Origin of the sequence: Aggregatibacter kilianii (assembly GCF_003130255.1) — a bacterium.
GTDB lineage: Bacteria > Pseudomonadota > Gammaproteobacteria > Enterobacterales > Pasteurellaceae > Aggregatibacter > Aggregatibacter kilianii.
Genome location: NZ_NRCN01000001.1, coordinates 1,553,587 through 1,784,272, shown reverse-complemented (window position 1 = coordinate 1,784,272; position 230,686 = coordinate 1,553,587). Strand labels below are relative to the sequence as shown.

The 230,686-nt window shown below is 43.1% G+C and carries 193 protein-coding genes, 3 tRNA genes, 1 CRISPR repeat array and 1 riboswitch (2 of these 198 running past the window's edge); of the genes, 68 read left to right on the top strand and 128 right to left on the bottom strand.

Going from position 1 to position 230,686, the window contains the following annotated elements:
* From DK428_RS08340 to DK428_RS08330, 3 genes are all read left to right on the top strand, one after another.
* Positions 1–1,222, top strand: the 3' portion of a protein-coding gene (locus tag DK428_RS08340) for an ABC transporter permease (protein WP_162616574.1). It extends 836 nt beyond the left edge of the window; only the last 1,222 of its 2,058 coding nucleotides appear in the window; its start codon lies beyond the left edge, outside the window; the stop codon is at positions 1,220–1,222.
* A gap of 16 nt (positions 1,223–1,238) precedes the next feature.
* On the top strand, positions 1,239–2,285 hold the full coding sequence (gene fbpC, locus DK428_RS08335) for a ferric ABC transporter ATP-binding protein (RefSeq protein ID WP_109063610.1): 1,047 nt from the start codon (positions 1,239–1,241) through the stop codon (positions 2,283–2,285).
* A 219-nt stretch (positions 2,286–2,504) separates the two neighbouring features.
* Positions 2,505–4,712: a hypothetical protein gene (locus DK428_RS08330; RefSeq protein ID WP_109063609.1), complete on the top strand. Its 2,208-nt coding sequence runs from the start codon at positions 2,505–2,507 to the stop codon at positions 4,710–4,712.
* A gap of 245 nt (positions 4,713–4,957) precedes the next feature.
* Here the strand turns inward: DK428_RS08330 and suhB are convergent, their stop codons facing one another.
* Entirely contained in the window at positions 4,958–5,758 is an 801-nt protein-coding gene (suhB, locus tag DK428_RS08325; protein WP_109063608.1) for an inositol-1-monophosphatase, read from the bottom strand.
* Between the two features lie 151 nt (positions 5,759–5,909).
* Between suhB and trmJ the strand changes: the two genes are divergently transcribed.
* The 9 genes from trmJ to iscX all read left to right on the top strand — a co-directional run bounded on the left by trmJ (position 5,910) and on the right by iscX (position 12,386).
* Positions 5,910–6,644: a tRNA (cytosine(32)/uridine(32)-2'-O)-methyltransferase TrmJ gene (trmJ, locus tag DK428_RS08320; RefSeq protein WP_109063607.1), complete on the top strand. Its 735-nt coding sequence runs from the start codon at positions 5,910–5,912 to the stop codon at positions 6,642–6,644.
* Positions 6,645–6,704: 60 nt separating this feature from the next.
* The gene (gene iscR / locus DK428_RS08315; RefSeq protein WP_109063606.1) at positions 6,705–7,175 is read left to right on the top strand and encodes a Fe-S cluster assembly transcriptional regulator IscR; all 471 of its coding nucleotides are present in this window, start codon (positions 6,705–6,707) and stop codon (positions 7,173–7,175) included.
* A gap of 65 nt (positions 7,176–7,240) precedes the next feature.
* On the top strand, positions 7,241–8,455 hold the full coding sequence (locus DK428_RS08310; RefSeq protein ID WP_065295262.1) for an IscS subfamily cysteine desulfurase: 1,215 nt from the start codon (positions 7,241–7,243) through the stop codon (positions 8,453–8,455).
* A gap of 60 nt (positions 8,456–8,515) precedes the next feature.
* Positions 8,516–8,899, top strand: coding sequence for a Fe-S cluster assembly scaffold IscU (iscU, locus tag DK428_RS08305; RefSeq protein WP_050693963.1), 384 nt, complete (start codon positions 8,516–8,518; stop codon positions 8,897–8,899).
* Positions 8,900–9,100: 201 nt separating this feature from the next.
* The gene (gene iscA / locus DK428_RS08300; protein ID WP_083014999.1) at positions 9,101–9,424 is read left to right on the top strand and encodes an iron-sulfur cluster assembly protein IscA; all 324 of its coding nucleotides are present in this window, start codon (positions 9,101–9,103) and stop codon (positions 9,422–9,424) included.
* Positions 9,425–9,435: 11 nt separating this feature from the next.
* On the top strand, positions 9,436–9,957 hold the full coding sequence (gene hscB / locus DK428_RS08295) for a Fe-S protein assembly co-chaperone HscB (RefSeq protein ID WP_109063605.1): 522 nt from the start codon (positions 9,436–9,438) through the stop codon (positions 9,955–9,957).
* Positions 9,958–9,980: 23 nt separating this feature from the next.
* Positions 9,981–11,840, top strand: coding sequence for a Fe-S protein assembly chaperone HscA (gene hscA / locus DK428_RS08290; RefSeq protein ID WP_109063604.1), 1,860 nt, complete (start codon positions 9,981–9,983; stop codon positions 11,838–11,840).
* A gap of 10 nt (positions 11,841–11,850) precedes the next feature.
* Positions 11,851–12,192 (top strand): ISC system 2Fe-2S type ferredoxin, encoded by a 342-nt coding sequence (gene fdx, locus DK428_RS08285; RefSeq protein WP_005700966.1) that lies wholly within the window; start codon positions 11,851–11,853, stop codon positions 12,190–12,192.
* A complete protein-coding gene (iscX, locus tag DK428_RS08280) occupies positions 12,192–12,386 on the top strand; it encodes a Fe-S cluster assembly protein IscX (protein WP_109063603.1) in 195 nt (64 codons plus the stop codon). The genes fdx and iscX overlap by 1 nt, the downstream gene beginning before the upstream one ends.
* 133 nt (positions 12,387–12,519) lie before the next feature.
* On the opposite strand, the gene metG is transcribed toward iscX, so the two are convergent.
* Positions 12,520–14,580: a methionine--tRNA ligase gene (gene metG / locus DK428_RS08275; RefSeq protein ID WP_109063602.1), complete on the bottom strand. Its 2,061-nt coding sequence runs from the start codon at positions 14,578–14,580 to the stop codon at positions 12,520–12,522.
* 171 nt (positions 14,581–14,751) lie between these two features.
* Here metG and apbC point away from each other — a divergent pair, with 171 nt between their 5' ends.
* The 3 genes from apbC (at position 14,752) to zevB (ending at position 17,966) form a co-directional block, all read left to right on the top strand.
* Positions 14,752–15,864, top strand: a complete 1,113-nt coding sequence (gene apbC, locus DK428_RS08270; RefSeq protein WP_109063601.1) for an iron-sulfur cluster carrier protein ApbC — start codon at positions 14,752–14,754, stop codon at positions 15,862–15,864.
* Positions 15,865–16,319: 455 nt separating this feature from the next.
* Positions 16,320–16,928 (top strand): zinc transporter binding subunit ZevA, encoded by a 609-nt coding sequence (gene zevA / locus DK428_RS08265; RefSeq protein ID WP_109063686.1) that lies wholly within the window; start codon positions 16,320–16,322, stop codon positions 16,926–16,928.
* A gap of 15 nt (positions 16,929–16,943) precedes the next feature.
* Complete coding sequence (zevB, locus tag DK428_RS08260) at positions 16,944–17,966, top strand: zinc transporter permease subunit ZevB (protein WP_109063600.1); 1,023 nt, start codon at positions 16,944–16,946, stop codon at positions 17,964–17,966.
* Between the two features lie 122 nt (positions 17,967–18,088).
* On the opposite strand, the gene DK428_RS08255 is transcribed toward zevB, so the two are convergent.
* Positions 18,089–18,164, bottom strand: a tRNA-Asn gene (locus DK428_RS08255).
* A 403-nt stretch (positions 18,165–18,567) separates the two neighbouring features.
* On the opposite strand from DK428_RS08255, the gene uvrB reads away from it, so the two are divergent.
* Positions 18,568–20,610, top strand: a complete 2,043-nt coding sequence (uvrB, locus tag DK428_RS08250) for an excinuclease ABC subunit UvrB (protein ID WP_109063685.1) — start codon at positions 18,568–18,570, stop codon at positions 20,608–20,610.
* 77 nt (positions 20,611–20,687) lie between these two features.
* On the opposite strand, the gene DK428_RS08240 is transcribed toward uvrB, so the two are convergent.
* The gene (locus DK428_RS08240) at positions 20,688–22,070 is read right to left on the bottom strand and encodes a Do family serine endopeptidase (RefSeq protein WP_109063599.1); all 1,383 of its coding nucleotides are present in this window, start codon (positions 22,068–22,070) and stop codon (positions 20,688–20,690) included.
* 262 nt (positions 22,071–22,332) lie between these two features.
* Here DK428_RS08240 and ettA point away from each other — a divergent pair, with 262 nt between their 5' ends.
* On the top strand, positions 22,333–24,003 hold the full coding sequence (ettA, locus tag DK428_RS08235) for an energy-dependent translational throttle protein EttA (RefSeq protein ID WP_109063598.1): 1,671 nt from the start codon (positions 22,333–22,335) through the stop codon (positions 24,001–24,003).
* Between the two features lie 108 nt (positions 24,004–24,111).
* Here ettA and DK428_RS11820 read toward each other — a convergent pair whose 3' ends face one another.
* The gene (locus DK428_RS11820; protein ID WP_239493759.1) at positions 24,112–25,854 is read right to left on the bottom strand and encodes a YadA-like family protein; all 1,743 of its coding nucleotides are present in this window, start codon (positions 25,852–25,854) and stop codon (positions 24,112–24,114) included.
* 358 nt (positions 25,855–26,212) lie between these two features.
* Complete coding sequence (gene ytfE / locus DK428_RS08225) at positions 26,213–26,890, bottom strand: iron-sulfur cluster repair protein YtfE (protein WP_109063597.1); 678 nt, start codon at positions 26,888–26,890, stop codon at positions 26,213–26,215.
* 194 nt (positions 26,891–27,084) lie between these two features.
* Here ytfE and DK428_RS08220 point away from each other — a divergent pair, with 194 nt between their 5' ends.
* The 3 genes from DK428_RS08220 to parC all read left to right on the top strand — a co-directional run bounded on the left by DK428_RS08220 (position 27,085) and on the right by parC (position 32,684).
* Positions 27,085–28,248 (top strand): cytochrome-c peroxidase, encoded by a 1,164-nt coding sequence (locus DK428_RS08220; protein ID WP_109063683.1) that lies wholly within the window; start codon positions 27,085–27,087, stop codon positions 28,246–28,248.
* A gap of 124 nt (positions 28,249–28,372) precedes the next feature.
* Positions 28,373–30,271, top strand: coding sequence for a DNA topoisomerase IV subunit B (gene parE / locus DK428_RS08215; protein ID WP_109063596.1), 1,899 nt, complete (start codon positions 28,373–28,375; stop codon positions 30,269–30,271).
* Between the two features lie 160 nt (positions 30,272–30,431).
* A complete protein-coding gene (gene parC, locus DK428_RS08210; RefSeq protein WP_239493758.1) occupies positions 30,432–32,684 on the top strand; it encodes a DNA topoisomerase IV subunit A in 2,253 nt (750 codons plus the stop codon).
* A 310-nt stretch (positions 32,685–32,994) separates the two neighbouring features.
* Here the strand turns inward: parC and DK428_RS08200 are convergent, their stop codons facing one another.
* Positions 32,995–33,717 (bottom strand): tetratricopeptide repeat protein, encoded by a 723-nt coding sequence (locus DK428_RS08200; RefSeq protein ID WP_109063594.1) that lies wholly within the window; start codon positions 33,715–33,717, stop codon positions 32,995–32,997.
* Positions 33,714–34,430: a YwiC-like family protein gene (locus DK428_RS08195; RefSeq protein WP_109063593.1), complete on the bottom strand. Its 717-nt coding sequence runs from the start codon at positions 34,428–34,430 to the stop codon at positions 33,714–33,716. Before DK428_RS08195 ends, DK428_RS08200 begins: the two co-directional genes overlap by 4 nt.
* Positions 34,431–34,540: 110 nt before the next feature.
* Here DK428_RS08195 and DK428_RS08190 point away from each other — a divergent pair, with 110 nt between their 5' ends.
* A complete protein-coding gene (locus DK428_RS08190; protein WP_109063592.1) occupies positions 34,541–34,894 on the top strand; it encodes a RidA family protein in 354 nt (117 codons plus the stop codon).
* Here DK428_RS08190 and DK428_RS08185 read toward each other — a convergent pair.
* From DK428_RS08185 to seqA, 10 genes are read right to left on the bottom strand one after another with little or no spacing between them, the layout of a single operon-like run.
* Positions 34,891–35,751, bottom strand: coding sequence for an endonuclease/exonuclease/phosphatase family protein (locus DK428_RS08185; RefSeq protein ID WP_109063591.1), 861 nt, complete (start codon positions 35,749–35,751; stop codon positions 34,891–34,893). The two genes, DK428_RS08190 and DK428_RS08185, sit on opposite strands and share 4 nt — an antisense overlap.
* A 12-nt stretch (positions 35,752–35,763) precedes the next feature.
* Positions 35,764–37,806 carry a DNA polymerase III subunit gamma/tau gene (gene dnaX / locus DK428_RS08180; protein WP_109063590.1) on the bottom strand — a complete coding sequence of 681 codons (2,043 nt, stop codon included), beginning with the start codon at positions 37,804–37,806 and terminating at the stop codon, positions 35,764–35,766.
* Between the two features lie 37 nt (positions 37,807–37,843).
* A complete protein-coding gene (apt, locus tag DK428_RS08175) occupies positions 37,844–38,455 on the bottom strand; it encodes an adenine phosphoribosyltransferase (RefSeq protein WP_012771295.1) in 612 nt (203 codons plus the stop codon).
* Positions 38,456–38,476: 21 nt separating this feature from the next.
* Positions 38,477–39,433 carry a lauroyl-Kdo(2)-lipid IV(A) myristoyltransferase gene (gene lpxM / locus DK428_RS08170; protein ID WP_050693427.1) on the bottom strand — a complete coding sequence of 319 codons (957 nt, stop codon included), beginning with the start codon at positions 39,431–39,433 and terminating at the stop codon, positions 38,477–38,479.
* Between the two features lie 36 nt (positions 39,434–39,469).
* Positions 39,470–40,237 carry a TSUP family transporter gene (locus DK428_RS08165; RefSeq protein ID WP_109063589.1) on the bottom strand — a complete coding sequence of 256 codons (768 nt, stop codon included), beginning with the start codon at positions 40,235–40,237 and terminating at the stop codon, positions 39,470–39,472.
* 3 nt (positions 40,238–40,240) lie between these two features.
* Positions 40,241–41,113, bottom strand: coding sequence for a penicillin-insensitive murein endopeptidase (mepA, locus tag DK428_RS08160; RefSeq protein WP_109063588.1), 873 nt, complete (start codon positions 41,111–41,113; stop codon positions 40,241–40,243).
* 18 nt (positions 41,114–41,131) lie between these two features.
* Complete coding sequence (gene aroC, locus DK428_RS08155; protein ID WP_109063587.1) at positions 41,132–42,205, bottom strand: chorismate synthase; 1,074 nt, start codon at positions 42,203–42,205, stop codon at positions 41,132–41,134.
* 22 nt (positions 42,206–42,227) lie between these two features.
* Positions 42,228–45,554 carry a mechanosensitive channel MscK gene (gene mscK, locus DK428_RS08150; RefSeq protein ID WP_109063586.1) on the bottom strand — a complete coding sequence of 1,109 codons (3,327 nt, stop codon included), beginning with the start codon at positions 45,552–45,554 and terminating at the stop codon, positions 42,228–42,230.
* 2 nt (positions 45,555–45,556) lie between these two features.
* Positions 45,557–46,984, bottom strand: a complete 1,428-nt coding sequence (menE, locus tag DK428_RS08145) for an o-succinylbenzoate--CoA ligase (RefSeq protein WP_109063585.1) — start codon at positions 46,982–46,984, stop codon at positions 45,557–45,559.
* A gap of 2 nt (positions 46,985–46,986) precedes the next feature.
* Positions 46,987–47,604 carry a replication initiation negative regulator SeqA gene (gene seqA / locus DK428_RS08140; RefSeq protein WP_005702649.1) on the bottom strand — a complete coding sequence of 206 codons (618 nt, stop codon included), beginning with the start codon at positions 47,602–47,604 and terminating at the stop codon, positions 46,987–46,989.
* 86 nt (positions 47,605–47,690) lie between these two features.
* Here seqA and DK428_RS08135 point away from each other — a divergent pair, with 86 nt between their 5' ends.
* The 4 genes from DK428_RS08135 (at position 47,691) to fur (ending at position 49,887) form a co-directional block, all read left to right on the top strand.
* Complete coding sequence (locus DK428_RS08135; RefSeq protein WP_109063584.1) at positions 47,691–48,491, top strand: alpha/beta fold hydrolase; 801 nt, start codon at positions 47,691–47,693, stop codon at positions 48,489–48,491.
* Between the two features lie 121 nt (positions 48,492–48,612).
* Positions 48,613–48,891, top strand: coding sequence for a LexA regulated protein (gene ybfE, locus DK428_RS08130; RefSeq protein ID WP_005702647.1), 279 nt, complete (start codon positions 48,613–48,615; stop codon positions 48,889–48,891).
* Positions 48,892–48,902: 11 nt separating this feature from the next.
* Positions 48,903–49,427, top strand: a complete 525-nt coding sequence (fldA, locus tag DK428_RS08125; protein WP_005702646.1) for a flavodoxin FldA — start codon at positions 48,903–48,905, stop codon at positions 49,425–49,427.
* A gap of 19 nt (positions 49,428–49,446) precedes the next feature.
* Positions 49,447–49,887 carry a ferric iron uptake transcriptional regulator gene (fur, locus tag DK428_RS08120; protein ID WP_005702645.1) on the top strand — a complete coding sequence of 147 codons (441 nt, stop codon included), beginning with the start codon at positions 49,447–49,449 and terminating at the stop codon, positions 49,885–49,887.
* A 64-nt stretch (positions 49,888–49,951) separates the two neighbouring features.
* On the opposite strand, the gene ubiG is transcribed toward fur, so the two are convergent.
* Positions 49,952–50,710: a bifunctional 2-polyprenyl-6-hydroxyphenol methylase/3-demethylubiquinol 3-O-methyltransferase UbiG gene (gene ubiG / locus DK428_RS08115; protein ID WP_109063583.1), complete on the bottom strand. Its 759-nt coding sequence runs from the start codon at positions 50,708–50,710 to the stop codon at positions 49,952–49,954.
* Positions 50,711–50,894: 184 nt separating this feature from the next.
* On the opposite strand from ubiG, the gene gyrA reads away from it, so the two are divergent.
* Positions 50,895–53,552: a DNA topoisomerase (ATP-hydrolyzing) subunit A gene (gene gyrA, locus DK428_RS08110; protein ID WP_109063582.1), complete on the top strand. Its 2,658-nt coding sequence runs from the start codon at positions 50,895–50,897 to the stop codon at positions 53,550–53,552.
* Positions 53,553–53,619: 67 nt separating this feature from the next.
* Entirely contained in the window at positions 53,620–53,970 is a 351-nt protein-coding gene (locus DK428_RS08105; protein ID WP_109063581.1) for a SirB2 family protein, read from the top strand.
* Between the two features lie 37 nt (positions 53,971–54,007).
* Here DK428_RS08105 and yciH read toward each other — a convergent pair whose 3' ends face one another.
* The 11 genes from yciH to DK428_RS08050 form a co-directional block, all read right to left on the bottom strand.
* Complete coding sequence (yciH, locus tag DK428_RS08100) at positions 54,008–54,325, bottom strand: stress response translation initiation inhibitor YciH (RefSeq protein WP_083016800.1); 318 nt, start codon at positions 54,323–54,325, stop codon at positions 54,008–54,010.
* A 6-nt stretch (positions 54,326–54,331) separates the two neighbouring features.
* Positions 54,332–55,024, bottom strand: coding sequence for an orotidine-5'-phosphate decarboxylase (gene pyrF, locus DK428_RS08095; protein WP_050693416.1), 693 nt, complete (start codon positions 55,022–55,024; stop codon positions 54,332–54,334).
* Positions 55,025–55,057: 33 nt separating this feature from the next.
* Positions 55,058–56,248 (bottom strand): lipopolysaccharide assembly protein LapB, encoded by a 1,191-nt coding sequence (lapB, locus tag DK428_RS08090; protein ID WP_109063580.1) that lies wholly within the window; start codon positions 56,246–56,248, stop codon positions 55,058–55,060.
* Positions 56,248–56,544, bottom strand: coding sequence for a LapA family protein (locus DK428_RS08085; RefSeq protein ID WP_109063579.1), 297 nt, complete (start codon positions 56,542–56,544; stop codon positions 56,248–56,250). Before DK428_RS08085 ends, lapB begins: the two co-directional genes overlap by 1 nt.
* A 98-nt stretch (positions 56,545–56,642) precedes the next feature.
* The gene (locus DK428_RS08080) at positions 56,643–56,927 is read right to left on the bottom strand and encodes an integration host factor subunit beta (protein ID WP_109063578.1); all 285 of its coding nucleotides are present in this window, start codon (positions 56,925–56,927) and stop codon (positions 56,643–56,645) included.
* 62 nt (positions 56,928–56,989) lie between these two features.
* Positions 56,990–58,636 (bottom strand): 30S ribosomal protein S1, encoded by a 1,647-nt coding sequence (gene rpsA / locus DK428_RS08075; protein ID WP_109063577.1) that lies wholly within the window; start codon positions 58,634–58,636, stop codon positions 56,990–56,992.
* A gap of 98 nt (positions 58,637–58,734) precedes the next feature.
* The gene (gene cmk, locus DK428_RS08070) at positions 58,735–59,412 is read right to left on the bottom strand and encodes a (d)CMP kinase (protein ID WP_109063576.1); all 678 of its coding nucleotides are present in this window, start codon (positions 59,410–59,412) and stop codon (positions 58,735–58,737) included.
* On the bottom strand, positions 59,405–60,253 hold the full coding sequence (locus tag DK428_RS08065; RefSeq protein WP_109063682.1) for a VirK/YbjX family protein: 849 nt from the start codon (positions 60,251–60,253) through the stop codon (positions 59,405–59,407). Before DK428_RS08065 ends, cmk begins: the two co-directional genes overlap by 8 nt.
* 156 nt (positions 60,254–60,409) lie before the next feature.
* Entirely contained in the window at positions 60,410–60,739 is a 330-nt protein-coding gene (locus DK428_RS08060; protein WP_109059360.1) for a branched-chain amino acid transporter permease, read from the bottom strand.
* Entirely contained in the window at positions 60,736–61,467 is a 732-nt protein-coding gene (locus DK428_RS08055) for an AzlC family ABC transporter permease (RefSeq protein ID WP_050332750.1), read from the bottom strand. Before DK428_RS08055 ends, DK428_RS08060 begins: the two co-directional genes overlap by 4 nt.
* Positions 61,468–61,471: 4 nt before the next feature.
* Positions 61,472–62,404, bottom strand: coding sequence for a LysR family transcriptional regulator (locus tag DK428_RS08050; protein ID WP_109063575.1), 933 nt, complete (start codon positions 62,402–62,404; stop codon positions 61,472–61,474).
* Here DK428_RS08050 and DK428_RS08045 point away from each other — a divergent pair.
* Positions 62,403–62,582, top strand: coding sequence for a transcriptional regulator (locus tag DK428_RS08045; RefSeq protein WP_109063574.1), 180 nt, complete (start codon positions 62,403–62,405; stop codon positions 62,580–62,582). The genes DK428_RS08050 and DK428_RS08045 overlap by 2 nt on opposite strands.
* 86 nt (positions 62,583–62,668) lie before the next feature.
* Positions 62,669–64,942: a 5-methyltetrahydropteroyltriglutamate--homocysteine S-methyltransferase gene (metE, locus tag DK428_RS08040; protein WP_109083093.1), complete on the top strand. Its 2,274-nt coding sequence runs from the start codon at positions 62,669–62,671 to the stop codon at positions 64,940–64,942.
* Positions 64,943–65,081: 139 nt separating this feature from the next.
* On the opposite strand, the gene DK428_RS08035 is transcribed toward metE, so the two are convergent.
* Positions 65,082–65,795 (bottom strand): UTRA domain-containing protein, encoded by a 714-nt coding sequence (locus DK428_RS08035; RefSeq protein WP_005702625.1) that lies wholly within the window; start codon positions 65,793–65,795, stop codon positions 65,082–65,084.
* Positions 65,796–65,994: 199 nt separating this feature from the next.
* On the opposite strand from DK428_RS08035, the gene malQ reads away from it, so the two are divergent.
* Genes malQ through DK428_RS08020 form a run of 3 tightly spaced genes read left to right on the top strand, consistent with a single transcriptional unit; the run spans position 65,995 to position 72,244 of the window.
* Entirely contained in the window at positions 65,995–69,768 is a 3,774-nt protein-coding gene (gene malQ / locus DK428_RS08030) for a 4-alpha-glucanotransferase (protein WP_109063572.1), read from the top strand.
* Between the two features lie 9 nt (positions 69,769–69,777).
* The gene (locus DK428_RS08025) at positions 69,778–70,569 is read left to right on the top strand and encodes an endonuclease/exonuclease/phosphatase family protein (RefSeq protein WP_012771286.1); all 792 of its coding nucleotides are present in this window, start codon (positions 69,778–69,780) and stop codon (positions 70,567–70,569) included.
* A gap of 10 nt (positions 70,570–70,579) precedes the next feature.
* Positions 70,580–72,244, top strand: a complete 1,665-nt coding sequence (locus DK428_RS08020; protein ID WP_109063571.1) for a PTS transporter subunit IIBC — start codon at positions 70,580–70,582, stop codon at positions 72,242–72,244.
* Between the two features lie 240 nt (positions 72,245–72,484).
* A CRISPR array of direct repeats spans positions 72,485–75,379; the repeat unit is 32 nt; unit sequence GTTTCAACACACAGCCGCGCGGAGGCGGCTGC.
* Positions 75,380–75,570: 191 nt separating this feature from the next.
* Here DK428_RS08020 and cas2 read toward each other — a convergent pair.
* From cas2 to DK428_RS11815, 10 genes are all read right to left on the bottom strand, one after another.
* Entirely contained in the window at positions 75,571–75,864 is a 294-nt protein-coding gene (gene cas2, locus DK428_RS08015) for a CRISPR-associated endonuclease Cas2 (protein ID WP_109063569.1), read from the bottom strand.
* A gap of 3 nt (positions 75,865–75,867) precedes the next feature.
* Complete coding sequence (gene cas1c / locus DK428_RS08010; RefSeq protein ID WP_109089985.1) at positions 75,868–76,881, bottom strand: type I-C CRISPR-associated endonuclease Cas1c; 1,014 nt, start codon at positions 76,879–76,881, stop codon at positions 75,868–75,870.
* A gap of 103 nt (positions 76,882–76,984) precedes the next feature.
* On the bottom strand, positions 76,985–77,692 hold the full coding sequence (locus DK428_RS08005) for a hypothetical protein (RefSeq protein ID WP_109063567.1): 708 nt from the start codon (positions 77,690–77,692) through the stop codon (positions 76,985–76,987).
* A gap of 142 nt (positions 77,693–77,834) precedes the next feature.
* Positions 77,835–78,098, bottom strand: a complete 264-nt coding sequence (locus tag DK428_RS08000; RefSeq protein ID WP_109063566.1) for a hypothetical protein — start codon at positions 78,096–78,098, stop codon at positions 77,835–77,837.
* A 164-nt stretch (positions 78,099–78,262) separates the two neighbouring features.
* Positions 78,263–78,913 carry a CRISPR-associated protein Cas4 gene (gene cas4, locus DK428_RS07995; protein ID WP_109063565.1) on the bottom strand — a complete coding sequence of 217 codons (651 nt, stop codon included), beginning with the start codon at positions 78,911–78,913 and terminating at the stop codon, positions 78,263–78,265.
* A 2-nt stretch (positions 78,914–78,915) separates the two neighbouring features.
* Positions 78,916–79,797 (bottom strand): type I-C CRISPR-associated protein Cas7/Csd2, encoded by an 882-nt coding sequence (gene cas7c / locus DK428_RS07990; RefSeq protein WP_109063564.1) that lies wholly within the window; start codon positions 79,795–79,797, stop codon positions 78,916–78,918.
* Between the two features lie 12 nt (positions 79,798–79,809).
* On the bottom strand, positions 79,810–81,567 hold the full coding sequence (gene cas8c / locus DK428_RS07985; protein ID WP_109063563.1) for a type I-C CRISPR-associated protein Cas8c/Csd1: 1,758 nt from the start codon (positions 81,565–81,567) through the stop codon (positions 79,810–79,812).
* The gene (cas5c, locus tag DK428_RS07980) at positions 81,564–82,247 is read right to left on the bottom strand and encodes a type I-C CRISPR-associated protein Cas5c (protein WP_109063562.1); all 684 of its coding nucleotides are present in this window, start codon (positions 82,245–82,247) and stop codon (positions 81,564–81,566) included. The genes cas8c and cas5c overlap by 4 nt, the downstream gene beginning before the upstream one ends.
* A 24-nt stretch (positions 82,248–82,271) precedes the next feature.
* Positions 82,272–84,773, bottom strand: coding sequence for a CRISPR-associated helicase Cas3' (gene cas3 / locus DK428_RS07975; RefSeq protein WP_109063561.1), 2,502 nt, complete (start codon positions 84,771–84,773; stop codon positions 82,272–82,274).
* Complete coding sequence (locus tag DK428_RS11815; protein ID WP_239493757.1) at positions 84,766–84,972, bottom strand: CRISPR-associated protein Cas3; 207 nt, start codon at positions 84,970–84,972, stop codon at positions 84,766–84,768. Before DK428_RS11815 ends, cas3 begins: the two co-directional genes overlap by 8 nt.
* Positions 84,973–85,169: 197 nt before the next feature.
* Here DK428_RS11815 and glnE point away from each other — a divergent pair, with 197 nt between their 5' ends.
* Together glnE and DK428_RS07960 are read left to right on the top strand one after the other, a co-directional pair.
* Positions 85,170–88,103, top strand: a complete 2,934-nt coding sequence (gene glnE, locus DK428_RS07965; RefSeq protein WP_109063560.1) for a bifunctional [glutamate--ammonia ligase]-adenylyl-L-tyrosine phosphorylase/[glutamate--ammonia-ligase] adenylyltransferase — start codon at positions 85,170–85,172, stop codon at positions 88,101–88,103.
* Positions 88,104–88,432: 329 nt separating this feature from the next.
* Complete coding sequence (locus DK428_RS07960; protein ID WP_109063559.1) at positions 88,433–89,380, top strand: bile acid:sodium symporter family protein; 948 nt, start codon at positions 88,433–88,435, stop codon at positions 89,378–89,380.
* 84 nt (positions 89,381–89,464) lie between these two features.
* Here the strand turns inward: DK428_RS07960 and serS are convergent, their stop codons facing one another.
* Positions 89,465–90,772: a serine--tRNA ligase gene (gene serS / locus DK428_RS07955; protein WP_109063558.1), complete on the bottom strand. Its 1,308-nt coding sequence runs from the start codon at positions 90,770–90,772 to the stop codon at positions 89,465–89,467.
* A gap of 295 nt (positions 90,773–91,067) precedes the next feature.
* Between serS and DK428_RS07950 the strand changes: the two genes are divergently transcribed.
* Positions 91,068–92,735, top strand: coding sequence for an anaerobic C4-dicarboxylate transporter (locus tag DK428_RS07950; protein WP_109063557.1), 1,668 nt, complete (start codon positions 91,068–91,070; stop codon positions 92,733–92,735).
* A 404-nt stretch (positions 92,736–93,139) separates the two neighbouring features.
* Here the strand turns inward: DK428_RS07950 and DK428_RS07945 are convergent, their stop codons facing one another.
* The 6 genes from DK428_RS07945 to DK428_RS07920 all read right to left on the bottom strand — a co-directional run bounded on the left by DK428_RS07945 (position 93,140) and on the right by DK428_RS07920 (position 101,088).
* Positions 93,140–94,480, bottom strand: a complete 1,341-nt coding sequence (locus tag DK428_RS07945; RefSeq protein WP_109063556.1) for a replication-associated recombination protein A — start codon at positions 94,478–94,480, stop codon at positions 93,140–93,142.
* A gap of 12 nt (positions 94,481–94,492) precedes the next feature.
* A complete protein-coding gene (lolA, locus tag DK428_RS07940) occupies positions 94,493–95,110 on the bottom strand; it encodes an outer membrane lipoprotein periplasmic chaperone LolA (protein WP_109063555.1) in 618 nt (205 codons plus the stop codon).
* A 110-nt stretch (positions 95,111–95,220) separates the two neighbouring features.
* Positions 95,221–97,977 carry a DNA translocase FtsK gene (locus DK428_RS07935; protein ID WP_109063554.1) on the bottom strand — a complete coding sequence of 919 codons (2,757 nt, stop codon included), beginning with the start codon at positions 97,975–97,977 and terminating at the stop codon, positions 95,221–95,223.
* A 17-nt stretch (positions 97,978–97,994) separates the two neighbouring features.
* Positions 97,995–98,474, bottom strand: a complete 480-nt coding sequence (lrp, locus tag DK428_RS07930) for a leucine-responsive transcriptional regulator Lrp (protein WP_065295544.1) — start codon at positions 98,472–98,474, stop codon at positions 97,995–97,997.
* Between the two features lie 159 nt (positions 98,475–98,633).
* Positions 98,634–100,007, bottom strand: a complete 1,374-nt coding sequence (gene radA / locus DK428_RS07925; RefSeq protein ID WP_109063553.1) for a DNA repair protein RadA — start codon at positions 100,005–100,007, stop codon at positions 98,634–98,636.
* A gap of 10 nt (positions 100,008–100,017) precedes the next feature.
* Complete coding sequence (locus tag DK428_RS07920) at positions 100,018–101,088, bottom strand: CYTH domain-containing protein (protein ID WP_109063552.1); 1,071 nt, start codon at positions 101,086–101,088, stop codon at positions 100,018–100,020.
* Positions 101,089–101,250: 162 nt separating this feature from the next.
* Between DK428_RS07920 and DK428_RS07915 the strand changes: the two genes are divergently transcribed.
* The 7 genes from DK428_RS07915 to DK428_RS07885 all read left to right on the top strand — a co-directional run bounded on the left by DK428_RS07915 (position 101,251) and on the right by DK428_RS07885 (position 107,803).
* Entirely contained in the window at positions 101,251–101,931 is a 681-nt protein-coding gene (locus tag DK428_RS07915) for a TIGR00153 family protein (protein ID WP_109063551.1), read from the top strand.
* A gap of 24 nt (positions 101,932–101,955) precedes the next feature.
* Complete coding sequence (locus tag DK428_RS07910) at positions 101,956–103,221, top strand: inorganic phosphate transporter (RefSeq protein ID WP_109063550.1); 1,266 nt, start codon at positions 101,956–101,958, stop codon at positions 103,219–103,221.
* Between the two features lie 68 nt (positions 103,222–103,289).
* Complete coding sequence (locus tag DK428_RS07905; RefSeq protein ID WP_109063549.1) at positions 103,290–103,901, top strand: TIGR04211 family SH3 domain-containing protein; 612 nt, start codon at positions 103,290–103,292, stop codon at positions 103,899–103,901.
* Entirely contained in the window at positions 103,901–105,172 is a 1,272-nt protein-coding gene (locus DK428_RS07900; protein ID WP_109063548.1) for a multifunctional CCA addition/repair protein, read from the top strand. Before DK428_RS07905 ends, DK428_RS07900 begins: the two co-directional genes overlap by 1 nt.
* A gap of 84 nt (positions 105,173–105,256) precedes the next feature.
* Positions 105,257–105,883: a lipoprotein insertase outer membrane protein LolB gene (gene lolB, locus DK428_RS07895; protein WP_109063547.1), complete on the top strand. Its 627-nt coding sequence runs from the start codon at positions 105,257–105,259 to the stop codon at positions 105,881–105,883.
* Positions 105,884–105,886: 3 nt separating this feature from the next.
* Positions 105,887–106,813 carry a 4-(cytidine 5'-diphospho)-2-C-methyl-D-erythritol kinase gene (ispE, locus tag DK428_RS07890; protein ID WP_109063546.1) on the top strand — a complete coding sequence of 309 codons (927 nt, stop codon included), beginning with the start codon at positions 105,887–105,889 and terminating at the stop codon, positions 106,811–106,813.
* A 39-nt stretch (positions 106,814–106,852) separates the two neighbouring features.
* On the top strand, positions 106,853–107,803 hold the full coding sequence (locus DK428_RS07885) for a ribose-phosphate pyrophosphokinase (RefSeq protein ID WP_109063545.1): 951 nt from the start codon (positions 106,853–106,855) through the stop codon (positions 107,801–107,803).
* An 83-nt stretch (positions 107,804–107,886) separates the two neighbouring features.
* On the opposite strand, the gene DK428_RS07880 is transcribed toward DK428_RS07885, so the two are convergent.
* Positions 107,887–108,375, bottom strand: a complete 489-nt coding sequence (locus DK428_RS07880) for a YbaK/prolyl-tRNA synthetase associated domain-containing protein (RefSeq protein ID WP_109063681.1) — start codon at positions 108,373–108,375, stop codon at positions 107,887–107,889.
* A 157-nt stretch (positions 108,376–108,532) separates the two neighbouring features.
* On the opposite strand from DK428_RS07880, the gene DK428_RS11640 reads away from it, so the two are divergent.
* Positions 108,533–108,679: a hypothetical protein gene (locus DK428_RS11640; RefSeq protein WP_165819765.1), complete on the top strand. Its 147-nt coding sequence runs from the start codon at positions 108,533–108,535 to the stop codon at positions 108,677–108,679.
* Positions 108,680–108,895: 216 nt separating this feature from the next.
* Here DK428_RS11640 and mepM read toward each other — a convergent pair whose 3' ends face one another.
* Complete coding sequence (mepM, locus tag DK428_RS07875; protein WP_109063544.1) at positions 108,896–110,428, bottom strand: murein DD-endopeptidase MepM; 1,533 nt, start codon at positions 110,426–110,428, stop codon at positions 108,896–108,898.
* A 191-nt stretch (positions 110,429–110,619) separates the two neighbouring features.
* Between mepM and znuC the strand changes: the two genes are divergently transcribed.
* Both znuC and znuB read left to right on the top strand, forming a co-directional pair.
* Positions 110,620–111,399, top strand: coding sequence for a zinc ABC transporter ATP-binding protein ZnuC (gene znuC / locus DK428_RS07870; protein ID WP_109063543.1), 780 nt, complete (start codon positions 110,620–110,622; stop codon positions 111,397–111,399).
* A 4-nt stretch (positions 111,400–111,403) separates the two neighbouring features.
* Complete coding sequence (gene znuB / locus DK428_RS07865; RefSeq protein WP_109063542.1) at positions 111,404–112,189, top strand: zinc ABC transporter permease subunit ZnuB; 786 nt, start codon at positions 111,404–111,406, stop codon at positions 112,187–112,189.
* A gap of 82 nt (positions 112,190–112,271) precedes the next feature.
* Here the strand turns inward: znuB and metF are convergent, their stop codons facing one another.
* The 3 genes from metF to lptF form a co-directional block, all read right to left on the bottom strand.
* Entirely contained in the window at positions 112,272–113,156 is an 885-nt protein-coding gene (gene metF, locus DK428_RS07860) for a methylenetetrahydrofolate reductase (RefSeq protein ID WP_109063541.1), read from the bottom strand.
* A gap of 176 nt (positions 113,157–113,332) precedes the next feature.
* Positions 113,333–114,400, bottom strand: coding sequence for an LPS export ABC transporter permease LptG (lptG, locus tag DK428_RS07855; protein WP_109063540.1), 1,068 nt, complete (start codon positions 114,398–114,400; stop codon positions 113,333–113,335).
* A 5-nt stretch (positions 114,401–114,405) separates the two neighbouring features.
* Positions 114,406–115,512 carry an LPS export ABC transporter permease LptF gene (gene lptF, locus DK428_RS07850; RefSeq protein WP_165819764.1) on the bottom strand — a complete coding sequence of 369 codons (1,107 nt, stop codon included), beginning with the start codon at positions 115,510–115,512 and terminating at the stop codon, positions 114,406–114,408.
* 153 nt (positions 115,513–115,665) lie between these two features.
* On the opposite strand from lptF, the gene DK428_RS07845 reads away from it, so the two are divergent.
* Positions 115,666–117,156 carry a leucyl aminopeptidase gene (locus DK428_RS07845; protein WP_109063538.1) on the top strand — a complete coding sequence of 497 codons (1,491 nt, stop codon included), beginning with the start codon at positions 115,666–115,668 and terminating at the stop codon, positions 117,154–117,156.
* A gap of 165 nt (positions 117,157–117,321) precedes the next feature.
* Positions 117,322–118,650: an L-cystine transporter gene (locus tag DK428_RS07840; protein ID WP_109063537.1), complete on the top strand. Its 1,329-nt coding sequence runs from the start codon at positions 117,322–117,324 to the stop codon at positions 118,648–118,650.
* 95 nt (positions 118,651–118,745) lie between these two features.
* Here the strand turns inward: DK428_RS07840 and pbpC are convergent, their stop codons facing one another.
* The 11 genes from pbpC to rng all read right to left on the bottom strand — a co-directional run bounded on the left by pbpC (position 118,746) and on the right by rng (position 136,178).
* Positions 118,746–121,106, bottom strand: a complete 2,361-nt coding sequence (pbpC, locus tag DK428_RS07835; protein ID WP_109063536.1) for a penicillin-binding protein 1C — start codon at positions 121,104–121,106, stop codon at positions 118,746–118,748.
* A 111-nt stretch (positions 121,107–121,217) separates the two neighbouring features.
* The gene (locus DK428_RS07830; RefSeq protein ID WP_109063535.1) at positions 121,218–126,992 is read right to left on the bottom strand and encodes an alpha-2-macroglobulin family protein; all 5,775 of its coding nucleotides are present in this window, start codon (positions 126,990–126,992) and stop codon (positions 121,218–121,220) included.
* A gap of 42 nt (positions 126,993–127,034) precedes the next feature.
* The gene (tldD, locus tag DK428_RS07825; protein WP_109063534.1) at positions 127,035–128,483 is read right to left on the bottom strand and encodes a metalloprotease TldD; all 1,449 of its coding nucleotides are present in this window, start codon (positions 128,481–128,483) and stop codon (positions 127,035–127,037) included.
* A gap of 363 nt (positions 128,484–128,846) precedes the next feature.
* Positions 128,847–129,692, bottom strand: coding sequence for a ModD protein (gene modD, locus DK428_RS07820; protein ID WP_109063533.1), 846 nt, complete (start codon positions 129,690–129,692; stop codon positions 128,847–128,849).
* Positions 129,693–129,701: 9 nt separating this feature from the next.
* Positions 129,702–130,301 carry an ABC transporter ATP-binding protein gene (locus DK428_RS07815; protein WP_109063532.1) on the bottom strand — a complete coding sequence of 200 codons (600 nt, stop codon included), beginning with the start codon at positions 130,299–130,301 and terminating at the stop codon, positions 129,702–129,704.
* Between the two features lies 1 nt (position 130,302).
* Positions 130,303–131,100 (bottom strand): ABC transporter permease, encoded by a 798-nt coding sequence (locus tag DK428_RS07810; protein WP_109063531.1) that lies wholly within the window; start codon positions 131,098–131,100, stop codon positions 130,303–130,305.
* Positions 131,075–131,812: a molybdate ABC transporter substrate-binding protein gene (modA, locus tag DK428_RS07805; protein WP_109063530.1), complete on the bottom strand. Its 738-nt coding sequence runs from the start codon at positions 131,810–131,812 to the stop codon at positions 131,075–131,077. The genes DK428_RS07810 and modA overlap by 26 nt, the downstream gene beginning before the upstream one ends.
* Positions 131,813–132,027: 215 nt before the next feature.
* Positions 132,028–132,999 carry a restriction endonuclease gene (locus tag DK428_RS07800; protein ID WP_239493756.1) on the bottom strand — a complete coding sequence of 324 codons (972 nt, stop codon included), beginning with the start codon at positions 132,997–132,999 and terminating at the stop codon, positions 132,028–132,030.
* A gap of 56 nt (positions 133,000–133,055) precedes the next feature.
* Entirely contained in the window at positions 133,056–133,754 is a 699-nt protein-coding gene (locus DK428_RS07795) for an SIR2 family NAD-dependent protein deacylase (RefSeq protein ID WP_109063528.1), read from the bottom strand.
* A 14-nt stretch (positions 133,755–133,768) separates the two neighbouring features.
* Positions 133,769–134,416, bottom strand: coding sequence for a glutaredoxin 2 (grxB, locus tag DK428_RS07790; RefSeq protein WP_109063527.1), 648 nt, complete (start codon positions 134,414–134,416; stop codon positions 133,769–133,771).
* Between the two features lie 286 nt (positions 134,417–134,702).
* Positions 134,703–136,178: a ribonuclease G gene (gene rng / locus DK428_RS07785; RefSeq protein ID WP_109063526.1), complete on the bottom strand. Its 1,476-nt coding sequence runs from the start codon at positions 136,176–136,178 to the stop codon at positions 134,703–134,705.
* A gap of 145 nt (positions 136,179–136,323) precedes the next feature.
* On the opposite strand from rng, the gene putP reads away from it, so the two are divergent.
* The 4 genes from putP to DK428_RS07765 all read left to right on the top strand — a co-directional run bounded on the left by putP (position 136,324) and on the right by DK428_RS07765 (position 140,947).
* Entirely contained in the window at positions 136,324–137,844 is a 1,521-nt protein-coding gene (gene putP / locus DK428_RS07780) for a sodium/proline symporter PutP (protein ID WP_109063525.1), read from the top strand.
* Between the two features lie 14 nt (positions 137,845–137,858).
* The gene (gene cmoB, locus DK428_RS07775; protein WP_109063524.1) at positions 137,859–138,824 is read left to right on the top strand and encodes a tRNA 5-methoxyuridine(34)/uridine 5-oxyacetic acid(34) synthase CmoB; all 966 of its coding nucleotides are present in this window, start codon (positions 137,859–137,861) and stop codon (positions 138,822–138,824) included.
* Between the two features lie 85 nt (positions 138,825–138,909).
* A complete protein-coding gene (purA, locus tag DK428_RS07770) occupies positions 138,910–140,208 on the top strand; it encodes an adenylosuccinate synthase (protein WP_109063523.1) in 1,299 nt (432 codons plus the stop codon).
* 67 nt (positions 140,209–140,275) lie between these two features.
* Positions 140,276–140,947, top strand: coding sequence for a DUF484 domain-containing protein (locus DK428_RS07765; RefSeq protein ID WP_109063522.1), 672 nt, complete (start codon positions 140,276–140,278; stop codon positions 140,945–140,947).
* A gap of 316 nt (positions 140,948–141,263) precedes the next feature.
* On the opposite strand, the gene DK428_RS07755 is transcribed toward DK428_RS07765, so the two are convergent.
* The 18 genes from DK428_RS07755 to pepB all read right to left on the bottom strand — a co-directional run bounded on the left by DK428_RS07755 (position 141,264) and on the right by pepB (position 162,630).
* The gene (locus DK428_RS07755; RefSeq protein WP_239496832.1) at positions 141,264–143,381 is read right to left on the bottom strand and encodes a polysaccharide biosynthesis tyrosine autokinase; all 2,118 of its coding nucleotides are present in this window, start codon (positions 143,379–143,381) and stop codon (positions 141,264–141,266) included.
* Between the two features lie 115 nt (positions 143,382–143,496).
* Entirely contained in the window at positions 143,497–144,660 is a 1,164-nt protein-coding gene (locus tag DK428_RS07750) for a polysaccharide export protein (RefSeq protein ID WP_109063520.1), read from the bottom strand.
* Between the two features lie 20 nt (positions 144,661–144,680).
* Positions 144,681–146,552, bottom strand: coding sequence for a nucleoside-diphosphate sugar epimerase/dehydratase (locus tag DK428_RS07745; protein WP_204352432.1), 1,872 nt, complete (start codon positions 146,550–146,552; stop codon positions 144,681–144,683).
* Positions 146,553–146,630: 78 nt separating this feature from the next.
* Positions 146,631–147,815, bottom strand: coding sequence for a DegT/DnrJ/EryC1/StrS family aminotransferase (locus DK428_RS07740; RefSeq protein ID WP_109089984.1), 1,185 nt, complete (start codon positions 147,813–147,815; stop codon positions 146,631–146,633).
* 25 nt (positions 147,816–147,840) lie between these two features.
* Entirely contained in the window at positions 147,841–148,479 is a 639-nt protein-coding gene (locus tag DK428_RS07735) for an HAD family hydrolase (protein ID WP_109063518.1), read from the bottom strand.
* Positions 148,469–149,434 carry an ATP-grasp domain-containing protein gene (locus DK428_RS07730; protein WP_109063517.1) on the bottom strand — a complete coding sequence of 322 codons (966 nt, stop codon included), beginning with the start codon at positions 149,432–149,434 and terminating at the stop codon, positions 148,469–148,471. The genes DK428_RS07735 and DK428_RS07730 overlap by 11 nt, the downstream gene beginning before the upstream one ends.
* Positions 149,431–150,030, bottom strand: coding sequence for a sugar transferase (locus DK428_RS07725; RefSeq protein WP_109063516.1), 600 nt, complete (start codon positions 150,028–150,030; stop codon positions 149,431–149,433). The genes DK428_RS07730 and DK428_RS07725 overlap by 4 nt, the downstream gene beginning before the upstream one ends.
* A gap of 5 nt (positions 150,031–150,035) precedes the next feature.
* Positions 150,036–151,298: an O-antigen ligase family protein gene (locus DK428_RS07720; protein ID WP_109063515.1), complete on the bottom strand. Its 1,263-nt coding sequence runs from the start codon at positions 151,296–151,298 to the stop codon at positions 150,036–150,038.
* Positions 151,299–152,477 (bottom strand): glycosyltransferase, encoded by a 1,179-nt coding sequence (locus DK428_RS07715; RefSeq protein WP_109063514.1) that lies wholly within the window; start codon positions 152,475–152,477, stop codon positions 151,299–151,301.
* Entirely contained in the window at positions 152,467–153,777 is a 1,311-nt protein-coding gene (locus tag DK428_RS07710; RefSeq protein ID WP_109063513.1) for a flippase, read from the bottom strand. Before DK428_RS07710 ends, DK428_RS07715 begins: the two co-directional genes overlap by 11 nt.
* A 4-nt stretch (positions 153,778–153,781) precedes the next feature.
* Positions 153,782–154,936, bottom strand: coding sequence for a glycosyltransferase (locus DK428_RS07705; RefSeq protein WP_109063512.1), 1,155 nt, complete (start codon positions 154,934–154,936; stop codon positions 153,782–153,784).
* Positions 154,936–156,039, bottom strand: coding sequence for a glycosyltransferase (locus DK428_RS07700; RefSeq protein WP_109063511.1), 1,104 nt, complete (start codon positions 156,037–156,039; stop codon positions 154,936–154,938). Before DK428_RS07700 ends, DK428_RS07705 begins: the two co-directional genes overlap by 1 nt.
* A gap of 10 nt (positions 156,040–156,049) precedes the next feature.
* Positions 156,050–157,126 (bottom strand): DegT/DnrJ/EryC1/StrS family aminotransferase, encoded by a 1,077-nt coding sequence (locus DK428_RS07695; protein WP_109063510.1) that lies wholly within the window; start codon positions 157,124–157,126, stop codon positions 156,050–156,052.
* 12 nt (positions 157,127–157,138) lie between these two features.
* Complete coding sequence (locus DK428_RS07690; RefSeq protein ID WP_109059959.1) at positions 157,139–157,714, bottom strand: acyltransferase; 576 nt, start codon at positions 157,712–157,714, stop codon at positions 157,139–157,141.
* A gap of 113 nt (positions 157,715–157,827) precedes the next feature.
* On the bottom strand, positions 157,828–158,775 hold the full coding sequence (locus DK428_RS07685; protein ID WP_109063509.1) for a Gfo/Idh/MocA family protein: 948 nt from the start codon (positions 158,773–158,775) through the stop codon (positions 157,828–157,830).
* Between the two features lie 18 nt (positions 158,776–158,793).
* The gene (gene tviB, locus DK428_RS07680; RefSeq protein WP_109063508.1) at positions 158,794–160,089 is read right to left on the bottom strand and encodes a Vi polysaccharide biosynthesis UDP-N-acetylglucosamine C-6 dehydrogenase TviB; all 1,296 of its coding nucleotides are present in this window, start codon (positions 160,087–160,089) and stop codon (positions 158,794–158,796) included.
* Between the two features lie 808 nt (positions 160,090–160,897).
* Positions 160,898–161,317, bottom strand: a complete 420-nt coding sequence (gene ndk, locus DK428_RS07670) for a nucleoside-diphosphate kinase (protein ID WP_109063507.1) — start codon at positions 161,315–161,317, stop codon at positions 160,898–160,900.
* 11 nt (positions 161,318–161,328) lie between these two features.
* Entirely contained in the window at positions 161,329–162,630 is a 1,302-nt protein-coding gene (pepB, locus tag DK428_RS07665) for an aminopeptidase PepB (protein ID WP_482746757.1), read from the bottom strand.
* A gap of 300 nt (positions 162,631–162,930) precedes the next feature.
* Here pepB and infA point away from each other — a divergent pair, with 300 nt between their 5' ends.
* Positions 162,931–163,149, top strand: coding sequence for a translation initiation factor IF-1 (gene infA / locus DK428_RS07660; RefSeq protein ID WP_109063505.1), 219 nt, complete (start codon positions 162,931–162,933; stop codon positions 163,147–163,149).
* Positions 163,150–163,204: 55 nt separating this feature from the next.
* Here the strand turns inward: infA and lnt are convergent, their stop codons facing one another.
* Together lnt and corC are read right to left on the bottom strand one after the other, a co-directional pair.
* Positions 163,205–164,755, bottom strand: coding sequence for an apolipoprotein N-acyltransferase (lnt, locus tag DK428_RS07655; protein WP_109063504.1), 1,551 nt, complete (start codon positions 164,753–164,755; stop codon positions 163,205–163,207).
* A 185-nt stretch (positions 164,756–164,940) separates the two neighbouring features.
* A complete protein-coding gene (gene corC, locus DK428_RS07650) occupies positions 164,941–165,837 on the bottom strand; it encodes a CNNM family magnesium/cobalt transport protein CorC (RefSeq protein WP_109063503.1) in 897 nt (298 codons plus the stop codon).
* A gap of 231 nt (positions 165,838–166,068) precedes the next feature.
* On the opposite strand from corC, the gene citC reads away from it, so the two are divergent.
* The 7 genes from citC (at position 166,069) to DK428_RS07615 (ending at position 173,450) form a co-directional block, all read left to right on the top strand.
* On the top strand, positions 166,069–167,094 hold the full coding sequence (gene citC, locus DK428_RS07645; RefSeq protein ID WP_109063502.1) for a [citrate (pro-3S)-lyase] ligase: 1,026 nt from the start codon (positions 166,069–166,071) through the stop codon (positions 167,092–167,094).
* Between the two features lie 154 nt (positions 167,095–167,248).
* Positions 167,249–167,536: a citrate lyase acyl carrier protein gene (citD, locus tag DK428_RS07640; RefSeq protein ID WP_005701386.1), complete on the top strand. Its 288-nt coding sequence runs from the start codon at positions 167,249–167,251 to the stop codon at positions 167,534–167,536.
* Entirely contained in the window at positions 167,533–168,408 is an 876-nt protein-coding gene (gene citE, locus DK428_RS07635; protein ID WP_162616573.1) for a citrate (pro-3S)-lyase subunit beta, read from the top strand. Before citD ends, citE begins: the two co-directional genes overlap by 4 nt.
* Positions 168,409–168,420: 12 nt before the next feature.
* Complete coding sequence (gene citF, locus DK428_RS07630; protein WP_109063501.1) at positions 168,421–169,923, top strand: citrate lyase subunit alpha; 1,503 nt, start codon at positions 168,421–168,423, stop codon at positions 169,921–169,923.
* 137 nt (positions 169,924–170,060) lie between these two features.
* Positions 170,061–170,591, top strand: a complete 531-nt coding sequence (locus tag DK428_RS07625) for a hypothetical protein (RefSeq protein WP_109092130.1) — start codon at positions 170,061–170,063, stop codon at positions 170,589–170,591.
* 17 nt (positions 170,592–170,608) lie between these two features.
* Complete coding sequence (gene citG, locus DK428_RS07620; protein WP_109063499.1) at positions 170,609–172,006, top strand: triphosphoribosyl-dephospho-CoA synthase CitG; 1,398 nt, start codon at positions 170,609–170,611, stop codon at positions 172,004–172,006.
* A 1-nt stretch (position 172,007) separates the two neighbouring features.
* On the top strand, positions 172,008–173,450 hold the full coding sequence (locus DK428_RS07615; RefSeq protein ID WP_109089983.1) for an anion permease: 1,443 nt from the start codon (positions 172,008–172,010) through the stop codon (positions 173,448–173,450).
* A gap of 141 nt (positions 173,451–173,591) precedes the next feature.
* On the opposite strand, the gene rnhA is transcribed toward DK428_RS07615, so the two are convergent.
* Positions 173,592–174,056 (bottom strand): ribonuclease HI, encoded by a 465-nt coding sequence (gene rnhA / locus DK428_RS07610; protein WP_050693313.1) that lies wholly within the window; start codon positions 174,054–174,056, stop codon positions 173,592–173,594.
* Between the two features lie 67 nt (positions 174,057–174,123).
* Here rnhA and dnaQ point away from each other — a divergent pair, with 67 nt between their 5' ends.
* The 3 genes from dnaQ (at position 174,124) to DK428_RS07595 (ending at position 175,158) form a co-directional block, all read left to right on the top strand.
* Positions 174,124–174,888, top strand: coding sequence for a DNA polymerase III subunit epsilon (dnaQ, locus tag DK428_RS07605; protein WP_109063497.1), 765 nt, complete (start codon positions 174,124–174,126; stop codon positions 174,886–174,888).
* Positions 174,889–174,982: 94 nt separating this feature from the next.
* A tRNA-Asp gene (locus DK428_RS07600) sits at positions 174,983–175,059 on the top strand.
* A 22-nt stretch (positions 175,060–175,081) separates the two neighbouring features.
* Positions 175,082–175,158, top strand: a tRNA-Asp gene (locus DK428_RS07595).
* Between the two features lie 218 nt (positions 175,159–175,376).
* On the opposite strand, the gene DK428_RS07590 is transcribed toward DK428_RS07595, so the two are convergent.
* Positions 175,377–175,715 (bottom strand): cupin domain-containing protein, encoded by a 339-nt coding sequence (locus DK428_RS07590; RefSeq protein WP_005701394.1) that lies wholly within the window; start codon positions 175,713–175,715, stop codon positions 175,377–175,379.
* 248 nt (positions 175,716–175,963) lie between these two features.
* On the opposite strand from DK428_RS07590, the gene trhP reads away from it, so the two are divergent.
* On the top strand, positions 175,964–177,352 hold the full coding sequence (gene trhP / locus DK428_RS07585) for a prephenate-dependent tRNA uridine(34) hydroxylase TrhP (protein ID WP_109063496.1): 1,389 nt from the start codon (positions 175,964–175,966) through the stop codon (positions 177,350–177,352).
* Between the two features lie 130 nt (positions 177,353–177,482).
* Here the strand turns inward: trhP and rlmKL are convergent, their stop codons facing one another.
* A complete protein-coding gene (gene rlmKL / locus DK428_RS07580) occupies positions 177,483–179,639 on the bottom strand; it encodes a bifunctional 23S rRNA (guanine(2069)-N(7))-methyltransferase RlmK/23S rRNA (guanine(2445)-N(2))-methyltransferase RlmL (RefSeq protein WP_109063495.1) in 2,157 nt (718 codons plus the stop codon).
* Between the two features lie 360 nt (positions 179,640–179,999).
* Between rlmKL and DK428_RS07570 the strand changes: the two genes are divergently transcribed.
* On the top strand, positions 180,000–180,344 hold the full coding sequence (locus DK428_RS07570) for a hypothetical protein (RefSeq protein ID WP_109089982.1): 345 nt from the start codon (positions 180,000–180,002) through the stop codon (positions 180,342–180,344).
* The gene (locus DK428_RS07565) at positions 180,322–180,993 is read left to right on the top strand and encodes a transferrin-binding protein-like solute binding protein (protein ID WP_109089981.1); all 672 of its coding nucleotides are present in this window, start codon (positions 180,322–180,324) and stop codon (positions 180,991–180,993) included. The genes DK428_RS07570 and DK428_RS07565 overlap by 23 nt, the downstream gene beginning before the upstream one ends.
* Before the next feature lie 88 nt (positions 180,994–181,081).
* On the opposite strand, the gene queC is transcribed toward DK428_RS07565, so the two are convergent.
* From queC to nudF, 3 genes are all read right to left on the bottom strand, one after another.
* A complete protein-coding gene (gene queC, locus DK428_RS07560) occupies positions 181,082–181,744 on the bottom strand; it encodes a 7-cyano-7-deazaguanine synthase QueC (protein WP_109063492.1) in 663 nt (220 codons plus the stop codon).
* Between the two features lie 3 nt (positions 181,745–181,747).
* A riboswitch (PreQ1 riboswitch) is annotated at positions 181,748–181,792 on the bottom strand.
* A gap of 85 nt (positions 181,793–181,877) precedes the next feature.
* On the bottom strand, positions 181,878–182,702 hold the full coding sequence (gene cpdA / locus DK428_RS07555; protein WP_109063491.1) for a 3',5'-cyclic-AMP phosphodiesterase: 825 nt from the start codon (positions 182,700–182,702) through the stop codon (positions 181,878–181,880).
* A gap of 55 nt (positions 182,703–182,757) precedes the next feature.
* Entirely contained in the window at positions 182,758–183,381 is a 624-nt protein-coding gene (gene nudF / locus DK428_RS07550; protein WP_109063490.1) for an ADP-ribose diphosphatase, read from the bottom strand.
* A 320-nt stretch (positions 183,382–183,701) separates the two neighbouring features.
* Between nudF and DK428_RS07545 the strand changes: the two genes are divergently transcribed.
* Positions 183,702–186,803 carry a DUF2339 domain-containing protein gene (locus DK428_RS07545; RefSeq protein ID WP_109063489.1) on the top strand — a complete coding sequence of 1,034 codons (3,102 nt, stop codon included), beginning with the start codon at positions 183,702–183,704 and terminating at the stop codon, positions 186,801–186,803.
* A gap of 74 nt (positions 186,804–186,877) precedes the next feature.
* Here DK428_RS07545 and DK428_RS07540 read toward each other — a convergent pair whose 3' ends face one another.
* From DK428_RS07540 to htpG, 6 genes are all read right to left on the bottom strand, one after another.
* The gene (locus tag DK428_RS07540) at positions 186,878–187,558 is read right to left on the bottom strand and encodes a M15 family metallopeptidase (RefSeq protein WP_109063488.1); all 681 of its coding nucleotides are present in this window, start codon (positions 187,556–187,558) and stop codon (positions 186,878–186,880) included.
* A gap of 1 nt (position 187,559) precedes the next feature.
* A complete protein-coding gene (gene dapE / locus DK428_RS07535; RefSeq protein WP_109063487.1) occupies positions 187,560–188,693 on the bottom strand; it encodes a succinyl-diaminopimelate desuccinylase in 1,134 nt (377 codons plus the stop codon).
* A 124-nt stretch (positions 188,694–188,817) separates the two neighbouring features.
* A complete protein-coding gene (locus DK428_RS07530) occupies positions 188,818–190,773 on the bottom strand; it encodes a TonB-dependent copper receptor (RefSeq protein WP_109063486.1) in 1,956 nt (651 codons plus the stop codon).
* Between the two features lie 176 nt (positions 190,774–190,949).
* The gene (locus tag DK428_RS07525; protein WP_109063485.1) at positions 190,950–191,357 is read right to left on the bottom strand and encodes a hypothetical protein; all 408 of its coding nucleotides are present in this window, start codon (positions 191,355–191,357) and stop codon (positions 190,950–190,952) included.
* An 81-nt stretch (positions 191,358–191,438) separates the two neighbouring features.
* On the bottom strand, positions 191,439–191,783 hold the full coding sequence (locus DK428_RS07520; RefSeq protein ID WP_109063484.1) for an ArsC family reductase: 345 nt from the start codon (positions 191,781–191,783) through the stop codon (positions 191,439–191,441).
* Positions 191,784–191,866: 83 nt separating this feature from the next.
* Entirely contained in the window at positions 191,867–193,750 is a 1,884-nt protein-coding gene (gene htpG, locus DK428_RS07515) for a molecular chaperone HtpG (RefSeq protein ID WP_162616572.1), read from the bottom strand.
* A 234-nt stretch (positions 193,751–193,984) separates the two neighbouring features.
* Between htpG and DK428_RS07510 the strand changes: the two genes are divergently transcribed.
* Complete coding sequence (locus tag DK428_RS07510) at positions 193,985–194,620, top strand: tellurite resistance TerB family protein (RefSeq protein WP_109063482.1); 636 nt, start codon at positions 193,985–193,987, stop codon at positions 194,618–194,620.
* 64 nt (positions 194,621–194,684) lie between these two features.
* Here DK428_RS07510 and DK428_RS07505 read toward each other — a convergent pair whose 3' ends face one another.
* The 20 genes from DK428_RS07505 to DK428_RS07405 all read right to left on the bottom strand — a co-directional run bounded on the left by DK428_RS07505 (position 194,685) and on the right by DK428_RS07405 (position 218,232).
* Positions 194,685–195,848 (bottom strand): chorismate mutase, encoded by a 1,164-nt coding sequence (locus DK428_RS07505; RefSeq protein WP_005704235.1) that lies wholly within the window; start codon positions 195,846–195,848, stop codon positions 194,685–194,687.
* A 10-nt stretch (positions 195,849–195,858) separates the two neighbouring features.
* On the bottom strand, positions 195,859–197,499 hold the full coding sequence (gene ushA / locus DK428_RS07500; RefSeq protein WP_109063480.1) for a bifunctional UDP-sugar hydrolase/5'-nucleotidase UshA: 1,641 nt from the start codon (positions 197,497–197,499) through the stop codon (positions 195,859–195,861).
* A 91-nt stretch (positions 197,500–197,590) separates the two neighbouring features.
* Complete coding sequence (locus DK428_RS07495; RefSeq protein WP_109063479.1) at positions 197,591–198,043, bottom strand: hypothetical protein; 453 nt, start codon at positions 198,041–198,043, stop codon at positions 197,591–197,593.
* 170 nt (positions 198,044–198,213) lie between these two features.
* Positions 198,214–199,131, bottom strand: a complete 918-nt coding sequence (lpxC, locus tag DK428_RS07490) for a UDP-3-O-acyl-N-acetylglucosamine deacetylase (protein WP_109063478.1) — start codon at positions 199,129–199,131, stop codon at positions 198,214–198,216.
* Positions 199,132–199,174: 43 nt separating this feature from the next.
* Positions 199,175–200,452, bottom strand: a complete 1,278-nt coding sequence (gene ftsZ / locus DK428_RS07485; RefSeq protein WP_109063477.1) for a cell division protein FtsZ — start codon at positions 200,450–200,452, stop codon at positions 199,175–199,177.
* Positions 200,453–200,535: 83 nt separating this feature from the next.
* Entirely contained in the window at positions 200,536–201,816 is a 1,281-nt protein-coding gene (gene ftsA, locus DK428_RS07480; RefSeq protein WP_109063476.1) for a cell division protein FtsA, read from the bottom strand.
* Positions 201,817–201,838: 22 nt separating this feature from the next.
* Positions 201,839–202,606: a cell division protein FtsQ/DivIB gene (locus DK428_RS07475; protein WP_109063475.1), complete on the bottom strand. Its 768-nt coding sequence runs from the start codon at positions 202,604–202,606 to the stop codon at positions 201,839–201,841.
* A complete protein-coding gene (locus tag DK428_RS07470; protein WP_109063474.1) occupies positions 202,603–203,532 on the bottom strand; it encodes a D-alanine--D-alanine ligase in 930 nt (309 codons plus the stop codon). The genes DK428_RS07475 and DK428_RS07470 overlap by 4 nt, the downstream gene beginning before the upstream one ends.
* A gap of 16 nt (positions 203,533–203,548) precedes the next feature.
* A complete protein-coding gene (gene murC / locus DK428_RS07465) occupies positions 203,549–204,979 on the bottom strand; it encodes a UDP-N-acetylmuramate--L-alanine ligase (protein WP_109063473.1) in 1,431 nt (476 codons plus the stop codon).
* Between the two features lie 61 nt (positions 204,980–205,040).
* Positions 205,041–206,105: an undecaprenyldiphospho-muramoylpentapeptide beta-N-acetylglucosaminyltransferase gene (gene murG / locus DK428_RS07460; RefSeq protein WP_109063472.1), complete on the bottom strand. Its 1,065-nt coding sequence runs from the start codon at positions 206,103–206,105 to the stop codon at positions 205,041–205,043.
* A gap of 39 nt (positions 206,106–206,144) precedes the next feature.
* Positions 206,145–207,335: a putative lipid II flippase FtsW gene (ftsW, locus tag DK428_RS07455; protein WP_065294557.1), complete on the bottom strand. Its 1,191-nt coding sequence runs from the start codon at positions 207,333–207,335 to the stop codon at positions 206,145–206,147.
* A gap of 18 nt (positions 207,336–207,353) precedes the next feature.
* On the bottom strand, positions 207,354–208,670 hold the full coding sequence (murD, locus tag DK428_RS07450; protein ID WP_109063471.1) for a UDP-N-acetylmuramoyl-L-alanine--D-glutamate ligase: 1,317 nt from the start codon (positions 208,668–208,670) through the stop codon (positions 207,354–207,356).
* A 39-nt stretch (positions 208,671–208,709) separates the two neighbouring features.
* On the bottom strand, positions 208,710–209,795 hold the full coding sequence (gene mraY, locus DK428_RS07445) for a phospho-N-acetylmuramoyl-pentapeptide-transferase (RefSeq protein WP_109063470.1): 1,086 nt from the start codon (positions 209,793–209,795) through the stop codon (positions 208,710–208,712).
* Positions 209,789–211,168, bottom strand: a complete 1,380-nt coding sequence (gene murF, locus DK428_RS07440) for a UDP-N-acetylmuramoyl-tripeptide--D-alanyl-D-alanine ligase (RefSeq protein ID WP_109063469.1) — start codon at positions 211,166–211,168, stop codon at positions 209,789–209,791. The genes mraY and murF overlap by 7 nt, the downstream gene beginning before the upstream one ends.
* 7 nt (positions 211,169–211,175) lie before the next feature.
* Positions 211,176–212,642: a UDP-N-acetylmuramoyl-L-alanyl-D-glutamate--2,6-diaminopimelate ligase gene (gene murE / locus DK428_RS07435; protein ID WP_109063468.1), complete on the bottom strand. Its 1,467-nt coding sequence runs from the start codon at positions 212,640–212,642 to the stop codon at positions 211,176–211,178.
* A gap of 17 nt (positions 212,643–212,659) precedes the next feature.
* Positions 212,660–214,483, bottom strand: a complete 1,824-nt coding sequence (ftsI, locus tag DK428_RS07430; protein WP_109063467.1) for a peptidoglycan glycosyltransferase FtsI — start codon at positions 214,481–214,483, stop codon at positions 212,660–212,662.
* Positions 214,484–214,500: 17 nt separating this feature from the next.
* A complete protein-coding gene (gene ftsL, locus DK428_RS07425; RefSeq protein ID WP_109063466.1) occupies positions 214,501–214,818 on the bottom strand; it encodes a cell division protein FtsL in 318 nt (105 codons plus the stop codon).
* The gene (gene rsmH, locus DK428_RS07420; RefSeq protein WP_109063465.1) at positions 214,818–215,786 is read right to left on the bottom strand and encodes a 16S rRNA (cytosine(1402)-N(4))-methyltransferase RsmH; all 969 of its coding nucleotides are present in this window, start codon (positions 215,784–215,786) and stop codon (positions 214,818–214,820) included. The genes ftsL and rsmH overlap by 1 nt, the downstream gene beginning before the upstream one ends.
* Before the next feature lie 109 nt (positions 215,787–215,895).
* Positions 215,896–216,354, bottom strand: a complete 459-nt coding sequence (gene mraZ / locus DK428_RS07415) for a division/cell wall cluster transcriptional repressor MraZ (RefSeq protein ID WP_109063464.1) — start codon at positions 216,352–216,354, stop codon at positions 215,896–215,898.
* 279 nt (positions 216,355–216,633) lie between these two features.
* Positions 216,634–218,232: a carbon starvation CstA family protein gene (locus tag DK428_RS07405; protein WP_109063462.1), complete on the bottom strand. Its 1,599-nt coding sequence runs from the start codon at positions 218,230–218,232 to the stop codon at positions 216,634–216,636.
* Positions 218,233–218,509: 277 nt separating this feature from the next.
* Here DK428_RS07405 and DK428_RS07400 point away from each other — a divergent pair, with 277 nt between their 5' ends.
* A complete protein-coding gene (locus DK428_RS07400) occupies positions 218,510–218,746 on the top strand; it encodes a zinc ribbon domain-containing protein (RefSeq protein WP_109063678.1) in 237 nt (78 codons plus the stop codon).
* 42 nt (positions 218,747–218,788) lie between these two features.
* Here DK428_RS07400 and DK428_RS07395 read toward each other — a convergent pair whose 3' ends face one another.
* From DK428_RS07395 to DK428_RS07345, 12 genes are all read right to left on the bottom strand, one after another.
* Positions 218,789–219,508, bottom strand: a complete 720-nt coding sequence (locus tag DK428_RS07395) for a transporter substrate-binding domain-containing protein (protein ID WP_109063461.1) — start codon at positions 219,506–219,508, stop codon at positions 218,789–218,791.
* A gap of 177 nt (positions 219,509–219,685) precedes the next feature.
* Positions 219,686–220,369, bottom strand: coding sequence for an arginine ABC transporter permease ArtM (gene artM / locus DK428_RS07390; protein WP_005701435.1), 684 nt, complete (start codon positions 220,367–220,369; stop codon positions 219,686–219,688).
* The gene (gene artQ, locus DK428_RS07385) at positions 220,369–221,034 is read right to left on the bottom strand and encodes an arginine ABC transporter permease ArtQ (RefSeq protein WP_109063460.1); all 666 of its coding nucleotides are present in this window, start codon (positions 221,032–221,034) and stop codon (positions 220,369–220,371) included. Before artQ ends, artM begins: the two co-directional genes overlap by 1 nt.
* A gap of 4 nt (positions 221,035–221,038) precedes the next feature.
* Positions 221,039–221,758, bottom strand: a complete 720-nt coding sequence (locus tag DK428_RS07380) for a lysine/arginine/ornithine ABC transporter substrate-binding protein (protein WP_012771225.1) — start codon at positions 221,756–221,758, stop codon at positions 221,039–221,041.
* A gap of 19 nt (positions 221,759–221,777) precedes the next feature.
* A complete protein-coding gene (artP, locus tag DK428_RS07375; protein WP_109063459.1) occupies positions 221,778–222,512 on the bottom strand; it encodes an arginine ABC transporter ATP-binding protein ArtP in 735 nt (244 codons plus the stop codon).
* 144 nt (positions 222,513–222,656) lie between these two features.
* Positions 222,657–223,538, bottom strand: a complete 882-nt coding sequence (locus tag DK428_RS07370) for a hypothetical protein (protein WP_109063458.1) — start codon at positions 223,536–223,538, stop codon at positions 222,657–222,659.
* A gap of 72 nt (positions 223,539–223,610) precedes the next feature.
* Positions 223,611–224,195, bottom strand: a complete 585-nt coding sequence (lpcA, locus tag DK428_RS07365) for a D-sedoheptulose 7-phosphate isomerase (RefSeq protein ID WP_109063457.1) — start codon at positions 224,193–224,195, stop codon at positions 223,611–223,613.
* A gap of 206 nt (positions 224,196–224,401) precedes the next feature.
* On the bottom strand, positions 224,402–227,848 hold the full coding sequence (mfd, locus tag DK428_RS07360; protein ID WP_109063456.1) for a transcription-repair coupling factor: 3,447 nt from the start codon (positions 227,846–227,848) through the stop codon (positions 224,402–224,404).
* Positions 227,849–227,972: 124 nt separating this feature from the next.
* Complete coding sequence (locus DK428_RS11590) at positions 227,973–228,149, bottom strand: DUF5363 domain-containing protein (protein WP_006719095.1); 177 nt, start codon at positions 228,147–228,149, stop codon at positions 227,973–227,975.
* Positions 228,150–228,200: 51 nt separating this feature from the next.
* Positions 228,201–230,138, bottom strand: coding sequence for a tRNA(Met) cytidine acetyltransferase TmcA (locus DK428_RS07355; RefSeq protein ID WP_109063455.1), 1,938 nt, complete (start codon positions 230,136–230,138; stop codon positions 228,201–228,203).
* A complete protein-coding gene (gene ybeY / locus DK428_RS07350) occupies positions 230,135–230,599 on the bottom strand; it encodes an rRNA maturation RNase YbeY (RefSeq protein WP_109063454.1) in 465 nt (154 codons plus the stop codon). Before ybeY ends, DK428_RS07355 begins: the two co-directional genes overlap by 4 nt.
* A 71-nt stretch (positions 230,600–230,670) precedes the next feature.
* Positions 230,671–230,686 carry the final stretch of a PhoH family protein gene (locus tag DK428_RS07345; protein WP_420837003.1) on the bottom strand. 1,061 nt of this gene lie beyond the right edge of the window, so only the last 16 of its 1,077 coding nucleotides appear in the window; its start codon lies off the right edge, out of view; its stop codon occupies positions 230,671–230,673.

The following is a 230,686-nucleotide window of genomic DNA, read 5'->3' as shown; positions in this document are numbered from 1 at the left end:
GGCGTTCGCACCGATTTCCTTCATGATTTTAGACGGTGCATTAAAATCCGTGCATCCGTCCATTGAAGAAGCGTCTTATACGTTGCGTGCTAACCGTTACCAAACCTTCTATAACATTATCTTCCCGTTACTACGTCCGGCCTTGGCGAACTCGTTCCTCATCGTGTTCATCCAATCGCTCGCAGACTTTAGTAACCCGTTGGTATTAGGGGGGAGCTTCGACGTTATTGCAACGCAAATTTACTTCTACATTGCCGGTTCACAATTAGATTACGCATCCGCCAGTACCCTTGGCTCAATGTTGTTAATCTTCTCCTTGGCGATTTTTATCATTCAATATTTATGGATTGGTAACCGCTCTTATGTGACCGTATCCGGTAAATCTTATCGCGGCGATGTACAAGAACTCCCTGCCGGCTTGAAATACACGATTATTTTCATGCTCGGCTCTTGGGTTATCTTCAACCTTGCTTTATACGGCAGTATTTTCTACGGAAGCTTCACCGTCAACTGGGGTGTGGACTATACCTTAACCTTGAAAAACTACGCTATGTTGTTTGGCCAAGGATTAAGTGACGGCGCGTGGCCTTCCTTAATTAATACCTTAATTTACGCCGGTATCGCGGCACCACTTACCGCCATTTTTGGTTTATTAATTGCCTATATCGTGGTGCGTAAAGACTTCCAAGGGAAAAAATCCCTCGAATTCTTAACCATGCTTTGTTTTGCCGTACCGGGCACCGTAGCGGGGGTCTCTTACATTCTTGCCTTTAACAATGCGCCAATGTACATCACCGGTACTAGCATTATCGTAGTGATCTCCATGGTGATGCGTGACTTGCCAATTGGTATGCGTGCTGCGATTGCAGGCTTGGGACAATTAGATAAATCCCTAGACGAAGCCTCCCTTTCTCTGAAAGGTAGCTCATGGAAAACCCTGTGGTATATCGTGTTGCCATTATTAAAACCGGCCTTGCTCTCTGCGCTTGTCACCAGTTTCGTGCGTGCCATGACGACAGTGAGTGCAATCATCTTCTTGGTGACTGCGGATACCCGCGTGGCAACCGCATACATCCTAAACCGTGTCGAAGACGGTGAGTATGGGATTGCCATTGCATACGGCTCCATCTTAATCGTGGTGATGATGGCGATTATTTTATTCTTCGACTGGATTGTCGGCGACACCCGCATTTCCCGTTCCAAAGCGAAAAAAATGAATTAAGTTGTAGGTAAAAAATATGAATAATGATTTCTTAGTATTAAAAAATGTCACGAAAGCCTTTGGCAAATCTGTGGTAATTGATGATTTGGATTTAACCATTAAACGCGGCACCATGGTGACGTTGCTTGGGCCATCCGGTTGCGGTAAAACGACTATTTTGCGTTTGGTTGCAGGTCTTGAGAATCCGACCTCCGGACAAATTTTTATTGACGGTGAAGACGTGACGAAATCGTCCATTCAAAACCGTGATATTTGTATCGTGTTCCAATCTTATGCGCTATTCCCGCACATGAGCATCGGCGATAACGTGGGCTACGGTTTACGGATGCAAAACGTGAGCAAGGAAGAACGTAAACAACGCGTCAAAGAAGCCTTGGAATTGGTGGATTTGGCGGGATTTGAAGATCGTTATGTGGACCAAATCTCCGGCGGTCAACAACAACGTGTGGCATTGGCGCGTGCGCTTATCCTCAAACCGAAAGTATTACTGTTCGATGAGCCGTTGAGTAACCTGGATGCCAACTTACGTCGCGCTATGCGGGAAAAAATCCGTGAGTTGCAACAAAGCCTCGGCATCACTTCGCTGTATGTTACCCACGACCAAACGGAAGCCTTTGCGGTATCTGATGAAGTTATCGTGATGAACAAAGGCAAAATTATGCAAAAGGCGCCGGCGAAAGATCTGTATCAACACCCGAATTCACTGTTCCTTGCCAACTTTATGGGCGAATCCAGCATTCTCCCGGCTACCTTACAGGGGAATACGGTCAATATCGGCGGTTATAAATTGCAATTAACAAACGCCGCCCAGTTCAATTTAGCGGATGGTGATTGCTTGGCGGGGATTCGCCCTGAAGCAGTTTATTTTCAAGAAAATGGCACTGAAGCACAACGTTGTACAATAAAAAATGCAGTTTATATGGGCAACCACTGGGAAGTTGTAGCGCAATGGCACGGCAAGGATTTGTTGGTCAACAGCCGCCCGGAACATTTTAACCCGGCATTGCAGGAAGCCTATGTACAACTTTCAGAGCAAGGTGTTTTCTTGCTGAAAAATGAATAAAATTAAAAAATAATGGAAATTTTAACCGCACTTTGTATTCAAAAGATTAAAGTGCGGTTATTATTTGCTGTATTTTTTAACGTTGAATCACAAAAACTGCAGAGACAGATGTCTTTTGGTTCTTCCGCACACAATGGAAAAATAAAGCGGTTTGTCTCTATAGGTAAAATTGTACGACGAATATACGAGATCTCCCCTTAATCAAAACTTGAGGACAACATGAGTAAAAAAAGAAAAATCACCTTAACACTCGCCGCTATTATCGTTGCCATTGGCGGAGGCGCACAGTTTTATACCAACCAGCAAGTGGATCACGTTTTACAAAAATTCCCTTATTCTCTGGATAACCAACTCAGCCTCAAAGTTACTGAAACCTCCAAAAACTTTTTCAGTCGTGATTTAATTTTTAGTCTTGAAAACCACGATGGTAAACACACCGATGTGATTTCAACCAAACTCACTCCTCTGCCCTTTTTTATTAAGGCGGAATCCAAACTTTCCGATCAATTGGTACGCCAATTAAATAAAGATCTCAATATCACCATTGATAAAAATACCATCAACAGCAAATTCTCCCCGGTGGGTGATTATTTGCAATCGGATGTTTTAACCGAATTTCGTGATTTCACTAATAAATCACAAAATCTTTCTCTAACACTGGATTTCAATCCGAAAAATAAAGACGTCAATATCAAAACCAATTTAAGTGGCTTCAATTACGATAAAAACAGTAAATTAGAACAAATTAACGGACAGCTCACACTCATTCAGGTTGATACCAATCAATATGATATATACAACATTGAGCTAAACGCTAAAAGCGCCGAATTGGGTTTAATGAACGGTGAAAATAGTAAATTTCAACTTAAAAATGCAAAATATCAGCTTGATGTGAAGAAAAATGCAGAAGTGCAGCAACGCGATTTAATGACCAAATTCAACAGCGATGTTCTTCGCGTTGCCAATAAAGAACGCACCACGGAAGAAAGCCAAACCATCATTAATGGTTTATCGCTCAATATTAAACAACAAGATGTGCCAAGTGCGGTCAATTTTGCTGATGAATTTAAAAAGCTCACCGGTGAAAACCAAAATATAAAAAATGCTGTCAATTTTTTAGTGGCGGTGTTGACCCAAAATCAAGCATTTACCGGTTCCCTTTCCGTGAAATCCGTTGAAGCGCCGAAAAATCAAAAGCCTTATTTCAATTTGAATGATACGACACTTAGCCTAGAATTAGATAATCGTGCGCTTTCCCAAGCAGCTATAAACCTGCAACTGAGTGTTGGCGGTGTGAAACAGACGCCGGAAGAAAAAAGCAAACAATGGGAGGCAAAAGGGGCAAAAGTATCTTATCAATTAAGTGGCATTAATTTAGAAAATGAATTAGCCATTATCCCGTTTTATTTAGACGCTTTTGCCGCCAAAAATCCACCGAAAGAGGACAATAAGGAATTCTTAAAACTCAAAGACAAATGGGCAAAAGAGTCCGGCGGAAACGGCAGTTCTGAAATCACGTTGCAGTCTTTCAATTATGGCGATATTACCCTAGAAGCCTTGGCTATCAAAGGTGAAGGGAAGGCAGAAGATGGACAATATACCGGCAATTCAACTTTTGCTTTCAAAAAACTGAGCTTGCCTGAAGCCCAGATGCAACTTGAAGACTTCAAAATTGAAGCCCCGCTTGTTGTAAAAGATTATGCAAAATTGGCGGAGTCCCAGTTCTGTTCAGGCATGTACGGTATTTTATGTAGCACCCATCTCACAGAGGAAACATTTCATAAGATCTTAGAAAATCAGTGGAAAGATCTCAATTTAACCACAGATAACACAAGCCTGACCTTTAATTTAAATACTTATCCCGCAACCAAGGGTTACCCATTTAAGCTAAATGTAAACGGCGCCATTACGCCACAAAAAGACAGCCTCACTCAGCTAGATGTTTTCACTAAAAACACAAAAGGCACGATCAATGTTGCCTTTAACAAGACATTGATTGATGACACCAATGAGGAAAGTCTAAAAATCAAAAATGAATCGCCATTTTGGCAATATTTCCGCATCAATGTTAAACCGGAAGGTAAGCTCAACCTCATTTTTGCGGAAGACAATGATAACTACACCATCAAATTGGAAAAAAATGATCAAGGCACCTTCATTAACGGCAAAACCGAAGAGCAAATCAGTCAAGAGTATCTACAACAAATCGAACAAGAATCGGCCGATGATGTTCCAGAAGAACAAGTCAGCGATGCGGTAGAAGCTGTATTACCAGAAGTCAATGGCGAACAACCGGAAATGAAACAAGAAACAGTACCGGAAAACAAATCCGATAAGGTAAAGAAAGAAGCAGACCCCGAAACTAAATCTGATGAGATAAAGAAAGAAACAGTACCGGAAATTAAGCCTGATGAGGCAAAAAAATAAACAAAACAGTCAATTAGTTACGGTGTGCAAGCCAATCATCTTTTGGGTACAACACTAACTTAGTGTTTTTCTGTTCTTCCATTTGGACTTGGCGCAGGGAATATCCTCGCTACTACATTGATCATAGATATGTTTTGTGCTGAGTTGGGAAAAACTTACTAATGTAAGTTTGCCACGTTCATGTTAAAAAACAAAAAGAAAAACGACCGCACTTTTGCCAATCAAAGTGCGGTCGTTTTTTACGATTATTTTAAATCATCAACTAAACAAGGTTGAATTTTGTTTAATATTTCTTTTAACACGCGCGGGGCACCGGCAACAATATGCCCGGCTTTTAAGTAACTATGACCGGCGTTGTAGTCGGTAACGATTCCACCTGCCTCGCGGACAATTAAATCACCGGCAGCCACATCCCATGCTTTAATGCCATATTCAAAATAGCCATCCACTCGGCCTGCCGCTACGTAGCAAAGATCTAACGCGGCGGAACCTGCGCGACGGAAATCGGCCACATCTTGAATGAGGCTTTCCATCATACGAAATTGCATTGGCATGTATTTGGTTTGTTTGAATGGGAAACCGGTAGCAAGCACAGCGCCGGTTAAATCACGTTTGTTTTTAACGCGTAAACGAATTTCATTTAATTTTGCGCCTTCACCACGTACGGCAGTGAATAATTCGTTACGGATAGGATCATAAACCACACCCACTTCGGTGCGGCCTTTGACGCGAATTGCAATAGAAACGGAGAAATGAGGCAAACCTTTTACAAAGTTTGTGGTGCCATCCAGCGGATCAATCACCCATTGAACATCGTTATCACTACCTTCTAACGCACCGCTTTCTTCGGTGATGATAGTGTGATCGGGATAGGATTTTTTGATCACTTCGATAATCGCCGCTTCGGACGCTTTATCGACGTTAGTCACATAATCGTTTTTACCTTTTTCCATCGTGATGATGTCGTCACGACGTTCATAATTTTTTGCAATAACATTGCCTGCTTTTCGTGCTGCACGAATAGCGATATTTAACATTGGGTTCATAGATTCCACCGGATTTTAAAGAACAAATTAGAGTCAAAATTATAAAAGATTTAGAAGGAAATAGCTATCAGAAAAATTTTTAGAATTGTTGACTAAAAACAAAGGGTATTATGTTAGAATACGCACCGTTTTAAATTACATAATAAAAATAATGTTAAAAAATATTCGAATTGTTTTAATTGAGACCTCGCACAGCGGCAATATCGGTTCTGCAGCGCGGGCCATGAAAACAATGGGATTAACGGATTTAGTGTTAGTAGCGCCCAAACAAGGCGTAGATGATCAGGCTATCGCCCTCGCCGCCGGTGCGGAAGATGTGGTGAAAAGTGCGGTCGTTGTAGAAAACTTTTTGCAGGCAGTGGCCGATTGCTCTTTGGTTATCGGCACTAGCGCAAGATTACGTCATTTGCAGAATTCGCTCATTGAACCGCGTGAATGCGGCACAAAAACAGTCACGCATGCAATGAATGGAAAAGTGGCTATCGTATTTGGGCGTGAGCGTGTTGGTTTAACCAATGAAGAATTGCTCAAATGCCACTATCACGTCACTATTCCTGCTAATCCCGATTATGCTTCACTAAATTTAGCCATGGCGGTACAACTCATCAGCTATGAAATACGCATGGCCTATTTAGCCGCTACAGCGGAAGTAACATCGACACCCGCCAATGTCGATATTTACCCGTCAATGCAGGAGCTCGAATACTTTTACCATCACACGGAGCAACTTTATCAATCCCTTGGTTTTATTCAAAATCAAGGTGTTATGCAAAAACTCCGTCGTTTATATGGCCGCGCCGAGTTGGAAAAAACGGAACTGAATATCCTGCTTGGAATGTTAAGCGCGGTAGAAAAAAACAAAAATCTTCACAATGATAATAGTTGACTAAACAAGTCAACAATGTAAAGATTTTAACGTTATTAACTAAATAGGAACACAAGAAAAATGAAATTAACCTCCAAAGGTCGTTATGCAGTAACTGCAATTTTAGACATTGCAATTTATGCCAATGATGGTCCTGTAAGTTTATCTGATATTTCCGAACGACAACATATTTCCCTTTCTTATTTGGAACAATTGTTCGCTAAACTGCGTCGCAACAACCTTGTCAAAAGCGTACGCGGTCCCGGCGGCGGTTATAAATTGGGCTACGCGCCGAATGAAATTTCGATCGGTATGGTCATCGCCGCTGTTAATGAAAATATTGAAACGACCAAATGTTTAGGCAAAGGCAATTGCCATAACGGAACCGAATGCTTAACCCATACTTTATGGGAAAAATTAAGTCTACGCATTGCCGATTTTTTAAATGAAATCACGTTGGCCGAATTGGTTTCGCAACATAAAGACAGACATGAAAAACATCCTCATAAACACCATAAAGATTTTGATAATCTTGTTGTAGTTAACAACTAATCGGCTAACATCCGCATTTAACAGGAAAAAGTGCGGTTAAAAATAGTAATATTTAGGAGTGAATAATGAAATTACCCATTTATTTAGATTATGCGGCAACTTGCCCGGTGGACGAGCGCGTAGCCAAAAAAATGATGGAATACCTGACCATCGATGGCGTTTTTGGCAACCCGGCTTCACGTTCCCACAAATTTGGTTGGCAAGCGGAAGAGGCGGTAGATATTGCGCGTAATCAAATTGCCGATCTCATTGGTGCCGATTCCCGTGAAATTGTTTTCACCTCAGGCGCAACAGAATCGGATAACCTTGCTATCAAAGGCGCAGCGCATTTTTATCAAACCAAGGGTAAACATATTATTACCTGTAAAACCGAACATAAAGCCGTACTTGACACTTGCCGCCAATTAGAACGTGAAGGCTTTGAAGTAACCTATTTAGAGCCGGAATCTGACGGCTTAATCGATTTAGAAAAATTCAAAGCCGCATTACGCCCGGACACCATTGTTGCCTCTATCATGCACGTTAATAACGAAATCGGTGTGATTCAAGACATCAAATCCCTTGGTGAACTTTGCCGTGCCAACAAAACGATTTTCCATGTGGACGCCACCCAAAGCGTGGGCAAAGTGGAGATCAATCTTGCCGAATTACCGGTCGATTTAATGTCCATGTCCAGCCACAAATTATACGGGCCGAAAGGTATCGGAGCCTTATATGTACGCCGTAAACCACGCATTCGTTTAGAAGCGATTATTCACGGTGGCGGCCATGAGCGCGGTATGCGTTCCGGTACATTACCGGTGCACCAAATCGTTGGTATGGGTGAAGCCTATCGCATTGCGAAAGAAGAAATGGCAACGGAAATTCCACGCATTAAAGCCCTTCGTGATCGTTTATACAATGGCTTAAAAGATATTGAAGAAACCTATGTTAACGGCTCTATGGAACACCGTGTTGCCAACAACCTCAACATCAGTTTCAACTATGTAGAAGGTGAATCCTTAATGATGGCATTGCGCGATATCGCGGTTTCTTCAGGCTCCGCTTGTACTTCTGCGAGCCTCGAACCATCTTATGTTCTGCGTGCTCTCGGACGTAATGACGAATTGGCACACAGCTCTATTCGCTTCACGTTAGGCCGCTTCACCACCGAAGAAGAAATCGACTACACTATCAGCCTAATGAAAGGTGCGGTGGAAAAATTACGCGCATTATCCCCGCTTTGGGATATGTTTAAAGAAGGTATCGACTTAAATACCATTGAGTGGTCGGCTCACTAATTTCACGGGCGAACCCGTTTCGTTCAGTTAGCAATATTATTTTAGAATAGGAACAGAAAAATGGCATATAGCGACAAAGTTATCGATCATTATGAAAACCCACGCAACGTGGGCTCTATGGACAAAAAAGACAGTTCGGTCGGCACCGGCATGGTGGGCGCACCGGCGTGCGGTGACGTGATGCAATTACAAATCCGTGTGAACGATGAAGGCATTATTGAAGATGCAAAATTCAAAACCTACGGCTGCGGTTCCGCAATCGCTTCCAGCTCTTTAATCACCGAATGGGTGAAAGGCAAATCCTTAGAAGAAGCGGGCGCGATCAAAAATAGCCAAATCGCCGAAGAACTTGAATTACCGCCGGTAAAAGTGCATTGCTCGATTTTGGCAGAAGACGCCATTAAAGCCGCTATCGCCGATTACAAAGCGAAAAAAGGTTCTTAATGTCATAAAAGTGCGGTCGTTTTTCTAAGCGTTTTTAAACGCCAAGAAAACTAACCGCACTTTGCCTTTTTTTAACTAGAGTAAAAACGATCACTATCAATAAGTTAAGCATTTTTATTTTTGATATCCCGAGTGTTACTTCTTTCTACTTATAACACTGCGAAATACCTAAGTAGCTATTTGATTTTGGAGAAATAAAACATGTCAGTCACATTAACTGAAAGCGCAGCAGAGCGCGTAAAAACATTTTTAGAAAAACGCGGGAAGGGTATCGGTTTACGTTTAGGCATTAAAACCTCAGGCTGTTCCGGCTTGTCTTACATGCTGGAATTCGTGGATACACTAAACGAAGACGATCAAGTTTTTGAACAACACGGCGTGAAAGTGATCGTGGACACCAAAAGCCTGGTGTATTTAGACGGCACCCAATTAGATTTTGTCAAAGAAGGCCTAAATGAAGGCTTCAAATTCACCAACCCGAACGTCAAAGACGAATGCGGTTGCGGTGAAAGCTTTAACGTGTAATTGAGACGATGATGAACAATCCCTTTGCACTATTTAATTTGCCCGTAGCCTTTCAGGTGGATAGCGCGTTATTAAACGAGCATTATCTGGCGTTGCAAAAATCCCTTCATCCGGATAATTTTTCAGCGGCTTCTGCGCAAGAACAACGCCTTGCCATGCAAAAATCAGCGGAAATTAATGATGCTCTTCGCATTTTAAAAGATCCGATTGCACGCGCCGACAGCATCATTACCCTCAATACCGGCGAACGAGAAAACCCAGAAGAAAAAAGCAACAAAGACATTGGTTTTCTGATGCAGCAAATGGAATGGCGTGAAACCTTAGAAAATATCGAAAACCGTAAAGACACGGATGAATTAACAGCATTTACCAAAGAAATTGACCAAATCCGTCATGCCATTTTAAGCGAATTATCCACCGCACTTGCTGAGCAACAATGGAACGTCGCGCGGGCAATGACAGACAAATTACGTTTTATCAAAAAACTCCAAACAGAAATTGAGCGAGTTGAAGAAACTCTTTTAGATTTTTAATGTAAACCATATCGAGAGACAACATGGCGTTACTTCAAATTGCAGAGCCGGGACAAAGTGCCGCGCCCCATCAACAAAAACTTGCCGTGGGCATCGATCTCGGCACTACAAACTCCCTAATTGCTACCGTACGCAACGGCCACAGCGATATTTTATTAGACGAACAAAATCGTCCGCTATTGCCTTCTGTTGTGCATTTTGGCAAAGATGAAAAAGTGATTGTCGGCTACGAAGCCGCCGAACTTGCCACGCAAGATCCACAAAATACGGTGATTTCCGTCAAACGTTTAATCGGTCGTAGTCTTGCGGATATTCAACAACGTTATCCAAATTTGCCTTATCAATTTGTCGCCAGTGAAAACGGTTTGCCTTTGTTAACAACACGCCAAGGTGTACGTAGCCCGATTGAAATTTCCGCAGAAATACTGAAAAAATTGACCGCACTTGGCGAGCAACGCTTAGGCGGTAACCTTGTAGGTGCAGTGATTACCGTGCCTGCCTATTTTGATGATGCTCAACGCCAAAGCACCAAAGACGCAGCGAAATTAGCGGGACTTAATGTGCTACGTTTATTAAACGAACCAACGGCGGCAGCCATTGCGTACGGCTTGGATAGCGGACAAGAAGGCGTGATTGCTGTGTATGATTTAGGCGGTGGTACCTTTGACATTTCCATTTTGCGCCTCTCCCGCGGCGTGTTTGAAGTGTTGGCGACCGGAGGCGACACTGCGCTAGGCGGTGATGATTTCGATTTGGTCTTAGCCGATTGGATTATCGAACAATCTGCAGTAAAACCGGAAAATGACAGCCAATATCGTGAACTCATTGAGTTAGCCAATCACATTAAAGTGGAATTAACTAACGTAACGGAAACTAAAATTCAGTATCGCAATTGGCTTGGCAACATCAGCCGAGAGCAATTTAACGAACTGATTCAACCGTTAGTTAAACGTTCTTTACTTGCTTGTCGCCGCGCGTTAAAAGATGCCGGCGTAGAAGCGGAAGACGTGAATGAAGTGGTGATGGTGGGCGGTTCTACCCGTGTACCTTATGTGCGCGAGCAAGTGGGCGAATTTTTCCAAAAACAACCGTTGACTTCTATCGATCCCGATAAAGTGGTCGCCCTTGGCGCAGCCATTCAAGCTGATATTCTCGCCGGCAACAAACCGGATTCCGAACTATTGTTATTGGACGTCATTCCGCTTTCCCTTGGCATTGAGACCATGGGTGGTTTGGTGGAAAAAATCATTCCGCGCAACACCACCATTCCTGTGGCGCGTGCGCAAGAATTTACTACCTTCAAAGACGGACAAACCGCAATGTCGGTGCATATCGTACAAGGTGAACGGGAATTGGTTAACGATTGCCGTTCTCTCGCCCGCTTCACCCTACGCGGCATTCCGCCGATGGCGGCCGGAGCAGCGCATATTCGCGTCACCTACCAAGTAGATGCCGACGGGTTACTCAGCGTCACCGCCATGGAAAAAACCACCGGCGTACAATCCTCGATTCAGGTAAAGCCGTCTTACGGTTTAACGGATGATGAAATTGCCAACATGCTGAAAGCCTCCATGGAAAATGCCAAAGAGGATATTCAAGCGCGTTTATTGGCGGAACAACGCGTAGAAGCGGAACGTGTACTGGAAAGTGTACGCTCGGCTCTGGCACAAGATTATGATTTATTAGATGACGACGAATTAAGTGCGGTCAAAAACGCAATTATTTCGTTGGAACAATTAAAACAGCAAGATGATTCCCTTGCCATCAAACAAGGCATCAAAGCGCTGGATTTAGCAACGCAGGAATTTGCTGCCCGTCGTATGGATAAATCCATTCGTACCGCGTTAGCAGGTCACTCCGTTGACGATATTGTAGGAAAGTAAGGATATTAAAATGCCAAAAGTGATTTTTTTACCTAATGAAGAATTTTGCCCGGAAGGCATGGTCGTTGATGCCGCTGCCGGCGACAATTTGCTTGAAGTGGCCCACAACGCCGGCGTAGAAATTCACCACGCTTGCGATGGCTCTTGCGCTTGCACCACATGCCATGTGGTGGTGCGTGAAGGAGGCGATTCTTTAAATGAACCAAGCGATCAAGAAGAAGATATGTTAGATAAAGCCTGGGGCTTAGAAATGGACAGCCGACTGTCTTGCCAATGTATTGTCGGTGATGAAGACTTGGTCGTCGAAATCCCGAAATACAATATTAACCACGCAAATGAGGCGGCCCACTAATGAAATGGACGGACGCCCAACTCATTGCCGAAGCCTTATATGACAACAATCCGGAGCTGGATCCGAAAACCGTGCGTTTTACCGATTTGCACCGCTGGATTTGTGAATTAGACGATTTTGACGATGATCCGCAAAAATCAAACGAAGGGATTTTAGAAGCTATTTTGCTGAAATGGTTGGAAGAATACGAGTAGAAATTCTCTCAGAAAAACAACCGCACTTTAATCGCAAACTTTAACTGTAGGGGACAGGCTTTATGCCTGTCCTATTCGTATCATCAGATCGTCGGACAGACATAAAGTCTGTCCCTACAATGTGGAATGATGCTTACTTCACCTGCATTCCCGCTTTCACGCCTGCATCAGCAGACAACAGGAATAAATCAGCGCCGCCGGTGCCTGCACTTAAAATCATGCCTTCGGACACACCAAATTTCATTTTGCGTGGTGCAAGGTTTGCCACCATAATCACAAAGCGTCCTTCCAGCTCTTCCGGCTTATCGTAAGCCGCCTTGATACCTGAAAAAACTTGGCGTTTGTGATCGCCCAAATCCAGTTCAAAGCGCAATAATTTATTGGATTCCGGCACGGCTTCGCATTTCAATACTTTCGCTACACGTAGATCAAGCTTCGCGAAATCATCAATCGTGATGGTCTCTGCAATCGGCTCAATAGCTCCCGTAGATTCATTGGCATTTTGAACCGCACTTTTCATGGCAGGCGCGGCATTCACTTGCGCATTTTCCGCTTTAGATGCCTCAATCATTGCTTCAATTTGTTTACCATCCAAGCGAGAGAACAAGGCTTTAAACGGTGCAATTTGATGATTTAACAATGGCTGCGCTAAATTTGCCCAGGTTAATTCCGCCAGCAAGAAGGCCTCTGCACGTTCTGCCAGTTTTGGTAACACCGGTTTCAAATAGCCCATCAGCACGCGGAATAATTGAATCCCCATAGAACACACCGCTTGCAACTCCGCATCTTTGCCCTCTTCTTTCGCAATCACCCAAGGGGCTTTATCGTCAATATATTTGTTGGCTTTATCGGTTAATGCCATGATTTCACGAATGGCTTTGCCGAATTCGCGATTTTCGTAATACGTAGCGATTTGCTCAGATTGTGCAATAAATTCACTAAATAAAGCCTGATCATCTAATGCTGCCGCCAACTTGCCGTCAAAACGTTTTTGGATAAAACCGGCGTTACGGGAAGCCAAATTCACCAGTTTATTCACCAAATCCGTATTCACGCGCTGAACGAAATCTTCTAAGTTCAAATCCAAATCATCAATGCGATTACTTAATTTCGCCGCGTAGTAATAACGCAAGCATTCCGGATCCAAGTGTTTCAAATAGGTTGCCGCTTGAATGAATGTACCGCGGGATTTTGACATTTTCTCACCGTTCACCGTCACATAGCCGTGCACAAAAATATTGCTCGGTTTACGGAAACCGGCACCTTCTAACATGGCAGGCCAGAACAGGCTGTGGAAATACATGATGTCTTTGCCGATGAAGTGATAAAGCTCAGCATCGCTGTCTTTGCACCAGAAACTGTCGAAATCAATACTGCTTTCACGTTTGCACAGATTTTTGAAAGACGCCATATAACCGATAGGCGCATCCAACCAAACGTAGAAATATTTGCCTTCCGTATTCGGAATTTGGAAACCAAAATATGGCGCATCGCGGGAAATATCCCATTGTTGAAGACCCGCTTCAAACCATTCCTGCATTTTATTCACCACTTCCGGCTGCAAAGATCCGGAACCTAACCAGTTTTTCAACATGGCTTCAAAACTTGGCAAATCAAAGAAGAAGTGCTCGGAATCTTTCATGACCGGCGTCGCACCGGACACCACGGAGCGTGGATTGATGAGTTCCGTCGGACTATAAGTAGCCGCGCACACTTCGCAGTTGTCACCATATTGATCCGGCGATTTACATTTCGGGCAGGTACCTTTCACAAAACGATCAGGCAAGAACATCCCTTTTTCCGGATCATAGAGTTGGAAAATGGTGCGGCTTTTAATAAAACCGTTTTCTTTTAAGCGGTTATAAATGAACTCTGAAAACTCGCGATTTTCTTCACTGTGTGTGGAATGGTAGTTATCAAAGCTGATGTTGAAACCGGCAAAATCCGCCATATGTTTGTGACGTACATCATTAATAAGTTGTTCCGGCGTAATGCCCATTTGGTCGGCTTTTAACATGATCGGCGTACCATGTGCGTCATCGGCACACACAAAGTGAATGTCATTGCCTCGCATCCGTTGAAAACGCACCCAAATATCCGCCTGAATATGCTCCAACATGTGACCTAAATGAATTGGGCCATTGGCATACGGCAAGGCACAAGTAACTAAAATTTTACGCTTGGAATTCGACATAATATTGACCTTTAAAATACTTAAAAAACGGAAAAAAATTAGCGCTTATGTTACCTTATTGAGGGTATTTTTTCTAGTTTAATCATGATTTAGGCATTTTTAACTTAACAGATAAAGGCGGTCATGATTAAATATAACCAACGAATTTACTACACTAAAAAAGGAAGCATTATGGCGACGTTATTTTCTGAAAATTTAACGGAACAACAGAAGGAACATATTGTTCGGTTATTCAAAAACTTTCAACACCCTACTCTGCAAAAAGATCTCATTTCTCTCAACACATTGAAAAAAACCGAAAAGGGCGGTGATACTTTGCGTGTAGAATTATCCATGCCTTTCGCCTGGAACACCGCTTTTGCCGAATTAAAAAATGCCTTAACCGAACCGTTAAAAGCAGCGGCAGAAGTAGAAAATGTCAAATGGCTGTTAAACTACCAAATCGCCACTCTCAAACGCGCTAACAATCACCCTGCGGTGAAAGGCGTAAAAAATATTATTGCAGTGAGCTCCGGTAAAGGCGGCGTGGGCAAATCCACCGTTTCTGTTAACCTTGCCATCGCGTTACAACAACAAGGTGCACGCGTGGGAATTTTAGATGCGGATATTTACGGCCCCTCCATTCCACACATGCTCGGTGCACCGCATCAACGCCCAACATCACCTGATAATCAACACATCACGCCAATTGAAGCGCACGGCTTGTATGCCAACTCCATCGGTTTCCTAATGGACGAAGACAACGCCACCATTTGGCGCGGTCCGATGGCAAGTAGCGCATTAAGCCAACTATTACAAGAAACCCTATGGCCTGACTTGGATTATCTTGTGATCGATATGCCTCCGGGCACCGGTGACATTCAACTTACCCTGTCCCAACAAATTCCGGTGACAGGCGCAGTAGTTGTCACAACCCCACAAGACATTGCCCTATTGGATGCGGTAAAAGGGATTTCCATGTTTGAGCGTGTTTCCGTGCCGGTATTAGGTATTGTGGAAAACATGTCCATACACATTTGTAGCAACTGCGGTCACCAAGAAGCGATTTTCGGTACTGGTGGTGCAGAACGCATTGCGGATAAATACAACATCAAAGTATTGGGACAACAACCGTTACACATCCGCCTTCGTCAAGATTTGGATCGCGGCGAACCAACCGTAGTTGCCGCGCCGGACAGCGAAATTGCACAAGGTTTCTTAAAATTAGCTGAGAAAGTCGCGACCGAACTTTACTGGCAAGGCTCTGTGATTCCGAGCGAAATTATGTTCCGCGAAGTGAAGTAACGACATTGCATTGAAATTCCATTAAAAAAGTGCGGCTAGTTTTTAACGCGTTTAAAAAACGTCGAAAAAACCAACCGCACTTTTTATATTTAGTTTATTCTTTGTACGAAATTAAATATAAATTCATTCGAAAAAACTATACAGAATTTCAAATTTTAGTCATAAAAAAACCTCTCCGCGAGGAGAGGTAGGAAAGTAGTTTAGCTATTTATGATTATTTTATTTAGGAACTTTATGAATATCAAGCAATCACTTGATATGGTTAGATAATATAGGTGTTTTTCCTCTCTGCAAAATACTAAATTATGTTTTCTTGATATAAATCACAAAAAATTAGTTATTTTTATATTTTTGTCGATTTTTTGTGCTTACTGTGAGTGGTTTTAATTTGTGTTAAAATGTAGCGATAAAAATTTTCGGAAGGTGACTGTGTGAAAAAATATTTTTTATTTTTAATGTTCTGTTTGTTGGCGCCAAATGTATTCGCCCACCCACATGCGTTTATTGACATGAAAACTAAAATCCTGGTGAAAAACCAACAGTTAGTCGGCTTTTCTGCTCAATGGATACTGGATGAACCGAGTTCTGCTGCAATGTTATATGATATAAACCAAGCTCATGGCAATAAACAAGCATTACAAAAATTAATTGATGAAATTATCGGCAACATAGTGAATGAACATTATTTTAGTTATCTATTTGATAAGAATGAAAATAAAGTTAAATACAGCGCTAAACCTCAAAATTACGGTATGAAAACCAGCGGTTCGCAAGTGTTGTATTATTTTGATTTTATGCTGTCAAAACCGCAATCATTGGTGGATAACGAATTCACGTTGAGCACCTACGATCCCACTTACTACGTTGCGATGTACTACGATCAGCCCGTTAATCAGGCAGTCGATTTTTCCCAACTACCGGCAAATTGCCGTGGCGAAGTATTGGAAGCGCAAGTAGATGATAAAATAAAAGCATACGCTTCATCATTAGATCAATCGCAACGTAATGAAGATAACACCCTCGGCGCGTTATTTGCTCAAAAAGTGCGGTTGATTTGCAAATAGTTTTTAAGAGTTCTAATGAAATCCCGTTTATTTTATACCGTTTTATTTGGCCTTTTAATTGTTGCCATCATTTATTTATTCCCTTGGTTATTCACACGGATCGCTGTGTGGCAAAGGGAATTTAACCAACTTATTTCCGGCTATTTACACGAGATAAAACAACAACCTGCCTATGCGGGAAGTTTGTTAATTTTAGTCAGTTTCCTTTATGGGGTGTTTCACGCCCTCGGTCCGGGACATGGAAAATTTATTATTGCCGGCTATTTAGCCACCCATCAAACCCAACTTAGCCGCAGTATGCAAATCACGTTTTTCTCATCTTTAATGCAAGGCGTTGTAGCGATTTCGGCCATCTCAATTATTGTGTTGGTTTTGCAACTGTCTTCCGGCTACTTTAATTTAAGCCAACTGTGGCTTGAACGCACGGCGTTCTGCTTGATCATTTTGCTCGGTCTAAATTGGTGTTGGAAAAACGGTAAGATTTTATATAAACAACGCCGCCAACAGAAAAAACGCCCTCAAATTCAACGTATTCAAGGAATTTCGTCCGGAGGAATCCGCGTAGGCTCATTAATCACAGAAAAAAGTGCGGTGCATATTTCAAACGCTTTTCCTGACCATAACGAACATTGTAGTTGTGGGCATCAGCATATGCCTGACCCGACCAAACTAAAACAAAATCATACTTTGAAAGACAGCCTATTGATTATTTTAAGCATTGGTATGCGACCTTGCTCAGGTGCCATTTTTGTGTTGTTTTTAGCCTATATGTTAGATCTCTACCGTTGGGGAATTTTTGCCACCTTAGCCATGGCTTTCGGCACCGGTATCACCCTATCCGCCTTTGCCTTATTAGTGCGTTATGCCCGTGCGACAGCACTAAAAATGGGGCAATGGTATCGTGTCCCGTTGGCTAATTTAGATATTGAAGCCACAATGAAATGTATCGCAGGTGTAATATTGATTTTCTTTGCGCTAAGTTTGCTTTATGGCTCTACATTGCCGGTGAGCGGTGGTGCGGTATTATTTGCCAGATAAAAAGAAATGAAAGGTTTCAGCAGAAAAAATAAAAGCCCATAAGGAGGATATGGGCTCAAATTCCTTTGGTATGCTTAGCTTTTATAAAAGGAGACAAATAAAAACTATCCAAAAGAAAAAATTGGCTCCTCCTGCTGGACTCGAACCAGCGACATATGGATTAACAGTCCACCGTTCTACCGACTGAACTAAGGAGGAAGAATTTGGTATCAATAAAGATAGGCGCGTATATTACTTATCCGACCACTCCTTGTCAACACCTCAAATTAAAAATTTTTTAACATTTCCAACTGTAATTTTCTATCCACAAAGTCTGTGGATAAGTTTGTGAATTATTATTTTACAAATGAGCCAATCCCTGCTCAAATAAGGCTTCGCAGAAATTCTTAGTGGAATTGATTGCAAAATAACATTTACTTATTTTTCAACTAGTTAATAAAAATCTAGAGAATTTTTTAAAATTTTTTTATAAATTTGTGAAGCCACACACTTGACAACCCTAACTCTGTGTAAAACTTAATTTTTTATCACTCAATTTGGAGTGGTAAATATGCTAGAATGCACGGCATTAAAAAAACATCCTAAGAATCGACCGCACTTTATGTCTGAAAAAATCAATACGAAACCTTTTATCCTCCATTCTGATTTCCAACCCTCCGGAGATCAGCCGCAAGCTATCGAAAAATTGGCCGAAAATTTAACGGATGGCTTGGCGCACCAAACTTTGTTGGGCGTAACCGGCTCCGGAAAAACCTTTACCATTGCCAATGTAATCGCTCAATTAAACCGTCCCGCTATGTTGCTTGCGCCGAATAAGACGCTCGCGGCTCAGCTTTACGCGGAAATGAAAGCTTTTTTTCCTGAAAATGCGGTGGAATATTTCGTCTCTTACTATGATTATTATCAGCCGGAAGCCTATGTGCCGAGCAGTGATACCTTCATTGAAAAAGATGCGTCCATTAACGATCAAATCGAGCAAATGCGTTTGTCGGCTACCAAATCTTTTTTGGAACGTCGGGATACCATTGTGGTCGCCTCAGTTTCCGCCATTTATGGTTTAGGCGACCCAGATTCTTATTTGCAAATGATGTTGCATTTGCAACAAGGGGCGATAATCAATCAACGTCAGATTTTGGCGAAGTTGGCAGAATTGCAATATACGCGTAACGATCAGGCATTTCAGCGCGGTACGTTTCGTGTGCGCGGGGAAATTATCGATATTTTCCCGGCAGAATCCGATGAGCGCGCAGTACGCATTGAATTATTTGATGATGAAATTGAGCGTTTAAGCTTATTCGATCCGCTCACCGGAAGCAGTTTTGGTGCTATCCCACGTTTCACCGTGTATCCGAAAACACACTACGTCACACCGCGCGAGCGCATTTTAGATGCCATTGAAAAAATCAAAGTGGAGTTGGCGCAACGACGGGAATATTTCATTAAAGAAAATAAATTGTTAGAAGAACAACGAATCAGCCAACGTACTCAATTTGATATTGAAATGATGAACGAGTTGGGCTATTGCTCGGGGATTGAAAACTACTCACGTTATTTGTCGGGCAGAAATGAAGGCGAACCGCCACCGACTTTGTTTGACTATATGCCGTCCGACGCCATTTTAATTATTGATGAATCCCACGTCACCGTGCCGCAAATTGGCGGGATGTATCGTGGCGACCGTTCCCGCAAAGAAACGTTGGTGGAATATGGTTTCCGTTTGCCTTCGGCGTTGGATAACCGACCGTTACGTTTTGAAGAATTTGAACGCTTGGCTCCGCAAACCATCTATGTTTCGGCTACCCCGGGGCCTTATGAATTGGAAAAATCCGGCGCTGAAATTATCGATCAGGTTGTGCGTCCAACAGGCTTACTCGATCCGCAAATTGAAATTCGCCCGGTGTCTATTCAAGTGGATGATTTGCTTTCTGAAGCGCGTCAAAGAGCGGATAAAAATGAGCGCGTTTTAGTGACGACGCTGACCAAAAAAATGGCGGAGGATTTAACGGATTATTTAGATGAACACGGGATTCGAGTGCGTTATTTGCACTCCGATATTGATACGGTGGAGCGTGTGGAAATTATCCGTGATTTGCGCCTAGGCGAATTTGATGTATTGGTCGGGATTAACTTATTACGAGAAGGCTTGGATATTCCCGAAGTATCACTCGTGGCGATTTTAGATGCGGATAAAGAAGGCTTCTTGCGTTCTGAACGTTCTTTAATTCAAACCATCGGACGTGCCGCGCGAAACTTGAATGGTAAAGCGATTTTGTATGCGGACAGCATCACCAAGTCTATGGAAAAAGCCATTACGGAAACCAATCGCCGCCGTGAAAAACAAACGAAATACAATGAAGATCACGGCATTGTGCCACAGGCGTTAAATAAAAAAGTGGGCGAATTGTTAGACATCGGTCAGGGCGCCAATCAAAAAGCGAAAGCCAATAAACAACGCGGAAAAATGGTGGCAGAACCGACCGCACTTTATGCCGTGCCTACATCACCGAAAGAATATCAACAACAAATTAAGAAATTGGAACAGCAAATGTATAAATTTGCGCAAGATTTGGAATTTGAAAAAGCTGCCTCCGTGCGTGATCAATTACAGCAATTACGAGAAAGTTTTATGTTATCTGGCGAGTAAAAGTGCGGTCGTTTTTCTCGGTGTTTTCATAAAAAAAGGCGAAATAAATTCGCCTTTTTTGTTTTTTTACGATGACCTTACTGCACCAACAAATAGAAGTTGCTGTCGCCACGAATAATATTTAAAGCAACAGCGGATGGTTTGCTATCCAAGGCTTTGCGTAATTGACCTAAATTCTCAATTTTTTGGCGGTTAACACCAATGATCACATCACCGGATTTCAAACCACGTTGTTCCGCTAAGGAGTTTGGTTTGATTTTACTGATGGACACCCCTTTTACGCCTTTTTCATCGTAATTGTTCAATTCTGCACCATCCAATGCCGGTAACAAATTATTGGCGCTGGTTTGGGTTTGTTCATCGGATTGTAATGTTACTTTGGTGCTATTAGATTTACCATCACGTAAATACGTTAATTCAATTTCTTTGCCCGCACCGGAAGTCGCGATTTTCGCACGCATTTCAGCAAAGCTGGAAACCGCTTGACCGTTCATGGCAATAATGACATCACCGGCTTTTAAGCCTGCTTTATCGGCGGCGGAACCCGGCATAACTTCGCTCACAAAGGCACCTTTTTTCGCTTCAATGTCAAAGGCTTGAGCCAGATCAGCATTGAGTTCGCCACCTTTAATACCTAGTATACCGCGACGCACTTCACCAAATTCAAGAATTTGTTGGACTAAATTGTTCGCCATGTTACTTGGGATAGCAAATGCAATTCCCGCATTGCCGCCACTTGGAGAAATAATGGCAGTATTGATACCGATTAATTCGCCTTTCAAGTTAATCAACGGACCACCGGAATTTCCACGGTTGACCGCGGCATCAGTTTGAATGTAGTTTTCATACATACCGTTATCAGCCCCCATAGAGCGGCCTAACGCGGACACAATACCGGAAGTTACAGTTTGACCTAAACCGAACGGGTTGCCAATGGCCACGGTAAAATCACCCACACGTAATTTATCGGAGTCGGCAATCTTAAGTGCGGTCAAATTTTTCGGTTTTTCGATTTGAATTAACGCCACGTCGGACATCTCATCGGCACCGATTACTTTCGCTTTAAATTCACGGCCATCTTGAAGCTGCACGCTGATGTTATCTGCATCTTTAATCACATGATTATTGGTTAAAACATAACCTTTTTCTGCGTTGATAATCGCCCCGGAACCAATGCCTTTAAAATTACGCGGTGCGCGATCACGATCAAACATATCCGGGCCGAAGAAGAACTTGAATTCCTCCGGAATGCCATCATCCATTTCGGCTGAACGGCCTTTTTGTTTGCCTTCTACTGAAATGGAAACAACAGAGGGTAAAACTTTTTCTAACATTGGTGCCAGGCTTGGAACTTGTTGACCTTCTATTACTGTAGGAATTTCAGCTTGACTGATCATTGGTGTAGTTAAGACACTCAATCCTAAAGCAATACCGGTTAACACAAAATTACGTTTTTTCATTAGTTTTTTTCTCCAATAAAAACAATCTTAAAACAACGAAACCACTAGAGATTTCGATAACTGGTATGACAAAAAAAACAGTTGAATGTTCAGTAATTTTTACAGACCAAAAATTTCCTTGGAAAAATTGGCACGAAAGACCAACATCAAGTAGAATGAGCCCTCACATTATTTATTTCCTAAGGGTTATTCGACGACGCAAAAAACGCAACGAAAAATGACCGCACTTTTTCTTAACTTTTTCCTTAACCAGAGAAGAATTATGTCAACACAATTCGTTTACACGATGCACCGAGTAGGCAAGGTTGTCCCGCCGAAACGTCATATTTTAAAAGATATTTCCCTGAGTTTTTTTCCGGGAGCCAAAATCGGCGTGCTCGGCTTAAACGGCGCCGGTAAATCCACCCTACTCCGCATCATGGCGGGTATCGATAAAGACATCGAAGGGGAAGCTCGTCCACAACCCGGCATAAAAATCGGCTATCTTCCACAAGAACCGAAACTCGAACCGCAGCAAACCGTGCGTGAAGCTATTGAAGAAGCTGTGGGCGAAGTAAAACAAGCCTTAAACCGTTTAGATGAAGTATACGCACTTTATGCCGATCCTGACGCCGATTTCGATAAGCTTGCCGCCGAACAGGCACAATTGGAAGCCATTATTCAAGCACACGATGGACATAATTTAGACAACCAATTAGAACGCGCCGCCGATGCGTTACGTTTACCGGACTGGGATGCCAAAATCGAACATTTATCTGGGGGAGAACGCCGTCGTGTGGCACTTTGCCGTTTATTGCTCGAAAAACCGGATATGTTATTGTTAGACGAACCGACCAACCACTTGGATGCAGAATCCGTGGCGTGGTTAGAGCGCTTCTTGCATGACTACGAAGGCACCGTGGTGGCAATTACCCACGACCGTTACTTCTTGGATAACGTTGCCGGTTGGATTTTAGAACTTGACCGTGGAGAAGGCATTCCTTGGGAAGGCAACTACTCTTCTTGGTTGGAACAAAAAGAAAAACGCTTGGCGCAAGAACAGGCGCAAGAATCTGCCCGCCAAAAATCCATTGAGAAAGAATTGGAATGGGTGCGCCAAAATCCAAAAGGTCGCCAAGCAAAAAGCAAGGCGCGTATGGCTCGCTTTGATGAGCTTAATTCCGGGGAATATCAAAAACGTAACGAAACTAACGAACTCTTTATTCCACCGGGTCCACGCTTAGGTGATAAAGTCATTGAAGTGCAGAATTTAAATAAATCCTATGGCGACCGCACTTTAATCGATGATTTGTCTTTCAGCATTCCGAAAGGTGCCATCGTTGGGATTATCGGACCTAACGGTGCGGGTAAATCCACGCTATTCCGTATGCTTTCCGGCAAAGAACAACCGGATTCCGGCTCCATCACCTTAGGAGAAACCGTGGTACTGGCTTCCGTAGATCAATTCCGCGATGCCATGGATGACAGTAAAACGGTGTGGGAAGAAGTCTCTCATGGGCAGGACATCTTGCGCATTGGCAACTTTGAAATTCCAAGCCGTGCCTATGTTGGTCGTTTTAACTTCAAAGGCGTAGATCAGCAAAAACGCGTGGGCGAACTTTCCGGCGGTGAACGCGGTCGCTTGCATCTAGCAAAATTGTTACAAGCCGGCGGCAACGTATTGTTACTGGACGAACCGACTAACGACCTTGATGTGGAAACCTTACGTGCATTGGAAAATGCTATCTTGGAATTCCCGGGCTGCGCTATGGTTATCTCCCATGACCGCTGGTTTTTAGACCGTATCGCTACCCATATTTTAGACTACGGCGACGAAGGCAAAGTAACCTTCTACGAAGGCAACTTCTCCGATTATGAAGAATGGAAGAAGAAAACCTTCGGCTCGGAAGCGCTTCAACCACACCGCATTAAATATAAACGCATTGCGAAATAACGTTATTGCTAAAACAAAAAAAAACCACTTTCAATCATTGAAAGTGGTTTTATTTTTATCCGGTGTACAATCAAAATATCCGATTTTTTGACCGCACTTTAAATGGAATTACCATTCAAAGTTCACACCCGCATTATAGGTTGCACCGCCACCATTTGTGCTAAATGCCACACCGGCTTTAGCCGCAACGTTTTCATTGAAACGGTAACCTGTACCTACAGCTAATGCTGTTTTGGATTTATAACCGCCTACAGCAGCACTCATGTTGACTTTGCCAACATTATACGGTTGGAACAATCCGTTTAATGCCGCTTGAGCCGCTAAACCATTTTTCACTTCTTTATCTAAATCGCTTACACGATTATCAAGTTGATCAATACGGGCACTGTTTTGGTCAATTTTAGCTTTTAGAGCAGTAACACTTTGTTGCTGTGCAGATTTTAACTGAGCAATACCTGCTGTATTCGCTTTAATCGCCGCTTCATTTTTCGCTACAGCTTCTTTGTTATCTTTAATCGCAGCCTCATTTTTCGTTACAGCTACTTTATTGGCTGCAATTTTAGTTTTATTATCATCAACCGCTTTTTGTGTACTTTCATGAGCTTTAACAAGGCTGTTGTGATAATTTTCCACAGTGGCTTGATCTGCTTTATTTGCTAACTCTGCTTTGTCAGCTTTATCAGCTAATTTATCATCAACATATTTTTTACCGGCTTTAGCATCAATGCTTGCTTTTTGAACACGGATATCTTGAGTATTTTTCTCAACATCTTTATTGACGTTTTCAATTGCACGCTGATTATTTTTAACATCTTCAGAAACAGCTTCAAAACCCTCTACCATTGTCTTTGCAACAGTTTTGATATTTTCTCTATTGCTATCGATATCATCAGACATATCATTGACATAATCAGTCACCCGATTAATTTCTGATGTTACATGATCAGCTAATTCATTGTGTACTTGTTTAATATTCTCAACATCTTTATTTACCGCTTCAATGCTAGTAGCATTATCTGCAACTTGGTTGGATACAGCTTCTAAAGCTTCACCTGTTGCTTGGAAACGCTCATTTACGTCAGAAATATTCGCTTTCTTTTTAAGGGCATTCGTGTTTGCTTCAATGCTAGTAGCATTATCTGCAACTTGATTGGATACTGCTTCTAAAGCTTCACCGGTTGCTTGGAAACGATCATTTACGTCAGAAATATTCGCTTTCTTTTTAAGGGCATTCGTGTTTGCTTCAATTTTAGATGCATCTGCAAAAGAAGAAGTCGCTTTTAATTTAGCAATTTCTTCTGCATTTTCATCAATTTTTGCAGCGTTATCATCAATGCCTTCTAATAAATAGTCAGTAACTCTTTCAATTTCAGCATTAATAGAATCTACAGCTTCGTTATGAGTTTGTTTAATTTTCACGATTTCGTCGATAGCATCATCCATATCTTTACCGAGATTATTTGCATAATCTACTAGGCCATCAACACGGCCATTTAACTTATCAACATTTTCATTTGTCTTCGTTAAATCATTTTTAATGCCATCAGCTTTTTTATCTAACTCGATAACTTCATTGGTTAAACCGTCATGAGCTGTAGCGATCTCTTCAATCACTTTTGCAGTATTTGTAAAATATTTTACATTTTTCGCTTGATTTTCAGCGATTGCTTTCTCATTGTCCGCTTTAACTTGATTAAGTTGAACCTCGGTTTCTTTTTTCAAATCATCCTTTAATTGTTGGCCAGCCTTTGCAAAAGCTTCACTAAATGGATCTGTTGCAAATGCGCTACCGGATACAACACCAGTAATAAACAAAGCAACTGCAGTACGTTTTAATAATTGGTATTTCATTGATTAATCCTTATGTATAAAGAAAAGAATAATATTTTGGGATTAGCCCAATATAGAGAAGAGCCAAGTCCTTTTATAAAAAGAGGGACACTATGATTTTAGCCTCCCTGCTTTTAGGCACCTTTATATCATAAATAAATTATTAAAAAAGTGTAAAAATCAAAAAGTTCAATTAAAAATAATAATAAAAATTCATAAGATAAGAACAAATAATAGACAAATATGGATTAATAAGTTAAAAAAAAATAAAAAAACAACACCAAAACCATCACCCAATAAGCAACATAACTTTAAGTAATAAAAAGCCATTAAACATCATATTTAATGGCTTTAACAAATATAAATTGTTGTACAAATTTTATCTACTACCTTCCTCAATCACACGTGGAAAGAGAATATTATTTTCCGTGTGAATATGCATCATTAAATCATCCATAAATTCTTGGATTCCGCTATATAGTGCGCGCCAAGTGTTACAAGCATCTGCCGGCGGCGTTAAATTATTGGTTAATGATTTTAATACTTCCAAGTGATCCCCATGCTCTGCATGTTCATGTTCCATCACTTGAATCGGCATTCTTGCCATCGCATAGTTACCCATTTTGATCATCGGGAACAAAATTTGTTCTTCTTTCATCATATGACTACTTAAATCGGCATAAATATTTTGAATTTCAGCGGCAACGCCAATTGGACAATCATCACGATCGCCGTGAACGGATTCTACGCGCTCTGCCAAGACAAAAAGTTCGGAAAGCTGTTGTTTATGACGTTCATGATAACGGTGAATAATGTGATTAATCATATCGGCATAAGGTGCAGTCAACCAACGCTGCTCATCATCCTGCTTTTTACTATTTTGTAATTCTGTTAAACGCGCTTCAATTTCCGCTAAATTCAAATTTTTCTCTGCCGCTGCAGCACCTAATGTATCAGCACCACCACAACAAAAATCCAAATCATATTCACGTAAAAGTGCGGTTGATCCTGGGACTGAAATCGCAATTTCACTTAATTTTTTATCGGCAAAAGACATAATAATTTTCCCCCATAAATGTTGATAACAAAAACCAAGTAAAATAGTAAACTATTCTATAAAAAGATAAAGTGCTTTTTTTAAAAAAGAGATTTTGTATGATGCAAGTCAAAGGTTATACCTTAAAATAGGAAGACTGAAAGAGGAGAAAAAACGGTATGCTAGACAGCATCATTTTATTATTAGGACTGACTATGAACCGTTTATTTATTATACTATTTGCCGCATGGATTCCTTTCTCTGCCTTTGCGTTAGAAAAAGAAGCCCGTGAAATGCCGAAAGGCGGGATTGATAAAGCGTTATTGGGGCAAATTTTATTTTTTGATAACAACCTTTCTCTTCATGGTAATCAAAACTGTTCCAGTTGCCACAGCCCAGATACCGCCTTTGTCGATTTGCGGGAAAACAGCGCAGACAAAATGGTGTCCCAAGGCGATGATCCAAAACTGTTTGGCACGCGCAATGCCCCGACCATGCTTTATGCAAGCTATGCACCGGAGTTTCATTACGACGAAAAAATTCAAGATTATGTAGGCGGTCAATTTTGGGATGGTCGCGCTAAAGATCTGGCGGAACAAGCCGGCGGACCGCCAATCAATCCGGTGGAAATGGGGATGCCGGACAAACTTTCCGTTGCCAAACGGATCATCAATACGCCAATGTATTTCACGCTCTTTACCCAACACTACGGAAAAGACACATGGCAAAGTGTAGATAGCGTTTATTCGGCCATGGAAGACGCCCTTGCCGTATTCCAAAAAGAAAAACGTTTATTACATCCTTTTGATTCCAAATACGATAAATCTCTACAAGGCAAATATGCGATGACCGCCCAAGAAAAACGCGGTAAACAATTATTTTTTGATAACACCAAAACCAACTGTAGCAACTGCCACCAAGCGCAAGATGCCGAACATAAGGAAGAAACCTTCACCAATTATCGCTATTACAACATGGGCGTGCCTAAAAATCGGCGTTTAATCACGCATAATCAGCTCAGCGAGGATTTTATCGATAACGGTTTGTTGGATAACCCAATGGTCAACGGTGATCAACGCCAAAAGGGCAAATTCAAAGTGCCAACCCTACGCAACATTGCCGTCACCGCACCTTATATGCACAACGGCGTGTTTAAACATTTACGCACCGTGTTGGAATATTTCGATCATTTCAACAACCCTGCGCGTAAACTGAATCCTGAAACCCAGCAACCTTGGGAAGCTCCGGAATACGCTGCAACGATGAATCTTGAAGAACTCAAAGCACCACCGTTAAGTGATGAACAACTGGATGACCTTGAAGCCTTTCTGAAAACCTTAACGGACGAACGCTACGAAACGCTACTCAAACAACAGTAAAAACGCTCGCCAAAATGACCGCTCTTTTCTCTTCTCTCAGCATGAAAAGTGCGGTTAAAAATCCCGTTGTTTTTTGCTATAATCCCGCGCAATTTTGCTTCCAAAATTTTATTAATGAATGACTATGACAACGAATTATTCCGCCAACGAAATTACCGTTTTAAAAGACCTTGAACCTGTACAGCTCCGCCCGGGCATGTACACCGACACCACCCGCCCAAATCACCTCGCACAAGAAGTTATCGACAACAGCGTGGACGAAGCCCTTGCCGGTTTTGCTACGAAAATCGAAGTCATTTTGCATAAAGATCAATCCATTGAAGTGATCGACAACGGGCGCGGTATGCCGGTAGATATTCACCCGGTGGAAAAAGTATCCGGCGTAGAAGTCATCATGAGCAAACTGCACGCCGGCGGTAAATTCTCTAATAAAAATTACACGTTTTCCGGTGGTTTACACGGGGTAGGAATTTCTGTGGTGAACGCCTTATCCGAACGGGTTGATGTAAGCATTAAACGTAACGGTGAAGTGTATCAAATCGCCTTTGAAAATGGCAAAAAAGTGGAAGACCTCACCGTTATCGGTACCTGCGGTCGTCGCACGACCGGTACCACCGTGCATTTCAAACCGAATCCGAAATATTTCGACAGCGAAAAATTCTCCGTCAGCCGTTTGCGTCATTTACTCCGCGCTAAAGCCGTGTTGTGCTCAGGACTAGAAATTAAATTTATCGATAAAGTGAATGACACCGAAGACACTTGGCTTTATCAAGACGGCTTGAACGACTATTTAATGGAAGCGGTAAACGGTTTAGTCACCTTACCGGAACAACCGTTCATCGGTGAATTTAAGGGCGAAAAAGAAGCGGTATCTTGGGCGTTATTATGGTTGCCGGAAGGTGGCGAACTCATCGGCGAAAGCTATGTAAACCTGATTCCGACCGCACTTGGCGGCACACACGTCAACGGTTTGCGTCAAGGGTTATTGGATGCCATGCGTGAGTTTTGCGAATTCCGCAATTTATTGCCGCGTGGTGTGAAACTCACCGCTGACGACTTATGGGATCGTTGTGCTTATGTACTTTCCCTTAAAATGCAAGATCCACAATTCGCCGGACAAACCAAAGAACGCCTTTCCTCCCGTCAAAGTGCGGTGTTTATTGGCGGCGTTGTGAAAGATGCTTTCAGTTTGTGGCTAAACCAAAATATTCAACAAGCTGAATTATTGGCGGATATGGCAATCAGTTCCGCCCAACGCCGTTTGCGTGCAGCGAAAAAAGTGGTGCGTAAAAAACTGGTGAGTGGCCCTGCGCTACCGGGCAAACTCGCCGACTGCAGCTCACAAGATCTCAATTTAACCGAATTATTCCTCGTAGAAGGGGATTCTGCCGGCGGTTCTGCCAAGCAAGCACGGGAACGTGAATACCAAGCGATTTTGCCGTTGCGCGGTAAAATCTTGAACACGTGGGAAGTCTCCCCAGAGCAAGTGTTAGCCTCACAAGAAGTGCATGATATTGCCGTGGCACTGGGCATTGACCCCGACAACGATGATTTATCCCAATTACGCTACGGCAAGGTCTGTATTCTCGCCGATGCGGATTCGGATGGTTTACATATTGCCACCCTACTTTGCGCCCTCTTCCTACGCCACTTCCCGAAACTGGTGGAAAAAGGCCATGTGTATGTGGCGATGCCACCGCTCTATCGAATCGACTTAGGTAAAGAGGTGTTCTATGCCCTAGATGAAAGCGAAAAAGAGGCTATTTTGGATCGTCTGAAAGGGAAAAAAGGCAAGCCGAACGTACAGCGTTTTAAAGGATTGGGTGAAATGAACCCAATGCAATTACGCGAGACCACGATGGATCCGAACACCCGTCGTTTAGTGCAACTCACCTTTGAAGCACAAGGCGAAGAAAGCCAAGAAACAATAGAAACCATGGATATGCTACTGGCCAAAAAACGCGCTGAAGACCGTAAAAACTGGTTGCAAGCGAAAGGGGATCAAGTGGATTTAGCTGTGTAAGAAGAAAAGTGCGGTGACATTTTCAAACGCTTAAAAACATTTCAAAAATCAACCGCACTTTAAATCTCCCCTACCCCCTCTTTACAAAAGAGGGGAAATTTGGCGAAAACCAATAAATTAAACGAATATTATCGACATAAATAAAACGCAAAAATAAATCATGACTGACTCCATCAACTACGAAGGCATCGAACAAATGCCACTACGCCACTTCACCGAAAGGGCGTATCTCAACTACTCCATGTACGTCATCATGGATCGCGCCTTGCCGTTTATCGGTGATGGTTTAAAGCCTGTACAGCGACGCATTATTTATGCCATGTCCGAGCTTGGGCTGAATGCAGCGGCAAAATATAAAAAATCTGCCCGTACTGTGGGGGATGTGTTGGGTAAATTCCACCCGCACGGTGATAGCGCTTGCTATGAAGCCATGGTGTTGATGGCACAGCCCTTCTCTTACCGTTACCCATTGGTTGACGGGCAAGGCAACTGGGGCGCGGTGGACGATCCGAAATCTTTCGCGGCAATGCGTTATACAGAATCCCGTTTATCTAAAATTTCAGAAGTGCTATTGGCAGAACTCGGTCAAGGCACCGTGGATTATCAACCGAACTTTGACGGTACCTTAGAAGAACCGCAATATTTGCCGGCACGTTTGCCTCATATTTTACTCAACGGTACGACAGGGATCGCGGTGGGGATGGCAACGGATATTCCTCCGCACAACATTAATGAAATTGCTGACGCTGCAGTGATGTTGCTGGATAATCCAAAAACGACCTTGGATGATTTGTTGACTGTGGTGCAAGGCCCGGATTTCCCGACAGAGGCAGAAATCATTTCGCCGAAAGAAGAAATTCGCAAAATATATCAACAAGGTCGCGGCTCTATCAAAATGCGCGCAGCATGGAAGAAAGAAGACGGGGAAATCATTATCAGCGCCCTCCCTCACCAAGCCTCACCATCCAAAGTGATTGCGCAAATCGCCGAGCAAATGACCGCGAAAAAACTGCCGATGGTAGAAGATATTCGTGATGAAGCAGATCATGAAAATCCGGTGCGCATTGTGATCGTGCCGCGTTCGAATCGCGTAGATACTGATGCCATGATGGCGCATTTATTTGCCACCACCGATTTGGAAAAAAGCTATCGTGTCAACATGAACATGATTGGTTTGGATTACAAACCGGCAGTGAAAAATTTGTTGGAAATCCTCACCGAGTGGCTGACTTTCCGTCGCACCACCGTGACCCGACGCTTGCAATATCGTTTAGACAAAGTGCTTGCCCGCCTGCATATCTTGCAAGGTTTGATGATTGCCTTTTTGAATATTGATGAAGTCATCGAAATCATCCGTCACGAAGATGAGCCGAAAGCCGAATTAATGGCACGTTTCAACTTAAGCGATGCACAAGCGGAAGCCATTTTGAACTTGCGTTTGCGTCATTTAGCGAAACTGGAAGAACATCAATTGCAAGCGGAACAAGCGGAATTAGAAAAAGAGCGGTCATCTTTGGAAGAGATTTTAGGCTCCGAACGCCGTTTAAATACGTTGTTGAAAAAAGAAATTCAACAAGATGCCAAAACGTACGCTAGCCCTCGTCGTTCGCCGTTAGTTGAACGAGCGGAAGCCAAAGCCATTGCAGAAAACGAAATGCTGCCGACAGAACCGGTGACGGTGATTTTATCGGAAATGGGTTGGGTGCGTTGCGCGAAAGGGCATGACATTGATCCGCAAGGCTTAAGCTACAAAGCCGGCGACAAATATTTGGCGCATGCCTACGGCAAAAGCAATCAACCGGCGGTGTTTATCGACAGCACGGGGCGCAGTTACGCACTGGATCCGCTAAGTCTGCCGTCTGCCCGTTCCCAAGGCGAGCCGCTCACCGGAAAACTTACCCTGCCGGCAGGTGCAACCGTTGATCAGCTGCTGATTGAAAATGAAGATCAACCGTTACTCATGGCATCCGACGCAGGCTATGGCTTTATTTGTAAATTCGCCGATTTAGTCGCCCGTAACAAAGCCGGTAAAGCGCTCATTTCCTTACCGGAAAATGCCAAAGTGTTACCGCCATTAACATTGAAAAATCCGACCGCACTTTTGGTGGCACTTACCTCCGCCGGCAGAATGCTGATTTTCCCGGTGCAAGATTTACCGGAATTGTCCAAAGGCAAAGGTAACAAAATTGTTACCATTCCATCCGCCAACGCCAAAGCACGTTCCGAATTATTGGTGCGGTTATTGTTGATTGAAGAAAATTCCAGCCTGGTCTTCCATTCCGGGAAACGTAAAGTGACCTTGAAACCGGAAGATTTACAGAAATTCCGTGCCGAACGGGGGCGCAAAGGGACACAGTTACCGCGAGGCTTGCATAGCAATGTGGAAATTGAAGTGGTGACACCGCAGGAATAAAATTCAATACACACGGGGCGCTCATGGCGCCCTTTTCTATCTCAAAGTGCGGTCGATTTTTGCGATGTTTTCACACAGAGAGCGAATGCTACGTCATAAGATTTGTTCCGATATATACAGTCGTGATTCATAAAAGCAAAACAAGATTATTTCGATGAAGACTTATGTGTAGCGGATATTTATTCGCCATTTTAGGTTGGTGTAACCCATTGTTGCATTCGATATTGCATAACGGGCACAAAAGGTATAAGGATTAGATTCACCTAACGCGTAAACAAAAAATCCATCTGCTCAGATGGATTTCTTATGGTTATTGGTAATGATTTAACATCTCCAGTCTTTCCCGTGCCATGCCGGAAAAATGGCCCTTTTGAGCGGTAAGATCGCGGTAAATAGACATTGCCATTGGACGGTTACGTTTGGTACCGACACCATGTTCATACATCAGGCCTAGGCGAAAAATAGCTTCTTCATTACCTAATTTGGCACTTTTTTCTAACCAGTGAAAGGATTTATTAAAATTTTTAATTTTGTTTTCATTAAAATATAGCATACCTAAAACGAGCATAGCATGAGAATCGTTGAATTCTGCCGCTTGTTCTAATAACTCCATGCCATGTTTGAGGCTTTTTTGTATGCCATAGCCTCCGACATACATAATCCCTAAATTGGTTAGCGCGTTGACACTGCCTTTTTCTGCCGCCTCACTGAACCACCAGTAGGCTTTTTCATAATTTCGTTCAACGCCATCACCACCAAAATAAAAACGACCTACATCCAATTGGGCACTTCGATCATCTTTTAATGCTAAAATCCGCATAATATTAAAGACAGAGCGTGCGTCGTCATGCGCAAAAAATTGTCTTGCTAAATTTCTTAATTCATCATTATTCAGTTTATTTTGCACGAATTTACTCATGGTCTGTGCAGTTTGCCCTACCGACCAGGCCACATCATCGATTGCCTGTGCGGAGAAACTGAATAGTCCCAATAATATTGCAAAATTTCTTAACTGTTTTTTCATCATCTTCATAAAGTAGCATATAGCAAATTGGCGAAAAACAAGAGGGAAATGCCCATTTCGGTGAACCCAACTTGTTTTACCGATAATTTCTTATGCGGTAACCAAATTGCACGAATTAACGGCGGAACAAAAGCGAATGCCATTAAATATTGTTGTAGCAAGAGAAAGCCAAGAATACAAACCACATGAAACCCAATAGAGAGTTTCAAATATAGCGGATTCTTACGTTCACGCATAACCGATTTTACGTATAATGTGGTTCCGATAAAAAATAGACTTGGATATAAGGCGACCAACCAAATATTGTGGTCAAAGGCTCGGTCAGGGAAATAATAGGAACCCATACCGGCAATCGCAAAAATAATGATCCCGACTAAATCGTTCAAAAATGCGCGTTCATCTTTTTGCTTCACATAATAAATACTGACTAAAACCAACGGCAACATAGCGGCAACAAATAATGCAATATGCCAGTTGTAAATCAACACCGGAATGGCAAAAATGACACAAGCAAAGAAATATATCCATGACCATTTGATATACAGTTCTAAATTTCTGCCTTTAAATAAATTTAAGAACGGATAGGTCATTAAATACAACGAAAACCATGCCAATAAGAAGAAAACATGTTGCCAAATAGGGCGTCCGAGTAACATTCCGTATAGAAACGGCATTAAGGCCATTACAATGGCGCCATGTTGATTAGAAATTAGTAGTTTCATAAATAGGACTTATTATCAGTTTAAAGGTTCAAGAATTTTAGTGCTTTTTCCATCAAATTGGTATAATCCCCAGCGATTATTTTTGTGCTGAAACAATTAAGGAGAAAAAGATGCAACCTATTCAACGTATCGACAGCGGTGCCCGTTTATCGGAAATGGTAATTTATAACGGTGTCGCTTATTTAGCGGGTCAAGTGCCGGAAACAACGCTAACAGAAAATGCTTACGCACAAACGAAAGAAGTTCTCTCATTAATTGATAAATTACTCGCTAAAGCCAATACGAATAAAGGTCGTATTTTAAATGCTCAAATTTTCCTTGTCGATATGTTGGATTATGCTGAAATGAACCGGGCTTGGGATGAATGGGTTGATACAAATAATGCCCCTGCGCGCGCCACTGTTGAGGCAAAATTAGCGGACGCACGCTGGAAAGTTGAAATTGTGGTGACGGCAGCGATCTAATGAAGCACATCCACCTCCACCAACAATGGGGCATGATCGGAAGCCTCAGTTGGGCGGGTGGTTGCGGAAGTGACAGACAAACCGCGTAAAAAGACATGATCCAACGGATAATCTAAAAAGCGCAGGCGATGATCCTCAGAGAAATTCACTTCCTGTAAATCATATTGCTTTGCCAGTTCGCGAATTAACGCTAAGCGATAACCGTTCCAAGAATTAAAATCTCCTGCCAACACAATCGGCCCATGATGTCGGTTCACCAATGACATCAGTCTGCTAAGTTGTTGACGATAAGCATCGAGATTAATTTCAAAATTAATCAAATGCACGTTAACCACGAGCAAGGCTTGTCCATTAGTCAATGGAAATATCATAGCCTCCCCCACTTTGGGAATACGAATCCAAGGCTCAACTTCTGCACCGGCACAGTAAAAGTGCGGTGAAAATTTTGAAAGAATCTGCACGCCGGATTGCTGTGCTAAATAAGCAAAGGCCGTAGCATAAAGTGCGGTAGGAAATTGTGATGAAAATTTCTCGGCTAAGTTTTGCGTATTGGTAGCTTCCTGTAACAACAGAAAATCTTTGCCCTGTGCGAAATTTTCCAATTCTTCTTGCCAACCGTGATCCAACCCTTTATGCACGTTCCAAATCAACAAACGGAGCTTATCTTGTTGAATCGGATTAATATTTTCCTCCGTTTTAAAACAAGTCAAGCCGCTATCCGTGTTCATAGGGTGATAAGTGAAATTTTCAGTCTGTTGGAATTGGATATGAATGGGAGAAAAAATCTCCACACTATAAAAAAGGTAAGAAGGAATAGTAGCTAAAGCAGAAAAAATCACAAATAAAATCTTACGCATTGGAAATCTACCTTACACCGGGCGAATACTTTTCACGTCAATAACGCAATTAAATGCCTGCTCCAATAATTTTAGTTTCTGATCTTGCAGCACCTCTTTTTCCGCCTGTTCACGTAACACGATGTAAGTTTTACGGCGATAATCCGTTGGCGTTAAGTAAGCGGCATCATCGCTGATGTCAACATTAAGTTGCAACGTTTTTTCCAGCACAAAAGAAACCGCTTGTTGCAAGGCATTACGATGTTTTTCTTGGTTCAAATGGGAATGGCTAGAACGCACACCAAGTTTTAATTCATCATCTGATTCCTGCCAAATAAAGGTATTCAAAGCAAATTCTTTAGTGAGATTCTCTACACCGCTTTGCTCAATTAAGCGCGCCCAACGATCTTGTTCTTGAGTTAAATTGACGATTTTTTGTTGTAATTCAGGTGTGATGTCTTGCAAAATGGCGGCCTTGATTTCGGAAGGTTTCGGGCCTTCTTGTACATTGGCAAGCTCAGGATTACTCCACTCCCAACGGTAGTCCTCACCAAGCAGCTCTACGTCAGTTTCATCGGTATCGGATTCGGTTGAATTTTCTACCGCACTTTTCACTTCCCTATTTTCTTTGTCGGCTAAAAGTGCGGTCGTTTTTGGCAACGAATTTTCGCTTAAGTGCTCAGACTTTTTTTTTTCTGATGCACTACGGCTTGGCATAGCCCCTAATTGATTCAGGCCTTCTAATGCATTAAGCACCGGCGAATTCACCAACACTTCGGCGGGTTGCTCCGAAGATTGAGCCTGTGTAGTTTGAAGATTGGCTTGATGGGGAACATCTTGATGAATCGGCTGTTTTTTTGCCTGATAGTGTGCCTTGATCGCTTGAGACACTACCGGCATTTCAATGGCATGAACCGATTGTGCAGTGGATGGCATCGAAGATTTAGCAGCATTTTCTACCGCACTTTGCGCCGATTCCGTAGCAATGACATAATTCACTAATTTTGGATGAAATGCCAAGGCACGCAATAGCACCATTTCTGCCCCCATGCGTGGCGTTGGCGCCAAGGCGAGTTCTTTTCGGCCGGTAACCAATACTTGATAAAAGAATTGCACATCTTCCGGCGCAATATGCTTGGCTAAAAAACCAATTTGATTGGATTCATCAATATTCGGTTGTGGCAATAATTGTTGCATGGCGATTTTGTGTAAATTTTCCGCCACTTCCCGTAATAATTCATCCCAATCCCCGGCTTTATCGGCAACAGCATTCACCACCTGCATGAGTTTTTCGCCATTACCTTGTTGTAAGGCATAAACAATGTCGATAGCTTGGCTTTCATCCAATAAGCCAAGCATCTCCTTTACCACGCTCAGCGTTACATTGCCGTTACTCATGGCAATGGCTTGATCCGTTAAACTTAAACTGTCTCGAATACTACCTTGGGCTGCATTGGCTAACTTATCCAAAGCCAGATCTTCGAATGGAATGTTTTCCTGTTGCAAAATATCGGCCAAATGCGCAGAGATTTGTTGTGGCTCCAAAGCCTTCAAATGGAACTGCATACAACGGGACAAAATTGTCACCGGCAGCTTATGCGGATCTGTCGTGGCAAGCAGGAATTTCACATATTCCGGCGGTTCTTCCAAAGTTTTTAACAATGCATTGAAGGAATGGCGGGAAAGCATATGCACTTCGTCGATAAGATACACTTTATAGCGTCCAACCACCGGTTTGTATTGCACGTTATCCAGTAATTCGCGGGTATCTTCCACTTTCGTGCGGGACGCTGCGTCAATCTCGATTAAGTCAATAAAATTGCCTTCTTCTATGGCCTTGCAGTGCTCGCACTCACCACAAGGTTCGGCCGTCACGCCGTTGACGCAATTCAGTCCTTTAGCAAATAACCGAGCGATGGAGGTTTTGCCCACACCACGGGTGCCGGAGAAAAGATAAGCATGGTGCAAGCGATTTTCACGCAAGCCGTTTGCAAGTGCCGCCAAGACGTGCTGCTGTCCAACAACCTCGTTAAAGGTTTTTGGTCGCCACTTTCTTGCTAATACTTGATAACTCATGCTTTATCCTTGCTTGAATCATGGTAAAGAGGGCGAATTACTCGCCTTCAAAATTCACTAAAGTATAAGGTTCAACACCCAGTCCGAGTAAACGTTGTTCGCCGCCTAAATCCGGTAAATTAATCACGAATGCGGCATATTTTACCTCTCCGCCAAGGCGTTGTACCAATTTAATGGTTGCTTCGACAGTACCGCCGGTTGCCAACAAATCGTCAATAACCAAGACGTTATCGTTAGCTTGAATAGAATCCGTATGGATTTCCAAGGTATCTTGACCATATTCCAATTCATAGGATTGTGCAATGGTTTCACGTGGCAATTTACCCGGTTTGCGTACTAACACAAAAGGCACGTTTAGCGCTAAAGCCACGGGTGCCCCAAAAATAAAGCCACGAGATTCGGTGCCGATAACTTTGGTAATTCCTTTCGCTTTAACATGCTGCACGATGAGTTCAATTGCGGCATGAAATGCACTTGGATTTTCGACCAAGCTGGTGATATCACGGAAAATAATTCCCGGTTTCGGATAATTAGGAATCGATTTAATTGAAGATGCAATTAATGCAAGTTTGTTTTCCATTTTTTTACCTAAAAGTGCGGTCATTTTTGAACGCGGATTGAAATTATAAAACGGGCGGCATATTACCATAAAAAGGCGATTTGCCGAACATTAATGATAAAGATCTTCACCATTTTTTCTGGTACGCAACAGCTGCAAGATCCACACATATTGGGCCGGAGTGGCAGTGACAAAACTTTCGATTTCTTCGTTCATGGCACGCGCCGACTGTTGCGGATCATCACTTAACGTCATCGGCGGATGAATTTCCATTTGGTACTTGCCCGCCTCGGCGTTATAACGCGGAAACATGGGAATTACTACCGCTTTCGCCAATTTCGCCATTTTATTGATGCCCGGCAGGGTTGCTTTGTACGTAGCGAAGAAATCCACATACACGCTCTGCTCTTCACCAAAATCTTCATCCGGTAAATAATAGCCCATCTGCCCCTGACGAATATGCGCTAAAAACGGTTTGATGCCATTTTGGCGGGCATGCATTTTGCCCCCGAAGCGTTCACGCGCCAATGTCCAAAGCCAATCCACCAACGGGTTGCGGTGAGGGTTATACATAGATGTCATTGGAATGCCATGCGTGTGTAAAATAATGCCGGAGGCATCAATTGCCCAACCATGCGGCACCAACAAAATTACGTTTTTCCCCTGCTCTTTTGCCTGCTTGATGTGTTCAATGCCAATAAATTCACTCCGCTTTTGCAAATGTTTTTTAGAACGTACGGCAATTTCACCAATGCCTAACATCACTTGCGCCAACACGGCAAACATTTCATCAATCACCTGCTCGCGTTGTTGCTCCGTCCATTGAGGAAAGCAATATTGCAAATTAATTTGCGCCCGTTTGCGTTGTTTTTTCGCTTTATGTCCGATAAACACGCCCAGTTTGGCAGCCAATTTATCACGCAGGCGAAAAGGCACGAAAGCCAATAACAACAGTGCCAATATACCGAGCCAAACACCCCAGTATTTGGGTTTTAAATACGACCATGAAAAATGCGGCTCATAGCCGACACGTGCGGTTAAACGAATGTTCTGTTGAGAATCTGTCATAAAAAACTTTGCGGAAATTCACCGCACTTTATACCGTTAAAAATTAAACCAGCCTTGATCAAAGGCCATTTTTATCGTCATGATAAAAGACATGACCACCACCATTGGGCGAATTAAGCTTTTGCCTTTGGTCATGACCATTTTAGCGCCGAAATTTGCACCGATAAATTGTCCTGCCATCATCACCAAACCAACCGTCCATAAAATCTGTCCGCCGATTAAAAAGAAAATTAACGAAGCCAGATTAGACGTAAAGTTCATCACTTTAGCATGTGCGGTGGCTTTGGCTAAATTAAAACCAAGTAAAGTAACACAAGCCAAACTCATAATCGATCCGGTGCCCGGACCAAAAAAACCATCATAAAATCCCATTAACGAGCCGATACAAAACGCGAAAATCGGATATGATAGGCGCTGTTTACGATCTTCATCGCCTAGTTTAGGCGTAAGTAAAAAATATAAGCCGATGGCCAAAATGAGAAATGGCAGAATTTTCTTAATTAAGGAGGCGTCGATTAATTGGATCAAAATTGTGCCGGCCACAGAACCAAGAAAGATCATCAGCAAAATCAACCAAACTTCCGAAAATTTAACCGCTCTTTTGCGTAAAAAATATAAACTGGCTGAAAATGAACCGCCACAGGCTTGGAGTTTATTCGTACCGAGAGCGGCAGCGGGAGGAATGCCTGTCATTAATAAGGCGGGAATCGTTATTAACCCGCCACCACCGGCAATCGCATCGATAAAACCGGCAATGAACGCTACCGCAAATAAAATGGCTAAAATATCAACCCCAAACTCCATATATTACTCCAGCCATTCACTTCGATTTGGAGAGCTTAACACCTGTTGACATAAAAACGGTTCCGGTGGGGTGACTTTCGGTTTACTTGGTGTCGCACCGGGTTTGGCGGGTTCAAACCAAGAATAAAGCTCCTCACCACAACCATCGCCGGCCGGCACAGGTGCTTGATTTTCACAATACTGTGCTCCTTGCGGGCAAGCGATCCGCACATGGAAATGGGAATCGTGTCCGAACCAAGGACGAATTTTATGCAACCAATGACGGTCGGCACCGGCAGTTTCACAAAGTTTTAACTTAATTGCCGGATTCACGAAAATACGGGTAACTTTTGGATCTTCCGCCGCGAGTTTAATTAATTTTGCATGATTTGCATTCCAAATGCTCTCATCCACCCGCTGTGCTTTACGATTTACCACCAATAAACCCTTACCATCAGAGTTTAGCGCATCCGTATCAGACATCGCCCCCATGCGTAACCAAATATCCGCATCCAATCCCATCTGATGGCTGGCGTGCCCTGTTAAAAAACGTCCGCCACCGGGCATGGCAATATCTCCCACCAACATTGTTGGCAAGCCCGCCGCTTTAGCCCGCTCACCTAAACGTTGTAAATAACTAATCATATCGGGATGACCGTAATAACGGTTTTTATTCATGCGAATGACTTGATAGCCCACTCCCTTGTAAGGCAAAGGTTGTGCACCGATCAAACAGCCATTGGTATAACTTCCGATGGGTTGAGGTCTTCCGTCTTCTGCCGGAATAGGTCGCTTAATTTGTTGCCAATCTTGCGGTGCGGCAATCACTTGGGCGGTATAAAAAACGCCGCTAAAAATAACCGCACTTTTGAGGAATCCAAGTAACGTTTTTTTCATTTTATCGTCTCACTATGCTTATTTACACTGTGCCTTAAAACGTAATAAATGATCCAATAACACAATCGCCATCATGGCCTCGGCAATCGGCACGGCGCGAATACCAACACAAGGATCATGGCGACCTTTGGTGACGACCTCCACCGGTTCGCCATCCAGATTAATAGAGCGCCCCGGAATGGTAATACTGGAAGTGGGTTTTAAGGCAATCGTGGCGACTATCGGTTGACCAGAGCTAATACCACCTAAAATACCGCCTGCGTGGTTAGAAAGAAAGCCTTCAGGCGTCATTTCATCACGATGTTGACTGCCTTTCTGTTCTATCACCGCAAAGCCATCACCAATTTCAACGCCTTTTACAGCATTAATGCTCATTAAAGCATGAGCAAGATCGGCATCTAAGCGATCAAACACCGGCTCGCCCAGCCCTGCAGGTACATTTTCCGCTACCACAGTGATTTTGGCGCCAATGGAATCACCCTGTTTTTTCAGTTCACGGATTAATTCATCAAATTTTTCCACCGCACTTTGATCCGGGCAAAAGAACGGATTGCTATTCACAGCCTCCCAGTCAATGTTTTCAATGGCTTGCGGTGCCATTTTTACCTCACCGATTTGGCTTAAAAAACCACGTACTTCGATACCGAATTGTTCACGTAAATATTTTTTGGCAATGGCTCCGGCGGCGACACGCATGGCTGTCTCACGAGCAGAAGAACGACCGCCTCCCCGATAATCACGAATACCGTATTTTTGTTGATAGGTAAAATCTGCGTGCCCCGGACGGAAACGATCTTTAATGTCGCCATAATCTTGTGAGCGTTGATCCGCATTTTTGATGATCATGCCGATACTGGTGCCGGTCGTTTTACCTTCAAATACGCCGGACAAAATTTGCACTTCATCATCTTCACGGCGGGGCGTGGTGTAGCGCGAGGTCCCCGGTTTGCGACGGTCCAAATCCGGTTGAATATCCGCTTCCGATAATGCCATATTCGGCGGCACGCCATCAACGATACAGCCCAATGCAATGCCGTGGGATTCACCGAAAGTCGTCACGCGAAACAGTTGCCCGATAGTATTTCCTGCCATAATTTTCTCTCTTTACTGCAAATTACGATTTCACATCCACCAACGGCATCATCACACCGGTATCTTTATTCTTAATAAAGACATCAAGTTGGTTGAAAGCAATATCAATATTGTGTTCCGCAAATAATTCATTAATCCGTCGGTTTAATGCATCGATAGTGCTGATACGTTCGGAAAGTTGCCCTACATAAACGCGTAATTCATGTTCCAATGTACTCGCGCCAAAATTTAGGAACAAGGCTCTCGGTTCCGGATCTTTCAATACTGAAGGTTGTTCGTTTGCGGCTTGTAACAATAAGCGTTTCACCAGTTCCAAATCGGAGCCGTACGCCACGCCAATAGAAATAACCAAGCGGGTTACGGTATTAGAAAGTGCCCAGTTAATGACCTGCCCCGTTACAAAGGATTTATTTGGTACAATGACTTCCTTACGATCGGGGTCAATAAGAGTAATCGCACGAATGCGAATTTTTGCTACCGTACCAGTGACATCATTGATGGTAACGGTATCTCCCACGCGAATCGGGCGTTCAAATAATAAGATGATACCTGACACGAAGTTCGCAAAGATTTCCTGCATACCGAAACCCAGACCAACAGACAGTGCAGCGAACAACCATTGCAATTTCGACCACGACATCCCCAGTGTGGCGAATGCCCAGGCACTACCGATAGCCACCAAAATATAGGTTAATAACGTGTTGATGGTATAAGGCGTGCCCTGTGACAATTTTACGCGGGAGAACACAAGCACTTCCAAAATCCCCGGAATGTTACGTACCAAGATATAGGTAATCGCTACAATCACCAAGGCAACAATTAAATTGAATAACGAAATGCTTTCCGTCACCACACTGGTTCCGTTGTTTGTTGTTTGTTGCCACAACGTGATGTCTCGTAAATAACTTACTACAGTGACTAAATCCGACCAAACATAATAGAAAATAGCAAATAAGGCTGTCCACACAAACAAATCGGCAAATCTCATCAATTGGCTACGCACTTCATTTAACGCTAGCCCCTCTTCTTGTTCGGTAACCACCACAACATCATTGGACGCTGTTCCGTCACTGGATTCAGTAGCCTTTTGTTGGCGTTTTTCCTGTAATCGACGGTAGGCCAAGCGACGTGAGGCAACAGTAATGGCGCGATACACCGTATGGCGGACGAGTGACCAAACGACCCACGCAATATACGTATTAATCATATGAGAAATCAGGTTCAACGCGGTGTAGTAATAGCCCAAGGCTATTAGCACAATTAATCCCACCGGCACTAAGCGAAGTAAAATCCGAACGATTTTTAGAATCAGTTTATCCCGATTATCTTGTGCACTATCGCCAAAAGTTTTTACCGCTTTATTAAAACGCGGTGCAATAATCGCAATACAAAAACCAAGGGCGACAATCGTATTAATTTCACCTAGCACATCATTGGCCAATCCGCTGTCCATCACATTACTGAAAATTGACGTGTTAAGTAATAAAACCACCGCAACAATAATTCGCTTGGTAATGGATTGCAATTTCTCCGCGCCTTCTTGCGTAAAGCCAAAATGACGCACTAAAATGCCGTTCGGGCGCAACACCGCCAACACAAAACTAAAGAACCACCAATATCTCGCCATACTTAGTGACCATTGCCAAAATTCATTCGGATTTCTAAAGAAGAAAAATCCAATAATTTGACAAATAGCTAGGAACCACAAGGTTGCGGATAAAGACAGAATAGCCGTATAGAATAAAGCAATAGGCGTATGCCATTGGCTGTCGGAACGTAGCGTATTAATTTGGCTGTTGATTAATCCCAAGCGATGTTTAATTGCCGGTTTAAATTTAAAAATAATGCCGCCGATAACCACTAAAATAAAAACATAAGTCAACAAATACGGCAAATTATCAAAGTCATTTGGAAAGCCTAATTTTTTGACAATACCGTCAAACTGGGTACTTAAAGACATCGGCAAGTTTTTGATCCAATCCATATTAATCGGATTGTTACTTTTTACCCAGAAACTCTGTTGATCCAATTTAGATTGAATCTGATCACTAATTTGCGTAATTTGCTGTTGTGTCAGCTCTAATGAAATAGCTAAATTCAACTGATTATTCAAAGACTTAATCAAATCTGACAAAATCTTACGACGCTCAATTAACAAATTGGTAAAGTGTGCCTTTTCCTCCGCGCTGAACGTCTGATTTTCATCCTGCTGGATTTTTTCAATATAACTCTCTAAGTCATAGAGCTCATTACGTTTTTGCGTAATATCAAAAATCTGCACGCGCAAATCGGCAATTTGCTTGGAGAGCCCTTGAATGTTTAAATTTGTCGGTAATTTTTGCTTTTGTTGCTGAATAATCCGCGATAGCACCAACGTGCCTTGTAAAGAACTGATTTGATCATCAATCGTACGTTGGGTTTGCGTCAGATTATCCAACACATTACGCATCCTTAGTTCATCTTGCGTGAGTGTGTTGATTTTTTCCGTCTGCTCCAACAAATACTTGCTAAGCTGCGCGTTACGCTCCAATTCTTTCTGAATAAACTGATTTTTGACCGCACTTTGGCTTTGTTGCTGAACTTGATCAACCTGATTTTGCGTTTGTTCTAAGTTTTTTTGGTTGATCACTTCCTGAATCACTGCCAATTGTTGTTGTTGCACTTGTGCGCGAACGCTTAATAAATCATAACGGCTCTGATACAGCACCGTGAGCTGATCGCTATTTTTCAACAAAATTTGGTTATAGGTATTTTTCAAATCGATCAGCTGTAATTCCAACTGATACTGCTGTTTCAAAACGCTTGGGGTGCCACTATTGCTAAGTTTTTGATTAAGCTCTTGAGTACGCTTCAGGTTTGCAGTTAATGCGGCTTGCGCCCGTTCGGAAACCGAGCTTTGACCCGCCAATTGACTATTAGCAACACTTAATGCCGCCTGTGTTTCCTGTTGTTGATTGGTTAATTTTTCAAGCTGAGCCTGTAAATCAGACAAGCTACGAGACTGATAATCCTCTGCTTTGGCAGTGTTAAGTTGCTTCTTGAGATTTTGTAACTCACTGTTATTTTTTTGAATTTCGGCATCAGCGCCATTAATCGTGTTTTGCAATGCCTCATTGCTTTTTTGTTGAGCTTGAATTTGTTGCAACAAATCTAATGAGGTTTGCAAACTGTCAATCAACGCTTTTTTCTCATCGCTATCAGCCATTTTATTTGCCGCGGCAAGATCTGCTTTAAGGCTTTTTTCCGTCGGCAATGCGTTGTTATTTTGATCGGCAAATGCACTTTGCGACACAGCCACATTCAACACAAATGCGGCGCAAAGTGCGGTTAAAAAATACGATATTTTCATAGTTATCCTAATTGCTTTGCCAGCCAATCTGCCAGCACTTTCCGTGAAATCTTAATTGCACCGCGGACCAAATCCGACGGCAGTGGATAATAGGCAACGGGCTGTTTAAAACGTTCCAACCGCCCGTGTAAAAATTCTTGCAGATTTTTGACCGCACTTTGATTGAATACCTCTTTAAATTCAACCACCGCAACCGGCCGTTGCCCAAATTCTTTGTCACTAATGGGCAACACAAACACTTGACGAACCAGGTCTGATTGTAAAATCTTTGCTTCAATTTCCTCCGGCTGAATATTTTCGCCGCCGGAAATGAACATATTATCAATTCGTCCTAAAATCACAAGTTCATCATCAACCCAAGCCCCTTTATCTTTGGTAGCAAACCAACCTTGTTCATTTAGCAAAGACACCACTCGTCCCTGTTGCCAATAACCTAATGCCAACCCGGCACCGCGTAGCCAAATTTCATCATTCACTAACTGATATTCCCGCCCGTTTAAAGGCCGTCCAACGCCATTTTTTCCATCATACACCTTAGCAAAAACGGTGGAAGCCATTTCCGTCATACCATAGCCGGCATAACTTTTGACCCCGACGGATTTTAGCGCTTGCGTAAGCGTAAGAGGAATTTGTGCACCACCAAGCAACACCGCTTGAGTATGAAAGGTGCTTCGATTTTCGCTGAGATAATGCAACCAGCGTTGCACCTGTGTCGGCACCAACGAGACGTGAGAAACCTGATTGATCGAGGCATAAAAATCCTCAGCGGGCAACACCAATGTGGCTCCGCTCACCAACCAACGCCATACAATACCTTGTCCCGACACATGATATAAAGGCAAAGACAACAACCACGAGTGCTCTGCTGTGAAATCCATCAAAGCGCACACCCCTTTGGCATTATCCAAGTGTGCCCGAACCGAATGCACAACCGCTTTTGGCAAGCCGGTAGAGCCGGAGGTTAACGTCATAGTTGCAGGTTGTGTATCATCAAATTTAAAATCGTGGCAATGGTCAATTTCCAGGGCTTGCGTCATTGCCTGGGTTAAGGTGAAAAAACGTTTGAAAAATTGACCGCACTTGAGTGGCTCAAACGCTGTTTCAGACGGCTCGGATATCAAGAAAAACTCAATGTCATTTACACAGCACAGCTCAAGGATTTTTTCCGTTGGAAAGATCGGGTTTAGGGGAAGCACCCGAGCACCAAGCTGAATCGCCGCTAAATAAAACAGAACCAGTTCAAGACTATTTTTCCCGCATAATGCAATGCCGCTTTGTTTAGTCACGCCTTGTTGCGCAAGATAAGAGGAAAGAGTTTGTAGCGTTGTCGCAAGCCGACGCCATGTAAAAGTTTCGCCCTGCAAAACTTGCAAGGCGATTCGTTCGGAAAACAATGGTGAATTGGAAAAACAACGCCAAGGCGGGATCATTACTAATTCGCCGTAAAATATGACCGCACTTGTTCGATTAATTCTTCCGGCAAATGCATAGACTGCATCGCACCTTCCAACATTAACATTTTGCGACCGCTATTTGTGTTGGTTATCACCCAATATGGCGTGTCAGGAATTTGTTTCGGTTTGGTATGATTCCCCGCCATTAGCAGAGTACCTTCATCACGGGCGAAATAAACACGGGTTCGCCCTTGTAGAGATTCAGTAGCAAGCGCAAAACCTTCCGGATTGGTGCGGTATAAAATTGTCAAAATATTTAAAAAACGAACAACCGCTTTGTTTTCCTGTTTGAATTCTTCAGAATTTAACAAAGATTCCAATTTCGTAATGGTTTTTTGCATGACTTCGTCAGATTGTTTTCTGATCACCGGTTTGTTGATTTCTTCTTCAAAAACGATTGGTTGCTCGGTCACCTTCGTTTGTTCATTGGAAGAAGATGGTGTAAGACCGGATTGATTTTCCGATAAGTTAACATAAGCATTGCGCGGAGAAAGATTTAATAAACGGCGCAAAATATCCGATGCACTTTCGCCAATAGATTGCGTATTGCCGGCAATGTATTGATAAAGCTCTTCATCGACTTCAATAATTTTCATTTTATCTCTCCACTTGCTTGATCTATTTAATCTTTTGGCACATTATAGCGGGCTATTAACAAATTCTCTAGACAAAAATTCACGCCATGCAAAAATTACTCAACTTCCAATTTCATGAATCAAAACAAGCAATTAACAAGCCTGCATTGGTTTTTATTCATGGTTTATTCGGCGATATGAATAATTTAGGCGTAATAGCCCGTGCATTTAGTGATGATTACGCCATTTTACGCGTGGATTTACGCAATCACGGACAAAGTTTCCATAGCGATGAAATGAATTATGATGCAATGGCAGAAGATGTGTTTGCAGTGATTCAATCTTTATCCATTAAAAAAGTGGTGCTTATCGGACATTCTATGGGAGGTAAAACAGCAATGGCTCTGGCGGCATTACACCCGGAAATAGTGGAAAGTTTGGTCGTCATTGATATTGCGCCGGTCATTTATGACAACCATGGCCATGATTCGGTATTTGACGGATTATTTGCAGTCAAAGCCGCCCAACCGCACACCCGTCAAGAGGCTAAACCGATTTTGGCACAACACATTGAAGATGCAAGCGTGCAACAGTTTATGCTGAAATCGTTTGATAGCGAATCCCCCGAGCGCTTCCGTTTTAATCTGACCGCACTTAAACAAAATTATGCCAACCTTATGGGGTGGCACACCCTCCATATTCCACAACCTTGCTTGTTTATCAAAGGCGGTAACTCCTCTTATATCTTGCCACAATATAAGTCACAAATTATCGAACAATGCCCACAGGCAAACGCCTTTACCATTAATGGTAGCGGTCACTGGGTACATGCGGAAAAACCGCAGTTTGTCATTCGTGCAATAGCAAATTTTTTAGATAAAATTGATAGTCAATACGAATCTAAATAAAATTTCATTTGCCTTTGAATTATGGTATAGTTTCCTACCAATTTGGTTGTAGCTTATCATTATCACTTCCTAAATAATTCTTTTTATTAAAGGAAGTAAATTTACACGCCAGTGGTTAAAAATGGCAAAACAAGATTCTGATTGCATTACTTTAGATTTATTTAGCGATATTCGCAAAGTTGGACGTCCGAAAACTAATCCACTGAGCCGAGAACAACAGATTCGTATCAATAAACGCAATCAATTAAAGCGCGATAAATCTAGTGGGTTAAAACGTGTTGAGTTAAAGTTGCATGAAGATCTGGTTCAACAATTAGAAGATTTAGCATCAACTCTGAATGTTAGTCGTTCCGAATTAATCGTCACGATTTTGCAAGATTATTTTAAAATTGAAAAATAGGTAAAAAAGAAATGGCTGTTGTTGGCTTATTTTATGGTAGTGATACCGGCAATACAGAAAACATTGCTAAAATGATTCAAAAGCAATTAGGTAGTGATTTAGTTGATATTCGCGACATCGCAAAAAGCAGTAAGGAAGATATTGAAGCATATGATTTCTTGCTTTTCGGTATTCCTACTTGGTATTACGGCGAAGCGCAATGTGACTGGGACGATTTCTTCCCAACGTTAGAACAGATTGATTTTACAGATAAATTAGTTGCCATTTTCGGTTGTGGAGACCAGGAAGATTACGCAGATTATTTCTGCGATGCGATGGGAACTGTGCGCAACATTGTTGAACCGCATGGAGCAATTATTGTAGGAAACTGGCCAACCGAAGGGTACACCTTCGAGTCTTCTCAAGCATTAATTGATGACAATACATTCGTCGGTTTATGTATTGATGAAGATCGCCAACCGGAATTAACGTCTGAACGTGTGAATAAATGGGTTAAACAGGTCTACGATGAGATGTGTTTAGCTGAATTAGCTTAATAGCAAAAAAGGAGCTGTTATGTCTGAAGAAAACATTAAACTATTAAAAAAAGTGGGATTGAAAATCACAGAACCGCGTTTAACCATTTTAGCCTTAATGCAAAAACATCACGATCAGCACTTTTCTGCCGAAGATGTCTATAAAATGCTTTTGGAAAATGGTGAAGATATCGGTTTAGCCACTGTGTACCGCGTATTAAATCAGTTTGATGAAGCGAAAATCTTAATTCGTCATAATTTTGAAGGTAACAAATCGGTTTTTGAATTAGCCCCAACACAACACCATGATCACATTATTTGTACCGATTGTGGCAAAGTGTTTGAATTTAATGATGAATTAATTGAAAATCGCCAAAAAGAAATCAGTAAACAACACGGCATTGAGCTTTCCAGCCATAGCCTGTACCTTTACGGCAAATGCAGCGACATTAATCACTGTAGCGAAAACAATAAAAAATAATCTAAAAAGGTGGTTTCAGAACCACCTTTTCGTTTTTAAAAACACGTCAAAATCAGACCGCGCTTTACTTTATTAAATCAAACGTCGTTAAGCGAAAAGCTGCCATATAATTGGCACTCACATCGTTATTTAACCAAAAATTTCCGCTTAGCGGATTATAGTGATACCCCACCATTTCAATGCATTCTAATCCTGCCTTATCCGTCCAAGCCAATAATTCGGCCGGCTGAATAAACTTATCATAATCATGAGTGCCTTTCGGCAACATTTTCAGCACATACTCAGCGCCCAACACGACCAACGCCCAAGCTTTTAATGTTCGATTAATGGTAGAAAAAAATAAGACGCCATTGGGTTTTAATAGCCTAGCGCAATTTTCAATAATTGATGCGGGATCCGGCACATGCTCTAACATTTCCATACAGGTAATCACATCAAAGCCAAATTCTGCCGACTCATTTTCTTCTAAAAGTGCGGTCTGTTTTTGCAAAATATTTTCACATAACTGTTCAATGGTGATTTGTTGATAGTCAATCTTCAGCCCCTGTTCTTCGGCATGCGTTTTAGCCACAGCCAAAGGCGCTGAAGACATATCAATACCGGTAACGAAAGCGCCTTGTTTTGCCATTGATTCTGCAAGAATACCGCCTCCGCACCCGACATCCAAAACACGCTTGCCGGTCAACCCGTCGGCTTGTTGCAAAATGTAGTTTAAACGTAGCGGGTTTAGCTGATGGATAGGCTTGAAATCACCGTTTGGATCCCACCAACTTATTGCCATTTTTTCAAATTTATCAATTTCTTGCTGATCAACATTCATGATTATGCTCCACTTTTTACATAATGTGCCTAGTGTAGCAAAAACACTAAAAATATCCTAAAAAATGACCGCACTTTTATGTAATCCGATGCAAGATTTTCGCAATTTTTCTTAGGGAGAAAAGCCCTTTCGTGCTATAATCACGCCAATTTTTTCACCATTAAATTTAATGATTAGGAAGTTCTAAATGACTGATTTAGTCCAAGATATTACGCCGGTGAGTATTGAAGAAGAATTAAAATCTTCATACCTTGATTACGCCATGTCTGTTATTGTGGGGCGTGCGTTACCTGATGTGCGTGACGGTTTAAAGCCGGTACACCGTCGCGTATTATTCGCTATGCATGAAGGCGGCAATGCCTACAACAAACCTTATCGTAAATCTGCCCGTATTGTGGGTGATGTTATCGGTAAATACCATCCGCATGGCGACAGCGCAGTATATGACACTTTGGTGCGTATGGCGCAACCTTTCTCACTTCGTTATATGTTGGTAGACGGTCAAGGTAACTTCGGTTCGGTGGATGGTGATGCGCCGGCGGCAATGCGTTATACGGAAGCCCGTATGACCAAAATCGCCCATGAATTATTGGCAGATTTAGACAAAGAAACCGTGAATTTCGTGCCGAACTACGATGGTTCCGAACAAATTCCTGAGGTGTTACCGACTAAAGTCCCTGCCTTACTGGTTAACGGCTCTTCCGGTATTGCAGTGGGGATGGCAACCAATATTCCGCCACATAATTTAGGTGAAGTATTAGACGGATGCTTGGCTTATATTGAAAATAACGATATCACTATTGATGAATTAATGAGTCACATTCCCGGTCCGGATTTCCCAACAGCAGCCCTAATTAACGGCCGTAAAGGCATTGAAGAAGCCTATAAAACTGGTCGCGGTAAAATTTATGTGCGTGCAAAAGCCGAAATCGAAACCGATGAAAAAGGCCGTGAAACCATTATTGTTAACGAAATTCCTTACCAAGTTAACAAAGCCAAATTAATAGAAAAAATCGCCGAGTTCGTCAAAGAGAAAAAAATCGAAGGCATCAGCGGTCTGCGTGATGAATCAGACAAAGACGGTATGCGTATCGTTATCGAAATCAAACGTGATGCCGTAGGTGAAGTGGTCTTAAATAACCTTTATGCGCTCACCCAAATGCAAGTGACTTTCGGCATCAACATTGTGGCCTTAGATCATGGCCAACCTAAATTATTAAATTTAAAACAATTAATCGAAGCCTTTGTTTTACACCGTCGTGAAGTGGTGACACGCCGTACTATTTTTGAATTGCGCAAAGCGCGTGAACGTACGCATATTTTGGAAGGCTTGGCCATTGCCTTGGCAAACGTCGATCCGATTATTGAGCTTATCCGCCAAGCACCAAACCCGGAAACAGCCAAACGCGAATTAATTGCCCGTCCATGGCAACTTGGCCATGTTGCCGATATGTTGGCCGCGGCAGGTGTGGATGCGGCTCGTCCGGAAGATTTGGATGAACAATACGGCATTCGTGATGGTTTGTATTATTTAACCGAAGTTCAAGCTCAAGCCATTTTAGATCTTCGTCTACAAAAATTAACCAACTTAGGCCACGACGAGATTCTTGATGAATACAAAAAATTGTTGGAAGCCATTGGCGAATTGCTTCGCATTTTGCGTAGCCCGGAACGCTTAATGGAAGTTATTCGAGAAGAATTGGAACAAATCCGCGAACAATTTAATGACCCACGCAGAACGGAAATTACGGCCGCTTCCGGTGATATTAATTTGGAAGATTTAATCGCACAGGAAGACGTAGTTGTTACTCTTTCCCACGAAGGTTATGTGAAATATCAACCGATTACCGATTACGAAGCACAACGTCGCGGTGGCAAAGGTAAATCGGCAACGAAGATGAAAGAAGAAGATTTCATCGAAAAACTATTAGTTGCGAACACTCACGACACGATTCTCTGTTTCTCCAGTCGTGGACGCTTATATTGGCTGAAAGTGTATCAACTTCCACAAGCCAGCCGTGGTTCACGCGGTCGTCCAATCGTCAATATTTTACCGTTAGGGGAAAATGAACGAATTACGGCGATCTTACCGGTAACCGCATATGAAGAAGATAAATTCGTCATCATGGCAACCGCCGGCGGTGTGGTGAAAAAAATCGCCTTAACCGAATTCAGCCGTCCGCGTTCCAGCGGGATCATCGCCTTGAATCTGCGTGATGAAGATGAGTTGATCGGTGTGGATATTACCGATGGTAGCAACGAAATCATGTTATTCTCCTCTCAAGGCCGTGTAGTTCGTTTCAGTGAAACCGCCGTACGCGCAATGGGGCGTTTAGCTACCGGTGTTCGCGGGATAAAATTGGCTCTCACCAATGATCTAAGTGACGACGAAAGTGCGGTAGAAATTGAAGATGTTTCTGATGACAATGCGGAAGAAACATTAGATTTGAATATCGACAAAGTTGTCTCTTTGGTGGTGCCGAAAAATAATGGAGAAATCCTCACGGCAACGCAAAATGGTTATGGGAAACGAACCAAATTGGAAGAATATCCAACCAAATCACGTAACACTAAAGGTGTGATTTCCATTAAGGTGAGTGAGCGTAATGGCAAAGTCGTTGCCGCGACACAAGTGATCGATACTGACCAAATCATGTTGATTACCGATGCAGGAACCCTTGTTCGTACACGCGTCAGCGAAGTCAGCATTGTGGGACGTAACACACAAGGGGTTCGCCTCATCCGCACTAGCGAAGATGAACATGTTGTCAGCCTAGAGCGCATCTGTGATGTAGATGATGACGAAAGCGAACAGGAAAGTGCGGTTGAAAATACCGAAGAATAACGATATTAAGTTATTTCTATTTCAAGGCAGTAGTGTTTTACTACTGCCTTTAATGTTGGAGTGAAAAATGGGAATTTATCTAACTTATACGCATATCCTTTGCGCATTCTTAAGTTTAGGATTATTGCTTGTTCGTGGAAGTATGCAATTAAGCCAAAAAGACTGGCGTAGCATAAAACTCTTGAAAATCTTACCGCACTTAGTGGATACACTCTTAATCTTAAGCGGTGTGATTATGTTGGTCATGTTCAACTACGGTTTACCAATTTGGATTATCATCAAAATCCTTTTATTAGTAGGTTATATTATGTTCTCAGCAAAATATTTTAGTAAGAAAAATCCGTCATCTAAGCCATTATTTTTCTTTCTTGCCCTGATTTCACTTATTGCAACAATTTTACTGGGATATTTTCACTAGAAATAAAAAAGTGGGTTTAGTACCCACTTTTTTTATTTTAACCACCGGCTAATTTCACTTTATAGCCTTTTTGTTCCAGTAGCTGTTTCAGTAAATCACGTTTCTCACCCTGAATTTCAATAGTATGATTTTTTACCGCCCCTCCGCAACCACAACGTTTTTTTAACTCTGCCGCAAGTAATTTTAATTCGGTTTCGGCAAGCCCCAAGCCTGTGATGATACTAACGCCATTGCCTTTTCGTCCGCTTTTTTGCACCTGAATACGTACAATGCCATCGCCTTGCGGTACTTGCTCTTGAGGTTTCTCGGACTTAATGCGTCCCACCTCTGTCGAATAAACTAAATGACTTGTCATGATGATTTAAGCAATAGACGCATTAATAGAATTTAAAACCTCAACCGGGTTTTCGGCTTGTGTAATCGGGCGACCAATCACAAGATAGTCTGCTCCGGAACGAATAGCAGCCGCCGGCGTCATGACACGACGTTGGTCACCAAAATCCGTCCCAATCGGGCGAATACCCGGTGTGACTAATTTAAAATCGGGTCCACAGTTATTACGTAAAATTTCTACTTCTTGCGGAGAACATACCACGCCATCTAACCCCGCACGTTGAGTTAAATTCGCCAAGCGAATAACATGCTCCATCGGGGACGAATTAATGCCAATTTGCAATAAGTCCAAATCTTCCATACTGGTTAACACAGTCACTCCAATAAGCAATGGCGCCTCTTTGCCATAAGGTTCAAGAATTTTTTTAGCTTCTTCCATCATGCGTAAACCGCCACTCGCGTGTAAGTCTACCATCCATACCCCTAAATCGGCAGCAGAACGTACTGCTCTTGCTACCGTGTTTGGGATGTCATGGAATTTTAAATCAAGGAAAACATCAAAATGACGACTATGTAGCTGTTTCACAAAGCTCGTGCCAAGGGTAGTAAACATTTCTTTTCCCACTTTTAAACGACAGGTTTGCGGATCAAGCTGATCAACCAATGCCAAGGCATCGGTTTCTTTTTCATAATCTAATGCAATAATGACTTTATTCGTCATAGTTTTCTCCTTATAAATAAAGCTGGCTAGCACCTAATTATGTTCAATTGAGCTAACCGGTTTGATCGTTTCCCATTGGCGACAAGAAGGGCAACACCAAATTAATTTGTGAGTTTGATAACCGCAATTCCTACAACGATAACCAAAAGTTTGCTTAATCCGCTCACCCACCATTTTATGTAACAGAATCAAACTGTCTTTTCCTCTGCCTTTCTCTGCGTCATTAATTTGATATTGAATAAAACGATGAAAAATTAGTGTCGCCGGGTTCTGCTGTAGTTGTTGATAAAGCTGAAGCTGTGCGGCAGCACGACCATCCTTTTCTTCAATTAAATCCGCTAACATTAAAGCTACCGCACTGTTATTATTTTCGCGGCTTGCCTTAATTAAAAATAATTCAAAATTATCCAATTGGTTTAGTTGTTGATAGCAGAATTTTAAACTGTGTAATACTTCGCCGATATAAGTGGCATTTTGCGTTAAAATATTTTCTAAAATATCTACCGCACTTTTGTACTCTTTCTGTTTAATATATAAATCCGCTAACATCATTGACGCCCGAACGCAATTCGGTGAAACCTTGAGGGCTTGTAACAAAATTTGTTTTGGATCTTCTTTGCTTTCATCAGGCAGATTTTGCACATATTCACAATAATAGTGAGCCAATTCAATTCGATTACTATTCGGTGAAATTTTCGCTAATTTTTCAGCGACATTAATGGCCTTTTTCCATTCTTTCGTTTTTTGATAAATTACCGCAAGCTGTTGTAACGCTCCCTCAGCAAATTCCGGTTCATCCACCATTAAAATATAAAGATGTTCGGCCCGGTCAAAAAAACCAACGGCCATAAAATCTCGGGCTAACTGTTGCTTAGCCAGTAATTTCTGTTCGAATGTATAATTAGGACTGTTATCCAAAGCTTGATGAATACGCAATGCGCGATCCACTTCGCCTCGAGAACGAAATAAATTACCTAAAGTTAACTCTGCTTCAAACTGTGAATTACTGTCAATTTCATTTTCATTTTCTTGCTTTTGCAACATATCCAAAAATAAATCGACGGCTTTCTCGGTTTGATTAGCTAAAAGGAAATTAACTCCGGTAACATAATCTCGGGAGAGTTTATTACTGACATCTTCCTGATCTTTTTTTGCACTACGATGCCCCATATACCAACCATACGCGGCAGCAATCGGCAAAAGAAGGAAGAGTAATTCAAGCATTATTGAGAAACCTTATCTCTGCTAGTCGTTAACTCGTTAATTTGTTGGGTTTGGCGTTTGATTTGACGATTTAATGCGATATTTTTAAGTTTTAATTTGAGGTAGAAAAAACCGGTGATAAACCAACCGAGGATGAGACCCAAACCGAATAAAATAGCAACTAAGGTAGAAAGTTGGAATTGGCTTTGTGCAAAGATGTAATTGAAGGTAATTACCTGATCGTTGTTCGCCCCCACGGTAACAGCAACTAAAATGATAGCCAAGACGATGATTAATCCAAAAATATATTTAATCATTTGGTTTCTCCTTGAAATAAAGTTGTTGCCCATTATGCCAAAAATGAGCACAAAAAACGACACTTAAAAGTGCCGTTATGAAAAGTTAGTTAAATAAATTATGCGTAAACGTCAACACGTTCTCTTAGCTCTTTGCCTGCCTTAAAGTACGGCACGCATTTTGCCTCTAATTTAACTTGTTCACCGGTTTTAGGATTACGCCCTATGCGAGGTTGACGACAATGTAAAGAAAAACTACCAAATCCGCGTACTTCAATACGTTCGCCACTTTCTAATACATATGACATTTGTTCTAAAATTGCTTTTACCGCTTCTTCAACATATTTAACGGGAATGTTGCTATTTTTTTGCACTAAAAGTTCGATAAGCTCTGACTTTGTCATACTATTCTCCTAACTCTTTATGAACCGGCATATTGCTATGCCGGTTTTATTAATAAAGTGAATTATTCACCTTTAGCTGCTTTGAAAGCTTCGGCCATTGCATTTGGAATAGCAACTTCTTCTTGCTTATTCACGTTTGCCACAGCAGCTGCTTCTTCAGCTTGATCTTTCGCACGAACAGATAAGTGAACGATACGTGCTTTACGATCCACACCGGTGTATTTCGCTTCAACAACATCGCCTGCAGCAACTTCGTTAGTTAAATCGGCTGCGCGGATATAACCTTCAACACCGCCATCTAATTCAACTTTAGCGCCTTTTGCATCAGCTTCAACAACTTTAGCGTTTAATACCGCGCCTTTTTTGTTGATTGCTACGAAGTTATTAAACGGATCTTCTTCAAGTTGTTTAATACCTAAAGAAATACGTTCTTTCACTGCATCAACTTGTAACACAACGGCAGCAACTTCGTCACCTTTCTTGTAGTTACGAACAGCTTCTTCGCCTTGAACGTTCCAAGAAATGTCAGATAAGTGGACTAAACCGTCAATGCCACCTTCTAAACCGATAAAGATTCCGAAGTCGGTGATAGATTTGATCTTACCAACAACTTTATCACCTTTGTTGTGAGTTTCAGCAAATTGAGTCCATGGATTTGGTTTGCATTGTTTTAAACCTAAAGAAATGCGACGACGTTCTTCATCGATTTCCAATACCATAACTTCAACTACATCACCAAGGCTTACAACTTTAGATGGGTGGATATTTTTGTTAGTCCAATCCATTTCAGAAACGTGAACTAAACCTTCAACACCGTCTAAAATTTCAACGAAACAACCATAGTCGGTTAAGTTAGTCACTTTACCGGTTAATTTGCTGTTTACAGGGTGGTTTTCAGCGATTGCAGCCCAAGGATCTTGGCCTAATTGTTTTAAGCCTAAAGATACACGGGTACGATCTTTGTCAAACTTCAATACTTTAACAGTGATTTCATCACCAACGTTCACGATTTCGCTTGGGTGTTTAACACGTTTCCAAGCCATGTCGGTAATGTGTAATAAACCGTCAACACCGCCTAAATCAACGAATGCACCGTAGTCGGTTAAGTTCTTAACGGTACCTTTAACTTCTGCACCTTCAGACAAGTTCGCTAATACTTCTTCACGATCTTGGCTGCTTTCAGATTCAATTACTGCACGGCGGGAAACAACAACGTTATTGCGTTTTTGATCAAGTTTGATTACTTTGAATTCTAATTCTTTGCCTAATAAGTGATCAGCATCACGAACCGGACGGGTATCAACTAATGAACCCGGTAAGAATGCGCGAACACCGCTTAACTCAACTGTGAAGCCGCCTTTCACTTTACCGTTCACTAAACCAAGCACAGTCGCTTGTTCATCGTAGGCTTTCTCTAATACAATCCAAGCTTCGTTGCGTTTAGCATCCGCGCGAGAAGCAACAGTTTCACCAAAACCGTCATCCACCGCTTTAAGCACTACGTCAACAACGTCACCAACTTGAACTTCTAATTCACCTTGTGCATTAAAAAATTCTTCGGCAGGAATTGCAGATTCGGATTTAGAACCGGTATCTACAAGAACGAAGCCTTTTTGGATAGCAACGATGGTACCTTTAACGACTGCGCCTTGACGGGTTTCAAGGCCTTTCAATGACTCTTCAAAGAGTTGAGCAAAAGATTCTGTCATAATTAATCTTCAATTTTAAATAAATAACGTCCACTTCTAATCCATAAAAAGTGGGGCTGATGATAGTGTTCATTCATCCGTGAATAAACCGTAAAATTTTAAACCTTAATATCAAGACGCTGTTGAATATAAGTCAGCGCCTGCTCAATAACTTCATCAATAGTTAACGATGTACTATCAAGCAAAAACGCATCTTCAGCAGGTTTTAAAGGAGCAACGGCACGATTTCTATCGCGCAAATCACGCTCTTTTATCTCGGCTAAAATCTGTGCAAAGTTACCACTAATCCCTTTATTTTGCAACTGGTTATACCGTCTTTTTGCACGCTCTTCCGCGCTGGCGTCTAAAAATAGTTTTACTTGCGCGTCAGGAAACACCACCGTTCCCATGTCTCGGCCATCGGCGATTAAACCATCATTTTTCGCAAAATCCTGCTGAAGTTGCAACAATGCGGCACGAACTTGCGGGAAAACCGCTACTTTGGATGCAGCATCCGCAACCTCTTGTGTACGAATCAAACGGCTTACATCCATACCGCCTAATAACACATTCACTTCACCGTCTTGTGGTACAAATTGAATATCTAAATGACGGGCAAGCTCCGCCAATTCCGTTTCATTGGTTAAATCTGCATTGCGTTTTAACGCTGCCAATGCGGTCACGCGATAAATCGCCCCTGAATCCAACAATGCAAAGCCTAGTTTTTCTGCCAAGGCATAACATAACGTACCTTTACCGGCGCCGCTTGGTCCGTCCACCGTAATAATTTTATTCATGGGTATTCTCTGTAAAAAGGGATTGAATATCGGCTGTCATCTTGTCAAACATCTCATAGCGTTTACGGTACATAGACCGCTTTTTACTCTGAATATCCTCCAACGGACGACGCTCAAGTGCAGTCGGAATTTGCCAATAATTTTCAGTCAACTTCCCCTCATTTTCCTGCCAAAATTCATCATAATTAAACAATAACTTTGCTGAATCATTCCAACGGTATTTCGCCTGATTTTTATGCGGAATGCCTTCTAAACGACAATTCAACCGTGTGGCTAATAATTTAAAGGCATTGACCAACATAAACATCGGTCGCACACCGTGTAATAATTTTGTTGCCACTCGAACCAGTTCCTGCGCCTCTTCGCCCTTTGGCCCCTGAATGGACGCCACCAATAGTCGATTGTCTGACAAAAATGTAAAACTGGCGGAATAAATCGTACGCTGATCACTGTCGGTTAATCCAACCGCAAAAAATCCTTCATAAGGATCAATATCATTTAAACGTAATTGCAATGCCAACGTTTCCGTCAACTGTGATAACAATATCGGCTGTTGAGCAATCAACGTTTCACATAAGGTTTTGCCAAACTTCGCTTCTGCCACTGCAAAATTCGTTTGAATAGCCTGTAAACGTTGTGTTGAATTAAAACGCTTATCGCAATACTGACTTAACAACGTATTCACCCGATAAGGATGATGTCTAAAAACGGCTTGCCACTGCGGGTTATCGTTCATAAACGCTACAAACGCATGGCATTGTTTGGTAAAAATCAGGCGCCTAGCTTGATAACGCAACCATTCACGCAATAATTTTAATTTTCGTTTTTCATAAGGAAACATTGCACGAAAGGTCAGAAATTGAAATGCTGTCACACACACCTCAAAAATGTTAGTTCAATAATTCAGCGCCGAATTATAGCAAAAAGGCTTTTTCTTTAAAATGTGCCAAAAGCCGAAAACACCGTTCAAAGTGCGGTCATATTTCAGCGTGTTTTTTTACACAAACACCTGTTGAACTAAGAACATATATAACATAGTGCCGGCAGCGATGGACAAGAACATATTGCGCTTCCATAAATGTAATGCAACGACGATCACACCGGAAAGAAATTCGGGAACGCCATGAAAGCCGCTAAACACATCCACGTTTTTGTAACAATACACCACTAACATACCAAACATCGCCGCAGGTAAGACTTTACCTAAATAACGGATATATTCCGGAATCGGGCGGTTAGCAGGGAAAATCCAAAACGGCAACCAACGGGTAAATTGCACACCTAATACGGCAATGCCAATGGTGATGATTTGTTCGGTTAATGTCATTCTTCTATCCTCTCCAATCTTGAGGACAATTTCGGACGACGGAAAGTCAACACTGTCCAAATGCCGATTAACGTTGGCAATAAGAAATATTCACGTCCGAAAACGATGAGGGAAATCGCGGCAATCGCCAAACCCAACAAAGAGCTTTCATGAGATTTTTCCTGAGCCCAGTTTTCGGCAAAAATCACTAAAAATAACGCCGTCATAGCAAATTCAATGCCCTTCAAATCAAAGGGAATAATATTACCGAACAGGTTGCCGAGGCCTGCGCCGATCATCCAGTACATATGCAAATAAAACGAGACAAAAAACATATACCAGCCACGATCAATATGCGACGGAACCTTTGCCATGTAATTCAAAGAAAAAGATTCATCCACCAGGGTGGCAATGAGATACGGGCGTTTTTTGCCTAATGACTTTCCATATTTTTCCAACATAGAAATACTGTAAAAAAGCTGCCGTCCACTCACCATCAAGGTAATCAACAACGCATTTAACGGCGCAAATGCCAAACTTAATGCGCCGGCAATGATAAATTCCACCGAGCCGCCATAAATTAACAACGCCATCAGCACGGGGTACCAAAAACTAAAACCAAGCGCTTTCATGTAAATGCCGTAAGCCACGCCAAGGAACAAAAAGCCGGCGAGCATCGGCGCACTATAGGGCAAGGCGGCTTTCGCCGCCGCCCAAATGGGGTGGGAATTTGTCTTTACGTCAGACATACAACTAGATCTCTTCTAATATGGATAATTCGGGCAAGGTAGAAAAACTTTGAGCTTTCACGGTTTCATAGAAATCATCCACGAAAGCAATTTGCGAATCCAACTCTCGCGTTGCGGCATAAAGATTACTGTGTAACCCCTGTTCGGTGATTTTACGCGCCACGATGTAGCCACGATCCAAATAAGGCTTCGCCGCCCAAAACGGCAATGCTGCCACGCCACGCTTACTGGCCACCAACTGAATAATGGCAATGGTGAGCTCACTGGTTCGGCGGGTCGGATTAACGCCTTTCGGGTGTAATACCTTACGCAACAAATCCAACATATCATCCGGTACAGGATAAGTAATCAAAGTTTGATCAATAAAATCTTCCGCCTGCCAAACATCTTTCACCGCCAGCGGATGATCTTTCGCACACAATCCCACCATTTCATAGGAAAACAACGGCTTATACACAATACCCTGAGTCTCTTCCACTTCTTGCACCACCGCCCAATCGGCACGATGGCTTAACAGCAACCCAACGGCATCGGTGTGGAAACCGGACACAATATCTAACTCCACCAACGGCCAATGCTGACGGAATAAATCCATGGCGGGCATGAGCCAATCGAAGCAAGTGTGGCATTCCACCGCAATGCGCAACTCCCCTGCTTCCCCTTGTTTCACCCGCGCCAAATCACGCTCCGCCTCAATCACTTTAGGCAAAATATCATTGGCAAGCTGAATCAAGCGCTCCCCTGCGGCAGTAAAATGCAAGGGTTGGGTTTTACGTTCAAATAACGGCAAGCCGTATTGATCTTCTAATAATTTAATTTGGTGAGACAAGGCTGACTGGGTGAGATAAACCCGCTTTGCAGCCAAAGAAACACTGCCCGTTTCTTTTAAAGCGAGTAAGGTTTTGAGATGTCGAAGTTCGAGAAAGATTGGTTTCATGAGAAAGATTCATATTAATAAGAAAAATAATGAAGCCGTATCATACACCAAAACCGACTGCGCTTTAATGTTCTACGAAATAAAAGTGCGGTCGAAAATCAAAATGTTTTTACGTTCTGTGCTATTACGTCAAAATCAAAATATTAAAATTATTCATACAAATTTGGAAAATTATTAATTTGCATAATAATCCTAATTCCTTCATTCTACACACGTACAGATGTTTAGCCGTCTAAATCATTTAACACAAAACAAGGAATTATGATGACAACATTTCATTTAGCAGGCTTCCCGCGTGTAGGTGCCAAGCGTGAACTCAAATTTGCCCAAGAACGTTACTGGCGCGGTGAAATCGCCGAAGCCGATTTATTAGACATAGCAAAAAAATTGCGTGAAATTAACTGGCAACATCAAGCCAATGCGAATGCGGATTTCGTGGCCGTTGCGGACTTCACCTTCTACGATCACATTTTAGATTTGCAAGTGGCAACAGGCGCCATTCCTGCGCGCTTTGGTTTCGACAGCCAAAACTTAACCTTGGATCAATATTTCCAGTTGGCGCGTGGCAACAAAACACAATTCGCCATTGAAATGACCAAATGGTTCGACACCAACTATCACTATCTTGTACCTGAATTCCACAAGGACACCCAATTTAAAGCCAACCCGGCGCACTATGTGCAACAAATCCGTGAAACCAAGGCCCTTGGGCACAATGTAAAACCAACTATTGTTGGCCCATTAACCTTCCTTTGGTTAGGGAAAGAAAAAGGTGCCGCATTTAATCGTTTCGATTTGTTAAACAAACTCGTGCCGATTTATGTGGACATCTTAAACGCGTTAACCGCTGAAGGCGTGGAATACATTCAAATTGATGAACCTGCCTTAACCCTTGATTTACCGGCAGAATGGGTTGCCGCTTATAAAGCGGTTTACGCCACTTTTGCGGCACAAGTAAACGCCAAACTCTTACTTGCCACTTATTTCGGTTCCGTGGCAGAACATGCCGATTTATTAAAAGCCTTACCGGTAGCCGGTCTTCACATTGATTTGGTACGTGCACCGGAACAACTTTCCGCCTTTGCCGATTACGACAAAATCCTTTCCGTAGGCGTGATTGATGGACGTAATATCTGGCGTGCGAACTTAAACCAAGTGTTAGATGTGGTTGAACCATTAAAAGCGAAATTAGGTGAGCGTTTATGGATTGCGCCAAGCTGTTCCCTACTCCATACGCCTTATGATTTGGCAGTGGAAACCCAGCTGCAAGCCAACAAGCCGGAGCTTTATCAATGGTTGGCGTTCACCTTACAAAAAATTCAAGAATTACGCGTCATTAAAACCGCACTTGAGCAAGGGCGTGCAGCAGTGCAAGCAGAATTAGCGGCATCGCAAGCGGCAGCTGACGCGCGTAAAAACTCTCGTGAAATCCACCGCACTTGTGTGGCGGAACGTTTGGCAAACCTGCCGAAAAATGCCGATCAACGTAAATCGCCATTTGCGGAACGGATTAAGTTACAAAATGCGTGGTTAAATCTACCGTTGCTGCCAACCACCAATATTGGTTCCTTCCCGCAAACCACGGAAATTCGTCATGCCCGTGCTGCCTTCAAAAAAGGCGATCTCAGTTTGGCAGATTACGAAGCGGCAATGAAAAAAGAAATTGAATTCGTGGTGCGTGAGCAAGAAAAATTGGATTTAGACGTGTTAGTACACGGCGAAGCGGAGCGTAACGACATGGTGGAATACTTCGGCGAATTGCTCGATGGGTTTGCGTTTACCAAATTCGGTTGGGTACAAAGTTACGGTTCCCGCTGCGTCAAACCACCGGTTATTTACGGCGACGTGACCCGTCCGGAACCAATGACCGTGCGTTGGTCGCAATATGCCCAAAGCCTCACCAACAAAGTGATGAAAGGCATGTTAACCGGCCCGGTAACCATTTTACAATGGTCTTTCGTGCGTAACGACATTCCACGTTCCACGGTGTGTAAACAAATTGCGGTGGCACTTTCTGATGAAGTATTGGACTTAGAAAAAGCGGGGATCAAAGTCATCCAAATTGACGAACCGGCCATCCGCGAAGGTTTACCGCTTAAACGTGCCGATTGGGATGCGTATTTACAATGGGCAGGCGAAGCTTTCCGTTTAAGTTCAATGGGTTGTAAAGATGACACGCAAATTCACACACACATGTGTTATTCCGAATTTAACGACATTCTACCGGCTATTGCCGCCCTGGATGCCGATGTGATCACCATCGAAACCTCCCGTTCCGACATGGAATTACTTACCGCATTCGGTGATTTCAAATACCCGAACGACATCGGCCCGGGCGTGTACGACATCCACAGCCCACGTGTGCCGACCGCAGAAGAAATTGAACATCTTCTTCGCAAAGCGTTGCAAGTAGTACCAAAAGAACGCTTATGGGTAAACCCGGACTGCGGCCTAAAAACCCGCGGCTGGCCGGAAACCATCGCCGCATTAAAAGTGATGGTGGATGTCACGAAGAAATTACGTGCGGAATTAGCTTAATTCACAGATAGTCGTTCACAGGTAAAAGAAAAGCTGAATCTCAAAGAGAGGTTCAGCTTTTTTGTTTTACGGAAAAGAAAAGTGCGGTCGTTTTTAGACGTGTTTTATTCAACAAAACACAGAAATGCTCTCTCTTTTTTTAAACATGTCGCTTCGCAGTGGAAGCAAAGGTAATTTTATCAGGACGATAACTAATGCTACCGTACTGAAATAGACGTCCGTCGGCTAAATAAGTGGTACTGGTAACGTTCACAACCATATTATACTCACCGAGGTCCATGGTGCTTTTTTCTTCTTCATTGGCATAACGAAACACAATTTCACGCTGTGAATAACTAATTTTTAGGCCTAGTTCACTTTCTAAATAGTGATAAATGGAGTGTTCCGCAATCTCACGATTAATAAAAGGAACAATACGACGATCAAAGTAAGAGACTTCGTATTCCACCGCTTCCCCATCAATTTCACGAACACGACCTATACGGTAAAAATCAATCTGATCATTTACGTTAAAGATCCGCATTAATTCTTCTTCCCCTTGTACAATATACAAACTGGTTAAGGTTGTTTTCACTTGATGGGTTAAAGGACGATTCAGCTCACCAACGGTTTTGATTTCAGAAAGCTGTTGAGGCGTTGATAAATTATGTTCAAGAACAATAGAAGTTCGCCCCTGTTGTTTCTGAATGTAACCGTCCATTTCAAGCAGAGAAAGAGCTTTGCGAATAGTATCTTTAGAAAAACCATATTCTTGCATAAGCTCACTTTCACTGGGTAATTCTTGCTTAGGAGGTAAAATTCCATCGGTTATTTTTCTTTTTATATCATTATAAACCGCTTTGTATTTACTCACTTTTCCACTCCATTTTTGACTTTTATTCCCTCAATTCAAATATTCAATAGAATAACACAAACCTTTCTCCTTATACGTATAGTTTTTGTGATCAAAATCACACTTTTACGTTAATGTTTAAACTTTTACGTAAAAGCTATTGCGTAAAATAAAATTTAGATTAAAATCTCTCCAACTTTTACTTCTGAAGGGAAAAATTATGCTTACTCGGTCAAGCGGTGTTTTAATGCACATCACCTCATTACCCAATGCATTTGGAATTGGTAGCTTTGGGCAATCCGCTTATGATTTTGTGGATTTTTTAGTTGAAACAAAACAAAGCTATTGGCAAATCCTTCCATTAACCACCACCAGCTACGGTGATTCCCCTTATCAATCCTTCTCTGCTATTGCAGGTAACACACATTTAATTGATTTTGCTTTACTCACCCAAATGGGTTTATTGCAAGAAACGGATTATGCTTCGGTTAATTTTGGCGATGATCCGACAAAAGTGGATTACGAACGCATTTTTTATGCGCGTCGCCCGATCTTAGAAATCGCCGTCAAACATTTCCTTGCCGATAAAAAACGCCAAGCAGACTTCAAAAACTTTGAAAAAAACAACCGCACTTGGTTGGAAGACTATGCGGAATTTATGGCAATCAAAGAGCATTTCGGCAATAAGGCCCTACAAGAATGGGAAGATAAACTGGTTGTTGCCCGCAAGCCAAAGACACTTGCAAAATATCGTACGATGCTGAAAGAGCAAATTCAGTATTTCAAAGTAACGCAATATTTCTTTTTCCAACAATGGTTGGCATTGAAAAATTACGCTAATCAAAGAGGGATTAAAATTATTGGCGATATGCCGATTTATGTGGCCGCGGACAGTGTTGAAGTATGGACAATGCCGGAACTCTTTCAATTAGATAAAGAATGTAAGCCGCTCTTTGTTGCCGGTGTTCCCGCCGATCAATTCAGCGCCACCGGACAACTTTGGGGCAATCCGCTTTATGACTGGCCTGAACATAAAAAACAAGGCTATGCCTGGTGGATTCATCGCATTGAAGAAAGCTTTAAAATTTACGACGTACTTCGTATCGATCATTTCAAAGGTTTCTCCGATTATTGGCAAGTGGATGGTAAAGCAGATATTGCCAAATATGGTAGCTGGCAACCCGGCCCGGGATATGATTTGTTCAAAGCAGTAAAAGCACAGCTAGGCGATTTGCCGATTATCGCTGAAGATCTCGGCAATATTGATGAAAAAGCGAAGAAATTACTGGTTGATTGCGGTTATCCCGGCATGAAAATTTTGCAATTCGGTTTTGAAGATGTGAGTGGTGAAAGCCTGGATAGCCCACATTATTGCATTCCGCATTGCATTGCCTATACCGGCACACACGATAATGATGTGATTAATGGCTGGTATGCGGATTTATCCACAAAACAACAACAATATATCAACGCTTATACCCATCGCGCTGCCGATGAATCTATCTGTCAGGCAATGATTCGCCAATTATTTGCTACCGTAAGTAATACGGTTATTGCCACCATGCAAGATATTTTAGATTTGCCGGCCAACTCAAGAATGAATCTTCCTTCTACTATAGGTGGAAACTGGGAATGGAGAATGCAAGAAAGCGATTTAACAAAAGCCAAAAAAGATTTTTTAAGCCAAATAACCACGTTATATGGACGTGCAAATAAGAAAAAAATAATGATTAAATTTAGTGAATTTGTACAACAAACAACAAACAAAAAACTTAAAAAGCTAAGTGATCACGCAATTTACGTACAGTTATTAAACTATGTTAAAACCCTTGCTGCGAATAAAGAAAAAAATACGGCTAAACGTAAGGTTTACTACATTTCTGCGGAGTTTTTGATTGGCAAATTGCTGTCTAACAATTTAATCAATCTTGGCGTATATCAAGAAATCAAAGATGAATTGGCGCAGGCAGGTAAATCACTAAGCCATATTGAAGATATTGAACCGGAACCGTCTTTAGGGAACGGCGGATTAGGTCGTTTAGCGTCCTGTTTTATTGATTCCATGTCCACACTCGGGCTAAATGCGGAAGGCGTAGGCTTAAATTATCATTGCGGTTTGTTTAAACAAGTCTTTAAAAACAATGAGCAACATGCCGAACCAAATAACTGGATTGAAAAAGAGTCTTGGTTAATTCCTACAGATATCCGTTATGAGGTGCCATTTAAAGATTTCACCTTAACCTCTAAATTAGATCGCATTGATATTCTAGGTTACAAAAAAGACACCAAAAACCATCTCAACTTATTTGATATTGAATCCATTAATCATAAATTGATTAAAAAAGGCATTACCTTTGATAAAACAAAAATCAAAGAAAATCTGACCTTATTCCTTTACCCGGATGACTCCGATAAAAACGGTGAATTATTACGTATTTATCAGCAATATTTTATGGTCTCCAATGCGGCGCAGTTATTAATTGATGAAGCCATTGAACGAGGCAGTAATTTACATGATTTAGCCGATTATGCCTATGTACAAATTAATGACACTCACCCATCCATGGTGATTCCGGAATTGATTCGCTTATTAACGGAAAAACATCGTATTAAATTTGCAGAAGCGGTAGAAATCGTGCGCAATATGGTAGGCTACACGAACCATACGATTCTTGCCGAAGCCTTAGAAAAATGGCCTTTAGCTTATTTAGAAGAAGTGGTTCCACATTTAGTTAAGATCATCAAAAAACTGAATAAATTAGTACATAAGGAATATCCGAATCCTGATGTACAAATTATTGATAAGCAAAAACGCGTCTATATGGCGCATATGGATATTCATTTTTCAAACTCCGTGAACGGTGTGGCGGCATTACACACGGAGATTTTGAAAAATTCCGAACTCAAAGCGTTTTATGAAATTTATCCCGAGAAGTTTAATAATAAAACTAACGGAATCACCTTCCGTCGTTGGTTAGAGTTTTCCAACCAAGAGCTAGCCGCTTATATTAAACAACTTATCGGCGATGGTTACTTACATGATGCAACGCAACTGGAAAAACTGCTTGCCTTTAAAGATGATAAAAAAGTGCATCAAAAATTAGCTGAAATTAAATTCCGGAATAAATTGGCACTGAAAACCTATCTCAAAGAAAATAAAGGCATTGAGTTGGACGAGAATTCCATTATCGATACGCAAATTAAGCGTTTCCACGAATATAAACGCCAACAAATGAATGCGCTTTATGTGATTCATAAATACCTTGAAATCAAAGCGGGCAAACTGCCGAAACGTAAAATTACCGTGATTTTTGGTGGGAAAGCCGCACCGGCTTATGTGATTGCACAAGATATTATTCATTTAATTCTTTGCTTGTCTGAGTTAATCAATAACGATCCGGATGTGAATCACTATTTAAACGTGCATTTGGTGGAAAACTATAATGTCAGCGTGGCGGAAAAATTGATTCCGGCGACAGATATTTCAGAGCAAATTTCCCTTGCCTCAAAAGAAGCTTCCGGAACAGGCAATATGAAATTTATGCTGAATGGCGCATTAACTTTGGGCACAATGGACGGCGCGAACGTGGAAATTGCCGAATTAGCCGGCGCGAAAAACATTTACACCTTCGGTAAAGATTCGGAAAGCATTATTAAACTGTATGAAACTGCTGGTTATGTTTCAAAAGATTACTATAAAAAGGATAAACACATTAAAAGAGCGGTCGATTTTATCCTTGATTCTACGCTGGTGAAACTAGGCAATAAAAAGCGTTTAAAACGTCTGCATGATGAATTGCTCAATAAAGACTGGTTTATGACCTTAATTGACTTTGATGCTTATGTCACGGCGAAAGAACAGATTCTGGCGGATTATGAAGATCAAGATAGCTGGAACGAAAAAGTGATTCATAACATCGCCAAAGCCGGTTTCTTCTCATCGGATCGCACCATTGCACAATATAACACCGATATTTGGCATTGTGAGGATTAAGGGGAACATATGAAACTACTCACCCTCAACGTACACGCTTGGTTAGAAGATAACCAAGCGGAAAAAATCGACATTATTGCCGACACCATTGTTGAAAAGGGCTACGACATCGTTGCCCTACAAGAGGTGAACCAATTAATGTCAGCGCCCGCGATTTCACAAGCATTAAAGCAGGATAACTATGGCGTTGTGTTGCTGAATAAAATCAATCAACGGGCGACGCAAAAATATTCGCTGTTTTGGAGCAATTCGCATATTGGCTACGATAAATATGACGAAGGCATCGCCTTTTTAACCCGCTTGCCGGTTTATGAAGTGGATGCTTTTTATTGCAGCCAACATCAGCGCCTCGATTCTATCCTCTCGCGCAAAATTCTTGGCTTAACCGTGGAATATCAAGGCCAACTTGTAGATTGTTATTCCTGCCATATCAACTTGCCGAATTGCGCGGGTGAAAATCAACTGGACAACATTCGCAATATCGTGGAGCGTAGCCAAAGCCGAAACCTTAAAATTTTGATGGGTGATTTCAACACGGATGCAATCAGCGATCCAAACGCTTATCAGAAAATTAAATCTCTCGGTTTACTTGATACTTTTGAGATGGCGGAACAGAAAGATAGCGGGATTACTGTTGAAAAAGCGATTGATGGCTGGAAAGGCCACAGCGAAGAAAAACGATTAGACTATATTTTTTTAAATCAAGCAAAAAGGGTTTTATCGAGTCAGGTGGTTTTTAATGGCAAAAATAAACCGGTAGTTTCCGACCATTTCGGTTTGGAAGTCGAGCTTACATTGTAGGAGAACATACATGAAAAAATTGCTCAGTTTTGAATTTTGGCAAAAATTCGGCAAATGCTTAATGGTGGTAATTGCCGTGATGCCTGCCGCAGGTTTGATGGTAAGTATCGGTAACTCGTTACCGTTAATTAGCGATGCCGAATGGCTGGCGCGCGTGGGTAATATCATTGCGCAAATCGGTTGGGGCATTATCGGCAATCTGCATTTGTTATTTGCTTTAGCCATTGGTGGCAGTTGGGCAAATGAGCGTGCGGGCGGTGCGTTTGCCGCAGGTCTTGCCTTTATTTTAATCAACTTAATTACCGGTCACTTCTTCGGCGTAAAAATTGAAATGTTGACCGATCCGAATGCCCACGTCAGCACCATCTTGGCAGGCGACATTCCGGTGGCAAACTACTTTGTGAATATCCTCGGACAACCTGCATTAAATATGGGTGTATTCGTAGGGATCATCGCCGGTTTTGTAGGAGCAACCACCTTTAATAGCTACTACAATTTCCGCAAACTGCCTGAAGTGCTTACCTTCTTTAACGGTAAACGCTTTGTACCATTCGTGGTGATCTATCGTTCCGTTTTAGTGGCGTTAATCTTAGCGGTGTTCTGGCCGGTAGTGCAAACCGGAATTAACCATTTCGGTGAATGGATTGCCAACTCACAAGACTCCGCGCCTATCCTTGCGCCTTTTGTTTACGGCACATTAGAACGTCTTTTACTGCCTTTCGGTTTACACCATATGCTCACCATTCCGATGAACTACACCTCATTGGGCGGTACCTATGAATTCTTAACCGGTATGCAACAAGGCAAACAAGTATTCGGACAAGACCCGTTATGGCTCGCTTGGATCAGTGATTTAATCAACCTGAAAGACGCGGGCAATATGACGCAATATAACGAGCTCCTCTCAACAGTGACACCGGCGCGCTTTAAAGTGGGTCAAATGATCGGTTCAAGCGGTATTCTAATGGGAATTACGCTCGCCATGTACGTGAACGTTGATACGGATAAGAAAACCATCTACAAAGGGATTTTCCTTTCTTCTGCCCTTGCCGTGTTCTTAACCGGCGTAACAGAACCGATCGAATATATGTTTATGTTCGTTGCACTACCGCTTTACCTTGTTTATGCGGCTATCCAAGGTTGCGCATTTGCCATGGCGGATATTGTGAACTTACGCGTTCACTCATTCGGTAACATTGAGTTTTTAACCCGTACACCAATGGCGATTAAAGCGGGCATCGGCATGGATCTCATCAACTTCATTTGGGTATCCGGTGTGTTTGCGGTCGCTGCCTTCTTAATTGCGAATTTCATGATTAAGAAACTCAACCTAGCCACCGCCGGTCGCAACGGCAACTACGATGCAAAAGGCTCTGACGAAGCCCCAACTGAGGAGAAAAAAGTCGCTAATGCCAGTGCGCAAGTGGTACAAATCATCAATCTTCTTGGCGGACGAAACAATATTGCCGAGGTAGATGCTTGTATGACCCGTTTACGTATCACTGTGCATAATCCTGAATTAGTGGGCGATGCAGCGGCTTGGAAACAAGCAGGCGCAATGGGTTTTATCGTCAAAGGCACTGGCATTCAAGCCATTTATGGGCCAAAAGCTGATGTACTGAAATCGGATATTCAAGACCTGCTCTCTTCAGGCGTTGAAATTCCGAAAATGTAACAATATTTCAGCGTAGATAAATAAAAAGAGCGGTTAAAATGATCTAACCCAAAAAGAAAAGCTGAATCTCGAAAGAGGTTCAGCTTTTTATTTTTATGAAAGAAAAGTGCGGTGGATTTTCCAGACGTTTTTGCAGAAAAGCTTGAAACTTATACATCACTTATTTTTCGTAAAGACAAAATATATACTCACCCAAAGGTGGCTGCGATCTTACTTGATCTTATTGATATATAAGCGTTAGTTTCAACTCACAGCCGCGCGGAGGCGGCTGCGCGGTATGCTCACCACCTTTGTGATCTACTTTGAGTTTCAACACACAGCCGCTCGAAGGCGGCTGCATAAAGGCTGGCACGGCGGGGTGGTGTGGTACCCTGTTTCAACACACAGCCGCGCGGAGACGGCTGGTTTATAAAATTTAAACACCTTAACTTAAATACTGGTTTCAACACACAGCCACCCGAAGGCGGCTGCGCGATTTCATGTGCCTTGCCACGGTCACCTTTGGCGTTTCAACACACAGCCACCCGAAGGCGGCTGCCGCTCGAAGAAGTTCGGGGCGTTCTGTTACACCCGTTTCAACACACAGCCGCGCGGAGGCGGCTGCTTTGTCTGCACTGCCAAGATTGAGCACGGCGCGTTTCAACACACAGCCGCGCGGAGGCGGCTGCCCCTTGTTCTCAGATGCACAACGTCTTATTGATGAGTTTCAACACACAGCCGCGCGGAGGCGGCTGCGTTGACCGCACCGGGTTCAGACCGCGAGACGAACGTTTCAACACACAGCCGCGCGGAGGCGGCTGCCCGCTATTGCGAAAGTTCGGCATAATTTCAATACTTGTTTCAACACACAGCCGCGCGGAGGCGGCTGCTTGGAGCTACTTAATGCAATTCAATCAAAGGGGGCCAGTTTCAACACACAGCCGCGCGGAGGCGGCTGCTTCTTGATTCATTATGTTTCTCCTATTTTTGTTTAGTTTCAACACACAGCCGCGCGGAGGCGGCTGCTTGGAGCTACTTAATGCAATTCAATCAAAGGGGGCCAGTTTCAACACACAGCCGCGCGGAGGCGGCTGCTTAAATGTCATTGTTGTGCCTCCGTTATTTTATATGTTTCAACACACAGCCGCGCGGAGGCGGCTGCTCATGACAAGTGATTCTAAATTTGACACTTACGCCGTTTCAACACACAGCCGCGCGGAGGCGGCTGCGGAACGTGGGCTAAGCGTGATTTCTTCCCTGCTGTTTCAACACACAGCCGCGCGGAGGCGGCTGCTTCGATGATTTTGCTCATGTCAAGCCTCCTTATTGTTTCAACACACAGCCGCGCGGAGGCGGCTGCCTGATTTTCAGCGGTATGTTAGCTTGGATTATATGGTTTCAACACACAGCCGCGCGGAGGCGGCTGCCGAGTGGCAAGTTGAGAACACTCAGCACTAAATGGTTTCAACACACAGCCGCGCGGAGGCGGCTGCCAAAAACAGGCCGCACTTTTATCCGCGCAACGAGCGGTTTCAACACACAGCCGCGCGGAGGCGGCTGCATCAAAACTATCATTATCAGACAGCTTAATTGCAGTTTCAACACACAGCCGCGCGGAGGCGGCTGCAGCACAAATATTCTGCCGCACAATTCGCCGATTCTGTTTCAACACACAGCCGCGCGGAGGCGGCTGCTGTGTAAGTCCATACCGGATCGCTTGGGCGATCTTGTTTCAACACACAGCCGCGCGGAGGCGGCTGCTTCAGCTTCGCTCAAGTCTTTAAATTTCATCGAGTTTCAACACACAGCCGCGCGGAGGCGGCTGCCAAAATCCTAATATAGTAAAAGATGGGGATAGTGTTTCAACACACAGCCGCGCGGAGGCGGCTGCGATTTTACCGCGCTACGAATTGTAACATAATCCGTTTCAACACACAGCCGCGCGGAGGCGGCTGCAACGACAAGTGACGGCATAGTTACTCAAAATATCGTTTCAACACACAGCCGCGCGGAGGCGGCTGCCAATAACAGGCTATATCATTGATAAATTAGGTAAAGTTTCAACACACAGCCGCGCGGAGGCGGCTGCGCAATGGTTCTTCATCTTCCGGTGATGGTAAAGGGTTTCAACACACAGCCGCGCGGAGGCGGCTGCAAAATGAATTTTCATATTGACTGGCTTACGATAGGTTTCAACACACAGCCGCGCGGAGGCGGCTGCTTGAAGTGTCAAAACCTCCATTATCAGCAGGTGGAGTTTCAACACACAGCCGCGCGGAGGCGGCTGCCTAGGATTCCCATCAACCCTAACCACAGAACCAGTTTCAACACACAGCCGCGCGGAGGCGGCTGCGCATTTTATTTTTATTATTTTATTTGGTATCCGGTTTCAACACACAGCCGCGCGGAGGCGGCTGCCTTGAAATTATTGAAGGCTTCAACAACTTTGCGATGTTTCAACACACAGCCGCGCGGAGGCGGCTGCCAATATGCTGCTATTGGGAAATTAGAATTTGTAAAGTTTCAACACACAGCCGCGCGGAGGCGGCTGCGGTCATAAATTTTGAATAAATAGATCCTGGCTTTGCTGTTTCAACACACAGCCGCGCGGAGGCGGCTGCCCTTTTTAGATTGAGGTTTTAATGGCTACAATAGACGTTTCAACACACAGCCGCGCGGAGGCGGCTGCTCAATAATCAGCGCTGAGCCATCACCTTCGGCGTAGTTTCAACACACAGCCGCGCGGAGGCGGCTGCACTTGTTCGCGGTCATCTCTCGTGTGCCTTCGACGTTTCAACACACAGCCGCGCGGAGGCGGCTGCGCGGGGTCGATTATCTATTTTACCGACCCGATGCAGTTTCAACACACAGCCGCGCGGAGGCGGCTGCACTTGTGGAAAGCCATTAAAGCGATGCGCAAGGTGGTTTCAACACACAGCCGCGCGGAGGCGGCTGCCCACGCCAAAGTGTATAGTCTAACGACAGATAAAGGTTTCAACACACAGCCGCGCGGAGGCGGCTGCACAAGGTGACCACCGGTTGGTTGTTGGAACGCCTGTTTCAACACACAGCCGCGCGGAGGCGGCTGCACTGGGACGTCGTTCGACCAGTGCAGAGTATACAAGTTTCAACACACAGCCGCGCGGAGGCGGCTGCTCCCTAGCTAAAAAAGCAAGAAAAATCAGCAGATTAAACACTGTATTTCGCTAACTGATTTTATGATAAGGAGTTTAGTAAGCATAACGGCCATACCGCCGTTATACAAATAAATTAACTTATCCAAATTGTTAAAGAAAATAAAGATCGCTATCCCATCAGGGTTTTAATGAGAGCAACAGGTTAGCGAACTAAATGACAAGCACGTCTTTAAATACATCCACTGCCCCTTTTGCCCCATGATGCTCCACTTTATTGCGCCACTTACTGCCTAAATGGTAAAAACGCAGGCTGTCACATGTAGGGTCGTAGGTCTCCAACAGTTTGTTTTTCAACATGACCCATTGGTCAGGCGTGACATCACATTCAAATACCGAATATTGCGCGCGTACGCCGTAATCTAAGCAATGTTTTGCGATATGACGCAATCGCGCTTGCCCGTTTGGATCGTCAAAAGAAATATCATAAGTAATCAGCATTAACATGGTTTATCTCATCAAAAACGGCGGATATTCCGCCAAATCCCCGCGCAAATGGCGCGCCAACAGCATTGCCTGAATATACGGCAGCAACCCGATTTCCACTTCTTCGCCTAAAAACGGATGAACGATTTTCTCCTGCTTTTTCGCCTGCAAGGCTTGGAACAATAGCTTACGCGCATCGGCTTTTAAGCTCACCGCGCCGCTTGCCTCGGTAACAAAATCCTGCGGTTTGATTTGCCCGCGGTTAATCAGCGACAACACCAACCTGTCCGCCCACCACGCGCGGAATTCTTCCAAAATATCCTGCGCCAAACTGTCGCGCCCCGGCCGGTCGGCGTGCAAAAAGCCCACCTGCGGATCCAGTCCCACGCCTTGCAGCGCGCCGCTGATGTCCTTGCCCAAAATGCTGTACACAAACGACAACAGCGCATTTACCCCGTCTCTGGGCGGACGGCGGTTGCGCCCGTCAAAAGTAAAGCCGCTTTTTTCGTTCAAAAGCTGCCCGAACACGCCGAAATAACGCGCCGCTGCATCGCCTTCAATACCGCGCACCACGTCCAGCTCCGCCGTGCCCTTCAACTGCCGCAGCGAAATATTCAAAGAATCGACCGCACTTTGAATCGCCGCATTCTCGCCATAATTGCCAATCTGCCGCTGAAGCACCCGCTTACTCGCCTGAATCTTCGCCGCAATGATATTGCGCGCAATCGGCACGGGATTTTGCTCTGACACCCGATACTGCGCCCGACGCAACAGCACATTGCCGCTCTGCCGCCCCTGAAGCCGTCCCAAGAAACGTCCGTTTTCTGTAAAAAACGCCAAATTCACATTATTTTCACCGCAAAACCCCAATAAAAACGGCGACACCAGCACATTCCCAAAGCAGAAAATATGCCCTATGGAATGCACCGGCAACTGCGCCACCTTCTTACGCTCCTGCTCCACTACCAGCGTCTCCCGCTCCTTATGCAGATAGCTGCCTTGGGTGGTGATGTAAAGCGTGTTTTGTAGCTTACGCATGGGGGAAACTCCTTGGGTTTGACCGCTCTTTTTTGGGGCAATGGTTAGACTACCTGAAAAATGATAGGTTAGATTAGGCGGAACGCCATAACCCGACCTATACTTATCCATTAAAGTAAGGAATAGAATTCCAATTATTAGCAACATTTTGAATAAAATGTGCCGTTAAATTAGGGAACTGTATTAATGGGGGATTAGGTTCTCCATGCTCTGCCATAAAATCTTGAAAACATAAAGCTAAGCTGGCTACGTGCTGATTACCTACATTAATATTAAAGTGGTTTGAAATAATAGTATTTATACGACGTATATCTGAATTATCAGGCACCTGCGTAGGATTGCTAACTAAATTAAACAATACACTTTCTAATGCTCCGCTAACATTATCCAAATTCCACATAAGACAAATCATACCTATTGCATCATAGAGTTCTTTAGCTATTGGATTCCAATTTGCTACTTGCTGCGCACCTCTGCCAGCGCCAGCACGACCTGCATTATTTGCATTTCCAACTTGACCCAAACCTGCCAACGGATCAAATAAAGGCAATCGATTTACTGCTGGATTTTGCCTTTGTATCAAATTAATAAAGTCATTAGCAACAGTTATTCCACAAACAAAAGTACCAACATCGGCTTGATCTGCATAATTTTGATAACTAAAAACATAGTATTCTCTGTCTAAAGTTGGTCCTGCACAACTTTCCTTGGTTTGTCCATTCAACAATCTGACATGAGCCAAGGGTATAATTTCAAAATCATGAACAAGTTGCTCACGAGTTTTTTCACCACGACAGTCACTAATAGGCATTTTCTATTCTCCAATTTCGATAAAAATTAATGGCTACTATAGAGATTTATCTCAAGGCTCCAATCACCTTAGAAAAACTTCAGCATAAGCACAACTTAAATAATACAGGTTAGGCTCTCGCCTAACTCAATAAAAACTCAAATCACTTTTCAAGATATTCGATGACATCGTGTCCTAATTGTTTTTGAGGAGAATAACCTAATGAAATTAGCTCTTGCTTCAATTTCTGGATTTCTTGTCCCATCTTATGTATTTGTAATTCATAAGATACTTCCTTAATCCACTGTCCCATTTGTTGCGGACTAATTTTCATAAGTTGTGCAATAGCTTGTTTGGTATATCCAAATTCAACATGTAATACATAAGCCATTTTTTTCTCTTTTGCTCGATGCATATGATTCAACATATTTGCTCCTAAATCAGGTTAAATTGAAAGTTTATTTCTAGCCAACGGTTAATTTGGCTGGAAAGGATTCTACTAATCAACAGTACTTATGTAAAGTATTATTTGAAAGTATTATTTGAAAGTATTTTTATACTATATTGATGTGCGTAGACTTTTGAAACCTACTACGCTCCAAACAACCCCTCCACATACCCCACACTCCTATCCCGTTTCCCCAACAACTCCGGCTGGCAAATCTCCGCCAGCGAGCAGGCTTTGCAGCGTTTGCCGTAGTTGGGCGGCGGGGTTTGGCCGCTGTTTAGGAGTTCGCGCACAGCGGCGATGGTGGCGAGTGTTTGGGCGCGCAGGTCGTCTGAAAACACGATGGGAACGCGGTGGCGGGTTTGCATATACCACAGCGCACCTTCGCTGACGGTTTGTCCCGTCATTTCTTCTAGGCACAAGCCTTGGGCGCAAAGCTGGATTTCGTCCATTGGGTCAGGTTTGGGCTTGCCGCGTTTGTATTCCACGGGTTTCAGACGACCTGTTTTCGTGTCCACTTCCACCAAATCCAACACGCCGCTGATGCCCAGTTTCTCCGCCGACACATGCACCGTCCGCTCAAAGCGCACACCCTTTCGCGTTTCCGGCTCACCCGAATCCACCCGCTCATGTAACGCTTTACCCTGCGCGGTCAAATAGTTCTCCGCCCACGCCTGCTCATTATGAATCAACGCGCATTGGCGCGGGCAGAAGGCGTAGTGTTGCAAGGCGGAAAGGGGAATCAGGCGCACGTCCTGATTTTCCCCTTGGGTTTCGGTTAAAAGTGCGGTCATTTTTAGCCTAATTTACGCAATAGCTTGGTTTCGCCAAGATTTTGATCGTCCACGCTGACAAGGTAGTCGTCAAAATTCCTTGCCACTTCCACTCCATCTTTTTTAGCAACCTGAATGCGTTTGAAGAGGCTATCAGCAGGTACGTCGCCCAAGCTGCCGCTGTGCTCAAACACATAAAGCCCGCGTGCATTCATTTGTCCGCGTGCGGCGGAATGGTCGTGGTCGAACATATTGACGAGCGCCTGCCAAAACAGCTCTAAATCGTTTTCGGAAAAGCCTGTTTGTTTGGCGAAATGGGCAGAAATGAAGCCGTGGCAGCGGTATAGCCCGTAGGGGACGGTGAATTTGCGACCCATTCTCCCACGTTCTTTCTTTGCTTTTTCTTCTTCACTATCTTCAGGATTTTGGGGGTTAACCTCTTTGGCTGGCGCACAACGAGTAATCGTATGTTCAAGTGTTACTATGGGATCAATGGAGCGGGAAAAAGTCAATTGCACAGGACCTCTAACTTGTCCCGCATTCTCACCTGTCGTTAAAACCGCACCAAAAGTACGAATATCGTAATAGCGTTTGCACATATATTGACGCGCACTTTCGGTTTTTTCTCTCCCATTTGGTTTGTCTTTTACTTCATCTTGCTGATGGGCTTCAGCAATTAAATCATTAAGAATGATTTTTTCACGAATAAAGATATCGTGATGTTCGTCATTTTGAGTCATTTGGATAAAATTGCGGACTTTGCGTTTCAGGCAGACATCAGTTACCAAACCTTCGCCGGTTTGCGGGTCGATACGCGGCAGGTTGCCTGCATCAGGATCGCCGTTAGGGTTGCCGTCTTGCACATCAAATAAAAAGACAAAATCGTAGCGTTTTTCAATAGTCATAGCATTTGCTCCTTATGCGGTTTTCTCTTCGTTAAACAGGTTTTTCAATGCGTCTTTGGTAAACAGGAATTGGGTTTCGTGGTAATAACCGATGGCAAATAGGCCTTGCTGTTCCAAATTCAAATGGTTGGGAAATCTCTGACAATGTTCCAAAATCTGGCGGATTTCCCATTGCAGTTGTACGGCACGTCCTTCAAATTCCAGCTTGTTCAAATGGTGCGGCAGCAGGCGCATCAATGTGCCGAATACGGCAATCGGCGTGCTGCTTGCCGAACCGAAATAGCGGTCGGCAATGGTGGCGTTCAAGCCGGGATTGGCTTCGGCCTGTGTTTTTTCCAGTACGGCAAACAGCCGCCCCAGCACATAGCCGATGTCTTGACGGTTTCTATCTAAGCTCATAGTTAGCTCCTTCATGTTTTTCAGACGACCCGCGCGGATTGCGCGATTGATATAGGCTTTAAGCAGACTTGCTCTGCCATAGGTAATTTTCTGTTCCGCCTTGTTGCGCCGCAAAGCAGCCTGCAACAGGCTGACGGGTAAAACGCGGTTGTTGAGTGCGGCATCTGTTACTTGGGCAATCAGGTCAGATGGCAGGTTTTCCATTTTGCCGTCCAACACCAAATTGCCCAGCAGGCGCGGTAACGGTATATATTCAGGGTATGGTGAGTTTTCGCCACGCACCATCTGCAAATCGTCATACCACGCTGCAATACTTTCGGATAAGGCGGCAACAGTGGTTTCATACCAAAAGCGGACGACAATGCGCGCGGAATTGGGTGATAAACCTAAAAGGTAGAATTTTTCTTTGCCGTCGGGTTCTGTGTATTTCCCGTTGTACAAGCTTTTATAAAGTGATTTGACCGCATCAATATGGGCATCGGGATTGTCTTTGCCGCCGCCGTTAATCAGCGAAGCAAGATGCTCTTCCAACGGGGTTGGTTTCGCACTCCAACAGATGGCTGTTACATCGCCGATACGGAAGCGATTTTCACCGGCAAGCAGAGTGTTTAAGGCGGTGGTGTATTCGAACATGGCTTGTTCGCCCACAGGAAAGATAAAGCCCTGCTCTTTGCCGTATGATTCAAAAGCCGACAGATTTACCGATGTAAACGGGGCGGGCTTAGCGTTCACACCTTTCACGGCGTTATGCAGCCGCGCAATCGGCGCAGGTTTGCCCGTTACTAGACAAATGCCTCTGGGGACGTTATCGGATTGTGCCTGATTAGCTTGACTCACATATGCCTGAACCGCCTTTGATTGACAAACCAAATCTACTGCCTCGTCCACCAAGCGGAAGCTGAGATTACAGCCTTTGACTTTGGCACATTCCGTCCAATTTGCAGCCTGCATGACTTTGCTTTTTTCTGCCGAAGAAGCCAGAAAAGCGGCAACGGCGGCAACGCCTGCATCATCAGGCAACACCTGTTTCAATTCGTTTACTTTGGCAGTAAAGCTGGCATGCTGTTTATCCGCCTGCTCTTGCCCTTTTTCTCCAGCATAGGCAAGTACATAACCGTGGTGATCCCACAATAAATTGCTTACTTCGTAGGATTTTGAACCACTCCTGCCCAAACCTTTCGGTACTAAAAAAATGCGGGCAACTTTTTTCTTATTTTTCAACTCACGAGTATCTTCAAGCTGAATAAATTTGCCCTGTTTGTCTATAACAATAATGAACGGGATTTCTTTGTTTTCAAACCCTTCCGGGGCAACCCCGCCATCGTTTTTGGCTTTGCGTTGGTAGTATTGGGTGAGCGCATGTAAAATCATCGTTTCACCTCCTCGCTGTCGGCTGGGGGCACGGTAATCACACCGTTTACTGCTTTGCATTGATAAAACATCGGCTCGGCGTTATTGGAATCGCGCGGGTCGGATTTGCTGAAATCCATGTCGTACAACATAAAGCCGAAATCTTGGGTAATGTCTTCGCGTGGCAAGCCATCTTCAGCCTTTTCAAGCAGCCTGAAATGGCAGGGAAACTCGCGGCAGCCCAAATAAGGTTGGTGGAAATATTGCCCTTTTTTTGCCCGCCGTTTGAACATTTCGGCAAATTTGACGTAGTTATCATCCTCGCCCGCTTCACTTGTCATGACAAAATCAGCGTGAATGCGGTAGGCGACGTCTTTCAGTAGCATGGATGCGCGCTGCTGGCGATACTTTGGTTTAAAACTATCTGATTTTGCATCATATTTTAAATCATCTATGTATAAACACTCAGCATCTCGTGTTGCTTTACTACCTAATTCATTACGGCGGACATTCATCCACTGAATCGGTTTCAGGATTTCTATCTTTAAGACCTTCCAGCGAATGGCCGGCTTCCACAATATTGCCATTAAGATGTTTCTGGCGGCAGACGGCGTGATAACAGGGTAGCTTACCCTCTCCACCTTAAGCTCAGGCCTGGTGAAGCATGCCAAATCACCGCTGATTTCTAGGATAAAACTCATATCATCTCCTTAATTGCTTTCATTTCATAAAACCGAATTTTCAGGTCGCCAAGCCGTATCATCAAAATCTGCACCAAGTACAGCTTTGTAATGGCCCTTATCTAACACCAACAATCCCGCTCTGGAAAAAACGGCATTCGCAGATAGCTTGTTGAGTTCTCGTTCGTACACAGTAACCGTGTAGCGTTGTAGCTTGCGGTAAACCCATTTGTGTTTGAGCGGATCGCTTTCTAAAAATTTGAACCAACTTTCAAATGGCTCGGGCAGCGGTGGCTGATCGGTCTGCCCGAAGGAATTGTCGGTTGGCTGCGGAAAACGTTGTTTGTCCAAAATATCCTGCCATTCTGAAACTTCCACGCTGTCCAAATGTCGTCTGAAAAAATCGTCTAACTCGTTTGCTTTGACGATTTGCGGACGGCTGTCTGCTTCCGAATAAGCTAACGGGATAAACGGCACAACGAGTGTCACGCCTTGGTTATCAATCAGGCGGAAACGTTCCGCAGCGGTGCGGAATTTAATTGCCAGCGGGTTTTCATTTGATGATTCTGCCGTCAAGAGTCTTGTAATGTCGTGTTTGTCCACATCGCCTTTGCCGTTGAACCGGCGGAAATATTCGGCAAATGCCAACGGGGAAAGCGGGTCGTCAAGCAGCCCTGCTTTCAGCATCTCTGCGGTAATGTCCTGCCCCTGTTTTAGGCTGCCGCTGGGCGCGCCTTCTTCGGCGCGGAATACGACTACTTCACCCAACTGTGGCAGTTTGCCTTCGCGGTTGCACCGCCCCGCCGCTTGGGCAATGCTGTCCAGCCCTGCCATCGCCCGATACACGCAAGGAAAATCCAAATCCACGCCGGCTTCAATCAACTGCGTGCTGACCAGCCATAAAGGCTTGTGCAGGCTGCCTGCGCGATACAGTGCCAAATATCGGCGAACCAACGCAATGACTTCGCTGCGGTGTGTGGCGCACATATTGGCAGACAAATGTAGCTTGATTCCGTTAGAAGGCAGGGCGGCAAAGAGTTTTTGGGCGTGTTTTCGCGTATTGACTACCGCCAAAACACACGGACGCGCGGCGATTTCATCGGCAATTTCCTGCCAGTTTTGCGTTTCGCCGTGTGGCAGCGGCATTTTGATGCGGACGCGGCGCAGTTTTTCCGATAAGGCAATTTTGTCTGCCACAATTTCGCGCACATCCAGCAGGCCTTCCAAAATAGTGCGGCCGAATGCGTCGATATTTTTGCCAAGTTCAGGCTGAGTTGCTGTGCACAGCACAAAGGTAACACCGTAATCGCGCGCCAACACCCGCATCATGTCGGTAATCGACTTTTGGAAATCGCGCGGAAGCTGCTGGGCTTCATCCAAAATCACCACGCTATCGGCAATATTGTGAATCTTGCGGCAACGGCTGGTTTTCGCTGCAAACAGGCTTTCAAACAGTTGCACATTGGTGGTAACAATCAGAGGTGCGTCCCAATTTTCCGTAGCAAGACGAGTTTTCGCTGTTTCCTTATCTTCTTTCACTTCCAAATTGCTGTGGTGCTCCAAAACCACATCATCGCCTAATGCTTTGCGGAAAACATTGGCGTTCTGCTCGATAATACTGGTGAAAGGAATGGCGTAGATAATACGTTTTTTGCCGAATTTGAGCGCGTGCTTCAAAGCGAATCCCAAGCTCGCCAAAGTTTTACCGCCACCGGTCGGCACGGTTAAAGAAAACAAAGTGCGGTCGGTTTCTGCGACAGAAAAACATTGCTGTAAAATGGCATGGCGTTCTTGATTTAAGAATGAATCTTTATCTGATTTCTCATGAAGTTGCGACATATATTGCTCATATCGTCGGTGCAACTCATCCAAACCGGGAAATTTGGGGCGCAATCCGGCAGCCTGCGCAGTATCCGCATCGGCATAGCCGTTCATAAAGGCTTCGGTATCCAAAAAATCGGCATCCACCAAACAGGAAAAGAGAAAACGCAACCAAATATGCAATTCTTCCAGCTTTGCCCCCTCTTCCCAAAACGCAAAAAAATCCCGCATCAAGTCATCATCGGATAACGGGAAAAAATCTTTGGGCAAACCGCTCTCCGCCAAGCCCGACAAAGACGCCGCCAATTCATTATCTGCCTGTTGCAGACGATGCTTTAAGCTCCCATTGTCATACCAATCCGCTAATCCCGCATGGTGTCCTGCAATCAGATATGCCAGCAAATGCCCGAAAAATGGATTTAGACGTTCTACCGCATATTTGGCACCGGCAGTGGAATGCGGAATTTTGCGCAACTTGGTAGATTCGACATCTTCCAAATGGGCATTTTCTTTTTCAAAGCCGGATGCATTACGGATATATTTCTGAAAAGCTTCCTGAAATTTCCCCAAATCGTGCAAAAGCCCCGCATATTCAGCAAACAACGACCCATAACGCCCTGCAAAACGCTTGGCGAGTTGGGCGACTTTTTGTAGATGTTTTTGCAGGGGATGGGAATGCCAATTTTTTGATGAGTCTTGGCGGGCGTGGGCAATCATGTCAGACATTTGTAACCCCAAAATAAAAATAAGGAAGTAGAAATATTTTGCCGGAATTGCGTATAAGGTCGAACTGTTGAGTAACCAAACCTAAATTCAGTTTTGCGGCAAGCTGCCCGGAAATAGAAGAGGTTTCCAGTAGATGATCAATAAGTAATTGCTGTAATCCATCAGATTGACGCACATGCGCAATCGAATTTTTACTCATCGCAGTTCCTTTTAGGTTAAAATAATAGGAAAAATTCTCATCAAAATAATTTGTGATTTCATAAAAAGAATATCAAAAATATTACATATCATCTAACGCCGATTTTTCATTCTGAGACCCCAATCACACTTTTTCTCCCCTGAAATTTGCCCCATTTCATGCTAAAGTTTACGCACTATTTTTCATAAGGATTCACCATGTCTTTTGTTGCTCAATTTACCGATAAACTCCGTTCTCTCGCAGAGGTTTTAATTCACTCTTTTCCGGAAAAATTCGATTCCACCTTGTTTGAACAAATCGAACAACAAAGAGAAGATCCTGCAACGAATATTGGGCAAATGGCTGTGGCGGTGGCGATGTCGGATTTTGTGGCGGAGGCGTGGCAGAAACAGCCAGCGTTTTTAGCAAAATGTTGGGAAAAACTACCGCACTTTGAGAACTGTGACCAGTACACCGAACGGTTGGATGAGGTATTACAGCATGTGCAAACGGAAGAACAGCTTTATCGGGAATTACGTCTGTTTCGCGCCCGTGAAATGGTGAAGCTGAGTGTTTGCCAAAGTCTCAATTTCGCCACGGTGGAACAGGTTTTTATTCGCTTGTCGCAACTGGCGGAAAGTCTGATTATTGGTGCGCGCGATTGGCTTTATGCACGGGCTTGTGAAGAAATGGGTACGCCAATGGATGCGCAGGGCAACGCACAGCAGTTATACATTCTCGGCATGGGAAAATTGGGTGGCTTTGAGCTGAATTTTTCTTCCGACATTGATTTGATTTTTACTTATCCAAGCCAAGGGGAAACCGTGGGGGCACACCGCAGCGTGGATAATGCGAAGTTTTTCACCCGTTTGGGACAACGCTTGATTAACGCGTTGGATCAATACACCGCCGATGGTTTTGTGTACCGCACGGATATGCGTTTACGCCCCTTTGGGGATAGCGGCGCGCTGGCGCTCAGTTTTAACGCCATGGAGCAGTATTATCAGGATCAAGGACGCGATTGGGAACGTTACGCCATGATTAAAGGTCGCATTTTAGGTGCGCAAGCAATGGATCCCAATGTTGCCGTTTTACAGAATTTATTGCGCCCGTTTGTGTATCGTCGCTACATCGATTTCAGCGTGATTCAGGCGTTGCGTGAGATGAAACAAAAAATCGAACGGGAAGTGCGCCGCCGCAACCTCACCGATAACATCAAATTGGGCGCGGGCGGCATTCGTGAAATTGAGTTTATCGTACAGGTTTTTCAGTTAATTCGCGGTGGTCGGGAAATTGCCTTACAGCATCACGAATTGCTGAATTTATTGCCGGAACTGAGCAGGCTGAATTTAATTTCCAGCGAACAGGAATCCGATTTGCGCCACGCCTATTTATTTCTACGTCGCGCGGAAAATGTACTGCAAGCCATCAAAGATCAACAAACCCAACAACTGCCCGATAACGAATTGGATCGTCAACGTTTAATCTTCGCCTGCGCGGAATTTACCCAATGGGGTGCGCAACAAGAAAGTGTTTCCGTCACCTACCCGATTCACGATTGGGCGAATTTTCTCGCCGTGTTACACGAACATCAGCGCAAAGTGCGGTCGGTTTTTCAGTCATTAATTGGCGATGAGCAAGAGGAAAACATATCGGAAAATGCGTGGGAAGATTTCCTCGAAGCGGATTTTGACGAACAAGAATTGCTCGGCATTTTGCAACAAAACGGTGTACCGGAGGAGGAACAAGATGCGGTGTTGGATCGTCTGTTGCAATTTCGCAACGAATTGCCTCGTTATGCCATTGGTGTGCGCGGGCGGGCAGTGCTCAATCGCTTAATGCCAAACCTGTTGCAACAAGTTTTACACACGCCCAACAGCCCTATTTTACTGCCACGGATTTTGACGATTATTGAAAAAATTCTCACGCGTACCACTTACCTCGAACTGTTGGCAGAGAATCCGCAAGCCTTGACGCAGCTTATCGAACTTTGCGCCCAATCAAAATTTATTGCAGAACAAGTGGCGCGCCACCCGATTTTGCTCGATGAATTGCTCGATCAAAAATCCCTGCGAAATCCACCGCACTTTACCGAGTACGCCTCCGAATTACAGCAATATTTATTGCGCCTGCCGCAAGATGACGAAGAACAATTTATCGACGGCTTGCGCCAGTTTAAGCACGCAGCCCTGCTCCGCATTGCCGCTGCCGATATTCTCGGCGTGTTGCCGGTAATGAAAGTGAGCGATCATCTCACCTATTTGGCTGAGGCGATTATCGGCGCGGTGGTCAATTTGGCATGGCAACAAATCGCCGTGCGTTTTGGTGTGCCCGAACATTTGGCGGAAGGAGAGAAAAACTTCCTCGTGGTGGGTTACGGCAAATTGGGCGGCATTGAATTAGGCTATAAATCTGACTTAGATCTCGTCTTCTTATACGATCCCGCCGGCAACAGTCAAACCGTTGGCGGCAAAAAAGTCATCGACAGCAACCAATTTTATTTACGTTTAGCCCAAAAAATCGTCAGTATTTTCAGCATGAATACCAGCGCCGGGATTTTATATGACGTGGACATGCGCCTGCGCCCATCCGGTGATGCAGGATTGCTTGGTTGCTCTTTCTCCGCCTTTGAGAACTATCAACTAAACGAAGCCTGGACCTGGGAAAAACAAGCCTTGGTGCGTAGCCGTGCAGTGTTCGGCGAACAGAAACTACGGGACGAATTTGAAACCATTCGTCACAAAGTACTTTCTGCCCCACGTGACTTAGTTCAACTGAAACACGATGTCGGCGAAATGCGGGAAAAAATGTATGAACATTTGGCAAAACATGATGACGCCCAATTCAACATTAAAACCGACCAAGGCGGCATTACGGACATTGAATTTATCGCACAATATTTGGTTTTGGCGCATTCGCCACAACAGCCCGCACTCACCCGTTGGTCAGACAATGTGCGGATTTTCGAGATCATGGCAGAATATGGCGTGATTTCTGACGCCGACAGCGAACGATTAAAACAATGTTATGTGGATCTGCGCAACCGTATTCACCATTTGAATTTACTCGGTTTACCCTCTGTGGTGGACGGGGCGGAATTTTGTGCAGAACGGGCGTTTGTGCGAGAGATTTGGGGGCGTTTGTTTCGTTAAAGTGCCGATATTATGTAGCAAATGCACAAAACGCTTGCTGAGCCTGTCGAAGCATTAGTTTTGTGTATCAGAGAATCTGAAATGACTTACACTTCGACAAGCTCAGTGACCGTCATTTCAGCTTTGTGCAACTGCTACATAATGTCGTAAAGTGCGGTCATTTTTGACAGCGTTTTTTTTCATCACTAAAAAACGTGAATTTATTTACGAAAATAAAATAAATTCACGTTTTCGCCTCTTTGAGGCAGAAAATATTTTTTCATTACGCCTATTTTCTGCTATGTTGACTATCTTTTTTCACTACCCGTATTTCAATTTAAGGACATTTTATGCAAGCATTGCTTAAATTTACCCAATTTGTCAGCAAAACTTTTGCGCTTTGGGTGCTACTTTTCGCCCTCCTCGCGTTTCTCTCGCCGGCAACCTTTTTATGGCTTCGTCAATATATTCCTTACTTGCTCGGCATCGTGATGTTCGGCATGGGGATTACGCTCACTTTTAACGATTTCAGTGAAGTCGCGAAACATCCAAAAGCCGTCATTGTCGGCGTAGTCGGACAATTTGTGATCATGCCATCCATCGCTTTTGTCCTAGCAAAAGCATTGAATCTGCCGGACGATTTGGCCGCCGGTGTGATTCTCGTCGGCGCCTGCCCGGGTGGTACATCGTCTAACGTGATGACTTATTTAGCCCGTGGTAACACCGCACTTTCCGTGGCTTGCACCACCATTTCCACCTTGTTGGCGCCGTTATTAACGCCGGTGATTTTCTATGTGTTGGCCAGCCAATGGATCGAAATTAACGCTACGGCGATGTTCGTTTCCGTATTAGAAATGGTGCTTTTCCCAATTTTCTTAGGCTTGGTGATTCGCGCCTTGTTCAAAAAACAAATGTCGCAAATCAGCCAAACCATGCCTTTGGTTTCCGTCATCGCGATTGTCTTAATTCTTGCTGCAGTGGTCGCCGGAAGCAAAGACAAAATCATCGACTCCGGTTTATTGATTTTCGGTGTGGTTGTGTTGCACAACTGTTTGGGTTACCTCATCGGCTTTATGGCTGCCAAATTACTCAAATTAAATAACTACGACAGCAAAGCCATCGCCATTGAAGTAGGCATGCAAAACTCCGGTTTAGGCGCGGCACTTGCCACTGCGCATTTGAACCCAATCGCTGCCGTACCAAGCGCCGTGTTCAGTTTCTGGCACAACGTTTCCGGCCCGATTTTGGCGAACTACTTCTCTACTTTGAAAAATGGTAACGAAGAAGACAACAAGTAGTGAAAACAGCTAAAAAAACGACCGCACTTTGAACTCTCAAAGTGCGGTCATTTTTTTTAACATTTTTTAAAACGGATAGATGGTTTATTTTCCAATCACTTCCAAGCCGCCCATATAAGGACGTAAGACTTCCGGCACAGTAATAGAACCATCGGCATTTTGATAGTTTTCCAACACTGCAACCAAAGTACGGCCGACAGCCAAGCCGGAACCGTTTAAGGTGTGCACCAAGCGGGTTTTCTTGTCGCCTTTTGAACGGCAACGGGCTTGCATACGGCGCGCTTGGAAATCCCACATATTAGAGCAGGAAGAAATTTCACGGTAGGTATTTTGCGCCGGTACCCACACTTCCAAGTCATAGGTTTTGCAAGAGCCAAAGCCCATGTCGCCGGTGCAAAGCAACACTTTACGATATGGCAAGCCAAGTAATTGCAACACTTTTTCTGCGTGGCCGGTAAGTTCTTCCAAGGCTTCCATGGATTTTTCCGGTTCTACGATTTGTACCAATTCTACTTTGTCAAATTGGTGCATACGAATTAAGCCGCGGGTATCACGTCCGTAAGAGCCTGCTTCGGAACGGAAACACGGCGTATGTGCGGTCATTTTTAACGGCAGATTTTCCGCTTCTAGAATCTCACCACGTACTAAATTGGTTACCGGCACTTCTGCGGTCGGAATTAAGCCGTAAGTACGTTGTACTTCATTTGGGTCCTGACCTTCCAACGGTTTGGTGTGGAATAAATCTTCACCGAATTTTGGAAGCTGTCCAGTACCATAAAGGGTATCGTGGTTCACTAAATAAGGCACATAGGCTTCGGTGTAACCATGTTGTTCGGTGTGTAAATCCAGCATAAATTGCGAAATTGCACGGTGTAATCGAGCAATCTGTCCTTTCATGACGACAAAGCGGGAACCGGTTAATTTCACCGCAGCGGCGAAGTCCAATCCTTGCAATTTCTCGCCAAGGCTAACGTGATCGAATATATCAAAATCAAATTTACGTGGCTCGCCCCAACGGGAAACTTCTAAATTGTCGCTATCGTCTTTGCCCAACGGGACTTCATCGGCAGGAATATTAGGAATGTTTAACGCAATATCATTTAAAGCATTTTGCACTTTTTCAAGTTCTACCTTGCCCAGCTCTAATTCTTCTCCCATGTGATCCACTTCTGCCAACAATGGTGCGATGTCTTCGCCACGCGCTTTCGCAGCACCAATGGCCTTGGAGCGGGCATTGCGTTCGGCCTGTAAGGTTTCGGTTTTCACCTGCAAGGCTTTGCGTAGTTCTTCTAATTGGGTAATAGCTACAACATCAAGCGTGAAACCTCGTTTAATTTTTAATTTTTCCGCGACTTCTGCCAGATTATTACGAAGTAAATTCGGATCGATCATAATGGTTACCTTTATTCTGTGACTAAAAATACATTTATTCTATATCGTATTAACCAAATAGACTAGTGAAAACATGGACTAAAGTGCGGTCGTTTTTGGCGGTGTTTTTCTCTCGGCGAAAAATGTTTATAAACGTCGATTAAGTATTTTAGTTTCCACCGTCATTGAATTCTTAATGCAAGGAATTTTGATTTAACGCAATGAACTGCATAATTCTACTACTTAAGAAGTAGTTTTAATGTTAGACTAGCGCCGATTTTCTAAGCACAAAATGAAGTTATTTTCTGGAGTATCTATGGAATTTCTAATTAACTTAAGTGAAGGCTCGCAATTCGCTATTCAGCTTGCGATCGTCTTAATTTGTTTATTCTACGGGGCCAAAAAAGGCGGTATTGCATTAGGTCTTTTAGGTGGAATCGGCTTAATCGTATTGGTTTTCGGTTTCGGTATCGAACCGGGCAAACCTGCCATTGATGTTATGCTCACCATCCTTGCCGTAGTAGTCACGTCCGCTACATTACAAGCCAGCGGCGGTTTAGATGTAATGTTGCAAATTGCGGAAAAATTACTACGCAAAAACCCGAAATATGTCAGTATTCTCGCACCGTTCGTCACTTGTACCCTCACCATTCTTTGCGGTACCGGCCATGTGGTTTATACCATGTTGCCGATTATTTATGATATCGCTATTAAAAATGACATCCGTCCGGAACGCCCAATGGCGGCCAGTTCCATCGCTTCACAAATGGGTATCATCGCCTCCCCTGTGTCCGTGGCTGTGGTGACATTAACTGCGTTCTTAGTCAATGCACAAAATCACTTAGCCGGTTTCGACGGTTATTTAGACTTATTAAAAATCACCGTGCCATCCACCCTTTGCGGCGTATTAGCCATCGGTATTTTCAGTTGGTTCCGCGGTAAAGATTTGGATAAGGACAAAGAATTCCAAGAAAAATTAAAAGATCCTGAGTTCAAAAAATATGTGTATGGCGACAGCACTTCTTTACTTGACAAAAAATTGCCGCAATCTAGCTGGAATGCCATGTGGATTTTCTTCGGTGCCATTTTAGTGGTTGCTGCATTGGGTTACTTCAAAGAATTACGTCCGTCCTTTGAAAAATCCACACCTGCGCAAGTGGTTGAAGTGGTTTCCGATAACAAAGCGGTACAAAGCTTCAATGTGAAAGACGGCAAAATCCTCGCACTTGCTAAAGACGGTAAAGTGGCTCTTGATGTAAAAGACAGCAAAGCAAAAGCCAAAACCGCTTATGACAATATTGAAATTTATGACGCTAAAGGCGCGTTAACTCAAACTTTAGCCGCACAAGATAACAACGTCGTCATCACCGTCGGTGATAAATCCGACACCATTGCCAACGCTACTATCGTATTAAAAGACAGTGTGAAGAAAAAAGCCCCATTAGGCATGGTTCATGTTATCCAAATCTTCATGTTATTAGCCGGTGCGCTCATCATCATCTTCACCAAAACCGATGCCGGTAAAATCAGTAAAAACGAGATTTTCCGTTCCGGTATGATTGCGTTAGTTGCGGTATTCGGTATCTCTTGGATGGCGGAAACCATGTTCACCGTTCACACCCCGATGATGAAAGCGGCATTAGGTGACATTGTAAAAGCCCACCCTTGGACTTACGCGGTGATGTTGTTATTAATCTCCAAATTCGTAAACTCTCAAGCTGCCGCTTTGGTTGCCTTCGTACCATTAGCATTAAATATCGGTGTTGATCCGGCAATCATCCTCGCCTTCGCTTCTGCTTGTTATGGTTACTACATTTTACCGACTTACCCAAGCGACTTGGCGGCGATTCAATTCGACCGCTCCGGCACCACCCACATCGGTAAATTCGTGATCAACCACAGTTTCATCCTTCCTGGATTAATCGGGGTGATTACGTCCTGTATCTTTGGGTATATCTTCACAGGGATGTTTGGGTATTTGTAGTTTGAAGATTTAATTGAATCTTATTGAATGGAAAGGCTATTTCGTTGGGAGTAGCCTTTTTGTTATTGTCACTTTTCTTTGCTTGTGCAAAGAAAAGTAACCAAAAGAAAGCACACCCCGGATAAATTGCTTATCCTCTCTTAGGATTAATTTTCTTTACGAAAAATTTCGAACTCGCTTCGCTCAAACACGCGAAATTTTCCTAAAAATTAACCCACGTTCGGGCAATTTATAGGGGGAATCTATTTAATTAGTACATTATTCTCTAAAGTGCGGTCTAATTTTCGGGTGTTTTCAGGTCAAAAACTAATTCTAAAACTCACCACACTTTTATCAGGCGTTAGTGGGTTTTCATCCGAGCTGTTGACTTGTAATTGTCTTGCACAAGCAAGAAAGTAGGGATGCTATTTATATCGTTTCGTCTGACTTTCCTGATCTAGCCCTTTTAACCAGTCCAACTTTTCCTTAATCTTAATCTCCATGCCTCTTGTAGTAGGGAAATAAAATTGAGTGTCTTTGAGTTGTGGCGGGAAGTAGTTTTCGCCGACGGCGTAGGCGTTGGGTTCGTCGTGGGCGTAGCGGTATTCGGCACCGAAGCCGAGGTCTTTCATGAGATTGGTTGGGGCGTTGCGGAGGTGTTCCGGCACATCAAAATCAGCAGATTCAGTCGCCAGTTTTTTCGCAGCTTTGAAGGCGAGGTAAACAGCGTTGCTTTTTGGCGCAACGGCTAAATAGACAATAGCTTGCGCAATCGCGCGTTCGCCTTCGGCGGCACCGACACGGGTAAAACAATCCCATGCGGCAAGGGCAACCTGCATTGCGCGTGGGTCAGCATTGCCCACATCTTCCGAGGCAATCGCTAATAAACGGCGTGCTACATAAAGCGGGTCACCGCCAGCAGTGATAATCCGAGCATACCAATAGAGCGCCGCATCTGGTGCGGATCCGCGAATAGATTTATGCAGCGCGGAAATGAAATCGTAGAAACGATCGCCTTGTTTATCAAAACGCGCCTGCCGTTCGCCCAACACTTCCATAAGTAAAGTGCGGTCTAAAATTTTGCCGTTTTTTGATTCGGTGGCCATGTCCACCATCATTTCCAAGCAGTTCAACGCAAGGCGTGCATCGCCGTTGACGTATTCTGCCAAAAGCGACAACAAATTCTCCTGCAAATCTAACCGCACTTTGCCCAAGCCGTTTTCCTGATCGTCGATCGCCTGTTGCAAAACGCGTTCAATTTCCTGCGTAGAAAGTGGTTTGAGAATATAAACCCGTGCGCGGGAAAGTAGCGCGTTATTTAATTCAAAGGAAGGATTTTCTGTGGTGGCGCCAATAAAAATAATGGTACCGTCTTCGATATGTGGCAGAAACGCATCTTGCTGGCTTTTGTTGAAACGGTGAACTTCATCCACAAACAAAATGGTGCGCAGACCCGCCAATTTGTTTTGTTTGGCTTTTTCAATGGCTTCACGAATTTCTTTAATGCCACTGGTGACCGCAGAAATTCGCTCCACTTCAGCGTTAATGCGTTGAGCGATAATCTCTGCCAAAGTGGTTTTTCCGGTGCCGGGCGGCCCCCAGAAAATCATGGAATGGACGTATCCCGCCTCAATGGCTTTGCGTAACGGTTTGCCTTCACCCAATAAATGCGACTGACCGCAATATTGCACCAATGTAGTTGGACGCATTCTTGCGGCGAGTGGGCGGAAATCATTTTCGTTAAAATCAAAGCTGAAGTTGGACATCGTTAATTCCGATTATTTTTTGCGTTGATCGTCCAATTCCACGCCTTTTGGCACGCTAAATTTAAACAATGCACTATCTAAATTTTGATTGGAAATATTACGCAACACATATTGATTGGATTGCCCGTCTTTCTCAATGGTACTAAACCCTTTTAATACGCCGCTTTCATCAATACGAATATCAAATTGCTTGATATTACTGTTTTTCGCTTTTGGTTTTAATACAAAAGTATCGCTTTTTTGCTCAACGGAATATTGTGCCCAATGGCTTTTATCGTTGCTAGTCAACAACACGAACGGCGTATTATTCACCGCGTCTTTTACCCAATTGGCCGTAACTTGTTCCACAAACGGATCATAAAACCAAAGGGTTTGTCCATCGGCAATAATTTGTGTTTCTTGCGGGGATTTGGTGTCCATGCGGAACAAATTCGGACGCTTAATTTGTAATTTGCCGTTGCCTTGTTGTACGTTTTTACCATTCGCCGACATCACGGTTTGTGCAAAGTCCGCACTCAACACATCCACTTTGTTTAAGCGATTTTGTAGCTCAACATCGGCATTTGCCCAAGCAAGAGATGCCATACCCAGAAGGGAAAGTGCGGTGAGTTTTTGGAGCATTTTATTCATATGATTAAATTCCTTGTTTAAACCGATTGCCTTTTCTCTCTCCGTTTACAGACGGCTGAAAAGGCAAGAAAAATAAAGTAACAATTTGACATCAAAAGAATCGATTAATTCTAATAATCCGCTCCACGCGCCAACACTTCACGCTTGCCGTTTTGTGCGGCGGAAACAATGCCTTGTTCTTCCAACTGTTCCATAATGTTAGCGGCACGGTTGAAACCCACGCGGAAACGGCGTTGAATGGCGGAAATAGAAGTCGTGCCGGTGCTGACGACAAATTCTACGACTTCATCAAATAAGTCATCAATTTCACCGGAACGATCACCTGTGCGCTCTGCACTATTTTCTTCTTCGTCACCATCAAGAATACCGTCAATATAATTCGGTTTGCCACGCGCTTTCCAATCATCCACAACACGCCCTACTTCGTTATCGGTCATAAAGGCACCGTGAATACGCATCAATTCGGTGGAACCTTGTGGTGAATACAGCATATCCCCTTTGCCTAACAGCGACTCCGCACCACCGGCATCAAGAATCGTACGCGAATCGATTTTAGTGGCGACGGTAAACGCAATGCGGGTTGGTACGTTGGCTTTGATTAAACCGGTAATCACATCCACAGAAGGCCGTTGGGTTGCCAGAATTAAGTGAATCCCGACCGCACGGGCTTTTTGCGCCAAGCGGGCGATAAGTTCTTCCACCTGTTTACCGGCGACCATCATTAAATCCGCAAATTCATCGACAATCACAACGATATAACTGAGTTTCTCCAACGGTGGCGGTAAATTATCCATAGAGTCGCCGGGACGCCATAACGGATTCGGAATCGGCATATTTAAGGCGTCATATTCATCAATTTTTTCATTAAATCCTTCGATATTGCGCACCCGAATTGCCGACAATAATTTATAACGGCGCTCCATTTCATCCACACACCAACGCAACGCATTAGCGGCTTTTTTCATGTCGGTCACCACTTCCGTCAACAAGTGTGGAATGTCGTTATAAATAGAAAGCTCTACGACTTTCGGGTCAATCATAATGAACTTCACTTCTTCCGGTTTCACCCGATAAAGCAAGCTCAGAATCATCGTGTTCACGCCAACGGACTTACCGGAACCGGTCGTTCCCGCCACCAATAAATGCGGCATTTTAGCCAGATCCACGACCACCGGCTTGCCGCTGATATCTTTACCCAATGCCATGGAAAGTAAGGCCTTAGAATGACGGAATTCGTCGCTGTCCAACACATCCCGCAACGGCACCATTTGACGATGATCGTTCGGTGTTTCAATACCAATATAAGGTTTGCCCGGAATCACTTCCGCCACACGAATAGAACGAAACATCAATGCACGCGCTAAATCCGTATCTAAGCTGGTAACGCGTGAAGCCTTCACACCGGGATCCAACTCTAATTCATAACGGGTCACCACAGGCCCTACCAAGACATCTTTCACTTTGGCCTTCACATTAAAATTGCGTAATTGTTGTTCAATTCGCTGTGAAGTTTCCACAATTTCTTCTTGCGTAATATCTTGCGCGCGGGTTGGATGATGTTCCAATAAATCCAGGCTTGGCAACGGCGTAGTCGGCTTTTCTACTTTATTTTTATGTTGCTGAAACACAGGATGCACCAAAGAATCGCCATAAGGTTTGTAATTATGCGGTTTCGGCTCGGGTTCTTGCGGCTGCTCCTGCACAATTTGTTGATAAACCTCTTGTGCGCCCATAGCCTTGGCTCGCTCTTCCATTTCCTGCAAACGTTGTTGTTCTTGGGCGGCAAACTGACGGGCTAAATCGCTTTCCGCCGTGCTTTCAATATCAGCATCCGCTTGAGTTGGATTTGCCAAAGAAACACTTGGAATCGCCTCATCGGTAGCAAAATTTGAAGCGTGAAAATCTTGTGAAAAATCCACCGCACTTTGACTGTTGTTATTGTCATCGGCCTGTTGCCACACCGGTGTAAAATCATCTTGATTCGGCAGGTTAACTTCACTGTTGTAGGTGGAAATACTCACATTCGGCAACGGTTCTTGTTGTTCAAAATCATAGGCGACAAACTCATCCGATTTATCATCTGCCGCAAAAGTTTGAACCTTATCCGCATTACTTGCTTGTGCCGTCGTTGACAAACCGCTGATATTAATCTGACTTGTCGGTGCGACAATATCGTCAATTGGGGCATTAGACAGATTTTCTGCCAACGGCGTAGCCAAAATATCCTCTTCTCTAATGACGATTTCTTCCACTGCTTCCGATGCTTCATCCTCTTCCGTTTTTTCCGGTTCAGGTGGGTTTTGCATCGTCAACCATTGATAAAAACGCATTAACACACGAATAAATGACGTGCCGGAGCAAAAAATAAACCCTATCACAGAAAAGACAATGGCAAGACACAACACCCCGAATTTGCCTAAGCTCGGATATAAATTCAACGTCAAACTGCCGCCTAACACGCCACCGGCAAGATAACTTGCGGTGTTGTTCAACGATAACGTACAAATCACCGTCAAGCCGCACAACAACAAAATAAAACCGAAAGAACGCAGACTCACTTTTGTCCAAGTGAGCTCATTTACGCGTTTAGAACGAATTAAATAGACGGGAATAAAAAATAAAATAAAAGGAATCAGATTACCGATGTAACCGAAAAAAACAAAAAATAAATCCACAAACCACGCGCCCAATGCACCCGCTTTATTGATGGTTTCAGGCGCAAAACTGGAGGTTGCCCAAGAACTATCCAACGGCGTATAACCTGACCATGCAATAATCAAATACAGGCCCAAAAGTGCGGTCAATCCCAGCAGTAAATTTAACAGGTAAGATTTTGGCGAAAAATGTTCGGTAATATGTTTAATCATGCGTTACGACTTGTATGCTATTTCAACTGTAAAAAATTAGTTTGTTTCACTTCTTCCATCACTACATAAGTGCGGGTGTCATTCACGCCCGGCAAGCGTAATAAGGTCGTGCCGAGCAATTTACGGTAGGCCGCCATATCCGCGACTCGGGTTTTCAGCAAATAATCAAAATCACCGGAAACCAAATGGCATTCTTGGATTTCATCTAATTGCTGCACCGCCACATTGAATTCTTCAAACACATCCGGCTTACCACGCACCAAAGTAATTTCCACAATTACCAACAACGGCGAATCTAATAATTCCGGGTTCAACAAGGCACGATAGCCCATGATCACTCCTTGTTTCTCCAAGCGTTTCACCCGCTCCAAACAAGGCGTCGGCGACAACCCCACTTTCTTGGACAAATCAATGTTGGAAATTTTTCCGTTACGTTGCAATTCGTTGAGAATTTTTATGTCGATGGCATCGAGAGCTTTGGATAGTTTTTTTTCCATGGGATTTTGAGTTGAGTTTAAAAATTGAGGGAAGATTTTAGCGTAAATTAGGGGAAATTTCAGTAATAAAGTAAGGTGTCGGTATTTTGGCGTTATTTTTACGTTTATCTTTAAATTAAAGATTAGATTTCGCCCGATGGATATCGGGCAAAACCCATTTTAAAAATTATCCAACACGCCAATCGCATCCCAAAGCTTCTTCACCGTAAACACCTGCATATTTTCTACCGGATGTTTTGGCTTATTCCCAAAGGGCACAATAGCGCGTTTAAAACCGTGTTTAGCAGCTTCGCTGATACGTTCTTGTCCGCTTGGTACCGGGCGAATTTCGCCCGCCAGCCCTACTTCACCAAAAACCACTAAATCTTGCGGCAACGGGTGATTGCGGAAGCTGGAAATGAGGGCTAAGAGCAAGGCTAAGTCGGCGCCGGTTTCCGTGACTTTGACTCCACCGACGACATTGACGAAAACATCCTGATCCCCCATTTGTACACCACCGTGGCGATGTAGCACGGCAAGCAATAAGGCAAGGCGATTTTGTTCTAGTCCCACAGCAACACGGCGCGGATTAGCCAACATGGAATGATCCACCAAGGCTTGAATTTCCACCAACAACGGTCGAGTACCTTCCCACAGCACCATTACCGAACTGCCTGAGGTTTGTTCATCACCACGACTTAAAAAAATCGCTGATGGATTTTTTACCTCTCTCAGCCCTTGCTCCGTCATGGCAAACACGCCTAATTCATTCACGGCGCCGAAACGATTTTTGTGACTACGCAACGTACGATAGCGCGAATCGGTTTCGCCTTCCAATAATAAAGAACAGTCGATAACGTGCTCCAACACTTTCGGCCCTGCCAAGGTACCGTCTTTCGTCACATGACCCACCATCACGATCGCGACCTGACGGGTTTTCGCATAACGGGTTAAAAAAGAAGCGCATTCGCGCACTTGCGCCACGCTACCGGGCGAGGATTGAATATCGGCTAAGTGCATGACTTGAATAGAGTCGATAACAATAATCTGTGGCTTTAACTGATCCGCCAAATGACAAATTTGTTCCACGGAGGTTTCCGACAGCATGTGGAGTTTTTCCGGCGGTAGCCCGAGGCGTTTAGCGCGCATCGCCACTTGTTGCAAAGACTCCTCACCGGTCACATAAAGTGCGGTCATTTTTTGTGACAAATCACACATCACCTGTAACAGTAACGTACTCTTCCCTGCGCCAGGATGGCCGCCAATCAAAATCGCACTCCCCGGCACGACACCTCCGCCCAATACGCGATCCAATTCCTTAAAACCGCTACTAAAACGCGGCGTTTCTTGCAAGCTAATTTGATCTAAGGTTTGGATTTTGGCGCGGGTTTCACCGGCATAACCGGTAAAACGATCCGCTTTATTATTTGGCGCAGAAACCAACCGCACTTCGGTAATGGTGTTCCACGCTTTACAGGCGGAACACTGCCCTTGCCAACGAGAAAATTCCGCGCCGCAGTCGTTGCACACATACGCCGTTTTTGCTTTTACCATGATAGCCGCCTTATTCGCCAAGCGTTAACGTCATCAGATGAAGCATACGCTGTGCATACTGTGGCGTTTGGATAAGATCGAACAATTTATTCATTGCTAACGCGTTGTCTTTCGTTTCGCTATGCAAGCGAATAACCTCACGAATTTGCGCAAATAATTGCGCGTTGGCCTCAGTCAATTCCGTCAACACATTTTCCAAAGCGTAGTGATGATTTGCTGCGACCTGCTCGTTGAGCGCCGTTTCTAAGAGATTTTTGTTGTCGTCATAATAATGTGCCAAATTAAAAAAGGCACCGACACGCTCAACGGTTTTAATAAAATCGGTAGCAAAAAAATCCACACCCAACGCCAACGTTTCTTCGATTAAATCTTGTTCGTAACGCAAAAGTGCGGTCAGTTTTTCCGATGTTTTTTTGGCGTATTTTTCCGTATGCAAAAAGCCGCGCCAACGTTCAATCCAATCTGAGGCTTTCGGATCTGTGCCCTGCGCCAGTTGATACCCCCGTTTGGCTTTGCTCATGGAATAAAAATGCACTTTGCCTTGATAACGCTGTAGAAAATCCGCCACAAAGGCAAAAAATGGCGCCAATCCGCCTTCTTTAATTTCAAATTCAATTTCGCTAATGACCTGCTGTTTTTCACCCACAATAACATTGCCCAAATCAACCGCCACTTCAATTTGGCTTGTCGGCGTGGCCTGAATTAACCACATTTGACGCTCAAAATCCGTGCTAAAAATCGCGTTTAGCGGATCCGTTGTCTCTAACGATAATTCATATTGTTCGGTTAACACGGCCAAATTCGGCTCGGCATTCGGCAACGTCACATTGTATTCGGGACGAACGTGCAAACCGCCCGCCACCTTGCCGTCGGTTTTTAGTGTTAACGTATAATCATTGTCTTTTTGCCGAACGCGCAGCCCCATATTGTGGCGGGTAAAATACCCATCGGCCGTATCATAATAAGTGTTAACCAGAAAGTTTTTTTGATGCTCAATCACATTAAATTGCGCGAAAATGGTCGTTAATTGTTCAATTTGAATATTTTCTGCCGCCAGTTTTAATTCAATTTCATCATGCATAATAAATCCTTTAAATTCATAAGGTTTTCTGTTTTATTGCCGTTTTCGCCGCTCATTATCCGATAAACGCCGTTTTTTTTCGATCAAAATCGTGAATTTTTCATTCATATCATGTAATATGCGCGCTGAGTTATTAACCTTGATTAAAGGAGTCACTTTATTATGGTAATGAATAATATCCTTGGATTATTCGCCCACTCCCCTTTAAAACCTCTCCAAAAACATTCCAACAAAGTTACCGAATGTTGTGAACTGTTAATTCCTTTCTTTGAAGCAACTTTCGTGGACGACTGGAACAAAGCGGAACAAATTCGTTTAGATATTTCCGCTCACGAACGCCAAGCGGATAGTTTAAAACGGGAAATCCGTTTGAAATTACCACGCGGCTTATTTATGCCGATTGAACGTACGGATTTATTGGAATTAGTGACTCAACAAGATAAATTGGCCAATTATGCCAAAGACATTGCCGGACGTATGGTGGGTCGCCACTTTGGTATTCCGCAAGAAATGCAAGCGGAGTTTATGAGCTATTTAAAACGCAGTTTGGATGCGACCGGACAGGCTCATAAAGTGATTGAAGAAATGGATCAATTATTAGAAACCGGTTTCAAAGGTCGCGAATTGAATTTCGTAAATCAAATGATTAACTCACTTGATGCCATTGAAGACGATACCGATCAAATACAAATTAAATTAAGAAAAATGCTGCTTGATATTGAAGATCGCTACAACCCGATCGATGTTATGTTTTTATACAAAATTATCGAATGGGTTGGCGTATTGGCCGATCAAGCACAACGCGTTGGCTCGCGCATTGAACTCATGCTGGCGCGTTCATAATTTTCATTAATTTAGGTATTTTTCATGGAATTACTCTCTCAATACGGCTCGTTATTGATTATTATTACGGCCGTTTTCGGCTTTTTCATGGCCTTTGGTGTGGGAGCCAACGATGTTTCGAATGCAATGGGAACATCTGTTGGCTCAGGTACTATCACGCCAAAACAAGCGATTATTATTGCAATGATTTTCGAAGCTGCCGGGGCCTATTTAGCCGGCGGCGAGGTTACCGAAACAATTAAAAGCGGTATTATTGACACCACCCAATTCATCGACCGACCTGAAGTGTTGGTTTTCGGCATGATGGCCGCCCTATTTGCCTCCGGCGCATGGTTATTAATCGCCTCCAAAATGGGCTGGCCGGTTTCCACCACGCACTCAATCATCGGTGCTATCGTAGGTTTTTCTTGTGTAACGGCCGGTTTCCACTCCGTAGATTGGAGCAATATCAAAAATATTGTAGGAAGTTGGTTTATTACACCGGTCATTGCCGGTTTCTTAGCTTACGGGATTTTTATCAGCACTCAAAAACTGATTTTTGACACAGACAGCCCGTTTAAAAATGCACAAAAATACGGCCCATATTACATGGGAGTAACCATCTTCATTTTGTGTATCGTCACCTTAACCAAGGGATTAAAACACGTCGGATTAAATTTAACCGGTACGGAAAATGTCCTGATTTCGTTGGCTATCAGTGTTGTCGGTATCATTTATTGCTACTTCTATTTCCGTAGTCGTAAATTTAAATTTAAAATGTTGGAAGGCGGTACCTTTGGTGGGGTGGAAAAAGTCTTCAGTATTTTAATGCTTATGACCGCCTGCGCTATGGCATTTGCCCACGGTTCAAACGATGTGGCGAACGCCATCGGTCCACTTTCTGCCGTGGTAGCCATTATTGAAAGCGGTGGCCAAATTATAAATGATGCACCATTGGCATGGTGGATTCTACCGTTAGGTGCCAGTGGTATTATGGTTGGACTGGTTGTCATGGGATACAAAGTGATGGCGACTATCGGTACAGGGATTACGGATCTGACCCCAAGTCGTGGTTTTGCCGCACAATTTGCCACCGCAATGACCGTGGTCGTGGCATCGGGTACCGGCTTACCGATTTCCACCACACAAACGTTGGTAGGCGCTGTATTGGGTATCGGCTTTGCACGCGGTATTGCGGCGATTAACTTGATGGTGATTCGTAACATCTTTGTTTCTTGGGTTGTTACCCTACCGGCAGGCGCATTATTCTCTATTATTATTTACTATCTATTACAAGCTGTTTTCCATTAATCAAGACGTAAAAGTGCGGTCATTTTTCACCGCACTTTTGTTTCTTATCCGCTTGGGATTTCCTATATATGAAAAAAACGATTAATTATCTCCTCGCACTCGGTTTTCTCGGTCTGGGCATCAATCTAGCCCATGCAGAAACCAAATATGTTACAGAAAACTTATCAACTTATTTACGCAAAGGCGCCGGTGATCAATATAAAATTGCTGGGGCAATTCAGTCAGGCGAAGCAGTAACCGTACTTGATCAAAAAGACCGATACACTTTAATTCGAGATGCGAAAAACCGTGAAGCTTGGATTCTTACCAGCGAGCTCAGCAATGAAGCCAGTAGCAAATTAGAAAATCCAAAACTCAAAAGTCAAATTCAAGAATTAAGCCTGAAACTAAATCGTTTAGACGGTGATTGGCAGCAACGCACGGTGGAAATGCAACGTCGTACCAAACAGGCGGAAGAACAAAGTAGCGAATTATTAGAACAAAATTCTCAACTGAAACGTGAATTGGAAATCACTAAAAATAAAAATCGTGATTTAGAGGCTATGCTTGATGCCGGCAAACGCGAAATTGCCATTCAATGGTTTATTTACGGCGGTTCCGTATTAGGTGTCGGCTTATTAATCGGTTTAATCCTACCGTTAATCATGCCGAAACGCCGTCGTCGTGATGGTTGGGCATAATGGCCGACGCTCCATTTCAAATTTATTTGGTTGGCGGAGCTGTGCGTGATCAGCTTCTCAACCTGCCCGTAAAAGACCGCGATTGGGTAATTGTGGGGGCAACGCCACAAACTTTGCTCAATCTCGGTTATCAACAAGTAGGAAAAGACTTTCCCGTTTTTCTCCATCCGCAAAGCAAAGAAGAATATGCTTTAGCACGTACCGAACGCAAATCAGGCCAAGGTTATACGGGGTTTATTTGTGACTTTTCCGCCGATATTACCCTTGAGCAAGATTTAATGCGTCGCGATCTCACCATTAACGCCATGGCACAGGATTTACAAGGCAATTTATACGATCCTTACCACGGAGCAGATGATTTACAACAACGCATTTTGCGCCATGTTTCCCCCGCATTTGCAGAGGATCCCTTGCGAGTGTTGCGCGTCGCCCGCTTTGCCGCACGCTATTATCATTTGGGGTTTACTATTGCGCCGGAAACTTTGCAGTTAATGCAAACACTCACGGTACAAGGCGAATTGCAACATCTCACCGCCGAGCGGGTTTGGGCGGAAACGGAAAAAGCGCTAAACGAAAAAAATCCTGAGATCTATTTTGAAACCTTACGTCAGGTCGGCGCACTTGCCGTATTATTTCCTGAATTAGAGGCATTATATGGCGTGCCAAATCCCGCCAAATATCACCCTGAAATTGACAGTTTCGTGCATACTATGCTGGTCTTGCAACAAGCAACCTTGCTTTCGGAACAGGTGGATTGCCATAAAAGTGCGGTGCGTTTTGCCGCCATTTGTCATGACTTAGGCAAAGCAAAAACGCCAAAATCCAATTGGCCACACCATCACGGCCATGAAAAATTAGGCATGACACCCACCCGCAATCTGTGCAAGCGCCTCAAAGTGCCGTCCTATTATCAACAACTGGCAGAGCTAACTTGCGAATATCACACGCATATTCACAAAATCTTTGAACTGCGCCCGGAAACCGTAGTGAAACTGTTTAATACGTTCGACGTGTGGCGTAACCCATTACGTTTTATGGAATTTTTATTGGTGTGTTTTGCCGACACCCGTGGCAGAAAAGGCTTTGAACATACCCAGTATCCACAGCAAGAATTTGCCTTGGCTTTATATCAGGCAGCCTTAAAAGTCGATATTCAATCCATTATTGCGGCAGGTTTTGAAAATAAAGCCATTCGTGATCAGCTTAATCGCGGTCGTATTTTTGCGGTGAAACAAAAACGCACGGAAATCTTACCGCACTTTAAACCCTAGCCGCAGGCTATTTAGGAAGAATTATTTACTCCACCCACAGGGACGCGTAAAATACTCCCACTTTTTCAGGATGAATCATTGCTTATGAAAAATTTAATCTCTTACTTTTGGCTTTTGTTCGCGGGCTTATTATTAAGCGGCTGTGTAGTCACTGATCAACAACGCCCGACCGATGTAAAATATATCGAAAAAACCGATCCGACTTGGCAGCAACACTTACAACAAATCAAGCAAATTAAAGGTTATCAAGCCTTAGGGCAGCTTGGTTATATCAGCACCAAAGAACGTTTTTCCACCCGTTTTGATTGGCAATACAATAACCCGCAAAATTATACGTTGAAATTGTATTCCACTATCAGCAGTGAAACCCTGCAAATTCAAATGCATGCCAAAGGCATGACCATTTCCGACAACAAAGGCCGTCAGCGTTCTGCGGAGGATGCTCAAATGTTGTTGCGCGAAATTATCGGCATGGACTTCCCGTTGGAGCAATTTGCTTTTTGGTTAAAAGGCCAACCGAAAGATAACGATGATTATCAAGTGGGCGAAAATCACCTGTTAGCCTCTTTCAGCCATGTCTTCGACGGCAAAACTTGGACGGCGGATTATTTGTCTTATCAAACTAACCGTCAACCGCCGATGCCGGAAAGTATCTTACTGAAGACTGACGGACAAACACTGAAAATCCGTGTAGATGAATGGAAATTCTAAGGCATGAAAACATACCAATTTTCTACCGCACTTTTATCTACCAGCTCATCGGAAGGCGCTCATAGTTTGCGCTTTCCTTGCCCCGCCAAATTAAATCTTTTCTTATACATCAACGGCAAACGCCCCGATGGCTACCACGAGTTACAAACGCTGTTTCAGTTTTTGGATTTCGGTGATTGGCTACATATCAAGGTGCGTGATGATGGCAAAATCAATTTAATTTCGTCCATTGCCGATTTAAAAGTAGAAGATAACTTAATTTATCGCGCGGCAACCTTGCTCCAACAACATACCAATACTCCTCTTGGTGCCGACCTCGAATTAGATAAAATTCTGCCTATCGGCGGTGGCGTTGGCGGTGGTTCTTCCAATGCGGCAACCGCCTTAGTGGCATTAAATTATTTATGGAAAACAGGCTTAACGACCGAAGAATTAGCAAAATTAGGCCTCATGTTAGGCGCCGATGTACCGATTTTCGTGCATGGTAAAGCTGCTTTTGCAGAAGGTGTCGGCGAGCAAATTACCTATTGCGAGGCACCGGAGAAATGGTATTTGGTATTAAAACCCAATGTCTCGATCTCCACCGCTGTCGTGTTCTCCGATCCTGATTTACCGCGTAATACGCCAAAGAAACCATTACAGCAATTACTTCAAGAAAAATACGCAAACGATTGCGAAAAAGTTGTCCGGGATCACTATTCAGAGGTTGAAGAACTACTTAACTGGTTGGTAGAATATGCACCAGCTAGGCTAACCGGAACCGGCGCTTGTGTTTTTGCGGAATTTAACGATGAACAATCCGCTCAATTGGTTCTACAGGCAAAGCCCAAAAATTGCTTTAGTTTTGTTGCAAAAGGATTAAACCTTTCTCCATTACATGCAATGCTACAACGCATAAATGTTGAAAATTTATCCGGCTTAATCCGTTAACACTTATTTAATCATCTAACTCCTGAGGTCTAACTTACAATGCCAGATATTAAACTCTTCACCGGTAACGCGACACCGGAACTCGCCAAACGCATTTCCGAGCGTTTATTCACGTCATTAGGTAATGCCACTGTTGGTCGTTTCAGTGACGGTGAAGTGCAAGTGCAAATCAACGAAAACGTGCGTGGTAGCGATGTATTTATCATCCAATCCACCTGCGCACCAACCAACGACAATTTAATGGAATTACTAGTGATGGTTGATGCCTTACGCCGCGCCTCTGCCGGTCGTATCACCGCTGTGATTCCTTATTTCGGCTATGCCCGCCAAGATCGTCGTGTTCGTTCCGCCCGTGTACCGATCACCGCTAAAGTGGTTGCCGACTTCTTATCCAGTGTCGGCGTTGACCGCGTGTTAACTTGCGATTTACACGCAGAACAAATCCAAGGTTTCTTTGATGTGCCGGTAGATAACGTGTTCGGTTCTCCGGTATTAATTGATGACATTTTAAAGAAAACCGACTTGGTCAACCCAATCGTCGTTTCTCCGGATATCGGCGGTGTGGTTCGCGCCCGCGCAGTAGCCAAATTATTAAACGACACCGACATGGCAATTATCGACAAACGTCGTCCGCGTGCCAATGTCTCCCAAGTCATGCACATTATCGGTGATGTAGCTGATCGCGACTGCATTTTGGTTGATGACATGATCGACACCGGCGGCACCTTATGCAAAGCGGCAGAAGCCTTAAAAGAACGTGGCGCAAAACGCGTATTTGCCTATGCCACCCATGCCGTCTTCTCCGGCTCCGCAGCGAAACATATTGCCAGCGATGCGCTCGATGAAGTAGTTGTCACCGACACCATCCCGCTTTCAGCAGAAATCAAAGCCCTTGGCAAAGTGCGCTCACTCACACTTTCCGGTATGCTTGCCGAAGCTATTCGCCGTATCAGCAACGAAGAATCCATTTCTGCGATGTTTAACGAGTAAACCAAAAAAACACTCGAAAAATCGACCGCACTTTAAAACATAAAAAGGCTTAGAAAAATCTAAGCCTTTTTGCTTTATTCCAATTAATCCTTCCGAATAAATTCTACTAACCGTGGTTGCGCAATGCGCGCATAATCCGCAGTGTTTAAAATCACCGAACATTCGAGCGTACCTGCGTTAAATGCCAATTCATCATAACGTTGTAATAAACTCGGATCAGCAATGAGCAATAAATTCTCATGAAAACTAAAAGGCGGAATAGCGCCAAATACACAATCTGTAAGTACAGACACCTCCGCAGGGCTGGATAAAGAGGCTTTCTTTGCGCCAAAATTCGCAGCAATTTTGTCTAAATCCGCCTGTTGATCCGCCGGCAAGACAGCCAAAATAGTTTGTTTCACACCATTACCTTTCAAAGTACAAACCAACGCTTTCGCCCCCTGGCCGATTTGCGTACCACGAATTTTCGCAACGTCCTCCGATTTGCCTACCGACGAATGCTCTACCACCCGATAACGAGCCTGATTTTGGTCTAAAAGTGCGGTCAGTTTTTCAAATGTTTTTTCCGACATCATTCCTTCTCCGTAAAATATCAAGGCAAATTATAGCCTTATTTAGTCGGCGGAACATCTACTATAAAAAGGACCTCCGGAAATTAAACGAATTTGATGTTGATATGCTATAATCGCGCCACATTAAATCTAATAATCTAAAAACTAAAGGTATCTCATGAAAAAACTACTTCTTCTCTTGGCGGGTATTTTAACTCTCACCGCTTGCTCCCAACCAAAAGACATTTACTTCAACGGTTCCGAAGGTTCCCACTCCGGTTTGAAATACGACAAAGCCACCAAAACCTTTGGGGTAAACCAGTAAAATCTAGAATGTAATTAGCCGCAGGGCAACTGAGCATAACGCACATGAAGCTCTTGTCGGCGTTATGATTTGCATCGATGGATTTTTCAGGTATCGACATAATCATTTTGAAAATGGCTACCTAGTCCAGCCTTTAAAAACACATAAAAAAATAACCGCACTTTTGAATATTGCGTTCAAAGTGCGGTTATTTTTAGCGCTGTTTTTAATGACGGGTTATTTCAACAAACGTTCGGCTTCACTGGCTTTCACGAGGAAGGCTTTACGCTCGGCAGTGTCCATTCCGCTACTACCACCCGGTAGTTTCACGGTCAACGGGTTAACCGGGCGACCGTTAATGTGGAATTCATAGTGCAAGTGCGGACCGGTTGAACCTCCGGTATTGCCTGATAACGCAATGCGCTCACCTTTCTTAACAGATTGCCCAGCTTTCACCAGTGGGCGGCTTAAGTGCATATACACGGTTTGGTATTCACGGGAATGGCGGATCACAATGTAGCGTCCCGCACCGTAAGCCTGATAAGCGATTTTTTCTACCGTACCATCTGCCGGCGCTATTACCGGTGTACCTGTCGGCATGGCAAAATCCACGCCTTTGTGCGGCGCAATTCGACCGGTGATCGGGTGGCGACGGCGCGGGTTAAATGGCGAGGAAATACGTGCCTGACGTTGTAATGGGTAACGTGAGAAGCCTTTGCCTAAGGTTTCCCCTTGGCGATTATAATAACGACCGTTGCTGGCTTGAATGGCGTAATAACTCTTGCCGCCGCTTATAATGTGGATAGCCTCAACGTTTCCTTGACCGGTAAGCTTGTCTTCCAAATATTCACGAGAAACTAAAACGGAGATTTTCGTGTCTTTCTTCAATTGTTTAAGGCTCACCTGCCACTGCAAGGCAGAGAATAATTGATAAATCTGGCGGTTATCTAACCCTAATTTTTTCAAACTGTTAACGAAAGAGGACTCCATTTCGCCACGCAAGACCTCACGTTTCCACACGCTTTTCTTCTCAACAATTTGGCGCTTGAACTGCCCGCTTGCCTGTAATTCATAGATATGTTCTTTCTTCTGCGAAACCAGCCAGTTTAAATATTCCAACTCACCGTCGTTGTTTAAAATCCAGTAGAACTGTTGCCCGGCCTGTAAATGTTTCAACTCGGGATAAGAAGCGATTAACTGCTTGCTGGTGCTACTATCCAAACCGGATAATTCCAACACGTCTTTTAATGTATCGTCTTTCACTACAGTGTGACTGAATTGATCTTTAATGCGAATCGCCTGATCTGCCACATCTAAAATATTGGCGACCGCATCTTTTGCGGCATCCGGCAGTTTATCTAATTCATCTAACTCATCATGGGTTTTCACTTCTTCCACTTCGTCATCTTCGCCGACGTCATCATTATAAGATGTCGCATTATTATCAATAGTGATAATGCCAACAGTGTCAGCTAAGATTTGCGCTTCATGATACGCCTCGTTTGCAAATGACATGGTATAGGCGGAGGCAGGATAAAGCTCATCGGATAGAATATCTTGGAATTGGTCTTTCGCATCGACAAAACCATCGTTTTTTATCGGCTGATTGGAATAAATCGGATTATTAACTTCATCGATTTTATCGGAAGCAGTATCGTTTAAATGCAGGAAAAAACCGGTAAAAATAGAAAAAAGCGCAATAAAGAAAATAAGCGCTTTAATGCGCGATTTTCTTTTACGACGATCTCTTGCTAGTTTTACGTGTTGCACTACTTTGGTTCCCTTTACAACGGATGACGGCTTTAAGTTTATTTATGACCAAGCAAACTTTAAAAAATTCAGCAGAAAATGATAAATTCCAAACAAATGCGGCAATTATACACATAAATTTGCGTTCAACTTGTTAAACTGCAAAAAATAAGTTATTTTTAGCGCAATTTTTCCCCAACAGAACAAAAATAATGCAAATTCATGCAATCAAATTACCCTTAGTCGAATTAAAAAATATTAATGTAAAATACGGCCAACAAGTCGCATTAAGCAACATTAATCTGACGATTTACCCCAATTCCATCATTACTATTGTCGGCCCAAACGGCGGGGGAAAATCGACCTTGTTAAAAGTGTTGCTTAAACTACAACAACCTACATCCGGCAAAGTGATTTATAACAAACACATTCGTATTGGTTATGTGCCACAGAAAATCCATTTGGATCACAATCTTCCTATCACTGTTGAGAAATTTTTATCCCTAAAAAAAAGCATCAGTCAGCAAGATATTCAGGAAACAATGGCGTTATTGTCCATCACTCATCTCATGCATAACAGTATGCAAAAGCTCTCCGGCGGTGAAATGCAACGGGTATTATTGGCTCGTGCTATTTTAAATAAACCGAATTTATTGGTCTTAGATGAGCCGACTCAAGGCGTGGATATGACCGGTCAGGCGGAACTCTACCAACTGATCCACCAAACCCAAAAGCGACTTAATTGCGCGATTTTAATGGTGTCCCACGACTTACATATTGTCATGGCGGATACCAATGAAGTGCTTTGTATAAATCAGCATATTTGCTGTGCAGGCACACCGGAAACCGTGTCTAATGACCCGACGTTTATTCACTTTTTCGGTGATCAATTTTCTAAAAATATTGCGGTTTACACCCACCACCATAACCACCGTCATGATATGCACGGCAATATTTGCAACATAGAACCTAAAGAACCACATTCAAGATAACATTATGTTTGATATTCTTTTTCCCGCTTGGCTCACAGGCATAATACTTTCGCTCATCACCGCGCCCCTCGGTGCTTTTGTCGTTTGGCGTAAAATGGCTTACTTTGGTGATACGCTATCCCACTCCGCCCTACTTGGCGTAGCGCTGGGTATTTTTCTGCAAATCAATCCTTATATCGCCATTCTCATACTGACCCTATTGCTTTCCGTTGCGATGGTTTGGTTGGAAAACAACACGCAATTTTCCGTCGATACGTTACTTGGCATCATCGCGCACAGCTGTCTTTCAATCGGCGTTGTTACAGTAGGCTTACTGCAAAATGTGCGGGTAGATTTAATGTCGTATTTATTCGGTGATTTGCTTTCCATTAACTACGAAGATTTGATTTATATCGGCATTGGTGCCGTCATCGTGCTTGCAACATTATTCTATTTTTGGAAACCGCTTATTTCAACCACCATCAGTCCCGAACTGGCGCAAGTGGAAGGCATTAACGTGAAAAGAATGCGCTTTATTTTGATGGTGTTAACGGCGTTAACCATTGCATTAAGCATGAAATTTGTCGGCGCATTGATTATCACCTCTTTGCTCATCATTCCTGCCGCAGCGGCCAAGCGCTTTGCCCGCACACCGGAAAGCATGGTTATCATCGCCAGTATCATCAGCATGATCGCCGTTTCTATGGGCTTAACCTTATCCGCCTATTACGACACCGCCGCCGGCCCATCAGTGGTCATCTGTTCCACCTTCTTGTTTTTATGTTCTTTATTGAAAAAAGAGCAAAGCTAAAATCATCTAAAAAAATGACCGCACTTTATTAAGGAGCATTTAAAGTGCGGTCAGAATCCATAGGATTTTAATTTTCTGCTTACTACAATGTTGGACGAATGCCTAAGGTATGACAAATGGCATAGGTTAATTCACTACGATTTAGTGTATAGAAATGGAAGTCTTTTACACCTTCGCGAGACAACACGCGCACCATATCTATGGCAATACTGGCAGCCACAAGATTACGGGTGGTTTGGTCGTCATCTAAACCTTCATACATTTTTGCCATCCACGCCGGAATACTTACATTGGTTACCGACGCCATTTTTTGTAACTGTTTGAAATTGGTTACCGGTAAAATTCCCGGCACGATTTCCGTATCAATACCAATAGACGCACAACGATCGCGGAAACGTAAATAGCTGTCAATATCAAAGAAGAATTGCGTAATCACATGGTTGGCACCGGCATCAATTTTGCGTTTCAAATTGATTAAATCCGCTTGTGCCGATTTGGCTTCCGGGTGAACTTCCGGATAGGCAGCAACAGAAATATCAAAATCCGCCACAGAACGTAGTAATTCTACTAAATCCGCAGCATAAAATGACTTTTTGCTATAACCGGGCGGTTCGTCTCCGCGTAATGCCACAATGCGACGAATGCCGCTGTCCCAATAATCTTTGGCAATTTTACGCAATTCATCAGGGGTAGCATCAATACCTGTTAAGTGAGGTGCGGCTTCTAAGCCGGTTTGTTGTTTGATGTTTTTCACCACGCTGTGTGTGCGATCACGCTCACCGGAATTGGCGCCATAGGTGACGGAAACAAATTTAGGGTTTAATACTTTTAAACGATGAATGGAATCCCACAAAAGATTTTCCATTTTTTCATTTTTCGGCGGGAAAAACTCAAAGGAAACGTTAATTTTGCCATTCAAATTGGCTAAGTGCTGATTCAAATTATCAATTTCTTTTGCATAACTCATAAAGTTGCCTCATATTTTAATCGGTCTGGAAGATTGGTTTAAATTAAAGAGAAATGGGGTATGTGTCAATTTCAAATATTTCATTAAATGAATGAATAAGATTAATGTGCTGATTAAAAAGCCCGAGACGGTCTCACGGGCTTAAAAACGTTTATAAAAACGACCGCACTTTAGACCTAACTCCGCTTACGTGCCAATAGCCACCAAGTAATCGCCAAGAATAATATGCTCGGCATCAGCGCACCGATTAACGGTGTCGAGTTGTAAACCAAGCTAAATTTACCAAACAACTCGTTTACTACATAGAACAAGAAACCAAAACAAATTCCGATCAGAATCCGTGCACCGGCGGTGACACTACGTAATGGGCCGAAAATAAAAGACAGCGCCAACATCATCATCACGCCTACGGAAATCGGTTGGAACAACTTGCGCCAGTAGGTTAACTCGAAGTTTTTCGAATCCTGCCCCGTTTCTTTTAAGAACGTAATGTAACTGGACAATCCGGAAATTGATAACGACGTTGGTCTTAAGGATGCTACACCCAGTTTGTCAGGGGTTAAATTGGTTTTCCATTCTTCATTTAAGCGGTTGATGGTGTTCACACTATCCGGTTGGATTGTGGATTCATTCACTTGTTTTAACATCCACTTGCCATTATTAAAGGTGGCATGATTGGCGTGTTTTAGTTTTTCCAACCGACGTTGATCGTTAAAGGTGTAAATATAAATATCATGTAATTCCACATCATCGGAAATATTGCGAACATACACGAAGTTGTTGCCATCTTTCGCCCAAATGCCATTTTTCACCGATAACATGGAGCCACCTGAAATGGCTTTGGAACGCATATCACGGGCAAACTGTTCGGTTTGCGGAATACCCCATTCACCAATAATCATCGTCAATAACACCAACGGAATGGTGGTTTTCATCACGGCAAAGCCGATTTGCATACGGGAAAACCCGGAAGCTTGCATGACCACCAACTCACTGCGACTGGCAAGATTACCTAAAGCGATTAACGCGCCCAATAAGGCTGCCATGGGGAAGAAGGTTTCCACGTCTTTTGGCATGGTTAATACGGTGTAGGCAACGGCTTGCAAAATGTCGTAAGTGCCCTTGCCCACGCTACGAAATTGCTCCACAAATTTAATAATCGCAGATAAGCCTACTAACATGAATAACGTGGCAAAAATCGTACCTAAAATGCTTTTACCGATATAGCGTTCTAATGTATTCATAGCGTTTATCCTTGTTTTGCCTCTTGTTTGCCAAAGGAATAACGAATGCGATACATAAACGCACTATTCCAACTATTCAAGAAAATAGCTAAAGCGAAAAAGGCAATATTCACTAGTGGCATAAAAAACGCCGCATCTAATTTGCCCGCGCCCCCGGCGGACTTCAGCGAGCTTTGTAACAAGAAATAAATCAAATATAGCAACAACGCCGGCAACACTTTGGCAAATCGGCCTTGGCGTGGGTTCACGCGGCTTAACGGCACCGCCAACAATGCCATTATCGGCACGGCTAAAATCAAGGTTAAGCGCCAATGAAACTCGGTTTTCATCGCCGGTGTGGTGGCATTCCACAATTGCATGATGTCCATTTCACCCGCCTCATCGATATCATCCGTCACGGTTTTATGACCTAAATAGGCTTGATATTCATCAAAATGCGTAATGCGAAAATCAGGCAAAATCGCTGTGCCTTCAAAACGGTCACTATTTTTCAGATTTAAGATCTGATCGCCGTTCGGCAACGCTTTTAACTCGCCCTTTTCCGCCACAATCACGGAAGGCTTGCTATGTCCCTTGGGTTGGGTTTGGAATACATAAACGTTATTGATTTGATTATCTTGAATGTTATCAATGAACAAAACGAAATCGCTGTTATTGGCTGTCATAAATTGACCGGCGGACAATGCCCCCATATTCGGATTGGCTTTCGCCTCTTCCACAATTTCCATTTGTTTGTGAATCGCCCACGGCGTAAGCCACAATGCATTGTAGGCAGCTACGGCAGCAGTAAATAAAGAAAGGATCAGCACGATTTTAACCAAAATACGTTGACCAATACCGCAAGCGCGCATGACGGTAATTTCACTTTCTGCGTATAACCGCCCAAACGTCAACAGAATGGCGATGAACAAACAAAGCGGCAACATTAATTGCGCCATGGTTGGCATACCCAGCCCAAGCAAGGAAAACACCAAATCGGCGGGAATTTGTCCATTAGCCGCAGAACCCAACACGCGCACCAACTGCTGACAGAAAAAGATCAACAGCAAAATGAACAAAATCGCGATTTGGCTTTTAAAAACTTCTTTCGTTAAATATCTGGTTAAAATCACGTTATTGCCTATTTTTTCTCTTGCAATTTAAGCAAAAGAGATTAAATTCGTTTCGTTTAACAACACGGGCAAATTAAGCATAAGCCCGAAATAATAGGTAGCGTATAATACCCTAATTTTGACATTGAAAACAGAAAAATAAGCGAGGAAAACATGAAGTACAGCGCGCAACAAGCCCCCCTAAACTCATCTGCCGATTGCCTGATTGTAGGCGTTTTTGAAGATAAAACCCTGTCGCCAAGTGCGGTTAAAATTGACGACATTTCGCAAAACTACCTCAGCCGATTGGTAGAAAGCGGCGAAGTCAGCGGAAAATTAGGCGATACCACATTATTACGTCATCTTCCAAACATTGCCGTTGAACGTGTGTTGCTTGTAGGTTGTGGCAAAGCGGGCGAGCTGAATGAATACCAATATAAACAACTTATCCAAAAAACCGTACAGGCTCTAAAAACCACCCAAACCAAAAGTGCGGTCAATTTTTTAACCGAAATTTCCCTTAACCAACGTAATATTTATTGGAACATTCGCTTCGCCATTGAAACGATAGAACAGAATTTATATCAATTCACTCAATTCAAAAGCCAAAAAACATCGGAAAAATCCACCGCACTTTGCGAACTGATTTTTAACGTTGATACCGATGAGCAGGCACTTGCCGAACAAGCGATCCAACATGGTTGCGCCATTGGCTTGGGCGTAAGCCATGCAAAAGATGTGGCAAATTGCCCGCCGAATGTGTGCACCCCTGCTTATTTGGCGGACAAAGCCTTGAGCTTAGCCGAAACCTCGCCGCTGATTAAAACCACCATCATAGGTGAAGCGGAGATGGAAAAATTGGGTATGGGCGCCTATCTTGCTGTATCACGCGGTACGCACAATGAGGCCAAATTATCCATTATGGAATACCGCAATCACCCGAATCCAAACGCCAAACCAATTGTATTGGTGGGTAAAGGATTAACCTTTGATGCCGGTGGTATTTCCCTCAAACCGGCGGCCGACATGGACGAAATGAAATACGACATGTGCGGTGCGGCTTCCGTTTTCGGGGTAATGAATGCCTTAGCACAATTACAACTGCCGTTAAACGTCATCGGCGTGATGGCGGGCTGTGAAAATCTCCCGGACGGCAACGCCTATCGCCCCGGTGACATTCTCACCACCATGAACGGCTTAACCGTGGAAGTCTTAAACACCGACGCGGAAGGCCGCTTGGTGCTGTGTGACACGCTAACTTACGTAGAACGTTTCGATCCTGAAGTGGTCATCGACATTGCCACGTTAACGGGTGCTTGCGTAGTGGCGTTGGGTCAGCATAACAGCGGTTTGGTTTCCACCCATGAGGATATCGCGACTGCCATTGAACGGGCGGCCCAACAAAGCGCCGACAAAGCATGGCGTTTGCCGTTAAGCGAAGAATATCAAGAACAGCTGAAATCCAACTTCGCCGATTTAGCCAACATCGGCGGACGCTGGGGCGGTGCTATCACTGCCGGCGCCTTCCTCTCCAATTTCACGAAGAAATACCCATGGGCGCACCTCGATATCGCCGGTACAGCCTGGTTACAAGGCGCCAATAAAGGCGCAACCGGCCGACCGGTGTCTTTGTTGGTTCAGTTCTTATTAAATCAAGTGAAATAAAAAATATAGCAAAAAACGACCGCACTTTTGAGCGGTCGTTTTTTTAAAAGCGGATTGAAGCCCTCAAACCATACTTTTAGTTATAATTCATATCTAGAATTTATTAGCTTTTTCAGCATGAAATAGCTTTAATCTCAGTGATATTTATTTTTTATGGAGCAAAAAATGTTACTCATTATCTTAGCGATTTTTGCCTTAGCCTTGGTTTTCCTTGGTTATTTATACAAGAAAACGGAAAAATTAGGACAAACGGTTTTCATCGGTTTATTACTGGGCTTGGGTGCCGGTGCATTGTTGCAATCCCTTGCCGAGCAGGATTTGATCACATCCGCCCTAGATTGGATCAATCTTGTGGGTAGTGGCTATGTACGATTGTTACAAATGATTGTCATGCCGTTGGTATTTGTCTCTATTTTATCGGCGATTACCCGCTTAAATCAGGCAAGCTCCTTGGGCAAAATCAGCTTTAGCGTGCTCTCCGTGTTATTAATCACCACCGCGATTGCGGCATTTATCGGCATTATCATGGTGTATGTGTTTGGTTTAACCGCTGAAGGCTTGATAGCCGGCGAACGGGAGTTAGCGGCACAAGCGAAAGTCTTGGGACGGGTGGATCAAGTGAGCAATCTAACAATTCCGGCCATGTTACTTTCCTTTATCCCGAAAAATCCGTTTGCGGAATTAACCGGCGCCAACCCAACGTCCATTATCAGTACGGTCATTTTTGCCGCGTTCCTCGGCGTGGCTGCGTTGAGTTTACGCAAAGAAGATCAGGTATTGGGTGAACGCATTGCCCAAGGCGTGGAAACATTAAATAAATTGGTTTCCCGCTTGGTTCGCTTCGTCATTCGCTTAACGCCATACGGCGTGTTCGCATTAATGATTAAAATCGCAGCGACTTCAAAATGGACGGATATTTTGAATTTAGGCACGTTCATCATTGCCTCTTATGTCGCGATTATTTTGATGTTTATCGTACACGGTGTGTTGCTTGCCTTCTCCGGCATTAACCCGATCGACTATTTCAAGAAAGTGATGCCAACCCTAGCCTTCGCCTTTAGCTCCCGCTCAAGTGCGGCAACCATTCCGTTAAACATCGAAACCCAAACGGACAAACTCGGCAACACCCCGGCCATCGCCAACTTCTCCGCCACCTTCGGCGCCACCATCGGACAAAACGGTTGCGCAGGGATTTATCCGGCAATGCTCGCCGTGATGATTGCCCCAACCGTCGGCGTGGATCCGTTTAGCCTGAGCTACATAGCTACCTTGGTTCTTGTCGTTGCCATTTCCTCCTTCGGTATTGCCGGCGTAGGCGGCGGCGCAACCTTTGCGGCTATCGTGGTGCTATCCACCCTAAATTTACCGCTGGAACTTGTCGGCTTGCTCATCTCTATCGAACCGCTCATCGACATGGGGCGCACCGCCTTAAACGTCAACGGTGCCATGACAGCCGGAACCTTAAGCAGCAAGTGGTTAAAGCTAAAAAACTAAGTCTGTTCATTTAAAAACACGAAAAAAATCACCGCACTTTGGCTTACCAATGAAAGTGCGGTGATTTTTTTAGGCGATTAATACGCCGTATTTCGCTAGAACCCTAAAATCACATCTACACTCATCGTTGTACTATGCCCCTGATCATCGACAGCGGTGATTTGGTAGGTGCCGCTTTTAGTGGGTTTCCAGAGGAAAGTTTTGGATGAGAGGCTTTCGCCTAAATAGGCATTATTGATAAACCAATACAAATGTTGGATTTCACCTGATGTGGTGGCGATAAGCGGAATATGGTTTTCAGGGTTGTTTGGATGAATGTGATAAGTACGATTTTCTAATGGCGAATTAATTCGCAACGGATTTTGCGTGATCTGTTGTAAAGAGTGATTTTGCTGTTCGTAAGGGCATTCAACATTCACCATCGGATTACGTTTCATAATCCCGGCTTGAGCAAAGAGCTTTTGATAATCGGTGCTCCAGATTTCATAGATTTTTTGTTCCGTTTGATCGTTCGGATCGTTTTCACATGCCAACATGTCGGTGCCTTTTCGCACGCGTAATTGTTGATAAATATGACTCACTTGAATCGGTGATTTACCGGGGATAAACAGGGTTTGGGTGAGTTGCTGACAATGTTGGTTCGGTAAATTACCATCGGCGGCACAAACAGGCACATCCGTTAAATTTAATCCTTCGCGTTTTAATGGGTCTTTCATGTTCGGATATTGCGCAATAATGCCGTCTGCCAGTTGTAAAAATAACGGCGTTGCAAGACGACGGCCGATAAATTGCGGATTGCTTTTATTATTAAAATAACCAAACCACACCACCAGTGTGTAATTGCCAAAATAACCTACCGTCCACGCATCGCGTAAGCCATTAGACGTGCCGGTTTTCCAATATAGCGGCAGTTTTGTTTTAATGGATTTATTATAAATATCGGGACGAATATTTTGCCTTAGCATATCGCTCACCATGTAGCTACTTTCGGCGCTAAGCAAACGTGCGCCTTGAGTAGCCACTGGATTCTTTAATAATTGCAGCGGTTGCCATTGACCTTGGTTGACCAAGGCGGCGTATAACTCTGCTAACTGCTGCATGGAAAGTTCTGCCCCGCCTAACACTAAAGACAAACCATAATGTTGTTTATTTTTGGGCAGAGAAATATTTGCCAGTTTTAATAAATCATAAAGATCAGGTTGCTTCAGCCGCTGTGCCATTTCTACCGCAGGAATATTGCGACTTTGCAGCAACGCCTGAGTTACCGTCACCGGCCCGAGGAAATTGCCTTCATAATTTTCCGGTTGATAATCGGCGAAATTGGTGGGTAAATCCTTCAAAATGGTTTTTGGATGCGCCAAGCCTTGATCAAATGCTAAGCCATAAATAAAGGGTTTCAGCGTCGAACCGTAGGATCGCTTCGCTAAGGTACCGTTAATTTGACCGCTGATTTGTGTATTGAAATAATCTCCCGAACCAACTAACGCTTTAATTTGCATGGTGCGATTATCTACCACCAACACCGCCATATTGGTCACGCCATAATGTTTTTGTTGGGCTAAATAACGTCGGCTAATACGCTCTACCAAGCGTTGCAAACCACTATTTAGACTGGTGACAATTTGTCCGTTTTGAATCACATCACTGTCGGCGTAATATTGCAACACTTGATCGGTAAAGTGCGGTGCAAAAAACGGGAGTTTTTCTAAAGAACGCAAGGGGTAATTCAAGGTGAAATGAGATTGCCATTGTCTATCTTGCGGATGTTCGGTAATCCAACGTTGATATAACTTATTGCGTGCGTTAAACAGCTGCGGATTAAGCTGATTATTATTCTGTTGAATATAGCCGTTAGGGTTTTTCGGCAAAATCGCCAAAATCATCGCTTCTGCCAAATTCAGGTTTTTATTGGCTTTATTGAAATAAATCAGACTGGCGGTGCCGGCACCTTCGACATTGCGGCCATAAGGCGCAAAATTGAAATAGGCCTCAAGAATGTCATGTTTGGAATATTGCAATTCAAGTTGAATCGCGCGTAAGATTTGTTCAATTTTTCCACTAATTTTACGACTATCAATGTCCCACAAAATCCGTGCCAACTGCATCGTAATGGTAGATCCGCCCTGTGGCGTTCCACCCAATAAATAAGTCTGCGTCGCCCCACGCAATAAACCATAAGGATTGACACCAAAATGGTAATAAAACCATTCGTCTTCTTGAAATAACACTGCCTCAATGAGTTGTGGAGAAAGCTGTTCCAAAGGCGTCCAAAGGCGATATTTCTGATCTTTCGCTGTGGTTAAACGCAACAGATTTTGCTGTTCGTCATACACGGCAACTGAATAAGGAAAACGTTGTTTTAACGGTTCGTGAGGCAGAAAACGAATGAGTAAGCCTATGCCAAGGAGGAATGATAACAATAAAAGGAAATAGATTCTTTTTCGAGATTTTGGCATAGGGTTGGGATAATGATGCTTTCAAACCTGTGAGGTTTGCGTTTAAAAATAGCAAATTTTGATAATAAAAAATAATCCTCTCCGCTAACTCACGGAGAGGATTGCCGCTTGTTATTGAACCACTTCAATATAACCTTTATCGGCAGATTGGGCGTTCACTGCACGGTTATACATATTTTCCGCATAAGCGCGTGGAATTTGGAATTTCCCCGTATTCACCGCTTTTAATTGGTAATTGATCACCGTTGTAGTGTCTCCTACTGTGCCGTAACTCAACATACGATCTTCGCGCAAATCACGATGTGCAAAATCAAAGATATAAATGACATCATCCTCTTTTGCATGAATATTGTCTTCATCGTTATTACTACGGCTGACCACTTCAAAACCTGCCGGATATAAATCGGTAATCACCATATCCTGCTGTACATTTTGCAGAGATCGTACTTTCACTTGAACGTTAACCACATCACCCAGTTTCACGGAAGTTACCGGTTTGCCATCTTTATCAGTATAAGTGCGGTCGATTTCTACACCGTTTTTAATTGCCTCGGCTTTCGGTTGCTGCACATAGCCGGCTTGGCTGATGGCATACCAGGCTTTTTGTTCACTTTGGTTTACAAAGTTTAATTGCGCTTTATCGGCATCGACCTCAGCAGATAAGAACACACCTTGTAATTGACCGATATCTTGTCCATTTTGTTGAATATGCAGCTTCGCCAATTGTTTCGGATGCTGTTTACCGTAGGCATCTAAGGCAAGTAACACCATGGAGGAAGATAAAGTGTTATAACGTTCTTCATTCAAATCCTGCACAATGCTATTAAGCAAGGTGTCGGACAATTTTTCTGCCTGTTCAGGGAAATGGCGGGCTAATACATATAACACGGCACTTTTTTCAATCAATGGATCAAGATAATAGCTATAGCTCCATTTATCTTGCGATTGTAAATCACTGAATTTTGCCATCACATCGCTAATCAGCATATCCGCATCTTGTTCTTGTTTCACCAATTGATAAGCACCTGCCAGCCAAGCAACGGTTAAATCGGATTGCCATTCTTCCGCTTTAAAGTTGCGATCTAACAAGCTACGAATAGACATTAAACTGTCGCTAGGTACTTGTCCTAAACGTGCTAATAAATAGGTAGCATAGGCGCGTTGACGTAACATTGGTAAATCATCCGAGCTGTCAGGGCGACTTAAGCGCTCTAAGGCACTGACCGCCTTATTAAATAACCCGTTTGGTGTTATCCAAGCCGCAGGTAATTTCACACCGTGTTCTTGTGCTTCAATTAAGAAATGTGCCACATAAGCGGTCAAGAAAGCATCGTTGCCATCTAAGCCAGACCATAAGCCGAAACCGTCATCCGTCGTTTGACGCTCCGGCAACAGGCTAAAGACACGTAACAGGTTTTTGTTAAGTTGTTCTTTGTTGGCTTGAAGGGCTTGGGTATCACCTACTTGAGATAATACGCCTAGCAAGCTTTGATACTCCGGATTATTGGCAAATAACAAATTAGGCATCGCCGCACTAATAATTTGCTCGGTACATAAGTTATCGTAGTTACCTAAATAACTGCTTATCCCTTGTGCCAACACCAATGGTGCAGGTGAAATTAATGCCGTTTGTTTACGGCTCTGCGGGAACAATACTGCAGGCAATTCGGTTTCTGCCTGTTTATTTGACGCAACTTCACCGACTTTGATGAATTGTTGTTTTGCCGTCAACGGACGTACAGAAATGTGATATTTACGTTCTGCTTGCGCCGGTTGCTGGTGCTCATCTAAATAAGCGGCGGTGAAATATAAAATACCGGAACCCAGATGATCGGTAGCCTTTAATTTGAAATCAACCGAACCTTCACTCATTGGCGCCAACGTAATAGAGGTCTGCGCGTTGTTTAATAAACGGAATTGTGGCGCGGTATTTAGCTGAATCAAAATGTTTTGTTCGCTTTTCGTATTATTGGCAACGCTTAAACTCACTTGCGCTTCATCATTCGGAGCCAAGGTAATCGGTGCAGTTGGCGATAAAACCACATCATCCCGCACTAAGGTTTCACTTTGTCCGATATTCATTTGTGCACCGTCATTCGTCACGGCAATGGCCATGACTTTTAAATTACCGTTAAAGCCTTGTGGAACACGATAACTCACTGTTTTGCTACCGTCCACATCCACAATATCCGACCAAAAGACGATCGGTTTATCGACTTTGCGCTTAAACGGATTGGTATTTGCCGCTACTTTCGCCGCCATAGCCATTTCAAGAGTGGCGTCACCACCGGTTTGGGCGTATTGCAACACTTTACGGAACTCCGGCAGGATTAAATCCAGAATTTGCAAGGTTTCAACTTGTAATGCGTATTTCGGGAAGAAGAATTTCAACGGTTCTGCCTGTTGATAACCGGCGACCTGTAAAATCCCTTCATTCACGGCATAAATAATTGCTTTACTCGGTTTATTGGTCGTTAATGTAAGATCCACTTTTTCACCGGATTTCACCATTTTTGGCGCGCTGACATTCATTTCTAAACGGTGATTGTTCACGTTCACACTAAATGGCGCAACGCCATAGCTTAATGGGCTGGTGAAAATATCATCAGATTTCATATCACGGGAGAATTGCACGTTGATATAACCACTGCCCTCAAAATTATCAGGAATTCTGATTCTTTGAACAGAGCGGTTAGTGGTGGATTTAAACCATTGATGGGCATAAACACGATCACGTTCAATGGTAATTAAGCCGCTACCTGCATAAGGTGCATTAATTGCCACTTCAATTTCTTCACCCGGCATAAATTGTTTTTTGTTTAAATTCAATTTTAGCTCGGTGTTTTTATCCATAGCCACCGTCACATTGCTGTTACCGATGACGGTGTAAGGAATACGGTTTACGGTTTCGCCATATTGATTGTTAATCACCAATACGAAATCACCGCTACGTTCCGTATTTAAACTCACTTCGGAACCGACACGATTAATCGCCAACGGTTGTTCACTGATCTGCGTTTCTACCATTTTGGATTCGTATTTATACGCACCGGATGCTTGCTCTGTTAATACGGAAACATATTTGCGCTCCATTAACACCGCACTTAAACCTTCAACGGAGACTTTTTGCAGACTTGGGTCAATGGCAATTAAGCTGACTTTATTTTCGCTGTTTTCTCTTAAATAGCTTAAATCTTGTGAACTGCTGTAACCCACTAACCAAGGCTGAGCAGACACTAAAATAGATTGCACTTTGGACACACCACGGCCACTGTTGTTTTCATAACCGTCTGCCGTGAAATACAACATTTGCACGGTATTTTCCGCTTCTTGTGCCAAATTTAAGGCAAAGGTCGCATTGCCGTTATTATCGGTCACCTGATCTTGTAGCTCTCGCTCCAACAGGATCGCGTCTTTATTCCGTTGATTATCATAGAATTGATAATCTTTGTATTCCGGGAAACTTGGGAAGATGGAATGCAACATAATATTTGCACTCACTTTACGTTGTTGTGCCGGGGTACCGAATAAATTGGTTAAATGCACGGTAGCTTTTAAATCTTGTGGTGCAACCCAAGCCAATTTTTGTTCGCCGTTAAAACCGGTATTGATTTTCAAGGTATCCGGTTCGAATTCCTGCACTTGGAAGATCATTGATCCTACTTCGGTTTGCTCTTGTCCTTGAGCAATATAAACCCGCGCAGACCATTCGCCTGTTTCCGCATTTCCCTCTAAGGAATAATTCAGGCTGTTCAAACCACTCTCATTGACACGAATATTCTTCTGCCAAAGGATTTTGCCTGATGGCGAAGTCAATTCCACCACTAACGGCACACCCGCTAAGGATTTCTGCCAATCCAAGGCTTTACTGATAATCCCGATATAAAGAGATTCGCCCGGACGATAAATGCCACGATCATTAAACACAAAGGCTTTGATAGCATTTTGTTCCTGTGAAATTTCTTGACCGCGAATGTCAAAGCGAGAGAAATTTAAAGTGCGGTCGGATTTATTAATAGGCAAGAAAGATTGATCTGCTCCGAGAGTCACCAAATACATCACAGGTTCCAATTCCTGTTTGTAATTTTCCAAAGATGGCAACAACGCCACGCCTTGGCGGTTGGTATATTGGGAAGCAATTACCGTGTTATTACGGGAAATAACTTTCACCGTTGCACCGGATACCGGATCACCACTTGCAAGAGATTGCACAAACACGGATTGAGCGCCATCGGCGGCTTTTTTGGCGATAATGCCTAAATCCGTTAACACCACCAAACGATAATCGACTTTTTGCGACTCTTGCTCGGAATAATAGTCGTATTCTGACGTTTCATCGGAATCTTTCAATTTGTTGCTATTGTCATCATTGGAAGAATCATCGCCGGAAGTGACCGCACTTGCTTTCACCCAAAAGATCCCTTGTTTTGGCAAGCCCTTTTGATTCAAATCGACACTCAGATAATCGGATTTGCGCGGTTCACTATTGTTGACAACCAAGGTTTCTGTTTTGAAATTGGCAATATCATCAAATTTCAAACGGCCTAAATCCGGTTTTTGAAAACTGCCGGAATTTAAATTGGCAATATGACGTAACTGCTCGCCTTGGACGCTGCCAATATCTAATCGAACATTATCCGCATTACGCACTGCAAGAGTGAGTTTGCCGTCACCATATTGAGATAGCAACGCCCCTTTGCCCACAAAGCTGATATAGGTTGGATAATTCGGGGCGCATTGTAAATCGCCCACAGCATCTTTAAGTTGATAGCCGCCTAATGCCGTAAATTTATTCTCCAATTGCAAATACACACAACGACCTTCCGGAATATCAAAACGGAAAGACTGTGCTTTGGCATAAGGTTGTTCACTTGGAATGAGTGCAGGCTGAATGCGTTCGCCTTTATTTACCATGGCTTCCGTCAGTTTCGTACGGGAATAACTTTGACCTTCAGGCAATTCCGGCAATAGCACAGTAATTAAATTATCGGCAATATCCTTACCCTTCACACCATAGTTAAAATTGAGGGTTAATACCTGTTCCGCTTCATCGCGTTCATTATTAATAATTTTGAAATAGTTATCGGAATTATCCAAACTGTATTTAGTTGGCACTGCCACCAGCTCCGACACACCTTTTTCTAAGGTATTCACCCCGGTTTTAGCACGTAACGTCTGACTGATTTTGGTTTCGACAAATTGATTTGGTTGGGAGGATAAGCCCAATTCATCCGAACTAATCCACGCTTCTAATTTGTTGTCGGAATAATTAATTTTGAATTTCAGCGGATTAATCATATCAAGCGATTTATCTTGATTTTGACGCACCAAATTCACCTCTACCGCTTTTTCTAATTCTTTCGGTTCAATCGGGTTAGAGAAAGTGAAGTGTGCTAAAGAATGGCGAATATGTGCCAGATTAGGATCTTGGTAAAATTCAACATCGGATTGCGTAACACGAAATGGCTCGGTTTTGACGGCGTGAGTTCCCACTACCGATTTGGCATAAGTGAGGCTTGGATTTAATGCGATTTTTTCTAACGTAATTTTATATTCTTGCCCGGTCGGCCAATCTTGGTTCGGGGTAAACGTTAATAAATGATCGTTTTTCCACACCCATTTCCCCTCAATGGCGGGTTCAATTTTCACACCTTGATTGATTTCCCCTTTTACTTTGTCAATCGGTGCAACGCTACCGCTAAACTCAATATTCAGTGGGTAAATCACGCTTGGCGTTTGTTCATAATCGCTCTGTTGAATGCGATTAAATTTTACGGTGATCGCGTTGGTATCATTTATTTTTTGTTGTTCGTACCAATAAACGCCACCACCTGTAACAGCTAACGCAATGATGCCCACTACTGCAAATTTCGTTTTGCCTACCATAGGACTTTCTCCATTCCTTAAATTAATAGTTGTTAAATTAGGTTAATTTGTACCGCCCACGGTAATTTGGTCAATTTTCAATGCCGGTTGCCCCACGCCTACCGGAACACTTTGCCCCTCTTTACCGCAAGTGCCAACACCATGATCCAATTCCACTTCATCGGCAACCATAGACACATTTTGCATCACTTCAATACCGCTACCGATTAACGTTGCGCCCTTCACTGGCTTGGTGATTTTTCCTTTTTCGATCAAATAGGCTTCGGACGTGGAGAACACGAATTTGCCGGAAGTAATATCCACTTGGCCGCTACCAAAGTGCGGTGCAAAAATGCCGTGTTCTACAGACGCCACCAGATCCTCAAATTTATCTTTGCCTGCCAACATATAGGTATTGGTCATGCGCGGCATTGGCAAATGCGCATAGGATTCACGACGTCCATTGCCTGTCGGTTGCACGCCCATCAAACGGGCATTCATTTTATCTTGCATGTATTTCTGCAAAATACCGTCTTTAATTAACAGGTTATATTGGCCGAGTACGCCTTCATCATCTACAGTGACGGATCCACGACGATCCATTAAGGTGCCGTCATCCACGATCGTGCATAGCGGCGAAGTGACTAATTCACCAATTTTGCCGGTAAACAATGAGCTTTCTTTACGATTAAAATCACCTTCCAAACCGTGCCCAACCGCTTCGTGTAATAACACCCCCGGCCAACCGGCGCCCAACACCACAGGCATTAATCCTGCAGGAGCGGCCACCGCGCCTAAATTCACCAATGCTTGACGCACAGATTCTTTCGCAAAATAGACCGCTCTTTGTTCGCCTTTATAGCTCTCAAAGAACCATTCCAAACCGAAACGACCGCCTGCGCCCGCACTGCCACGCTCACGCTTACCGTCTTGCTCTACCAACACGGAAACCGATAAACGAATGAGTGGGCGAATATCTGCCGCCAAGGTGCCGTCAGTAGCTGCCACCAACATTTCCTCATACACCATACTTAAACCGGCATTTACCTGCACCACTCGCGGGTCTTCCGCGCGGGCGGTTCTATCCACCAAACGCAATAATTCAATTTTTTGCTCTTGACTTAAACTGTATAGCGGGTTAATCAGCTGATAACGCAAAGGTGCATCCACCGGATTAAATCTCACCGGTAGAATAAAATTACACTGAGAAGGTTCCGCAATACCACGCACAGCCTGTGCGCATTGTTGCAAATTGGCTAAATTAATTTGATCAGAATAGGCAAACCCGGTTTTCTCACCGCTTACTGCACGGACGCCTACGCCACCATCAATATGGAAACCGCCCTCTTTAATAATGCCATCTTCTAACACCCAATTTTCATCTTGGCTAAGTTGAAAATACAAATCCGCATAATCCACATTGCGCTGCGCCAACGTGTCAAACACATTCGGCAAATCGGACAATGTCAAATTGTTACGGGCTAATAGGGAGTCAGTCACTTGTTTTAACATGAAATCACACTCAAAAATAAATCAAAAAAGTTGAGAAAATTGCGTGAAATTATAACGTATTTTCCGCAAAAACCGAAAAAGAAAGTTAGCTAAAATAGGTTACAGATTTATTTTTGAGGCAATTAGAGAGAGAATAAAAAGTGCGGTCATTTTTTGAAGTATTTCGACATTATGTAGCAGTTGCACAAAGCTGAAACGACGGTCACTGAGCTTGTCGACATGTAAGTCATTTCAGCCTCTCCGATACACAAAACTAATGCTTCAACAATCTCAGCAAGCGTTTTATAAATTTGCTACATAATACCGAAGTGTTTTACAAAACACCCCAAAAATCAACCGCACTTTACGCCACATTTATTATATTTATTGCCGTTCAATCACCACTTTAATATCTTCCGGTGGAGCGTAATAAGGGGCGGAGGTGATAAATAAATGAATGCCCAACTTGGCATAATCAGCAATATTATTTTTATTCACGCCGCCGGCAACAGACAGGATGATTTTTTTACCGCTTGCCGCCACCAGAGACAATGCACGTTTCACGTCATCCACCGACCATTTATCCAGCTGAATAATATCCGGTTCGGCATCGAGCATTTGTTCAAATTGACTGAAATTATCCGCTTCCAAGGTAATTTTATTTTCCGGCGCTTCCCGTCTTAAGCGTTCCACGATTGCCGTCCAATTATCGGGTTCCTCAAACAAGTTGCGATGATTGGTAAACACCAGCAACGTTTCGCTAATGCCTTGGCGGTGAATATGCCCGCCTGCCGCCAACACCGCATTGGTTGCTAGCTTTCGGGTATTCGGAATGCTTTTGCGGGTACAAGCTACCACCGCATGAGGATGAATGGCTTTGGCATTGGCGATCATGTCTGCCGTGTATTGCGCCACGCCACAAGACCACTCCAACACCAACTGAACCACTTTCCACGCCTGATGTAATTTATCGCCGGAAGCCACCGCACTTAACAGCACCGTGCCGGCGTCAACGGTTTCACCTTCCTGCACATAAACCTGCGGTTCAACATCCAGTTTTTTCAGTAATTTTTCTGCCACGCTGATTCCCGCCACAATACCGGCATTTTTACGTTTAAATAAAATTCTCGCCGGCACGTTGTCCAAACCTAGCGCACGCGTCGTCAAATCACCACGATAAATATCCTCCAATAAAAAATCGTCTAATTCTTTATCTGAAAAATAAATCATGTGTTCTCCTTAAATAAACCGTCCTAAATGCAATCGAACCTGTCTTTCAGCTAAAAAATCCGCCTCTTTCGGTTCATGTGTTACCAATAATGTGGTGATCTGCAACGCCTGAAGCAGGCTTTTTACCTTATGCCAAATATGTTCGCGGGTTTGCCAATCAAGAGAAGAAAAAGGCTCATCCAATAACAGCAAATCCGGAGGTTGAATTAACGCTCTGGCAAGCGCTGCCCGTTGTTGTTCGCCACCAGATAATTGATGAGGGTAACGATCAACTAAATGGGCAATTTTCAATTTTTCTAACAATGCCAACTGTTCTTCACGGGACGCATCGGGTTTGGCGAGCATTAAATTACCGGCGATGCTTTTATGCGGAAATAAATACAAGCGCTGATTTAAATAACGACAATTTCGTTGCCATGGTGGCAATGCATTCAGGTTTTTCTGTGCGAGTAAAATCTCACCCTCATAATTAATATAACCGGCGATTGCATTTAGCAAGGTAGTTTTTCCGCTCCCCGACTCGCCCACTACGGCGACACATTCTCCTTTTGCTACACAAAGAGAAACCTGTTGCAAAATACCGGCCTGTAACTTTTCGATCTTCAGCATATTAAACATTCCGATTCAGCACCCGAAGCAAAAACAGCAAACAGGCAGCAATAAACAACAGCCACAACGCAGCACCGATCGCAATTTCAAAGTCACCGCTAGAAATATTCAGATACACCGCCATCGGCAAGGTTTCAGTTTTAAAGCGGGTTGCGCCGGCAAGCATTAATGTCGCACCAAATTCCCCAATAGCCCGCGACCATGCCAAAATTGCACCGCCCAACAACGGTTTCCAGCACATGGGCAATTCCACTTTAAACAGCGTTCTGAAAGGTGATAAGCCTAAATTGTAGGCGGCGAGACGGTACCCCTGATCAAACGACGTGAAAATTCCTCTAGCATTGCGTAACAAAATGGACGAGGCGATATAGGTTTGTGCCACTACAATACCGATAGGGCTAAAAATCCATTGACTGATCCCGGGAATCAGTTGGCTCAAGACACCTTGCGAATTAAACAACAGCAACAAACTCAAGCCCGTCACCAACGGTGGCAACACCATCGGCAAATCCAGAAACGTATCAATAAACTTTTGCAAAGGTAACCGCACTTGGCTCATCAACCACGCGGATGGAATAGCAATACATAGCGCCAAAAAAAGAGACATAAGCGAGGTGCCGAGAGACATACCTAAGGCGAAATGCAACTCGGCATCGAACAACGCTTTTTTGAAAAAATGAAAATCCAGTTGTGCCGTTAAAGAAAACACCGCGCCCACGACAACACATAACAACATAACTAGCGGAATCAGTGCTAACTTTAAACTAAGGCTTTTATTTAATAGGGAGGAAGCCTTCATCGGTAAAATATTTCACGCCTTGTTCGGATTTGAAAAAGTCTAACAACTGTTTAGCTTCTGTCGGCTGCTGACTTGAGGAAAACAAACCAAGGGTCACTTTTTCTTCCGGCGTACCGACCGGGTTTGGTAATAAATCCACTTTATCACGCACTTTCCACGCCCCGGAACGACCAACAACTGCCGCATCCACATCCCCATTAAGCAAATACAACATCAATTGTTTAACCGTCGCCGCTTTCACCACCACTTTATTGTTAAGCTGTTGTTGATAACCGGACAGTTCAAACATTTTTTCCGCGCCTTTGCCCAACGCCATGACTTTGCTATCACCGATACCTAAACGCAACTGACTTTCCGCCAAGGCTTTGAAAGAATCAATCCTCGCGCTTTTATCCTTACGCACCACCATCACCGGAATATGCAATACCACCGGCGCAACGTCTTTCACTTCATTCGCCTGTTGCAATTTTTCCACATCATCCGCTGAACCGGACAAGAACAAATCGCCGCTTTTCACCTGATTATAACGCGCCAACAGTTGCCCTGAACCACCGTATTCCACGGTGACTTTATTACCCGTATCCTTTTCAAATTGCTGAATAATTTTTTCAACCGGTTCTTTCAAGCCTGCGCCGGCATAAAGATACAAATCCGCTGCTTGCGCAGAAAATGCTACCATCATCAACGCGGCCAATGTTGCTAATTTTTTCATGTCACACTCCTGTTTTAAAAAGTGAGGTAAATATAGCACATTGGCTATATAAACAAAAATATAGCAATAATTAAAAAGCAATCAGCCCGTACCGTTTACTCGTATGCGTGAATATTATCAGTAGGTTTAATTTATCAGAAATAAAAAACTCCTTACTAGGTTAGTAAGGAGTTTTTTAGTGAGTGGTGCGACAAAAGGTGTCGCTAGAGATAGTTCTAAGAACGTTTGTTAATCAACCATTCAACTAAACCGGCACTAATTACAAGCTCTGCCATTTTTCGACCATTTACAAGCTTAATTCCTTTAACTTGATATTGTTCTTCATCTATGTTTTCTAAACCTGAATGATATACGTAATACATTTCTGAATAACCATAGTTTTTATATTCACTTTCAAAGTTTAAAACATATTCGTCTAATTGTTTAATATCAGTCTCTGACTTAATTTGCACAAATACTCTCTTCTGCGTTGAAGGTGAATACAAATCAAGATCTATTCCTTTCTCCGTTTTACCTAAAACAGAGTATCGTTGCCATGCCAATTTAGAAAAAACAAGATCTGTTAACAGTTCAAAGTCACTCCACCATAAACCTTTAATTAATTTTTCAACTGATTTAATTAATGTTTCATAGGCTTCTTTCGCTTCTGTAATTTCCTCAATAACTTCAGCATTTATACGACGTATTAAATAGTCCTCCATCTCAACACCACAAATTGTCCCTCTATAGGCTTGGACCTTTGTTACTCTACCATCAAGATTATCAACTAAAAGTTCTTTACCGTTAGCATCAACGCAAGACCAATTCCCATTGTTACTAATAACTTTTCCTGTTCTAGACCCATCGCTTTCCTCAATAACCTCTTTACTGCAAAAAGCCCAATATAATTTACGTCCAAAGAAGGTGATCCAAAGTGTATCTTCCCCAAGTTGATAAAAATCTTGAATTTGTCTCAGGTGATTTGAAACCGTTCCTGTATGGTCACTCCAATGCGTTTTACAATATTCAATACAACCATCCCATTGATTATTCAAACATTCTTGGTGAATCTCTGATGTAGATTCATAGCCAAGACGAATCGTATTTTTTGTACTTGCCGTACTGCCTTTATCAATACAATTCTTTTCCCAACATCCTTTTATACCTAATTTAATAAAACGAATTTTATTTGGTTTAATCAGTTTCATAATTGATTCCTTGTAAGTAATTAGTTAAAAAATTGACACAGTATATAGTCAGCAAATCATTTATTTTTTACTTTTCCTAATAACTCGGCCACTACTTTCGGTACGCCTTTGCCGGCTTTCATTTTTACTGTTTCCACCGGGCGTGGGATAAAGCCTGTATTTGGATTAGGGTCGATAAGGTAAATTTCGGCATTTCTTGCCGCTTCGTTGACCAAACCGTTGGCGGGGTAAACCTGTAATGAAGTGCCGATAACCAGAACAACGTCCGCTTTAGAAACCAAGTCAATTGCCGGTTCTAACATGGGGACGTTTTCGCCGAAAAAGACGATATGGGGGCGCATTGGGTGTCCATTAGGGTCTTTATCATCCACGGATTGTTCGCCGAAGCAAGGCACGATGTAATCGGGGTCAAAACTGCTGCGCGCTTTGTTTAATTCGCCGTGCAGGTGCAACACATTGGCACTACCGGCGCGTTCGTGCAGGTCATCTACATTTTGCGTGATGATTTGCACGTTGTAGCCTTGCTCCAATTCTACCAAGGCCTTATGTGCTACGTTGGGTTGGGCTGTAGCACAATTACGGCGGCGTTCATTATAAAAATCCAACACTTTCTTGCGGTTACGTTGCAGGGCTTCCGGTGTACAAACTTCCTCGATTTTATGCCCTGCCCATAAACCATCCTCCGCGCGATACGTCGGAATACCGCTTTCGGCGCTAATGCCTGCACCGCTTAATACGACACAAAGAGGTTTCATCTTCTCCTCCCCACCTAAATCGCCTTATCCCCATACAACGGCACGCAGCTCAAGCGGGACATAGTTTCCACATAGTTTTTTACTTTCGGCGGGAAATGGATGCCTTTTACACAGGTGAGGTTACGCAAGATTGGGAAAACGAGGATGTCTTCTAAGGAAAGATTGCCATTAAGTGCGGTGTCCGATTGGATTAAATCGGCGAGTTGAGCTAAATCAGGTGCAAGACGGGCGAGATAGGTGTCGGTATTTGCCAGATTGTCGGCGAAGTTGCCGATTGATTTTTCTTTATTTTCAGTGAAATAATTGACTGCACTTTGGGTGGCATATTCCGGCAAACCAAGGCGGGTGAAACGCGGGAGAACCAAATGATTGTAATAGCTGCCAACCTGTTTTAGCCAATCTTCTATTTGTGGACGAACCTTTTCCGATAAAACTTTTTCCCCGTAGTGTGCATCAATGTAACGCACGATATCCAAACTTTCCGGCATGGCTTCGCCGTTTTCTTTAACTAAAATCGGGACGATTTTTTGACCGATGAGCTTGGTTGGCGTTTCCACGTCGTCGTTTAGGATCGTGACCAAGTCAACCGGCACTTTTTTCAAACCGAAAATCATGCGGGCGCGCACGCAAAACGGACAATGGTCGTAAACGTAGAGTTTCATAAGGTCTCCTTTTGTTGTTACTGTTGAGGAAAGTGCGGTGGGTTTTGCGGGTATTTTTGAAATTATGTAGCATTTGCACAAAGCTGAAATGACGGTCACTGAGCTTGTCAACGTGTATCATTTCAGCTTCTCCGATACACAAAAGGAATGCTTCGACAAGCTCAGCAAGCGTTTTGTGCATTTGCTACATAATACCGGGTATTTTTAGATTGTATCGCTTGGTTTCCTCTGTTTATGGCGGAAGTATAGGTGTTTCAAAAATACTCATAAAATCCACCGCACTTTTTTACATCACCACCACATCAAACTGTTCTTGTGTGTAAAACGGTTCAGTTTTTATTTGAATTTGTTTGCCGATGAAAACTTCCAACTCTGCCAGTAAGCCGTGGGATTCTTCATTGATTAAATAATCGGCAACGGCGTGGGAGGCGTAAACCACAAATTGTTCGCTGGAGAATAAATGATGCACGCGGATAATTTCGCGCATGATTTCGTAGCATACGGTTTCCACGGTTTTTATCCGTCCGCGGCCCGCACAAGTCGGGCATTCACAACAAAGGATATGCTCCAAACTTTCACGGGTACGTTTGCGGGTCATTTCCACCAAACCTAATTGAGTGAAGCCGTTAACATTTGTTTTCACCGGGTCGGAAGCCAACGCCTTTTCTAAAGATTCCAACACACGGGTGCGGTGCAACTCGTTTTGCATATCGATGAAATCAATGATGATCATGCCGCCGAGATTGCGTAATTGGAGCTGTTGGGCGATGGCTTTGGTCGCTTCAATATTGGTGTTAAAAATGGTTTCTTCCAAATTACGATGCCCTACAAACGCGCCGGTGTTGATGTCGATAGTCGTCATGGCTTCCGTTTGTTCAATAATCAAATAGCCGCCGGATTTAAGATTTACTCGTTTATCCAACGCATTGTGAATCGCCGTTTCTACGCTGTACACATCAAAGAGTGGCTGATTTCCCGTATATAAAATCAGTTTACCCGTGAGATTCGGGATAAATTCTTCGGTGAATTGTTTCACTTCGTTGAAACAAAGTCGGGAGTCAATATGAATACGATCTAATTTGGCACCGATAAAATCACGCAAAATGCGCTGTGTCAGCGCCAATTCGCCGTAAAGCATGGAGCGGGTTGGGTATTTCGCACGGCGTTCTAGCACTTTACGCCATAAGCGTTTTAAGAAATCGGCGTCTTGTTGCAAATCCAACTCGCTCGCTCCTTCGGCAGCGGTACGGATAATAAAGCCCCCCAGTTCATCACATAAGGGCAAGGCAAGTTCTTTCAGGCGGGCGCGTTCTTCTTCGCTTTCAATACGTTGTGACACGCCCACATGGCTATTTTCAGGCATGAACACTAAATAACGGGAAGGCAAGGTAATATCGGTGGTGAGTCGCGCGCCTTTCGTACCAAGCGGATCTTTTACCACTTGCACTACGATGTCTTGCCCTTCGTGTACCAGTTGGGAGATGTCTTTCACCACAAATTGTTTTTGTTCACTTTCTTCCACGCATTCGGTGTGCGATACAATATCTGACGCGTGTAAGAAAGCGGCTTTTTCCAGCCCGATGTCCACAAATGCTGATTGCATCCCCGGTAATACACGGGTGACGCGACCTTTATAAATATTTCCCACAATACCGCGTTTGCCTTGGCGTTCAATATGCACTTCTTTGAGCAAACCGGTTTCCACTAAGGCAATGCGCGTTTCGCTTGGTGTCACATTGACCAATAATTCAACAGAATCCATAAAATATCTTATCCAAAATGTTGTTGTAATTGATTTTGCCGATTAGTCTAACGAAAAGGAAAATAGAATAACAGGGGCAAATGAGGTAAAATGTGTCCCTTTTTTTGAATATTAGAACGTTAGAACTGTTTTTAGGGTTGACACGATGTTTGGTTTAGATCCGACAATTATTACATTTACTATTTATATCTTCGGCATGATTAGCATTGGTGTGGCCGCTTATTATTACACTAAAGATTTATCCGACTACATTCTTGGTGGTCGTCGCTTAGGAAGTTTTGTCACCGCCATGTCCGCCGGTGCATCCGATATGTCCGGTTGGTTATTGATGGGATTGCCGGGCGCCGTATATTTATCCGGTTTAGTCGAGGGCTGGATTGCCATCGGCTTAACCTTGGGGGCTTATTTAAACTGGCTATTCGTTGCCGGACGTTTACGGGTTTACACCGAATTTAATAATAATGCCTTAACCCTGCCTGAATATTTTCATCATCGTTTTGGTTCGCGTCACAACGCATTAAAAATCGTTTCTGCCTCCATTATTTTGGTATTCTTCACGATTTATTGCGCCTCAGGTGTGGTTGCTGGTGCGAAATTATTCCAAAACCTCTTTTCCATCGACTATTCTACCGCACTTTGGTACGGCGCGTTTGCGACAATCGCCTACACCTTTATTGGTGGTTTCCTTGCTGTGAGCTGGACGGACACCATTCAAGCCACGCTAATGATTTTCGCCTTATTGCTTACACCTGTCTTTGTGGTGATATCTATCGACGGCATTGACGACTTACAAAGCATCGTGCAACAAGCAGAAATGAGCACACAAAAAGAGTTCACAGATTTATTTCGTGGCACGACCATCATGGGCTTGTTAAGCCTTGCTGCGTGGGGTTTAGGTTATTTCGGGCAACCACATATTCTCGCTCGCTTCATGGCGGCAGATTCTGTACATTCCCTCAATAAAGCCCGTAAAATCAGCATGACATGGATGGTGCTCTGTTTGGTCGGTGCCGTCGCTATCGGTTTCTTTGGCATGGCGTATTTCTACGCGAATGCAAACACCGCTTCCGCCGCCTTGGTAAACCATGAACCCGAACAAGTTTTTATCGAATTATCTCGACTATTATTTAATCCATGGATCGCCGGTATTTTGCTTTCAGCCATTCTTGCTGCAGTGATGAGTACCTTAAGTTGCCAGTTATTAATTTCTTCTAGTGCGATTACAGAAGATTTTTACAAAGGCTTTATCCGCCCGAACGCCTCAGAAAAAGAATTGGTTTGGCTAGGTCGCGCCATGGTATTGGTGATTGCCGCCATTGCCATTTGGATCGCCCAAGATCAAAACAGCAAGGTTCTGAAACTTGTGGAATTTGCTTGGGCAGGCTTCGGCAGCGCCTTTGGCCCGGTGGTTTTACTTTCATTATTTTGGAAACGCATGACTTCCTCCGGCGCCATGGCAGGCATGCTGACAGGAGCCATCACGGTTTTTGCATGGAAAGAATGGATCCCGGCGAAAAGCGAATTGGCTCAAGTTTATGAAATGATCCCAGGCTTTTTACTGGCTACCCTTGTTATCATTGTCATTTCGCTGCTATCAAGCAAACCTGACGCCGAAACGCAAGAAACCTTTGAAAAAGCACAAGAAGCCTATAAAAACGCCTTATAACAGGAACGTTAAAAATGATCGATTTTCGTCCTTTTTATCAACAAATCGCCACAACCCATCTTTCCCCTTGGTTGGAAACCTTGCCATTACAAATGAAACAATGGCAAAAACAAACCCACGGGGAATATGCTAAGTGGGCAAAAGTCTTGGAATTTCTACCGCACTTATCGGCTTCCCGTATTGATCTGAAAAGTGCGGTCAAATCCGAACGTGATTCTGCGCTTTCCGACGGCGAACGCCAACGCATTATTCACCATTTAAAACAACTCATGCCATGGCGCAAAGGGCCTTATCATTTACTCGGCATTCATGTGGATTGCGAATGGCGCTCCGATTTCAAATGGGATCGCGTGCTACCACATTTAGCGCCATTGCAAGACCGCACTATTTTAGATGTGGGTTGCGGCAGTGGCTATCATATGTGGCGCATGGTGGGCGAAGGCGCGAAAATGGTAGTGGGCATCGACCCGACGGAATTGTTCTTATGTCAATTTGAAGCGGTACGCAAATTATTAAATGACGATCGCCGAGCCAATTTGATTCCTCTCGGCATCGAGCAAATGCAACCGCTTGCGGCATTTGATACGGTGTTTTCTATGGGCGTGTTATATCACCGCAAATCACCGTTGGATCACCTTTCCCAACTGCGTGCGCAACTGGTTAATGGCGGCGAATTGGTGCTCGAAACCTTAGTGGTGGACGGTGACGAAAACACGGTGTTGGTGCCGATGGATCGCTACGCCAAAATGAAAAATGTGTATTTTATTCCATCCGTTGCCGCACTGATTCATTGGTTACAAAAAACCGGCTTTAAAAATGTGCGTTGCGTGGATGTCGCCGTCACCTCATTAGAGGAACAGCGGAAAACCGATTGGTTAGAAAATGAATCTCTCATTGATTTTCTCGATCCGAATGATCATAGCAAGACGATTGAAGGCTATCCCGCACCGAAAAGAGCGGTCATTTTAGCGAATAAATAAAGGAATTACATTGAGATTCAAGGCTGAAAATAGTAAAGTAGGCAACCGTTGATTTTTATAAACTAAAGCTAAAAAGGCGGAAAATATGGGTAAAAGTGTTGTAGTTCTCGGCGCACAATGGGGCGACGAAGGAAAAGGAAAAATCGTTGACTTGCTCACTGATCGCGTCAAATATGTGGTTCGTTATCAAGGCGGCCACAATGCCGGTCATACCTTAATCATCAACGGTGAAAAAACCGTTCTACGTTTAATTCCATCAGGCATCCTACGCGATAACGTCACCTGTTTAATCGGTAATGGCGTTGTACTTTCCCCTGCTGCGCTTATGCAGGAAATGGGCGAATTAGAAAACCGTGGCGTAAATGTACGTGACCGTTTATTAATCTCCGAAGCCTGCCCATTAATTCTGCCTTACCACGTTGCCATGGACCACGCCCGTGAAGCGGCACTCGGCAAAAAAGCCATCGGTACCACCGGTCGCGGCATCGGCCCGGCTTATGAAGACAAAGTCGCTCGCCGCGGTTTGCGCGTGGGTGATTTATTCAATCGCGAAGCCTTCGCCGAAAAACTCAAAAATCTCCTTGATTACTACAACTTCCAATTGGTGAACTACTACAAAGTCGAACCGGTTGATTATCAAAAAACCTTAGATGACGTGTTCGCTGTTGCCGATATTATCACCGGCATGGTTGCCGACATCACCACCATTTTAGATACCGCGCGCAAAAACGGCGACAACATTTTATTCGAAGGCGCACAAGGCACCATGTTGGATATCGACCACGGTACCTATCCGTATGTGACCAGCTCCAACACCACTGCCGGTGGCGTTGCTACCGGTTCGGGTTTTGGACCGCGTAACTTGGATTATGTATTGGGTATCATCAAAGCCTATTGTACCCGCGTGGGTGGCGGCCCATTCACTACCGAATTATTCGATGAGGTTGGCGCAGAAATTGCCCGTAAAGGGAACGAATTCGGCGCGGTTACCGGTCGTCCACGTCGTTGCGGTTGGTTCGACGCGGTAGCCATTCGTCGCGCGATTCAATTGAACTCTATTTCCGGTTTCTGCATGACGAAATTAGACGTGTTAGATGGTTTCGATGAAGTGAAAATCTGCGTGGGCTATAAAATGCCAAACGGCGACATTGTAGAATACGCACCGCTTGCGGCGAAAGACTGGGAAGGTGTTGAGCCGATTTATGAAACTATGCCGGGTTGGAAAGAAAATACCTTCGGCGTAACCGATGTGAATCAATTACCGCAAACCTGCCGTGATTACGTAAAACGTATTGAAGAAGTCACCGGCGTACCAATTGCCATTCTTTCCACCGGACCGGATCGTGTACAAACTATGATTTTGCAAGATCCATTTGCTGCGTAAAAACGTATAGAAAAATGACCGCACTTTTGAACTATGAAAGTGCGGTTCTTTTTTGGAGAGTTTTTTTATGAATGAACAGGAAAAAAACGTCGTCGAATACCTAACCGAACACCCTGATTTTTTCACCACTCATCCTGATTTGCTTGCCAAACTGTCCGTGGTTCACCCACAAAAAGGCACGCTATCTTTGGTGGAAGCACAGTTGGAACAACAACGCCAACAAATCAAGACCCTGACGGCATTCTTAGAAAAATTCCATCAACTCGCCTATCAAGAGGCAGACATTTTCTACGCGCTCATGCCTTTACAAAAGAAATTGTTTCAAGCGGAAGATTTCCAACGGGGCGAAGAAAAACTGAAACAATGGGCGCAATCCTATGAACTGGACGGTGCAAAAATATTGCTATTTCGAGATGCGTGGCCAAAAAATGAAACCATTCCCGAACAATATTGGATTGACCGCAAGGCATTTGAACTGATTCGCTTGGAACGTCTCGGCTTGCGCCAATTTTACTTGGGCGATTTAAGCAACAAAGAAAAACACCTGATGTTTCTACCGGAAGAATTTCCTATTGGCTCCGTGGCAATTTGTCTGCTTGGCGCAAAAACAAGCCACAAACCCACCGCACTTTTATTATTCACCTCCAGAGATACCGAACGTTTCCATAATGGACAAGACACCACCTTCTTAAAACACATCGTGGACATTGTGGAATTGCATTTGGGAAGATGGGTGTAATTGCCCATAACTTCGGTCTCGCGGCTTCGCCTGCCGGGGTAACAGCCTATACGCCCTATGTTTTAGCGCTTGGGTTTATGACCTGTACTTATATTGGGGTAAGCAATAAATCAAAAATCTAATCGGCATTATCCATGAAAAAACCGCCCTTAGTTAACGGGCGGTTTTGTTGTTATTGAATGATGGAAAGTGCGGTCAAAAAATCCAATGAATTTTGAACGTTGGTTTTGCCTATAACCCCGTTAAGGGTAAGCAAGTGTGCCGACACACTTGCAAGTCATTTTCCAAACGTTTTTAAAATCTACCGCACTTTGCGTTAACCGTAATACCGATGGAAATAATCGCCTCGGTTAACTGCTCGAGGTTTAATGCCGTTAAAGATTACACCATTAACGGTCACGCCTGCATTAATAAAGCGTTGGCGGGAAACCTCAATTTCTTTTTGGCTGGTTTGTTCAAAGCGGGCAACTAATAACACCGTTCCAACATGACGCCCGATGACGGCAGCATCCGTCACAGCCAAGACAGGTGGGGCGGAAACGATTACCAAATCGTAATTAGCAGAAGCCCACTCCAATAACTGCGTAAAACGCGGAGTGTCTAATAATTCCGATGGTGTTTGAGACATGGCACCGCGGGTAATGGTATGCAAATTCTCGGCGGCAATTTGTACGGTTTGATCAATCGCAGTACCTTGTGTCAACAAGTCAGTCAAGCCATGTTGATTGCTCACTCCTAAAATATTGTGCAAATAACCTAGACGCAAATCAGCATCAATTAATAGCACTTTTTTACCTGTTTGGGCGGTTAGGTTCGCCAAGTTTGCTGCAATAAAACTTTTTCCTGCACCGGCACCAATACCAGAGAACATAACGAGGTTATTTTTAGCCTGCGTTAATAAATGTTGCACGTCAGTACGCAATCCTCGCAATGCTTCAACCGATAAATCATCCGGAAAACGTGCGGAAAGCAAGTTTAGAACTTGTAATTCTTTGGCTTTCTTCGCTGCCTTATCGCGTGATAAAGCAACTTGTTTATGGGCATAAGGCACGGTAGCGTAAACCGGCACCCCAATTTCATCAATTTCATCCGTAGTTTTGATGCCTTTATGTAACAAAGCGCTGACAATAACGATAGCACCACCAAGCATGCCACCTAAAATAATGGCAAAGGCTAAAACTAATAGTTTGCGTGGTGCGATAGGATCGGGCATGGCACGTGCTTTATCCAAAATACGCACATTACTCACCGCACCGGCACGAATAACATCGAGCTCTTGAATTTTATTTTGAAGTTGGACATAAATTTCTTGGTCAGACTCGAAATCACGGGTGAGGCGTACCACTTCTTTTTGAGTTTCCGGCAAAGATTCCATTTCTTTGGCTAAACGTGCTTTCTCTTTTTGCAAGACTTTACGTTGTTGGAGTAATGCCATGTAGGTTGGGTGACTTTTTTTGAATCGTTGGGAAATATCACTTTCTTTGATGGTTAAAGCGTTTAAATCCTCTTCCAGTTGTACCATGGTCTCTAAAATGGATTTCGCTTCTAACCCTAAATCTACTGAGGAGGTTTTTTGACGATATTCATTTAAGGCATTTTCTGACTTGACTAAACGTTCACGCACCTCAGGTAGACGATTTTTTAAGAAAGATAAACTTTTCTCAGCTTCTGCCGAATTACGGGCGGTACTGTGGCGAATGTAGCTTTCGGTAATGGCGCGCAATACGTTGGCGATATAGTCTTTGTCTTCACCGTTTAACGTTAAGGAAATTACGCCGGTTAGTTTACCCTGCTCTTCCACCGCCAGTTTTTTCTGTAACTCGGTAACAATCTTGAGTTCATCTAGTTTTTCTATGGTGAAACGTTTTCCGGCATCCCCTTTTAATGAGGTAACTTCGATTTTCACGTCTTCATTATCATAGGCTTGACCGACTTTGCCTGCTACAATCACTTTGCCATCGTCATTGCTAAGACGGTATTCATCAGGATTGGCACCAATCTCTAAGGTGAATTTGTCCTCTTCATTTTGTTTAGGAATAAAATAGGCGATGCTTAATTCCGATGTTTTACCGGTGAGCTTTTCCCAACCCTTACTGATAAACGGAATAGTGTAAACGGGGGTAATTTGGGTGGAAAGATTCAGATCCTCTATAGCACCGGTTAAAATCGCTCTGGATTTGATCACTGCAATTTCTGTGGCGGCGGAAGATTCCTGCTCGAACATGGTAGATAAATCTTTCAACGCACCACCGGTATATTTAGCTTCCACCTGCACGGAGGCATTTGCAGTGTAAATAGACGGTGCCAGTATGGCATAAGCCAGACCTAGTATAAAAAATAGTAACGTCGTGGAAATTATGGTTCGTTTCCGATCCCAAAAGACGGCTAGCAGTTTACTCAGATCAATTACGTCATTCTGTTTTTTACTCATCATAAAACCCTTAATTCGGCTTTTTTCATACCGGAAAACGGTAATTCTTATAAAAAAGCGGTGAAGGAAGAAATACCAAAATCTCAAAGATATTTCTTCCATGATTAATAACTACGGACTAACGTCCCCAAGTTCTGATTCTTAACGTACCTTCGGTTAAATCGTTATAACCGCTGATAGTTGGTACCACTTGTGAAATCACGCGGTTCCAGCGGGTAATTGGTGCCGTGGTAACATACACCACATCATGCGGACGCAAATAGAACTCGGTACCTAAAATATAGGCGGTCGGGTTGGTCACATCTAACTGATAAATGTTCGCTACTTTCTCGATTTGCGCGCCATTATTATCTTTCACCATTTCACGTGCGCCACGTTGGCCGCGAATGACGAAAATACCTGTTGCATCGGAAGATAGTTTGTCTATACCACCACTCGCACTGATAGCTTCCGTTAAGGTCATACCGTTACGTCCGATAGTAAGGAATTGAGGTTGTACCACTTCACCCACCACAAATACTTTCATCGTGTCATTACGTGGAATATGAACAATATCGCCGTTATTTAACAAGCGGTTTTGCGTTAAATCACCCCGTTGAATCAAGGCTTCAATAGAAACGGTTTCTTCCCTGCCATTGCGAGTCAGTTTGACATTGTGCCAATCGGCATGATCAGATAATCCGCCTGCTTTATTAATAGCGTCTAACAGGGTTAACGGTACGTTACTGATAAATTGTTGTCCCGGCGATTTCACTTCACCGGTCACATAGGCTTTTTGTGATTGAAAGGAAGCCACTCTCACTTCAACTTGCGGATCGGCAATGTAATTTGCCAAGGATTTGGTTAATCGAGCACGGATTTGTTGTACGGTTAACCCCGCCACTTTAATGGAGCCCACATAAGGATAGAACATGGTACCGTTAGCATGAACTTGGTTACCTGCTTCTGAGGCTGAGCGATAAGAACCTGCCGGCGTAGTCAGCTCCGGGTGATCCCAAACGGTTACATTGATGACATCGCCCGGTCCGACATGGTATTGGTAATTTTTCACTGCCGAATCCAAGCTCATATTAGAACGCGCTGAAGCATTTACCGGAGAAAGCTCACGTAAAAGTTGCGGTGTAATGAGATAAGCATCAATCGCTTTTGTATAATCGACTTTCTCACCAACAATTTCGGCTTTTTTGGTCATTGGCGATCCGGAACTCGGCTGCAATAGAGAACACGCAGAAAGAGAAAATAAAGTTCCGACTAAAAATAAAGATTGACTGAGTTTTTTCATAGTTTAGATCGTTATAAAAGTTAATGAGTTAGATTTTGCTGTTTGGTCCAAACAAAATCCGCCAAATTGCTCACCGGTTGATAACCGGCCGGAGCGCCCAATAATAGATTTCGAATCCGTTCACAATCATTGTTATCACAAGCTTTTTCAAGCTCCGTTATCAACGCATTTAATGCCTCTAGTGGCAAATAATCTTCATGCGCAGTCATGATGCGCTGGTGATATGTCGGCTCCACATTATCATCCCCGATCAACAGCTCCTCATAAAGTTTCTCTCCGGGTCTTAAACCGGTAAAACGAATTTCGATTTCGCCGTCAGGATGTTTTTCGTCACGCACACTGAAACCTGAAAGTTTAATAAGATTACGGGCTAAATCGACAATCTTTACAGGCTCGCCCATATCCAAAATAAACACATCACCGCCTTTTGCCATAGCACCTGCTTGAATAACCAACTGTGCAGCTTCGGGAATAGTCATAAAGTAACGAATAATGCGCTCATCGGTTACTGTGATTGGTCCGCCCTGCTCAATTTGTTTTTTGAACAATGGAATAACGGAGCCGGAAGATCCCAACACATTACCAAAACGCACCATGGAAAATAACGTATCATGGGTTTTGCCTTTTTCTGTAGCCAACGCCTGCAAGCATAACTCCGCAATACGCTTGGTTGTGCCCATCACATTTGTCGGACGTACGGCTTTATCGGTAGAAATTAATACGAAAGACTTCACTTTCGCTTTAATCGCCGCCTTAGCAGTGTTATACGTGCCGAAAATGTTATTTTGCACACCTTCAACAACGTTATATTCCACCATTGGTACATGTTTATACGCGGCCGCATGATAAACGGTGTCTACCTTAAAAGTTTGCATGATTTCCGTTAAGCGTTGCGTATTTTGCACACTGCCCAATAATGGATGTACAACCACTCCCGTAATGGATTCTTTGCGCATAATGTCTTTCAAATCTTGTTCAATGGCATATAACGCATATTCGGAAATCTCAAACAATAGCAAGAGTTTCGGTCGATTACGAATAATCTGACGACATAACTCAGAACCTATAGAACCACCGGCTCCCGTCACCATCACAATTTGGTCACAAATATTCTTGCTGAATAATTCAGGAACAGGATCAACCGGATCGCGTCCAAGCAAATCAATAATGTTGATCTCTTTCATATCCGCAATATTGATTTTGCCATCCACCAATTCAGTGAGCCCCGGCAATTCCATAATCCGCAAATGAGATTGTGATAAAAATTCAACGATTTCATTCTTTCTGGCACGGCTTACCGACGGTAAGGCAATTAGAATTTCATCAATCTCATAGCGTCTTAAGGCCTCCAATCCCGCTTCTGCCGAATAAATTTTCAAACGACCGGCGCGGCGGTTAATTAAATTTTTGTCATCATCAATAAAAAACAGCGGTACGTGCTCATCGGAATTGACCAACGTTTGGGCAATTTGCTGCCCTGCCGCACCGGCACCATAAATGGCAATGCGTTTGCTTACTTTGCTGGAACTTAAAATATTTCTAACCAAGAAGCGAATAATGGTGCGGCTTAACAACACCCAAAGGAACATCATAAAGCCAAACATTAAAATGACCGATGTCGGCAGTAGGGTGTTGATAACATTTTTTAATAAAAACAGCCCAATGACGGTCATTGCGGTGGCAATAATCAATCTAAAAATCAGGTTTTCATTAAACGTCCGAATCACAAAATGATAAACCCGACAAATAAACAAACTCGCTACTGCCAACACGGAAACCCATATTTCACTTAAATAGAGTTTCGGCACGATGTAATAGATAGAAACATCAAATAAACGCAAGGAATAGCAAATCCACAGCAAAATAGGAAAAACTATTAAGTCGATTAACATCAGACCAAACACTTTTACCCATATTGACGCGACTACCAACCTTGCTATACAAGACTTAATCACGAGTATCCGGCCTCTTTATTTTGCCTCAGCGGCTAACTGTTGAATCACATGTTTAATTGCCTGACGACAACGTTCAAGACTGCTTTCGCTTAATGTCGGGTGAACCAAAAACATTAAACTGGTTTCCCCTAAATCTACTGCATTTTTTAACCGCACTTTTGGTCGCCATGGCGTGTTATCGAAGGCTTTTTCCAAATACACTTCAGAACAAGAACCGCTATAACAAGGCACCTGCTGGTCATTAATCACCTGCATAATACGATCCCGCGTCCAGCCTTCCGGTAAAGCCTGCAAATTCACCTGCACATAGCATTTATACGCCGCATGCACATAATCCTCGCTTGGCTTATGCACGGTGAAAAATGGCGTATCGCCAAAGGAATCAAAAATAAATTGCATATTTTTATTACGTTGTGCCGTCCAATCCGCCATGCGTTTTAATTGAATACGCCCAATGACGGCTTGCACTTCCAACATGCGCCAGTTTGTGCCGAAAGAATCATGCAACCAACGGAATCCCGGCGGATGTTGTTTGTTATAGACACTGTCGAAATCTTTGCCATGATCTTTATAAGACCACATTTTCTTCCACAAACTTTCATCATTCGTTGTGACCATACCGCCTTCACCACCGGTAGTCATAATCTTATCTTGGCAGAACGACCATGCGCCGACATGCCCGATAGATCCGGCGGGCTTCCCTTTATACATAGCACCATGAGCTTGCGCACAGTCTTCAATGACATATAAGCCTTTTTCTTTTGCCAATGCCATAATCGGGTCCATATCACACATCCAGCCAGCCAAATGCACACAAATAATCGCTTTGGTATTCGGCGTTAATACCGCCTCAATAGTACGACGGGAAATATTTTGCGAATCCAATTCCACATCGGCAAAAATTGGGTTGGCGCCGGCAGTCACAATGGCGCTGGCAGAAGCTAAAAAGGTACGTGAAGTCACAATCACATCATCGCCTGCACCGATATTTAACGCTTTTAAGGCAACATCCAATGCCACCGTACCGTTCATTAGCGCCACGGCATATTTTGTTTGTGTGTATGCGGCAAATTCCTTTTCAAATTCACGGCATTCTGTACCGGTCCAATAATTCACTTTATTAGATAAAATGGTACGTGAAACGGCATCAGCTTCTTCTTGTGTAAATGACGGCCAAGGTTCAAAAGAGGTGTTAAGCATAGATATTTTCCTTCATGATAAATAATTAAAGCACTGATGTTAGTTCTGACCACTCAGAAATATAAAAGTGCGGTAGAAATTCCGATTGAATATTGAAATCCTGTTTATGAATATTACTGCCTTTATCCCGCAAGCAAATCGTTTCCCATCCTAATTTATTCGGTGTGACAAAATCTTTTTTCGGATTATCTGCCAAATAAATATATTTCTCGCATTGCAATTCATCCTGCACACAAGAGAAATTTTTTAACGAAGGCTTTTCACTTCCAATTTCTTCAGAAATCACCACATAATCCAAAATACCTTCTAAATTTAAGGCCTTTAATTTATTACGTTGCGTAACTGAACGACCATCGGTAATTACCGCCAACTTATAATCTTCTTTCAAATGATTAAGAATATTTTCTACATTTGGAAAAAGTTTAATTTCCGGCAAATGAAATCGATACCAATCTAATAATGTAGGCAAATCCACCTTATATTTGTCCGCAATATATTGAAACGCATTATCACCGTTACAATATAACTTAACCAAATCATTAAACAACATTTTCCAGTCATCCGGTTCTAAACGCATGGCAATTTGTTTATAACCGGAATAAAGAAAATCAATTTCGGCATACAATGTGTCATCAAGATCTAAAACTAATGCTTTATTTTTCATAATCATGCACCAAAACTTCGGCGTCGTAACGCAACATTAAAAGGTTATCTTCCCAATCACCAAACACGGGAATATATTCATTAAATAAATATTCTTTAATTAACCATTTAGGATAATTTGCTCCAGCCAAATAACTTAACGGATAACCACCTCCAAAACGTGGGTTAATTTCAATCCCTAATACATTACATTCGGTTTTGTGATAAAACACTTGAACTGTAATGCAACCACGGGCACCTTTTAAATTTGCTAATTTATCTAACAGTACGGAAACAATATGATTTTTCTTGGTTACACCTTTATTAATTTCACCTGCCCGCACAAAAATACGTTTTCTCGGCACTAAGCATTTTAATTCCGAATTTTTATCAAAATAACAATCTACCGTATACTCGTCATACTCTTCCGGCGAAATATATTGCATAAAAATTAACTCAGAATTATTTAATTGTTCTTGTGTAATCTCTTTTGCATGATTTGCCACAAAAATCCCTTTACTTAAACTGCCATTATAAGGTTTCGCAAATAAAGGAAACTCTAAATTGTTTTTATTAAATTGCTTTGGAATATCAATACCGTATTCAGTAAATAATTTATGCGTCAAGTTCTTATCACGACATTTTTTAATTAACTCGGTATCACTGACCGAAATAAAAATGCCTTTTTGACTAAACAACTCACGATATTCACTTAGAATGAGCAATTCCGTATCGATCGTTGGAATAATTAATTTGATGGCATTTTCTTCACAAATCGTAAGCAAGGTGTCGATATACATAGCATCGGTCACTCGCGGAACCTGAAAATACGCATCGGAAACATGACAAGCCGGAGCAAGTACAGGATTTAAATCAACGGTAAACACTTTGCCGTTTTCTACCAATCTCGACAATTCGGTTTTAAATGCTCGGACCAAAGAAACACGTTGTCCTGCGGATGTAATTAAAATATTCATATTTTTTTATTTCCCTCAAATTTCGGCATAGTGGCATCATTCACAGCATTGATGTCATCTTTTGCTACGACCTTCCAAACAGTTTTAAATAAAATCTTGATATCCAAGCAGAAGGAACGGTTTTCAACATACCAAGTATCCAACTCAAACTTTTGTTCCCAACTGATGGCATTGCGTCCGTTTACTTGGGCATAACCTGTAATACCGGGTTTTACCTCATGGCGTTTGGCTTGACTCTCGTTATACAACGGCAAATATTCCATTAATAACGGACGGGGACCGACCAAACTCATTTCACCTTTTAGTACATTCCAAAATTCCGGTAATTCATCCAAACTGGTGGCACGTAACATTTTGCCGAATGCGGTTAACCGTTCCGCATCAGGCAAGGGATTGCCTTGCTCATCAACAGCATCTTTCATAGTACGGAATTTCACCATTTCAAAAGGCTTACCATGTAGCCCTGGGCGAATCTGTTTAAATAGCACCGGCGAACCTAAATTTTTTTTCACTTTATAAGCCAAGAATAAATAAAGCGGCGAAAACAAAATCAGTACAAATAACGAAACCAAAATATCAAAAAGGCGTTTCAGCATAAGAATTACCTATCCTCAGAAAATACGTGGTACTTTTTCAAAATCGTGTCAATCAACACCAAAAATAACGGATACCAAACCAACGGCAAACGGAAAATGGAAGACGGAACCCAAACCATCCAACAGAAATTAACAATAATAAATAAAATAAAAATCTTTTCTTTCCATTTTAGGATATGGCTTACCAACGTATAAAACACGGCATATAGCAAGAAACCAATAAAAGCCACAAAAGCGAAAATACCAAAGGCTAAGTACACTTCAATAAAGAAACTGTGCGGGTTGGTGTAGCCCAACGGGAAACTAAGTTTAATTTGATCAAAATATTGGATGTAATCACGCGGCCCATAACCTAACCAAAGAATTTTGAAATTATCTAAGAACACCGTATAAATCTCCGTACGATAACCGACGGATTTGTCGTCATTCACCGAAAAGATGGCCAGTGAAAAACGTTCAATAGGACGTTCCAACCAATCAATCTTCGATAACTGGATGAATAATTCTTGCAACCAAGACAAGTTGAAAATAAACAGGACGATAACGCAGCCCAGCAATAGATATAAGACTTTGAAATAAGCGGACGCATTTAAGAAGAGCAACAGCATGAGCATAATTAGATAGCTTGCTAATACCGTACGGGAGGCGCTGACAATAATCACTACGCTCATGATCAACAGCAATCCATAACCGATAAGCTTTAACTTAAGACTTTCACCACGCACGATATAGAAAAAGCCTACTGCTGATTCTAATGACGCGGTCACCACTGCTTGGTCGTTAGTGTTAAAGAAAAAGCCTTTGAAGGCATTATCCGTTACTGTTAACTCATCATTACCGGAGACCAACTGGAAACCTAGCAGTGCTTCGACAAAAAAACCCAATAACATAAATAACGAAATCCCTAACAATAAATAACGGATTTCATCTTCACTGTTACCCTCTTTGAAGGCTAAGAAAGAATAATGGAAAATAAATATCACTAAACCGAAGAAGAAAAAATCCACCAGCTTTTCTGTGGAAAATGAACTCAGCACGGATAGAAAACCGGCAAAGAAGAGCACATACAGCGGAACCAAAAATTTGAAAAAGTCCGTTTCCGTTTTCTTAAAGAACAATGCTAGCAGGGATAAAGCGACGAAAAAAAAGCTCAACCCACTATCTAACCGGGGCAAGCCCAATAAATTAGATAAGGCCGGTGAAAGTACGGTTAACGCTAACCCGAATAACAATAACAGTTTGAATACGTTGCTATATTTAATATGCATTTACAATAATTTCTTTATAAGTTCTTTGATTGCCAAATAAGAACGGGACCTCAAAAATCGTTCCTGCGCCAGTTTTTGATTCGTTGCCGACATTTGGGTCAATTTATTTCTATCTGCCGCCAACTCATTTAATGCTTTTGCTAATCCTGCAAAATCACCGGCTTGATACTGAATACCACCACCCAAAGCCAACAATTTTTCTACTTCCGGGTGTTTCTGACAGCTTAAGATTGGTAAGCCGCAACACATGTAATCGGATAATTTATTGGTAATACTGCCTTGTGAAGACGCTTTAATCGCATTTAACGCCACATCGGATTCAGATAGTATTCTCATGGCATCTTGATAAGCCTGCACGCCTAAAAACGTCACATGACCACCTAATTGCTCGTTTAATTGGCGTAAAGATTGCTCATGAGGACCCGTGCCAATAAATTGAATCGTGACATTTTCATGGCATAAAGGTGCTGCGCGCACCACGGTTTCCAAATCATAACTGCCGGCCATCGTACCTAAATAAACGGCAACCAATTTATCTGTAGTAGCACGATTCGCCTTTGAGAAAAGCGTATCCGCGCCAATATACACAGCGGTTTTTAAATTGGCAGGTAAGTGATTTACATCCGCACGTTGCAAATAAGTATCGGACACCGCCACCAAAGCATCAGCATAGCCGTAAGTTTTGTTCGCATACTGCGTAATCGGCCACATTAACAATTTACCCAGACTACCGGAAAGTAACGAAATCGGCCCGGCAATAGCCTCAGGCCAGACATCCTGTACGTCAATAATCAATTTATAGCCTTTCTGCGCTTTGTATTTACCTAAAATATAATTGGTTTTGATTAACGGATAAGCGGAATAGGCCACATCAATTTTCTTCTCGTAATTTTGTAAAAAAACTTCAAAATTGCGACAAAACTGATGATGACTGGTTATGCGTTTTAAGCTGACGTTCTTTTCATAGCCCGGCTCATCCAATAACACCACATTGACATTATCCAAGTGCGGTCGATTTTCACGGTGTTTTTTCAAAAAATGGCAATATCTGCTGGTCACTAAAGTGACATCAAATTCATCGGTCAATAAATTTGCCAAATAGATAAAGCGATTCATGCCCATTTCATCAGGGAAAGTCACATAAGGCGCGACTAACAAAATGTGTTTTTTATCTTGCATTTTTTCTTATTCCTTTGGCAAAACTCAGCATCATTTTAAAGTCTGACAACTTCGGTACGATATTGATAAAGGCACCGCTTTGGGTTACCTGATCAAAGGCCTTTAAACGCAGTACTAAATCCATGGTGTAAGCGACTGTGGTAGCGACAGAAGCACCGATTAAACCGAAGAACGGTACAAGACAGAGGTTTAACAAAGTATTAATCGCAAAGACCCAATACGAATTTTTTAAATTTAATTCGGCAAACCCGCGTGCTGCCAAGTCATTCGCTAAGATTCGCGATGGCGTCCACGCCAAGATACCCGGCAATAACAACAACACGACATACACCGCCTGATCATAAGCGGCACCAAATAATAAATTCACAATCACGGAGGATAACAACGCAAAAGCCACGCCAATCACCATGGTCACCAACAACGTCATTCTGGCGGTATCTAACGTGAGTTTCGCGACTTCTTGCGCATCACTCCCCTCACCTAATTTATTAGACAAGCGTGGCAACAATACTGTGCTCACGGCCTGCGAAGGTAGCCATAATTTTTCAGCTAACTGCATTCCTACGGAATAAATCCCCACAACGACCGGCGTAGTGAAATAACCTAAAATCAGCAATGACGAACGATAATTCAGTAGAGTAATAATGTTACTTAAATGGGATTTCAGTCCGTAACCGAAAAACTCTTTCAAAAACTTAATCAGTGAATAGGTTTCGATTTTTATCAGCTTCAAAATAATTCGAATTAAGATAAAGAAACTGATCCAGTGGCTAATTACATACGCAGTCAACACTGACTCCACGTTTTGAGCTAATAAAATAGCTATCATGGAGACCACAAAAATCATTGCCGGCTGTGCTACGCACAAAATGTTAAACCATTTAAAGTTTTGAATTGCCTGTACTAAAGAAGGCAACACGGTAAAAAAGGTTTGGGGTAAAAGCGCAGCAATAGATAAATACAACAGACTCACCGGCACTTCATTAAAAAAGTATTGCCCGAAATAATGCACCACCAATAACAAAATCCCTCCCGTTAAAAGGGAAATTGCCGCGAGCAACACTAAATTGGCATATAGAGCCTGTTGTTCACTCACAATCTTTCTGCCAATGGCGTAAATATTCACACTTTGCAAACCAAAGGTAATCATTTGCGAAAACAACGTCGGCAACAATATGGCTAACGTGTATTGCCCCATTTGCTCGGTACCAAGACCTCTAGCAATAATAATTAAAGTAATGACCTGTAAAACGCCGACTAAAATCTGTCTGACAAAGACCATGGATATTAAATTAATCATAGCGTTACTTGTTATCTAACATCTCTTCATAAATAGCACGCAATCTCGACACAAAGGCTTGCTCGGAATAGGTAGCAATACAGCGCTCGCGAATTTCCTTGTGATCAAATTTATCCGGATGCGTTAAAAATTCTAAAATACCTTTTGCCAACGCTTTCTCATCATTAACTTTGACAAACAATCCATCACCTTCTGTTAAAATAGATTCCGGACCACCACACAATGTAGCGACTACCGGTGTGCCTTGAGATAGGGACTCAATCACCACCACACCAAAGGTTTCAATGTAGCTGGAGACTACAAGACACCTGCTTTCACGCATTAAATCCCGTACTTGGGTTCGGTTTTGCGCGCCAAGTAAAGACACATGATTGGTTAAATTTAATTGCTGAATCAATGCCGTCAAATTGGCTTTTTCAGGACCATCACCGGCGATAGTCAAATGTAAATTCGGATAATCTTTAATCACCATTGCAAAAGCCTTGAGTAACACATCAAACCCTTTATTTTGGTGTAAAAAAGCCACTGCACAAAGTTGCTCTTTTCTTGGGATATCCGTTGTGTTCTCAACAAACACGTTATCCAACAAATTCGGGAACACCGTCCAATCTTTACCGTTAAGTTTTGTTTTTAAGACATCCGCCAAACTTTTGCTCACCGCCAATAACTTACCGGCGGTCAGTTCTGCTTCTTTTAACTTAGACACTTGCCAATCTTTCACCAAACCTCTGCCATATACAGAACTGTGTTCGGTGACACAATAAGGAATGCCATATTGACGATGAATCTCCAATGCCAAGGGGCCGGCGTGTAATAAACTATGCACATGGAGTAAATCCGGCATGCCTTGTTCTTTTACATAGCGTTTAAATAACGCTAATCCGGCATTCACCCAACGTCTTAAGTCTAAGTGCGGTACTTTTGGGAACCAAAATACGCCGTGCTTAAAATAGGTAGCAACGTCGCCATCCTGCCATACCGTTTGGTTGTATTTGCCAAAAACGGCTTCTTTTCCTAATCGCAAAGATCGAAACTGCGGAGCAATAACTCCGACTTTGATGCCACTACGAGCCAACGCTTGTGCCTGTTCTCGAAAGAAGCAGCCATTCAAATCTTTATCATGTAAGGGATACCAAGAAGGTAACAGCAGAATATGCATTAGAGTTCCTTGTAAAGCCTTAATAATTTTTGTGCGTATTCCTTCGGATCACATTCACGAATAATTAAATCGTAAGCCTGATTCACGTAGGATTCTGTCGCGTCTTTAAAAACAATCGTATTTTCCACCGCACTTGCCATGGCAGGAATGTCCCGAGGCTCAATGAGATGTCCCGTTTCGCCGTTAATCACAATTTCCTCAATGCCTGCTGCACGGAAAGCACACACAGGCACTTTCATGATCATGGCTTCCACAATAGAATTGGATAACCCCGCGCCGGTATCACCATCAACCACCAATGGGCTGACAAAGACATCTATTTGATCCATAAACGCGGCGACATCTGTTACGCGTCCTAAAAACTCGACTTGTTGCGCAAGTCCCAAATTATCTGCCAGACGTTCCAATTCGGAACGATGGTTACCATCTCCACCGATGACAAAGCGCAGTTTGCGTTGCGGTTGGTGAGTCAGCATATATTTTGCCAATTCTAAAAACAGCTCAACGCTACGCCCTTCTCTAAGCGCCGATAACGTCCCGATGGTGAAACTCTCTTTATCCAAAGACTTCATTGAACGCGTGGTGGGCGTCAAACGGTAAGCGTTATAGACATAATCGGTTTTATGCGCAGGATAGCCGTAACGAATGAGTTTTTGCTGTTCCAACTTACAATTGCCTAAGCCGCGCACACCCATTTTGGCAAAAAACGGTACGACTTTTTGATAAGTCTCATGATCTAAACCACGGGATGTCCAAAAAATCTTAACATCTTTATTTTTAAAGAATTTTTTCGCTAACCAAATAAACGGTAAAGGACGCGCCATTTGGGCGTGAATAACATCAATATTATTGTCATTAACCGTCTTGACCAATTTGTAAACGTAATCCAATAACTTAAATGGATTTTTAGTATGGCAATCAGCACTTACCTGGTGCACACCAAGGCCGGCGATATGCTCAAACAACGGACCGGTTTTACCAAATACTCCCACCGAGGCAACCAAGGGATTTAATTCGGTCGCCGCAATGAGCGTAGCAATTTCCGTGCCACCAATATGCCCCATATCGCTCACCAGCAATACGCGTAAATTCTCTCGATCCATGCAAAAAATCCTATGCCAAACTTTCTACGATGACTTGCTGTTCTTCCACAGTTAAATACGGATGCATAGGCAAACTCATAACACATTCTGCAATGCGATCACCCACAGGTAAACTCACTTGCGCATCAGCCACCGCCGGTTGTTTATTTAATGGAATCGGATAATGCACAGCAGTTGGAATGCCTTGTGCCTTCAATTTTTCTTGTACTTCGGTACGATTTTCCACTTGAATAGTGTACTGCGCCCACGCACAACGATTGTGCTCTTCTACAAACGGCGTAGTCATAATGCCAGCTGCGTTAAATAAATCATTGTAGTTCTCTGCCACTACATTACGGGCAAGAATTTCATCTTCCAAAATCTCCAGTTTTGGCAATAAAATCGCTGCTTGTAGCGTATCTAAACGGCTATTCACGCCAACGCGAATATGGTGATAACGACGATCTTGTCCATGACGGGCAATTTGGCGGATCACCGTGGCCAATTCTTCATCGTTAGTAAAGATCGCACCGCCGTCGCCATAACAACCTAAAGGTTTGCTTGGGAAGAAACTGGTACAAGAAATGGTGGATAGGTTGCAACTTTTACGACCTTTATAAGTTGCGCCGAAGCTTTGTGCCGCATCCTCAATAACAGGAAGATTGTATTTTTGCGCCACTTGGTTAATCGCATCAAAATCGGCACATTGACCATATAAACTCACGGGAATAATCGCTTTAGTGCGCGGGGTAATGGCCGCTTCCAATTTATTGACATCGAGATTGTAAGCCTTCGGATCCACATCGACATAAACCGGTTTGGCACCAAGTAAGGCAACTGTTTCAGCCGTAGCGATATAGGTAAAACCCGGGGTAATCACTTCGTCACCCACACCAATGCCTAACGCCATTTGAGCAATTTGTAATGCGTCTGTACCATTAGCACAACTAATACAATATTTTGCCCCGGTATAAGCCGCCAGTTTTTCTTCCAACTCAGTCACTTCTGGGCCTAAAATATATTGCCCATGTGTCAACACTTTCTGAATGCCGGCATCAATTTTGGCTTTAATACGCTCTTGCTGTGCTTTTAAATCAATAAATTCCATCTTACTATCCCATTACAATTTAGTTACTTGTTGACCGTCTAAACGATAAATCGCACCCGTGTGTTGGCAACGCGTCTCACCTTGCCCTTCTAAAGGCAAATCCAACTGCTCGCCGAATTCACTCATCCAGCCGATTTGTTTTGCCGGTACACCGACCATAAGGGCATAATCCGGCACATCGCGATTAATCACAGCTCCCGCGCCTACAAAGGCATAAGCACCGATAGTAACCCCGCACACAATGGTAGAATTGGCACCTAACGTCGCCCCTTTTTTCACAATGGTGTCGAGATATTCGTTTTTTCGTTCAATCAGCGAACGTGGGTTATATACATTAGTGAAGACCATGCTTGGCCCGCAGAAAACGCCTTCTTCCAAATGTACGTTGTCATAGACCGAAACATTATTTTGCACTTTACATTTATCGCCGATGGTGACTTTGTTGCCGACAAAGACATTTTGTCCTAGAGAAACGCCTTTGCCGATTTTGGCCCCACCACAAACATGAGCAAAATGCCAAATACGCGAGCCTTCACCGATTTGCGCGCCTTCATCAATAATGGCGGTTTCGTGTTGGTAAAAATCCATAATGTTTTCCGTTTTCAAAATTCTGCGTTGACGGCGCAAAAACACTTAAAAAAATGACCGCACTTTAAGCTCTAAAAGTCTCCGTGCAGTCGATATGAGTATGTTAAATAAGCTTATTTCAACACTTTAGCTAAGAACGGGTGCGGATGCGCCGGGTTCTTAATAATGTCCGCCGTACGAATATATTCTACGGTTTCAATAGCAGCGCGATTTTCTTCCAAACCATAACCTTTGCCTTCCAAAACTAATTGATAGTTTTGTGTATGCAAATCGGTAAAGCCACCGGAAAATTCCAGCTCTTCATTCTCGATAGTAATGCTACGATAGGTTAATTTTTCGCCTTGCACCGCATTGGACGGAAGATTATTGGCATCGATAGACAAGAACCAACGTACGCGGGCACGTTCGTACTCTAAGTAGCCTGACACGGTTTTCTCATCGCGGTAATACACTTCGTTTTTCACAACCTTACCGAAAATGAAGTGCAACATATCGTAGAAATGCACACCGATATTGGTAGCAACACCGCCGGATTTTTCGTCAAACCCTTTCCATGATTTTAAATACCATTTACCGCGTGAAGTCAGATAAGTTAAATCCACATCAAACACTTTTCCTGCCGGTGCTGCCGCCACTTTGTCTCTCAATGCAAGAATGGAAGGGTGTAATCTTAATTGCAGGATGGAATTAACTTTAGCGCCATATTTCTTTTCATATTCGGACAGCATATCCAAATCGGTGGAGTTCAACACCAACGGTTTTTCACAAATCACATTAATGCCGTTTCTCAAGGCAAACTTCATGTGTGGTGCATGTAAATAGTTCGGTGAGCAAATGGCGACATAGTCTAAACGTTCGCCTTTTAATTTTTGATCGTCCACATAAGCTTCGAACTCTTCAAATTCGGTAAAGAATTCAGCCTCCGGGAAATGACTGTCCATAATCCCAACGGAATCATTAATATCCATGGCCACAGCCAAAGTATTACCGGTGTCTTTAATGGCTTTTAAATGGCGCGGTGCAATGTAACCACCGGCGCCGATTAATGCGAATTTTTTCATCTTATGTTTCTCTCACTGTTATAGACGGAAGACACTGAAGCCTTGATCTGCCAAGGTATCACGATTAAATAGGCTCTTCACATCAGCCAATACCGGTTTTTCTGAGCGCACAAAAGAACGTAAAGTAGCGGAATCTAAATTACGGAATTGCTTATGCCCCACAGCGACCACCAAGGTATCTACCGGATGAGAGGAGTCAATAGTTGCTAAATTTAAACCGTATTCTTCTTTGACTTCTTCTACATCAGCCCAAGGGTCAGACACAACAACATCAACGCCCCATTGTTGGAATTCTTTGATCATATTGATGACTTTACTGTTACGAATATCCGGGCAGTTTTCCTTGAAAGTCACACCCAAAATACCTACCTTAGCTTTCGCTACATCAATATTGTTATTAATCATTAACTTAATGGTGTTTTGCGCCACATAGCTCGCCATGTCATCGTTAATCCGACGACCGGCCAAAATAACTTGCGGGTTATACCCTACCTCTTCCGCTTTGTGGGTCAGATAGTAAGGATCGACGCCGATACAGTGTCCGCCGACTAAACCCGGACGGAATGGCAAGAAATTCCACTTACTACCGGCAGCTTCTAAAACATCTAATGTATCAATACCGATACGTTCAAAAATAATGGACAGTTCGTTGATTAACGCAATATTCAAGTCGCGTTGAGTGTTTTCGATCACTTTTGCAGCTTCAGCTACTTTAATACTAGAAGCTTTATGCGTACCCGCTGTAATAATGCTACCGTAAACGGCATCTACCACTTCGGCTATTTCCGGCGTACTACCGCTGGTAATTTTTTTAATGGTGGTTAAGGTATTAACTTTGTCCCCCGGGTTAATGCGTTCAGGGCTATAACCGGCAAAGAAATCTTGGTTAAACTTCAAACCGGAAACCTCTTCCAGAATCGGCACACAAACTTCTTCCGTAGCTCCCGGATAAACGGTAGATTCATAAACCACAATATCGCCTTTCTTCAAGACTTGACCGACGGTATTACTCGCTTTTTGAAGTGGTGTTAAATCAGGACGATTCACATCATCGATAGGCGTTGGAACGGTCACAATAAAAAAGTTACATTGCTTTAATTGTTCCAAATCTGCGGTATAGGTAAGGTGAGTTGCGGCTTGTAAATCCTCGGAAGAAACCTCTAGCGTGCGGTCTTTTCCAGCAGACAATTCATCAATACGCTCTTGATTAATATCAAACCCAACGGTAGATATTTTTTTACCAAACTCTACGGCTAACGGTAATCCTACATAGCCCAACCCAATTACACCAATTTTATAATTTTTAAGATCCATAGATGACATCTCTTAAATTTAACCCAATAATTAAACTTTAAATCAGCTTAAAATTTAACCGCTTTAAAATTCACCAAAATATTTTGAATTACAGCTTCATATACGCTAGTGTGACCAATAAAAATTAACACAGTTCACATCAAAATAAACTGGTTAGACCAGAAATCAAAAAGTAAATAAATTGAATTATAGAAAAAATAAAATTAAAAAAATAAATATAAAAAAAACCACTCAAAACAAATCAAGTCATTGATTTACAACAAATAAAAATGCAAACAAAAACAAACACCGAAGAAAAAAAACAATTTAAACCACAATAAAATAAGTGAAAAAATTAAATTAAATAAAATAAATAAATAAATCAAAAAAAAAATAATAAATAACACAAAAAAAATATAATAAAATAAGTATAAAAAACACAACAATAAAAACATAAAAATAAATTAAATTATAAAAAACAAAGTCACATTTCAGTGATTAAATTTAAAACTTAATTTAATATAAAAACATCCCCAGCAAGCCTAGAGACAACAATGCAAGTAATTGAATAAAAAGGAAAAAATAGAAGTTTTACAGAAGAAAAAACTAACACAAAGATAAATCACTTAACTTTTAGTTAAGCATCTAGGCAAGATTCAAGACAAGAATAACGATACTTTAATATAATTTTCAGATCATAGATATTAAACTGACATTACTTACAATCACTTACAATTCTTTACAAAAAAAATACAAAAAAACACCGCACTTTTTCTAATAAAAAAGCCACTTTGCTTTCACAAAGTGGCTTTTATTTTGTGATTAATAGTTAAAACACTTCCTCACTTACAAAGAAATAGGTAATTTCACGGGCTGCGCTTTCAAGGCTATCAGAGCCGTGAACAGCGTTTTCCCGTTGACTTAGCGCGAAATCACGACGGAGCGTGCCTTCTGCAGCCATTTCAGGATTGGTCGCGCCCATTAACGTGCGATAATCTTGCACGGCATTTTCCTTTTCCAACACACTCACCAACACCGGGGCGGACATCATGTAAGTCACAAGCGATTCAAAAAACGGTTTACCTTGATGTTCGGCATAAAATCCTTCCGCCTGTTCTTTGCTCAAATGCACCATCTTAGCCGCAACAATGCTAAAACCTTGCTGTTCAAGACGAGCTAAAATAGCACCGATCAAATTGCGTCTCACGGCATCCGGTTTAATAATAGATAACGTTCGTTGTAAGCTCATATAACATCCTCTTACTGTTGTTTTGCTTTGGTTAATAATAAGTTAGCCAGGGTTTGTACACCAATACCGGTGGCGCCGGTTGCCCATAAATCACTTGGCGTTTTTCGATAAGTGGCGGAACAATCAATGTGCAACCAATGTTGTTGGTAGTTTTTTACAAAATATGACAAGAATGCCGTTGCTGTGCTAGCCCCTGCTCCCACCGGAACGGTGCCGGTGTTGGCGATATCGGCGAAAGCCGTTTTAATTTGTCCGCGATGTAACTCGGCGAACGGCAAGCGCCAGAACGGCTCCATTTCCTGTTCGGCGGAGCAAAATAACTCGGTGACCAGATTATCATCCATGGACAACACACTATGATAATCATTGCCCACGGCCACTTTTGCCGCGCCGGTTAAGGTAGCGCAATCCACGATAAATTGCGGTTGTTGTGCATCGGCATCAATTAAACCGTCCGCTAATACTAAGCGTCCTTCCGCATCGGTGTTCAAAATTTCCACGGTTACGCCATTACGATACTTAATAATGTCGCCCAATTTGAAAGCACGACTGCTGACCAAGTTTTCTGCGCAACAAAGAAATAATTTCACCCGTTGATTTAAACCACGCAAAATTGCCAAGCCCAACGAACCGGTTAATAATGCTGCCCCACCCATATCAGTACGCATGGTGCTCATGCCATCGCTTGGCTTAATGCTATAACCACCGCTGTCAAATGTAATGCCTTTCCCCACCAAACAAGCCAACACCGGTGCGTCAGGGTTGCCCGTCGGGTTGAAATCAAGTTGCAACATTGCAGGCAGATTTTGCGAGCCTTTACCCACTTGCCATAAGCCGTGATAACCGCGTTCAAGCAGTTCCTCTCGAGAAACGATGGAAAAACTGACCGCACTTTGCTTGCCCGATTGGTCTGCTGTTTGGCTGATAAACTTTGCCGCACGTTGGGCAAGCTCTTCCGGGGTTAAAATTGCTGCCGGTAAGTTGATGATCTGGCGCACGAATGCGGCACATTGAATGCGATTATCCAATTCTTTTTGTGCTTCTGCGGAGAGCATTGGAAATTGGATATTGAAATCTAGCTTCGCATTATAAAACCCTTGGTAAAATGCCCAACAGGTTTCTAATTGCCAGTGTTCTCCGCTTAAAATAACGTGAGCAATGCCTTGGTTTTGTAATTTTCGAGCGGCTTTTTGCACGGAGGTGCGGTCGGAATAATCCGCTAGATGAAGGGTAGCTTTCTCTTCGTTAAAGCTGATTAACGCATTTTTCCCCCATGCGGAAGAGGCGGATTGCGTCGAAAGAATCACTTGCATTGACATAAACTCTCCTTTTTTTACTAAATGATAATCGCTTGTAATATATCAGTTTTGTGCTGTCGACGTAACAATTAGTTAAGGAAAATCAAGGCACAATCACATTCTTATAAAATTCAGCTCACAAGATTTTATACATAAACCGTATTCCTTTCTGCCGTGCACAAATACCATTGTTGCTTTTTTAGTTAAAAAACTTTCTTGCCACCAACAAAAACGGTATAATCCGCACCGACTTTTTGTATGAGATTCCGCCAAAGACGCCGGCGGGAAAACCGATTAATTATTTTAGAGGATCAAATGGCAAAAGAAGATTGCATTGAAATGCAAGGTACGATTCTGGAAACCTTACCAAACACTATGTTTCGCGTTGAATTGGAAAACGGCCACGTGGTAATTGCACATATTTCCGGCAAAATGCGTAAAAACTATATTCGTATTTTAACCGGCGACAAAGTTACCGTAGAAATGACACCATACGATTTAAGCAAAGGCCGCATTATTTTTCGTAGCCGTTAATTTTCGCTTAACCGAACAAACAAAAACACCGGAGAATATCCGGTGTTTTTGTTTTTTAAGCCGTAGGATGTTGCACCTTTTTCAATATGCGGCGCTGAATTAATCCACCCAATAAATGCAATAAGAAAAAGACCGCACTTAGAATAAATAAAGGTGTATCACCTAACACAGCATAAGGCGTTTTGCCTTCCGTCGGCGCCATGTTATGTGTTAACACGGTTTCCACAAATTGTGGCGCTTGTGCCACGATTTTCCCTTGTGCATCAATAAATGCGGTAATGCCCGTGTTGGTTGCGCGAATGACCGGTTTGCCAAACTCCAATGCCCGCATTTGCGCCATTTGTAGATGCTGCCACGGGCCAATAGAATTACCGAACCAGGCATCATTAGAAATTGTCACGATAAAATCGGAATTGGCCACAAGGTTTTTCTGTAGCTGCGCGCCCAAAATAATCTCATAGCAAATCGCCGCAGTGAAATTCAAATTTTTTGCCGATAGCGGTTTTTGAATGAAATCTCCGCTTTGGAAAGCCGACATAGGTAAGTTAAACACCGACCCAAGCGGGCGTAAAAGACTTTCTAACGGCACATACTCACCAAACGGCACTAAATGATGTTTGTTGTAACGATTCGTCGTTTGCAGTTCATAAGGCACATTTTTATTGCCGACCACCACAATGGAATTGAGCAATTTCCCTACGGACTCATCTTGATAAATCGTACCGATCATCACTTCCGTATTTGCTTTTTCCGCCATGGATTGCAACATATCGAAAAACGGCTGAATACTGTTTTCATAAGTGGGAAATGCAGCCTCCGGCAAAATAATCAAATCCGTTTTCCCCAAATTACTGCCGATCAAACGACCGTAATTTTCCATGGTTTGATACAAATAATTCGGATCCCATTTTAAGTTTTGTTCAATATTGCCTTGAACTAGAGTGACATTAACGGCTTTATCGGCGTTTTCTTGTACATATTTTGCCTTGGAAGCATAGCCGGCAAGCACAGCGACAACAGCCAAAATCAAAGCATTGGCAACAGCCACATTCATTTTTCGTGGCACCGTTAGCAACGCAGAAACGCCGTTAAAAATGACCGCACTTACGAACATCACAAAGAACGTTAATCCCGTCACGCCAAAAATCGGGGCAATCCCCGCAAACGGACTATCGATTTGGGTGTAGCCAAATTGCAACCAAGGAAAACCGGTGAATACCCAGCCACGTAGAAATTCGGTCAGCGTCCATAGCACAGGATAAAGCACCGCCCGCTGTACTTGAAAACGGCGTACTAAATAAGCAAAGAGAAGCGGATATAAAGATAAATAGGCTGCCAATACCACCACTAACAAATAGCTCAGCATCAAGGGGGCATCACCGAATTGATGAATACTGACGTGCAACCAATTCACACCGAACGTGAAAAAGCTCAAGCCCCATAAAAATGCAGAGAAAAGTGCGGTGGATTTTTGTGGCGTTTTTATTACCCAAATTAATCCGAGCAAGGAAACATAAGATAGAGGCCAATAATTAAAAGGTGCAAAAGCAAACACGCCAATAAGGCCAGAGCTCAGTGCGATAAGATAAGTTAAGTATTTGTTCATAAACATGATGGGCGCATCTCCCGATGCGAATTCCTAAATTTTTGTTATTTAATGAAACAAACGGCACGCGTTGGAAAACGCGCGCCATCGTTGAAAGTACAACTTCAATTATTTTCTTCGTTAATCCAACCCCTCTGCCCTATTTTTTAAAGAAGACGGTGGATTGGCATATTAAACATAAAAAACTAGTCGATAACCCCTTCTGTTTTTTCTCTCTCCGGCAAATGCCCGTCCGGCACGGTGACACGCAGTTGAATGACGCGTCGGCTATCGGCGGAAGTCACTTTAAAGTGAAGATTTTCCAGTGTAATTTCTTCGCCACGTTTTGGTAAATAACCAAACGCCTGCATAATCACGCCCCCGATGGTGTCCACTTCTTCATCGGTAAATTGCGTATTAAATTGTTGGTTGAAATCCACAATGTCCGTCAATGCCCGTACCGCGTAAGTGTGACGGGAAAGCTGGCGAATATCCGCCACATCTTCTTCATCAAACTCGTCTTCAATATCACCGACGATTTGCTCCAATACATCTTCGATGGTTACCAAACCTGAGACCCCACCAAATTCATCCACCACGATCGCCATGTGAAAACGTTCGGAACGGAAATCTTTTAACATTCTGTCCACCCGTTTGCTTTCCGGCACGATCATTGTCGGGCGAATCACATCCGGCAGGTTAAATTCTTCTGCGTTGGCACGTAAATATTTCAGTAAATCTTTGGCGTGCAAAATACCAACGATATTGTCGCGATCACCTGCATCATTAATCACCGGAAAGCGGGAATGTGCCGATTCAATAATGGTATCCAAACAGGAATCCAAATCCTGATCCGCTTCAATAAACACAATTTGAGAACGGGGAATCATAATGTCACGCACGCGCAGTTCGGCGATTTCCATAACGCCTTCAATCATTTCGCGGGTATCTTGGTCGATTAAATCGTTTTGTTCGGAATCGCGGATAACTTCCACTAAGTCTTCGCGATTTTTCAGTTCGCCTTGAAAAAAACGCCCGAAAAGAGATTGGAAAAAAGATTTTTTACCGGTTTCAGGTTGATTGGTCGAGTGTTCTTCGTTCATAAAAAATTTAACTATTACCGTCGGATTGACAGGCGAAAAGTATCATATTTGCTTTCAAAGCGCAAAAATAAGCATAAAGTGCGGTGATTTTTTTCTGAGAAATTTGCCCTACGTCACAAAATCAACAAAAAACAAATTTGAGAAAATAAACAATACCATTTTGGAGTTAGCAAAAACGTTTAAATTCAAGTAAAATACGCTCACTTTTTCTCACTTATTCTCGGAGGGCGTATGCAGTTTGAGCGAATCGATACCAAGCACAACGATTTGTCCGTCATTCGAGCGTTTTTAAGAAAAAGTGGGCTTGGGTTGGACGCACAAATTGACTATTTTATCGTCGGATATCATGACTCCGGTGACATGGCGGTTTGCGGTGGCTTGGCAGGCAATATTATAAAATGCGTTGCCATTGATGAATCCTTACGCGGCGACGGTGTCGCCCTAAAACTCGCCACCGAATTAGTCAATTTAGCCTACGAACTCAAACGCCCTCACCTTTTTATCTATACCAAACCCGAATACGCACTGCTATTTAAATCCTGCGGTTTTTACACCATCTCTGACGCACTCCCTTATGTTGTGCTGTTGGAAAACAGCGCTACCCGTTTACAAAAACAATGTGCCTTATGGCAAACCATGCGGGTAGCGAGCAATCGTATCGGTACCATCGTGATGAATGCCAATCCCTTCACTTTAGGCCATCGCTATTTAATAGAACAAGCATTACAGCAATGTGATCATCTGCATTTATTTGTCGTCGGCGAAGATGCTTCACAGTTTGCTTATGCAGAACGTTTTGCGTTGGTGAAACAAGGCATTGCCGATTTATCCGATATTACACTCCATTCCGGCTCCGACTATATTATTTCCCGAGCCACCTTTCCTAATTATTTCCTAAAAGACCAAACCCTTACGGACGACTGCTATTTTGCCATCGATCTTAAATTATTCCGTCAACACATTGCGCCCGCCCTTGGCATTACCCACCGTTTTGTGGGAACCGAGCCGAATTGTGCAGTTACTGCCGAATATAATCGCCAAATGCATTATTGGTTGACGAACGCTGAAATAAAAAGCCCGACAATTAATGTTATTGAAATCCCAAGAAAAACCATAAACAACCAAGTCATTTCCGCTTCAACAGTGAGAAAGTTATTGGCCGAAAAAAATTGGACGGCATTGGCGGATTTTGTGCCAATGAGCACATTAACGTATTTACAAAATGAAATGACGGTTGCTGAGTCTGTCGAAGCATAAGTCATTTCAGCACGTGGGCGTAAGGCGAATATTTCAACTCATGGTTCGACAAGCTCACCAACTATCTTGACAAACGTCTTGCGCAATACCCAAAAAGTGCGGTCGTTTTTTAAAACGTTTTTTAATGATTACTCCCAATAGAAGGAAAATCCCTATGAAGATAACGAAAGCAGCCGTAGCCGGCACGCTGGAATCCAGTGATGCCCAAGTACGGATCCAACCTTTTGATTCATTAGATATTGAAATCAACAGCTCGGTGGCAAAACAGTTTGGTGAGCAAATTGAAGCTACCGTGCGCGCAGTGTTAACCAAATTAAACATCACTGCGGCCCAAGTGATAGTGGAAGACAAAGGCGCATTAGACTGCGTGTTACAGGCGCGCGTAAAAGCCGCCGCATTACGTGCGAGCGATGAAACCGTTAACTGGGAGGCCGTGCTATGAAATTAAGAAGAAGTATGCTGTTTGTACCAGGCTCAAACGCCGCCATGTTGAGCAACAGTTTTATTTATAAACCGGATTCCATCATGTTTGACTTAGAAGACGCAGTCGCCCTCAAAGAAAAAGATTCCGCCCGCTTATTAGTCGCACACGCGCTTCAACACCCGCTTTATCAAGAAATCGAAACTGTAGTGCGGGTTAATCCGTTGGATTCCGAATTCGGTTTATTGGATTTAAATGCCGTAGTGCGTGCAGGTGTTGATGTGGTGCGGATGCCAAAAACCGAAACTGCACAAGATGTGGTTGATATGGATAACGCAATTACCGACATTGAGAAAGCCTGCGGTCGCGAAGTAGGTTCGACCAAAATGTTAGCGGCCATCGAATCGCCATTGGGTATCACTCAAGCAAACCAAATCGCCACCGCCTCCAAGCGTTTAATCGGCATCGCTCTTGGTGCGGAAGACTATGTACGCAATCTTAAAACCGAACGTTCGCCGGAAGGCATCGAGTTGCTATTTGCCCGCTGTTCGATTTTACAAGCGGCGCGTGCCGCCGGTATTCAAGCCTTTGATACCGTGTATTCCAATGCCAACAACGAAGAAGGTTTCTTAAAAGAAGCGGCATTAATTAAACAGTTAGGCTTTGATGGAAAATCCTTAATCAACCCGCGTCAAATCGAACTCTTACACAACTTGTTTGCGCCGACACAAAAAGATGTGGACCAGGCCAAACGCATTATTGAAGCGGCAGAAGAAGCGGAAAAACAAGGTTCCGGCGTCGTTTCCTTAAACGGTAAAATGATTGATGCGCCGATTATTGAGCGTGCAAAACTCGTGTTAGAACGTGCGAAATCAGGCATTCGTGAAGAATAAGGGAGAAAAAAGATGACAACAAGAGAACAACGCATTGCCAAATTCAATGCCAATCGTCCGGTGTATCAAGCAGTTCCAAAAGCCGAATCCCTTGCCCGTACGGCGAAAGACCGCAAACTTTGTGCCTCTTTGGAAGAAGCGATTAAACGCTCCGGCTTAAAAAACGGTATGACCGTATCTTTCCACCACGCCTTCCGCGCCGGTGATTTCATCGTCAATATGGTGATGGATAAAATTGCCGAAATGGGCTTTAAGAATCTGACCCTCGCCTCTTCCTCCTTAATCGACAGCCACCACCCGATTATCAATCACATCAAAAACGGTGTCGTAACCAAAATCTATTCTTCCGGTTTACGCGGTGAGCTTGCCGAACAAATTTCCCGCGGTTTATTGGACGAGCCGGTAAACATTCATTCTCACGGTGGCCGTGTGCATTTGGTAAAATCCGGCGAACTGAAAATCGACGTCGCCTTTTTAGGTGTGCCTTGCTGTGACAAATTCGGTAACGCCAACGGCTTTAGCGGCAAAAGCAAGTGCGGCTCTTTAGGTTATGCTCGCGTAGATGCCGAATACGCTGACAAAGTCGTGTTGCTTACCGAGGAATTCGCCGATTATCCGCACCACCCGATCAGTATCGGCCAAGATCAAGTGGATCTCATTGTGCAAGTGGATGCTGTCGGTGATCCGAAAAAAATCGGTGGCGGCGCTACCCGCATGACCACCAACCCGCGCGAATTATTAATTGCCCGCAAATGTGCCGAAGTAATTTTCGCCAGCGGTTATTTTAAAGACGGCTTTTCCTTACAAACCGGTACCGGCGGCGCTTCCTTGGCGGTAACCCGATTCTTGGAAGAAAAAATGGTACGTGACGACATTAAAGCCGACTTCGCGCTCGGTGGTATCACCGCCAGCATGGTAGATTTACACGAAAAAGGCTTAATCAAAAAACTCATCGATGTGCAAAGTTTCGATGCGGTTGCCGCCGAATCCCTTGCCCGTAACCCAAATCACATTGAAGTATCTGCCAACCAATATGCCAACTACAGTTCCAAAGGCGCCTCCGTTGAGCGTTTAGACGTAGTGATTCTTTCCGCCTTGGAGATCGACACCAAATTTAACGTGAACGTATTAACCGGCTCCGACGGCGTAATTCGCGGTGCATCCGGCGGTCACTGTGATACGGCGTCTTCCGCACAAGTGGCCATTATCGTGGCGCCATTAGTTCGTGGTCGTATCCCAACGGTAGTGGAAAGCGTGATTACCTGCGTAACGCCGGGTGAAAATATCGACATCTTAGTGACCGACCACGGTGCTGCCGTCAATCCGAAACGTTCGGATTTAATCAATGCCTTATCTGATGCAGGCATCCCATTATTTACCATCGAACAACTTTGCGAACGCGCTTACAGTTTAACCGGCAAACCAAAAGAAATTGAGTTTACCGATAAACCGGTCGCCGTTGTTCGTTATCGTGACGGAACGGTGATTGATACGGTGTATCAAGTCAAAGAATGACGCTTTTATCAATTGAACTTGCTTAATGGGAATTTTTGAACTATCGACTTGATTGTTTGAATATTCAAAAATCCCCTACAAACTCAATTCCTAAAAGGCAGCGAGTAATGAAACCCACTAAAATAAAAGGAATTACTATGAGAAAACTAATTTTAGCGATAGCAATGCTCTCCTTAGCGGCTTGTTCAGCAAATGATATCGCTCGATCGATAGATAGTACTAGAGCTAAATTGAGAACAGCAACCATTGGGCTTGACCAAATGAAATATGGAACTAAAGGAGTTATTGATGCAGTTCCTCAGAAGATCTGTTCGGGTAACAAGGACGACTATATTACAGGTCTAACTACGGTTAAAGGAACGCCTGTAGGATTTAACTCTCCTGAATTCTTATTTATCACCCGCTACTATGGTCTTTTTCCTGATCCTAGTAAATATATAGAAGAAATGGAGCTCCAAAAAAGAGCATTGCTTTTAACCAAACTTGCAAAAGATATTTATGTTTTCAGTGATATTGGACGTGAACATGGCAACGTTTATTATGAATGGGCAAAAGAACGAATTGAAAAACATCAGGAAATTGAAATGCAAGGAATAATAAGTGATATATATCATAAAGATAAAGGATGTCTTATCACCCTATCAGATATTGCTATAACAAAAGACTAATAAAGAGTGATTAAATCTTGCAGTATTTTTTTACGACATTCTCCACTGAAGGTTCAGAAATTTCACTTGAGGTATTGCTTAATGCCCGAGAGGAACGAGCTAGTTTGCAGCAACAGCTGTTAACCCAATATGGGCAAACCTTGCTTTGCGTCACCCTAACGGCGGTGGGCGGGGTGAAGAAAAATGCCCTGTTGGATTATGTATTTACAAAAACATTGGAAAATCTAACCGCACTTTTTATGCAGTTGCACATCACGCCCACAAAGGAAATTATTCGTCCGTTAGTAACGGGACATGAGGCGTTTTTTGTGTTGCCGATTGATGGTCGTGCGCTGAAAGCGGCAACGATCGAATTGGAGGAAAGCATACCTCTTGCCCGGTTATGGGATTTGGATGTGTTCGATGCAAAAGGTAATCTGCTGAGCCGCGCAGATTTTGCTCTTCCGCCAAGAGCCTGCCTAGTGTGTGGCAATGAAGCAAAAATCTGTGCCAGAACCCGTAAACACGCCGTTGATGAAATTGTGGCGGAAATGCAATCCCGCGCCCAACGCCATGCTGTGGCGGAATACATCGGTGAGCAGGTTTATTCGGCGTTGGTGCAAGAAGCACGATTATCGCCGAAACCGGGTTTGGTGGATACCGTCAACAACGGTTCGCACAAGGACATGAACCTACATACCTTTGAGCAAAGTGCAGTCAGTTTACGCCCTTTTTTTACGCAATTCGTACTCAAAGGCATGACCACCGCCCATTTGCCTGAAAAACAAATCTTAGCGGAGGTTCGCCCTCTTGGTCTGTTGGCAGAAAAGGCGATGTTTAAGGCCACCCATGGCGTTAACACCCATAAAGGGGCTATTTTTTCCTTCGGTTTGGTGTGCACGGCGATTGGACGTTTATTGATACGGCAAGAGGTGGCGCAAAGTGCGGTCGATTTTGATATTAAATTAATCTGCTCACTTGTCGCCCAATTTGCTCAAGGCCTCACCGACGAACTGAAACATTATCCCGACCATTTGCCGGTCACAGCCGGTGTGCGCTTATTCCGAAAATACGGTTTAACCGGCGCCCGTGGTGAAGCGGAAAGTGGTTTTAACCTAATTCAAACTTTGTTACCACAATTTGATGAGTATCATCTGTTGGAGCGGGAACATCGTTTACTGATTCTGTTGTTGCATTTAATGGCAACCAATCCTGATACCAACGTAGTTCACCGCGGCGGTTTGGACGGGTTACATTTTATACGGCAAACAGCTCAAGATCTGCTTGCAGATCAACATGCCGTGTTGGATAAAGCAATACTGACACGGGCATTAATGAAATTTGATGCTGCCTGCATTGAACGTAATTTAAGTTCAGGTGGTAGTGCCGATTTATTGGCACTGGCGATTTTCTTTTTATCATTAAGAGGTAATTAAAATGGCACTATCTAAAAATGCAAAACTAGGTATTTTAGTGGTGATTCCACTCATCACATTCCTACTACCGGCACCGGAGGGACTTTCTCTGATTGCTTGGCGTTTACTCGGGGTTTATATCGCCACCATTGTGGGTTTGGTATTAAAACCTTACGGCGAACCGGTGATTTTGCTGGCGGCAGTTGCGGTTTCCGGTGCGATTATCGGTAATACCGAAGGCGCCAAAGAATTTCTGAAAGCCGGTGACATCCTCAGCGGCTACAAATCCGGTACGACTTGGCTGATCTTCACTGCCTTCACACTGAGTTCCGCCTTTGTGATTACAGGGTTAGGTAAACGTATTGCCTATCACATGATTGGCGCCATGGGTAGCACTACCCTGCGACTTGGTTATGTAACCATGTTCTTGGATTTACTGCTCTCACCTGCAACGCCGTCTAATACAGCGCGTTCAGGCGGTATCATATTCCCAATCATTAACAGTGTGGCGGTAGCGCTAGGTTCAGAACCTGAAAAAAGTCCGAAAAAAGCCGGTCGTTATTTAATGATGAACGTGTACATGGTGGTTAAAACTACATCCTATATTTTCTTAACCGCCATGGCGCCAAACGCCCTTGCACTTTCTTTAATGGCGCCGATTTTAGGTTTCAATATCGACTGGTTACACTGGTTCTTAGCCGCATCCGTGCCGGGTTTACTCTGTTTATTCTTAATTCCGTTAATCTGCTACTGGGTTTCTCCGCCGGAAATGAAAGAAGTGGATAACAAAGAAATTGCCCGTAAAGGTTTGGAAGAATTAGGCCCGATGTCTTACCGTGAAAAAGCCTTGATCGTGCTATTTATCATTGCCTTATTCGGTTGGATCTTCTCTTCTGCACTTAACCTGAATGCCACCATCGTTGCGTTAATCGTGATGGTGTGCTGTATTGTGCTAAGCATCGTGTCTTGGGATGACATTTTGAAAAACAAAGGCGGTTGGAACACCTTAATTTGGTACGGCGGTATCATCGGGATGTCAGGTTTGCTTGAAAAAGCCAAATTCTTTGAATGGCTTGCGGAATCCTTAAAAGCGATTCTACAATTTGAAGGTCAGGGCACGCTTGCATTAATCGTGATTCTCACCTTAAGTGTGGCTGTGCGTTACTTGTTCGCTTCAGGCGGTGCCTACGTTGCTGCCATGGTACCGGTATTCGCCACCGTCGGCCATGTTGCCGGCGCACCGGCCCAACTGCTTGCCCTCGGCTTATTATTCGCCAACTCCTACGGCGGATCTGTCACTCACTACGGTGGCGGCCCGGGCCCAATTGCCTTTGGTGCGGGTTATAACGACATCAAATCTTGGTGGACAGCCGGTGCCATCATTGCCTTCGGCAGTCTCATCGTCCACCTCACCATCGGTATGACATGGTGGAACTTCTTAATGAGTGCAGGTTGGTTAAATTAACCATCTCCGCAATAATAACAAAGGGTGCTTAGGCACCCTTTTTCATGTTGAATACAAAAAAACGAATCGGTTCGATCTTGCGGAAAAAGTGCGGTTAAAAAATCGTTTATTTTCTACTATTCGCTCCCACCATTAAAAAATTTACTCCCCTTGGTACCCTTCATCATGCAATGTCGGGTTCTCCGCGCCTTGTTTTGCCAACTGGTCGCAGATTTCATTTTCACGGTGCCCGGCGTGTCCTTTAACCCAGCGCCAATCAACCTTATGACGGGCGATAGCTTGGTCTAATGCTATCCATAAATCTTGGTTTTTTACCGGCTTGCCACTACTGGCTTTCCAATTGTTTTTTTTCCAATTGAAAATCCATTGCGTGATGCCGTTTTTCATGTATTGGCTATCGCTGTATAAATGGATGTCGCAAGGCTCTTTGAGGCTATTTAACGCTTCGATGACGGCTAATAATTCCATGCGATTATTGGTGGTGAGGAAATAACCTTTTGAGAGGCTTTTTTCATGTTGTTTGTAACGAAGCAGAACGCCAATACCTCCGGCGCCTGGGTTTCCAAGGCAGGATCCGTCGGTAAAAATTTCGATTTGTTTACGCATATTGACTACTAATTTATTGCAAATGAAGCGATAATACCCGAAATTTTTGCGGATAAAAAGTGAAGTTATGAGTATTCAAACCCATCAGAATCGTCAAATCGTACTGGATACGGAAACCACCGGTATGAATCAATTAGGCGCCCACTATGAAGGCCACTGCATTATTGAAATCGGCGCGGTAGAACTAATTAACCGTCGTTATACCGGCAATAATTTTCACATTTATATTAAACCTGATCGATCGGTCGATCCCGAGGCCATTAAAGTTCACGGCATTACTGATGAAATGTTGGCGGACAAACCGGATTTTAGCCAAATAGCGAATGAATTTATTGAATACATCAAAGGTGCCGAGTTATTGATCCATAATGCGCCCTTCGATGTGGGCTTTATGGATTATGAATTTCGCAAGCTGAATTTGCCGATAAAAACCAACGATATTTGTACGGTTACCGACACCTTGGTGATGGCGCGCCAAATGTATCCCGGCAAGAAGAATAATTTGGATGCTTTATGTTCCCGCTTAGATATTGATAACAGTAAACGCACCTTGCACGGGGCGTTGCTAGATGCGGAAATTTTAGCAGACGTTTACCTTGCCATGACCGGCGGGCAAACCAGTTTATTCGATGAAAGCGAGCAGGACGTGATTCAACAAGCGGTAACTCATCATCAGCTAAAAAGTGCGGTGACTTTTTCGCGTAATTTACGCTTGCTAACACCGACAGAAGAAGAACTGGAAGCCCATTTGGAATATCTCAAATTAATTAACAAAAAAAGCAAAGAAAATTGTCTGTGGGATCGCCGTACAAAAGAGGAAACCTTGCAGTAAAAATAATCGTTCACCGATTAAACAAGTAACCGAAAAAAACAAAAAAAAAGTTGACGGAATCCCCCTACGCCATTATTATGCACCTCACCTGTGCGGAGTGGTAGTTCAGCTGGTTAGAATACCTGCCTGTCACGCAGGGGGTCGCGGGTTCGAGTCCCGTCCATTCCGCCAATTTTTATCTCAATTCTAATTCGGAGCGGTAGTTCAGCTGGTTAGAATACCTGCCTGTCACGCAGGGGGTCGCGGGTTCGAGTCCCGTCCGTTCCGCCAATTTTCTTAAATATCAAACTGTTTTATTCTTACTCACAATAATCCTCATATTCTTATCGTATACAGAATATCATTAGGTTTATTTTGTAAATCTTCCTTTTTTATTTTCTGCTAAAACGAAGAGATTGTTTCAAACCTAAATACAAATCACAGGACAATCAATCCACCGTTTATTCGTGACAATAAAAAGGCACTTTTTCAAGTGCCTGTTTCCCCCACTATCTTCCCTCTTTTGGGAAAACTACTGTTAAAAACATTTTGAAATTTTCCAAAGCATATAATGCATGAGGAACATCTGCCGGAAGCACAATACTCTCACCGCCATTTACTTCATAATCGGTTTTATCGATGGTAATGCGGGCTTTACCTTCCAACATCGTGACAAGGGCGTCACCACGAGATTTATGCGCGCTAATTTCTTCTCCTTTCGGTAAACAAAACATGGTTAATCCTACGGCCGGATTTTGTGAGAATGTTTTACTGATTACCTGACCATCCTGATATGTCAAAAGATCATTAAGTTTAAGAACGGTCGCCTTTTCAATATTTTTTAACATACTTATTCTCCTTTTTAAGTCGTCAAATCAGAATTCGCCCCACCCTATTAAGTAGTAGCTAAGCCATTATACGCCTGCACCAAATGAAATTCATTATCATCTAAAATATTTGTATATGAAAATCGAAAAACGTTATTTTTTCAGACCGCACTTTTGCTTTACAAAAAGCAAAATCCGCCTAAAATAGCCGTCTTTATTCCATTTGCCTTGCGCAAATTCCTGACCTGACATCAGACCAAGAGACCATTATGACAACCCTATTTAAACCCGAATTACTTTCCCCTGCCGGCTCCTTAAAAAATATGCGTTATGCCTTTGCTTATGGCGCAGACGCCGTGTATGCCGGTCAACCGCGTTACAGCTTACGCGTACGCAATAATGAATTTAATCACGCCAATTTAAAAATCGGCATTGATGAAGCCCATGCGCTCGGCAAAAAGTTCTATGTCGTGGTGAACATTGCACCGCACAATTCCAAACTCAAAACCTTTATTAAAGATCTACAACCGGTTATCGACATGGGCCCGGATGCGCTGATCATGTCCGATCCCGGTTTGATTATGCTGGTACGTGAACACTTCCCTGACATTGATATTCACCTTTCCGTACAAGCCAATGCGGTGAACTGGGCAACTGTGAAATTCTGGAAACAAATGGGATTGACCCGCGTGATTTTATCTCGCGAACTTTCCCTTGATGAAATCGCCGAAATCCGTCAACAAGTGCCGGATATTGAACTGGAAATTTTCGTACATGGCGCACTTTGCATGGCCTATTCCGGCCGTTGCCTACTTTCCGGTTACATCAATAAACGCGATCCAAACCAAGGCACCTGCACTAACGCCTGCCGCTGGGAATACAAAATGGAAGAAGGCAAAGTGGATGACGTAGGCAATATCGTGCCGAAAGTTGATCCAAGCCAACAGATTGAAGTGAAAAACGTCGCCCCAACCTTGGGCGAAGGCGCAGTGACCGATAAAGTTTTCCTTTACACCGAAGCGCAAAATCCTGACGAGCAAATGACCGCCTTTGAAGACGAGCATGGCACTTACTTCATGAACTCAAAAGATTTACGCGCGGTGCAACATGTGGAAAAACTCACCGCACTTGGCGTACATTCCTTAAAGATCGAAGGTCGTACCAAATCCTTCTATTACTGCGCCCGTACCGCCCAAGTGTACCGCAAAGCCATTGACGATGCGGCCGCCGGTAAACCATTTGATGAAAGCTTGATGGACACCTTAGAGTCCCTTGCCCACCGTGGTTATACTGAAGGTTTCCTACGTCGCCACACCCACGATGAATACCAAAATTACGACTACGGCTACTCTATTTCCGATCGTCAACAATTTGTCGGCGAATTCACCGGTAAACGTAATGAACTCGGTATGGCGGAAGTGGCAGTTAAGAACAAATTCTTGCTCGGCGATGAAGTGGAAATGATGACACCGCAAGGCAACATCGTGTTTAAAATCAACAAAATGCTCAACCGTAAAAATGCCGAGGTCGATGCGGCCTTGGGCGACGGACACTTTGTCTTTTTAGATGTGCCACTGGATATTCATTTGGATTATGCGTTACTCATGCGTAATTTGGTTAACGCCAACACCCGTAATCCACATGAAAAGAAAGGTTAATTTTTTGTTACAGATTTGTTGAAATATAAATCAAGATGGCTATAATGTCGCCATACCCTAATAAAAATATGACTCCAAATACTCTTAGCCCTTCCCCCCCCTTGAAGGGCTTTTTTTATCTCTTGAATAATTAACGGTGTGCCTCTGCTTGCACCAGCCAACAATTATGAATTTGCTTATTGCGTTCAAAATCCAACGGTAAGGTTTTGTGAGAAATTTCCACCGCACTTAAGCCTAATTCTTCCAACTTAGCAAAATCCATTTTGAAACCGCGTTTGTTGTTAGAGAACACAATGGTGCCATTCGGGCGCAGAATACGTTTTAAATTCGTCATTAATTTAATGTGATCCCGTTGCACGTCCCAACTGTCTTCCATGCGTTTTGAATTGGAGAATGTCGGCGGATCAACAAAAATCAAATCAAACTGACGATCGCATTTTTCTAGCCATTGCAGGCAATCCGCTTGAATCAGTTTATGTTGTTTACCTTCAATGTCGTTCAACAACAAATTCTGTTCCGCCCAGTTGAGATAGGTATTTGACATATCGACGGTTGTGGTAGATTTTGCCTTACCCAACGCTGCATGTACCGTTGCCGAACCGGTGTAAGCAAACAAATTGAGGAAATCTTTGCCTTGCGCCATTTCACCGAGCATTTTACGGGTTAGGCGATGATCCAAAAACAAGCCGGTATCCAAATAATCTGTTAAGTTCACCCACAACTTCACGCCGTATTCGTTTACATAAAAATACTCGCCTTTGTTCGCCAATTTTTCATATTGATTAGTGCCTTTTTGTTTTTGGCGCACTTTTAAAATCAATTTATTGGTTTCAATGCCGGTAACGTTCAACGTGGCATTCACCGCATCCAACAAGCGTTGGCGCGCTTTATTTTCATCAATATTTTTCGGCGCGGCATATTCCTGCACCACAATGTGATCGGCATAACGATCCACCGCCAAATTGTATTCTGGCAAATCCGCATCATATAAGCGATAAGCGTCTAGCCCCTGCTGCTTCGCCCATTTCTCAATTTTCTTGATATTTTTTTGCAGGCGATTAGCGAAATCCACCGCTACTTCAGAAGAAACCGGAGAAGTGCGGTCAAATTCTACGGTGTTTTCTACCGCACTTTGCTCTGCGCGCTCGGCAATTTGATAATTTTTCTGTACGCAATCTAACGGGCCGTTTTTCGCTTTAAATTGACGGTGAGAACGTAAACGCAAGCAATCCAATAGACTTGGTTCACCACTGAAAATAGAGACGTTCCAGCCGGCAAATTGTTGTTTCAAGCGTTGCCCAAACACAGAATACAAGGCAATCAGCGCCGGCGTTGTGCCTAAACGTTCGCCATACGGCGGGTTACAAATCACCGTGCCTGCTACGTTCGGACTTGGATTTTTTATCGCCGCCACATCGCCCTGTTGCCATTGCATCAAATGCGCCACGCCCGCATTTTTGGCGTTTTGTTTGGCTTTTTGCAACACGAGATGATCCAAATCGAAGCCATAAAAGTGCGGTGGATTTTCACGTTGTTTTTCGGCTTCCGCCAAGGCTAAAGCCTCTTCTTTCACCTTTTCCCACGCTGCCTGATTATGCCCCTGCCAAAAATCAAAGCCCCAATGCAGACGATATAATTGCGGTGCGATTTGCGCTTCCATTTGTGCGGCTTCAATCAATAGCGTACCCGAACCGCACATCGGGTCCACCAACGGTATGCCTTTTTGCCAACCGGAACGCAGCACAATCGCAGCTGCCAAGGTTTCACGCAACGGCGCTTTGCCGGTGTCTTCGCGATAACCGCGCATGTGCAGCGCACCACCACTTAAATCGAGAGAAAGCACCACATCATCACGATTTAAATACGCATGAATACGAATATCCGGTTGTTCTTTATCCACGTTTGGACGGGCGCGACCATGGCGTTCAAAATAATCCACAATCCCATCTTTTACACGCATCGCGCCAAATTGGGTATGACGAATTTCTTGGTTCGTACCGTTAAAATCCACGAAAAAATGAACTTTTTCATCAAAATAATCCAACCAATTCACGCCCACCACAGCGGAATATAAATCCAAATCGCTAAAGACTTTCGCTTGCACGATAGGCAATAAAATGCGTGAACTCAAACGACTCCAAAGCAAAGTACGATATAGGGTTTCGTCATCCGCCCAATAATGCACGCCGCCTTGCGCGACTTTAGCATCCTGTGCGCCTAACTCGGTCAATTCGGATTTCAAAAGCTCTTCAAACCCACGGGCTGTGGTGGCAAAAAGTTGTTTCATAAGGTCTCAATGGTTGGAAAAAATTGGCGGGGATTATAACAGTTTTGGCGGGTAAATACGTTGAAGTGCGGTGGATTTTGCGGATATTTTAAATTCATCGCGAAAACTGACCGCACTTTTTGAATGCGAATGAACTCATCTGCCTGTTCATGGTAATTTATAATGCGTTGTAGTAGGGCAGGTTTCACAAATATTTTAAATTTATCCTAAAAACCTACCGCACTTTTTTTATTATTTTCGATCCATTTTATAAAACCTACTAATTTGCTTTGTTATTATTTTTTGATATTATTTCGCCTGTCGTAAATAGCGACAAACGACTACCACTTTTCTTTACTATGTTGTAAATAAGGAACTCTAATGAATAAATTCAATTTATCTATTCTAGCTGTTGTTACTGCATTAAGTTTATCTGCTTGCTCATCCGGCGATAATGATTCAAATGATATAGATAACACAAAAAATATCATTACTCAACCGCTGATTCCAAGTCAGCAAAAAAATCAAGAAAATCAGTCTAAAACACCAAATCAAATAAATAATCAAACTACCCAACCCATGGTTTCAAACCAGTCGAATGATCAGATAGAACAACCAAAAACACCTATAGAAATAGTAAATAAAGGTCCACTGATATCAGTTGAGCCAATTCCAACAAGTGGAAAATATAATGGTGTAGCTTATGAATATAGGTGTAGCTTATGAATATAAAAGCGGTAATGTAAACGATAAAATTGTGAATCCCAAATTACATAATTTAAGTTCAAACAATATCGAAGTATTAAATATTAACGGAAAACGAATTGATATTGCACCTGAAGGGGTAAATCCTGGATATACTTATTTGAACAAAAACGGAGAAACTCGTTTAAGTACCGGTGCATTTGTTAACGGTCTAATATTCATGAATAGCACAAGAAATGGCATCTATCAAAACCAAAAAGATGGAAAAACCTACGTTTATGCACAAGGTGAATTAACCCCGATAAATGAAATTCCACATACAGGTGAAGTACGTTATCTTGGATTAAGTAGCTACCATGTCAACAACGAAACCCTAAATGAGGGAGCTTCTGGCGTCAACCCACCAAGATGGGGAATAGTAGGTATCGATATGACAGCTAACTTTGATGAGAAAAAAGTGGATGGACGATTAGTGGCAGAGGGTTACCCAGATGACACTCTTGCCAAACTGGAAGGTAAAATCTCCGGTAACCAATTTAGCGGAACAAAAGATGGCACAACCATGCAAGGGGCATTCTTTGGAAAGAATGCTGATGAAATGGGTGGCATCTATGTCAACCAAGAAAGAGGTTTCAGTGGAGCATTTTCTGCAAGAAACTGGGATAAATAAATCTTTCCATATAGCTACATACCCACGACTGCGCGTGGGTATTTTTTTATTTAAAACAGAAAAAGGGCAGTTGATTTTTTCGTCGGTTTTAACTTTTTCGTTCCTGCAAATACGCTTTCAACCCGCGCTCCCGCAATACACAACTCGGGCATTCGCCGCAGCCCCCTTCTACTCCGTTGTAGCAGGTGTGAGTGTGTTGGCGGATGTAATCGAATGCACCGAGTTGATCTGCCAGTGCCCAAGTGTCTTTTTTATCTAACCACATGAGCGGCGTGCGAATGTCAAAAGGGTAATCCATGGCCAGGTTTAAAGTCACGTTCATGGATTTGACAAACACGTCGCGACAATCGGGATAACCGCTGAAATCCGTTTCGCACACGCCGGTGTAAATGCTCCGAATGCCTTGGCTTTTGGCGTAAATAGCGGCGTAAAGCAAAAATAAGGCGTTGCGCCCGTCCACAAAAGTATTTGGTAATTCATCGTCTTTTTGGCTAATTTGTGCGTGTGGATCCATCAGGGCGTTGTGCGTAATGGCTTTGATAACACTGGTATCAAGTAGCGTTTGTTTGACCTTCAAATCCTGCGCAATCCAACGGGCTTTTTCCAGTTCGATGGCATGGCGTTGGCCATACTGAAAGGTGATGACTTCAACATTTTCCGCGCCGAATTCTTTGATCGCGAGAAATAAACAGGTGGTGGAATCTTGCCCGCCGGAGAAAATCACAAGGGCTTTATTCGGTTGATTTGACATGATGTATCCTTAGTTTTTTTGTGTGGGAGGGTTGCGAACCACAGATGAAGGAGGTGGAATTCTAGCAAAAATAAAGGGGATGAAACATCCCCTTTAAAAAACGTTGTGAATTTCGACCGCACTTTAACGCCAATCAATACCCTTCTTCCTGCAAGTTTGGCAGGAAAGTCTTGTGCTGAATGCGTTTGACGCGGGTTTCGATGTGTCCGTCAGCGTGTAGTTCAATTTCGCGCCAGCCCGGTTGAACAGTATCTAAGGCAAACGTATTGCTGTCCGGTTTAAACTGAATGCCCGTAGAAGGGGTTGCCATCACTTTGTAGCCATGCCATTCGCCATCCACTTGTTGATGGATATGACCGTGTAAAATCCCTTTGACATTGGAAAATGGCGCCAGTACATAGGCCAATTCATGGGCGTTACGTAAATTATGCTGATCCAACCAAGCGGAATGGGTGGATAAAATGTGATGGTGCAACACCACTAAAGAATAACATTGCGGATATTCTTTTAATTTTGCCAACAACCAGTCCAGTTGATATTCGCTAAGCTGCCCATGCGGCACGCCTGAAATTTGGCTATCCAGCAATAATATTTGCCAACGATCGCCCAGTAAAATATGCTTTTTCGCGCTAATGTTATCTTTTGTCAGGAAATCAAACATTTTCGGCTGAAAATCATGGTTTCCCGGAATCCAAAATACCATTTTTTCCAACGCCTTGACGCTTTCGCAAAAATGCAAATAGCCTTCGTCACTGCTGTCCTGCACTAAATCGCCCGTAGCCAGCACAAGATCATAAGCATATTGCTGTTGTTGAATTTCAGTCAGAACTTGAGAAAAACTCGCTTGAGTATTGATGCCCAACAATTCACCGTTGGTGTCTTTAAATAGATGAGGATCCGTAATTTGAACGATACGGAACACCTCTTGTTGGGTGTTATATTGATAGGTATTTAACAAAGTAAACTCCTACTTCCTAATATTAAACTTAGTCTAAATTACCTATGTCGCCTGTTTACAACCACTGAGCTTTTAATTTTAGGTAATTTAACTCCAGCCATTGTAATCCCATTACTGCAACGCCATTATCAATCCTACCTTCGCAAAGCCATTGATACGCGGTTTCCCGACTTACGACATGAACTCGAATATCTTCATTTTCTTCAGCTAAACCATGCAAACCACCCACTTGGGAACTGTCCACTTTACCGACAAACAAGTGAATGCGCTCAAGTACGCCTCCCGGACTATCCCAAACGCTTAAGCAATGTTGCATATTGGTGATTTTCGCACCGGCTTCTTCTTCACTTTCTCTTAACGCGACAGATTCCGGCGTTTCACCTTCTTCTACCATGCCCGCGATCAATTCCAGTAACCATGGTGATTGCTTCAATGTCGGATCATAAGCGCCGATACGTACCTGCTCCACCAAGACCACATTATCCAATACCGGATCATAAGCAACCACGGCAGATGCTGCACCTTTGATCAACAGCTCACGGATGACCACACCACTCCAGCCGCCGGCAAAAAGTTTATGTTTGAATTGCACCTTATTTAGCTTAAAAAAACCGCGATAGACCGTTTCATCCTTTACAATCTCAATATCTTGTTGAGTAAACTGTTGAAACTGATACATCTTTATCTCCATAAATAATAGCTGGCGATTAGGATACTTTCATTCGCACCAAAAAAAAATGTAATTCTTTGTAAAATTTCCGGATTTTTGAAGTAGGTCACAAAAGTGTACGAAATAACGGTCATGCCTTATGCAAATATTCCAATAAAAAAGACTGAAATGAAAAAAGTGCGGTGGCTTTTCAGCTTAACTTTTCGAGTGAAAAACATCTTGAAAAGCCACCGCACTTTTTGCTTGTTTTTAATAAAAATCCCATTGTTTTTCAAAGTAATTTACGCTATAACACAGCCTACAATTCCTAAAGAAGCAAAGAGGAACCTATGGAAGAGTTAATATTACTGCTCGTTGTTCTAGCGGTGATTATTTTTATCATACTGACACATTCAAAAAATAAGATCGATTTACGACTCTACCGGTTAGAATCAAAAGCTAAGGCGCAAGAAAGTGAAATTCAACTCCTTAAATCACAAATAAACGAATTAGCCAATCGTCCTACATCTGTAGTAGCGACACCTCAAGTAGAAGATGTTCCGGTAGCACAACCGACTACAAGTGAAACCACTGAACTGCTCACTAGCCTAGAAGCATCATCTGTTGAGGCTGTTGAAACATTGTTGGCAACAGACACAACGGAAACTACCGACGTTGCTACAACGATTGAACTTCAAGAAACTCCTGCAGCTCAATCTTATGATCCGTTTACCGATAAAGTACAGGATGTTCGCCAACCAAATCCAATTCTACAATGGTTCCTCAAAGGCAATCCGATCCTTAAAGTCGGCGCGGTAATTCTATTCCTAGGCTTAAGTTTCTTATTGCGTTTTGCCTCAGAACATATCTCATTTTCTATTGAAGCCCGCTATGCCAGTGTTGCAATCACCGGCGTGATTTGTAGTCTCATCGGCTGGCGGTTACGCAATACCCGTCGTGAATACGGTTTGACATTGCAAGGGCTTGGCATTGGGGTGCTTTATCTCACCTCACTAGCTACCTTTAAATTACACCAACTCTTCCCTGTTTGGTTAGTTTTCCTATTTCAAGTCATCTTAGTCGCCGTCATGGTCGCACTGGCGCTATTGCAAAACGCCCGTATTCTGGCGCAAGTCGCATTAATCGGCGGCTTGGCATCACCGGTGCTGCTTTCTGACGGTAGCGGTAACTATTTGGTTCTGTTTAGTTATTTGGCACTATTGAATACCAGCATTGCCGTGGTAGCTTGGTTTAAATCTTGGCGTTCCTTGAATTTAATTGGATTCGTAGGTTCTACCATTCTGATAACAGGTTGGGGTGTCCAACACTACAAACCAGAACTTTATCTTGTTTGCCAGTTATTCCTTGCATATTACCTAACCCTTTATACTTTTATCGTATGGCATTTTGCGACCTTACAATCTGCTACATCCAACGAATTATCGGAACAATATAATAACGCGACCTTAGCGCAATTGGTTCAGAACTGGTTAAGCGGTGTAAAACTCATAGGCGTACTAGATAGCGGGCTACTCGTCGGTAGTGCTGTCAGTGCCTTTGCAATGCAATATGCGATTACATATAACTTCGCTGACGGCATTCTCTACTCCGCTTTAGGTTTTGCCTTGTTCTATGGAATCTTCGGCGTTGTTATTCATCGTAACGTAAAATTGCACATTGTTGCTCACGCCATGTTTGCCTTAAGTTTAGTGTTCTTTACCATTGGTCTCAGTGATATCTTTACCGAGCAATCGAAAACATTCACCTTATGGGGTCTTGAAGCAGCATTGATTTATGCTTTCAGTATTTACCAAAAATCACCTGTTGCGCGTTTAACTGCGCTCTCATTTTTTATTCCGATTAGTCTCTTAACCCATGTATTCTTCAGTGAAAATCTAACCAATAGTTTTTCAGTGATTGTATTAGGTTTTGCGATTTCTACAGCTTGGCAACGTTATCGAAGTCAAGTATCTGCATTTTGGGAAAAAATAATGGTTGGCACGATCTTTGCCATCAGCTTGCTTGCATTGGCATTTAAGCCGTCCGTGCTGCATGATTTGGATTACCTAAGTCAACTTACTGCCGTGATATTAACGGCTGCTTTAGCGGTTATTTGTGCCTTAATCCAATGGCGTTGGTTCAATCGTTTATTGACGGTTTTAACCTCGGTTATTCTGTTTATTTCGTTTATTCCTCTCAGATTCCTTGTTTTAGAGTCACATATAGAAACCTTATTACTCGCTTTATTAGGGCTCATTTCATGGCTCGTAGGCTGGAGTATTGCAAACCCCAAATATCGTCACACTGATTTTGCAAATACAGCATCGTTCTTCGGATTAATCGATGTACTCGCCGGGTGTTACCTTTTATTCGGTGCATTAATGAATGTGACATTCCTTGATGAAGCACTCATCATCACGCGCAATATTGTCATCCTGTTTGCCCTTTTACCTCTTTTTGTCCAAATCACCCAATGGCAACAGGTCAATAAAATACAACTCGCCTATTTGCCTCTTTTTACATTGGTTTCCATTGGTTTTGATTATGTTTTAGAAAGCTCAGTAACCCAGAAAAATATTTATGACTGGTTGCTGATTTTAGTGACCGCCTGCGGTTTGCACTATCTGATTTTGTGGCAGTTACGCAATACGTTCCAAGTGTTACAGGAGAAAATGAAAACCTACTGGCACATGATCGGATTAAACGTTTTCATTATTGCTTTCACCCTATTCTGCATAACATGGGCAGAGTTTAAAGAACTCACCGATGCTTGGTTCATGCTGTCTCTTGCACTGGTACCATTAATCGTACTCGGCATTTTGATGCGCAGTCGAAATTTCTTGATACAACGAAACTTAGAATCCATTTATTTGCAACAAGGCATTTTGCCGACATTATTATTCCTTTTCGGTTGGTTGATCTTCGGCAATATCATCTCCGATGGCACAAGCACATCATTGCCATACTTACCGATACTCAACCCACTGGAACTTGCCTCATTGGCGACAATTTATTTGTTGTGGAATTGGCAAAAGTTATATACGCCTGCGCAATATAAAAACTACGTCCTATCGGCAATGGCTGTCATCGGGTTATTTATGGTCAGTGTTATCGTTATGCGCGTATGGCATCATTACGCCGGCATCGAATGGAAACTTGTTACCTTATTAGCTTCCTTCGGTTTGCAGGCGACCTTGTCGGTGATTTGGACATTATGTGCTATCGTATTGATGATAAAAGGCAATAAATCAGGGCGACAACCTATTTGGATTAGCGGTGCCGCATTGATTTCACTGGTTGTCATTAAATTGTTCTTGGTTGAATTGGGCAATAGTGGTGGCGTGGCAAGAATTGTCTCGTTTATTGTCGTAGGCTTGCTATTACTAGTAGTTGGCTATTTTGCGCCAATACCACCGAAGAAAAAAATGGTGGCGACAGAAAGCCAAGAATAGATCAGAAAGAAAGTAAAGTGCGGTCAAAAATTTATTTATTTTTTGACCGCACTTTTGCTAAAAGAAAACTAATATTAAATAAAAAATTGCTCAAAAATAACCGGCAAATTCGCCGTTAACACGCTTTTCCCCGCAATTTCTTCCTTTTCCCACGCCTTCAACAACACCTCCGGCGTAAATGCTTTTGCCGCTTGTTCAGCCAACGGCATATAGCTGATATGCCAAGGCTCCCGCCCAATTTTTTTACCTTCGGGTTGGTGCATAAACGGCAATGCGAAATCAAAGTGCGGTAGGTTTTCAATGAGAAATTCACTCAGTTCGAAGAAATAACCGCCTTGTTCATATTCCCAAGGCTCAAGCTGTAAGGATTGACCTTCCGGCAAAAGATCAGGATCGAAAATGTCAATTTCCGTGCCCCAATGATGGCGGCTACCTCCCGGTAGCGCCGACCAACGTAAAATAGCTTGCGCTTTTTGCCAATCGTCCAATTGGGTCAAATCTAACGCATTGCCTGCATCATCGTGCACTTTGCGTTCACCGTTAAATTTGCCGTTCCAAATAAGTTGTTGGCGCGCAAAATCCCGAAAGCTGCTGGCCGGTTGTAAATTAAAGCCATTTTTGACCGCACTTTGTTGCAGTCCTTGAAAGGCGTTCATTGCCTGCACCTGCAAAAAATGATGAGGAGAATGAGGTGTCGGCAAATTCACTAAATGTTCCCGAGATTTGCCGGTCAACATGTCAGGGGTTAATTTCATCTTATTTATCCAATAAATTGACTAACATTTGATGATAAATCTGACCGCACTTGGCGAGATCATCTACGCTCACACACTCGTTGACTTTATGAATGGTCGCATTAAGCGGCCCAAACTCCACCACTTCAGCGCCCATCAACGCAATAAAGCGCCCATCAGAGGTGCCGCCACCGGTTTCCGCTTGTGGTGTAATGCCTGTAGTTTGCTCGATAGCTGCGGTTAATGCATCTAATAATTTACCCGGTTTGGTTAAAAACGGTTTGCCGGAAAGATTCCACTCAATGCGGTATTTCAATCCATGCTTTTCCAGCATTTCAGCGACTTTTTGCTTGATGATTTCATCGGTAACTTCCGTGCAATAACGCAAATTAAATTGCACGTAAAGCTCGCCCGGAATCACGTTATTGCTGCCCGTACCGGCATGAATATTGGCAATTTGCAAACTGGTCGGCGGGAAAAATTCATTGCCGCTGTCCCATTGATAGGTTGTCAGTTCTTGTAGGAAGGGAGCCGCTTTGTGAATCGGATTTTCCGCCAAATGCGGATATGCCACATGACCTTGAATACCTTGAATATACAAGTTACCAGTAATGGAACCACGACGACCATTTTTGACCACATCACCTAATGTTTTTGAACTAGACGGCTCGCCCACCATGCAATACGTGATTTTCTCACCGCGCGCCATTAAGGTTTCTACCACACGTACCGTGCCGTCTTTCGCTTCAGCCTCCTCATCGGAGGTAATTAATAAGGCAATCGTACCGTCGTGGTTTGGATTGGCTTTCACATACGCTTCCGCCGCCACGATCATCGCAGCTAATGAGCCCTTCATATCGGCGGCACCACGTCCGTAAAGCATGCCATCGACAATCTCGGCAGAAAACGGCGGATAAGTCCATTGGCTTTCATCCCCTGTTGGCACCACATCCGTATGCCCTGCAAAGGCAATCACTGGCTCACCAGAACCATGCTTTGCCCATAAATTTAAGGTGTCGTTAAAAGGCATCCATTCAATTTGAAAGCCTAATTTTTCTAAACGTTCGGCAATGAGTTGCTGACAGCCTTCGTCATTCGGACTGATGGAAGGACGGCAGATAAGCGATTGAGATAATTGAATAATATGGTGTTTCATAGCATTGAGGAAATTGGCAAAATAAGTAAAAGTGCGGTGTAATTTAACAAAATTTCTTTTTTATTTAAATCTTATTGAACAAAAAATGGATAGCTTGGCTATCCATTTTGTTATTTTTGCAACATCAAAATTGCACTTGTAGCCGCATCCAATATTGGCGGCCCGGTTCATTCACCCGTGTGGTTTGCACTCCGGCAGAAGGATCGGCGCCTTTGCTGACGAATTCGGCATAGGATTTATCAAAGAGATTATCAATACCGCCCTGTAAGGTCACATATTTGTTAATCTTCCATCCTGCGTTTAAGGACAATGTGCCAAATCCCGCTGATGGACCAATATCTTGCCCGACAATATTACCTTGCCCTTCGGCATAACGTTTTTGGGCAGAAACCACGCGCCATAACAAACCTGCGCTCAAGGTGTCGTTATCCCAAGTTAATGAGTTTTTCCATTCTAACGGAGGCGTTTGAGCCAGCGGGCGATCATCGGTACGGTTTTTACCGTAAGTGTAAGCTAGGCTACTGCCGATTTCCCAGTGTTCGGCAAATTTCCATTTACCTTCAACCTCACCGCCTAAACGAGTAGCTTTCACATTGCGGGCTGTCGCATTGTTATTTATGCTTTCTAACATAATAAAATTATGTACATCACTGCCAAAAAGCGAGAGGGAAAGATCAAAAGCATCATTTTTCCAAATCAGTCCCGTATCAATTTGACGGTTCTGTTCTTTATTCAACACTTGGCTTACTCGGCGCTCCCAATAATCCGGCGCACGCTCGGCAACGCCTAGACCGGCATAATATTTAATGCCATTGATTTCTTCTTCCCAACGGAAGAAACCCGCGTGTAAATCATAGGTGCGTTTTTTATTCGGATGATTTGCCATTAAGGTATCGTATTCCGCCTTCACTTCATCATAACGATAACCTGCTATGAACTTACGGCTATCATTTACCGTCCACGCCCCTTCTGCAAATCCGCCCCATTGGGTGAAGTTTTGTTGCGGCTGATAAGGTTTATGCGTATAGCCTTCACCGCGCATTTCCATACGAGCAAGGTGTTTGTCGCGCATATAATCAATGCCGGTTTGCAAGTTAATATCCGACCAATCAAAGGTCGCTTTTAGGTGTCCTGTGTCTGTTTCACGTTTTGGATTCATTGCTTTTTTGACTTGATTTCCCATCATACGTAAATAGCGCAGGCTATAAGTATCCATCACATGATCGATCTTGCTTTGACCGTAGCGCAACTCAAGCTCAGTAAACCATGGCGCAATATTACGTTGCACAAAACGAACATTCCATGCATCGCGGTCAAATTTGCTACCGTCCATCATACGATCCGCATAAGCCGCCTCACCACGGCTACGCTCATAGGTTCCTGTCAGCAATGTATTTTCTGTCGGAGTGAGGCCAAGTTGTAACATTTGGTTACGGCGTTCAAAAGAAGAATGAATGCGATTACCGTCGCCATCTTTGTAATTGCCTGCTTCATTATGTGACACACTGGTACGTAAATAACCATATTTGCCACCGGCCATCGCATCAAAATAAGCATCACGACGTTTATTCCCACCAAGGGTTAGGCTGCCGTTTAAATACGTGTTTTGCGTATCAAATTCAGGTTCTTTCCGCACAAAACGCACCGCACCGGCCACCAACCCTGTCCCTTGTGTCACCGTTTGCGGCCCTTTGGTCACCACCACTTCATCATAAGCCGATGGGAAAATATACGCTGTTGGAGGATCCATTCGGTTGCTACAACCGCCGTGAATAAATTGGTCATCTGCCTGAATACTCAAACGGGAGCCGCCCAATCCCCGAAATAAGGGGTCACCGGAACTCCCGCCTTTACGAATCACACTCATATTCGCGACTGATTGCAATAAATCTGCCCCATCACCTGCCGGCAAAGGTTGAAGCGTCGTTTTAGGGTTAAGTTTTACCGTATTCGCACTCTTTTGCGACACACCGGTCACAACAATTGGGGCAAGTGAGGTGGTAGATTGAGGTTCTTCCGCAAACGCATTGGATAAAAAGAACGGAAGAGGAAGGAGGGCAAAATAAGATTTGTTATTCATAAGCAATCCTTTGTTTCTTTAATTAACGGGAATGGATTACAAAATCCAAGCATATTCAATATTCCAAACAACCAAGCTACATGAAACATTTATCACATCAATGATTGAGATTGTAACAATACTGTAATGAATCTTATTCTTATTAAGTGCGAAAGGCAAGGTTAAAAGATGACTATTTACTTATGCATTTCTGGTAAACATACTACTGCCAGCACCAATTGAACTATCCCCAAAATAGTACAAGGAAGACCTAATAAAAAATAAGTACCTATAATTGTATCAATAGTGCTATCCCAGTTTAAATCAACAAAATGCAAAGATAATCCGACGATAATAGGGATTAAAAAAGGCATAAAAAATGCCACCAATAAATACCGCCCATAATAGCGACTTGCTTTTTCCCGAGTAACAAAAAAGATAAGTGTTGTCATCACCCCAGGTATAAATGAAATAAGAAAAGAAAGAAAAAATGCGTCTCCAACAAATTCAGAAATAATGACTGCACATAATAATGCAATAAAAAAACTCCCAATAAAAAAACGTCGTATAGCTTTTTGCTGTTCACTTTGTTGTTCATTATTCATTTTTATATTTCATTTTTTAATCAAAATTACTAGTTCTAATTAGTAGATAAACAAGTAAAAATAAATTTTCCTACTTTAATACTACTTAAATGCTGCAATATATTCTTTTTCGTTGAAGCCAATCAATGCCTTACCATCTTGCAAAATAATCGGGCGTTTGATTAACGTTGGATTTTCAGCTAATACCAAAAGTGCGGTGGATTTTGAGAGTGTATTTTTCACATTTTCATCAAGATTACGCCACGTTGTGCTACGTTTATTGACCAAGTTTTCCCAACCGAATTGTGCTTCGGCTTGCTGTAAAAAAGCGGTATCTAGACCGTCCACTCGATAATCATGGAGTTTATGTTCGATGTTGTGATCAGCAAGCCATTTCAACGCTTTCTTCACGGTGTCACAGTTTTTAATGCCGTAAACGGTAATCATATTTTCACCTCAAAAAAATAAAAAATCCTCAATCTTATTCAGACTGAGGATTTTAACCATTACATTAATCAATCACAAATAGATTAACCCAATAACTTATTGATGCGCTTAATAAACGCCGCCGGATTTTCTAACGAACCGCGCTCTGCAAGCATGGCTTGCTCTAGCAACAATTCTACCCAATCGGCAAATTCCGCTTCATCGGCAATGTCAGCCACCTTTTTCACCAAGTGATGTTCCGGATTTAATTCAAACGTGTATTTCACTTCCGGTACGGGTTGACCTGCGGCGGCAAAAAGTTTTGCCATTTGCGTGGTCATTTGGTCATTACCGGTGGAAACCACTGCTGGCGTGTCTGTTAAGCGGTGAGTTAAACGCACTTCTTTCACGCGTTCGCCCAGCAAGGTTTTTACGCGCTCAATAAAACTATCAAAGGCTTTGTCTTGTTCTTTTTGCGCTTCGTTTTCTTCTTTATCCGCCAAATCGCCTAAATCCAAATCGGCTTTCGTGATAGTTTGAAGTGATTTGCCATCAAATTCCGTTAAGTAGCTTAACATCCATTCGTCAATACGATCGGAAAGCAATAAGACTTCAATGCCTTTTTTATTGAATAATTCCAAGTGCGGGCTGTTTTTGGCCGCCACATAGCTGTCTGCCGTAATGTAATAAATGGCTTTTTGCCCTTCTTTCATGCGAGCAACATAGTCTTCTAATGACACGGTTTGTTCACTGCTGTCGTTGTGTGTAGAGGCAAAACGCAATAATTTCGCAATGGTTTCTTTATTGCCAAAATCTTCTGCTGGGCCTTCTTTAAGCACTAAGCCGAATTCTTTCCAGAACTGCTGATATTTATCGGCATCCTCTTTCGCCAATTTCTCTAACATTTGCAATGAACGTTTGGTTAAAGCTTTACGTAACGCTGCCGTGGTTTTGTTGTCCTGCAAAATTTCACGGGATACATTTAACGGCAAGTCATTGCTATCAATTAAGCCGCGCATAAAACGCAGATAATTCGGCATGAATTGTTCTGCGTCATCCATGATAAACACGCGTTGCACATAGAGCTTCAAACCGTGCTTATGCTCACGATTAAACAAATCCCAAGGCGCTTTGGACGGAACATAAAGCAGGCTGGTATATTCCTGATTGCCTTCCACTTTGTTGTGCGCCCACAATAACGGATCCGCAAAATCATGGCTTAAATGTTTATAAAACTCTTTGTATTCCTCATCGGAAATGTCGTTTTTAGACCGTGTCCAAAGGGCATCCGATTTATTGATTTTTTCCCATTTTTGACCGATTTCTTTACCTTCGTCATCATATTCTTTGGTAAGCATTTCCACCGGCAAACCAATATGATCGGAATATTTACCGATAATTTCACGCAAACGCCATTCGTTTAAGAATTCTTTTTCGTCCTCACGTAAATGTAAAATCACGTCAGTGCCACGGGATTTTTTCTCAATATCCGCTACTGAATACTCGCCTTCCCCGGCAGATTCCCAAAGCACGCCTTTATCCGTTGCCTCACCTGCCGCACGGGTTTTCACCGTCACTTTATCAGCAACGATAAACGCCGAATAGAAACCCACACCAAATTGACCGATAAGCTGACTGTCTTTCGCTTGATCTTGCCCAAGTGCGGTCAAAAATTCTTTTGTTCCGGATTTGGCAATTGTGCCCAAATGTTCAATAACTTGTTCACGGGTCATTCCAATTCCGTTATCGCTGATGGTAAGCGTGCCTTTATCCGTATCCAAACTGACACGCACGCGTAATTCGCCGTCACCTTCATATAAGGCAGGGTTGGAAAGGGCTTTGAAACGCAATTTATCCGCCGCATCGGAGGCATTTGAAATCAGCTCACGCAAGAAAATTTCTTTATTGGAATATAAAGAATGAATCATTAATTGGAGAAGTTGTTTGACTTCCGATTGGAAGCCACGGGTTTCTTGATTTGTACTCATATTCTTCCTACTTATGTTGAATAAATTGAAAACGTTATGGATATAAGTGCGGAAGGTGAAATTTCAAGAGCAGGAAAGAAGAAAAGTGCGGTGGTTTTTGACAACGTTTTTTTGTGGTGGCTATACCAATGCCCCCAAGGAATATATAAATGTGCCTATAAATAATTTCGGGAATTTTTTTGTTCTTCATTTGTCTATAAACAGAATATTTACTCACTAACATAAGGAAACTTTATGGACTTCAACAATCTATTTAATCAAGTGGTCGATCTTGCGAAAAAATCCGCCGGTCGTTTAGAAACCGGAAATTCTACTGTGGATACGATTACTAAAGTCGGTGGCGGCGCAGCGCTCACCGGGATTTTATCTATGATCCTAGGCCGTTCCGGCGGTGCCAGTTTAACTAAATTAGGTTCCTTGGCAATTTTAGGTAATATGGCTTACCAGGCCTACCAAAACTATCAAAAAAGCCAACAAACCGCCCAACCGGAAATTACCAAAAATGAATTTGATGTGTTAAATGCCGCCGATAATGGTGACGCAAGTGCGATTATTTTACGCACAATGATTGCGGCAGCCGCTTCTGATGGTGAAATTAGCGAGGATGAAAAAGCATTAATTTTAAAAGAAAGTGGCGATTCTGAATTAACCCAATGGCTTTCTCAAGAAATAGAACATCCGATTAGTGTTGCCGAAATTGCAAAAACAGTTGGAAATGACACCGCACTTGCGGCAAACGTGTATTTGGCAGCCCGCTTAGTTTGCCAACAGTTATCCCGCAAAGAAATCATTTTCTTATCGGAGCTCGCCAAAGCCCTTGGCTTGGATGATCAGTTAGTGGAACAGTTGGAACAACAAGCCGGTTTCTAATTTCTATAAAAAGAAAAAACGAGGCATTATCCATAGGGTAATGCCTCGTTTGTTTTGGCTTAAATTATGCTGAAATTTTAGTTGGTTTCACAATTTCACTAGGATAACAACCTAAAATTTTCAGGTAGTTGCTGAATTGTTGTAACTCGTCCAACGCTGCCTGTGTATCAGGATGATGAATATTGGCTTCGATTTCCAAATAAAACATTTCTTCCCAAGGCTTGCCATAAATCGGACGGGACTCTAATTTTGTCATGTTGATATTGTGTTTTTTAAACACCAACAACGCATCCACCAAGGATCCGGCCTGTTGCCCCGTACTCATTAACAACAGCGTTTTTGCATGAATTTGCGGAGAAACATTATGCGGTTCTTTCGCAATTACAATAAAACGGGTGATATTGTTTTCTTGATTAGCAATATTACGCTTCAGCACTTTCAAACCATATAACTTGCCGCCATCTTCATTGCCCAATGCGGCAATATTCGGTTTATTCAACCCGGCAACCAATTGCATGGCGTGAGAGCTACTTTCACAATATTCAATATGCACGCGTTCTAAACCATGAATAAATTGACTACATTGCTGTATCACTTGTGGATGACTATATAGCGTATCAATTTTACTTAAATCATCCTGATCATTCACCAAAACGCAGTGTTGAATAGGGTAAGCCAATTCCCCTACTAGAAACAAATCGGTATGCTGCAACAAGTCATAAACTTCGTTAATGGCGCCGGATGTGGTGTTTTCCAACGGGAGAACACCATAATCGGCTTCGCCACTTTGCACTTTTGCAAAAACTTGTTCAAAACTGGCGCAACTCATTTCCACCAATTCTTCTTGGTAGCGGGTCGCATAATTACGCGCGGCCAAATGAGAATAAGAGCCGCGCTTGCCTAAAAATGCAATGTGAATATTCTGTTCACGCTGTTCATTCAGTTTTTTCTGCAAATAAACTTGTTGCGTCAACACAGAATCTTCAATGATTTTTTGGAAAATTGACGTAATGTATTGCGGTTCAAGTTGATAATTCTCATTTTGGGCAAATTGCACCAACTCTTGTAACAGCTGTTCTTCACGCACAGCATCACGCAACGGCTTCTGTGTAATTTCTTTACTACGCACCACATCAAACGCTAGGCGATGACGTTCAGAAAGCAGCTTCAACAAACTGCGATCAATTTGGGTAATTTGCTGTCGAATTTCACTTAAATCCAATGACATAACTTTTCCTTTATTTGAATACTACAGCGTCTTTCGGTTCAAATTTAGTAGCGTCAATCGGTGAATTATCACTAAAGAATTTCTTCAACACATCTGCGTCAATAAAACCGGTGTTGACGTAAGTCGGATTTTTGGTCAACAACGGATAGCCATCACCACCTGCAGCATTATAACTTGGCACGGATAAACGGTAGGTTTTCTTCAAGTCTAACGGTTTACCTTGAATTTTCACATTTTCTACCCGTTTATTTTGGCGATCTACGACCATGCTGATACCGGCATATTGTGCATAAGCGCCGGAATCGACTTCTTTTAGCGCCACCACATTTAAGTAATCCAGTAATTCTTGGCCGCTTAATTCTGCATAACTGACGATATTACCGAATGGATGAACCTTCAAAATATCTTTATAGGTCACATCGCCCGGTTGAATAGAATCACGCACCCCACCGGAGTTCATGATGCCGACATCGGCTTTTGCCCGCTGGCGCTGTGCTTCAGCAATGAAATGGCCTAAATTGGTTTGTTCAAAACGAATGATTGTACGATCACCCTCTAATTTACCTTTCAATTCACCCACTTTGACGTTAAGTAGCTTGTCACCTTTATCTTGGTAAGGTTTTAATAATTTCACCATTTCCGGATCTTGAGCCACTTCTTCACCATAAAGCACATATTCCGTAGAACCATCAGCTTTTTTCACTTTTTGCTTTAAATTCACCGGAATTAATTGGTAATTCACTAATTTTAATTCACCGTTCTTGAACTCAAAATCAGCACGGCCTAAATATTTACCCCACTCATAGGCTTGCATAATCCATATACCATTCTGGAAATCAGGCTTGCAGGCATCTGTAGGTTTATGATCCTTAATCCACACGCCTTTTTCATCCACACAAACAGGATCATGGCTATGGCCACCGATAATCATATCAAATGCACCTTTGTCTAAATTACGCGCAAGACTGACATCACCTGGGGCATTGGAGCCATGTTTACCATCGTAATAATAGCCCATGTGAGTTAACGCGATACGCACATCCGGCTTAACGGTTTCATTAATTTCTTTTAAGGTGGATCTTGCGGTTGTTGTAGGATCGGTAAATTGAATATTGCCTTGATATTCCGGGTTACCTAATTTGGCTGTATCTTCCGTGGTTAAGCCGACTACAGCAATTTTCAATCCTTGCTTATCTAATACGGTGTAAGGTTTAACCAATGGCTTGCCGGTTGACTTATAGAAAACATTGGCAGACAAGAACGGGAATTTTGCCCATTTTTCCTGCATATCCAATATCTGCAACGGGCCATCAAATTCGTGATTACCAAGCGCCATTGCCTCATAACCAATCGCATTCATCGCCATAATATCCGGCTCGGCATTTTGCATATCAGATTCCGGCACACCGGTATTAATATCGCCCGCATGTAAAAGCACTACCGAACCACCTTTTGCTTCTACCTCTTTTTTAACTTTGTCCACTAACGTTTTTTGTGCGGCAAAGCCATATTCGCCTTTATCATTTGGCCAGAAATGCCCATGTGTATCATTAGAATGCAGCACTGTAAATTGATAGGTTTTATCTTGCTCGTAGGCCATTGCTGTTGAGGTAGCAAGAACCAAAGGCAATACTTTGAATATTTTTTGCATAATTAAAACTCCTATTGACTCATAAATTTACGCATTCATTCTTAAATGAACACAAAAAAACGTTGCTATTTTTAACCGCACTTTAAACCCATTATTGATTCATTAAGCTCTCAATATTTTCAGGCACTTCCCTACCTTCTGCGGAAAACTCCATCAACATGGACGAAATCGTTTCTTTTTTACATTGATAACGTTTAATCAATTTTCCACTCTGATCTTGACGAATATCCAAAGAAACGTTGATATAGCCTGTTTTATCCGAAGCATCCTCCCTCACCAGAAACCAACGATTATCACCGGACTTAGGAGGAAAATATATTGTACGTTGTGTTGCATAGGGTTGAAGGTAAATCTTATCTATTGTTGTTTCAACCACTACGGCATTATCAAGAGATAAACTAAACAACTGACTTTCCGGAACAAAAATGAGTTTTAAATCCTTCCCCTCAAATGTCTTGCAAGTAACGGCATCAACAATAACATCACTTGCTGCAAAAGTCACATTGGATAAGCTTAATAGAAATAGAAAGAAGAATTTTTTCATTTGGTTTTCTCTGTTAGGTTATGGATTATCGGTATTCATTAAATCAAAAGACAAACAAAAACATTTTAATTTCTGACCGCACTTTTTTATAAGCCACACTAATAAAATACCTTTTAAAGGATAAAAAAAAGCTATATTTCATTGAAATATAGCTTTTAGGAAAATATTTTTTAAATCAAAACTTGGGCCGGTGCAACATAACCTTGTGGCACTTGTTGCTTGTCATCAAAGGTAACGAACTCCCAAGCCTCCTGATTTTCCAACACAGCTCTTAACAGCTTGTTGTTTAAACCATGCCCTGATTTGTAGGCTTTGAAATCACCGATGATGTTATAACCACACATATATAAATCACCGATAGCGTCTAACATTTTGTGACGAACTAATTCGTCTTTAAAACGCAAGCCGTCTTCATTTAAAATACGATAATCATCAAGCACAATGGCATTATCCAAACTACCGCCTAAAGCCAAACCTTGAGATTGAAGATATTCAATATCTTTCATAAAACCAAAGGTTCTGGCGCGACTAATTTGCTGTACAAAGGCTTGTGCAGAAAAATCCATCACATAATTACGCACGTCTTTACTAATGGCCGGATGATTAAAATCAATGGTAAAGTTCAAACGGAAACCATTATAAGGAGAGAACTCAGCCCATTTATCGCCATCTTCTACGCGTACTTTTTGTTTAATACGAATAAATTTCTTCGATGCATTTTGCTCTTCAATGCCCGCATCAAGTAATAAATAAATAAACGGACTTGCACTACCATCCATAATTGGAATTTCCGGCGCATCAACTTCAACAATAATATTGTCAATACCTAAACCCGCTAACGCCGCGTTTAGATGCTCAACAGTTGAAATGCGTACACCTTCTTCGTTCACTAAACAAGTACAAAGCATGGTATCACGCACCGAGTTTGCATTAGCCGGGAATGTTACCGGCGGGTTTAAATCAGTACGACAATAAACCACACCCGTATTCGGCATTGCCGGACGCAAAGTCAAGGTAACTTTGTTACCACTATGCAAACCGACACCGGTTACTTTAATACTTTGTTTTAAGGTTCTTTGCTTAATCATAATTGTTCTCTTAACTCATTGCTATACAACAAGATAATTCTCTCTATTTATCATTATTACGCATAAAATCACGCACATTAAACAGCGAATCGACATTTGCAGGAACCGGTTTCTCCGCAGGTTGTGCGCCTTGGTTATGGTTAGATAAATTACTTGCATCTTGTGGAGTATGACCATAACTTGTTGTTCTTGTTCCCAACCCACCGAAAGAAGTATTAATAGGTTGAAGACCCGGCTGTGCTGTTTGTGTTGTTTGAGGACGTGGTGAAATTTGAATTTCCGGTGCTTCCGGCTCACCGATACCTGTTGCAACAATCGTTACACGAATTTCATCTACCATATCAGGTATTAAGGTTGTACCAATTACCACTGTAGCCTCTTCAGACGCAAAGGCTTTAATCGTATCACCTACTGCATAGAATTCAGCTAGCCCTAAATCCATACCGGCTGTAATATTGACTAATACACCTTTCGCACCGGATAAATCTACACGCTCCAATAAATCACTTTTCACTGCAATTTTAGCAGCATCTTCTGCACGGCCTTCGCCGGGAGAACCTATAGCAGAACCGAAACCGATCATTGCTTGCCCCATTTCGGACATAACGGTACGCACATCGGCAAAGTCCACATTAATCAGTCCCGGAGAAGTAATCATATCGGAAATACCGGTGACAGAATTACGCAACACATCATTTGCAGCAGAAAATGCCTGCATTAATGTGGCATTTTTGGGCATTACTTTCGCTAATTGCTCGTTTGGAATAATAATGAGGGAATCCACATGTTTGGATAATTCTTTAATCCCCATTTCAGCAAACATCATTCGCTTCTTACCTTCAAATGCAAATGGCTTCGTCACTACAGCAACGGTAAGAATGCCTAATTCTTTGGCGATTTGGGCAACGATTGGCGCAGCCCCGGTACCTGTACCGCCACCCATACCGGCAGCAATGAATACCATATCGGCGCCTTCCAACATCTGACGAATAGCATCTTGGTCATCTTCAGCAGCTTTACGACCAACATTTGGATTTGCACCGGCACCCAATCCTTTGGTGGTGTTTGCACCAATTTGAACAGTTTGTTGAACTTGGCTTTTACGCAATGCTTGAGCATCGGTATTAATGGCGTAGAAAATGATTTTACCGTGTTCATCGGTACTCATCATTGTTTCATCTACTAAGGTGCCGTCAATATTGTCTTTAACCATCGTCGCAACCATATGGTTCACCGCATTACCGCCACCACCGCCGATGCCGACGACTTTAATCAACGCTCCATTCATTTCACCAAGATCATAATCTACCGGTTCAAACATACTTATTCTCCGTCAATGCCGATACTTTATCAGCATATATTAAAACCCAAATTGTTCATATTGTAGATGAAAAATCAAAATTCTCAAAATTCCGACCGCACTTTATTAAAAATTTTTTTCATCACGTTACCGCAAGCACTTAAAAATCCGCTACCGGAATGTTCCTCATTTATTGGACCTTCATCTTCATTACTATGTTCATATTGTAATAATCCAATGACTGTTGCATACTGCGGTTTATTAACATAATCCGTTAGACCGGTAATATTTAATGGGCTCCCAATACGCACTTGAGCATAATCACCAAATACTTCGACAGCACATTCTCTTAAATCGTCAATTTGTGCACCACCACCGGTAATCACAATGCCGGCAATAAGCTCACATCTCATGTTTTTAGAATCTAAGTCCGCTTTTAAGTAAAGTAGTTCATTTTTTACCAAACCTAATAATTCTTTATAGCGTGCAGAGGTCACTTTTGAAAGCTGATCTCGGGTTAATATACGCGGACCGCGCCCACCGATACTGGACACTTCAATTTTTTTATCGGCATGGTGTTTTGGTGGGCTAAATGCACTGCCATGATTAACCTTAATGCTTTCCGCCTCCATTCTTGAGGTAGCACAAGCATAGGCAATATCATCGGTAACACGATTGCCGGCATAAGGAATAACCTTACTAAAACGCAATGCACCGTTAATATACACCATAATATCCATGGTGCCGGCACCAAAATCGATTAGGCATACGCCTAAATCTTTTTCATCTTCGGTCAATACGGAATAACTTGAAGCCAAACCGGAAAATACAATTTTATCTACTTTTAATTTGCAACGTTCTACCGCTTTTTTCAAATTGTTTAGCCAATCTTGGTGGCAGGCAATTAAATGGGTTTGCGCTTTTAAACGCACCCCTTGCAAACCAAGCGGGTTTTTAATATTCATTTGTTTATCAACGGCAAATTCTTGTGGAATGATATGTAATAAAGACAGGCCTTCCGGCATTTTCACCGAGCTGGCTGTATGAATAGCGGAATCAATTTCGTCTTGTGTCACCTCACCTTCAGCAATCGGCACAAAGCCATTTTCATTTAGACTTTGAATATGCTCACCCGTAATGGCTAAGGTTACGCTCATAATACGGCAATCAGCTACCGATTCGGCAGCTTCAATCGCACGTTGCATAGAAGTTACCACCGCATTTAAATCGGTAATACTCCCTTTATCAATACCTTTCGAGGGGCAACTGCCAACACCAAGCACATTTACCACACCATCAGGCAAGACTTCCCCCACCACGGCAACAACTTTCGATGTACCAACTTCTAATCCAACAATAGTCTTTGATTCCACAATTTTAGACATTTTTTAACTTCACTATTAATATTTAATTAACATCCACCATACCTACCGCAGCACCGGAAGCATAACGCAAATCGACGTAAGATAATTTCTTATTTTCAGGAATTTCAATCTGCGGATAAATAGTGACGAAACGATCAAGTTTAGTTTTCCAGTCACCACGCCCAAGTTTCAATACCACATCATTATCCAATACCACTTGCCATGCACCACGCGCATCAATAGCAACAGCTTTCAAATTCAAGCCTTTTTGTTTTAAATCGGCATAAATTCTATTCCACGCATCAAGTACTTTCTCACTTTGGAAATCAGGGCCGGCTAAGCGGGGTAGATGAGTTTCTTTTAATTTACTCATAGGCAGTTGAAAAACCACGCCATCATCAGAGAGAAAATCACTTTCATTCCAAATTGCAACGGGTTTATATTCCGTTACCCAAATGCTTAATTTATTCGGCCACATTTTTCGTACAACAGCGCCTTTTACCCAAGGCATTGTCTCAATTTGCTCACGAATAATATCTGCATCCTGTCCGAAAAAGCCTTTTAAATCGCCCATTTTCAACAAAGCATCGCGTACATCCGCGTCAGTCGTAAAACTTGGTGTTCCAACTAAAGCAAATGCACTGATAGGCTTACTATCTAATTTTTCTAGAAAACTTTGCCAATTTGAATAAGAATAGAACAATATGCCAACGCATAATAGCACAAGTAATAATTTAATTTGCACAAAAACTTTTGATTTTGGCTCACCATATCTTATATTTTGTGTTGCTTTGCGTTTTAATAAATTCATTCCGCACTCAACTCTAAAATTTTCTCAACCAGTTGCTCAAAAGAATAGCCGACGGTTGCTGCAGATTTTGGGAATAAGCTGTGACTGGTCATGCCCGGGTTAGTGTTGACTTCCACTAAACGGAACTTCCCTTCGGCATCGGCCATCACGTCAATACGGCTCCAACCACGACACCCGACCACATCATAGGCCTGTTTCACCAAACGACGTAATTCCTGCTCACGCGCTTCAGTTAAGCCGGCCGGGCAAAAATATTGTGTATTATCGGAAATATATTTTGCATCATAATCATAGAACTCGCCTTCCGGCACGATTTTAATGGAAGGCAACACTTCGCCATCCAACACCGGGACGGTGAATTCATCACCGGCAAGCCATTCTTCGATAAGTACGGTGCGATCAAATTTAAGCGCAAAATCCACCGCACTTTCTAACTCTTCAACGGCTTTCACTTTCGTTAAACCGACACTAGAACCTTCCAAAGAAGGTTTAACCATCAACGGCAAACCTAGCTTTTTGACCACAGCCACCGGGTTTAAGTTTATTCTATTTTCCGTAGTGACAATTTCCATCTCAGCCACCGGCAATCCAAAGGCTTTCCATAACATTTTCGTGCGCATTTTATCCATGGTTAACGCTGACGCCATTACACCACAACCGGTGTATGGAAGCCCAATTTGCTCCAATAATCCTTGCATGGTGCCATCTTCACCGCCGCGACCGTGCAAAATATTAAATACGCGATCAAACCCTTGTTCTTTTAATGTCGCTACCGGAAATATTTTTGGATCAATCGGATGGGCATCATAACCTTGTTTGCGTAATGCCACTAATACTGCGTTGCCGGAATTTAGCGAAACCTCACGTTCTGCCGATGTACCGCCAAGTAATACGGCAATCTTTTCTTGCTTTAATGTTTTACTCATTTTGTTATCCACTTACTTATTCTTTCATCCAACGTTCTACTAACTGGCGTGAAAGTTTACTCACGCTACCGGCGCCTTGCGCCAAAATTAAATCGCCATCTTGAATAATTTGATCGAGCACGTCACCTAATTGTGCCGTATCCGATACCAAAATCGGATCCACTTTGCCCAAATTACGAATCGAACGACACAACGCCTTACTGTCCGCACCTACAATTGGCGACTCACCTGCCGGGTACACATCCAACATAATTAAGGCATCGACTTGTGACAACACTTGCACAAAATCATCAAATAAATCCCTAGTACGAGAATAACGATGTGGTTGGAAAATCATCACAACGCGCTTATTTTCCCAACCTTGGCGTGCTGCCTGAATAGTCACACCAACCTCGGTCGGATGGTGACCATAATCGTCCACCAACATTACTTTACCGTTCGGACGGATAAATTGACCTAACTGATCGAAACGACGCCCTGCTCCTTGGAAATTCGCCAATGCGGCTAAAATCGCTTCGTTTTTAATGCCTTCTTCTTTCGCCACCACTAACGCTGCTGTGGCATTTAAGGCATTATGGCGTCCAGGCACATTTAATAGTACATCAATGCGTTCGCCATTCGGACAAATCACTGTGTAATGCCCTTGGAAACCGGTTTGTTGATAATCTTCAATACGATAATCAGCGTTCTCGCTGAAACCATAAGTAATCACCTGACGCCCGACTTGCGGCACCAAACCCATTAAATCGGCATCATCGGCACACAACACAGCCAAACCATAAAATGGCAAATTATGTAAGAAATTCACATAGGTTTGCTTCATTTCATCAAAATCACCGTGATAGGTATCCATATGATCCGGCTCAATATTGGTCACAATAGAAATCATCGGTTGCAAGTGCAAGAAAGAAGCATCGCTTTCATCCGCTTCAGCGATTAAATAACGACTACAGCCCAAATGAGCGTTAGTTCCCGCCGACTTTACCAAGCCGCCATTAACAAAGGTTGGATCCAACCCGGCTTGAGCATAAATCATAGACACCATCGCCGTAGTGGTCGTTTTACCATGGGTACCGGCAACAGCGATCCCGTGACGAAAACGCATTAATTCGGCCAACATTTGGGCACGTTGGATTACCGGAATGCGGGCTTTTTTGGCAGCCATCACTTCCGGGTTATCCCCATGAATCGCGGAAGAAATCACCACCACGCTGGCGCCAATAATATTTTCTGCGCTATGTCCAATAAACACCTTCGCACCGGCTTTAGTCAAACGCTGAGTCACGGCGCTTTCAGCAATATCCGAGCCGGAAATGCAATACCCTTCGTTCAATAAAATTTCCGCGATACCGCACATTCCCGCGCCACCAATACCGATAAAATGAATTTGTTTCACACGGCGCATTTCCGGAATGATGTTTCTAATCTGTTGATGATAATTGTCCATTGATATTTTCCCTTTTACTCGGCCGTTAAAAAACATTTGAAAAAACGACCGCACTTTTCGTTTAATTCGCTACGTCTTCGATCACATCGGCAACCCGTTTGGCTGATAGTGGTGTTGCCATTTTTTGGGCATTTAATGCCATGGTGAGTAATTTTTCACGCTCTGCCAACAAAGGCGTTAATGCTTGTAATAGACGTTCTTCGGTAAATTCCGGCTGCTCAATAATCAGCGCAGCACCTGCATCGGCCAAATATTTGGCATTCAGAAATTGCTGACGATCTTTATGCTGAAACGGCACAAAAATTGCCGGTGTACCTACTGCTGCCAGTTCACATACCGTTAACGCACCTGAGCGGCAAATCACTAAATCCGCCCACGCATAGGCCTCAGCCATATCATCAATAAATTCCGTTGCGGCACCATTGCCGTTTGCCCGATAAATCTCTTCAATCCCCGCTAAATTGCCTTTGCCCACTTGATGACGCACATGAATATCATAACCCTGTGCCGTTAATTTCGCGGCAACTTGCGGTACGGTTTGATTTAACACACGCGCGCCTTGACTACCGCCTACCACTAAAATGCGCAAGGTTTTATCACGCTCTGCAAAACGCACTTCCGGTGTTGCTGTTTGGAATAAATCACGACGCACCGGATTGCCCACGACTTCAGCATCAGGAAAAGCATTTGGAAATGCCTGTAATACACGAGTTGCAATTTTTGACAACCAGTGGTTGGTTAGTCCCGCAATAGCATTTTGTTCATGTAAGACTACCGGCACGCCACAAAGTTTTGCCGCAATGCCTCCCGGTCCGGATACATACCCTCCCATGCCTAATACGGCGTTAGGTTGATATTGTTTGATGATTCGGCGCGCCTGACACACCGCACGTAAAATCACAAAAGGCGCGAATAATAAACTCTTGATGCCTTTGCCACGCAAACCTGAAATTTGGATAAATTCAATGGGAATACCGTGTTTTGGCACGAGTTGGGCTTCCATGCGATCTTTGGTGCCTAACCAACGGATTTCCCAGCCGTGTTGTTGTAGTTCTTGTGCAACGGCAATGGCAGGAAAAACATGTCCACCTGTTCCGCCTGCCATCACTAATAATTTTTTACCCATATCTTTTCTCTAAAAACACTAAAAAAACGACCGCACTTTTTAATCATCCCGCAATCGTGCTTGACCACCACGCATTAAGCGGTTTTCATGATCAATGCGTAGCAACATTCCGACAGTGATGGACATAATGATAATACTGGAACCACCGTAACTGATGAGCGGAAAAGTCAAACCTTTGGTTGGTAACATCCCCAGTGCCATACCTAGATTGACGAAACCTTGAAAGAAAATCCAAAAACTGATACCGAAGGCTAAAAAGCCTTTGAAGCGCTGTTCCAAAATTAAAGATTCACGCCCGATTTTCATGGCGCGGAAGACTAATAAGCCGAGTAAAATAATGATGATAAAAATGCCAAAAAAACCAAACTCTTCGCCTACAATTGCCATCACGAAGTCAGTATGCGCTTCCGGCAAATATTCCAGTTTCAACACGGAATTGCCTAACCCTTCGCCAAAAAAGCCGCCACGTCCGAATGCCATAAGGGAGTTGGATAATTGAAAGCCTGTACCGTAAGGGTCCTTAAACGGATCCATAAAACCGGTGATACGTTTCAGACGATAAGCGGAAGACAGAACCAACCAGACAAACATCAACACGCCGACACCAATTAAACCGATGAACTGCCAGAAGTTGGCGCCAACGATAAATAATAAACCAAAAGTGATGATAAATAATACGACAGTACTACCCAAGTCAGGTTGTACTAAAAGGAAACACCCCATTAATCCCATTACCATAAAAGGCTTAAATGCACTTAATTTACGACTGCGTACTTCGTCGTAGCGACGGGTGAAATAACTGGCAAGAAAACAGGTTAACGCTAATTTGGCAAATTCTGCAGGTTGGAAATTAAACAATCCCATGGGAATCCAACGGCGCGCACCATTAACTTCACGACCAATACCGGGGATCATCACAAGGACAAGCAAAATCAACGCAATGCAAAATAATCTCACGTGCCATTTCTCCCATTTTTCCATGGAAATTTGTAAGGTGAAATAACAGGTGATACAGGAAAGGACAATGTAAACCACATCTCGCTTGGCAAAATAAAAAGCATCACTATACAAACGGGTTCCCACCGGAATGGATGCGGACGACACTGCCAATAAACCGATTAATAGTAATACTAAATACAGCCAAAGCAACGTACGATCATACAACAAACTACTTGGTGTGACCGTGGTTGCTTGTAAGCTACTCTCTTTAAACTTATCCCAAAATCCCATGTATTTTCCTAATTTGCCCTAATCTAACGACGAGCTTAATTGCGCTAAACGCGTAAATTCATCGCCACGCGCTTCAAAACAAGGGAATTGATCCAAGCTGGCGCACGCCGGAGATAACAACACCATGTCTCCTGCTTGTAATTGCGGACGAATTGCCGCAATGGCCTGTTCCATGGTGTCAAATAATTGGCTTTGTGGCGAAAGTGCAGCTAACTGTTTGCCATCCTGCCCAAAGCAATAACAAAAAATATGCGGTTGATTAATTAATACAGCCAATTCGGAAAAATCTGCGCCTTTGCCGTCACCACCGAGCAATAAATGCAATTTTCCCTTCACCTGTAAACCGGTTAAGGCCGCAACAGTGCTTCCCACATTGGTCGCTTTAGAATCGTTAATCCAACGTACACCATCTGCCATGTGCGCCAATTGAAAACGATGCTCCAATCCGCCAAACTCACGAAGTGCGGTCTGAATTCCCGATAAATTTATGCCCGCGGCCTGTGCCAAAGCTATAGCGGCCAAGGCATTCATATAATTATGACGTCCGCTTAGTTTCATTTCATCAATGGTCAAAATGGACTCATTACGCGCCATTAAATAAGTGTGGTGTCCATCGGTTTTTAACCAATAATCCGCGTTATTTTGCGCAAAAGAGACTTGTTGTTGCGGGCATTGTGTTGTCGGCAACGTTAAAGCGTCTTCCCCGTTAATGACGGCAGTTTGACAATTATCATAAATTTTGAGTTTGGCGTGGCGATAATCCTGTAAATCGACATAGCGGTTCATGTGATCTTCGGTGACATTTAACACTGTTGCTGCCACAGCTTTGAGAGAATAAGTGGTTTCTAATTGAAAACTGGAAAGCTCCAACACATACAAATCATGTTGTTGATTTAACAAAGAAAGCGCCGGAATGCCGATGTTCCCCCCCATCCCCACACTTAACCCGCCGGCTTTCGCCATCTCCGCGACTAATGTGGTCACAGTACTTTTGCCGTTCGAACCGGTAATCGCCACGATCGGTTTATCCGCTTCACGGCAGAATAATTCAATGTCACCCACCACTTCAACGCCCGCTTGAAGTGCGGTCTGAATTTCAGGTGTTTTTACCGCAAGCCCCGGGCTGATAACAATCAAATCACTTTCCAACAGCCATTGTTGATTTAAGCTACCCGTATGCAACGAAATTTCTTTGCTTAATTGATCGGCACCTGCCGGCTGTTGGCGGGTATCAATCACTCGTACATCCGCCTGTTTGGCACGTAAAAAATCCACACAAGACAATCCCGTCTTGCCTAAACCGATCACGGTGACTTTTTTATTTTGATATTGCATTGAAATTCTCTCTCAAAAACGACCGCTCTTTGATTCGGCTTAACGCAGTTTTAAGGTGACCAAACCGATTAATACGAGCATTAATGAAATGATCCAAAAGCGCACAATAACACGCGGTTCCGGCCAGCCTTTTTTCTCAAAATGATGATGAATCGGCGCCATTAAAAAAATGCGTTGTTTGTTGCGTAATTTATAGGAGCCCACTTGAAGAATGACCGATAGGGTTTCCATCACAAACACCCCACCCATGATGAGCAATAAAAATTCCTGGCGCACCAACACGGCAATCACGCCTAAAGCGCCACCTAAAGCCAACGAGCCCACATCGCCCATAAAGACTTGCGCAGGATAAGTGTTAAACCATAAGAACCCTAAGCCGGCCCCCACAATGGCGGTACAGAATACGACTAATTCGGCACTAAATTTAATATACGGAATGTGTAAATATTCGGCGAAGTTGACGTTACCGGTTGCCCATGCCACCAAAGCAAATGCGCCGGCAACTAACACTGTCGGCATAATAGCCAGACCATCTAAACCATCGGTGAAATTCACCGCATTACTGGATCCCACGATCACGAAATACGATAACACAATATAAAAGACACCAAGTTGCGGCATAAATTCTTTAAAGAATGGCACCACCAAACGGGTTGCGTCCGTATCTTTGCCCATGGCGTACATCCCGAAAATCGCCACTAATGCCACCACGGACAACCAAAAATATTTCCAACGAGCCACTAAGCCATCCGTGTTTTTACGGGTAATTTTGCGGTAATCATCCACAAAACCCACGGTGCCGTAACCGAATAATACGAATAAACTAAACCAAATGTATGGATTTGCCAAATCCGCCCATAACAACGTGCTGACGCCGATGGCGAATAAAATCATCACGCCGCCCATAGTTGGCGTACCTGTTTTCGCGAAATGGCTTTCCGGCCCGTCATTACGTACAACCTGGCCAAATTTCAACATTTGCAGGCGACGAATCACCTTGGGACCAATCCACAAAGAAAGCAAAAGTGCCGTTAATAACGCCAAAATAGCGCGCACGGTGATGTAAGAAATAACGTGAAAATTAGAATAATATTTGGTTAAAAATTCTGCAATCCAAACTAACATAGAAAACTATCCTTCAATAAATCGATCACATTCTCCATTTTCATACTGCGTGATCCTTTCACTAAAACAACGACTTTTTGTTCTGTTAATTGTTGTTTAATTACCGAGATTAAATAATCTGCCAACTCGGTTTTATCCGTAAAATGTTTGCCCGAATTGACCGCACTTATCACTTCTGACGCATGGCCACAAGAAAGCACCAAATCTAATTTGGCGGCGTGCGCAAAATCGGCCACCTCTTGGTGACAAAGCTGTGTATTATCGCCCAATTCCGCCATATCACCAACAACAAAGACGCGAAATGCCGGATATTTTTGCAACACGGAAATAGCGGATTTCATGGAGCCTACGTTAGCGTTGTAGGTATCATCTAAGAGTAAGAGATTTTCACAAGGCTCAATTGGGAACAAGCGCCCTTTCACTTGGGATTTCATCGCCAAGCCGTTTTGTACATCCTGCAAACTGGCACCGACATTCATTGCCAATGCAGTTGCCGCCAAGGCATTGCTGACATTATGTTCACCCAAATAAGAAGAATGAATTTGAATACTGCCTTTTGGCGTATGTAAAAGAAAAGAAGCACCCTGCTCGGAAAATACAATGTTTTCGGCATAATAATCGGCTTGCGGATTATCGTAAGCAAAATATTGCACCGAATGGTCACCGATTTCCGCCTGCCATTTTTGTTGATAATTATGGGCGAGATTAATAATTGCAGTGCCGTTTGAGGTTAGTCCACGGTAAATTTCGCCTTTGGCGGTTGCTACGCCATCAAGAGAACCAAATCCTTCCAAATGTGCAGCCGCCACGTTATTCACCAACGCGACATCAGGTTGCGCCAAGGCGGTGGTATAAGCAATTTCACCGATATGATTCGCGCCAAGTTCAATGACAGCAAATTTATGTTGTTCCGTTAAGCGTAATAATGTGAGTGGCACGCCGATGTCATTGTTGAAGTTGCCGTGGGTAAATAAAACATCGTCAAAATCCACCGCACTTTGCTGCAAAATGGCGGCCGTCATTTCTTTTACGGTGGTCTTGCCGGAAGAGCCTGTCATAGCAACGGTTTTCGGATTAATCTTTTCGCGTAACCATTTGGCAAGTTGTCCGAGCGCCAAACAGGTGTCTTTTACCACTAACTGCGCGATCGAAGCGTTTGTTTGGCCTTCCACTACGGCGGCAATACAACCTTGTTCAGCAGCTTTATCTAAATAATGATGGGCATCAAAATGTTCGCCTTTTAAGGCAAAGAATAAACCTTTCGAGATAGATTGGCGGCTGTCAGTGCTGACGTTTTCTACCGTCAGTGCGCCGTCGCCAAGTAATTGAGCATCTAAAATAGAAGCAAGTTGAGAAAGAGATAATGTAATCATGTTATTTTTAGTGAGATAAATAGTGTCGGGCTACTTCTTGGTCGGAAAAATGGTGCTTGGTTTTGCCGATAATTTGATAATCTTCATGACCTTTACCAGCAATTAAAATAACGTCATTTTCCACCGCACTTTTAATTGCCGTAGCAATGGCTTCTTCACGTTGATGTATCACTTGCACCGCTTGCGGATTAATGAAACCTTTCAAAATATCCGCCATGATTTGGGTATGATCTTCCGTACGCGGATTGTCATCCGTCGCAATCACGTGATCAGATAATTTCTCCGCAATACCCGCCATTAACGGACGTTTACCGCGATCACGATCACCTCCGCAACCAAAAATACACCAAAGTTTGCCATGGCAATGCAACCGCGCTGCCTGTAAGGCTTTTTCTAAAGCATCCGGTGTGTGAGCATAATCTACGATGACAGTGGGTTTATGAGTTACCGTCAACATTTCCATACGACCGCATACACCGTTGAGTTTATTTACGCTGTTCACCAATTCACTTAAAGAATAACCCAAGGTTAACAACGTAGCGGTCACCAATAATAGATTGCTGACATTAAACGCGCCGATTAAAGCACTGTGTAATTCGCCATCCCCCCATGAAGATGCAAACTTGATCACCGCACCTTTATGATGAAAACGCACCTCAACCGCTTTTAACCACTGTGTTTGCTGAGGTGAAAAGTCAGGGTTGGTACTCACGGCAACAGCATTCGGTAATTCCCTCAACCACGCGGCACCTATCGGGTCATCCGCATCAATAATTTGGTAGCGGCTATCTAATTCGGTGAATAACCGTTTTTTGGCTGCCGCATAATTTTCCATGGAATGATGATAATCAAGATGATCTCGACTTAAATTAGTAAATACTGCCGCACTGAAATGCACACCTTCTACACGGTGTTGCACCAAACCATGTGACGATACTTCAATCGCGGCAAAATCGGCTCCCTGAGTGACAAAGTCGGCAAGCGAGGCTTGAATTTCTACTGCCGAACCTGTGGTATTGGCCGCCTCTTTTACTTGACCGAATAAGCCATTCCCAATCGTCCCCATTACGGCAGAGGTGTGCCCTAACAATTGTGTCCATTGGGCTAATAATTGCGTCGTCGTGGTTTTACCGTTGGTGCCCGTCACACCGACTAAGGTAAGGCGCTTGGAGGGAGATTGGTAAAATACATCCGCCAAACGTGAGAGATTTTCGCTTAATTGATAAAAAGCAATCAAAGGAACATTTTGTTCGTAATGAATTTGCAAATGCTGTTGGGCAGAATCGGCCTCAAAAATGACCGCACTTGCACCGCTCTGTAAGGCTTGCGGGATATATTGGCGACCATCGGTTTGATGACCTTTAATCGCAATAAAAAGACAGCCGGCCTTTGCAGTTCGGCTGTCTAGTGTCATGTGGGTAAGATTGACGTCTCCTTCAATATCAATCCCTAAAAGGTGGGTTAATCGGTACATGATTTAATCTCATCAAATTAGTTTACGCCGCTAGGTTTCTTATCACTGAGACGAACCGTACGTCTCGCGGTCTTGTCTTGCTCGACACCATCCGGTGCAACATTATTGGTACGCAAAGCATAGCTCATAATGTTAGAGAAGATCGGTGCAGAAACCGCACCACCATAATATTGACCGGCTTTCGGATCGTTAATTAAAACAACCAAGGCATAACGCGGATCGGTAATTGGCGCAATACCGGCAGTGTAGGCGACATATTTATCAACATAACGCCCGTTTTCTAATTTTTTCGCCGTACCGGTTTTAATACCGACACGATACCCTTCCACCATCGCACGGCCATTTTTAATCGCCACTTTTTCCATCATATTCACAACTTCACGCGTGATTTTTTCGGAGAAAACGCGATTACCGACTACCGGTGGATCCACTTTAGTAATGGAAAGCGGACGATAAATCCCAAAGCTACCTAATGTCACATAAGCACGGGCAATTTGTAACGGGGTCGCATTCAAACCATAACCATAAGCTACGTTAGCACGCTCGATATCTGACCAACGAGCGCGATGCGCGTTTAACAAACCGGATTGTTCGCCGATTAATCCTAAATCCGTTGGTTTGCCTAACCCTGCACTTTGGTAAGTTTCCATTAAAGCATTTGGCGGCATACGTAAAGCCAAACGGCTTACACCACGGTTACTGGAATTTTCTAAAATACCGTCCAAGCTTAATCTATCACGTGGTGCTACGTCTTTGACTTCATGACCATTTAAAATTAACGGTCCGGTATTAATAATTTCATCACGACGCACGGCACCGCGTTGAAGTGCGGTCAAAACGACAAATGGTTTTACCGTAGAACCCGGTTCAAAAGTATCGGTAATGGCGCGGTTACGCGTCAATTCAGATTTCACGCCGGCACGATTATTCGGGTTATACGAAGGCGCATTGGCCATAGCCAACACTTCACCGGTACGCACATCCACCAATACGGCTGTGCCGGATTCCGCTTTGTTTTCCGCCACAGCTTTCTTAATTTCACGATACACCATGGACTGTAATTTTTCATCGATACTCAAGGTCACATCTTGTGCATCGTATTTTTTCACATCGGAAATATTCTCCACGATGTTGCCGAATTTATCTTTACGATAAGTTAATGATCCGGATTTGCCGACCAACATGGAATCAAAGCTCTTTTCAATGCCTTCAATACCTGAACCGTCAATGTTGGTATAACCGATTAAATGTGCGGTCTCCTCCACTCGCGGATAAAAACGACGGGCCTCCGATTTCAAAACAATACCGGTAATTTTTAAATCTTTAACATATTGGGCAAGTGTCGGCGAAATTTGACGGGATAAATACACAAAACGTGATTTCGGGTCTTTCTCCACCCGTTTAACTAAATTGCCATAAGAAATCCCTAAGGCTTCCGCTAGTTTTTGCCAACGTTCTTTGTCTTTTAAAGAATTTTCATCAAAAATAAATTTCGGATCCGCCACCACAGAGTACATTGGTACGCTGACGGATAAAAGTTGACCATTACGATCCAAAATAGAACCGCGCACGAACTGAATTTCTTGTGTGCGCAAAGAACGTTTGTCCGCTTCATCCATTAATGAATCGGCATTCACGATCTGCACATATGCGGCTTGGGTAACAAGGGCGATTAATCCCATAAAAATCAAGCTCAAAGCTGAAATATAACGGGTTTGCAAAAAACTCTTTTCATAGACAATCTTCGGTTTATTGGGTTTTACCGCAGAACCGCCTTGAGATGAGACTTTTGTTGCTTTTTTCGGTTTAATCGGTTTGACTGATTTATTAAACTTGACCATTTTCATCACCTTCCATGCTACTCAAGAATAACAACTTCTTGTTCTGGTGTTGCACGTTGCATGCCTAATTGTTTGGCAATTGCTTCAATTCTCGTATTATCGCTTAGTGTCGCTTCTTCTAATTTTAAATTTAAAAACTCATTTTCAAGTGCCTGGTGCTGCAAGACCAAATCCCCTTTTTCCGCCACCAAACCACGAGTTTGGTGTGTAATCCAAACTGTGCCGAGAGCACTGACGGTAATGGCTAATAACAAGATCAACACTAACTTATTGGAAGTAAATAAATCTTCCATAATGATCTCTTGTAACGGGAATCGATCGTTATTTTCCAACATCAGCTCAATCTCTCCGCAACACGTAATACGGCACTTCTGGCACGCGGATTTTGAGCAATCTCCGCTTCCGTAGGCATAATTGCTTTGCCAATAACTTTTAAAGTTTGATTACGTTGAATTTGGTCTTCACGCAAAGGCAATCCTTTTGGAATCTCCGCACCTTGACTTTGCTTGCGCATGAAATGTTTTACCATGCGATCTTCCAACGAATGAAAGCTAATCACAGACAAACGCCCTGCCGGAGCCAACACGGTTAATGCGGATTGCAACACTTTTTCCAATTCATCCAATTCGGCATTAATAAAAATACGAATAGCTTGAAAACTGCGGGTCGCCGGATGTTTGTGTTTATCTTTGAACGGCACGGTATGTGCAATTAATTCGGCAAGCTGTAAAGTACGGGTTAAAAATTCACTGCCATTTTGCACCGCACTTTTATTGTAATCGACGATAGCTTTGGCTATTTTTTTGGCAAAGCGCTCTTCACCAAAGGTTTTTAACACCCACGCTAAATCTTGTTCGGAAATCTGTTGCAACCATTCAGCAGCAGAAATGCCTTTACTGTCATCCATTCGCATATCCAATGGACCGTCCTTCATGAAACTGAAACCGCGTGCGGCATCATCTAATTGCGGAGAAGATACGCCAAGATCAAGCAAAATACCGTCAATTTTGCCGACTAAACCTAATTTTTCACAAATAGGTAAAATTTCCGAAAACGTGTTGTGTTCAATCTGAAAACGTGGGTCTTGGATTTTTTGGGCTTCCGCTACAGCCTTCGGGTCGCGATCGATAGCGATTAATTTGCCATTAGCGGATAATTTGGAGAGGATCAAGCGGGAATGACCGCCACGACCGAATGTACCGTCAATATAAATACCGTTTTCTTTCAATGCCAAACCATCAACGGTTTCATGTAACAAAACCGTTGAGTGCTCAGCTGACGAAAAAGCATTTAAATGAGTCATAAGTCATTACCAATGGTACATAAAAATTGCAATATAAGACAAAGAGAAGATAGAGCGGCGCAACCGCCGCTTATCTTTTGCTAGTGCCGCTGTTTGATGAGTTTTACTCTTATAATGACAGCGTTTTTAATTTTTCCGATAGAGCAAATGTATCTGTTGCACCCAGTGCCATATCTTGTTCCACTTGGGCTTGCCATTCGGCATCACTCCAAATTTCAAATTTATTAAGTTGCCCGACCAACATAATGGATTTTTCTAATTTGGCATGTTGGCGTAACGGACTACTAATTAAAATTCGACCGGCACTATCTAATTCACACTCGGTTGCGTATCCCAACATCACCCGTTGTAGGCTACGTTGTACGGGATCGAAGTTGGAGAGCTCAAGCAGTTTTTGTTCAATGACCTCCCACTCTTTGAGGGGATAAAGCAATAAACAAGGTTGACGAATATCCACGGTACAAACCATTTGCCCTTGGTTTTGTTCCAAAAGCTCGGCGCGATAGCGGGTTGGGATGGCAAGCCTACCCTTCGCATCTAAATTGACTGCCGAAGCTCCACGAAACATGAAATTCACCTTTTTGTCTGTTTACTTGCTCTGAATTTGGGATTTAGATCCAAAATTCACCACAAAAAACCACTTTTTACCACTTTGAGCTAAGTTTATTATTTGTTTGCTCAAGTTGCAAGCGCTTTCATAAAAGGAGCATGTAAAGTTTTGTATATTTATTAATAGCCACAATATGTTACCGATAATTTTCTCCACATAAAAAAACATCCTGCCAATATTCATTAGCAGGATGTTTAGTAAATACAGGAGACTCCGCAAAAAGTGCGGTCGCTGTTTTTATTGTTTTGCTAAACTATTCACTAACGCTTCCGGATCAGATTCGCCGGAACGTTTAACCAAAGCAAAGAATAACACAACGCATACAACGGTTGTCGCAAAGCCTAAATATACGGATAACTGATAGTCTAATCCAAACCCGATTTTGTTGTAATACAAGTAAGTCGCACAGACAGTGGTAATAAACCAAGCCGGGATAGATGCCACCCAGTGGAATTTACGGTAGCGATATAAATAAGCCGCGGCAGTCCATAACATCACCATTGCAGTCATTTGGTTCGCCCAAGTGAAGTAACGCCATAACACGCTAAAGTCAATGGTAGAAACAAAATAACCCAATACGAACAATGGCACAGCAATTAATAAACGTTTAGAAAGCGAACGTTGATCGATATTGAAGATTTCAGCTAATTGTAAACGTGCCGCACGGAATGCCGTATCACCTGAAGTGATTGGAAGTACCACAACACCTAACACCGCAAAAATACCGCCCACGAAACCTAAGAAATGTAATGAGCTGTCATACACGACTTTAGATGGTGAACCTGCAGCAATAGCATCTTGTAAAGCTTGTGGATTCTCATAGAATGCAAGCCCCACCATACACCATACTAAAGCAATAATACCTTCAGCAATCATCGCGCCGTAGAAAATGAAGCGACCTTCTTTTTCATTTTCTGCACAACGTGCCATTAATGGCGTTTGTGTCGCGTGGAAACCGGATAGCGCACCACAAGAAATGGTTAAGAATAATAATGGCCAAATTGGTACGTCGCCTTTCACTTGGAAGTTTTGTGCGAATTTATCCAAGGTTAAACCTTGTCCGTCTGCATTAATGGTACGGAAGAATTCGATAGGATCTACCGCACTGAAGTGCGCAGACACCAAACCGTACACCATACCCACAGACATAAAGAGCAATAACGCGCCAAACAGCGGATAAATACGACCGATAATTTTGTCAATTGGCAATAAGGTTGCAAGAATATAATAAGCAAAAATAATCACGGTCCAGACAGAAACCACGGTAGCTTTATCCATTCCCCATACGGTTAAACCACCAGCTTCAACCGCCTTGTGAACCGCTTCAGCATCACCTAATTGTAATGCACCTTGGGAAGCCCCCATGACATCCATAGTGATAGTGCCCATTAATTGTGCAGGGCTCGAAACAAAGACCACACCAACTAATAAAAGAAGAACAAGAGCTAAAATATTAATAAATACTTTTACCGGACGGCCTAAAAACTTACCGGCCAAATAAGGCATGGTTGCACCGCCATGGCGAATACTTAACATACCGCAAAAATAGTCATGCACTGCACCGGCAAAAATACAACCGACAACGATCCATAACATCGCCACAGGTCCGTATAACGCACCAAGAATCGGACCGAAAATCGGACCGGTACCCGCAATATTTAATAACTGAATTAACCAAATTTTGGTTTTGGACATTGGCATGTAATCCACGCCATCATTGACTTGGTAAGCCGGCGTTTGACGATTAGGATTAATGACAAAAATCTTTTCAATGATTTTGCTATAAACAAAGTAGCCTAAAAGCAACACCAAAACACAGAAGAAAAACCACAACATATGAGAATCCTATGTAAAGAACCTACTTATTCTAAAAGCAAGAGGTTCAAGTTAATGTTTAAATTCTTTTACTCACATTTGAGTAAGAGTGCGGTATTTTAGGCTTCTGTTACAATGAAGTAAACAAGCGATGATCCATCGGTCTAAAATATCTTCATAAAATGTGACATTAATCACACTTTCAAATTGAACTAAAAGTGCGGTGAAAATGTCTTGTGTTTTTAGCCAAAATCGCTACATTGTGGGAGCTTTATCAATATTAATGTCATCAGAGAAAATCATGTTACATCGTTGCCCCGAATGCCGGAAAAAAATCAGTGAAAGTGCGGAGTTTTGCCCCAATTGCGGTTTTTCATTTAAGCCGGAAAATCTTGAAATTTATAAACAGAAACTGGAAGAGCGTCGATTGTACAATGAAGAAATTAACCGTAAGAGCGTTAAAATTCATTTAATTTGGGGCGCAATTTTCGCCTTAGTGCTGATTGTGGCAGGTTGGCTTACCAATAATCCATAAAAAATGGGCAGTTTCCTGCCCATTTTTCAATATTGACTTCCTTTACTCCGTCATCCACTTGGCATAAATCTTCTGATATTCGCCACTGGCTTTAATCGCCGCCAAGCCTTTGTTGAGGCTTTCTTGCAAGGCCTTGTTGGATTTATTCACCACGATGCCCACGCCATTACCAAAATATTTAGGGTTGACTACTTTTCCGCCGACAAATTGCAGTTCAGGCTCTTTTTTCATCATATCAGCCAATAGAGCTGTGTCACTTAACACAATGTCAATTCGCCCGTTTTTTAAATCTAAAATAGCGTCTTGCAAATTCACATAAGCCTTTGGCGTGTATTGTTTGGTTTCCGCCAAAGTATATTGTTGAAATGTCGAACCGTTTTGTACGCCGATATTTTTCGCTTTTACTAAATCCATACTGCCTTTTAACGCCACATAACTTGCCGAACTATCGTAATAAGAATCGCTGAACAACACTTGTTTGGCACGCGCTTCGGTAATATCAATCGCCGATATGGCAGCGTCAAAACGTTTGGCTTTAACACTGGGAATCAACGCGTCAAAGGGCTGCGTTTGAAATGTGCAGACCGCTTGAATTTCGTTGCAAATAGCATTGACGATATCAATATCAAATCCCACTAATTCCCCTTTTTCGGTGGTTGACTCAAAAGGCGGGTAGCTTGGCTCCGTGCCGAAAGTTAGGGTTTGAGCACTAGCAGTGACTGCCACACCCATTAAAAAACTGCTAATAAGTACTGTTTTCATAATACTCCCTCCTTTGCTGTGAATATGATGTTGTGATTGGTATTGAGACTACAACTTTGCTTACACTTTACCCATAATGAAAATATATTATTATTTTATGAATATTTATGCAATGATTATTCATAAAAAATCCCCAAATTTGGGGATTTTAAAAATATTGCAAAAAACGACCGCACTTTATGCGCCTCTTGTATCCAAACGTTCAAAGGCAAGCACCCGATTTTCCAGTTTACGTAGCAATAATGTGGCAATACCGGTAATAATTAAATAAATTCCGCCGGCAATGCCGTAAATGGTCAGTGCATCGTATTCCGTGCCATAAAGTTGGCGGGCGTAGCCCATGATATCCATAATCGTGATCGTGGACGCCAAGGCCGTACCTTTGAACACCAAAATAATTTCATTGGAATAAGACGGTAATGCACGTTTTAAAGCATAAGGAATCAGAATTTTCAATGTTTGCAAACGACTTAAACCTAATGCTGCACAACTTTCCCACTGCCCTTTTGGAATGGCTTTTACTGCGCCATGAAATAACTGAGTGGAATAAGCCGCACTATTTAAAGCTAAAGCCAATGCCGCACAAAACCACGCATTAGAAAACAGCGACCACAATGGGCTATCCACCACCCATTGGAATTGCCCCGGACCCGCATAAATTAAGAAAAACTGCACTAACAACGGCGTACCGGTGAATAAAGTAAGATATAAATTGACCGCACTTTTCGCCGCTTTATTTTCCATGGAAAGCAGGAAAGTGAATAGTAGAGCCAATAAAAACGCAATGCTTAAAGAAACAACGGTCAGCAACAAACTGGTTGGAATGCCTTGCGCGATCACCTGTAAATATTCCCAAAACATTATTTCACCTCTCTTTCAAAACGGGTGAAACGCAGTTCTAATTTACGAATGCCCACTTGGCTCACCAAGGTCACCACTAGATAAATCAATGCCGCAATGCCATACCAAGTAAAAGGTTGGTGCGTATTGGTATTGATCAACTGCGCTTGACGCATTAAATCATCCACGCCAATCAAAGAAATCAGTGCGGTATCTTTTAATAAAACCAACCATTGGTTGCTCAATCCCGGCAACGCATGACGCCATACCTGCGGCATGATAATGTGAAGAAAAGTGTAACCTTTGCTTAGTCCCAGTGCCGCGCCGGATTCCCATTGCCCTTTAGGGATGGCCTGAATCGCGCCACGCAAGGTTTGTGAAGCATAGGCGGCAAAAATAAGCGATAACGCAAACACGCCACAACCGAAAGCACCAAATTCAATGTATTCCCCAGTGATCATTTCCACCACTTCGCTGGAGCCGAAATACACCAAAAGCACCACTAAAATTTCCGGCAAACCACGCAATAAGGCCACCAATACCGCCATGGGTTTACCCACTACCCGGTTGGCTTCCAACACGGCAAAGAACATGCTTAACAACAAGCCTGCCACTAACGAACAAACCGCAAGCCCTAACGTCATGAGGGCTGCGGTAAACATTAGAGAGAGAAAATCAAAAAACATAAAATTACTTCGTCATCCATTTATCATAGATTTTTTGATATTCACCATTGGCTTTAATGGCGGCTAAACCTTTATTTAAGCTTTCTGCCAATTCTTTGTTGGATTTGTTCATCGCAATACCAAAACCGTTACCGAAATATTTTTTGTTATTGACTTTATCACCCACAAACTCAATGTTCGGTTCTTTGGAAATCATATCTGCAAGCACGGCAGTGTCACCAAAGATAATGTCAATACGACCATTTTTTAAGTCCAACACCGCATCTTGCAAGCTCGCATAAGATTTCGGACTGTATTGTTTGGTTTCCGCCACCGTGTATTGTTGATAAGTCGTACCGTTTTGCACGCCAACGTTTTTTGCACTTTCTAGGTTTGCTTTACCTTTTAACGCCACATAGCTTGCCGTGCTGTCATAATAAGGTTCGGAGAACAACACTTGTTTGGCACGTGCGTCAGTAATATCGATGGCAGAAATCGCCGCATCAAAACGTTTTGATCTTAAATTGGTAATCAGTGCGTCAAACGCTTCGCCTTTAAAATGGCAAGTGGCTTGAATTTCTTTACAGATAGCATTGGCAATGTCCACATCAAAACCGATGATTTCACCTTTTTCATTGGTGGATTCAAAAGGCGGATAACTTGGCTCCATAGCAAAAGTTAGATCTTGTGCATTAGCTGCCATAGCGGAGCCTAATAAAATTGCACTTAAAAGTAATTTTTTCATTCTATTTTCTCCTTTCAGATTAAATGTTGTGTGAGAGATATTGTTTAAAGCGTTCTGTTTGTGGTTGCTCAAAGCAGGTGCTGTCACCGGTTTCGATAATATGCCCCTGTTCCATATACACCACTTTAGTGGCCACCTTTTTCGCCATATTAACTTCATGAGTCACAATCACTTGGGTAATGCCCGTTTCTCGTAATTCCTCAATAATGGAAACGATCTGCGCGGTAATTTCCGGATCCAGCGCTGCCGTCGGTTCATCAAATAACAACACTTGTGGTTTCATCATTAACGCGCGAGCAATCGCCACCCGCTGTTGTTGACCACCGGATAAATGTAACGGGAAACGCTCCGCGTGGCCTTCCAAACGCAAACGTTGCAATAATTCCATCGCCTGTTGTTTGGCTTCCATCTCGCCCACACCGAGAATTTTCATCGGCGCTTCAATGAGGTTTTCCAACACCGTCATGTGCGGCCATAAATGATACTGTTGAAACACCATACCCACATCACGACGCAATTGGCGAATTTGTTTCGGATCAGTATTGGCAGACAAATCAAATTGATTATTGGCAATAATCAATTCGCCCGATTGTGGTACTTCCAGCAAATTCAAAGTACGAATTAAGGTACTTTTACCAGCACCACTTGGCCCCAATAACACCACGACATCGCCATCATTCGCGGTTAAGTTAATATTAAATAAGGCTTGATTGGCGCCATAAAAAAAATTCAGATTTTTAACACTAATTGTCATTGTTACTTATACTCTTACATCAAATTACAGTTAAGTTGAAAACATATTATGCTTTTATGAATAATTATGCAACTCAAAGTATTAAAAAATCCCAAATAACATTGGGATTTTAAAAAACATATAAAAAAATGACCGCGCGTTAAGTTAATAATACTCATATTTATAGGTCGTCTTGGTTACCCACTCACCTTTCTCATTATACATGACACTTTCAATCACATTACCCTGTTCATCGAATCGGTGTTTAGTCTTGTAGCTCTCATTAGACACACGACCATCCTTATCAATAAACTGACGCTTGATTTCATGATGATTTTTATCATAGGTGATTTCTACCCTAAGATCATTAAATGAACCATTTTTAACAAAAGAACCATCATCAAAATAACGATACGTCTCGCAATCTTCAATTTTCTCTTTCTCACTTATGTCGCAAACTTTGCTTAATCGCGCATCATCATAAAAATAGGTCAAAATCTGATTGGCACTATGGATTTTAGGATAATACATTTGATCTTTCAACAAATTGCCTTTCGCATCATAAATCATTTGATGATGCCCATCTTCCCAATCCGGTGACGTTGGTTTTTTATAAACATAAACCAACTCTTTCTGTATCCCCGTCCCATCGTCATTTTCCTGATATTGATAGAGCGCTCCAAAATAAGATGGAGCAGTATCATCTTTGTTCTCGGTAGAGAGCACCACCTCTTCGCTATTCCGCTCTATCAAACGATTTTTATCGTCATATTGATACGTATGAAACCGCGTACTTTGATTATAACTCTCTTCAGTATCCCGCTCTTCCTCTTTGACTAAAAAGCCCTGCGCATTATAAAAAGACTTTTTATAATTCGTGATCGGATCACCTTCTTCTATGGCTTCGGGATTATCTTTTGAATAAGACTCAACCGATTTTACCTTACCCTGTAAATGATTTTGCTCCCAATCTGTCCGCACCGGAAACAATGCTAATGTCGAACCGGCAAAAGAAGATAACAAGACAACTAACAATAATCTACGCATAACACTCCTTTAAGAAAAAAGTGCGGTCAAAAAACCTTCTTGTTTTTTGACCGCACTTTATATGTAAATACCTTATTCCACTTTTGTCATTTCAAATTCAATTAACATCATCAAAATATGAATAACTTTAATGTGAATTTCCTGAATGCGATCGGCATAACCGAAATGTGGCACGCGAATTTCCACATCGGCAAGTCCCGCCATTTTGCCGCCATCTTTACCGGTCATAGCAATGATTTTCATGCCTTTCGCTTTTGCCGCTTCGATAGCATTCAACACGTTTTTAGAATTACCGGAAGTGGATAACCCGAACAACACATCGCCCTTTTGCCCCACGGCTTCCACATAACGGGAAAAGACATACTCGTAACCGAAATCGTTACTTACACAGCTTAAGTGGCTCACATCGGAAATGGCGATTGCCGGATAACCCGGGCGATTTTCACGATAACGACCGGTTAATTCTTCCGCAAAATGCATGGCATCGCAGTGGGAACCTCCGTTTCCGCAAGACAGCACCTTTCCGCCTTGTTTGAAACTGTCGGAAATCAATAATGCCGCTTGTTGAATCAATTTAATATTGTTGTCATCAGATAAGAATTTGTTTAATACATCTGCCGCTTCAGTGAGCTCGGCTTTGATTTGATTAAAATACATGGGTGTCTCCTTTTAATAAAAGTCGCTAGATTGTATGCAAAAACAGAATTAGGCTCAATACCTAGGGCAACAAGTCATCTTAAGTAATGCATAATCGTTCCGCTTTAGGAAGCATAGAAAGAGAAAAAGCAAAATCTGAGTGCTAGAAAAGTCCCCAAAGGGGCTGATTTATGCATAACCATGGGTAATTCAATTACCCACGGAAATTACCGCGGGTTGGTTAACTCTTTCACCAAATCCGTCACAAATTCTAACCGCACTTTATAGTCTGTTAAATCTTTGGTGAAGCGGAATTTATGTGGGCCGTCAAAACGATAAACCGCCGGATTGCTTTGGATTAACTGTAAAAAGATCATCGGGTCTAAATCAGCGTTCGGGGCAAATTCGATGAATCCGCCTTGCGCATTGGCATCCAAGCGAATGACATTGAGCGGTTTTAAATCCAGTCGTAATTGCGCAATTTGCAACAGATTCCGCGTGGCTTGTGGCAAGGTTCCGAAACGGTCGATAAGCTCCACTTTTAATTCATCCAATGCTTCGGTATTTTCCGCACCGGCAATGCGTTTATAGAAAGACAAGCGCATATTCACATCGCCCAAATAATCTTCCGGCAATAGCGACGGCATCCGTAAATCAATCTCAGTTTGTTGTTGCGTCAGTTCATCCAATGACGGCTCACGACCTTCTTTTAAGGCTTTCACCGCACGCTCCAACAATTCCATGTAAAGAGAAAAACCGATGCTTTCAATTTGTCCGCTTTGCTCGTTGCCCAACAATTCCCCTGCGCCGCGAATTTCCAAATCGTGGGTGGCTAAAATAAAGCCGGCACCGAGGTTGTCTAGGCTTTCCAAGGCTTCCAAGCGTTTTTGCGCATCCTTCGTCATCAGTTTCGGTGGCGGTGTGAGCAAATAAGCATAGGCTTGATGGTGAGAACGCCCAACCCGTCCGCGTAACTGGTGCAACTGTGCCAAACCGAAATTGTCGGCACGCTCAATAATAATGGTATTGGCCGTCGGCACATCGATACCGGTTTCAATAATCGTAGAACACACCAGCACGTTATAACGTTGATGATAAAAATCCGACATCACGCGTTCCAACTCACGTTCGCGCATTTGTCCGTGTCCCACAATCACGCGCGCTTCCGGTACGAGTGCGGTCAGTTTTTCTGCCGTATTTTCAATACTCGCCACATCGTTATGCAAATAATACACCTGCCCGCCACGCAAAATTTCACGCAAAATCGCTTCACGAATCACTAACTCATCCGTTTGACGCACAAACGTTTTAATGGTTAAACGGCGTGCCGGTGGCGTAGAAATAATGGAAAGATCGCGAATGCCATTCATCGCCATGTTTAACGTACGCGGAATCGGCGTTGCCGTCAGAGTAAGAATATCTATGTTAGCGCGCAATTGTTTCATTTTTTCTTTTTGGCGCACGCCAAAGCGGTGTTCTTCGTCAATAATCAACAAACCCAGATCATGGAATTGCACATCGCCTTGAATGATTTTATGGGTGCCAATCAAAATATCCACTTTGCCGTCGGCTAAATCCTGAATCACCTGTTTCTGCTCTTTCGCCGTTTTAAAGCGGGACAACATTTCCACGTTTACCGGCAAATTGGCGAAACGGTCTTTGAAATTATCGAAATGTTGTTGCGCTAACAAGGTGGTTGGCACCAATACGGCAACCTGTTTGTGGTTCATCACCGCTAAAAAGGCAGCGCGCATCGCCACTTCCGTTTTACCAAAACCCACATCGCCACACACAAGGCGATCCATAGCTTTCGGCAATGTCATATCAGAAATCACGGCATTAATTGCCATGAGTTGATCATGCGTTTCTTCAAATGGGAACGTGGCGGTGAATTGTTGAAATTCCTCACAATCATATTGAAAGGCAAAGCCTTTTTGCGCTTCACGTTGCGCATACACATCCAATAACTCTGCTGCCACATCACGAATTTTCTCCGCCGCTTTGCTGCGTGCTTTGCCCCAGGCTTCGGAGCCTAACTTGTGCAACGGCGCGGTTTCATCGGAACCACCCACATAACGGCTGATTAAATGTAACGATGCCACCGGCACATACAATTTTGAGTCGTTGGCATAATTGAGCAACAAATATTCCGCTTTAATGCCGCCGTTTTCTAAACTCACTAAACCGCCATAGCGCCCCACACCATGATCCAAATGCACGACCGGCTGACCGATTTGCAATTCGGCAAGGTTACGAATCAAGGTATCAGGATTCACCGTGCGGGATTTATCCCGCTGCCGTTGTTGCACACGTTCGCCAAGCAATTCCGATTCACAAATAATGGCAAGCGGCACATCCTGCTCAATAATAAAACCATGCTCCAACGGGCTCACCATTAAAGCCAATTTTTCTTCCGTCGCTTGCGCCAAGGTATGAATCTGTTTTGGTTTCAGTTTTAGCGGAGCAAGCAGGCTTAACAAGGTTTCACGGCGCCCTTCCGTTTCCACGATAAATAAAATATTGCCTTTAAAATGCTCAATAAATTGGCGTAACTGATGTAACGGTTCTTTTTGTTGCGATTGAATGGTCAGTGGCGGTAAGGGCGTAATGGCCAAATTTTTCTGCCGTGCGGACGACCGCACTTTTTCCGTTTTTAACGCAATTGCAGGATAGTGTTTTAAGTGACGATTTACGTCATCAATGCGCAGCCAAAGTTTATCGGGCGACAATAACGGACGCATCGGATCGACACGGCGACTCTCAAAACGTTGTTCCGCATCCGCATAAAAACGCTCACCCTGCGTTTGATTTTGCTCGCCGGTAATAAACAGTGTATTCGCCGGGAAATAATCAAATAAGGTCGCCATTTCTTCAAAGAACAAGGGCTGCCAATATTCAATCCCTGCCGCCAACGTGCCTTTGCTGATTTGTTGATAAATATGTTCCGGATCCCGTCGAATTTCACCAAACGCCGCGCGGAATTGGCTGCGGAAAAATTCAATGCCTTGATTATCCGTTAGAAATTCGTGCGCCGGTAATAAATTGATGTGATCGATTTCCTGCAACGTGCGTTGTGTATCCACATCAAAAGTACGAATGGAATCAATTTCATCATCAAAAAAATCTAAGCGAAAAGGCACCGCACTTCCCATCGGGAAAAGATCCAACAAAGCACCGCGCACAGCATATTCGCCATGTTCCAACACTTGCTCCACCGCGCGATAACCCGATTTTTCCAATTGCAAACGAAGTGTTTCAATGACAAAACGGTCGCCTTTGTTAATCAGTAACACCCGATGTTGTAAATAAGACGGCGGGCAAACGCGTTGCATTAAGGTGGCAATCGGTAAAATGAAAATGCCTTGCTTGCGTTGCTGTAAATGAAATAAAGCACTCAAGCGGGCAGAAATAATATCTTGATGAGGCGAAAAACTGTCGTAGGGCAAGGTTTCCCAATCGGGAAAAAAGGTGACATTAAGTGAGCTCAGTTGCGCCAACTCTTTTTCTAAACGCACCGCACTTCGGGTGTCGTTCGTCACCACGACGGTTAGCCCGTTAAACTGCGCCGCAATTTCACTCACGGCAAGGCTATCCGCGCCGGGCAGAATATTGGCTAAAATTTTATGATCTTGTGCTTGAGTTGGAATTTCGATGTGAAAAAATGGAGTTTGCATAAAACGACAATGTATTAAAAAAAATTGTCGCTAGTTTAGCTCAAACAGGGTGGATTTCCAATAAAAGTCTGTATAAAAAAACAGTGTCATACTTAGGGGAATTCATCCCCCAGGCATGCTAATCTTAGTGAGCGCTTTCCTCTTTCTGTTCTTTTTTGTCTTTTGGTTCGGCGTCTTCGTCAAACTTCACCACCGGCACACAACCACGGCAAGTGCCTTGATCGATACCCGCTTCTTTACAGAAATCAGAATAGGCTTCCCACGCGCGTTTCACCCAACTTTTTTTGCCTTCTTCGCTCATTTTTGTTTCCTTATTTTTTTAGCTTTATTTTAAATTGTTAAGAGATTGTTATCATAAAAGGACGGCATTTTTTTGCAACCACTTCTTCACTTCCAAGCGACAATTTTCTAACCACGTTTTTTTATTCTGTCTTTTTTCCGGCTGTTTACAATAATCTGCCAACAAGGGGAAAGGCAATTCGCCTGCCGATTTGATTAAACGCCGAATCGACGGCAAGGCAGAAGATAACGGCAGGAAAAAATCGGCAAAATTCTTTAACGATTGCCAATCCGAACTATCCAGCGTCCAAGCTATTTCTGTTCGAGCAAACTGTGTCGCGAGCGGATGTAAAGAAAGGGGCAAATTGCGTTGAAACTGTTTTTCCGCCTGTTGCACGAATACTCGCCCTTCCTTACTCAAGGGACTCAACGCCACCACGGAATAACAACCGCTGCTGGCTTCTTTGCTTTCGCTAAAATGCACCAAAATGAAACCGCACTTTTGCCAGAATGCCAATAGTTCCGGGGTGTAACCAAAACTGACGGAAAGAAAATCCACCGCGCCCTGTTGTTTTATCTGTTGTTGTGTCATCTGGGCAATTAAACGTTGCCCAAGCCCCTGTTGTTGCCAGTTGGGTTGTACGGCGATACGGGAAATGCGCAGAGAGCATAATTCACATGCCTCTTCCAATCCTGCTTGGAAACACAGCATTTGCGCCACTAAATTGCCACGCGGGCGACGTTCGCCACGTCGAATTTGGCAAATTAACGTATTGTCCTCCATTCCACCTTCCGGCACCGCCCATACGCAACCAAGCAAGGAATCCTGTGCTTGAGCAAGATAAAATTGCTGCTGTGGTGCATCCAATAAACGGCGTAAATCCAAAGGCGAGGTTCGATAATGCGCCAAGGTCAGCAAGCCGTAAACAGATTCAATTTCATCATGAGGAATCCGTTCACAATGAGAAATTTGGATCTGCTCCGCAAGCACAGAATCATAAGGCGGCTGTGGCAGACGATCTTCGCAATCGCACAGCAACAGGTCGTCAATAAACGCTTCCAGTTTGTCATCCGCCTGCCAACGTAACGGCGTAAACAGTTCAAAATGACGCAAAGTGCGGTCGATTTTCGCCATGAATTTTAATAAGAAGCCTCTGCCCGTGCCTTCGTAGCTGTGAATGGTGGTCGTCAACACAACGCGTTTAAAGGCATTGGTTAAACGAAATAAGATGTCTAGCGGAATCATCGCCGCTTCGTCCACAAACAACCAATGGTTGGCAAATTGTTGTGGCGCGTCGCTGAGGTTTTGGCTAAGTTCATCAGGCGGCATAAAGGTAATTTCCGCCCCCGCAAATTCATTGAAAATATTGACCGCACTTTTATTCGGGGCTGTGAGAATCACCGGCTGGTTTTGTGCCACTTGCTGTTTGGCAAAGAGCCCCGCCAACGCCGATTTTCCGCGCCCACGTTTTGCCGTGACAATCAGAATCGCGTCCTCGGCTTCTGCCATTTGTTGCAATAAACGGGCTTGTTCTAAGGTTGGCTGACAATGTGTTGAACGATCTTTTGGAGGCGTTGGCAAGGCAAGCGTTAACGGCGTACTTTGATAAACAGGAAAACCGTATTTTACGATTTTTTCTTGTAAAAAGGCGATAAAGTGCGGTGTGTTTATGGCGTGTTTTTCGCCCGACCAACGCAGGCTGTCGCCGTCGGGTTGATTGGCTAAATCTGCCCAATGATTCAACAATAATAATAGCTGACCACCGTCCTGCAACGTGCCTGCCGCCATGGCGAGGGCATCCAAGTTAATGCCTTGTCGTGCGTCGTAAATGATGGCAGGAAATTCACTGCCGAGCAGATTTTTCGTTTTGCTAAAAGGAAAAGAGGATTGGGTGGCAAAGTGCGGCGAAACATCGCCAATCCAGACCGCACTTTTAAGTAAAAGGTTGTGATTTAATTGGTAGGCAAGAAAATCATCCTCGCCCACTAAAATGAGGAGTTCTCGGCTCATTTCTCGCTCAAATACGGATCTGCAAAGCCCAGCCCCGTCATGATTTGGGTTTCCAAGCTTTCCATTTCCTCCGCCTCATCATCTTCAATGTGATCGTAACCAAGCAAATGTAAACTGCCGTGCACTACCATGTGCGCCCAATGCGCCATGACGGGTTTGTCTTGTTCCTGCGCTTCACGCTCTACCACTTGGCGGCAAATCACCAAATCGCCGAGTAACGGCAGCTCCACTTCATCGGGGCATTCAAAAGGGAAAGACAACACATTGGTCGGGCGATCTTTGCCGCGATAATTCAAATTTAAGGCATGGCTTTCCGCTTCATCCACAATACGCACCGTCATTTCCACTTCATCGCTCTGAGGTTGTACTGCGGCTGTCGCCCATTGTTCGATTTGTTCTGTGGTTGGCAAGCCGCTTTCTTGTTCGCAAGCAATTTGTAAATCAATGATCATCTTACCCATGTTGCTCTCCTAAATTCATTGTAATTTCTGACCGCACTTTTTCTTCTCTCAGTTTATTCTTCTCTCTCAGTTTATTCTTCACGTTCT

What these genes read in the sequence shown, in the direction of transcription:
- fldA (WP_005702646.1), top strand. Translation starts at nt 48,903, where the DNA reads ATGGCTGTTGTTGGCTTATTTTATGGTAGTGATACCGGCAATACAGAA.
- DK428_RS07355 (WP_109063455.1), bottom strand. Translation starts at nt 230,138, where the DNA reads ATGAGCCGAGAACTCCTCATTTTAGTGGGCGAGGATGATTTTCTTGCC.
- lpxM (WP_050693427.1), bottom strand. Translation starts at nt 39,433, where the DNA reads ATGACAGATTCTCAACAGAACATTCGTTTAACCGCACGTGTCGGCTAT.
- modD (WP_109063533.1), bottom strand. Translation starts at nt 129,692, where the DNA reads ATGATTTATTTTTCAGATAAAGAATTAGACGATTTTTTATTGGAGGAT.
- DK428_RS07900 (WP_109063548.1), top strand. Translation starts at nt 103,901, where the DNA reads ATGGCCGACGCTCCATTTCAAATTTATTTGGTTGGCGGAGCTGTGCGT.
- cmk (WP_109063576.1), bottom strand. Translation starts at nt 59,412, where the DNA reads ATGAATAAAATTATTACGGTGGACGGACCAAGCGGCGCCGGTAAAGGT.
- parE (WP_109063596.1), top strand. Translation starts at nt 28,373, where the DNA reads ATGACAACGAATTATTCCGCCAACGAAATTACCGTTTTAAAAGACCTT.
- DK428_RS07530 (WP_109063486.1), bottom strand. Translation starts at nt 190,773, where the DNA reads ATGAATAACAAATCTTATTTTGCCCTCCTTCCTCTTCCGTTCTTTTTA.
- pyrF (WP_050693416.1), bottom strand. Translation starts at nt 55,024, where the DNA reads ATGACGAATAAAGTCATTATTGCATTAGATTATGAAAAAGAAACCGAT.
- DK428_RS07885 (WP_109063545.1), top strand. Translation starts at nt 106,853, where the DNA reads ATGCCAGATATTAAACTCTTCACCGGTAACGCGACACCGGAACTCGCC.
- DK428_RS07915 (WP_109063551.1), top strand. Translation starts at nt 101,251, where the DNA reads ATGGTAATGAATAATATCCTTGGATTATTCGCCCACTCCCCTTTAAAA.
- ispE (WP_109063546.1), top strand. Translation starts at nt 105,887, where the DNA reads ATGAAAACATACCAATTTTCTACCGCACTTTTATCTACCAGCTCATCG.
- trmJ (WP_109063607.1), top strand. Translation starts at nt 5,910, where the DNA reads ATGTTAAAAAATATTCGAATTGTTTTAATTGAGACCTCGCACAGCGGC.
- DK428_RS08055 (WP_050332750.1), bottom strand. Translation starts at nt 61,467, where the DNA reads ATGTCTGACGTAAAGACAAATTCCCACCCCATTTGGGCGGCGGCGAAA.
- DK428_RS08220 (WP_109063683.1), top strand. Translation starts at nt 27,085, where the DNA reads ATGAACCGTTTATTTATTATACTATTTGCCGCATGGATTCCTTTCTCT.
- DK428_RS07810 (WP_109063531.1), bottom strand. Translation starts at nt 131,100, where the DNA reads ATGAAGGCTTCCTCCCTATTAAATAAAAGCCTTAGTTTAAAGTTAGCA.
- DK428_RS07920 (WP_109063552.1), bottom strand. Translation starts at nt 101,088, where the DNA reads ATGCATGATGAAATTGAATTAAAACTGGCGGCAGAAAATATTCAAATT.
- ybfE (WP_005702647.1), top strand. Translation starts at nt 48,613, where the DNA reads ATGGCAAAACAAGATTCTGATTGCATTACTTTAGATTTATTTAGCGAT.
- yciH (WP_083016800.1), bottom strand. Translation starts at nt 54,325, where the DNA reads ATGACAAGTCATTTAGTTTATTCGACAGAGGTGGGACGCATTAAGTCC.
- mscK (WP_109063586.1), bottom strand. Translation starts at nt 45,554, where the DNA reads ATGAAAATATCGTATTTTTTAACCGCACTTTGCGCCGCATTTGTGTTG.
- DK428_RS07395 (WP_109063461.1), bottom strand. Translation starts at nt 219,508, where the DNA reads ATGAAAACAGTACTTATTAGCAGTTTTTTAATGGGTGTGGCAGTCACT.
- DK428_RS07715 (WP_109063514.1), bottom strand. Translation starts at nt 152,477, where the DNA reads ATGCAAGATAAAAAACACATTTTGTTAGTCGCGCCTTATGTGACTTTC.
- DK428_RS07590 (WP_005701394.1), bottom strand. Translation starts at nt 175,715, where the DNA reads ATGTTAAAAAATATTGAAAAGGCGACCGTTCTTAAACTTAATGATCTT.
- lptG (WP_109063540.1), bottom strand. Translation starts at nt 114,400, where the DNA reads ATGAATACATTAGAACGCTATATCGGTAAAAGCATTTTAGGTACGATT.
- DK428_RS08330 (WP_109063609.1), top strand. Translation starts at nt 2,505, where the DNA reads ATGAGTAAAAAAAGAAAAATCACCTTAACACTCGCCGCTATTATCGTT.
- dnaX (WP_109063590.1), bottom strand. Translation starts at nt 37,806, where the DNA reads ATGAGTTATCAAGTATTAGCAAGAAAGTGGCGACCAAAAACCTTTAAC.
- cas2 (WP_109063569.1), bottom strand. Translation starts at nt 75,864, where the DNA reads ATGTTAATGCTGATTACTTATGATATTTCTTTTGACGATCCAAACGGG.
- DK428_RS07570 (WP_109089982.1), top strand. Translation starts at nt 180,000, where the DNA reads ATGAATAAATTCAATTTATCTATTCTAGCTGTTGTTACTGCATTAAGT.
- ybeY (WP_109063454.1), bottom strand. Translation starts at nt 230,599, where the DNA reads ATGGGTAAGATGATCATTGATTTACAAATTGCTTGCGAACAAGAAAGC.
- iscA (WP_083014999.1), top strand. Translation starts at nt 9,101, where the DNA reads ATGTCAGTCACATTAACTGAAAGCGCAGCAGAGCGCGTAAAAACATTT.
- apt (WP_012771295.1), bottom strand. Translation starts at nt 38,455, where the DNA reads ATGGTAATATGCCGCCCGTTTTATAATTTCAATCCGCGTTCAAAAATG.
- DK428_RS08105 (WP_109063581.1), top strand. Translation starts at nt 53,620, where the DNA reads ATGGGAATTTATCTAACTTATACGCATATCCTTTGCGCATTCTTAAGT.
- rlmKL (WP_109063495.1), bottom strand. Translation starts at nt 179,639, where the DNA reads ATGAAACAACTTTTTGCCACCACAGCCCGTGGGTTTGAAGAGCTTTTG.
- dapE (WP_109063487.1), bottom strand. Translation starts at nt 188,693, where the DNA reads ATGAAACACCATATTATTCAATTATCTCAATCGCTTATCTGCCGTCCT.
- DK428_RS07565 (WP_109089981.1), top strand. Translation starts at nt 180,322, where the DNA reads ATGAATATAGGTGTAGCTTATGAATATAAAAGCGGTAATGTAAACGAT.
- DK428_RS07815 (WP_109063532.1), bottom strand. Translation starts at nt 130,301, where the DNA reads ATGCTGAAGATCGAAAAGTTACAGGCCGGTATTTTGCAACAGGTTTCT.
- zevA (WP_109063686.1), top strand. Translation starts at nt 16,320, where the DNA reads ATGTTCTGTTTGTTGGCGCCAAATGTATTCGCCCACCCACATGCGTTT.
- ftsI (WP_109063467.1), bottom strand. Translation starts at nt 214,483, where the DNA reads ATGGTCAAGTTTAATAAATCAGTCAAACCGATTAAACCGAAAAAAGCA.
- putP (WP_109063525.1), top strand. Translation starts at nt 136,324, where the DNA reads ATGTTTGGTTTAGATCCGACAATTATTACATTTACTATTTATATCTTC.
- parC (WP_239493758.1), top strand. Translation starts at nt 30,432, where the DNA reads ATGACTGACTCCATCAACTACGAAGGCATCGAACAAATGCCACTACGC.
- murF (WP_109063469.1), bottom strand. Translation starts at nt 211,168, where the DNA reads ATGATTACATTATCTCTTTCTCAACTTGCTTCTATTTTAGATGCTCAA.
- cas3 (WP_109063561.1), bottom strand. Translation starts at nt 84,773, where the DNA reads ATGTCTGACATGATTGCCCACGCCCGCCAAGACTCATCAAAAAATTGG.
- tviB (WP_109063508.1), bottom strand. Translation starts at nt 160,089, where the DNA reads ATGGATCTTAAAAATTATAAAATTGGTGTAATTGGGTTGGGCTATGTA.
- trhP (WP_109063496.1), top strand. Translation starts at nt 175,964, where the DNA reads ATGACAACCCTATTTAAACCCGAATTACTTTCCCCTGCCGGCTCCTTA.
- mraY (WP_109063470.1), bottom strand. Translation starts at nt 209,795, where the DNA reads ATGTTAGTTTGGATTGCAGAATTTTTAACCAAATATTATTCTAATTTT.
- DK428_RS07710 (WP_109063513.1), bottom strand. Translation starts at nt 153,777, where the DNA reads ATGATTAATTTAATATCCATGGTCTTTGTCAGACAGATTTTAGTCGGC.
- uvrB (WP_109063685.1), top strand. Translation starts at nt 18,568, where the DNA reads ATGTCTGAAAAAATCAATACGAAACCTTTTATCCTCCATTCTGATTTC.
- DK428_RS07690 (WP_109059959.1), bottom strand. Translation starts at nt 157,714, where the DNA reads ATGGATTTTTACCAACACGAAACCGCCATTATTGATGAAGGCGCGCAA.
- metF (WP_109063541.1), bottom strand. Translation starts at nt 113,156, where the DNA reads ATGAGTTATGCAAAAGAAATTGATAATTTGAATCAGCACTTAGCCAAT.
- rpsA (WP_109063577.1), bottom strand. Translation starts at nt 58,636, where the DNA reads ATGACAGAATCTTTTGCTCAACTCTTTGAAGAGTCATTGAAAGGCCTT.
- DK428_RS07510 (WP_109063482.1), top strand. Translation starts at nt 193,985, where the DNA reads ATGGACTTCAACAATCTATTTAATCAAGTGGTCGATCTTGCGAAAAAA.
- mraZ (WP_109063464.1), bottom strand. Translation starts at nt 216,354, where the DNA reads ATGTTTCGTGGAGCTTCGGCAGTCAATTTAGATGCGAAGGGTAGGCTT.
- nudF (WP_109063490.1), bottom strand. Translation starts at nt 183,381, where the DNA reads ATGTATCAGTTTCAACAGTTTACTCAACAAGATATTGAGATTGTAAAG.
- DK428_RS07700 (WP_109063511.1), bottom strand. Translation starts at nt 156,039, where the DNA reads ATGGATCGAGAGAATTTACGCGTATTGCTGGTGAGCGATATGGGGCAT.
- DK428_RS08020 (WP_109063571.1), top strand. Translation starts at nt 70,580, where the DNA reads ATGAAAAAATTGCTCAGTTTTGAATTTTGGCAAAAATTCGGCAAATGC.
- ushA (WP_109063480.1), bottom strand. Translation starts at nt 197,499, where the DNA reads ATGCAAAAAATATTCAAAGTATTGCCTTTGGTTCTTGCTACCTCAACA.
- DK428_RS11815 (WP_239493757.1), bottom strand. Translation starts at nt 84,972, where the DNA reads ATGAGTAAAAATTCGATTGCGCATGTGCGTCAATCTGATGGATTACAG.
- DK428_RS08050 (WP_109063575.1), bottom strand. Translation starts at nt 62,404, where the DNA reads ATGAAACCAATCTTTCTCGAACTTCGACATCTCAAAACCTTACTCGCT.
- DK428_RS07695 (WP_109063510.1), bottom strand. Translation starts at nt 157,126, where the DNA reads ATGGAATTTATTGATTTAAAAGCACAGCAAGAGCGTATTAAAGCCAAA.
- murE (WP_109063468.1), bottom strand. Translation starts at nt 212,642, where the DNA reads ATGTACCGATTAACCCACCTTTTAGGGATTGATATTGAAGGAGACGTC.
- DK428_RS07615 (WP_109089983.1), top strand. Translation starts at nt 172,008, where the DNA reads ATGGCACTATCTAAAAATGCAAAACTAGGTATTTTAGTGGTGATTCCA.
- DK428_RS07405 (WP_109063462.1), bottom strand. Translation starts at nt 218,232, where the DNA reads ATGTTGTGGTTTTTCTTCTGTGTTTTGGTGTTGCTTTTAGGCTACTTT.
- lapB (WP_109063580.1), bottom strand. Translation starts at nt 56,248, where the DNA reads ATGCTTGAATTACTCTTCCTTCTTTTGCCGATTGCTGCCGCGTATGGT.
- modA (WP_109063530.1), bottom strand. Translation starts at nt 131,812, where the DNA reads ATGAAAAAATTAGCAACATTGGCCGCGTTGATGATGGTAGCATTTTCT.
- purA (WP_109063523.1), top strand. Translation starts at nt 138,910, where the DNA reads ATGGGTAAAAGTGTTGTAGTTCTCGGCGCACAATGGGGCGACGAAGGA.
- grxB (WP_109063527.1), bottom strand. Translation starts at nt 134,416, where the DNA reads ATGAAACTCTACGTTTACGACCATTGTCCGTTTTGCGTGCGCGCCCGC.
- zevB (WP_109063600.1), top strand. Translation starts at nt 16,944, where the DNA reads ATGAAATCCCGTTTATTTTATACCGTTTTATTTGGCCTTTTAATTGTT.
- infA (WP_109063505.1), top strand. Translation starts at nt 162,931, where the DNA reads ATGGCAAAAGAAGATTGCATTGAAATGCAAGGTACGATTCTGGAAACC.
- DK428_RS11640 (WP_165819765.1), top strand. Translation starts at nt 108,533, where the DNA reads ATGAAAAAACTACTTCTTCTCTTGGCGGGTATTTTAACTCTCACCGCT.
- DK428_RS07745 (WP_204352432.1), bottom strand. Translation starts at nt 146,552, where the DNA reads ATGTTAATCGACTTAATAGTTTTTCCTATTTTGCTGTGGATTTGCTAT.
- DK428_RS07740 (WP_109089984.1), bottom strand. Translation starts at nt 147,815, where the DNA reads ATGCTTAACACCTCTTTTGAACCTTGGCCGTCATTTACACAAGAAGAA.
- DK428_RS07470 (WP_109063474.1), bottom strand. Translation starts at nt 203,532, where the DNA reads ATGAGTAAAACATTAAAGCAAGAAAAGATTGCCGTATTACTTGGCGGT.
- dnaQ (WP_109063497.1), top strand. Translation starts at nt 174,124, where the DNA reads ATGAGTATTCAAACCCATCAGAATCGTCAAATCGTACTGGATACGGAA.
- lolA (WP_109063555.1), bottom strand. Translation starts at nt 95,110, where the DNA reads ATGAATAAAATGCTCCAAAAACTCACCGCACTTTCCCTTCTGGGTATG.
- DK428_RS07935 (WP_109063554.1), bottom strand. Translation starts at nt 97,977, where the DNA reads ATGATTAAACATATTACCGAACATTTTTCGCCAAAATCTTACCTGTTA.
- ettA (WP_109063598.1), top strand. Translation starts at nt 22,333, where the DNA reads ATGTCAACACAATTCGTTTACACGATGCACCGAGTAGGCAAGGTTGTC.
- ytfE (WP_109063597.1), bottom strand. Translation starts at nt 26,890, where the DNA reads ATGTCTTTTGCCGATAAAAAATTAAGTGAAATTGCGATTTCAGTCCCA.
- DK428_RS07830 (WP_109063535.1), bottom strand. Translation starts at nt 126,992, where the DNA reads ATGGTAGGCAAAACGAAATTTGCAGTAGTGGGCATCATTGCGTTAGCT.
- citF (WP_109063501.1), top strand. Translation starts at nt 168,421, where the DNA reads ATGACAACAAGAGAACAACGCATTGCCAAATTCAATGCCAATCGTCCG.
- rnhA (WP_050693313.1), bottom strand. Translation starts at nt 174,056, where the DNA reads ATGCGTAAACAAATCGAAATTTTTACCGACGGATCCTGCCTTGGAAAC.
- DK428_RS07495 (WP_109063479.1), bottom strand. Translation starts at nt 198,043, where the DNA reads ATGAAAAAATTCTTCTTTCTATTTCTATTAAGCTTATCCAATGTGACT.
- ftsW (WP_065294557.1), bottom strand. Translation starts at nt 207,335, where the DNA reads ATGGGATTTTGGGATAAGTTTAAAGAGAGTAGCTTACAAGCAACCACG.
- DK428_RS08135 (WP_109063584.1), top strand. Translation starts at nt 47,691, where the DNA reads ATGCAAAAATTACTCAACTTCCAATTTCATGAATCAAAACAAGCAATT.
- DK428_RS08195 (WP_109063593.1), bottom strand. Translation starts at nt 34,430, where the DNA reads ATGAAACTACTAATTTCTAATCAACATGGCGCCATTGTAATGGCCTTA.
- corC (WP_109063503.1), bottom strand. Translation starts at nt 165,837, where the DNA reads ATGAACGAAGAACACTCGACCAATCAACCTGAAACCGGTAAAAAATCT.
- radA (WP_109063553.1), bottom strand. Translation starts at nt 100,007, where the DNA reads ATGGTAAAAGCAAAAACGGCGTATGTGTGCAACGACTGCGGCGCGGAA.
- DK428_RS08080 (WP_109063578.1), bottom strand. Translation starts at nt 56,927, where the DNA reads ATGACAAAGTCAGAGCTTATCGAACTTTTAGTGCAAAAAAATAGCAAC.
- cas8c (WP_109063563.1), bottom strand. Translation starts at nt 81,567, where the DNA reads ATGATTTTACATGCGCTCACCCAATACTACCAACGCAAAGCCAAAAAC.
- DK428_RS08190 (WP_109063592.1), top strand. Translation starts at nt 34,541, where the DNA reads ATGCAACCTATTCAACGTATCGACAGCGGTGCCCGTTTATCGGAAATG.
- fur (WP_005702645.1), top strand. Translation starts at nt 49,447, where the DNA reads ATGTCTGAAGAAAACATTAAACTATTAAAAAAAGTGGGATTGAAAATC.
- DK428_RS07960 (WP_109063559.1), top strand. Translation starts at nt 88,433, where the DNA reads ATGCAAGCATTGCTTAAATTTACCCAATTTGTCAGCAAAACTTTTGCG.
- artQ (WP_109063460.1), bottom strand. Translation starts at nt 221,034, where the DNA reads ATGTTTTTTGATTTTCTCTCTCTAATGTTTACCGCAGCCCTCATGACG.
- seqA (WP_005702649.1), bottom strand. Translation starts at nt 47,604, where the DNA reads ATGAAAATTATTGAAGTCGATGAAGAGCTTTATCAATACATTGCCGGC.
- iscX (WP_109063603.1), top strand. Translation starts at nt 12,192, where the DNA reads ATGAAATGGACGGACGCCCAACTCATTGCCGAAGCCTTATATGACAAC.
- queC (WP_109063492.1), bottom strand. Translation starts at nt 181,744, where the DNA reads ATGTCAAATCAACCGAATAAAGCCCTTGTGATTTTCTCCGGCGGGCAA.
- DK428_RS08000 (WP_109063566.1), bottom strand. Translation starts at nt 78,098, where the DNA reads ATGTTGAATCATATGCATCGAGCAAAAGAGAAAAAAATGGCTTATGTA.
- iscU (WP_050693963.1), top strand. Translation starts at nt 8,516, where the DNA reads ATGGCATATAGCGACAAAGTTATCGATCATTATGAAAACCCACGCAAC.
- DK428_RS08240 (WP_109063599.1), bottom strand. Translation starts at nt 22,070, where the DNA reads ATGAAAAAACGTAATTTTGTGTTAACCGGTATTGCTTTAGGATTGAGT.
- DK428_RS08165 (WP_109063589.1), bottom strand. Translation starts at nt 40,237, where the DNA reads ATGGAGTTTGGGGTTGATATTTTAGCCATTTTATTTGCGGTAGCGTTC.
- artP (WP_109063459.1), bottom strand. Translation starts at nt 222,512, where the DNA reads ATGACAATTAGTGTTAAAAATCTGAATTTTTTTTATGGCGCCAATCAA.
- hscB (WP_109063605.1), top strand. Translation starts at nt 9,436, where the DNA reads ATGAACAATCCCTTTGCACTATTTAATTTGCCCGTAGCCTTTCAGGTG.
- artM (WP_005701435.1), bottom strand. Translation starts at nt 220,369, where the DNA reads ATGTTTTGGGAATATTTACAGGTGATCGCGCAAGGCATTCCAACCAGT.
- DK428_RS07755 (WP_239496832.1), bottom strand. Translation starts at nt 143,381, where the DNA reads ATGATGAGTAAAAAACAGAATGACGTAATTGATCTGAGTAAACTGCTA.
- DK428_RS07370 (WP_109063458.1), bottom strand. Translation starts at nt 223,538, where the DNA reads ATGCGTAGATTATTGTTAGTTGTCTTGTTATCTTCTTTTGCCGGTTCG.
- DK428_RS11820 (WP_239493759.1), bottom strand. Translation starts at nt 25,854, where the DNA reads ATGAAATACCAATTATTAAAACGTACTGCAGTTGCTTTGTTTATTACT.
- DK428_RS07730 (WP_109063517.1), bottom strand. Translation starts at nt 149,434, where the DNA reads ATGAATATTTTAATTACATCCGCAGGACAACGTGTTTCTTTGGTCCGA.
- lrp (WP_065295544.1), bottom strand. Translation starts at nt 98,474, where the DNA reads ATGGAAAAAAAACTATCCAAAGCTCTCGATGCCATCGACATAAAAATT.
- murG (WP_109063472.1), bottom strand. Translation starts at nt 206,105, where the DNA reads ATGGGTAAAAAATTATTAGTGATGGCAGGCGGAACAGGTGGACATGTT.
- DK428_RS08005 (WP_109063567.1), bottom strand. Translation starts at nt 77,692, where the DNA reads ATGCCTATTAGTGACTGTCGTGGTGAAAAAACTCGTGAGCAACTTGTT.
- DK428_RS07845 (WP_109063538.1), top strand. Translation starts at nt 115,666, where the DNA reads ATGAAGTACAGCGCGCAACAAGCCCCCCTAAACTCATCTGCCGATTGC.
- murD (WP_109063471.1), bottom strand. Translation starts at nt 208,670, where the DNA reads ATGCAATATCAAAATAAAAAAGTCACCGTGATCGGTTTAGGCAAGACG.
- glnE (WP_109063560.1), top strand. Translation starts at nt 85,170, where the DNA reads ATGTCTTTTGTTGCTCAATTTACCGATAAACTCCGTTCTCTCGCAGAG.
- DK428_RS07475 (WP_109063475.1), bottom strand. Translation starts at nt 202,606, where the DNA reads ATGAATTTATTAAAACGCAAAGCAACACAAAATATAAGATATGGTGAG.
- znuC (WP_109063543.1), top strand. Translation starts at nt 110,620, where the DNA reads ATGCAAATTCATGCAATCAAATTACCCTTAGTCGAATTAAAAAATATT.
- hscA (WP_109063604.1), top strand. Translation starts at nt 9,981, where the DNA reads ATGGCGTTACTTCAAATTGCAGAGCCGGGACAAAGTGCCGCGCCCCAT.
- DK428_RS08045 (WP_109063574.1), top strand. Translation starts at nt 62,403, where the DNA reads ATGAGAAAGATTCATATTAATAAGAAAAATAATGAAGCCGTATCATAC.
- htpG (WP_162616572.1), bottom strand. Translation starts at nt 193,750, where the DNA reads ATGAGTACAAATCAAGAAACCCGTGGCTTCCAATCGGAAGTCAAACAA.
- DK428_RS07380 (WP_012771225.1), bottom strand. Translation starts at nt 221,758, where the DNA reads ATGAAAAAATTACTTTTAAGTGCAATTTTATTAGGCTCCGCTATGGCA.
- cmoB (WP_109063524.1), top strand. Translation starts at nt 137,859, where the DNA reads ATGATCGATTTTCGTCCTTTTTATCAACAAATCGCCACAACCCATCTT.
- metE (WP_109083093.1), top strand. Translation starts at nt 62,669, where the DNA reads ATGACAACATTTCATTTAGCAGGCTTCCCGCGTGTAGGTGCCAAGCGT.
- DK428_RS07705 (WP_109063512.1), bottom strand. Translation starts at nt 154,936, where the DNA reads ATGCATATTCTGCTGTTACCTTCTTGGTATCCCTTACATGATAAAGAT.
- citE (WP_162616573.1), top strand. Translation starts at nt 167,533, where the DNA reads ATGAAATTAAGAAGAAGTATGCTGTTTGTACCAGGCTCAAACGCCGCC.
- DK428_RS07795 (WP_109063528.1), bottom strand. Translation starts at nt 133,754, where the DNA reads ATGAAACCTCTTTGTGTCGTATTAAGCGGTGCAGGCATTAGCGCCGAA.
- ftsL (WP_109063466.1), bottom strand. Translation starts at nt 214,818, where the DNA reads ATGTTGGAAAATAACGATCGATTCCCGTTACAAGAGATCATTATGGAA.
- ftsZ (WP_109063477.1), bottom strand. Translation starts at nt 200,452, where the DNA reads ATGTTTGAACCGGTAGATTATGATCTTGGTGAAATGAATGGAGCGTTG.
- DK428_RS07540 (WP_109063488.1), bottom strand. Translation starts at nt 187,558, where the DNA reads ATGAAATTAACCCCTGACATGTTGACCGGCAAATCTCGGGAACATTTA.
- pbpC (WP_109063536.1), bottom strand. Translation starts at nt 121,106, where the DNA reads ATGCCAAAATCTCGAAAAAGAATCTATTTCCTTTTATTGTTATCATTC.
- DK428_RS08200 (WP_109063594.1), bottom strand. Translation starts at nt 33,717, where the DNA reads ATGAAGATGATGAAAAAACAGTTAAGAAATTTTGCAATATTATTGGGA.
- DK428_RS07545 (WP_109063489.1), top strand. Translation starts at nt 183,702, where the DNA reads ATGGAAGAGTTAATATTACTGCTCGTTGTTCTAGCGGTGATTATTTTT.
- DK428_RS07735 (WP_109063518.1), bottom strand. Translation starts at nt 148,479, where the DNA reads ATGAAAAATAAAGCATTAGTTTTAGATCTTGATGACACATTGTATGCC.
- DK428_RS08060 (WP_109059360.1), bottom strand. Translation starts at nt 60,739, where the DNA reads ATGACATTAACCGAACAAATCATCACCATTGGCATTGCCGTATTAGGT.
- ftsA (WP_109063476.1), bottom strand. Translation starts at nt 201,816, where the DNA reads ATGTCTAAAATTGTGGAATCAAAGACTATTGTTGGATTAGAAGTTGGT.
- DK428_RS08065 (WP_109063682.1), bottom strand. Translation starts at nt 60,253, where the DNA reads ATGTTTCCTTATGAAAAACGAAAATTAAAATTATTGCGTGAATGGTTG.
- fdx (WP_005700966.1), top strand. Translation starts at nt 11,851, where the DNA reads ATGCCAAAAGTGATTTTTTTACCTAATGAAGAATTTTGCCCGGAAGGC.
- DK428_RS07950 (WP_109063557.1), top strand. Translation starts at nt 91,068, where the DNA reads ATGGAATTTCTAATTAACTTAAGTGAAGGCTCGCAATTCGCTATTCAG.
- citC (WP_109063502.1), top strand. Translation starts at nt 166,069, where the DNA reads ATGCAGTTTGAGCGAATCGATACCAAGCACAACGATTTGTCCGTCATT.
- citD (WP_005701386.1), top strand. Translation starts at nt 167,249, where the DNA reads ATGAAGATAACGAAAGCAGCCGTAGCCGGCACGCTGGAATCCAGTGAT.
- DK428_RS07725 (WP_109063516.1), bottom strand. Translation starts at nt 150,030, where the DNA reads ATGCTGAAACGCCTTTTTGATATTTTGGTTTCGTTATTTGTACTGATT.
- DK428_RS07910 (WP_109063550.1), top strand. Translation starts at nt 101,956, where the DNA reads ATGGAATTACTCTCTCAATACGGCTCGTTATTGATTATTATTACGGCC.
- DK428_RS07750 (WP_109063520.1), bottom strand. Translation starts at nt 144,660, where the DNA reads ATGAAAAAACTCAGTCAATCTTTATTTTTAGTCGGAACTTTATTTTCT.
- DK428_RS07505 (WP_005704235.1), bottom strand. Translation starts at nt 195,848, where the DNA reads ATGTCATTGGATTTAAGTGAAATTCGACAGCAAATTACCCAAATTGAT.
- DK428_RS07880 (WP_109063681.1), bottom strand. Translation starts at nt 108,375, where the DNA reads ATGTCGGAAAAAACATTTGAAAAACTGACCGCACTTTTAGACCAAAAT.
- aroC (WP_109063587.1), bottom strand. Translation starts at nt 42,205, where the DNA reads ATGGCAGGAAATACTATCGGGCAACTGTTTCGCGTGACGACTTTCGGT.
- ndk (WP_109063507.1), bottom strand. Translation starts at nt 161,317, where the DNA reads ATGAGCTTACAACGAACGTTATCTATTATTAAACCGGATGCCGTGAGA.
- lpcA (WP_109063457.1), bottom strand. Translation starts at nt 224,195, where the DNA reads ATGTATTTTAATCAAATCAAAGCCGAGCTCACTGAAGCGGCAGATGTA.
- metG (WP_109063602.1), bottom strand. Translation starts at nt 14,580, where the DNA reads ATGTCGAATTCCAAGCGTAAAATTTTAGTTACTTGTGCCTTGCCGTAT.
- fbpC (WP_109063610.1), top strand. Translation starts at nt 1,239, where the DNA reads ATGAATAATGATTTCTTAGTATTAAAAAATGTCACGAAAGCCTTTGGC.
- lnt (WP_109063504.1), bottom strand. Translation starts at nt 164,755, where the DNA reads ATGAACAAATACTTAACTTATCTTATCGCACTGAGCTCTGGCCTTATT.
- DK428_RS08085 (WP_109063579.1), bottom strand. Translation starts at nt 56,544, where the DNA reads ATGATTAAATATATTTTTGGATTAATCATCGTCTTGGCTATCATTTTA.
- DK428_RS07765 (WP_109063522.1), top strand. Translation starts at nt 140,276, where the DNA reads ATGAATGAACAGGAAAAAAACGTCGTCGAATACCTAACCGAACACCCT.
- DK428_RS07720 (WP_109063515.1), bottom strand. Translation starts at nt 151,298, where the DNA reads ATGCATATTAAATATAGCAACGTATTCAAACTGTTATTGTTATTCGGG.
- znuB (WP_109063542.1), top strand. Translation starts at nt 111,404, where the DNA reads ATGTTTGATATTCTTTTTCCCGCTTGGCTCACAGGCATAATACTTTCG.
- gyrA (WP_109063582.1), top strand. Translation starts at nt 50,895, where the DNA reads ATGACTGATTTAGTCCAAGATATTACGCCGGTGAGTATTGAAGAAGAA.
- cas4 (WP_109063565.1), bottom strand. Translation starts at nt 78,913, where the DNA reads ATGACCGCACTTTTAACCGAAACCCAAGGGGAAAATCAGGACGTGCGC.
- menE (WP_109063585.1), bottom strand. Translation starts at nt 46,984, where the DNA reads ATGATCCCGCCTTGGCGTTGTTTTTCCAATTCACCATTGTTTTCCGAA.
- DK428_RS07840 (WP_109063537.1), top strand. Translation starts at nt 117,322, where the DNA reads ATGTTACTCATTATCTTAGCGATTTTTGCCTTAGCCTTGGTTTTCCTT.
- rng (WP_109063526.1), bottom strand. Translation starts at nt 136,178, where the DNA reads ATGGATTCTGTTGAATTATTGGTCAATGTGACACCAAGCGAAACGCGC.
- DK428_RS07520 (WP_109063484.1), bottom strand. Translation starts at nt 191,783, where the DNA reads ATGATTACCGTTTACGGCATTAAAAACTGTGACACCGTGAAGAAAGCG.
- mfd (WP_109063456.1), bottom strand. Translation starts at nt 227,848, where the DNA reads ATGCAAACTCCATTTTTTCACATCGAAATTCCAACTCAAGCACAAGAT.
- DK428_RS07800 (WP_239493756.1), bottom strand. Translation starts at nt 132,999, where the DNA reads ATGAAACTGATTAAACCAAATAAAATTCGTTTTATTAAATTAGGTATA.
- DK428_RS07905 (WP_109063549.1), top strand. Translation starts at nt 103,290, where the DNA reads ATGAAAAAAACGATTAATTATCTCCTCGCACTCGGTTTTCTCGGTCTG.
- DK428_RS07625 (WP_109092130.1), top strand. Translation starts at nt 170,061, where the DNA reads ATGAGAAAACTAATTTTAGCGATAGCAATGCTCTCCTTAGCGGCTTGT.
- DK428_RS07525 (WP_109063485.1), bottom strand. Translation starts at nt 191,357, where the DNA reads ATGAATAATGAACAACAAAGTGAACAGCAAAAAGCTATACGACGTTTT.
- suhB (WP_109063608.1), bottom strand. Translation starts at nt 5,758, where the DNA reads ATGAACCCAATGTTAAATATCGCTATTCGTGCAGCACGAAAAGCAGGC.
- DK428_RS08025 (WP_012771286.1), top strand. Translation starts at nt 69,778, where the DNA reads ATGAAACTACTCACCCTCAACGTACACGCTTGGTTAGAAGATAACCAA.
- mepA (WP_109063588.1), bottom strand. Translation starts at nt 41,113, where the DNA reads ATGAAAAAAACGTTACTTGGATTCCTCAAAAGTGCGGTTATTTTTAGC.
- cas1c (WP_109089985.1), bottom strand. Translation starts at nt 76,881, where the DNA reads ATGCGTAAGCTACAAAACACGCTTTACATCACCACCCAAGGCAGCTAT.
- tldD (WP_109063534.1), bottom strand. Translation starts at nt 128,483, where the DNA reads ATGTTAAAACAAGTGACTGACTCCCTATTAGCCCGTAACAATTTGACA.
- lolB (WP_109063547.1), top strand. Translation starts at nt 105,257, where the DNA reads ATGAAAAATTTAATCTCTTACTTTTGGCTTTTGTTCGCGGGCTTATTA.
- apbC (WP_109063601.1), top strand. Translation starts at nt 14,752, where the DNA reads ATGGCGACGTTATTTTCTGAAAATTTAACGGAACAACAGAAGGAACAT.
- iscR (WP_109063606.1), top strand. Translation starts at nt 6,705, where the DNA reads ATGAAATTAACCTCCAAAGGTCGTTATGCAGTAACTGCAATTTTAGAC.
- DK428_RS08310 (WP_065295262.1), top strand. Translation starts at nt 7,241, where the DNA reads ATGAAATTACCCATTTATTTAGATTATGCGGCAACTTGCCCGGTGGAC.
- pepB (WP_482746757.1), bottom strand. Translation starts at nt 162,630, where the DNA reads ATGCAAGTGATTCTTTCGACGCAATCCGCCTCTTCCGCATGGGGGAAA.
- DK428_RS07685 (WP_109063509.1), bottom strand. Translation starts at nt 158,775, where the DNA reads ATGAAAAAATTCGCATTAATCGGCGCCGGTGGTTACATTGCACCGCGC.
- rsmH (WP_109063465.1), bottom strand. Translation starts at nt 215,786, where the DNA reads ATGACTCATTTAAATGCTTTTTCGTCAGCTGAGCACTCAACGGTTTTG.
- DK428_RS08185 (WP_109063591.1), bottom strand. Translation starts at nt 35,751, where the DNA reads ATGCGTAAGATTTTATTTGTGATTTTTTCTGCTTTAGCTACTATTCCT.
- lpxC (WP_109063478.1), bottom strand. Translation starts at nt 199,131, where the DNA reads ATGATTAAGCAAAGAACCTTAAAACAAAGTATTAAAGTAACCGGTGTC.
- DK428_RS07945 (WP_109063556.1), bottom strand. Translation starts at nt 94,480, where the DNA reads ATGTCCAACTTCAGCTTTGATTTTAACGAAAATGATTTCCGCCCACTC.
- murC (WP_109063473.1), bottom strand. Translation starts at nt 204,979, where the DNA reads ATGGACAATTATCATCAACAGATTAGAAACATCATTCCGGAAATGCGC.
- malQ (WP_109063572.1), top strand. Translation starts at nt 65,995, where the DNA reads ATGCTTACTCGGTCAAGCGGTGTTTTAATGCACATCACCTCATTACCC.
- cas7c (WP_109063564.1), bottom strand. Translation starts at nt 79,797, where the DNA reads ATGACTATTGAAAAACGCTACGATTTTGTCTTTTTATTTGATGTGCAA.
- cas5c (WP_109063562.1), bottom strand. Translation starts at nt 82,247, where the DNA reads ATGAGTTTTATCCTAGAAATCAGCGGTGATTTGGCATGCTTCACCAGG.
- DK428_RS11590 (WP_006719095.1), bottom strand. Translation starts at nt 228,149, where the DNA reads ATGAGCGAAGAAGGCAAAAAAAGTTGGGTGAAACGCGCGTGGGAAGCC.
- serS (WP_109063558.1), bottom strand. Translation starts at nt 90,772, where the DNA reads ATGATCGATCCGAATTTACTTCGTAATAATCTGGCAGAAGTCGCGGAA.